Here is a 230686-nt window from a genome sequence, read left to right on the forward strand (position 1 = left end):
AACGCCTTCATCGCAATATCACGGTTCTGGTGCTGCGACTTCTCGGACGAGGTTACAACGATGCCCGTGGGATGGTGGGTGATCCGTACCGCCGAGTCAGTGGTGTTGACGTGCTGCCCGCCCGCGCCGGACGACCGGTAGGTATCAATGCGGATATCAGAGGGGTTAACCTCGATCTCGATGTTATCGTCGACCACCGGATAAACCCAGACCGAGGAAAACGAGGTGTGCCGCTTGGCCGCGCTGTCATAAGGCGAAATCCGCACCAGCCGGTGCACGCCAGATTCCGATTTCAGCCAGCCATAGGCGTTGTGCCCGGTGATCTTATACGACGCGGATTTGATCCCCGCCTCTTCGCCCGAACTCTCGGATTGCAGTTCGACCTTATAGCCGCGACGCTCGGCCCAGCGGACATACATCCGCGCCAGCATCGACGCCCAGTCACAGCTTTCCGTGCCCCCGGCCCCGGCGTTGATCTCAAGGAAGGTGTCGTTGGAATCCGCCTCGCCGTCCAAAAGCGCCTCAAGCTCTTTCTGCGCGGACTTTTCAACCAGCGCAAAAATCGCCGCCTCGGCCTCACCCACGACGTCGGCATCATCCTCCATCTCGCCCATCTCGATCAGTTCGAGATTGTCCGACAGGTCCTGCTTCATCGTCTCGTAGGTGGCGACCTTGTCCATCAGGATCTGACGGTCGCGCATCAACTGCTGCGCCTTCTCGGGATCATTCCACAGGTCGGGATCCTCGGTCATGGCGTTGAATTCTTCCAACCGGTGCGGCGCGGTTTCATAGTCCATACGCTGCGCCAACAGCGCCAGCGACTTCTCGATTTCCGCAACCTTGTTCTGGATTTCCGCGCGCATGTCTATTCCCGGCCTAGCGTTTCAGACCTGCCTGATACCAAGCCGCCCGCACCGGGACAAGAGCGGGGTCAAACCATCGCCAAGACAAGCCAACAGAAGGCTCCTCCTGGCCTGCCCCGCGCCGGCCCCGCAGGGCCGACAGCGCAAATTCCAGTGCAAATTCCAGTGCAGATTTTAGTAAAGACCGCCCGACGACAGCGTGCCAAACGAAGCCTTCGGCCCCACAACGGCCTTTTTGCCGGTCGATGTGGTCACCTGTTTGGCGGCGCCACCCGACGGCGCGATCACCTCAAAGTTCGAGCCCATCGCAAAGCCACCGTCAAACATGATGCCAAACACCGGCTCTTCGCCTTGACGGAAACACTCGTTCACCACGTTGGCACCCGATGCCCCGTCATTCAAACGTGCCCCCGAAAAGCGGTCGATCTTGATGAATTCGCAATCGCTCGGCACACGGAACTTGCCGCCGCCGTGTTTCTTGATCGCTTCGCTCATGAAGCGTTGGAACACCGGCCCACAAAAGCCACCGCCCGACGCCCCGCGCCCAAGGCTGCGCGGCTGGTCATACCCAATGTAACAGCCCGCAACCACGTTCGAGGTGAAACCGATGAACCACACATCTTTGGCGTCATTGGTTGTGCCGGTCTTGCCCGCAGTCGGCACGGGCAGATTGACGCTGCCCGACGCGGTGCCAAGCTCGACCACGCCCTGCATCATCGAGGTCAGCTGATAGGCCGTCACCGGGTCCATCACCCGCTCGCGGTCCGATACAATCCGCGGCCCGCGCGCCTGCGCAATCGTCGGATCGTTGCAATCGGTACAATCGCGGGTGTCGTGGCGATAAACGGTCTTGCCGTAGCGATCCTGCACCCGGTCCACCAGCGTCGGTTCAACCCGCTCGCCGCCATTGGCAAACATCGCATAGGCCGCCACCATCTTGAACAGCGTCGATTCTTGCGACCCCAGCGCATTGGCCAAAACCGGGCTCATCCGATCGTACACCCCAAAGCGCTCGGCATAGCGGCCCACTGTGTCCATCCCGACCTCTTGCGCCAGACGAATGGTCATAAGGTTCCGCGACCGTTCAATCCCGGTGCGCAGCGGCGTCGGGCCGTAAAACTGGTTCGAGGCGTTCTTGGGCCGCCACACACCCTGCGGCGTGTCAATCTCGATCGGGGCATCCACCACGATGGTCGCCGGGGTATAGCCGCTGTCCAAAGCCGAGGCATAGACGAAAGGTTTGAACGAAGAGCCGGGCTGGCGCATCGCCTGCGTGGCGCGGTTAAACACCGAGTGCTGATAGGAAAATCCGCCCTGCATCGCGATCACCCGGCCAGTGTTCACGTCCATCGCCATAAAGCCGCCCTGCACCTCTGGCACCTGCCGCAGGGTCCAGCGGATAAAGTCGCCAGCGCCATTATCGCCCGTGGTCATACGGCGCACATGCACCACATCACCCACGGCGAAATTGTCCTGAAACCCGCCCCGGATCCAGTCGATATCCTTGCGCGGCACCGCATGCGGCGCGTTGGAACCGGGGTCAACGCCCTCAATCCCAAGCCGAAGCTGCTGGTCCTCGATCTCGAGCACAACCGCCGGGAACCATTCGCTTTCCAGCGTCACATCGCGCGCGACTTTCACACCAGACAGTTCCTCGGCCCAATTGCCCAGCTTGGCCGGGTCAATCTTCTTGCCCGTGCCGCGCCATCTCCCGATGCCGCGATCAAATTGCTCGAGCTGCTTTTGCAGCGAATGCGCGGCCAAAACCTGCATATCCGGGTCGACCGTGGCACGCACCGTCAGACCGCCGGAAAAGAACTCGCCCTCGCCAAAGTCATCCGACAACTGGCGCCGGATCTCATCGGTGAAATAATCGCGCGGCGGCAGCGCGTTCTTGAAGCTCTCGAAATCGCCATTCTGCACCGAGCGCAGCGGCTGCGCCACTTCCTGCGTAAACACCGCCTCGGTGATATAGCCGTTTTCCTTCATTTCCTCGAGAACGAAGTCGCGACGTTCGCGCAGCCGGTCCTTGCGGCGCACCGGATGGAATTCTGACGGCGCTTTGGGCAGCGAGGCCAGAAAAGCAGCCTCATGCGGCGCAAGCTGGCCCAGCGTCTTGTTGAAATAGGTCTGTGCGGCAGCGGCCACACCATAAGAGTTCTGACCGAGGAAGATCTCGTTCATGTAAAGTTCAAGAATGCGATCCTTATCAAGCGTTTCCTCGAGCCGGGTGGCGAGGATGATCTCTTTGATCTTGCGCTCGATCCGACGGTCGCCGGACAAAAGGAAGTTCTTCATCACCTGCTGCGTGATGGTCGAGGCCCCGCGCACATTGCGACCGCGCGATTGCACCGCCTCAACCGCCGCCGCCACGATACCGCGCGCATCATAGCCGCCGTGTTCGTAAAAATTCTTGTCTTCGGCCGAGATAAACGCCTGTTTCACCAGATCGGGAATTTCGCTGGCCGGCGCAAACAACCTGCGCTCTTGCGCAAATTCATCAATCATCCGGCCTTCGCCCGAGTAAATCCGGCTGATCGTCGGCGGCTTGTACTGCGACAGCGATTCGTGGCTGGGCAAATCCCGGCCATAGACCCAGAAGATCGCGCCCACCGACAGGGCAACGGCGGCGGCCCCCATCGTAACAACCGAAAAGATACCGCCAAAGAAAGAAAGGATGAACCTCAGCACCACGCGCTCCTGCTGGTTAGAGGGACTATATAGGGCGCATCATCCGACCCGTCAAAACACAACATCCGTTAATTAACCTGCCTGCGGATTTCAGCCAATTGGCCGCAGCTTGGCCGCAGCGGCTCACTTTCTGCGCAGCGGCGCAATTGTGGCATCCGCCAGCGACCAGGCCAGCACACCATCGCGGATCCCGCGCGCCATCGAGGCCCGCCAGATCGGGTCTTGCAGGTTCTGAAGATCGCGGTCGGTCGACAGAAATCCAACCTCGACCAGCACGCTTGGAATATCCGCTGCCTTCAACACCGAAAACCCGGCTTCGCGCAGCGGGCGTTTGTGAATCTGCCCGACTTCGCCTTCAATCGCGGTGATGATCGCCTTTGCCAGCATGGCCGAACGTGGCCCATTGTCGTGCCGCGCCAGATCCATCAGCACCTGCGCCACCTCATCGTCCGATCCGGTCAGATCGACCCCGGCCAAAAGATCGCTGCGGTCATGCCGCTCGGCCAGCGCGGCACTGGCCTCGTCGGTGGCGGTGTCCGACAGGGTGTAAACGCTGGCCCCATGGGCAATGCCCTCATCCAGCGCATCGGCATGCAGCGAGATAAACAGATGCGCCCCGGCATGGCGGGCCTCGGACACCCGCGCCTCGAGCGAGACAAAGACATCCTCTTCGCGGGTCATCACCACGTCGATCCCACCGGCACGCACCAGCGCCTCTTTCACGTCACGCGCCAATTGCAACACCAGATCGGACTCGCGATACCCTTCGCGCAGGGCACCCGGATCAAGGCCGCCATGGCCGGGGTCGAGCATGACAATCAACCGGTCCGGCACACCCTTGGTGTCGGCCCGCATCGAAGGCTCCGGCAGAACCCAACGCGAGTCAGGCGCGGCCCCGATGGCGGCGTCAAACCCCGCGCGGTCGGTCTTTTCCAACGTCACCCGCAGATGCGCCGAGGCGGTGTCTTTTGCCACGTCCAGCGCCGCCGTCTTGACCGCCAAGGGCACCGCCAGCTCGGCCACAAACCGTGACCAGCCCGGTTGCACCGCGCCAAAGCGCACGGTTTTCAAAGCATCCGCCGCAAAGGCCTCGGCCGACAGCCCGGTCCAGTCCACCTCCTGAAAATCGAGAACCAGCCGGTCAGGGTTTGCCAGCGTATAGGCCCGCCACGGCACTCCTTGGCTTAGCGCAAACTCAAGCGTCACCGCCCCGCCCCAGCCTTTGGTCACGCCGGTTTCCGCGGCATCAACCCGTGCCAGCGCACCAAATTCCTGCGCTTGGGTGCCGCCACCGCACAGCGCCAAAGCGACCGCAATCGCCTTCAAAATATATCTGCTCATACCTCACGACCCTCATTCACCGGGTCTGACGCCCGTTTGTTTTCGCCGGATTATCAGCCCCCGGCGCAGCCTGCATCCCTGAACCCACCCCGCGTCAATAGCGCGAGGTGACTCCGGTGGCGATGGCCTCTTCGAGCGCCGCTTCCGCCCAACTGCCCTGCCCGCCGCGCGCGCGGATCTCGGTCAATTGCAGCTCGGCCCCGGCCTTATCGCCCCGCTCCACCAACCCTTGCGCCATGTAGGACCGCGCCAGAATGTTGTCGGGGTTTTGCGCGATCGCACGGTCGTAATGGGCCTTCGCCGCGTCCCAATCGCCCATCTTTCGGGCGGTAAATCCCAAGTAAGTCTCGGCCCGGCCATCGTCTTGTACCGCCATCGCCAGAACTGCGGTGCGCGCCGCATCATATTGACCGGCATAGGCAAATTCCCGCGCGGCACCATACAGCGTATCATCATCGAGCAACTGGCTTTCAACCTCGACACAGGCCGCAGTCTCTGCGTCCCAAACCTGACCATCGACGCAATCCAACGTGGTTTCGGTGGGCTTGGGCGGCGTGGTCTCCTCCGCCGAGGTGTCAGAGCCGACGGCAAAAGCCGCGACCGGAAGGCAGGCCAAAACAAACACAAATGAACGCAACATTCGGGGAATCCTTTCAGGACAACATCCCTCCAGTCTAACACATCCCCCGCAGTCGACGCGCAGACGAATTTTCAAAAATTCGTTAGAAAATTCATCGAAGAATTTTCCCCCGCGCCTGCATAAACGTCTTCAACCGGCTCAAACCTTCGCGAATGTCCGCGGTCGAGCGCGCATAGGAAAACCGCAAGGTGCCGCCCCCCCGCAAAGGGTCGAAATCCAGCCCCGGCGTCACCGCCACCCCGGCCTCGTCCAGAATTTCACGCGAAAACACGAGGCTGTCGTCGGTGAGATGGCTGACATCGGCGTAGACATAAAACGCCCCATCGGGCGGCGCGATCCGGTCAAACCCCGCCTGCGGCAGCCCCTCCAGCATCAGCCGCCGGTTCTCGGCATAGACCGCGAGATTGCCGCGCAATTCTTCGTCGCAATCCATAGCGGCCAAGGCCGCCACCTGCGCCACATGCGGCGCGCAGATGAACATGTTCTGCGCCAACCGCTCGATCTTGCGCACATGGTCTTGGGGCACCACCATCCAGCCAACCCGCCAGCCCGTCATCGAAAAATACTTCGAAAACGAGTTGATCACATAGCAGTCGTCGGTGATTTCCAGCGCCGTCACCGCCTTGGCCTCATATTCGATGCCGTGGTAAATCTCGTCCGAGATAAACGCCGCGCCCTTGGCCTGACAGGCCTCGATCAGGGCGGTCATCGCGGCCCGGTCTAGCATGGTGCCGGTGGGATTGGCCGGCGAGGCCACCATCAGCCCCTGAATATCCATCGCCGCGAAATCATCCGGCACCGGTTGCAAACGGTTCTCGCTCCGCGTCGGCAAGTCCACCGGCTCTAGCGACAAGGCGCTGAGGATCTGGCGATAGCTGGGATAGCCCGGCGCGCCGATCGCCACCCTGTCGCCCGCATCAAACAGCGCGGTGAACGCCAACAAAAAGGCCCCCGAAGAGCCCGGCGTCACAATCACGCGGGCCGGATCGAGCGTCACGCCGTACCAATCGGCGTAAAGCCGCGCAATCCGCGCCCGCAACGCCGGCAGGCCCAAGGCCACCGTATAGCCCATCGGATCGTCGCGCATCGCGCCCGCCACCGCGTCCAATGCGCCTTGTGGCGCAGGGGTTCCGGGCTGGCCCACCTCCATATGGATGATGTGGCGACCCGTGGCCTCGGCCTGTCGTGCGGCCTCCATCACATCCATCACAATGAAGGGATCAACTTCGCCGCGCCTTGAGTCTCGCATTCATCTCTCCCAAACTCTGCCAAATCCGGTTTTCCGGGATCAAGGCAGGCAGGTCAATGCAGATACTTAGAACCCTTGCGGCATCCCTTGCAGTCTGGGCCGTGCTGACGCTGCCCGCTGCGGCGCGCGGGCTGATCCGCGATGCGGATGTGGAATATGCACTGGCCCAAATCGCGGCACCGGTGCTGCGCGCCGCCGGATTGCCCGGCTCGACCCGCATTCTGATCATCAACGACAGTTCGCTGAACGCCTTTGTTGCCGACACCCAGCACATCTTTGTCAACGCCGGTCTGATCATGAAACTGACCAGCGCCGAAGCCCTGCAGTACGTCATCGCCCATGAGGCCGCGCATATCGCGAATGGCCACCTCGCCCGCCGCGCCGGCAATATGCGCGCCGCCCGCACCGCCGCCGGATTGGGCCTTGTCCTCGCCGCGGCCGCCGCCGCATCCGGTGCCCCCAGCGTGGCCACCGGCATTGCCGCAGGCAGCCAAAGCGCCGCGCTGCGCCAGCTTTTGTCGCACACCCGCGCCGAGGAAAGCTCGGCTGACATCACGGCCCTGCGCAGTCTCACAAGCGCCGGGATCGATCCCCAAGGGGCAATCGACGTCCACGACATCTTTCGCGGCCAAGAGGCGCTCTCGGCCGGGCGGCAAGACCCCTACATGCGCTCGCACCCGCTCACGCGCGACCGGCTGCGGGCGGCGCAGGCGTTTATCGCAGGCAACAAAACTGCCCCCCGCGACGATCCCGGCGCGGACTATTGGTTTGACCGAGCCAATGGCAAGCTCTCGGCCTTTCTGCGGGCCCCCGGCTGGACCCTCCGGCGTGCCAACAGCAGCGTCAGCAAGGATATCGCACTGATGCGGCAGGCCGTGGCCCATCATCGCTCATCAAACCTAAAGAAATCGTTAGCGGCCATCGACGCCGCGCTCGCCATGCGGCCAAAAGATTCGCTTTATCTTGAGCTTAAAGGCCAGATCCTGCTGGAAAGCCGGCAATTTGGCCAAGCTGTGCAGGTCTATCGGCAGGCCGCCGCAATGGCCCCGAACCAGCCGCTTATTCTTGGCGGTTTGGGCCGGGCGCAACTGGCCGCAGGCGACCCCGCTGGCGCGCTCACCACATTGGAAAAGGCCCGCAGCCGCGATTTCCGCGACCCGCGCATCCTGCGCGATCTGGCGGTGGCTTATGCCAAAACCGGCAACAACGGCATGGCCTCATTGGTCACCGCCGAACGCTATGCGCTGCAGGGCCAGATGAAAGACGCAAGATTACATGCCACCCGCGCCGAGGGGCTTTTGCCCAACGGCTCCGGCCCTTGGCGGCGGGCGCAGGATGTGCTTTCTGCCACCAGAAGCCTGCGTTAGCGGCCAAGATATAATAGACAGGGAACCCTAATGAAACGTTTACTCAAGACCACCGCCCTCGCCCTCACCCTTGCCACCCCGGCGCTGGCCACCGATCTTACCGAGATGACCGACGCCGAACGCGAGATTTTCCGCGAGGAAGTGCGCGCCTTTCTGATGGATGATCCGCAGGTGATCATCGACGCCGTCAACGAGCTTGAGCGCCAGAAAGCCGCCGCTCAGGATGGCCAGGACGAAGACCTGATCGCCAACAATCACGCGGCGATTTTCAACGACGGTGTGAGCCATGTCGGCGGCAATCCCGACGGCGATATCACCCTTGTCGAATTTGTCGATTACCGTTGCGGTTATTGCCGCAAGGCGCATGACGAGGTGCATGAGCTGATCAAAACCGACGGCAATATTCGCTTCATTACCAAAGAGTTCCCGATCCTTGGACCTGACAGCCTTGAAAGCGCGAAGTTCGCCATCGCGGTGCGTGATGTCGCCGGGGACGAAGCCTATGTCGCGGCCAATGACACGCTGATCCGGTTCAACGGCAGCGTCACCGAAGCCGCATTGCGCAAAATTGCCGAGACGCTCGAGGTCGACGCCGATGCCGTGATCGCGCGCATGAACGACGACGAGGTGACGCAGATCATCGCCGACACCCGCGCGCTGGCGCAAAAGCTAAAGATCAATGGCACGCCGACCTTCGTGCTCGAAGACACCATGCTGCGCGGCTACCTGCCGCTTGAAGGCATGCGGCAGATGGTCGATCAGACCCGGCAAGACGGGTGATCGCGGCGCTCTAATGCAAAACGGCCGGGCGTGTCACAACGCCCGGCCGCCAAATTAACCTTAAAAGCCGACCGGTTGCAGAAGATTATTCCGCCGCCTGCGCCTCGCGCGCATCAATCTCAGCGGCCTTTTTCTCAACCTCTTCAATGATGTGCTCGACCATCTGCTCGTTCGACATCTTGTGGCTTGCCTTGCCCGCCAGATAGACCATGCCATTGCCAGCACCGCCGCCGGTAAAACCGACATCGGTCATCAACGCCTCACCGGGGCCATTCACCACACAGCCGATAATCGACAGGCTCATCGGCGTCTTGATATGCTCGAGCCGCTGTTCCAAAGTCTCGACCGTCTTGATCACGTCAAAGCCCTGACGCGCACACGACGGACAAGAAATGATGTTCACCCCCCGGTGCCGCAGTCCGAGCGATTTCAGGATCTCAAAGCCAACCTTGACCTCTTCGACCGGGTCCGCCGACAGGCTCACCCGGATGGTATCGCCGATCCCCATCCACAGCAGGTTGCCCATGCCAATCGCGCTTTTGATCGTGCCCGAGGTCAGCCCGCCCGCCTCGGTGATGCCCAGGTGGATCGGGGCGTCTGTCGCCTCGGCCAAAGCCTGATAGGCCGCTGCGGCCATAAAGACATCCGAGGCTTTGCAGGAGATCTTGAACTCGTGAAAATCGTTGTCTTGCAATAGCTTAATATGGTCGAGCCCTGATTCCACCATCGCCTCGGGTGTCGGCTCACCGTATTTGTCGAGCAGGTGCTTTTCGAGCGATCCGGCGTTCACCCCGATCCGCATCGAACAGCCATGATCGCGCGCCGCCTTGATCACGTCGCGCACCCGCTCTTCAGAGCCGATGTTGCCCGGATTGATCCGCAAACAGGCCGCGCCAGCCTCGGCGGCTTCGATCCCGCGTTTGTAGTGGAAATGGATGTCGGCCACCAAAGGCACCGGGCTCTCGCGACAGATCTCTTTCATCGCCTTGGCCGACGCTTCATCTGGCACCGAGACCCGCACGATATCCGCCCCGGCATCGGCCGCGCGAATGATCTGGTCCAAAGTGCCCTTCACATCGGTCGTCACCGTGTTGGTCATAGTCTGCACCGAAATCGGCGCATCGCCCCCGACCGGAACATTGCCCACCATGATCTGGCGGCTTTTACGGCGATAAATATTGCGCCACGGACGGATGTGATTGAGGCTCATCGGGACATTCCTGCAAATAGCGGTACTTGCCCTGCAACCTAGTCAGGACGTCTGACAATGCAATGTGTTGATTATTCGCTGGCCGGTGCTGTCGGCGCTGCGGCCACACGCAGATTGAGCTGCGCGACCATCTTTTCCAGATCGCCGTCGTTGGCCGGATCGGCGGCCTGATAGCGCTCGGTCAAGCTGGCGGCTGCCAAAGCCACGTTCGACGTGACCGCACCGCGCGGACCGGCGGGGCCATAGGTCTGGCCATTGACGGCAAAGTAAATCGCCCCTGAGGCCCCCACGCGAAGCGTCGCCGCCTCGTCGGTTTGCGGCACTTGATAGGTATCGCCGGCGTTCATCACGCCCTCGAACAACACGCTGCCCTCAGCCGAGCGCACACGCACCCAAGCCGGACGCACCGCGACAAGCTGCACACCCGGTTTCGGCGCTTCTAGCACCTGCGGCAGAATGCTTTCGATGGCCTGCTGCAACGGCACATCCCCCGAGGCTTCGGCGCTCGCTGTTTCGAGCATCGGCGCACGCGCACGGGCCGCATTGGCAAAGCTGCCCACGCGCGAAGGATCAAGCGTCGAGATCGGCGCATCGCGCGCGATCATCACCGGCACATCAAGCGCCTGTGGGCGATACAACCGGTCGAGCGGCTCGGGCACCGGCGGGGCAAACACCCCTGCGGCGCGAATTTCATCCGGATCGGCATCCTCGGGCAGCACACGGCCCGCCCCTTCAAGAGGGTCAAGCTCGGCGAGCGCAATCGGCGTCTGATCCACCGGCGTCAACTGCACCCGCTGAATTTCCTGCAACACGCTCCAACCGCCATAGCCGATCCCGGCAATCAGCGTCAGCAACACCAGCATCGAGCCGATGGCACCCGGTTCGACACGGGCAAACACGCTCTCGCCGCCCGGTACAAACGGCATGTTGGGATCTTTGAACAGATCGCGCTCGCCCTTGATCTGCGATGATTTCACCCGCCCCGACTTGCGCTGGGTCGATGCCTTTTCAGACATGCCATGCGCGGTGCTGAACCCGCTTTCGCTACAGAATTTGCGGAACGTCAGGTCCGGATCCATGTTCAGATAGCGCGCATAAGAGCGCACATACCCGGCAATAAATCCAGGCGTATCAAAGGCTTCGGGGTCACAGTTCTCGATTGCGGCGATGTAAGAGGCTTTGATCCGGAGTTCGCGCTGCACATCAAGGAGCGATTTGCCCATCGTCGCACGCTCGCCGCGCATCACGTCGCCAAGACGCAGAGCGAAGTCGTCAAAGCCTTTTGGGCTGACGTTCTCGTCTTGCGCACCTGCGCCGCGCTTTGATCTGCGCCCAATCATCCGATCTGCCCCGCCTTTCCGCCGTCCCGATTTAGCCCATCACCCCATAGGCCAACCTTCTCAGGTTCAGGACGATTCGTATCATCCTGTTAATAGGCCAAGATTAACACGTAACAAGACTAAGATCAGGTAAAAACCTAGTCAGGCGGATAGGTCGGCGCGATTCAGCGCACAATGCGACCACAGGCCATCCATCGCGCTGACAAGGGCGTCCATTTCCTTGGGTCCGTGTACCGGCGAGGGCGTGAAGCGCAGCCGCTCTGTGCCACGCGGGACGGTGGGGAAATTGATCGGCTGGACGTAAATACCGTATGTTTCCAACAGCATATCCGACAGCTTTTTGGTGTGGACCGGGTCGCCCACGATCACCGGAACGATGTGACTGCCGTGATCGATGATCGGCAGGCCCATACCCTTGAGCCGCAGCTTAAGGATCTTGGCCTGCGTCTGGTGCCGCTCGCGCAATCCTTGGTCGGTCTTGAGGTGTTTCACACTCGCCGCAGCCCCGGCCGCCACGGCGGGCGGGATCGAGGTGGTAAAGATGAAGCCCGGCGCATAAGACCTTATGGCATCACACATTTTCGAACTTGCGGCGATATAGCCACCCATCACACCATAGGCCTTGGCGAGGGTGCCGTTGATGATATCAAGCCGGTGCATCAGCTGGTCACGTTCGGCCACGCCAGCGCCGCGCGGGCCATACATGCCCACCGCGTGCACCTCATCAATATAGGTCAGCGCGCCAAATTCATCCGCGAGATCGCAAAGCGCCTCAATCGGCCCAAAATCGCCATCCATCGAATAAATCGATTCAAATGCGATCAATTTAGGCGCCGCAGGATCATCCGCCTCAAGCAGTTCGCGCAGATGCTCAACGTCATTATGACGGAAAATCCGCTTGGCCCCGCCATTGCGGCGCACGCCTTCGATCATCGAGGCATGGTTCAGCGCGTCGGAATAAATAATCAGCCCCGGAAACAGCTTCGGCAGCGTGCTCAACGTCGCGTCATTGGCGATATAGGCCGAGGTGAACAGCAGCGCCGATTCCTTGCCATGCAGATCGGCAAGTTCGGCTTCAAGCCGCTTGTGATACACCGTGGTGCCCGAGATATTCCGCGTCCCGCCCGAGCCTGCGCCTGTCGCCTCAATCGCCTCATGCATCGCCGCGAGCACAGCCGGATGCTGCCCCATGCCAAGGTAATCGTTGCCACACCACACGGTGATCGGCTTTTCGCTGCCATCAGGCTTGCGCCACACAGCATGCGGGAAATGGCCCTGCTTACGCTCAATATCGATGAACGTCCGGTACCGGCCCTCGTCATGCAGACGGTTCAAAGCATCGTCGAGCTTCGCGGTATAATCCATAGTCTGGCTCACCGGAGCACCTCCCTTTGCGTGGGGCATCTTAGCCCTGCGTTTGAACCCCACAGTCCGAAAACCGTCAAATTCACGTTCCTGAATACCTACAACGAGTTTCCCCGTCTGACAACCACTACTAAAGATGACCCATCGACGCAGCTTTGATCTATGTCAAAGGTCACTGGACAGTCGTTTCGTGTTGGCTAGTGTCTGACGCTGAAAGGAAACCTCCCCATGGATATCTCCCCCGTTCTGGCCCGAATCGACGCTGACCTCAATGCGGCATCTGACCGCTTGAAAGAGCTTCTTCGGATTCAATCAATTTCCACCGATCCGGCCTATGCCGAGCAATGCCAGCACGCCGCTGACTGGCTGGTGGCCGATCTGAGGTCCATCGGGGCCGAGGTCTCCAAACGCGCCACCCCCGGCCACCCAATGGTCGTGGGCCACATTGGCGAAGGTGCCCCCCACCTGCTGTTCTACGGCCACTACGATGTCCAACCGGTCGACCCTCTCGATCTCTGGCACAACGATCCCTTCGATCCGCAAATCGAAGACACCCCTGACGGAAAAGTGATCCGGGGCCGCGGCACATCTGACGACAAAGGCCAGCTCATGACCTTTATCGAGGCCTGCCGCGCCTGGATCGCCACCCACGGCAAACTCCCCTGCAAGATCACCTTCTTTTTCGAGGGCGAAGAGGAATCCGGCTCCCCCTCCCTCATCCCCTTCATGCAGGCCAACGCTGACGAGCTGAAATCCGACGTCGCCCTGATCTGTGACACCGGCATGATCAACCCCGACACCCCCGGCATCGTCACCATGCTGCGCGGGCTCTTGGGCGAAGAGCTCACCATCACCGGCCCCGACAAAGACCTGCACTCCGGCATGTTCGGCGGCATCGCAATGAACCCGATCCGCGTGCTCTCGCGCGTCCTCGCCGGGCTGCACGATGACACCGGCCGCGTCACTCTGCCCGGCTTTTACGACGGCGTGCCCGAACTCCCCGCCGAGGTCCGCGCCCAGTGGGAGGCACTCGGCGACCCGGCCGAGACCGCCTGCAACTTCCTCAACGCCGTCGGCCTGTCGCATCCCGCAGGCGAAAACACCCGCACCGGGCAAGAGATGATCTGGTCGCGCCCCACCTGTGACGTCAACGGCATCTGGGGCGGCTACACCGGCGCGGGCTTCAAAACCGTGCTGCCCTCCGAGGCCCACGCCAAACTGAGCTTCCGCCTCGTCGGCCAACAAGACCCCCACGCCATCCGCGAGGCCTTCCGCGCCTACGTCACCGCCGCGCTGCCGCCCGATTGCAAAGTCACCTTCAAGGCCCACGGCGCCTCGCCTGCGGCCACAATGGACACCTCCTCGCCGCTGTTCGAAGCGGCGCGCCAAGCGCTGACGGACGAATGGCCAAACCCGGCGGTGTTCGCGGGCTGCGGCGGCTCCATCCCCATCGCGGGCTATTTTGGCGACTACCTCGACATGCCCGCCATGTTGATTGGCTTTGGATTGGACGACGACCAGATCCACTCCCCCAACGAGAAATATGCGCTGAGGAGCTTTCACAAGGGAATGCGGAGCTGGGTTCGGGTGTTGGGGAAACTGGTGAACTAGGGCTGACCTTGCAGGTTACACTACATCGGTTCAAAAACCTGCGTCGGTAAAGATAAGGGCCGCCCCACCGGGCGACCCTCAAAGGCTCTATTCGAGCGATTCTTTATATAATTGTGTCAATAGGCAGAGACATTTTTTCCTCCTGCTCGATGCGAAGACGATATGTCGTACGCATCGCTAACTAAACACCGATATCTTGTTCAATCAAGACACCGCATGAGCAACGACCTTTGACGTTGCGAACGCGCCACCCAACATATCGGAACCCGGGCTCAGAGCGCAACCAAGTTTGATGCTCCTCCAACTCGTCATGAGTCATAGAACGCCCGACCTCCCAGTTAAGTTCCGAAGCGCTCAGATCATCCGGCGGCGCGTGACACCTGTGCAGGTTATTCCTTAAATCACTTAGATTAAGATTAGGGAAAGATTTTGGCAAGATTAGAACAAAATCCTGAACCTCAATTTCATCATCTCGATGAGCTTCTGAACGCATCCACTCAGTACGCCCAACCGATTTCAAGTCTTCCATCAATCCTTTTTGATGAGTGGTCATCATGCTCACAGTTATGGGGCCGCACTCTGATAAATGAACATCGTCGAGGATAACACATAACCGATGAACGCTCACGCCGTCTTCAAAGCTCGAAGACACTTCGAAAGTCGCAGGTAGGAGTCTCTCACTACTGTCATAGACTCTACAAGAAATTTCGTTGGTCAATCTAGGGTCAGATCCTTTGGAAATGCCGATCCGGAAGAACTGGATACTTCCGCCCGTAGGCTCAATTTCAACTCTCTTTATTTGAATGTCGGGATTTTTGCTACGACCGTCGGGTAAGTTAAATAAACAGTTCGCCTTGCAGGCTATTACACCATTAATTACCCGATAAGGATCACGCCGCTTAATGGCATCGAACGTAGTACCGATGAAGTTCTGCATTTGAGCCATGCGATCCCCATGAGCCAAAAGCGACGACTTGTTATGGAAATCTTCGAGGCCAGAACGTATCCGCGTTTTGCATTTATCTACCACTTCCTCTCTGAAAGCATCATCCTTCAGGGAGATGAGTGCATCGGCAAAATTCAAAGTCCCGAATAGAGACGGTAACTCACAGACGTACCCTCCCGAATTGAGGATTCGTATTTTCGCCTCATTCACCGCGTTATCTATCATCGACTCGACAATTGACCGAGAGAAAGAAAGCAAGCCATCATATTGCTTTTCACTACCGTTCTGAAAAGAAAAGGCAAGTGTATGTGCGCTCGCATCCGCGAACACCGACTGATCTAATAAGTTGGCCATCACACCACCATCAGCTAAGTACGATCCGTTGCCGTACGAACGAAAGACAAATGGTATAGAGCAAGAGTCAGTAACAGCCTCCTCTAGCGGTTTCGAATTTTCTTTATGAAAAATTACAGGCTTCGACCGTTTGATATCGGCAGCGCAAATCCTCAAAGGATACACTGCGTCCTTGAATAACATCGCTCGATCGCCAATTGAGAAAAAGGATCGAATGATATTTTCCAGATTTCTTTCATCCAAAAGCGCACCGCCAAATGCAAGCTTCTTAAAAATGCCGAACTTCGTGCTGGGTAGTTGAAAGCTTTGAATATTATCGCCTGACAGCCTAACTATCTTTTGGATAAGCTCAGGATTTGGAGAAGGGTGCGCAAGGCAGACTGCGGCGATCGACCCAGCCGACGTTCCAGCGACTTCCGTAATCTTCAGGAAGCCCTCATCGCTCAACTCTCCTAGTGCTTCGACTGCGCACAAGAGTGTAGCCAAATTGGCCCCTCCACCTTGAAAAATGCAATTGACTTTCAATTGTTTGATCCCGCCGCGCCTAAAAGCCTTTTTGATATACTACCGGATCAATTTATGCAAGATTAGCTTTCCAGTTCTCGTTCACGGGCAAGGGATAATGCAAAACATCTTTGAAACAAAGCGGTCAAAAACCTTATATTAACCATCTGTTAACAAACCAAAAAATGTTTCGCGCGCGAAACATTTTCGATCCCTCACAGGAGTCCACAAAATCGGTCCGGCAGCGCCATAATCCGATCACTCTCCTCCCGGTCGAACTGCCAGAATCCGGTCTCCCCCCGCGCTTTCCAGCTTCGGTGCATTCCCCGCCGCACCCCGGTCAAATCAAACGGCGCCACCTCCTGCGCGGAAAACGCGTCAAACACCGCCCGGTCTTCGCCCCGCGCCTCGGCAAACCAGTGCCGCCCAATCGACGCCGCCTGCACATCGCCGCCCACTTCTTCGGTCACCGCATTACGCCGGTTCATCGTTTCGACGTAGTTCCCAAAGTCACAGAACTTCAGGTGAAACAGCAAAAGCGCGTCCGGCGTGTGCAATTTCGAGCTCTGCGTAAAATGCCCCCCCCGCGCGATTTTCGTCCCCAGCGAAATCACGCAAGGCTTAGAATAATGCGCCGCCACCCGCACAAACCGTCGCGGCCCCAAAACGTGATCCGCAATCGCCTCTCGCTCCTCCTCAACCCGGTGCACCACCTCAAGCCCCACCGGCGTCAGCACCCGCCGAATGGGCGTTTCGCGCAGAAACTCCAGCAGGCCAGCCCCGTGGTCCGGATCCACCACCAGCAGCTCATCAACATCGCCGACAATCACATGGTCATAATAACACCGCAGCCCCTGCACCGTGTTGTTGAGCAGCCGCCAGCGTTTCATATCAAAGTTGGGATGCGGATCGCCCGGAATGCCAATCACATTGCACCCCTCTGCCAGCTGCGAAACCTCGGCCCCGCGCCCGTGGTTGATGATATAGCAATTCTCGCGCCCCAGCGTCTCGCCGTAGTGGCGCAGCCACGCCTTGAGAAAGAACGCATCGTCACGCACCATTGTCAGCGCGGCGGCGGTTGTCTGCATGTCACTTGTCCTGCTCTTGCGCGGGTCTACGTGCCCGGTTACGACTTTGATCACAGACTAACTGGTAACCCCCCGATGCGCGACACAATCCTCACTGATCTGGCCACCAAAGGCTGGGCCATCCGCCACTCTGGCCCCGCGCCCAAGCGGTTTCAGGTCATGGGCGAACGCTCGTCCGGTACAAATTTTATCAAACGTCTGATCGACGGCAACACCTGGCTGGGAAATTCCGAAGCCCTCGGCTGGAAACATGGCGTGCCGGCGATGATGGCGATTCCGGCGGATTTCACCGTGGTCTGCGTGTTTCGCGCCGCCGACCGCTGGGCCGTGTCGATGCACGCCAAACCCTGGCACACCCGCCCGCCGATGCAGGCGCTGCCGTTTTCTGAGTTTATCCGCGCCCCTTGGGACACGCGGGTGGATCGGCCGCGCTATTTCCCCTGGTGCGATGAACCGGAATATCGCGGACAGCCGTTGCAGGCGGATCGGCATCCGATCACGGGCGCAATGTTTAACGATTTGTTCGAGCTGCGTGCGGTGAAAATGGCGACGCTTCTAAGCTTTGCGATTCGTCATTCATCCTGTGTGTTTGTGCGCATGGAGGCGGCGCAGGCGGCCCCCGAGACCTTTTTGCACGATCTGCGCCAATCGCTTGCCCTGCCCGCGACAGAGAGCGCCTATAAGCCGGTGACAAAGCGGCTGGGGGCGAAGTTCAAGCCAGCGGTCATGACCCGGCCCGAAACACCCGCCACAATGCCCGAAGCGGATCTGGACTGGATGCGCACACGCCTTGATCTGGGGATCGAAAAGGCCATGGGCTATCGCTACTAACACCCTGTGGCTGTTCACATCCTATAGCGACCAATACCCCGGTGCCCCCGATGCCCAAGGGCGCGGCGGAGGCGTTTTATCTATAACCTGAAGGGTAAGTGGCGCGGTTGACGGGGCTCGAACCCGCGACCTCCGGCGTGACAGGCCGGCACTCTAACCAGCTGAGCTACAACCGCGCATGAGCCGCTGATTAGGCCACACGGCAGAGGGCGTCAACGCCTAAAATGCAAGTTTTGGGAGTGTTTTTTCCAAGCGGCACAGAACGGCTGTGATCGCGGTGAGATTTGCGCCCAGGTCACTCTGCATTCGTCCCGGCGTAGACAATCTGTTTTTGGCTCTCGAGCATAAGGTCTTCGCGCATGAAGATCATTTTCTCGGTTCTAAACCGGTCTAACCCGTCGACATAGCGTTTGATCAGTTCGATCTGGAATTTGATTTCCTGCGACTTCTCGCTCAGCGATTTGCCGAAATCGCCCATCTGCTTGCCCGCGTTGATCAGGCCGAGCTCGGCAGCGTTGCACAGATCGAGCAGCGGCATGGCAATATCCGCGAGCACAGAAGAAGAGGTCTGGGCATTCTGATCATGGTTGAAATCGTCAAACCCGATGTTGGGGCTGAACACCTGATTGATGCCGCCAAGGAAAAACTGGAATCGGAAGATGATGTTAAAGGTGCCATCCTCCCCCCGCATCGTCACAAGCTGCGCGCCGGCCAGCACAAGGCCCGGCATTTCGAGGATAAAAGACGGCAGGGCAACCACTTCGGTGTCTTGCAACGTCAATTTACCAAGACACTCTTCAAGCGCGATGGCGACGTCTTTGGAAAACACATCGCGCAGGTTCGCCGCATCGTTGAATGACATCCGGTTGCGAAACTGGCTTTGTTTGACTTCGCAGGAGCGCACCATCGGTGGCTGCCCCACAGAGGCCCGCATGTTGACGATGAATTTTCTCGAGCCGACATCCTTTTGTCGCGTGGTCGTGTCAAGGGCGTTGGGCATCGTTGGATCTCCAGGAACAGGGGTAAGGCAATGTATTCGTCCGTTGGAATCGAGATATAGAGCCGCATGGTTGAGGAAGTGTGAAATCAGGGGGGCAGTTTTTTCGCCGGTTCTAAGAACAATTTGCTGCGAAATAACCAATAATTCATAACCCTGTGCACAACCGGCCTGCACTCATCCCGCCCTAGGGTTACTTTAAGCTGTAGCCACTCGCCTGTTTACTGCGCTATGCATATGGTATCTGACAAGGGGTATGCTCGGTGAACGAAGTTGCGACTGAAAAGCTTACGATTGTCGGCGTGGGGTCATCCGCCGGGGGGCTAGAGGCCATTCGCGAGCTGGTGGCCACCCTGCCCGTCAATGTGCCGGTCTCTTATGTTGTGGTTCAGCACATGTCGCCCCACCACAAAAGCCTGATGACAGAGTTGGTTGCCCGCCAAACTCATCTTTTGGTTGAGAATGTCGAAGACGGGATACGGCCGCAGGCCAATGTGGTGTATATCACCCCGCCGAAAACCGATGTGATCTTTGCCGACGGTAAGTTGCGGTTGGTGGATCCGAGCGATCATCCGGCCAATCCCAAACCCTCGGTTGACCGATTTCTGCTTAGTCTCGCAGAGGCGCACGGCGAAAATTCGATGGCGATCATCCTGTCGGGCACTGGCAGTGACGGCGCATACGGCGTGCAGGCGATCCGCGAGGCCGGTGGCATCACCATCGCCCAAGACGCCGAGAGCGCGAAATACGATGGCATGCCGCAGTCCGCGGTTCAGACCGGCTGTGTCGATCTTATTCTGCGGCCGGTTGAAATTGGCACCCATCTGCAAAAGATCCTGACATCTCCGCGTGATTTCAAGGAGTTCCGCAAGGGATCGTTGAAAGAAGCGCCGCTGTCGGACCTGCTGCATATCCTGCTGGCGCGCACGCGGGTGGATTTTCGCGACTACAAGCAAACCACCATTGGCCGCCGGATTGAACGGCGCATGGTGGCGCTGGGGATCGAAACCCAGGAGGAATACACCCAATTTTGCCGCAACAACCCGCATGCGGTGGACGCGCTGTTCAAGGATCTGCTGATCTCGGTCACGCGGTTTTTCCGCGACAAGGAGGCGTTTCAACAGCTTGAGGAACTGCTGCCGCAGATGATCGAAGACCACGGCGATGGCCCGCTGCGGGTCTGGATTGCGGGCTGTGCCACCGGGGAAGAGGCGTATTCGATCGCGATGCTGTTGTCCGAGGCGCTTGGCGGGCCGAAGGTCGCGCTTAAATCGCAGGTGCAGATCTTTGCGACGGATATCGACAAGAATGCGTTGAAGGTGGCGCGCAATGGGATTTACGGCATTGCCGCGTTGAATGACATTCCCAAGGAATTGGCCGATAAATACCTGATCCACGTTAATGATGGCGTGCGGGTGGTGGAGAATCTGCGCAATGCTGTGCTGTTTTCCGATCACAACGTCTGTCAGGATCCACCGTTTCAGAAGGTCGATCTCATTTGTTGCCGCAATCTGCTGATCTATTTTGGCAATAACCTGCAACAAAAGGTCATGTCGCGGTTTCATTATTCAATGAATCCGGATGGGATGATGTTTCTGGGCACCGCCGAAAGCGTTGCGGGTTCGGAAGAGTTGTTTGTGCATCAACGCGGCACCGCGCATGTGTTTCGCAAGCGGGTGCTGAACAAATCGCGGGCGCTCACCTATAATATGCCGAATTTGGGGAATATGACCTCAAAGGCGGCGGCCAAGAATGTGGTCGATCATGGCCCCTCGACCGATCGGCAATTGTTTGAGGCACTGGCGCAGTCGCTGGGCAAGAATTCACTGCTGGTGACGGATGACTATTCGATTGTCCGGGTCTACGGCAGCATCAGCCCGTTCATCGAGATGAATTCCTCGAGCAGTCTCAAGATGCATCTCGACCTGTTGCGCAGCCCCCTGCGGGAAGAGGCGCGCAGTCTGATCACCATCGCGCTTAAGAACGGCAAGCACCGCGCCGGGGTGCGGCATCTGTTGACCGAGACGGACCAGGAAGAGGTCCGGCTTGATGTCTATCCGATCATCGCCAAGGACATCAACGAACGCGCCGCGCTGGTGGTGTTTTCGCCGATCAAGGTGGATCGCGCCCATATCTCGCGCAGTGTCAGCGAGATTGAGGGCGATTCCGTCGCCTCGGAACGCATTCTCACGTTGGAGAATGAGGTCGCGACCACGCGGGAAGCCTTGCAGCAGACGATTGAAGAGCTGGAAACCTCGAACGAGGAATTGCAATCGCTCAACGAGGAACTGCAATCGACCAACGAAGAGTTGCAGGCCACCAACGAAGAGTTGGAAACCTCGAATGAAGAGCTGCAATCGACCAATGAAGAGCTGATCACCGTTAACGAGGAATTGCAGGTCACGGCATCCGAACTCAGCGGCCGCACGGGCGAGCTTACCTCGGTGCTGCAAAGCACGCCGCTGGCGATCATCGTCACCGACAGCGCGCTCCAGATCACCCAGGCCACTGTGGCGGCCTCGGAGCTGTTCCACATCAAGCGCCCGATCACCCGGCCCCATATCAGCCAGTGTGAACTGCCCGACGGCTATCCCAGCCTTGCGCCGATCTGTATCGAGGCGCTCAAGCTCGGGCAGACCGTTGCCCAACAGGTCACGTCCCTTGGCAAGCGGGTGCTGATCAGTTGCTCGCCCTACTTCGACAGTCAGGGCCAGATCCTTGGGCTGACGATGGTGGTGGTGACAACCGATTTCCCCGCCCTCGCGCGCGAAATGGACATGATCCTCGATTCTCCGCATTTCCTGATCATGCACCGCAACCGCGACGGAGAGATCCTGCGCATCAGCGAGTCTTCGGCCCAAACCCTCGGGCTTTCTCGCAGCGATGCCATCGGCAGGAACATCAAGGATCTGGTGGGTGACTCCGCCGGACAGCAGCTGATCAACGAAGACCGTGCCTTTTTGGAAAGCGGCAAGGATATTTCGGTCAGCGAATTCCGACTGAACGCACAGGACCCTGCGGCAGCAAAACGGCTGAGCCTGACCCGTATTCCGTTCACGCAAAACGATGGGCAGACGCCGTCGGTCTATTCCTTTGCCTATGATTTGACCGAGATCATGAATGCCAAGGACGAGGCCAACGAACTGGCCGACCGATTGAAGTTTCTGCAAGAGATGGCCAACGTCGGATACTGGCAGATCGATCTTCGCACCAACGCGATGACCTGGTCGAGCGAGGTTTTCAAGATCCACGGGATGGAACCGCGCGAGCACGCCCCTGACATTGACGAGGGCCTGACCTATTACCACCCCGACGACATTGAGCCGATCCAAACCATGCTGGCAAAGGTGATCGAAGACGGTGGTGAGTTTCAGTTTATCAAGCGTTTGATCCGCGCCGACAAGACCGTCGTTCGGGTGGAAAGCCACGGGGTGAGCGTGAAAGACGCCTCGGGCGAGGTGATCAAACTGGCCGGGATTTTCCGCGAGGCGCATCACTCATCGGACCTGCCCGAGCTGCCCACTCCGAGCTAAGCGAAGCTCCTAGCAGGGCCGCTGCGCCCTGCTACCGGACATCAACACCACCAAAAGCAAAACGCCCCGGTCCCTCTGATGAGGCACCGGGGCGTTTTGTTTTCAGGCTCGGCCAGTCACGTCTAGGCAGCGAGGCCTAGCCAGTAAGGCTTAGCCGGTCAACTTTGCGCGGTCGGGCGCATCAAAGCGCGCACTTGGCGGAACGACAGCAGGCTTCTGGTCTCTTCGTCCCACAGATGCAGCTTGGCGCAGGCCAGGCTCTCGCGGATGGTCAGGCGGTTGCCCTCTTCCAGTGCCGAATGATTGCGCAGCACTTCGGGCAGGCGATAAAACGGCACCCGGCTGTGCAGGTGGTGCACATGGTGAATGCCGATATTGGCGGTCATCCATTGCAGCACCGACGGCATGACATAATGCGAGCTGCCGTGCAGCGCGGCCTCATGCAGGTGCCAGTCTTCTTCCTGTTCCCAATGCGAGGTCTCGAAATTGTGCTGCACATAGAACAGCCAGACCCCTGCGGTGGCCGCAAGCAGCGTCGAGGGCAGGAAGATCAGCAGAATTGGCGCCAACCCGTGGAAGTAGTAAAACAGCGACAGCACGATCAGGATCACCGCATTGGTGCTCATCGCGCTGATCCAATAGCGCGCCTTGTCCATCAGACCAAGCGGCACCCGGTTTTGCAGAAAGAACAGGTATCCCGGTCCAAGGCCGAACATCACCACCGGATTCCGGTAGAGGCGATAGACCAGACGGCTCAGCGGCGAGCTGTCGCGATATTCCGCCACGGTGAGAGTGTGGATGTCGCCAATGCCGCGCCGCCCCAGATTGCCCGAAGAGCTGTGGTGGATCGAATGCGTGCGCCGCCAGACGTCATAAGGTGTGAGCGTCAGCACGCCGAGCACCCGCCCGACCCAATCGCTTACCGTGCGATTGGCGAAAAACGACCCGTGGCCGCAATCATGCTGGATGGCGAACAGCCGCAGCAAAAAGCCGGCGTTGAGAATCGAGATCGCGAAGGTCAGCCAATAGCTGACCGACATTGCCCACCAGGCCAGAACCCAAAGGCCGACAAAGGGGCCGACGGTGATGACCACCTCGAACCAACTGCGCAAGGCACTTGGTTCGCGGTAATTTGAGAGAATCTTGACCCAGTCTTTTGCGTCCTGAGTCTCGGATTGGTGCCCTGAAGGCTCGATTTGCTCGAACATGCGCCTGCTTTTGATATTTGTGTAGCGGCTTCATAGCCGAACAATGCGCCAAGGCAAATCCCAAGAGTGGTCTTAGAACGCAGGTGTGATCAGATTTTCGCCTATTGTGCGGCGTTTTGCCCTGTCGTGGCCGCTCTATAAGGCCTGTTGCAGAAAGTCTGTGTCAAACTGTGTCAAAATGCCTGAGGCAGAGCGCCGGTTCCAAACGGCCTGAGACAGACGGCCTGTGCCAGGCGGCCTGAGACAGACGGCCTGTGCCAGTCGCCCCTGTGCCAGACGGCCTCGAGTCAGAAGGCCGCGAGTCAGAAGGCCTCGAGTCAGAGCGCCCGTTCCAAAAGGCCCGCGCCCGACGCCCCGTTCCAGAAATGCACGCCCGATCCGGTATAGACCCCGGTCCCAGCCGCGCACCTTCCCCTCCGATCGCAGTCCGCCTGTCACCTGTCGCACATCTGCGACCCCATCCGGGGTGGCCTCTCAATCGGATAGTCGCGGCTCCAAAGCACAGTCGCAGCCCTCAAAACGAGTATCTGCGGCCCGAATGGCATAGAACGTCGCCCCCAAAGAGGCCCGCGGTGTGCCGACGCCCATGAGACCTGATCGGCCGGGCAAGGCAATCGTCTCTCCAGTGAGCCGGAACAAACGCGTTTCGGAAGTAGCCAGTACGGCACCTTGACCGGAGACAGATAGATGACCTTGAGAACGCTTGTTGCAACCGAAGGCCTGACGCAGATCCACACTTTTGGCGGGACCGCTGAAAACCTTCGCGACCATTACGACATCCTGGAGTTCGAGCCGATGGATGTGTTCTCGCATGGTCATCACGCCCGGTCAGGTGGCGGCAACGATACGTTCGATTTCCAAAACACTGCGAATGTGACCAATGTGGTTGTCGGGCGGCTCGAAGATTTTGACCCGACGCGCGACGAAATTCGCATCGATGGTGTGGTGCTCGATCTCTACAACCTGCCCGCCAACGTCCGCATCGTTGCGTATAACGGTGGCCACAACGATGCCGGGTCCGAGCCGCAGCCCTGGCTGCTGATCGAAACCGCAGGCGGTGGGCACATCTTCTATGCACTCGAAGGCGCGCGGGTGGATATGGACACCGATGGCGGCTCGAACGGGCATCGCCAGGAAAACCACTTCCTGTCGGAATCGATGGTGCCTGACTTCGACTCCCTGATTGATGTGGCCTATGTCGATCCGCAGAACGTCATGCCGATTGGCTATCAGGCCGATGGCGGTGTCACGATCCACGACGAAGACCGCGAAGCCGCCGACGTCACCGCCGTGGTGCACGGCACCGACAATGGCGATCTGATTGCGGCCGGTCTCAACGATGACCGTGTCGAAGGCCATGGCGGCAATGATGCGATCTGGGGCGGCAGTGGCCATGACACCGTCGATGGCGGCGCTGGCAATGACGAGGTGTTTGGCGGCAGCGGCAATGACGTGCTGGATGGCGGTTCGGGCAACGACAGCCTGTTTGGCGAGATCGGCAATGACATCATCCGCGGTGGCGGCGGCGCCGATGTGATCGAAGGCGGCACCGGGGCCGACACTCTGAGCGGTGGGACCGGCGACGACCTCATCAGCGGCGGCAGCTTGGCCGATTTGCTGTATGGCGGCGACGGCGCAGATACGCTGGACGCCGGCAGCGGACGCGACGTTGTGAACGGCGGCAATGGCGACGATCTGATCGTTGACAACGGCCAAACCGGCTTGTGGGGGCAAGACACCTTCTACGGCGGCAACGGCAACGACATCATTCGCGCTGGCGGCGGCGACGACGAGGTCCGGGGTGGCAACGGAAACGACACGTCGGTGGGCGGCAGCGGCGATGACCAAATCTGGGGCGGCTCCGGCAACGACAATCTTGATGGCGGCACCGGCGATGACGTTGTTCGTGGCGGATCCGGCTACGATGTCATCCGTGGTGCCGCCGGAAACGACAGCATCGACGGCGGTGCCCACCGTGATCGCATCTTCGGCGGAGAGGGAGACGACACTCTGGACGGTGGCTGGGGCCGTGACGTGGTGTTTGGCGGCGATGGCGATGACCTGATGCTCGACAACGACCAGGGCGGCTACTGGGGCGCGGACGAGCTTCACGGCGGCAATGGCAATGACGAGATAGTGGCAGGCCACGGCGATGACACCCTGCGCGGCGGCAATGGCCAGGACACGCTGTCGGGCGGCTACGACGATGACATCTTGTCGGGCGGCGGGCAGTTCGATGAACTTTACGGGCAACGCGGCCACGACACGCTTGATGGCGGCAATGGCCGCGATGTGATGGACGGTGGTGGCGGCCATGACCTGCTGATCGACAACGCGCAGACCGGTCACTACGGCAGCGATGTGATGCTTGGCGGCAATGGCAACGACGTGTTCGAAATTGGCGGCGGCAATGACACCATTTCGGGCGAGGCCGACGCCGATACTTTCATCTTCATCGGCGATCAGATCCAACATGACGTTGTGACCGATTACGAAGTCGGCACCGACGCGCTGCACCTTGACGATGCGCTGTGGGGCGGCGGGTTGACCGAGGACGAGGTGATCGCCCAATACGCCACTGTGGTCGACGGCGATGTGGTGTTTGATTTCGGCGGCGGCAATTCGGTCACGTTGAACGGGGTTGGCAACACAGCCGGGCTGACCGCAGACATCGAAATCTTTTGAAGCCGCTCTGAACCCTGCGACCCCCGCCATTCACGCGCGCTCGCAGGGTTTCCCGCCTCCCCGGACCGGATCGACGTCGGGTGCCTGTCTTGTAATCCCTGCCCAAGCCTTGAGCCGCGACGTTCGCGCAATACCTGTGCGCCCTAACCGTCTGTATCTGTGACAGCCGCTGCTTGCCCAAACGGGCACAGGCGCGCTAACGTCAAGATCCGGAGTGCAAAGGGAAACGACCAAATGCGCAGCCTGGCCCACATTATCCTCAGCAGTTGCCTTCTGGCCCCAGTTTTTGTGGCCCCGATTGTTCTGGCCTCCTCCCTAGTCGTCCCGTCGCGCGCGACCGCTGCCGAATTTTCCACCGACCCCTCCGGCACCTGCGCCGTGACACTGACCGGCGAGATTGCAGAGGGCGACACCGCGCGGCTTGATGAGATTGCGCTGGACCAACCGGCCAGCTGGACCCTGCCCGACGATGGCCACTGGAAAACCATCTGCCTTGACAGTCCCGGCGGCAGTTTTGCCGAGGCGATGACCCTGGGGCGGTATCTTGCCACGCGCCAGATTGGCACTGTGGTGGAGGAGGCTGCGACCTGTACCGATGCCTGCGCGCTGGCGTTTCTGTTTGGCACCGCCGCGCAAGGGCCCAACCGCGCGGTCACGCACCGGCGGCTGCATATCGGCGGCACGCTTGGCTTTCGGCAACCGGCGTTGGCCGAGGAGACCGGTTCGGTTGCGCAGATGATCGACTTCTATGCTTTGGCCGCGATGTCACGCCCCGATGCCGCGCGCCCGTTCCTTGATGCCGATCTTGCCGGAGCGATGCCCGCAAGCGACGCGCCCGAGCCGTTTCTGATTGATACGGTCAACAGGGCCGGGCGATGGGATATTGCCGTGATCGGGTTCAAGGCCCCGGCCCTTTCCGACCGTGGGTTTTTCCATGCCTGTCAGAGCCTTACGATCTGGAGCAAAGGTCTTTCCACCGGTGCGGTGGTGTATGAGGACAACGCCGAGGTGTTCCAGCTTTCGGTGTCGAGCTGGACGGCGGGCGGTGCGCTGCGCGACCGGTATGATCTGCAATTTGCCAGTCGCGACCTTTATGAATGCGCCGCGACGGTTGCTGTGTCGGACACGGGCGCGCCTTTGCCGCTGATCTGCGGCTATAACGAGGTCGAAGACACCGGGATCGGGCCGGATGACTGCAACGACCCGGACTTGATTTACCTGTGGGCGCCGATCCCAGCCTTGGCGATGTTCCCGGCCGACACCACGCTTGCGGCCCTTGCGGATGGCAGCGCGCTACCTGCCGAGGTGCCCGAGCTGACGCGGCCAACCCCCTGCCGCGCCGAAGATCAAAGCGCCGAGGTGATAAATGTGAATAATTTCACAACCTTGCGCGGTGAACCGAATGTAGAGTCTGAAAAGATCGATGAGCTGCCATTGGGCGCGCGCTATGTGGTTGGTATCGATCCGGTGCCGGACACATCGCACCCTGATCACGCCACCTGCGCTGCGGCCTGTACGGCGGCAAACGCCGGGCAAGCCTTTGATCGCAATGCACTTGCCGCATGTGTGGATGAGAACTGGATGTGGTTTGAGCTGACCGGCCCGGCGGACAAACCCGGTTTTGCGAGTGCGAAGTTTCTAGACTTCTGAACGCTGGGGTTTGCTTGAAACCTGAGTGATAACAGTCGCTTGCGCGGACTCTCTCACGTGCCACCTCAATAGGTGCGTGCGAGCGTATTTTCTATGTTTTTCAGCGCCTTGTCAGCACAATTTAATGTACCACAAGAGGAGCCCAGCTTTCGGCACGCCACGGCCAAATTGGCCGTGGGTGAGTGATATAGTCTGTGCAAACGGGCCTTAGAAAAACGCCTGTAGCCCGGTTTGGGCGCGCCCAAGGATGAGGGCGTGGACGTCATGCGTGCCCTCATAAGTGTTCACGGTTTCAAGGTTCACCATGTGCCGGATCACTTGGAATTCGCCCGAAATTCCGTTGCCGCCGTGCATGTCGCGCGACATCCGCGCGATATCGAGCGCCTTGCCGCAATTGTTGCGCTTGATCAGACTGATCATCTCGGGAGCGGCGTTGGCGTCGTCCATCAGACGCCCCACCTGCAACGCGGCCTGAAGGCCAAGCGAGATCTCGGTTTGCATATCGGCGAGCTTTTTCTGGAACAGTTGGTTGCCGGCGAGCGGCTTGCCAAACTGCTTGCGGTCCAGCCCGTAAGTCCTTGCGGCGTGCCAACAAAACTCGGCCGCGCCCATCACGCCCCAGGCAATGCCATAGCGCGCGCGGTTAAGACAGCCGAACGGCCCCTTGAGCCCCTCGACATTGGGCAACAGCGCGTCTTCGCCAACTTCGACCCCCTCCAGCACGATCTCGCCAGTGACCGAGGTGCGCAGCGACAGCTTCTTGCCGATTTTCGGAGCGCTCAGCCCCTTAGTGCCTTTGTCGAGCACAAAGCCTTTGATCTTGCCGCCGTGCGCCTCGGACTTGGCCCAGACCACAAAGACATCTGCGATCGGAGCGTTGGAAATCCACATCTTGGTGCCGGTCAGACGATAGCCGCCGTCGATCTTTTCGGCGCGGGTTTTCATGCCGCCGGGGTCGGATCCGGCATCAGGTTCGGTCAATCCGAAACAACCGATCAATTCGCCTTTTGCCAATCCGGGCAAGTACTTCTGGCGCTGCTCTTCGGTGCCATAGGCAAAGATCGGATACATCACGAGGCTCGATTGCACCGACATCATCGAACGATAGCCGCTGTCGATCCGCTCAATCTCACGCGCGACAAGGCCATAGGTTACGTACCCGGCCCCGATGCCGCCATAAGCCTCAGGGATGGTGGTGCCAAGCAGGCCCATTTCGCCCATTTCGGCAAAGGTTTCCGGCGCGACGGTTTCATTTTCGTAGGCGTCGATCACCCGCGGGGCCAGCTTTTCCTGAGCATAGGCGCGGGCGGCCTCGGCGACCATACGCTCTTCTTCTGTGAGCTGGTCATTCAGGCGCAGCGGGTCATCCCAGGAAAACCGCCCCAGATCGGGCGCGTCTTTGGGTTTCAGCGGGGACGCATCAGGTGCAGACATGGCGACAACTCCGGGTCAGGTCATTTGCCCGGAGCCTAGCGTATCATCTGGGGGGAAGAAAACCGCAATATGATCAAATTATGAGCAGTGACGTCCGGTCCAACACGCCCCCGCAGTATGCAGCGGAGGCGTTGGGTTTGGCTTAGCCGAGCGCGTAACCGGCGCCGCGCACCGTGCGCAACGGGTCGCCGCCGCCATGCTGGCCGAGCGCCTTGCGCAAACGGCCAATGTGCACGTCAACGGTGCGGGTATCGACATAGATGTCGCGGCCCCAGACCCGATCAAGCAGCTGTTCACGGCTCCAGACCCGGCCCGGTTTTTCCATAAAGGTGGTCAGCAGACGAAACTCGGTCGGGCCGAGTTTCAACGGTTGATCGGCGCGTGTCACCCGGTGGGTTTCGGCGTCAAGCACGATGTCTTGGTACTCCAACCGTTCGCCCACCGAGGCAGGCCGGGTGCGTCGCAACTGCGCCCGCACCCGCGCCATCAACTCGACGATGGAATAGGGTTTGACGACGTAATCATCCGCCCCGGTTTCCAACCCGCGCACCTTGTCGACCTCTTCCGAGCGCGCCGACAACATGATCACCGGCACGCCGCGCGTCTCGGTGCGCGACTTGAGCCGCCGACACACCTCGATGCCCGAGACATTCGGCAACATCCAATCGAGCACGATGATGTCGGGGGCCTCTTCGGCGACCAAAAGCAGCGCCTGTTCGCCATCCTCGGCCCGGCTCACACGAAAGCCTTCGGCCTCGAGATTATACGACAGAACTTCGCGCTGCGCCGGTTCATCCTCGACCACCAGAACCGTGGGTTGTTCGGCTGACATGGTTTATTGCCCCGATTGCGGCGACAGCGATTTGTCGAGCGATGTGGTGTCGCCCTTCACGCGCGCATCAGGCATTTCGCCTTCGACCAGAAACACCACCTGTTCGGCGATTGAGGTGACATGGTCGCCCATCCGCTCGGTGTTTTTGGCAATGAAATGCAGGTGCATACAGGCAGTGATATTGCGCGGATCTTCCATCATAAAGGTCAGGAATTCGCGGAAGGTGGCGTTGTACATCTGGTCAACGTCCTGATCGCGCTGGATCACGTCGCGCGCCAGCGCCGCATCACGCTGGATATAGCTGTCGAGCGCGTCTTTCAGCATCAGCTCGACCTCGCGCGCCATCCGACGCAGCGCAGCCGAGGCGCCGTCAATCGACGACAGCTGCATCAGCACCGAGTTGCGCTTGGCCATGTTCTTGGCCAGATCGCCGATCCGCTCAAGATCGCTGGAGATCTTCATCACCGACAGGATCACCCGCAAATCAACGGCTTGCGGCGCGCGCAGGGCAATGATGCGGGCGGCGGTTTCGTGGATATGCTCGTCCATCTTGTCGATGACCTTGTCACCCTGGCGCACCTTGTCGCCAAGTTCGGGGTCACGGGTTTCAAGCGCTTGGGCCGCCTCAAGAATGGCCTGTTCGACAAGCCCGCCCATCTTCATGATCTGCGCCTGAACGCCTTCAAGATCGCGGTCAAACGCGCTGGCAATATGCTCTTTCATCGGTCTCTCCCTTAGCCGATCCGGCCAGTGATATAGCTTTCGGTGCGCGGGTCTTCTGGGTTGGTGAAGATCTTCGAAGTCTCGCCGTATTCCACCAGGTTTCCGAGGTGAAAGAACGCGGTTTTCTGGCTGACGCGCGCGGCCTGTTGCATCGAGTGGGTGACAATCACAACCGAGTAGTTCGAGCGCAATTCGTCAATCAATTCCTCAACTTGCGCGGTGGCAATCGGGTCGAGTGCCGAACAGGGTTCATCCATCAGCAGCACTTCGGGTTCGGTCGCAATGGCGCGTGCAATGCACAAACGCTGTTGCTGGCCACCCGACAGGCCGGTGCCCGGTGCGTGCAGCCGGTCCTTGACCTCATCCCAGATCGCGCCACGACGCAGCGACTTTTCAACGATCTCGTCAAGGTCGGCCTTGGACTTCGACAGGCCATGAATGCGCGGGCCATAGGCGATGTTGTCATAGATCGATTTCGGAAAGGGATTGGGCTTTTGAAACACCATCCCCACCTTGGCGCGCAGCTGCACCGGATCGACGCGCTTGTCATAGATGTCTTCGCCATCAAGCAGGATGTCCCCTTCGACGCGGCAAATGTCGATGGTGTCGTTCATCCGGTTGAGACAGCGCAGAAAGGTGGATTTGCCACAGCCCGAGGGGCCGATAAACGCGGTCACGGTTTTGGCTTCGATCTGCACGTTCACGTCTTTGATGGCATGGGTGTCGGCGTAGTACACCTGCACATTGTTCGCGGCGATCTTGATGTCTTGGGTGTTCAAAGTGCTCTCCACACGGCGGTCGGTGTCATACATGATGTGTATCCTTTTCCGGCTCGTTTACCAACGGCGCTCAAAGCGACGGCGCAGGATGATGGCGATGAGGTTCATGGTCAGAAGGAAAACCAGAAGCACGATGATCCCGCCCCAGGCCTTTTCGTAAAAGCTGACATCGGCGCGGGCGGCCCATGTGTAAATCTGCGCGGGCATGGCCGAGTTGGCCTCGGTGAAGCCGGCGACAAAGCCATCGGGATAGCCGCGCGCAACGAAGCCCACCATGCCGATCAGCAAGAGCGGCGCGGTTTCACCAAGCGCTTGGGCCAGACCAATGATGGTGCCGGTCAGGATGCCGGGCATGGCGAGCGGCAGAACGTGGTGGAACACCGCCTGCATTTTCGACGCCCCGACGCCAAGCGCCGCATCGCGGATCGACGGCGGCACCGCTTTGAGCGACGCGCGGGTCGAGATGATGATCGTCGGCAGGGTCATCAGCGTCAGCACGAGGCCACCAACCAAGGGGGCCGATTGCGGCAGGTGCATGAACTGGATGAACACGGCGAGGCCGAGGATACCAAAGACGATGGAGGGCACCGCAGCGAGGTTGGAAATGTTCACCTCAATCAGATCGGTAAAGCGGTTTTTCGGTGCAAATTCCTCAAGATAGATCGAAGCGGCCACACCGATGGGCAAGGACAGCACCAGCACCACCAGCATCATGAAGAACGAGCCGACGACCGAAGCCCCGATGCCAGCCCCGCCGGGATTGTCGACGCCCGAGTCGGTGCCGGTGAGGAAGGTCCAGTTGAAGCTGCCGTGGATGATCCCGGCTTTGGCCAGCGCATCGACAAGGTCAAGGTCGCTTTGTTGCAGGAACCGGCTGTCTTGCAGGGTGTCGCGGGTGACGCGGCCGTTGAAATAGCCATCAACGCGGCTTGACGCGGCCAGTTCAAAGCTCACCGGCGCGCCGACATCACCGGGGTTGGCAACGTAATGGTCGCGGATGGTGGCGCCGGTTTTGCCGACGATCCGCTCCAGTGCCTTGGGGTCAAACTCGGCCTCAAGACCGCTGGCCTGCAACTGGCTTTGCAGCGAGGCGATGAAGAATTGCTCATAAGCTTTGGTCTTGAACAATTCGCTTTCAGCCGCGTCGACCTGTGGCTGTGTCAGCGTCAGTTCGATATCAAGCACCGTGCGCGAAAACGCGGGCAGGCCCGAGCGGATGATGCTTGTCGCGAGGATGATCAGGAAGAAGATGCCAAGCGCGATGGCGGCGAGGCCATAAGCCTTGAACCGTTTCTCAGAAGCGTTGCGGCGTTTGGTGCGGGCGTCGAGCGTGGCCAGCGATGATTTCTTCTGCGCGCCGGGCGCAGTCAGGTTTGCATCCGTCATCAGTCGTACTGCTCCCGGTATTTGCGCACGATAACCAGTGCGACGATATTAAGCCCCAGCGTCAGGACAAACAGGGTCATGCCAAGGGCAAAGGCCACCAGCGCCTCGGGCGAGGCAAAGTCGGCGTCGCCGGTCAGCTGGCTGACGATCTTGGCGGTGACGGTGGTCATGGCCTCAAACGGGTTCATGCTCAGCTTGGCCGCGGCCCCTGCCCCAAGCACCACAATCATCGTCTCGCCAATGGCGCGGCTGGCGGCGAGAAGGACGGCGCCAACGATGCCGGGCAATGCGGCAGGCAGAACCACCTGCTTGATGGTCTCCGACTTGGTTGCGCCCAGGCCATACGACCCGTCGCGCAGCGATTGCGGCACCGCGTTGATGATGTCATCCGAGAGCGAGCTGACAAAGGGGATCAGCATGATGCCCATCACCAGACCGGCGGTCATTACTGCCGTGCCGGCCTGCATCCAGCCAAGGCCTTCGTCGCCAAACACCTTGAGCAGCAGCGGCCCGACGGTGAGCAATGCAAACAGACCGTAAACGATGGTCGGGATGCCGGCGAGCACTTCGAGCAGTGGCTTGGCCACCGCGCGCAGTTTCGGCGAGGCATATTCGCTGAGGTAGATCGCGGCAAACAGGCCAATCGGCACCGCCACGGTCAGCGCCACGATCGAGATATAGAAGGTGCCCCAGAGCAGCGGCAGCACGCCGAGTTCGGACGAGCCACCCCGGCCCGAAAAGCTTGGCGACCATTCCAGCGAGGTGAAGAATTCCGAGGCAGGATAGAGGCGGAAGAACTCGATGGTGTTGAACACCAAGGACAAAACGATGCCCAGCGTGGTCAGCACCGCAATCGACGCCGCCGCGATAAGCAGCGCGCGAATGCCGTTTTCCACCACGTTGCGGGCGCGGAACTCTTTGTTTGTTTCCTTGATGCCCATGAAAAGCCCGACCAGCGCGACGATCAGAACCGCCGCCGCCATCGCCACCGCGCCAAAGCCATTCAGCACGCGGTATTCCTGCGCGGCATGCAGGATCGGCGGGGTGATTTCCGAGGTCACGATCTGCCCGGCATCTTTCAACCGTTTGGTCAGATCGGCGATGTCCGCCTCGGGGTTGCGCGCCATGTCTTCGCGCATCGCGCCGAGGGCAATCGCGTTTTCCATCCCGTCGGCGGTGCGGCGCACTTCGGCCATCACCAGCCCGCGCGAGGCGGCGGTGCTGTCTGCGCTGTCGGGCAGCATAGCCGAGACGGTAGAGCCGACATAGAGCGGCTGCACCAGCAGCCAGACAATCAGCAGCAGCGCCGCAGGCACCACGATTTTAAGCGCGACATTCCAGCCGTAGTAGGACGGCAGCGAATGCAGATCGCGGATGTCGCCCCCGGCGCTGGCCAGCGCGCGCGACCGGCCAACGATATAACCGATCACGGCAATCGCCAGCACGATCAGGATGAGCCAGAGTAATGGCATGTGCCCCCCTTCGGGTGTTCAGGAAAAGGTCCTAAAAGAAGACGGGGCGGCGAAATATGCCGCCCCGGATATCCAGCCAGAGGCCAGATTACATTGCGCCGCCCATGGTGACTTCGTTTTCGATGTCAGACTGGGTTTGCGCCAGCTCGGGATCGGCAACCAGGCCATAGTTGGCCAGCGGGCCATCGGGGCCGGCAATCTGGTCGTGGGTAAAGAACTGGGCGAATTCCTTCAGGCCGGGGATGACGCCGATATGCGCCTTCTTGACGTAGAAGAACAGCGGACGCGACACCGGGTATTCGCCGGTCGAGATGGTCTCGGTCGAGGGCGAGATGCCGCCCATGGTCGCGACTTTCAGCTTGTCGGTGTTGTTCTCATAGAACGCGAGGCCGAAGATGCCGATGCCGTTGGGGTTGCTGTCGATGCGGGCCAGCGTTTCGGTGTAATCGCCGTCGATGTCGACCGATTTGCCGTCTGCGCGCACGTCAAGGCAGGTGTCTTCGGCGTCGTCTTCGGACATGCCGCCATCCAGCATCGCCTGAAACGCGCCGGTGTCTTCGCAGCCTTTGAGCAGAACCTGGTCTTCAAACACTTCGCGGGTGCCGTGCTTGGTGCCGGGGATGAAGGCGGCGATTTCGACGTCGGGCAGATCGGCGTTGAACGCGGCCCAGGTTTCGAAATCATTGTCGACCAGTGCGCCGTCTTTCATCACCTTCGCGCCAAGCGCGTTATAGATGTCGGACTGGGTGAAGGCGGTGAAGGCCGGGCCGGTCTGTTGGCTGGCAAACACGATGCCATCATAGCCGATGCGCACTTCGATGATGTCGGTCACACCGTTTTCGGCGCAGGCTTCGATCTCTTTGTCGCGGATCTGACGCGAGGCGTTGGCCACGTCGATGGTGTTTTCGCCAACACCTTCGCAGAAGCGCTTGAGACCGGCCGAGGAGCCGCCGGATTCAACAACCGGTGTCGGGAAATCTGTATTGTCGCCAAAGAGTTCCGCTACGATCGAAGCATAGGGCAGAACGGTCGAGGACCCGGCAACCTGCACGTTGTCACGCGCGGCAGCAGCGGTTGCGGAAACGGCAGCGATCGCCAGTGTCGAGGCGGTCAGTTTGAAAAAGCTCATGGAGAGGCTCCTGTTATCTCATTTTCCGGGTGCCGTGAATTGCAGTGTGTGTGGCATCCGTTGGGGCACTGCTATTGGCGTTTCGCTATCCTTTTGCGACAGGGAGGTAACAGTTTCATGACAAGGCAGAAAGCGATGCCTTTTGGGCGGAAAACTTGGCAGGGCGTGCGGAGCGTTGGTTTTCAACTATTTGTAAATAAACGGTTTGTTCGGGATTCCTTGAAATCTGGTTACACGAGAATTAATCCGAAGAAACCGAAATTTATGGGCATCCTAGGTAACCTCAACGGGCCAACCGCCCGAATGTGACAAAACCCTTAACAAAAGGAATCGCATACTCGCCTGATCACACCGGCAGAAGGATGCGAAAGGCCGATCCCTGCCCCGGCGCGGAGTCAATCTGGATGCGTCCGCGATGCCGCCCGACGATATGTTTGACGATTGCCAGCCCCAGCCCGGTGCCGCCCTTTTGGCGCGATCGGTGGCCATCGACCCGGTAAAACCGCTCGGTCAGGCGCGGAATATGCACCGGGTCAAACCCCGTGCCAAAATCGCGCACCATAAGTTCAACCGCGTCACACCGCAGCCGTGGGTGATAGGCCGGCGCGCTCAGACTGACCTCGATCCGCCCGCCATCGCCGCCATATTTGATTGCGTTTTCAATCAGGTTGGTCAGCACTTGGCGCAGCTGGTCCTCATCGGCGCGAAGGGTCACATCGCCCTCGGGCAATTGCGGTAGGATCTTTACGCCAGCTTCCTCGGCCATGCCGCTCAGACTGCGCAGCACCGAATGCACCAGCGCCGCAAGGTCAATCCGAGTTGTCGGCCGCATCCGCTCGGTCGCCTCGACCCGGTTGAGCGACAGAAGATCGCCCACCAGCCGGTTCATCCGCTGCGCTTCGGTCTCCATGATGCCCAGAAAACGCTCGCGCGCGGCGGCGTCATGGCGCGCCGGGCCATGCAGGATGGTCTCGATAAACCCAAGCAGCGCGGTCAGCGGCGTTTTCAGCTCATGGCTGACATTGGCAACGAAATCCCGCCGCATCTGGCCAGCGGTTTCAAGGTGCGTCACGTCCTGAAAGCTTAGCAATACGCCGAACTGCACGCCGCGATTGATTGGCGCGCAGCGCACCTGATAGGTCACGTCCTGCCCGTCTTCGCGCGTTAAATAGTTGGTATCGCGGGTCTTTTGATCGCGCAGCGTAGCCTCGACAGTATCAAGCAGCGAGGGCTGGCGCAGCGCAGTGATGAAATGCCGGCCCAAGGCGTTGGGGCCGACAATCTGGCGCGCGGCGTCGTTGATGTGGTTGATCCGCTCGTCGTGGCCGATCACCACGGTCGGCTGGGTCAGCGCATCCACCACCGATTGCAACAGATCGCGCGCGTCGGTCATGGGTTACACCGCCCGCGCCGCGGCCACCGCCTTGGCAAATTCCGCGATCAGCGCCTCGGGCTGTTCGAGCCCGACCGACACCCGGAAAAAGCCTTCGGTGATCCCCAGCGCCGCACGGCCCTCGGGCGTCAGGCCCCGGTGCGAGGATGAGGCGGGGTGTGACAGCGTGGTGCCGACATCGCCCAACGTCGGCGCAAAGGCCACGCCGCGCGCCGCGTCTGTCAGGGCATTGGCCTGCGCCCGCCCGCCCTCAATCTCGAACGACACCATGTTGCAGCCGCCGCTCAACAGGTCCGCCGCAAGTGCCCGGTCGGGGTGATCGTCGCGCGTTGGATAGAGCACCTGCTTGACGCCCGGCATCTTGGCCAAAGCATCGGCCAGCGCCTCTGCCGTGGCCTGCGCCCTTTCGAAGCGCAGATCAAAGGTCAGCAAGCCACGCTCGGCCAGCCAGCAATCGAACGGGCTGGCGGTGAGGCCAGTGGTGACGGCGAAATCATAGATCGCCTTTTGGTGCGTCGCGTCCCTGGCCGCGACCCAGCCCAGCGTGACGTCGGAATGCCCCGCCATCAGCTTGGTCACCGAATGGATCACCACATCCGCGCCCTGCGTGAACGGCAAAAAGCCGCGCGGCGTCGTAAAGGTGTTGTCGATCACTAAAAGCACGCCCGCGTCTTTGGCCACCGCTGCGATACCCTTGATGTCGGCCACCCGCAGCGTCGGGTTCGACACCACTTCCAGCAGGATCATCCGGGTTTCGGGGCGCAATGCGGCACGGAAGGCTTCGGCGTCGGTCGGGTCGGCAAGGCTGGTGGTGATGCCCAGCCGCGGCAGGTCATCGCGCATCATCCGCAAAGAGCGACCATAGAGCTGATCGCCGCCAAGCACATGGTCGCCCGCCTTGCACAGCCCGAGCAGAACCGCCGTCACCGCCGCCATGCCGGAGCCGACCACAAGCCCGGCCTCGCAGCCTTCCATCGCCGCAATCCGCCGCGCCAAAACATCAGCGTTGGGGTGGCCTTCGCGGGCGTAGGTATAGCCATGCGCCCGGCCCTCGTACTGAGAATCCAGCGTATCGGGTGTGTCGGAGGCATAGACCACCGACGGCGAAAGCGGGGTCACGACCGGGCGGCTGATGCCTTCGATCAGGGTTTCGGGGCGGATCAACGTGCCCTTGTCATTGCGCATTTGGAAAGCCTTACAGTGCTGTCAGCCCGGCACGAAACCGGCGCATGTTGTTTTGGTACCCGACGGCGGATTTGCGCAGCCCTTCGATGGCGGCGTCGTCCAACTGGCGCACCACCTTGCCCGGCGCGCCCATCACAAGACTGCCGTCGGGAATTTCTTTGCCCTCGGTGATCAGCGCTCCGGCGCCGATCAGACAGTTGCGCCCGATCCTGGCCCCGTTCAGCACGGTGGCCCCCATGCCGATCAAGCTGTTATCGCCGATTGAACAGCCATGCAACATCGCCTTATGGCCAATGGTGCAACCTGATCCAATGGACAAAGGAAACCCCATATCCGTATGACAAATAACGTTTTCTTGCACATTGCTGCCCGCGCCAATGCGGATTTCTTCATTGTCGCCGCGCAGGGTACAGCCGAACCAGACCGAGCCGCCGTCTTCGACAACAACATTGCCGATCAGGTTGGCGTCGGGGGCGATCCAACAGTCGTCGGCGATCTCGGGGCGGACCCCGTCCAAGGCATAAAGCGTCATGACGTTTCCTCGAATTCGGATTGCAGGGTGCGGACATGTTCAGTCAGCTGCGGCTGTTGCAAACGGCGCAGGCGGGTGGCGGTGACGATGGTTTTCAGCTTGTCCTCGGTGCTGTCGAGCTCATCATTGACCAGCACAAAATCATAGCTGCCCCAATGGCTTATCTCATCCCAGCTTTTCAGCATCCGCTTCGAGATCGTCTCGTCACTGTCTTGCGCGCGGCTTTCCAGACGGCGGCGCAGCTCGGTGATCGACGGCGGCAACAGAAAGACCGACAGCGTGTGACGGCCCAGATCAGAGTTCTCGATCAACTGCGCGCCCTGCCAGTCGATGTCGAACAGCACGTCTTTGCCGGCGTTGATCGCCTCTTCGACTGCCGCCTTGGGCGAGCCGTAGAAATTGCCAAAGACATGGGCGTGTTCCAGCATGCCGCCTTCGGACACGGTTTTCTTGAATTCCGCTTCGGAAACAAAGTGATAATCGACGCCGTTCACCTCACCGGGGCGCGGCTGGCGGGTGGTGGCCGAGACCGAAAAGACGATGGAATCGTCCCAGGCCCGCAGGCGTTTGGCGAGGGTCGATTTGCCTGCGCCCGAGGGCGAAGACAGGATGATAAGCAGGCCTCGGCGCTTGGTTTCAGGCATTTGGGTCACTCCACGTTCTGCACTTGCTCGCGCATTTGGTCGATCACCGCCTTGAGATCAAGCCCGATCGACGTCAGCGCCGTATCGCCGGATTTGGCGCAAAGGGTATTGGCCTCGCGGTTGAACTCTTGCATCAGGAAATCGAGCTTGCGGCCCACGCTGCCCTTCGCAGACACAAGTTCACGTGCTGCCTTCACATGCGCTTGCAACCTATTGATTTCTTCCGTTATATCCGATTTGATGGCCAGCATCGCCAGCTCTTGGGCAATCCGCGCTTCATCGATGCCATCGGCGGTTTCCAGAACAGTGGCCAAAGCATTTTTCAAGGTTTCCCGGGCCTTTGGCCGGCGCGCCTCTGCCGCCACATGAGCATCTTCGGTCAGCGTTTCGATGCTGTCGATGTGATCAGACAGAACCTGCTGCAGCGAGGTGCCCTCTCCTGATCTCATCTCGCAGAAAGACGTCAGAACCGATTGGAAATCCTCAAGAATAGAAGTGCGCAGGGCGGCAGTGTCGGTGGCGTCTTCTTCTTGTTCCATCATGCCGCGCAGGGCGATAATCTCGGCCGCGGTGGACGGACCAATCGACACATGCCGCGCCATCGCCTGATGCTCGATCTCGGCCATCGCGGTCAGCACCACATCAAGCTGGCGGGCGTTGACCTGCTGGCTGCCGTTGCTCTCTTCGCGCGACAGACGCAGACCGACGGTGACATTGCCGCGCTGCAACCGCGCCGAGACCTGCTTGCGCAATTCGGCCTCCAGCCCTTCGATCCAGTCGGGCACGCGGATGCGCAGATCGAGGCCCTTGGCATTGACGCTGCGAATCTCCCAACTCCAGGTAAACGCATCAAACGCGCCCTGACCCGACGCGAACCCCGTCATTGATTGCATCACAGTTTTCCCTTTTGGCCGCGGCGCGCAATATCTAGCGGTGGATGCGCGCCTATCCGCATGATTTGACGTCCGGAATAGGCAATCGCCGCGATCTGGGCAAGGTTATTTGCCCTGCCGCACCGTCAGCCGGCGTTCACGAGGGTTAACCAAAGGTTCAGGAAATCCACTTATTTTGGCAAAGTTATGCAATATTAGGAATTGGGTAACCATTAGCGCAGATACCGGTTCGGCAAACGTTCGGGCGACAATGGGCGGGGCGTAGTTGAGGAAGAGATGATGTGTTTGAATGACACGAGGTCAGGCATGGCCGGAAGTCGAGCCGCCGATGATGGCGTATCGCAGATCGTGCCGTTGAACGGCAAGCTGCGCGCCAAATGGGGCCAGCCGCTGCAACAGGTCGAGGCCTACTGGCAGGCGATGCGCGGCAATCAGACGGTGCCGTCGCGGTCTAAGATTGATCCGCGCGGGATTGAGACCGCGCTGGAATTTGCCTTTATCGCAGAGCGCGCCGGCACAGACCGCGCGCGTCTGCGCATTGGTGGCACCCATATGTGCGACCTGATGGGAATGGAAGTGCGCGGCATGCCGCTGTCGGCGATGTTGGCGCCGCTGTCGCGGGATCGGCTGGCCCATGCTCTGCTTGAGGTGTTCGATGCGCCTGCGCGCGCCGAGATGACGCTGGTGGCCGAGAAACGCCCCGGGACGCAGGATCTGGCGGGGCGGCTGTTACTGCTGCCACTGATGGATGATTTCGGCGCTATCAACCGGGTGTTGGGCTGTCTGGTGTCGGACGGGCCGGTTGGCGTGGCCCCGCGCCGTTTTGACGTGCTGCACTGCGATATCACCGATTTGCGGGCGCGGCCTAAGCCCTCGGTCGCTACGGCACCGCGCCATAAGGTGGTCGGGCAGGCAGAGCCGCAACCGAGCCATCGGGCGAGTGCCGTGTCTTATCTGCGACTGGTCGAACCTGCGGACTGAGCCCATCACAGCCCCACCTTGGTGGAAAAGAAAAAGCCCCGGTCAACCAACCGGGGCTTCTTTGCATGTACTGTACAGCTACTGTGCAGCGCTTAGCCTGCGAGGCTTGAGGCCCCGGCGTCGCGACGCGCCACCAACTCTTCGGCCACAAGGAACGCCAGTTCCAGCGACTGCGAGGCGTTGAGACGCGGGTCACAGGCGGTGTGATAGCGATCCGACAGATCCTCTTCGGTCACCGCGCGCACGCCACCGGTGCATTCGGTCACGTCCTGGCCGGTCATTTCGAAGTGCACGCCGCCGGGGATGGTGCCCTCGGCCTTGTGCACGGCAAAGAATTCACGAACCTCGCGCAGCACGCTTTCGAACGGCCGGGTCTTGTAACCGGTCGCCGATTTGATGGTGTTGCCGTGCATCGGATCGCAGGACCACACCACATTGGCACCCTCTTCCTGCACCGCTTTGATCAGACGCGGCAGGTGTTCGCCCACGGTGCCCGCACCAAAACGCGCGATCAGGGTCAGGCGACCGGCTTCGTTTTCCGGGTTCAGCTTTTTCATCAGAACCTTGAGATCGTCAGCCGTGGTCGTCGGGCCGCATTTGAGGCCGATCGGGTTCATCACACCGCTGGCGTATTCCACATGAGCGCCATCGGGCTGGCGGGTGCGGTCGCCGATCCAGAGCATATGCCCCGAGCCCGCAAGCCACTTGCCCGAGGTGCTGTCACGCCGTGTCAGCGCCTCTTCATACTCCAGCAGCAGGCTTTCGTGGCTGGTGTAGAAGCTCACGGTTTGCAGCGCATTGGTGGATTCGCCGTTGACGCCCGCCGCGTTCATGAAGTCGAGCGCATCGGTGATCCGGCCCGCCATTTCGCGGTATTTCTCGGATTCTTCCCGGTCGGTAAAGCCCAGCGTCCACTGGTGAACCTGATGCACATCGGCATAGCCCCCGGTCGAAAAGGCGCGCAGAAGGTTCAGCGTTGCGGCGGCCTGGGTGTAGGCCTGCAGCATCTTTTTGGGATCGGGGAAGCGGCTTTCAGGGGTGAAATCCAGCTCGTTGATGATGTCGCCGCGGTAGCTTGGCAGCTCTTGACCATCTTTGATCTCGGTCGGCGCAGAGCGCGGCTTGGCGAACTGGCCGGCCATACGGCCCACTTTCACCACTGGTACCTTGGCGCCAAAGGTCAGCACCATCGCCATCTGCAACATCACCTTAAAGGTGTCGCGGATGCCATCGGCGCTGAACTGTTCAAAGCTTTCGGCGCAATCGCCGCCCTGCAACAGAAACGCCTCGCCCCGCGATGCGGCGCCCAGCTTGGCCTTGAGCGTGCGCGCTTCGCCAGCAAAGACCAGCGGCGGATATTTGCCCAATTGCGCCTCAACGGCACTCAGGGCCCCCGCGTCGGTATACTCCGGCATCTGAATCCGGGGCTTGTTGCGCCAGTCAGATTTTTGCCACTCGCTCATCGCTTATCTCCGGTGGTTAGCGTTATCGGAACGCTGCGCTTATACAAAGCGGATCCCGCAGTGACCATACGTGATTTCCCCGACGGGATCAGGATGGGTTTGAGCGGGGCTTGACCTTGGCCAAGGCTTGGGTCCAATTGACGCATCTTGTCCATTTGCGACAAGGCTGATGTCGAAAATCCACCCTCCCGCACAAAGGCCCGCAGTGATGCAATCCACTCCTGACGAAGTCGAGGTCGACGCCCCGGCCAAACCGCGCCGCTTTGTGTTCGTGTTGCTGGCGAATTTCTCGCTGTTGCCGTTTGCGGCGGCGTTGGAGTGCCTGCGGCTGGCGAACCGGATGTCGGGCAAGCGGCTGTATGATTGGCGGGTGCTGGGCGAAGGCGGCGAATTTCAGACCTGTTCGGCGGGCACCAGTTTTCAGCTTCAGGGCGATCTTGAGGAGTTGCAGCGCGACGATACCATCCTGCTGTGTGGCGGTGTTGATATCCAGAGCGCCACCAACAAGCGCCTGCTCAACTGGCTGCGCCGCGAGGCCCGCAAGGGCATCGGGACCGGCGGGCTGTGCACTGGCAGCTATGTGCTGGCGCGGGCCGGGCTGCTCGATGGCAAACGGGCGACGATCCACTGGGAAAATCACGACAGCTTTGCCGAGGAATTCGAGGATGTGCTGTTGTCCAAGTCGGTGTTTGCCATTGATGGCAACCGGATCACCACGGCGGGCGGCACCAGTTCTATCGACATGATGCTCAAGGTGCTGGCCAATGATCACGGGCCAGAGCTGGCCAATGCGGTGGCCGACCAGATGATCTATTCCTCGATCCGCACCGATCAAGACACCCAGCGGCTGTCGGTGCCCACCCGCATTGGCGTGCGCCATCCCAAGCTGAGCCAAGTCATTCAGAAGATGGAAGCCAATATCGAAGAGCCGATCAGCCCGTCGATTTTGGCCAAAGAGGTTGGCATGTCGACCCGCCAGTTGGAACGGCTGTTCCGGCGCTATCTCAACCGGTCGCCCAAGCGCTATTACATGGAGCTACGGCTGGAAAAGGCGCGCAACCTGTTGATGCAGACCGATATGAGCGTGATCAACGTGGCGCTGGCCTGTGGCTTTGCCTCGCCGTCGCATTTCTCGAAATGCTACCGTGCGCATTATGACACCACGCCCTATCGCGAGCGTGGCACCCAAGGCGCTAAGGAACTGACGTAGCGCGGTTTTTCCCAAGGGCTGTGCTAGAACAGACCGTTCAGATCGTCGAAATCACTGTTGAAGGTGAAGGCCAGCGCCAGCAGCCCATCGTCGCGCTGGTGCAGCACGAGGTAGACGTAAATATAGCTGGTTTCGGTCCAATAGGCGATCAGCTCTTGGCGAAACCCATGCTCTAGATCCACCCGGCGGATCAGGGCGACGTTTTCGAAATCCACAGGGAAAATCTCGCGCACCCGGCCCTCAAGCGCGGCGAGCTCGGCGGCTTCGCTCACGTCGCCAAAGGCGGGCAAGGCCTGTGCGATGCTGCGGCTCATGATCAGCGGATCAAGCCGGGCGCGCAGGGCAAGATAGTTGTCATAAAAGCTCACCGCCCCTTGGGCCAGCGCCATATGCGGCGTGATCAGGACGGTGAGACAAAGCAGAAGACGCGGCAGAAATGACATTATGAAAACTCCGGGTTTTCGCCAAGCTTGTCGCCATTTTCGCCGCAGTGCCAGAGGGATTGTGGGGTTTGCCCACCGCGCCCCTACTTGGCGGGGGTCATGCGGTACAGCGCGCCCTGCCCGACGCTGAGAAACCAGATCGCGCCGTTGGGCCCTTCGCGGATGTCGCGCACACGCGCCGTTTCGTCAGCGGCGATTTTCTCGACCTCGCGCATTGGGGGGCCTTCGAGCCGGGAGATATAGTCGAATTTCAGCGAGCCAATGAACAGATCGCCCTTCCATTCGGGCCACAGTTTGCCCGAGTAAAACAGCATGCCCGAGGGCGCGATGGACGGGTCCCAATAATGTTCGGGCTGCTCCATCCCGGCTTTTTCAGTGCCTTCGCCGATCTTGAGGCCGGAATAATGCCGACCATAGGCGATCACCGGCCAGCCATAGTTGCCGCCTTTGCGGATGCGGTTCACCTCGTCACCGCCGCGCGCGCCGTGTTCGTTGACCCAAAGATTGCCCGCAAGGTCGAGCGCGGCCCCCTGCGGATTGCGATGGCCGTAAGAATAGATCTCGGGCAGGCCACCCAGATCAGGATTGCCCGGCGCCGGGGCACCGTCGCGGGTGATATGCAGGACCGAGCCGTTATGGCGGCTGAGATCCTGCGCCGCGGGACGGTCGCCCCGGTCTCCGATGGTGAGGAACAGCGTGCCATCGCGGGCCTCGACCAGACGCGAGCCAAAGTGCTGGCCTGCCCCGGTGGGCGCGGTCATGGAAAAGATCGTCTTGGTGTCCTCAAGCCTCGTGCGATCAGCGCTGAGACGGGCGCGCATCACGGCGGTGCCAGCTTTGCCACCATCGGGATCCGCGAAAGACATGAAAATCTCGGACCTTTGGGCAAAATCACGCGGCACCAGAATATCAAGCAGGCCACCCTGCCCGTCTGTCGCGATTGGCGGCAGGCCAGAGACCGCATTAAAGCCGCCCCCCGGCGCGACATGCAGCAAACGCCCATCCCGTTCGGTGATCAACAGGCCGCCACCGGGCAGGAAGCCGACGGCCCAAGGCGTGTCGAGGCCGCGCACCACCGCTGTCACCTCAACCGCCCCTGCCGATGTCTGAAGAGTTTCGCCGTTAACAGCGGTGCTGGCCAGGATAAGGCCGAGAACAAGGCGCAACATAAGGATCCTCCTGAGATGTCCACTCTAAGGATAGTGCATCAACAGGCCCCGACCATCCGCAACATGTTTTCGTGAACGCCATGACCTCACCCGACGGCAATCCCCCTTTTCATCCTGAAAATCCGGGCATAGGCTGTCGCTCGGATATCCTTATCCATTCAGGGAGATATAATGATGAAAAAGTTTCTGATGGCCACGGCACTGACCGGCCTGACCGCACTGTCCGCACAGGCTGCGAGCCACTCCGAGTCGCTCAAGGTTGGGGTGATTCTCGGCTTTACCGGTCCGCTCGAAACACTGGCCCCGCCGATTGCGGCAGGTGCTGAAATGGCGCTGGCCGAGATCAACGCAGCGGGCGGCATTCTTGATGGCATGATGGCCGAGCCGGTGCGCGGCGACGGCACCTGTGCCGATGCGGCAGCGGCCACAGCGGCGGCAGAGCGGCTGGTGACATCCGATGGCGTCAAGGCGATCATGGGCGCAATGTGCTCGGGCGCGACCGGCGCGGTTCTGTCCAACGTCTCGGTGCCCAACGGCATCCTGCAAATCTCGCCTTCGGCCACCTCGCCGGGTCTGTCGTCGATCGAAGACAATGGCTTGTTCTTTCGCATGGCCCCGTCCGACGCGCGCCAAGGTGATGTGATGGCGCAGATCATCAAGGATCGCGGCATCGATGAAGTTGCCATGACCTATACCAACAACGATTACGGTTCCGGCCTCGCAGGCAGCTTTCAGGCGGCGTATGAGAAGCTGGGCGGTTCGGTGACATTGTCGGTCAGCCATGAAGACGGCAAGGCGGATTACTCGGCCGAAGTCGGCTCGCTCGCCTCGGCCGGTGGCGATGCGCTTGTTGTGGTCGGCTACGTCGATCAGGGCGGTTCGGGCATCATTCAGGCGGCGCTCGACACCGGCGCGTTTGAAACCTTTGTTCTGCCCGACGGCATGATCGGCACCGTTCTCGAAGACAACTTCGGCAGCGATATCGACGGCTCTTTCGGCCAGAACCCCAGCGTTGAAAACGAGCGCAGCGCAGATTTCCTTGGGCTGGCGGAAACCGCAGGCTTCGACGGCACCTCGGTTTATGCCAAGGAAGCTTACGATTCGATGGCGCTTATCCTGCTGTCGATGGCGGCTGCAGGGTCGACCAACGGCACGGAGGCCGCTGCCAAGGTCATGGAACTGGCCAATGCGCCGGGCGAAAAGATCTATGCCGGCGAGCTTGGCAAAGCGCTTGAGCTGATCGCGGCGGGCACCGACATCGACTATGTTGGCGCATCCTCGGTCGAGCTAATCGAGCCGGGTGAAGCTTCGGGCGGCTACGCTGAAGTGGAAATGAAGGGCGGCAAGCTGGAACATCTCGGCTACCGCTGATTTTCGGCTAACTGCTGACACTGGAACAGCCCGGTTTGCGCCGGGCTGTTCCTGCAAATGGGGGATGCACCGTGATCCGGGTTGAAAATCTGCACAAACATTTCGGCGGGTTTCACGCCGTTGACGGCGCCACGCTGGAGATCGCCAAAGGCTCGATCACCGGGCTTGTTGGCCCCAACGGCGCGGGCAAAACCACGCTGTTCAACGTGATCGCCGGGGTTTTGCCGCCGACGTCGGGCCGGGTGTTCATGGACGGTGAAGACATCACCGGGCTGGCGCCGCATGTTCTGTTTTCCAAGGGGCTGTTGCGCACCTTCCAGATCGCACACGAGTTTTCCTCGATGACCTGCCGCGAGAACCTGATGATGGTGCCGGGCGGGCAATCGGGTGAGGTGCTGTGGAACACATGGTTCGGGCGGAAACGGATTGCCGATGAGGAACGTAGCTTAAGGGCCAAGGCCGACGAGGTGCTGGATTTCCTGACGGTGTCGCATCTGGCGGATCACCCGGCGGGGGCAATTTCCGGCGGGCAGAAAAAGCTGCTGGAGCTGGGGCGCACGATGATGGTCGACGCGCGGATCGTGTTTCTGGATGAGGTGGGTGCCGGGGTGAACCGCACGTTGTTGAACACCATTGGCGATGCGATTTTGCGGCTGAACCAAGAGCGCGGCTATACCTTTTGTGTGATCGAGCATGACATGGATTTCATCGCGCGGCTCTGTGATCCGGTGATTGTGATGGCCGAGGGCAAGAAGCTGGCGCAGGGCACAATTGGTGAGATCAAAGCCAATGAGCAGGTGATCGAGGCCTATCTTGGCACCGGTTTGAAGAACAAGGAAACGGTGTGATGGCGGAAGCGTTGCGCTTGTGGGGGCCAGCCCCCACACCCCCGAGGTATTTTCGAACAGAAGAAGGAGGGGGACGTGGCTGAGCCGTTTCTGATTGGCGATACGATGACCGGGGGTTACGGTCAGGGGCCGGATATCCTGCATGACTGCACCATTGCGGTCGAAAAGGGCGAGATTGCCGTGATTGTCGGGCCCAATGGCGCGGGCAAGTCGACGGCGATGAAGGCGGTGTTCGGGATGCTTGATGTGCGCTCGGGCACGGTGCGGCTCGATGGGCAAGACATCACCAAGCTTTCGCCGCAAGACCGGGTGGCGCGGGGCATGGGCTTTGTGCCGCAGACCAACAATATTTTCGGCTCGATGACGGTGGAGGAGAACCTTGAAATGGGGGCCTTTATCCGCACCGATGACGTGTCGCAGACCATGGCGCAGGTGTACGAGCTGTTCCCGATCCTGCGAGACAAGCGGCGCCAGGCGGCGGGCGAACTCTCGGGGGGGCAGCGCCAGCAGGTGGCGGTAGGCCGGGCGTTGATGACCAAGCCGCAGGTGCTGATGCTGGATGAGCCGACCGCCGGGGTTTCGCCGATTGTGATGGACGAGCTGTTTGACCGGATTATCGAAGTGGCGCGCACCGGAATTTCGATCCTGATGGTCGAGCAGAACGCCCGCCAAGCGCTTGAGATTGCTGACAAAGGCTATGTTCTAGTGCAGGGCCGCAATGGCCACACCGGGACCGGCAAGGAGCTGCTGGCGGATCCTGATGTGCGGCGCAGTTTTCTGGGGGGATGAGATGAGGCTTTTGTATATCGTGACCATGGCCGCGAGCGTCGCTTTGGTGCCTGCGATTGCCTTTGCGGCCAAACAGGAACGCCTGTGCCGGTTCGAGAGACAGACCCTTGACGGTGTCACCCGAGCCGTTGACCTGCCCGTGATTGTTGACGGTGATGGGCACCGCGGTGAGGTGCTTATCGCGACAGGCGGGCGATATTCGGCCAAGCTTGCGCGCACCACAGCGGGAGCGACACAGGTTGCCTTTGCCACCGATGTGTCGCGCGAAACCATGATGATCGGGCCGGGCGGCGAAACGCTTTGGCAGATCGATTTCCACGACGGCAAGACTATGGCTTATGCAGGCCATTGCGGCCCGAACCGCAAGAGGTAACTGATGGACCTTCTCAACGCGCTTGTCGCGCTTGCCAATTTCGTTCTGATCCCCGCGATTGCCTATGGCAGCCAGTTGGCGCTGGGGGCGCTTGGGGTGACTCTGATTTACGGCATCCTGCGGTTTTCCAACTTTGCCCATGGCGATACGATGGCCTTTGGCACGATGGTCACGATCCTGTTCACCTGGCTTTTGCAAAGCTGGGGAGTGAGCCTTGGCCCGCTGCCGACCGCGCTGCTGGCCCTGCCCTTTGGCATCCTTGGCGCGATGGCGCTGGTGCTGCTGACCGACCGAGTGGTGTACAAGTTTTACCGCGCGCAGAAGGTCAAACCAGTGATCCTTGTGATCGTGTCGATGGGGGTGATGTTTGTCTACAACGGGCTGGTGCGTTTCATCATCGGGGCCGACGATCAGCGCTTTGCCGATGGCGAACGGTTCATCATTTCTGTACGTGACTTCAAAGACTTGACCGGGTTGGAAGAGGGGCTCGGCATCCGCACCACCCAAGGTTTGACGGTGGTGACGGCGGTGATCACCGTGGCGCTGCTGTTCTGGTTTCTCAACCGCACGCGGACGGGCAAATCGATGCGCGCCTATTCCGACAACGAGGATCTGGCGCTGCTCTCAGGCATCAGCCCCGAGCGTGTGGTGATGATCACATGGCTGCTGGTGGCGACGCTGGCGACGGTTGCGGGCACGCTCTATGGGCTTGATAAGACGTTCAAACCATTCACCTATTTCCAACTCCTCCTGCCGGTTTTTGCCAGCGCCATTGTTGGCGGTCTTGGCAGCCCGATTGGCGCAATTGCCGGTGGGTTTGTCATCGCGTTTTCCGAGGTTGGCATCACCTATGCCTGGAAGAAAGTGGTGGAATACATGGTGCCCGAGGCGTGGGAGCCGGACGGCTTGCTCCAGCTTCTGGGCACAGATTACAAATTTGCGGTCAGCTTTGTGATCCTCGTGATTGTGCTGCTGATCAAGCCCACCGGGCTGTTCAAGGGGAAATCGGTATGAGCCAATCTGTCCGAACATTGGCGCTGTTTGGTGGCGTCGCTCTGTTGATCCTCGGCACGGGGTTTGTGCAAAGCTGGAACTCGGCGTTGTTGATCATGAACATGGGGTTGGTCTCGGCGCTGATGGCGCTGGGGGTCAATCTGCAATGGGGCTTTGCCGGGTTGTTCAACGTTGGCGTCATGGGGTTTGTGGCGCTGGGCGGGCTGGCGACGGTGATCATCGCGATGCCACCGGTGCGCGCGGCCTGGGCGGCGGGTGGCACCGGCGTGGTGGCGGCACTCGCGGTCGGCGGCCTGACGATTGCGCTGGCGGTCTGGCTTACGCGGAGGATGGCCAAAGGCTGGCGGCGGGCTGTGGCTTCGCTGGCGGTTCTGGTGGTGGGCTTCCTGCTCTACCGGATGATTTTTGACCCATCGGTCGACGCCATCGAACGGATCGACCCGGCGCTGACGGGCTATCTTGGCGGCCTCGGCCTGCCGATTGTGCTGGCTTGGCCGGTGGGTGGGCTTTTGGCGGCAGGCGCGGCTTGGGTGATTGGCAAGACGGCGCTGGGGCTGCGGTCGGATTACCTCGCGATTGCGACGCTCGGCATTGCCGAGATCATCATCGCGGTGCTGAAAAACGAAGACTGGCTGGCGCGCGGAGTGAAAAACGTGATCGGCCTGCCCCGCCCGATGCCCTATGAGATCGACCTGCAAAACGATCCGGCCTTTGTCGAGCGCGCCACCGGCCTTGGCCTTGATCCCACCACCGCCTCGACCCTCTACGTCAAGCTCGGCTATGGGCTGATGTTTGCCGTGGTGCTGATCGTGGTGCTGGTGCTGGCACAATTGGCGCTGAATTCGCCCTGGGGCCGGATGATGCGCGCGATCCGCGACAATGAGGTCGCGGCGCGGGCGATGGGCAAAGATGTCACCCGGCGGCACTTGCAGGTTTTTGTGCTCGGATCCGCGATCTGCGGCATTGCGGGCGCAATGATGACCACGCTGGACGGCCAGTTGACGCCGTCAAGCTATCAGCCTCTGCGCTATACCTTCCTGATCTGGGTGATGGTGATTGTCGGCGGTTCGGGCAACAATTTCGGCGCGGTTCTCGGCGGCTTCCTGATCTGGTTCCTCTGGGTCCAGGTCGAGCCCTTCGGCGCATTGGTCATGGACGCAGTAACCTCAGGCATGGCCGACGGTTCCGCGCTCAAAGCGCACCTGCAGGACTCGGTCCAACACATGCGGCTGCTAACAATGGGCGTAATCCTCCTCCTGGTCCTCCGCTTCGCCCCAAGAGGTCTACTCCCAGAAACTTAACAACCCCTTTACTTCTTCTGTTCCTAAATACCTTCGGGGGGGTCTGGGGGGGCTGGCCCCCCCAGCCTGTCGACACGCGCAAGCGTGGCGATAACACTCCCTAAACGCTACCGCCCCTTAAACAGCCCGCCCAATATCCCACGCACAATCCGCCGCCCGGTGGTGCCCTTAAGCTCCTTCATCACCACCTTGGTCATCGCCTCACCAAAGCTTTCCCCGTGCGAAGACCGCCGGTTGGGCCGCGACGTCGAGCGTGTCACCCGCTTGCCGGAATAGCGCCGCCCGGCGCGGTATTCGCGTTCCGCAATCTCGGCGTCCTCCTCGCGCTGCTCTGCCTCTTCGGCCGCCTGCGCCGCTGTCTCGGCCCGTTTGGCGAGGATTTCAAACGCCGACACCCGATCCTGCACCACGTCATATTTCCCCGCCACCGGCGAGGCCGCCATGACGGCACGGCGGGTCGCCGCATCCAAGGGACCAAGCTGCGACGACGGCGGCCGGATCAGGGTGCGCTCGGCCATGCCCGGTATGCCCTTTTTCACCAGCATCGAGGTCACGGCCTCGCCAACGCCGACCTCGCGAATGGCTTCTTCGATATCAATCCGGGGATTGTCACGATAGGTCTGCGCCGCCAAACGCAGCGCCTTGCGGTCGCGGGCGGTAAAGGCGCGCAGGGCGTGCTGCACCCGGTTGCCGAGCTGGCCCAGAATGTCTTCGGGCACATCGTCGGGGTTCTGGGTGATGAAATACACGCCCACGCCCTTGGAGCGGATCAGCCGCGCCACCTGTTCTACCTTGTCGACCAGAGCATCCGGCGCGCCGTCGAACAACAGATGCGCCTCGTCAAAGAAAAACACCAGCTTGGGCTTGTCGGGATCGCCAACCTCGGGCAGTTGCTCGAACAACTCTGACAGCAGCCACAACAGGAAGGTCGCATAAAGCCGGGGCGAGGCCATTAGCGTGTCGGCGGCCAGGATATTGATCTGCCCGCGCCCTGCGGGATCAAGGGTCATCAGATCGTCAAGCTCCAGCGCCGGTTCGCCAAACAGCCCGGCACCGCCCTGATTTTCCAGCACCAGCAAGCGCCGCTGAATCGCACCGATTGAGGCGGTCGAAATATTGCCGTACCGCAGCGACAGCTCTTTGCGGCTCTCGCCAACCCAAACCAGCAGCGCTTGCAAATCCTTGAGGTCAAGCAGCGCCAGCCCCTGTTCATCTGCCAGCCGGAACGCGATGTTGACGATGCCCTCCTGCGCCTCGGACAGCTCGAGCAGGCGCGAAATCAGCAGCGGCCCCATCTCGGACACCGTGGTGCGCACAGGATGGCCTTGCGTGCCGAACAGATCCCAGAAAGTGACCGGAAAAGCCTCATAATTGAAATCGTCAAAGCCGATGGTGGCGGCGCGCTCGGCAAACGCCTGATGCAGCTTGAAATCGGCGCTGCCCGCGGCGGCCAGACCGGACAGGTCGCCTTTTACATCCGACAGGAACACCGGCACACCGGCCTTGGAAAACCCCTCGGCCAAAATTTGCAGTGTCACCGTCTTGCCCGTGCCCGTGGCCCCGGCAATAAGCCCGTGGCGATTGGCGTATTTCAGCTTCAGCCCCTGATGTTCCCCATACGCGGGGCCACCGCCGCCAACAAAAATTTCGGCCATAACCATCTCCGCCCAAAGAAGAAAAACAGGACACGCCTGCCCCGGCACGGACCGGGAACGCTATCTTAACCCTTGCGCGTTATGTTCTTCAATGTCGGAGAGAGACTTCAGAGTCTGTTCTCGGATTGACTTCCTCCCTGTCAGACTGGCCGCGCCGAAGACGGTGCGGCCCTTTTTCGTTGCCGGCTTGGTTTCAAAACCAAACCGCTTTTGAACCTGCTCTGCAAAAAGTGAAAACTTGCCTGTTGACCGATGGCAAATTAATTCGTAGCGTCCCGTCAATGACTAAGTCGGCCAGTCCGACGGGGAGCAAGAAAAATGAAAAGGGGTCGATCCGTCGGCCCCTTTTCTCATTGTTGGCAAGCACTTGCCGACGGCCCCTGCATCAACTCCGCATCACGTTGCATCGCTTCACGGAAAAATGCACCATGAATGGCGCGTGGAAGAAGACGAAACGCCTGACAGTTCTGATCAGTCATGCTAAGCGCTGCGGTATAATGAATACAGACCCATATGGGCGTGTTAACTAAAGGGGGGCCCGATGCCCAAAACACTTTATTCCCTGTCTCTGATTGCCCTTATGGCGCTGGCGGGTCCCGTCGCGGCACAGGACACCACGACAGATGAGACCACCGAATCCACGGCCGAAGACGCGCCTGCGGTGGAAGAGCAGCCCGCCGAGGGCACGGCCAGCGAAAGCCAGCCCGCCGAAGGCGAAGCCGAAGAGGCCAGCGGCGAACCGCAGCTTGGCAGCACCTACGTCAAGGAAACGGTGGGGGATTGGGAATTGCGGTGCATCCGCACGGAAAAACCCGAGACCGATCCGTGCCAGTTGTATCAGCTGCTGAAAGAAGAGAACGGCAACGCGCTGGCGGAAATCTCGCTGTTCCGTCTGCCCAAAGATGCCAAGCTTCCTGCCGGTGCCACGATCATCGTGCCGCTTGAGACGCTTTTGACCGGCCAGCTGGGCATTTCGGTCGATGGCGGGCAGGCGAAAAGCTATCCATTCTCGTTCTGCAACCGTCAGGGCTGTTATGCGCGCATCGGTTTGACGGCGGATGATATTGCGTCGTTCAAACGCGGTGCCGCGGCCAAGGTTCTGATCCGGCCTTTCGTTGCGCCCGAACAGGTGATCACCTCGACCATGTCGCTTAAAGGGTTCACCGCCGGGTTTGACAAGGCCAGCGTGCTCGCAGACGGCCCGCAGCAGTAACTCTGCGCGAGTGTTAGTGTAAAACGCCGCCCCTCGGGGCGGCGTTTGTCATGAATAGGGTTCGGTCCGGCCAAGACCATCCAGCACGGCGCGCGCCGCGCGACGGCCCGGCGGCTCTTGTCCCTGCCCCAGCCGCTCCATCGTCAGCGCCATTGCCGCGCGTTGCGTTTCCGGTGCATCGGCCAGCCGCAAAACGGCCGCAGCAATCGCCTCGGGCACACAGGCTTTGCCAACGTATTCCGGCACCGCGCGGGTGTCGGACACCAGATTGACCAGCGTCACCGTATCCACCCGCAGCAACCGCCCGATGATTTGGCGCGACAGCCAGTTCATGTCATAAGCGATCACCATTGGCGTGCCGGCAGCGGCCAGTTCCAACGACACCGTGCCCGACGCCGCCAGCGCCAAATCGGCGGCGCGAAAGGCGCTGTGTTTTTCCGCCTGCGCGCCCTCGGCACCGCCGTCGAGAACCACCGGAGCCCCCGGCCAACCCGCCGCAATCTCTTTCACCAGCCCCGCCACCGGGGCCGCCGCAGGCAGCACCACCCGCATTTCGGGCCGCGTGGCGCAGACCTTTTGCAGCACCTCGCCAAAGATCGGGCCCAGCCGCCCAACCTCGCTCTTGCGCGATCCCGGCAGCACCAGAAGCACCGGTGCCGCGCCAAACCCGTGGCGATCGCGGAAGGCCTGCGCCTCGGCCGCGCTCGCCAACGGATCGGTCACCACCGGGTGGCCGACGAAATCACAGCGCATGCCCGCCGCCTCCATATAGGGCGGCTCGAACGGCAAAAGCGCCAGCACCTGATCAATGTGCCGCGCCATCTTTTTCGCCCGCCCCGGACGCCAAGCCCAAACCGTGGGGGCGACATAATGCACCGTGCGGATGTCACTGCGCGCCTTGACGATTTTTGCCACCCGAAGGTTAAATTCCGGTAAATCGATGGTGATCAAAACATCCGGTTTCGCGGCAATCACCGCCTCTGCCGCCTCGACCACCCGCGCCTTTAACGCGTTGTATTGCGACAGGATTTCGCTCACGCCCATCACGCTGATCTCGTCCATCGGAAAGATGCTGGCCAGCCCGGCCTCTTCCATCCGTGGCCCGCCGACGCCGATGAACTCCACCTCGGACTCGGGCATCAAGCTGCGAAATCCGGCCATCAAGGCCGCGCCCAGCTTGTCGCCCGACGGCTCGCCTGCGATCACGAAAATCCGCATCTCAGCCGTCTTCAGCGAGGATAAACAGCCCGGCCTCCTCGGCCGCCGCCAAAAGCGCCGTGCGCTCGATCAGCACCACCTTGCCCACCATGATGACTATGCCGTCAAGCCCCGCCGCCGCGGCAGCCCGCACCGTATCCGGCCCGATGGCGGGCATATCGACCCGCAAATCCTGGCCTGCCTTGGGCCGTTTCACCAGCACGCCGCCCTTGCCACGCAACGATGGCGGCGTTTCAGCGACAAAGCGCAGCATCGCATCGGTGCCTTGCTGGGTTTCGATCCCGAGCACCAGCCCATCAGCCACCACCGCGCCTTGCCCCACATCCAGCGGCGACAGCGCCAAAAGGATATCGGTGGCGCGCTCGATGTCGGTGCGGTTGCGCTCGCTCGGGTCGGCTCCGGTCAACAGCCCCGCCTCAGCGGTCAATTCCGGCAGCAGCTCATGCGCGCCGACAACCGCGAGACCGCTTTCCTCAAACACCGCGATCACCAGCCGCGCCAAAGCATCATCGCCGCCTTGCATCGCCGCCATCAAACGCGGCGCGAGCTGCATCATAAAGGGGTCAAACTGCGCCGGGTTCAGCGGCGGGCGGCCAATGCCACCCGCCAGAACAACCCGGCCCACGCCACGCGCCTTGAGATCATCGAGAAAAGCACCAAACGCCTCAAACCGGTGCTGCGCATCGACGCGCGGCATCGGGGTATCGACGCCATCGAAAGCCACGCAGACCGCCTGTGGATGGGCCTCGGCCAGAGCGGCAGGCATGGTGCCACCGCCCGCCAGAATCGCCAGTTTGCCGGTCATGAGTTAGCCTCCGGGGGTCAGGAAATGCCGGTCGGATTTGCCGAGGATAAACTCCACAATCTCGCGGACATACTCGCTCTCGGTTTCGGCCCCCAGTCGCGTGGCGCGTTCCGCAAAGGCGCCTTCGCCCTGCGCCAGCATCTGAAACGCCGCCCGGAGCGCGGTGATGTCCGAGCGCGCCACGCCGCGCCGCTTCAGGCCGACAAGATTAAGCCCGTCAAGCTTGCCGCGCGGAGCCTGCACCAGACCATGCGGGATCACGTCATTCGTCACCATCGTCACCGCGCCGATGATCGCGCCGTGGCCGATGCGCACCCATTGGTGCACGCCCGACAACCCGCCGATGATCACCTCATCCTCAATCACGCAATGCCCGGCGAGCGCGGCAGAATTAACCACGATCACCTTGTTGCCGACCATGACATCATGCGCCACATGGCAGCCCGCCATGAACAGCCCATCGTCGCCCACACGGGTCAGACCGCCACCGCCCGCGGTGCCGGTGTTCATCGTCACATGCTCGCGGATGCGGTTGCGCTTGCCGATGACAAGGCGGGTTTCCTCACCGTCGAATTTGAGATCCTGCGGGATTTCACCCAGCACGGCGAAGGAAAACACCACCGTGTCTTCGCCAATCTCGGTCATGCCGGTCACAACCACATGGCTTTTCAGCTCGACCCGCGGCGCCAGAACAACCTTGGGGCCGATGTGACAGAACGGCCCGATGCGACAGCCTTCGCCAATCTCGGCCCCGTCCTCGATCACGGCGCTGGGGTGAATGAAGGTCTCGGCCATCAGATATCCATCATCGCGGTGAATTCGCATTCTGCCGCCATTTCGCCCTCAACCGTGGCGACGCCGCTGAATTTCCAAACCTTGCCGCCGGGCTTGCCGCGCGTGGTTTTGACATTCATTTCAAGCACATCGCCGGGAATGACCTTACGGCGGAATTTGCATTTGTCGATCGCCATGAAGTAGATCAGCAGATCCTTGTCCGCCAGATCCATCGCCACGCCGATCATCACACCCGAGGTCTGGGCCATCGCCTCGACAATCGTGACGCCCGGCATGATCGGCGTGCCGGGAAAGTGGCCTTGGAAATGCGGCTCGTTCATCGAGACGTTCTTGATGCCTTTGGCAGAGGCATAGCCGTCAATGTCGACCACTTTATCAACCAAAAGAAAGGGATAACGGTGCGGCAGGATCCGCTGAATCAATTGGATATCTGCGGTTTTGAGCGTCTCGGTCATTTTAAATCCTTTTCCGTCCCTGGTCCCTTGGTCTCGGGGTCCAAGCCCCAAGTGTGCCTTTGGTCCTAGCAATCGCGGCGCGCCACGGCAAGCTTCGCCGCACCGATCACTCGGCCGCTGCACCTTCTGGAGCGTTCTCGTCTTCACTCGGCGGCACGGTCTCTGGCACCGCAACGCCGTCCGGCACCGCCGGCACCTCGGGTGCGGCGGTGATGGTGTCCAGCGTTTCGGCGGTGATCTGGCTGATGTCTATAACTTCGTTAAATACCAATACGTTGCGCTTTTCGATAACCAAAACAGCGCCCGATTCCAGCATCATTCGCCCAACAATCGGGATCGCCGCCTGACGGAAACGCAGCCGAGCATCGGCCTGATACCGGTTCAGCGACAGCGCCTTTTCGTCCTGCTCATCGCGCAGACGCTGCACCTTGACATCAAAAGCGTCGGCCAATTTGCGAAAGTCTTCTGGGGGCAGCGTTTCGCGTTTGACGGTCAGCGCCTTTTCCTCGGCGGCCATTTCGGCATCGATCGCGGCGATTTCCTGAGCAAGCTCGCGGCTGCGGTCTTCGATTTCCTGCTGGATCTCTTGCCCGAGGGCCGAGGCCTGAAACACTTCTTCGAAATCGATCACCAGCACCTGGCTGCGCAGGGGCTGCTCTTGCGCTGTGACGCCGGTGCCAAGAACAAACAGGGCAACGGCACATTGTGCCGCCGCCCCTTTGATGCGCCGTGCCATGCCTGTCAGACCCTTGCGGGCCGTCAGACCGACATCAGAATTGCGTCGCAACGGTGAATTCGAACAAACGATCTTCGTCATACTCTTCTTTTTGCAACGCTTTGGTAAAGTTGAACCGCAGCGGGCCGATGGCGGTGGTCCAGAACAGCGACGCGCCAACCACATGCCGGGCCGCAGGTTCATCATGCACAACGCTGTGCCCTGCCGTTGTGGTGCTCGTGTTGTCGAGCCCCCAGACAGAGCCGACATCATAGAACAAACCGGCCGACAGCCCGTATTCTTCGGGCAGACCCAGCGGGAATTCCGCCTCAAACCGTGCCACGGCAAAGAAGTTGCCGCCAAGCGAATCGTCCACACCGGGGCCACGTTCCCGCGGGCCGATACCGCCGGGCTCAAACCCGCGCATCCGCGACGATCCAAGCCGGAACCGGTCAATCACCCGGCTGTCGCCGTCGGTCCAAAGTGCGCCACCTTCAAACACCGCGCGCAGCGTGACTTCCTCGTTGCGCACCTTTTTCTGGGCGATGGCCCGTGCCGTGGTGCTGACCGAAAGAATATCGCCGCCGAGGCCATTGAAATCCTGGCTAAAGGACAGCCGCACACCCGCCGTTGGATCAAGTCCGCGGTCGATGGTGTCATAAGAATAGGTATAGCCCAGACCGCTGGACAACAGCGCGCCCTGATCAACCTCGGCTTTCAGGATATCGCCAAGATCGGCACCCGCGTTGCGCATTTCCGAGAACCGCGCCGAATAACGGGTTTGCAGCGTGCTGAATTCCGCCACCGGGAAGGTCAGGCTGGTGGTGAAAAAGCCGATGGTGGTGTCATAAGAGTCATCGTACTGGTTGTCGGTTTCCGAATATCCCAGCGCAATGGCAAAGCGCAGATCGCGGTTCAGGAACGCAGGCTCGGCAAAGTTGAAGCCATAGTTCGATGTGCCCGACGCCGTCGAGAAATCAAATCCAAGCTGCTGGCCACGGCCAAGGAAGTTACGCTCGTTGAACGAGATATTGCCGCCGACGCCGCCGTCGGTGGAATAGGTGCCGCCAAACCCGATCGAGCCGGTGGGTGCCTCATCAACATCAACGTCAATGATCACCTGTTGCGGGCTCGACCCTTCGCGCGCCTCAACATCCGCGTTGGCGAAATAGCCCAAGGCGCGAATGCGTTCGGCCGACTGGCGGATTTCACGCGGGTTAAAGGGATCGCCCTCAACCACGTTGAATTCGTTGCGCACAACCCGGTCAAGCGTGGTGGTGTTGCCCTCGATATCGATCCGCTCGATAAAGATGCGCGGCCCTTGCGACAGCACAAATTCGATGTCGAGCTCAAGCGTGCGGTCATTGCGCGTCACGCGCGGTTCGACCCGCACAAAGTTAAGACCTTTGCGGTTGGCCAAACGCTCCATCCGGGCGATTTCGTTTTCAACCAGCGAGGGCGAATAGGTCACGCCCTGGCGGATTTTCACGACATCGGCAAATTCATCGGGATCGACGTTGGGCAGGTCAGAGACCGTGGTGATCTGGCCAAACGAGAATTGCTGGCCTTCCTGCACGTTGAACGTGATGAAATAGCCGTCACGCTCTTCTGCCAGTTCGGCGTTGACCGAATTGACCCGGAAATCAACGTAACCGCGCGATTGGTAGAAATCGGTAAGCACTTGCCGGTCAAACGCAATCCGGTCTTCGACAAAGCTGTCGCGCCGGATAAGCAACCGGAAAATCCCGGCTTGTTTGGTTTCCAGAATGCGGCGCAAGCGGCTGTCAGAGAATTTGCTGTTGCCCACAACGGACACCCGCTCCACCTCGATCACGCCGCCTTCGAGGATCTCAAAGGCAAGGTCGACACGGTTGTCGGAGCGGCGGATCAGTTTGGGCGTGACCCGCGCGGCGGCGCGGCCCTGCTCGGAATAGGCCTGCACAATCAGCTGTGCATCGCGTTCGGCGGTGGCCACATTGAACACCCGGCGCGAGGCCGACGTGATCAGCGTCTCAAGCTCTTCGTCCTTGATCCGGCGGTTGCCTTCAAACACCACGCGGTTGATCGTTGGAAATTCCACCACCCGAATGACAAGCTTGTCGCCAACCGGCACAATCTCGACTTCTTCGAACAGACCCGAGGCCAGAATACGCTGGTAGGCGTCATTCAACTGCGCGGCCGACACCTGCTGACCGCGGGCAATCCCGGCGTAGGTCAGAATGGTCGAGGGCTCGACACGTTGCGAGCCTTCAACGCTGACTTCGGTGAAACTGTAGCTCTGCGCTGAAAGCGGCATTGGCAGAACAGTCGCCTGAAACGCGACCGCAGCCGCACCGGCAAACAGAACAGATTTGACTGAATTTTTTGTGCCGCGTCCGGTGCCGCGTGCTCCCACTCGCATTTTCATGAGCCAATCCGTTTAACATCCATGGCTTGGTGAGTACCGGGATCAGCGCGGGTTGTCAAAAGCAAGCAAGCCTAGAAAAGCAGTAAATTTCGAGGTGTTGCCACAAAATATGGATAGGTTCAGAGAAAAGTGGGCAGATATCCGGCCAGCATCAAGGCAGCGGCCATCGTTCCAAGGAACAACATCCGGTCGATGTTGAGGTGCGCAATCAGGCGCAGGCCGCGGTATCCATGGGTTAAAGTCTGCATTTTCTTGCTCTTTCTCGGGCGTTACAGCCCAAGACCTAGCATTCAATTCTGGCGAGATTAGGGCAGGTTTCCCCTGCCCCGGCAAAACCGCCACATCTTGCGCGTGTGATCGCCCCTGTGACCGGCGAACCTCTGCCTATGGGCAGAGGATCAGGTCATTGGACAGCGAAAACACCATGACGCTCAGGACAATACCAATCCCGATGGTCATCAGCACGCTCAGCACTTTGTCATGCGGCGGGCGGCCCACAACGGCCTCATAGGCGTAAAACACCAGGTGACCGCCATCAAGCACCGGGATCGGGAACAGGTTGAGCAGCCCAACCGCTGCCGAAAGCACCGCAACAAACCACAGGAAGTTCGATGTGCCCTGCGCCGCCATCTGCCCCGAGGTTTCGGCAATGCCCACCGGACCGGACAGATTGCACGAGGAAATCTGGCCCGTCACGATGTGCCACATCCCCGAAACCGACCCCTTCATGATTGACCAGGTCTGCAACACGCCGCCCTGCACCGCTTTGCCAAAGCCCGGCGCGGTCTTGGCCGGTTCAAAGAACAACCCGCCGACGATACCAACCCGCCACTGGGTGACAAAGCCGCCCTCGGCGCCCGGTTCGTCCACCCGGCGCGGGGCGAGCGCAAATTCCAGCGTTTCGCCATCGCGCCACACATCAAGCAACAGCGCGCGGCCTTCCGAGGCTTCAACCGCCGTCTTGACCTCTTCAAAGGTGGCAATCTCTTGCCCATCCACGCCGATGATCACATCGCCCTGCGCCAGCCCAACGTCATAGGCGGCGGAGCGCGGCACCAGCCGGGTGATGTTGGGCGGATAAGGATAGGGGCCGGTCACGGTAATCTCATCACCGCCCCGGATCACCCGGTAGTCGAGATCATTGCGCGACGGCAGCGCCTCGACAAAGGCGGAAAACCCGTCGGCATCGCTGAAGTCAGGCACATTTGCCCCGGCGACGGACAACAGCACATCGCCTTCCTGAAGCTCTTGCGTGGTTGGCATCGGGCGCAATTCGCCCACGGTCAGAGGCTCGGAAATCACACCGCGCGTCAGGAACAGCGCCGAAAACAGCACAATCGCCAGCACGAAGTTAAAGATCGGCCCCGCCGCCACCGTCGCCGTGCGCGCCCAAAGCGGAGCGCCAGCCATTGTGGTGCGCCGGTCTTCTTCGCTCAATGCCGCGACGGCCGCCTCATCGGTGCCCGCCGAAGCCGCATCCGCATCGCCGCGAAACTTGACGTAGCCGCCCAAGGGCAGCGCCGCGATTTGCCAGACCGTGCCATGTTTGTCGGTGCGTTTGAACAGCACCGGGCCAAACCCGAGCGAGAACACATCCGCCTTGATCCCCGACCAGCGGCCCACGATGTAATGGCCGTATTCATGAATGGCGACGATGATAGACAGCGCCACCACAAAGGCCACCAATGTAAACAACGTGCCGCCGAATTGCGGGATCAACTGCGAAATATCCAAACCGCCCTACCCTTTTTATATTATGTCCCGGATGACCCGGTCTGCCTCTTGTCGTGCCAAATGGTCCACCTGCGCGACGTTATCAAGGGTCATTGCGGCGCCAATGAGACCCGCCTGACCTGACAATCTGGTGAGCACCTCTTCGACCACCGATGCCATATCGGTGAATTTGATCTCATACGCGAGGAACCGATCAAGGCTGCGTTCCTTGGCCGCGTTGAACACCGCCCCCGCCAGACCGCCCGCCGCCATCACCTCACGCGCAAGGCGCAGCGCGGGCCAGCGTTGCTCATCTGGGGCACTGAAACTCAGCGTTGCGATCTTGGCCAGATCAAGCCGTTCGACCGGCAGATCCTGCCGTTTCGGATGGTGCAGCGCAAAGCCGATCGCGTGGCGCATATCCGGCGGCCCGACATGCGCCATCAGCGCGCCGTCGCGAAACCCCACCAGCGCGTGCATCATGCTTTCAGGATGCACCAGCACTTCGATCTGATCGGGGTTGAGGCCGAAAAACTCCCGCGTCTCAATGACTTCGAGCGCCTTGTTGAACATCGAAGCGCTGTCGATGGTGATCCGCTGGCCCATGTCCCAATTGGGATGGGTCGCGGCCTGTTCGGGCGTCGCATCGCGCAGCCTCTCGATCGGCCAGTCGCGAAAGGCTCCGCCGGATGCGGTAATAATCACCCGCTCGACCGCCGCCATATCCTCGCCAATCAGGGCCTGAAACACCGCGGAATGTTCGCTGTCGACCGGCAAGACCTGCCCGCCATGTTTGCGCGCGGTTTCAGTGACCAATGCCCCAGCGCAGACCATGCTTTCCTTGTTGGCCAGCGCCAGTGTCGCGCCTTGTTCGAGCGCGCGCAACCCGGGGGCCAGCCCCGCCGCGCCGACAATCGCCGACATCACCCAATCGGCGGGCCGCGACGCCGCCTCGATCAAAGCTGTCTCGCCCGCTGCGGCTTCGATGCCCGACCCGTCCAACGCCGCGCGCAAAGGTGCGAGGCACTGCTCATGCGCCGTCACCGCGAGCTTGGCGTTAAGCCGCCGCGCATCCGAGGCCAATTGCGCCACATTGTGCCCGCCGGTCAGCGCCACAACGTCATAGTCGCCCGGATCGCGGGCAATCAGGTCGATGGTGTTTTGTCCGATGGAACCAGTCGCGCCAAAGATAGAAACGCGTCTTGTCATAAGGCGATGCCGGGCGGGAAATCGACGATCTGCGCCACCAAGAGCAGGAACAGCGCCGCGCCCAACATGCCGTCAAACCGGTCCAAAAGACCGCCATGACCGGGGATCAGGGTCGAGCTGTCCTTGACACCCATCCGCCGCTTGATCGCGCTTTCGGTGATGTCCCCCATTTGAGAGGCCATTGAAATCGCGATGGAAATCCCGATCACATTCGGCCCTGCCTCGGTCAGCAGCCAATAGACCACGCCAAGCGCCGCCGCCCCGATCCAGCCCGCAACCGTGCCGGACCAGGTCTTTTTCGGGCTGACGCGGGGCCAGAACTTTGGCCCGCCAATCATCCGCCCAGCGAAATATCCGGCCACATCCGTGACAACGACAACCAGCACCAGCCACATCAGCCACATCAGGCCGAAATCCTGACGCAGGGCGATCATGCCAAAACCCGACAGCAGGATGCCAACCGAGAACGGCATGAACATACCCAGATGTTTGCGCCACTGGCTTAGCGCCACAAAGGCCGGCGCGAGCAGCAGAGGCAGCGCAAATCCCGGCGGCAGGATGCTTGCCAGCAGCAGGGCAAAGGCCGACAGACCGCCAATCATCAGCGCCAGTTTCTGGTCGGCCCCGATCATCCGCATCAGTTCCCAGACCATCGCGCCGCACACCAGCGCCACGCCGATCCGAAACACCCAGCCGCCCAGCCAGATCGCCACCAGCCCGACCGCGACCATCACAATGGCCGAGCCGACGCGGGCGATCAGATCATCCCAGTTTCCACCTGTTGCCATCGCTTTACACCTTCACCGCGCCAAACCGGCGGTCACGTTTGCCATAGGCCCCGACCAGCCGACCGAACTCTTCTGACGAGAAATCCGGCCACAGCGTATCGATAAATTCGTATTCCGCATAGGCCGATTGCCACAAAAGAAAGTTCGACACCCGCGCCTCGCCACTGGTGCGGATCACCAGATCGGGGTCGGGCAGCACGTAGGTATCAAGGTACTTTGGCAGGGTCTCTTCATCCACATCCTCGGGATCAAGCCGCCCGTCGCGCACATCCTGCGCCAACCGTTTGGTGGCGCGCGCCACCTCATCGCGGCTGCCATAGTTCAGCGCGATGGTGAGGTTGGTGCCGGTGCAATCGCGGGTCTGCACCTCGGCATCGTCCATCAGCTTGCGCAGCTTGGCGTCAAGCTTGACCCGATCGCCGATAAAGCGCACCTGCACGTTTTCGCGCCGAAACGCCTCCATTTCCTTTTGGATATAGCGGCGAAACAGGCTCATCAGCCCGGCAACTTCGGTCTGGGTGCGTTTCCAGTTTTCGGTCGAAAAAGCGAAGATCGTCAGATACTTGACCCCGAACTCCGGGCAGGCCTCGACAATCTCGCGCACCCGGCGCGCCCCGGCCTGATGGCCAAACAGCCGCGGACGATGGCGCAACTGCGCCCACCGTCCGTTGCCATCCATGATGATCGCCACATGGCGTGGGCCTCGGTGCACCTCAGGGTCTTTTGCATCGCGCGCCATCATGGCTCCTGCGTCGGGGGTTCCGTGCTGCGCCGGGCCCAAAGGCCCGACCGCCAAGCTCAGACCTGAAAACTCAGACCTGCATGATCTCGGCTTGCTTGGTGTCGAGCATTTCGTCCACGCGTTTGACATAGGTGTCTGTCATTTCCTGCACCGCAGTTTCCCAGAACTTCTGGTCATCTTCCGACATGCCATCGGCCTTGGCCTTCTTGATCTGGTCCATACCGTCGCGCCGGACGTTGCGCACCGCAACCCGCCCACTTTCGGCATATTGCGCTGCAACTTTTGTCAGCTCGCGGCGGCGTTCTTCGTTCAATTCGGGGATCGGCAGCATGATGATCGTGCCATTCAGCTGCGGGTTGATGCCCAGCCCGCTTTCGCGGATGGCCTTTTCGACCTTGCCGACAAGGCCCTTGTCCCAGACATTGATCGTCACCATGCGCGGCTCGGGCACGTTTACCGTGCCGACCTGGTTGATCGGGGTCATGCTGCCATAGGCATCGACCTGCACCGGCTCGAGCATCGAGGCCGAGGCCCGCCCGGTGCGCAGCGAGGCGAACTCGGTTCGAAGGTTGGCCATCGCGCCGTCCATGCGGCGCTGGAGATCGTCGGTATCAAGAATGAAATCGTCGGACATGTCGTTAATGCTCTTTCCCTGTCTGGCAACCGGTGGCGCTTTGGCCCCCGGATATACACCGGCCCATCCGTTTTGCACAGATTATTGCGGGTTTCAAATGGCGCGTAAAAAGTTGTGGGCAATTGGCCGGTGAATCGCCCTGTGAAACGGACCGATAAAACGCAGTATTGGCCAAAGGGTCGCGCAAGGGTCGCCAGTGGCCGCCAGTGGCTGCGGGTGGACAGCCAAGTGACCACCCCCGCCATAGGCCACGCGGAACCGTAACGTCAGCCGCCCACCTTGGTATAGGTGCCGCGCCCGGCCAGAATGCCGCGGAACCCGCCCGGCTCATCAAGCGAAAACACGATGATCGGCAGGCTGTTGTCGCGCGCCAGTGCAATCGCGCTCGCGTCCATCACGCCGAGATGTTTTTGCAGCACCTCGTCATAGCTCACGGTCTCATACCGCTTGGCGTCGGGGAATTTGACCGGATCTTTGTCGTAAACCCCATCCACCTTTGTGCCCTTAAAGATCGCCTGACAGGACATCTCATTGGCGCGCAGGGTGGCGGCGGTGTCGGTGGTGAAATACGGGTTGCCGGTGCCCGCGGCAAAGATGCAGACCCGCTTTTTCTCAAGGTGGCGCACCGCGCGGCGGCGAATGTAGGGCTCGCAGACCTGATCCATCGGAATGGCCGAGATCACCCGCGTGAACACCCCAAGCCCCTCAAGCGAGGATTGCATCGCGAGCGCGTTCATCACGGTGGCAAGCATGCCCATATAGTCGGCGGTGGTGCGTTCCATGCCCTGCGCGCTGCCTTGCAGCCCGCGAAAGACGTTGCCGCCGCCGATCACCATGCAGATTTCGACCCCGAGATCATGCACCGATTTCACTTCGCGTGCGATCCGTTCAACCGTGGGCGGATGCAGGCCATAGCCCTGATCGCCCATCAGCGCCTCACCTGAGATTTTAAGAAGCACCCGTTTGTATTTGATCACTTGGGCATCGATTTCGGCGGACGCATCGGTCATGGTGTACTCCGGGCAAGCAGCTGTCTAGATTGCGCGCAAAGTGTCGGAAAACGCGGGACAGTTCAATGCAGCATTCGTCGGAAATTCTGTACATATCGTTAATGGAGCCCCTAGGTTGACTGCGCTTCCCTCTGATCTCTCGCCAGAGCAACCTGTGTTGATTGCCGGTCCGACCGCCAGCGGCAAATCGGCGCTTGCCTTGGCCATTGCCGAGGCGCAGGGCGGCGTGATCATCAATGCCGACGCCAGTCAGGTGTTCGAGAATTGGCAGGTGCTGACCGCGCGCCCCGGTGCGGGTGATCTCGCCCGCGCGCCTCACCTTTTGTATGGCCATGTCGCTTGGGACGCAGAGTATTCCGCCGGGCATTGGCTGCGCGAGGTTGCGCCGCTGCTCGCTGGCCCCGAACGCCCGATCATCATTGGCGGCACCGGGCTGTATTTCGCGGCGCTGACCGAAGGGTTGGCGGAAATTCCGCCCACCCCGCCTGCGATTCGCGAACGTGGTGACGCGCTCCGCACTGCCGAGGGGCATCAGGCGCTCTTGGCTGGGATCGACGCCGCGACCTTGGCGCGGATCGACCAGCAAAACCCGATGCGGGTGCAACGTGCCTGGGAGGTGCAGGAAACCACCGGGCGCGGGCTGGCCGATTGGCAGGACGCCACCCCGGCGCCGCTGTTGCCGCTGTCGCGCGCTGTGGCGTTGCGGGTGGATGCCGAGCGGGACTGGCTGAATGCCCGCATTGCCCGGCGCTTTGATTTGATGCTCGAACAGGGTGCGCTTGACGAAGCCCGCGCCAATCTGGCGCGTTACGCGCCGGATCTGCCCAGTTTTAAGGCAATCGGCGCGCCTGAGCTTATCGCGCATTTGCGCGGCGATATTCCGCTTGGCCGTGCGCGGGAAAAGGCCACCGTGGCCACCTGTCAATTTGCCAAGCGCCAGCGCACATGGTTACGATCACGGATGAAGGCGTGGCGCGGCATTGATGCTGCGGCACTGGGATAGGTGTCTTGTCGCTTGCGCAGAATTTCTGCGTTGCGGCGGGGATGGCAATCAGTTGAAATGGTTTCATCAGGGCGTCGCTTGTGTGCGCGCCGTCAGGGCATTTGTCCCGAAAGGACCGGTAAGACGTGACTGTGCATCAGGCCGAAACGCCCACGCCTGAAAAGGCGGACACGCTGCCGCTGCGGGTGGTGACGCTGGCGCAATTGTCGGCGGGTGGCGCGTGGCAGATGGCGTTGCCCCATGCCCGCACCGATCATTTGTTGGTCTGGATCACTCGCGGTCAGGGCCGCGCGATGATCCGTGGGTTGCGCCGGGGTCTTGGCACCAACAATGTGCTGTATCTGCCGCCCGGCGCGCAATTTGCGCTGGAACTCGGCTCGCAATGTTTCGGGCAGGCGATTGTGATTGAGGATGGCAACCATCCGCTGTTGCCCACCTCTTCGCAGCATTTGCGCATTCGCGATGTCACCGCGCAGGGCGAATTGTCCAGCATTGTCGAGATGTTACAGCGCGAAGTCTCGACCGTGCGCCCGCTTCAGGCCGAGGCGCTGCTGGCCAAGTTCAACCTCGCCGCCGTTTGGCTGCGCCGTCAGATGCTGGCGATGCATGACGAGGGCGACAAGGTTTCACCCGCGTTGCAGGGCCGCGAAACGGCGGGGCAAAGGCTGTCGCGTCGGTTTGCCGATCTGCTGGAAGAGAACTTTCGCAGCGGGCGCAATATGGCCGATTATGCCGAGATGCTTGACGTGACGCCGACCCATCTGACGCGGGTGTGCCGCGAGAATGCCGGGCTGACCGCCGCTGATATGATCACCCAACGGGTGCTGCATGAGGCGCGGCTGTTGCTCGCACAGCCGACCCCGCCGGTGCAGAACGTCGCCAGCCACCTTGGCTTTGGCTCGGCGGCCTATTTCACCCGGTTTATTCAGCAGCACACCGGCCAAGCGCCCACGGCCCTGCGCCGAGACGCCCAGCCCGAAACCAAGCCGAAAACCCCGCCCTCTGGCCCGGCAGGCCCGGCAGGTCGCCCCATGTTCCGCCATAGCGGCGGCATGAGCTGACCCGCGCATGCGGCTGTTTGTTGCCCTGCCCCTGCCCGAGCCGCTGTGCGATGACTTGGGCGATCTCCAGACCGGGTTGCACGTCGGGCGCCTTGTGCCGCTGGACCAGATGCATGTCACGCTGGCGTTCTTTGCCGAGGTCACAGAGCAGCAGCTCGACGATCTTGACGCAGTGCTCGGCGATCTCGACATCTGGCCGTTTGATGTGGACTTCGTTGGTCTTGACTTGTTTGGCGGCACCAAGCCCCGGCTGCTGGCGGCGATGATCCGCCCCACGCCCGAGCTTGACCACCTGCACCGCGCTGTCCAAAGCGCCGCCCGCGCCGCTGGGCTTGCCCCGCATCGGCAGAAGTTCCGCCCGCATGTCACCCTCGCAAGGTTCGGCAACAGGCCCCATCCCGGCGTGCACGGTGCGGTGCAAGAGGTGCTGTCAGACAAGGCCGGTGCTAAGATTGCCGGGTTTACTGCCGAGAGCGTCGTGCTGACCCGGTCGACCCTTGGCGGCGGCGCGCCTATTTACGAAGATCTGGCGCAATACCCGTTTCACCCGCTGCCGCCGGACGAATGGCAGGACGGGTGAGCCGACAGTATAACGGTATGTTTAGAGCCGCTTATAGGGCCTCAGCCGCGCGCCACAGCTCTCAGCTGCCCCAAATCACCTTGACGTAATTCTTGGTCTCTTTGTAGGGCGGCACCCCACCGTATTTCTTCACAGCACCCGGCCCGGCGTTGTAAGCGGCCAAAGCCAACCGCCACGACCCAAAGGTTTTATACTGCTGTTTGAGGTACTTCGCGCCGCCTTCGAGGTTCTGCGCCGGGTCCTTGCGGTTCACCCCCAACACCCGCGCTGTGCCCGGCATCAACTGCGCCAGACCATAAGCCCCTTTGTGGCTCTCGGCATTCGGGTTCCAGCCGCTTTCCTGCTGCACGAGGCGCAGAAACAGATCCTCGGGCACGCCATGCCGACGCGCGGCATCCCGCGCCATGCCGGAAAAGATGCCTTTGTATTTGCCGGTGTAGCGCTTGGTCGGGGCGGCCTGTTCGTCCCATTTCGTCGGGGTGATCACCTTGGGCGGCTGCAACCGCACCGAACTTTTGTACTGCTGCGAGGCGCGGCGATCCAGAATACCGGTCTGGGATTTGAACAACAGCGCCCGCCCCTTGGACGATACCGTTTCGGCCTGAAGCCCCGCTGGCAGCAAAGCCACACTTAAAACCACGCCCAAAAGCCTGCGCATACACACTGTCCCCGTCTTATTTTGCGGAAATATACTGAATTCTCGGGATTCGGAAAGACTGGGGCCGTTTCCGAGTTTTTCACTGCGACAAGCTGAGGTAGGGTCGGCCGGACGTCGCCGCCGGATTCGATCTGCGGCGCAAACAGAATATGACAATCGGGGAGCATCATGGCCGGGTCAGTCAACAAAGTTATTCTCATCGGAAACCTCGGGCGCGATCCCGAAGTGCGCGCGTTCCAGAACGGCGGCAAGGTGTGCAACCTGCGCATCGCCACCTCGGAAAACTGGAAGGATCGCAACACCGGTGAGCGCAAGGAGCGCACGGAATGGCACTCCGTCGCAATCTTCAGCGAAGGCCTCGTGCGCGTGGCAGAGCAGTTTTTGCGTAAAGGCTCAAAGGTTTACATCGAAGGCCAGTTGCAAACACGCAAGTGGCAAGACCAGTCGGGCAACGATCGCTATTCCACCGAAGTCGTGCTGCAGGGCTTTGGCAGCACGCTGACCATGCTTGACGGTCGCGATGGCGGCGGCAGCGGTGGTGGCGGCCAAGGCGGTGGCGGATATGGTGGCGGCGGTGGCGGTGACAGCTACGGCGGCGGCTATGGCAACGACCCGCAGGATCAGGGCTATGGCGGCGGTGGCGGCCAAGGTGGCGGCGGCGGCCAAGGTGGCGGAAAACCGCCGAGCCGCGACATCGACGACGAAATCCCGTTTTGATCCAACATCGGCCCGCCCTCGCGCGCGGGCCGAATTTTCAAAAATTCGGTGAAAATCCATAATGGATTTTCGCCCCTCTCAATTGGACGCGGTTGCCCGTTCGCGGATGCGCTCCACCATGGCACGCACCCCGTTTGAGCGCTGCGCTGACAGGTGGTCGTTCAACCCCAGCCGCGCCAGTTCCGCTCCGGCATCGACCGCAGGCACCTCGGCCACCGGCACGCCGTTATACAGCGCCCGCAGCACCGCGATCAGACCGCGCACGATCATCGCATCACTGTCGCCGTCAAACTGAAATCCATCCGTGGCGGGCCGAATGTGCAGCCAGACCTGACTGGCGCAACCGTCCACCTTGGTGGCCGGCACCTTTAGCGCGTCATCAAGCGGGGCCATGTCGCGGCCCTTGTCGATCACATAGCGATACCGGTCTTCCCAATCTTCGAGGAACTCGAAATCCTCGACAATCTCTTCAAATGCAGCGCTGGCCATAACCCCTCCGATGCAACTTCCCCTCACCTATGCAGCCAAATGCCAAAGGTCCAGCCGCAATTGCTTTTCAACGCTGCACCAATGCGCTAACCCGGAGAAAAGTCAAAGGGAGTGGCCCCATGCGCAAACTGGTTCTGGCATCACTGGTGGTGACAACGTCGCTGGCGGGCTGTGCAACCGTGCGCGACTCGCGCGTCAATCCGTTCAACTGGTTCGGGGGCAGCGATGCAGCCGCCGCCGACGTCACCCCCAACACCGACACCGTCAACACCCTGATCCCCGAGCGCCGGTCGTTCTTTGATCGTGCTCCCGCGCCGCCCTATCCCGGCACGCTGGTGCAACAGGTGACCGAGCTGAACGCCCGTCAGGTGCCCGGCGGGGCCGTGGTCGAAGTCACCGGCATCTTCCGCTCGGTGGCAAGCTTCGATGTTCGGCTGATCGAAGTGCCGTCGGACAATGAGGCCACCCTGTCGTATGAGATGCGCGCCATCCAACCGCAGGCGGGTGAAGGCCAGGGCACGCCCCGCGTCCGCACCGTGACGGCCGCGATCCGGCTGACCGATCAACAGCTTGCCGGGATCACCACAATCCGCGTCACGTCGCAGGGCAACACCCGCACCACAACGCGCTAACCCCCGCCAAAACCGAAAGGGTTCGCGCATCTTCGGGATGCGCGCTGTTGCTGATTGCGCATGGTGGCCCGCCGCACCGCGGCCTTCAAAAGAAAATCCATCCATTTCGCCACGTAAGCGCGGGAATTCTTTCCTCCCGCCAAGGTTTTATGCAAACGTCCTCCTTGAATCGCAGTGAAGTCAGGACAGACCGGCATGACAGGCAGCCCCAAGATCGCGACGAATACGCCGGTTGGCGACGAGATGAAGCAGACCACCTGTTACATGTGCGCCTGCCGCTGCGGCATCAACGTGCATCTTAAGACCGGGGCCGATGGCAAACAGAAGGTGCGCTATATCGAGGGCAACCGAGACCATCCGGTCAACAAGGGCGTGCTCTGCGGCAAAGGCAGCGCCGGAATTATGCAGCATTATTCCCCCGCCCGTCTGCGCAATCCGATGAAGCGGGTTGGCCCGCGCGGCTCAGGCCAGTTCGAGGAAATCTCGTGGGACGAAGCTTTGACGCTGGCCACCGATTGGCTTGGCACCGTGCGCAAGACCGATCCGAAGAAACTGGCATTCTTCACCGGACGCGATCAAAGCCAGAGCCTTACTGGTTGGTGGGCGATGCAATACGGCACGCCGAATTTCGCCGCGCATGGCGGGTTTTGCTCGGTCAATATGGCGGCGGGCGGCCTGTATACCTTTGGCGGTGCCTTTTGGGAATTTGGCGATCCCGATTGGGATTTGACCAAGTATTTCATGCTGTTCGGTGTGGCCGAGGATCATGCCTCCAACCCGATCAAGATCGGTATCGGCAAGCTGAAAGACCGCGGGGCCAAGGTTGTCTCGGTCAACCCCGTGCGCACCGGCTATAACGCGGTGGCCGATGAATGGGTCGGCATTCGCCCCGGCACTGATGGGCTGTTTGTCGGCGCGCTGATCCACGAATTGTTCCGCACCCAGCAGATCGATCTCGACTACCTCGTGCGCTACACCAACGCGCCGTGGCTGGTGATCCAAGACCCCGGTGGCGCCGATGACGGGCTGTTTGCCCGCGATGACAAGGGCAATCCGATGGTCTGGGACAAGGCCGCCGAGGGCTTTGGCAATGGCAAATCCGCCGACATCCAGCCCGCCCTGACCGGCGCGCGCACCCTGCCCGATGGTCGTTCTGCGCGCCCGGTGTTTGAGCTGATGGCCGAGCGCTACTTGGACGACGACTACACCCCCGAAGCTGTGGCCGACCGCACCGGCGTGCCCGCCGACCAGATGCGCAAGATCGCCGCCGAACTGGCACATGTGGCGTTCAAAGAAGAGATCGTGCTCGATCAGCCTTGGACCGATTGGGCCGGGCGCAAACATGACAAGATGATCGGGCGACCGATCTCGATGCATGCGATGCGCGGGATTTCCGCCCATTCCAACGGGTTTCAGACCTGCCGGATGATTCACATCCTGCAAATCCTGCTGGGCTCGATCGATTGCCCTGGCGGCTTTCGCTATAAACCGCCCTACCCCAAACAAACCCCGCCCAACCTTTTGCCCCACGGCGCTGCCGGATCGATCAAGCCGGAAATGCCGCTGGGTGGCCCGCATTTGGGCTTTCCGCATGGGCCCGAGCACCTCTTGCTCGACGACGCAGGCAACCCGACGCGGCTCGACAAAGGTTTTAGCTGGGATGCGCCGATTTCGGCCCATGGGCTGATGCATATGGTGATCAACAACGCCGCCACCAAAGACCCCTACGGCATCGACGTGCTGTTCATGTATATGGCGAATATGGCGTGGAATTCCTCGATGAATGTCGGCGGCACGCTTGATGCGCTGACCGCCAAGGATGACAACGGCGACTATAAAATCCCCAAGATCATCTATTCCGACGCGTATTACTCCGAAACCGTGCCTTTCGCCGATCTGATCCTGCCCGACACCACCTATCTTGAACGGTACGACTGCATTTCCCTGCTGGATCGCCCGATTTCCGAGCCCGAATTGGTGGCCGATGCGATCCGCCATCCGGTGGTCAAACCCGATCGCAATGTGCGCGGCTTTCAGGAGGTGCTGATCGACCTTGGCGCGCGGCTGAAATTGCCGGGATTTGTCAACGAAGATGGTGGCGCGAAATACCCCGGCGGCTATGCGGATTACATCGTTAACCACCAGCGCAAACCGGGCATCGGGCCTTTGGCGGGCTGGCGCGGAGAAGACGGTGATCAGGCTTGCGTTGGCGCGTCAAACCCGGACCAGCTTAACAAATACATCGAAAACGGCGCCTTCTTTGGGCTGAAGCTCGACCCGAGCCATGCCTATTTCCGCCATGCCAACAAAGGCTATCTGGATTGGGGCATCGAAAAGGGCATTCGCCTGTCGCCGGAGCCGACGATCTTTCAGCTTTATTCCGAACCGATGCAGAAATTCCGGCTCGCGGCGCTTGGCCATGGTGAGCGGCAACCGCCCGAGCGGGCGCGCGAAAGAGTGCGCGACCACTTTGATCCGCTGCCGTTCTGGTATCCGCCATTTGAGGAGCAGATGGTCGACGGCTTCCCGCTGCACGCGATCACCCAGCGGCCGATGCATATGTACCATTCCTGGGGCTCGCAGAACGCTTGGCTGCGCCAGATCACCGCGCAGAACCGGCTCTATGTGCATACCTCGGTCGGGGCCGAGCATGGGCTGGTGGATGACGATTGGGTGTGGCTCTCGTCGCACCTTGGTCGGGTGAAATGCCAGATCCGGTTGATGGACGGGGTCAATCCGCACACGGTGTGGACCTGGAACGCCATCGGCAAACGGCGCGGGGCCTGGGGGTTGGATGACGATGCGCCCGAGATGAAAGACGGCTTCCTGCTCAACCACCTGATCTCGGAATTGCTGCCCAAGGGCGGCGGTGGCTATCGCTATTCCAATTCGGATCCGCTGACCGGTCAGGCGGCTTGGTTTGACCTGCGGGTGAGGATCGAAAAGGCCGACAGCGCCGGCACTGAACCGCTGTTCGAACCCTTGGGCAACGCCAGCCAGCCAGACAGCCCCGACACGCTTGCCTTTGGCGCAGAATGGAAAGAGCCGGCGCAATGACTGTTGCACACACGGACCAAAGGCGCGCAGGCGTCATGCCCGACCTCGGGGGGGCCGCTCAACTAAGCGCCTCCGTGGTTTCGCAGACCATGACGCGCCGCGTGTGGAGCGTCTGCCGGGAAAATGCCCTCCCGGGGGGGAGGTCGGGCATGGCGCATGCGCGCCGCGCGCACGCGTCGGCACCTGATGCGAACCATTTGCCCAACCCGGAGCCGCGCCGATGACCGATCTGCCCGAAAGCACCGACAAAAGCCTTGGCCTTGTCATCGACCTTGATAAATGTGTCGGCTGCCATGCCTGTGTAACTTCTTGTAAAGAATGGAACACCGGCGGTTATTCCGCGCCGCTCACCGATTACGACCCCTACGGCGGCGATCCCGACGGGGCCTTCCTTAACCGGGTGCACAGCTATGAAATCGCCAACGATCATTTCACCGGCACCGTCCATTTTCCGCGCTCTTGCCTGCATTGCGAGACGCCCGCCTGCGTGACGGTCTGCCCCACTGGCGCGAGTTACAAGCGCGAGGAAGACGGCATCGTTCTGGTCAATCCCGACACCTGCATCGGCTGCAAGCTGTGTTCCTGGGCCTGCCCTTATGGCGCGCGCGAGTATGACCATGACGATGGGGTGATGAAGAAATGCACGCTTTGCGTCGATAGGATTTACAACGAAACCATCCCCGAAGAAGACCGCGTACCGGCCTGCGTCAAGGCCTGCCCCACCGGCGCGCGGGCCTTTGGCGATCTGGGCGATCCTGACAGCGCAGTGTCGCAGAACGTGGCGGACCGGGGCGGTTTCAACCTGCTCGATGAGTTCGGCTATAAGCCGGTGAACAAGTACCTGCCGCCGCGCAAGGGCAGCGACCGGGCACCCGAGATCGCTGCTGCGCCGGCGGCTGTGTCCACCGGCTCTGCCATCGAGAAACTTTTCGCCTGGGCTGACCAGGCGCTTAGCCGCTAGGGGCCTTTGACATGCATCCTGCCTATTCGGTCATCTTGTTCACCACCGCCTCGGGCGCGGGTTATGGCCTGCTGTTCTGGCTCAGCCTTGCGCATGTTTTCGGGCGCTTTCCCGTCGCGGGCTGGGATTTCTTTGCCGCGATCTTTATCGCTTTGGCGCTGATTACCCTTGGTCTTCTTGCCTCGACCTTCCACCTGGGCCACCCCGAACGCGCCTGGCGGGCGTTTTCGCAATGGCGCTCGTCGTGGCTGTCGCGCGAAGGCGTGGCGGCGGTGGCAACCTACGCGCCCGCCGGGCTTTTGGCGCTGTTGTCACTGCTGGGCGTCGAGAGCTGGCTATCCCTTCCGCTGGCCCTGCTGAGCGCGATTGGGGCCGTGGTCACAGTCTATTGCACCGGCATGATCTATGCGTCGCTGCGCACCATCCGCGAGTGGAATTCTCCCGCCGTGCCGCAAATCTATCTTGCGCTTGCGGCGGCCACCGGGGCGATGCTGTTTGCCATGCTTTCCTCGTTCAACAGCGGCAATCTGCGGGTGGCCGGCGCTGTGGCGTTGATCAGTCTCGCTGTCGCCGCCGTGCTCAAGATCCGCCACTGGAAGGCGACCGACGCCGACCAGGGCCAGTATACCGTCGATATGGCGCTTGGCCTCGACGGGGTGCAACGCCAGCTCGAGCCGCCGCACGCCCGCCCCAACTATGTGATGCGCGAAATGGGCTATGACGTGGCGCGCAAACACGCCGCGCAGCTGCGCAAATCGGTGCTGATCTGGGGCTTTGGCGTGCCGGGGCTGATCTTGGCTTTCGTGGTGTTGACCGGCGGACTTGGCCCGATTCTGATGCCCATCGCGGTGATGTTCGCCGCCATTGGCATCGTGACCGAACGCTGGCTGTTCTTTGCCGAAGCCTCGCATGTCTCCATGCTCTACTACGGTGAGAAACGCGCCTAAGCGGTCTAGGCTGGCCCTTCCGAGATGATCACCAGCGGGCGGGCGTCCTGTGCGCCCACCTTGCACCAGCCGCCATAGCCCGCGGCCCCCGAGGGCGTCGAGGCCAACCCCAAGGCGGCCACCGCCGCAGCCGCGGCCTCGCCTTCCGCCTCGCTCAGCGTCACATAGCGCACACCCGCGCGTTCCAGCGCAGCCCAGGCCACAATCGACGGTTCCTTGCAATCGAGCCGCCCCATGCGGGATTCGGGCCCATCGGCGCGCACAGGTTTTCCGGCGCGGTGGCTGGCCTGCAAACAGGCGGCGGCCTCGGGCTCAACCACGATCAACGCGGGCTGCTCGGCCCAGTTGTGGCGGATCATATAGGCCATCGCCGCTGCCAGCCCGCCAACGCCGGCCTGCAAATACACATGGCTGGGCCAATCCCCCGAGGCTTCAAACGCCTCGCGCAGCTCTTCGGCAATGACGCAATAGCCCTCCATCACCCACATCGGCCGCTCGGTATACCCCGGCCAAGTGCCATCAGCGAGCAGCACCGCGCCGCTGGTCGTGGCGTCGGCAATCGCGGCGGCAACGCTGTCGTCATAGACATCGCCCGACCGCACCACCTCGGCCCCAAGCGCGCGCAGCCGGTCGGCAAAGCCTTCGGGCACGGTACGGGCGAGATGGATGCGGGCCTGTGCCCCCATGTTGCGCGCACCGGCGGCGACACCCATACCGTGGTTGCCCGCACTGGCGCAGACAAAGGTGTGACTGGCGGCAAAGGCGCGCAGATCAGGATCGTTTAACCGTGCCAGATCAATGACCTCTCCGGTGGTGTCCTGCCAGCCCTTGGCAATGATCCGGGCCACGGCATAGGGCGCGCCGAGCGCTTTGAACGCGCCCAGGCCCATGCGTCCGGTTTCATCTTTGGCCCAAACCGTTGCGCCCTCCGGCGTGGTCAGCTCATGCAAAGGCGAGGCTGTATAGCTGTCCTGCGTACGGAAAAACGCCACGGCGCGGGCAAAGTCGGGGGTGAACTCGGGGATAATCTTGGGGCTGTCTGTCTGTGGCATGCCGCACCTTGCGCAATGGTCGATGGCTTGCATTCTGACCGGGTTCGGCGGCAAGATCGAGAGGGATAAACGCATATCTCACGCAGCCGCCCCACGGACCAAAGGACAGATCATGAGCACCCCGCAACGCGGCTTTGACACGGCGGAATTCGCGGCCCGCACCGCGCGCGCACAGGCCGAAATGGCGCGCAATGGCTTGGCGGGGCTGTTGCTCACCACCGAACCCGATGTGCGCTATTTCACCGGGTTTCACACCCTGTTCTGGCAAAGCCCCACCCGGCCATGGTTTCTGTTTGTCCCGCCCGAGGGCAAGCCGATTGCAGTGATCCCCGAGATTGGCGCCGACCTGATGCGCCGCACCTGGATCGACGATATCCGCACCTGGAGCGCCCCCGCGCCGCAGGACGACGGCATCACCTTGTTGACCGAACTGCTGGCGCCACTGGCGCAAAACGGCGCGCGCCTTGGCCTGATGAAAGGCCACGAGACCCATTTGCGGATGCCCTTGGGCGATTACGAGCGGCTGCTGGCCGGGTTGGACGGGCTGAAAACTGCGGATTGCACCGGGCTGATCCGCGGGCTGCGGATGGTGAAATCCGAGGCCGAGATTGCCAAGCTCGCCCATATCTGTGCCATCGGGTCGCGCAGCTTTGCCAATGTGCCCGAGATGGCGCAAGCGGGCCTGCCGCTTGAGGATCTGTTTCGCGCCTTTCGCCGCGAGGCGCTGGCGCAGGGGGCGGATGACATGCCCTATCTGGTGGGCGGTGCCGATGCCGGGGGCTATCACGACGTGATCTCGCCGCCGTCGCATCGCCCGCTGGCGCAGGGCGATATCCTGATGCTCGACACCGGCGCGACATGGGATGGCTATTTCTGCGATTTCGACAGGAATTTTGCGATTGGCACGCCGGATGATGCCTCGCGCCGCGCCTATGACGTGCTGTGGCGCGCCACCGAGGCTGGCCTTGCCGCTGCCGTTCCCGGTGCGACCTGTGCCGATCTGTTTCACGCCATGCGCGCGGTGATTGCCGAGATCGACGATCAGGGCGGCGATGTCGGGCGGCTTGGACATGGGCTGGGGATGCAGCTAACGGAATGGCCGTCGCATGCGGCTTGGGACAACACGGAACTGTGCGAAAACATGGTGTTGACGCTCGAACCTTCGCTGAGCTACGGCGATGGGCGGATCATGGTGCATGAGGAAAACATCGTTGTGCGGCCCGAGGGGGCCCGCCTGTTGACCACCCGCGCCGCGCCGGACTTGCCGGTGATCTGAGCCTTGCTCGCCCGCCCTAACCATAGGTAAACGCATCAACCCTTGCGTGCGGCGGGTGCGCCTATTTGGTGACGCCGGCGCGTCAACCGTTGCGGTGATATTGCGACAGCCCGCCGAGGGGTGCAAAACTAAACGCCGAAGAAGCCTTTGCAAGGGGATGCAAATTGAAGATTTCCACAAAACTAACTGTGATTCCAGTGATGCTGCTGGGTTTGGCCGCCTGTGAGCCGGTCGCCGGAACGCCGGTCAGTTCGCCAGTGATGTCGCTGCCCGACAGCGTCACCTCGATTGCCGCGCCCAACCAAGACCTCGGCTCTGCCCGGATCGCTGCGGACGGCTGCTATTGGTATCGCCATGTCGGCCCGGTGGAAACCACGCTGCTTCCCCTGCGCACCAGCGGTGGCAACCGGATCTGCACCCAGTCAGCCACCTGAAGTTTATCACCGCGAGGCCAGCCCGCCGCTCAGCTTTGAGCGGTGGTATGGCCGGTGGTGGGATACAGATACGCGGTCACGCCGGTTTCGACCTGATCGTAAAGCGCATTGATATGCGGCATCACCATGCGCACACAGCCCGAGCTGGCGCGCGTGCCAATCGACCGTGGTGCCGGTGTGCCGTGAATGCGCAGATAGGTGTCGCGGTTGCCGACATAAAGATACAGCGCCCGCGATCCCAATGCATTGCTCGGACCCGGAGGCATGCCATCGGCCCAACGCGCGTAATTCTGCGGCTCGCGTTTGATCATCGCCGGGGTCGGCGTCCAGCGCGGCCATTTGGTCTTGCGTTTGATGGTATAGGTGCCCGGCTCGTACAGCCCGTCCCGGCCAATCGCCACGCCATAGCGCATCGCGGTGCCGTCGTCCTGAATGTGATAGAGATAGCGCGCAACGGCATCGACGTGAATGTCGCCCGGCGTCAGCCCCTCATTCGCCTTGACCCGCACCGGTAGCAGCCGGGGATGCAGATCCCAGGGATTGGTTGTCCCAAGGTCGAAATCCGCAGGCGTCACCTGCGCATCCCAAGCGTCATATTTGTTGGTCTGTGCCACAAGCGGGCTGGCAAGGGACGATGCAGAGAACGCAGCAGCGGTTCCGATGAAATGTCTTCGTGTTAGCATACCGGGGCCTTTCAACTTACAAACGCGGGGCAGAACCGCGCAAATTATCAACCATTACGATAACGTCCTGGCGTGCCAGAGGACATAGGTTTTTCGCCGCACCCTGCAAGTGAAGCGGCGATGAAACGCGATTGTGACCGGCTGTGCGCGGATTTCAGGCCGAACCTTCCCGTAACTGTCAGAGAATCTTTCGAATTCGGTCAATCGCCGCCACGATGTTTTCCTGCGAATTGGCGTAGGAAAAGCGGATATACCCCTCGCCCATCGCGCCGAATGAGGTGCCCGCCACGGTGGCCACGCCAGCCTCATCCAGAAAGCGGTTTTGCGCCTCCATCGCGCTCATCCCCGTGCCTTCGATATTGGGAAAGGCATAAAACGCACCGCCCGGATCAGAGCAACGCACGCCCGGCAGGCTGTTGAGCGCCTCAACGATGACCTGACGGCGGGTGTCAAACTGCGCCACCATATCGCGCACCGCGTCCTGCGGCCCGGTCAGCGCTGCCAAACCGGCGTATTGTGCCGACGCGTTGACGCAGGAATGGTCGTTAATGCAAAGCCGCGTGACATGGTCCACCGCCGCATCCGGCCAGACCGCAAAGCCCAGCCGCCAGCCGGTCATCGCATAGGTCTTGGACCAGCCGTCGAGCACGATCAGCCGGTCGCGGATCTCGGGGTATTGCAGCAGCGAGACATGCTCTTGCCCGTGGTAGAGCATCTGGCTGTAAATCTCGTCCGACAACAGCGCCACATGCGGATGGTCCATCAAGCCTTTGACCAGCTTATCAATTTCCGCGCGGGGGGTGATGCCGCCGGTGGGGTTGGCGGGCGAGTTGATGATGATCAGCCGGGTCTTGTCGGTGATCTGGCCCAGCACCTCTTCGGCGGAAAAGGCATAGCCGTTCTCTTCGCGCAGGCGGATCGGCACCGGGGTCGCACCGGAATATTTGATCACCGACTCGTAGATTGGAAAGCCGGGGTTGGGATACATGATCTCGGTCCCCGGCTGGCCAAACATCAGCACCGCAAAGAACATCGTCGGCTTGCCGCCGGGCACCACCACCACATTGTCGGGGTTCACCTCAACCCCGTGGCGGGAGTTGAGATCGGCGGCCACCGCTTCGCGCAGCACCGGCAGGCCGTTGGCGGGGGTATAGCCGTGATGACCATCGCGCAGCGCCTTGATCCCGGCCTCGACGATATGCTCCGGCGTCTGAAAATCCGGCTGGCCAATGCCGAGGTTGATGATGTCCTTGCCCTGCTGTGCCAGCTTTTGCGCCCGCGCCAGCACCATAAAGGCGCTTTCCGTTCCCAGCCGGGACAGGCTGTCGGCAAAGATCATCTCAGACATCGGTTTCCTCCGCAATTTCCGCATGTTGGACCGGGTGTATCCCAGTTTCGGCGGAATGTGTTGTTAAGTTTTTCTAACAAGGTTTTGCATATTTCGTACAATCCAAACCCGTTGGCGGATGGTACACCCAAGCCAAGGGAATGGAAAACGGGAGAACGCGATGAAAGTGACAGGCAATCACGCAGGCAGTGACGGCACCCTGTCCAACGTATCGTTGGAGATGCGCGCCTGGAACATCCGGCGCAAGGCGCTGTTGATGGGCGAGGTGCAGGGACAGGGCTATATCGGACAGGCGCTTGGCGTGGCGGATGTGCTGGCGACCTCGTATTTCCACGCGCTCGAGTACCGCCCAGAAGACCCCGAATGGGAGGGGCGCGACCGGTTTTACCTGTCGATCGGCCACTATGCCATCGCGCTTTATGCCGCGCTGATGGAGGCTGGCGTGCTGCCCGAAGAGGAACTGGGCACCTATGGCATGGACGACAGCCGGATGCCGATGTCGGGCATGGCGTCGTATACACCGGGGATGGAGATCACCGGCGGCTCCTTGGGCCAAGGTCTTGGCATCGCGGTTGGCGCGGCGCTGGGGCTGAAACGCAAAGGCAATCCGGCGTTTGTCTACAACCTGATGTCAGACGGCGAATTGGGCGAAGGCTCGACTTGGGAAGCGGTGATGTCGGGGGTGCAATGGAAGCTTGATAACCTGATCTGCATCGTCGATTTCAACAACCAGCAGGCCGATGGCCCCAGCCGCGCGGCCCTTGCCGACGGCGCGCAGGCCCCGAAATGGGAAGCCTTTGGCTGGCACGCGCAAGAGGTCGACGGCAACAACATGGATGCGCTGGTGGCGGCGTTTGACGGTGCCCGCGCGCTGCGCGACACGCGGCCAAGGGTGATCATCTGCAACACCAAGATGTGCAAAGGCGTCGATTTTCTCGAGGCCCGCGAGATCAACCATTTCGTGCGGGTGGACGCGGATGAGTGGTCTAAGGCGCTGGACAAGCTGGAAGAAGGGAAACCGCAATGACGCTGGCCTCGATGAAACGCAAATACGAGCCGCGCCAGGCGCCTGCGGGCAAAGTGGCAACCTCGGCGATGATCGCCTCGCTGTCGGCAGAAGGCTATGACACCGAAGCCGCCCCTTTTGGCCACGCGCTGGTGCAAGCGGCCAGGAAAGACGACCGGATCGTTGGCATGTCGGCGGACCTGTCGAAATACACCGATCTGCATGTCTTTGCCAACGCCATGCCGGAGCGGTTTTACCAGATGGGTATGGCCGAACAATTGCTGATGTCGGCGGCGGCGGGCATGGCGCGCGAAGGCTTTATCCCCTTTGCCACCACCTATGCCGTCTTTGCCTCGCGCCGCGCCTATGATTTTATCGCGATGGCGATTGCCGAGGAAAATCTGCCGGTGAAAGTGGTCTGCGCCCTGCCCGGCCTGACCACCGGCTATGGCCCCTCGCACCAAGCCACCGAGGATTTGGCGATCTTTCGCGGGCTGCCCGGCATGGTGGTGATTGACCCCTGCGACGCCTGCGATATCGCCGGAATGGTGCCCGAGATGCTGGCGCATGACGGCCCGGTGTATGCCCGCCTGCTGCGCGGTCAGGTGCCCAGCGTGCTGACCCGGCACAAGCCCGACTACACGTTCCAGCTTGGCAACGCGCAAACCATCCGCGAGGGCCGCGATGTGCTGGTGATCTCGTCAGGCATCATGACGATGCGGGCGCTGGACGCCGCCGAAGACCTTGCGCGCGACAACATCGACGTCAGCGTGCTGCATGTGCCCACCATCAAGCCGCTGGACGTGGCCACCATCGTTGCCGAGGCCAAACGCGGCGGGCGGCTGGTGGTGACGGCGGAAAACCACACGGTCAATGGCGGTCTGGGTGAGGCGGTGGCGAAAGAGCTGCTGCTGGCCGGGGTCGCGCCCAAGTTTCGGATGATCGCCCTGCCGGATGCCTTTCTTGAGGCCGGAGCGCTTCCCACCCTGCATGACATGTACGGCCTGTCACAGGCCCGCGTCGCCGAACAGATCAAAAGCTGGCTTTAGGCCATTGAAGGAACACAGAAAATGCGACTACTCGACGGAAAATGCGCCATCATCACCGGCGGTGCCAGCCCACGGGGGCTGGGTATGGCGACCGCACGGCTGTTTGCCGACCATGGCGCGCGGATTGCGATCCTTGATCTGAACGCCGATCAGGCGGCCAAGGCGGCGCTTGATCTGCCCGGCTCGGGCCATGTTGGCCTGCCCTGCGACGTGACCAACCGCAAAGCCTGCGACGAGGCGGCGCAGATCGTTTCCGAGATGTTCGGCCAGATCGATATTCTGGTGAACAACGCGGGCATCACCCAGCCGCTCAAGCTGATGGACATCACGCCCGAGAACTACGAGGCGGTCACGGATGTCTCTCTGCGCGGCACGCTTTACATGAGCCAGGCGGTGATCCCCACGATGCGGGCGCAGAAATCTGGCAGCATCGTCAATATGTCGTCGGTTTCGGCCCAACGCGGCGGCGGCATCTTTGGCGGGCCGCACTACTCGGCGGCCAAGGCCGGCGTTCTGGGGCTGACCAAGGCGATGGCGCGCGAGTTGGCCCCCGACGGGGTGCGCGCCAACGCAATCTGCCCCGGCTTCATCGCCACCGACATCACCGCAGGCAAGCTCACGCCCGAGATGCGCGCGCAAGTTTTGGCGGGCATCCCGATGGGCCGGGCTGGCGAAGCTTCGGATGTGGCGGGCTGTGCGCTGTTTCTGGCCTCCGCGCTCTCGGCCTATTGCACCGGCACCGAGGTTGATGTGAACGGCGGGTCGCTGATCCACTGACCGCGCACACCCGCGCGATATACTGCCCGCCTTTGCATCCGCGAAGGCGGGTTTTTTGAGCAATTGCGCTCTGCCTCCGAACTGCCCCTTGTGCCCGGCGGGCAAATCACCCTCATATCCCAGCGACCCCTACATTTCGCCTCATACGGGAATCGCCCATGCCCAATCCGCTCGCCAATGTGACCATCCTTGATCTGACCCATGTGTTGGCCGGGCCGTTCGCCACGATGACACTGGCCGATCTTGGCGCGCGGGTGATCAAGGTCGAGCGGCCCCGGACCGGCGATGACACCCGCGCCTTTCCGCCCTTCAAGGATGGCAAAAGCGCGTATTTCTCGGCGATCAACCACTCGAAGAAAAGCATCGCGCTTGATCTGAAATCTGAGGCGGACCGTGCGGTGTTTGACCGGCTGCTCGACAAGGCCGACGTGATTGTCGAAAACTTCCGCCCCGGCGTGATGGAGCGGCTCGGCTATGGCTGGGCGGCACTGCACGCGGCGCGGCCCCGGCTGATTTATGGCGCGGTTTCGGGCTTTGGCCACACCGGGCCGGATGCCAAGCGCCCGGCCTATGACATGGTGGCACAGGCGCGCGGCGGCGTGATGTCGATCACCGGCGAGAAAGACCGCGATCCGGTGCGCGTGGGGGCCTCGATCGGCGATATTGTGGCGGGAATGTATCTGACCCAAGGCGTGCTCGCCGCGCTTTATGATCGCGAAACCACAGGGTTAGGACGCAAAATTGATGTGTCGATGCTCGACAGCCAGCTTGCCATTCTGGAACATGCAATTGCCATCACCAGCGCCACCGGCACCCCGCCGGGACGCACCGGCGCGCGCCATCCCTCGATCACCCCGTTCGAGACCTTCCACGCCTCGGACGGGCTGTTCGTGATCGCGGCGGGCAATGATGCGCTGTTTGAAAAGCTTTGCGTCTGCCTCGACCTGCCGATTGCCGACGATCCGCGCTTTGCCACTAACCCCGCGCGTTGCAAGCATGCCCGCCTTCTCAAGCGGTTGATCGAGGCTGTTACGCTGGAAAACACCGCCGCCTATTGGATTGCCAAGCTGAGCGCGGCAGGCATTCCCACCAGCCCGATCCAGGACGTGGCACAGGCGTTGAAAGACCCGCAAATTCAGGCGCGCAAGATGGTGGTCGACGTGCTCGACCGCAACGGCCGCCATGCGTTTACCGCAGCGGGCAACCCGGTCAAACTGTCGGGGATGGAGGACCGAACAACCCGGCCCCCGGCCCCGGATCTTGATGGAAATCGCGGCGAAATCCTGCGCTGGCTCGAAGAGCGCGGCTGACACCAGACGCCTTGCCGTTTCGCGGATCCATCTTGCCGTTTGCAGGCCTTTCCCTTTGGCGTTCCCACCCTATGATCGCGCCAAACGCGTGAAAGAGAATCCCATGGCCCAACAAGACCCGCTTGTCGTTTTCACCCCCTCTGGCAAACGCGGCCGGTTTCCGGTCGGCACCCCGATCCTGACCGCCGCACGCCAGCTTGGCGTCGATCTCGACTCCGTCTGTGGCGGGCGCGGCATCTGTTCCAAATGCCAGATCACGCCGGGCGTTGGTGAGTTTTCCAAACACGGCGTCACCGTCGCCGCCGATGCGCTGTCGGAGTGGAACGCTGTCGAGGCGCGCTATGACGAAAAGCGCGGGTTGAAACCGGGGCGGCGTCTGGGCTGTCAGGCGGCGGTGCAATCGGATGTGGTGATCGACGTGCCACCCGAAAGCCAGGTACACAAACAGGTGGTGCGCAAGGCCGCCAGCGCCCGTGTGATTGTGATGGATCCGGCGACGCGGCTGTTCTTTGTCGAGGTTGAAGAGCCCGACATGCACGTCCCGACCGGTGATTTTGAACGGCTGGCCCGCGCGCTTGAAAAGCAATGGGATATCAAAGGGCTTCGCGCCGACCTTAGCCTGATGGTTAAACTTCAAAAGGTGCTGCGCAAAGGCAAATGGAGCGTGACCGTGGCCCTGCACCGCGATCACCGCGCCGAGAAATCCACCGTGGTCGATATCTGGCCGGGGCTGCATGAGGCAGGGCTTTACGGGCTGGCGATTGACCTTGGCTCCACCACCATCGCCGCACATCTGACCGATCTTGAAACCGGCGAGGTCAAGGCCTCGTCTGGTATCATGAACCCGCAGATCCGCTTTGGCGAAGACCTGATGAGCCGGGTGTCTTATGCGATGATGAACCCCGGTGGCGAGGCCGAGATGACAGCGACGGTGCGCGAGGCGCTCAACACGCTGTTCGCCGAGATTGCCAAGGAGGCCGGGATCGATCCGTTGCTGATTGTCGAAACGGTGTTTGTCTGCAATCCGGTGATGCACCACCTGCTGTTGGGGATCGATCCGGTCGAACTGGGGCAAGCGCCCTTTGCGCTCGCCACCTCAGAGTCGCAGCGTATCAACGCGCGCGATCTGGACCTGAGCGCCATCAATCCGCGCGCCAAGACCTATATCCTGCCCTGTATCGCCGGCCATGTCGGCGCGGATGCGGCGGCGGTGGCTTTGTCGGAAGAGCCGGGCAAATCCAAGGACTTGGCGCTTATGGTGGATGTTGGCACCAACGCCGAAATCCTCTTGGGTGACACCTCTCGCGTGCTTGCCTGTTCCTCGCCCACCGGCCCCGCATTTGAGGGCGCGCAAATCTCGTCAGGCCAGCGTGCTGCCCCCGGTGCCATCGAGGCGATCCGCATTGATCCGGCAACCAAGGAGCCTCGGTTCCGGGTGATCGGCTGCGATCTGTGGTCGGATGAGGACGGCTTTACCGAGGCCACGGCGGCCACCGGCATCACCGGAATCTGCGGCTCGGGCATCATCGAAGCGGTGGCCGAAATGCGGCTGGCCGGTCTGGTGGACCCCTCCGGCCTGATTGGCGGAGCAGACAAGACCGGCACCGCCCGGTCGATCCCCGAAGGGCGCACCCACGCCTATCTTATCCATGATGCCAGCGCCGAGGGCGGCCCGCGCATCACCGTGACCCAAGGCGACATTCGCGCAATTCAGCTCGCGAAATCAGCGCTTTATGCCGGGGCGCGATTGTTGATGGACACCCGCGGCGTGGATAAAGTGGACCGCGTTGTGCTCGCCGGGGCGTTTGGCGCGCATATTTCGCCGTTGCACGCGATGGTGCTGGGGATGATTCCCGATGTGCCATTGGACAAGGTGACAAGTGCGGGCAACGCCGCTGGCACTGGCGCGCGCATTGCGCTGTGTAATGTCGCCGCGCGGGCCGAGATTGAGGCCACGGTGCGCCAGATCACCAAGGTCGAAACCGCGATTGAGCCGAAGTTTCAGGAGCATTTCGTCAACGCCAACGCCATCCCCCATGCCACCGATCCGTTCCCCGAACTGCTCAAGCTGGTGACGCTGCCGGATGTCAGCTTTAACAGTGGCGGCGGCGATGAAGGCGACGGTGGGCGCAGACGGCGCAGGCGGCGGGGTTAATCTTTCAGCGGTTGTGCGCGGGCGGGATAGCCTGCGCACGCAACGCTACGACCGTGACCGACGCCCAAGCTAGAGTATCTCAGCTACGACGCGGGCCTCAGATGGTACACCTATGAGACGGCGATGACGCCAACTGCAAGATCGAAGCCGAGGTTCGCACATCTCAAACCGCCCAAGGCAGTCGCTTGCCTTGCGAGACCCGCCGCAGACGCACCACAGCAATCAAGTCACGCAACAACACGCGCGATCACGACAGCGTGACAGGTGAAAACTATCGGCAACTTGCCGCCGTACTTCCTTTTATCCCGCGCCGATTAACGGTGCGTTAAGAGAACAGGAAGTACCACATGAACCGCATTCTTTCCGCCACCGCGCTGACCGCCGTCCTTGCAATGCCCGCATTTGCCGCAAGCCATTCCCAAACCGAAAACCCGATGGTTGGCGGCGCGCCGATGTTCGCCGAAAAGAACATCATCGAGAACGCGGTCAATTCCGCCGATCACACCACGCTGGTCGCCGCTGTCAAAGCCGCCGGTCTGGTCGAAACGCTCTCTGGCCCCGGCCCGTTCACCGTATTCGCGCCGACCAACGCCGCCTTTGCCGCGCTGTCCGCAGGCACCGTTGACACATTGCTGCAACCCAACATGAAGGACGACCTGACCAAGGTTCTGACCTGCCATGTGGTGGCTGCCGATGTGATGGCGATGGCGATCAAAGGCATGATTGACGATCATAACGGCACCCACCCTGTTGAAACTGTCGGCGGCTGCATCCTGCAAGCCACCTATCAAGGCGACAGCATCATGCTGACCGACGAAACCGGCGGCACCGCCACAGTCACCATTGCAGACGTCAAGCAATCCAACGGCGTGATCCACGTTATTGATACCGTGCTGTTGCCCGGCGCCAAGGATGCGGCGATGGAAAAAGACGCGGACATGGACACCAAGATGGCCGATGCAGATGTGCCGACGGTTGGCGGCGCGCCGATGTTCCCCAACAAAACCATCGTTGAAAACGCGGTGAATTCCGCCGATCACACCACTTTGGTTGCCGCTGTAAAGGCCGCCGGTCTGGTTGAAACGCTCTCTGGCCCCGGCCCGTTCACCGTGTTTGCGCCGACCAATGATGCCTTTGCCGCCCTGCCTGCGGGCACTGTCGACACCCTGCTGAAGCCGGAAAACAAAGGCCAGCTGACCAAGGTTCTGACCGCGCATGTTGTGGCGGGCAATTGGACCGCTGCTGATCTCATCCGCGAAGCGCGCAAAAGCAAGGACGGCTTCTATCACTTTGCGGCCGTATCGGGCGATGCGCTTTCGGCAAAGGTGACGTCGGGCAACCGCGTGTTCATCTTTGACGAAAACGGCAATGCGTTTGAGGTCACTCAGGCCGACGTGATGCAATCCAATGGCGTGATCCATGTGGTCGAAGGCGTGCTTTTGCCGCGCTAAGCCACTCTGACTGCTAGAATACACCACTCACAGAACACCGAAGCCGCCCCGGATCACCGGGGCGGTTTTTTTGCTGGGCAGATAGGCCGCGCCCTTGGGTCTTAGCCCATGCGTTCAGAGCTGTAGCTGCCGGGCGACGCCGGGAAAATCACGGTTTTATTGCCGTTGAGAAACACCCGGTGGTGGGCATGGGCATGGATCGCCCGCGCCAAGACGCCCGCCTCAACATCGCGCCCAAGCGAGACGTAATCCGACGCGCTTTGCGCCTGGGTGATCCGCACGATGTCCTGTTCGATGATCGGGCCTTCGTCGAGATCCGCCGTGACATAATGCGAGGTCGCGCCAATCAGTTTCACGCCGCGCTCATAGGCTTGTTTATACGGGTTCGCCCCCTTGAAGGACGGCAGGAACGAGTGGTGAATGTTGATAATCCGCCCCGACATCTTTTGGCACATCTGATCCGACAGGATCTGCATATACCGCGCGAGCACGATCAATTCTGCCCCGGTATCCTCGACCACAGACATGATCCGCGCCTCGGCTTCGGGTTTGTTTTCCTTGGTCACTTTGATGTGGTGGAACGGGATATCGTGGTTCACCACGACCTTTTGATAATCCATGTGGTTGGAAATCACCGCCACCACTTCGATCGGCAGCGCGCCGATGCGGACCCGGTACAACAGGTCGTTGAGGCAATGGCCAAAGCGCGAGACCATGATCACAACCCGCATCTTTGTCGATTGGTCGTGAAAGTCATAGGTCATGTCAAACGGCGTGGCGATGGCCTCAAATCCGGCGCGCAGATCGTCAAGATCGGCCCCGGTTTCCGCCGTGGCGCTGACGCGCATAAAGAACTGTCCGTTGTCAGAATCGTCGAACTGGGCGCTGTCGGTGATATTACAGCCCTTGTCCGCCAGATACGTCGAGATCGAGGCGACAATACCGCGCTGCGAGGCGCAGGTCACGGTCAGGCAAAACTTGGTCATGGGGTATTCCTTGGGGTGTCGGGCAGCTCAGGGGACGACTGCACAGAGGTTGGCAGGCTGGGCATAGCGCGCCGCGCGGCGCGCAAGCAATGGCAAACGGCTCGCATCTTGGGGGCTTCGGGGCAAATTGCGGGCCTTGTGACGGGTCTTTCAGCGCAGTGCGGCACAGTTATTTCCGATGATGGTCGATATTTCGCATCAGGGATACCGCGTTTCCGGTGCCTCGGCCCCGTCACTGGCCCGCCGGTTTACATCTCGCGCAGATAGGCCCAGGACACAAAGCCTTCGATCCGGCGCGCCCGGTCCAAGGAGACCTTGCACCACCGCGTGCTACCGGTTTGCTGACAGCTTTTGACCCGCACCACCGTGCCATTGGGCAAGCCAAGGATCACGATATAGCCGGTGCCCGGCCCGGCCCGCATCTTGAGCATATCCTCGCCCTCGACGCCGTAAACCTCGTGCCGGCCCAAGGATGCCGCCGACGCGGGATCGACGTTTAGAACCGTGCTCGCCACCAGCATTGCCAGCGCGCTCAGGATTGATTTACGCATTGTCTGCTCCTGTTTTTTGCCTCAGCGACAGGTGTAAACCGTCGCGGGATTAAACGGAACAGACAGATGCGACGCGGCGGTGATTTTGGCCCGACGGGCGCAGGCTTAGCCCGTGATGCCCTCGGTCGGCGGCAAAGGCGAAGGCCGGGTGACGTTCGCCGGTTTGCGCTTTTCATAAAACGCATTTCCGCCCGCCGTCACCACGTAATGAATGTTGTTATACGCCGCGTGATACCAGGCCGCGTGGAAAAACCGCGCCTTGGTCACCATCGGATGACGCTCGCCGCTCAGCACCGCCCGCGCCGACTCGAACGCCAAAGGCGCACCGCTGTCGCGCATCGGTTTGGTCATCACACCGGGGGCAAACTGGTTCTTCTGGCCGACCACGCCACAGACCGTGTTGGGGAAGGCATCCGATTTGACCCGGTTCATCACCACGGTGCCCACAGCGATCATGCCATCGCGGCTTGAGCGGTTGGATTCGAAATACATCGCGCGCGCCATGCAGTCGACCTCTTTGCCCGAGGGCCGCGGGGCCTTGGGTTCGGATTGGCCGCAGGCGGCAAGCAGGGCAAATCCGGTCAGGGCCACGGCGGGCAGGCGAATTGCTGTCATGAGGGGCACTTTGGCATTCCCGGCATAGTTTCGATTGGCGTTTTTCTGCGGCGTACTTACCCGGCAACACCCGCCAGCGGCAAGGGCTCTGCACGTCATCCGAGCAATCGACCGCCGAGACCCGCCGTTTTGCGCCACACGGATAGGCCGGTCAGGCGCGCATGCCAGTATCGCGTTGCCCGTGATGTGCTATACGAAAGAGACCAACTCTATTCATCCGATGCAAGAAATCTTGGCTAACTATTCGTTAGAACTTGCCACGTAAGACCATAGAGATCGAAGGTAGGGTGAAATGATGAAAAAGTTCATGAAAATTCGAGGCATTGCGCTGGCATTGACCCTGGGGGCCACTGTCGCCACCGGTGTCGGCGTTGCGACCGGGGCCAGCGTTGCGTCTGAGGCGGCGGCGCAAGAGACCTATACCTTTGGCGTTGTTCCACAATTCGAGGCGCTGCGGCTCAACACGATCTGGGCCCCGATCCTTGAGAAACTGTCTGACGCCACCGGGCACAATTTTGAGATGATCGGCGCGCCGAGCATTCCGGAATTTGAAGTGGCCTTTGACGATGGCGCTTATGACTTCGCCTATATGAACCCCTATCATTCGCTGATGGCGCTTGAGTCGCAAGGCTATGTCCCGCTGGTCAATGACGCCGGGCGCAAGCTGTTTGGCATTCTTGCAGTGCCGCTCGACAGCCCGGTGCAGTCGGTCCAGGACCTCGACGGTAAGAAGATCGCCTTTCCGGCACCCAACGCGCTTGGCGCCTCGCTGCTGATGCGGGCCGAGCTGGACTTGGTCTATGGCATCGACTTTGAGGCCAGTTTTGTGGCCACGCATACCTCGGCCTATCTTAACGCGATCTTTGGTGAGACTGACGCCGCCAGCGGTGTGATGGGCACGTTCAACCGCCAAGATCCGCAAATCCGTGACCGGCTGCGCATTCTGCACCGCACGCAAGAGGTTGCGCCGCATCCGGTTGTCGCCCACCCCCGCGTGCCGGCCGAGGTCCAAGAGGCCGTGCGCGCCGCGTTTCTGGAATTGGGCGAAACCGAAGAAGGCCGCGCCCTGCTGGCCGAGGTGCCGATCCGGCAGATCGCGGTCGCAACTGTGCAAGATTTTGAACCGCTGCGCGACGCCAATCTGAAGGCCTATGTTGTAAAACCGAGCGAGGAGTGATGCTGGCAAGGTTCCAACCGAACCTGAGGTCGACCGTACTCGGCTCCATGCTGTTGATTGCATTGGCGTCCGGGCTGATCTTTGTTCACGTCTGGGTGCCCCGGCTGAATGCGCAAAGCATTGGCGTGCTGTCGCGCGAAGCCGACCGGCAGCTGGATGTGATCGGCAAGAGCCTGACGCCGTTCCTGCTCAACAACCAGTTTGCCGGGATCCATGAGACGCTGGATTCGTTGATGAACAGCCGGGACAACTGGGTGGAAATCAGGCTCGAAAACGCGGAAGGCCGGCTGATCTATCCGTTTTTCGCGCCTGTCGAGGCGGACCACGCGCAGTATTGGAGCACCACCAAGACCATCACCTTTCAGGACAGATCGCTTGGCGAAATTGCCCTGACCGTGGATTTCTCCACCGATTTGCAACGGCTTACGGGGGTGGCGCGCAATCTTGGGCTGTTGGGTCTGTCGCTGGTGATCGTCTTGCTGATGGTGATCTGGCTGGTGATGGAAAGTCTGGTGATCCGACGGCTCAAGATCCTGTCGGATGCCGCGCGCGAGATTTCGGTCGGCAATTACGCCGCCGTACTGCCGCCCACCGGCAAGGATGAGGTTGGCACCCTGTCGGAAAGTTTCAGCAACATGCGCGAGAGCATTCGCCGCAATGAGGCCGAACTGACCGAGGCGACCCACAAGGCGCAGCAAGCCACCGAAGCAAAATCGCAGTTCCTCGCCACCATGTCGCATGAAATCCGCACCCCTCTGAACGGGGTCATCCCGGTGGTGGAGCTTTTGGCCGCGACGGACCTTGATGCGGACCAGCGGCGGCTGGTCGATACCATCCGCATTTCCGGCGAGGCGCTGGGCTCGATCATTGACGATATCCTTGATTTCTCGCGGCTTGATGCCGGGCGCATGTCGATGCGCTCTGCGCCTTACGTGCTGATCGACCTGATCGAAGACGTCTGCGACATCCTTGGCCCCAGCGTGCAGAACCGACAGCTTTCGATCCAGAGCCATGTTGATCCTGCCTTGAGCGGCGGCTTTCTGGGGGATGGCGAGCGGCTACGCCAAGTCATTCTGAACATTGCAGGAAATGCCGCCAAGTTCACCGAAACCGGCGGCATCTGTGTCTGCGCCAGCCAGACGTCCGACGATGCCGGTGCGGATTGGATCCGGGTCGAGATTTCCGACACCGGCATCGGCATTCCGGAAGACGAGCTGGACAATATCTTTGGCCGCTTTGCCCAGGTCGACAGCGGCGCCACCAAGAAATTTGGCGGCAGCGGACTTGGCCTCGCGATTTCGCGCATGTTGATCGAGGCGATGGGCGGCGAAATTGGCGTGCGCAGTCAAACCGGCGTTGGCAGCACGTTCTGGTTTACCCTGCCCCTGATTGCCGATCCCGCGCAGCACGGCGTTATTCAGCGCCGCGAAGCGCCCGGACTGCTGGCCCTGCTCGACGACGATTCCGCGCCTGATGGCCCGCTGATTGCACGCACCCTCACCGAATACGGGTACGATCTGCGCATTTTCGCCAGCATCGATGCTCTGCACGCCGCGAATATTGCGCCTGCGCGTCTCCTCCTGAATGCGCCGCCCGATCATCCGGGCAGGCTCGGAGAGTGGCAAGACGGGTTGGACCGTGGCCCTTTCAAAACCGTGCCTCGGGTGATCCTGAGCACATCGACCGAACGGACCGAGGCCCCGCACACCGCGCTGCTGCTCAAGCCGATCCACTGCCGCGACCTTCTCGCCAGCCTTGCGGCCCCTCTGCCCGAGGTGGCGCAAATCACCGCGCCTGCCGATCCAGACGCGCCAGAGCGCGCTCTGCATATTCTGGTCGTGGACGACAACGTTATCAACCAAGAGGTCACAAGCGCGATGCTCGAGGCCTTGGGCCACACCTCGGTGGTGGTGGGCGATGGGCAAACGGCCATCGATACGGTGGCGGCCATGCCGTTTGACCTTGTTCTGATGGATGTGCAGATGCCAATCATGGACGGCCTCGAAGCCACCCGCCAGATCAGATCGCTTGACGGCCCGCCGCGAGAGACAACGATTTATGGCCTCAGCGCCAGCGCGATGGAGGAAGAAGCCCGCAAATGTTTCGACGCCGGCATGGATGACTTCCTGTCCAAGCCGCTGAACCGCAAAAAGCTGCAAGCCACGATTCAATCCGTGCGCGACGCCGCAGCACGCAACACCGCCGCCCTACCCCCAAGGCCCTGACCCAACCCGCACCAATCCCTTCAGCGGTTTGGCGCGAATTTGCAGCACAGGGGCTGGCGCGGCATCGATGGGGCCGCTATGTCTTTGGTCCCGCATCACGAGGAGCATGCCTTGGACCAGACCCCCGCCTCTTCCGTAGCCCCTTCCGCGGCCCAGACCGCAGACCGGATTGCCCGCATCATCGCCACCGAGATTGCCGCGGGCCCCCATCAGGTGGCCGCCGCAACCGCGCTTCTGGACGAAGGCGCCACAGTGCCCTTTATCGCGCGCTACCGGAAGGAAGTCACCGGCGGGCTTGATGACACGCAACTGCGCAATTTGAACGAACGCCTCGGCTATCTGCGCGAGATGGAGGCCCGCCGCGCGACGATCCTCGACACGATCAAGGGTCAGGGCAAATTGACCGCTGACCTTGCCCGCAAGATCACCCAGGCCGACAGCAAGGCGGTGCTCGAAGACATCTATCTGCCCTACAAACCCAAACGCCGCACCAAGGCGATGATTGCGCGCGAAAACGGGCTAGAGCCATTGCTGCGCGCCATCCTCGACGGTCGACAGTCCAAGCCCGAGGCGCTGGCCGAGCGCTTCCTTGGCGAAAACGTCGAGACGGTGAAAGCCGCGCTGGAAGGCGCGCGCGATATTCTGGCCGAGGAGCTGTCGGAAAACGCTGACCTCTTGGGGCGGTTGCGCGACTTTATGCACAAAGAGGCGCTGGTGCTGGCCAAGGTGCAAAAGGGCAAAGAGGCCGAGGGGGCGAAATTCTCGGATTATTTCGACCACAGCGAGAAATGGTCCAACATCCCCGCCCACCGCGCGCTGGCGATTCTGCGCGCCTCAAAGGAAGGCATCCTGACGGTCTCGATCGAGCCCGAGCCCGAAACCGGGCCAGAGCGCGCCACCGGCATGATCGCGCGCGCCATTGGTATTCCCGGCGTGGGGCCGGGCGACGACTGGCTGCGCAGCGCTGCGGCCTGGACCTGGCGCGTCAAGCTGAGCCTGACGATGTTCATGGACCTGCTCGCCGATCTGCGCCGCAGCGCCCATGATGAGGCGATCCGGGTGTTTTCGTGCAATCTCAAGGACTTGCTGCTGGCCGCGCCTGCCGGTGCCAAGCCGACGTTGGGCCTTGATCCGGGCATCCGCACCGGGGTCAAGGCGGCCGTTGTGGATGCCACTGGCAAGGTGCTCGACACCGCCACGCTTTACCCCTTCCCGCCCCGTCGCGATGTACGCGGGTCCGAGGAACAACTGCTGCACTTGGTGCGCAAACATGGTGTCGAGCTGATTGCCATCGGCAATGGCACCGCCAGCCGCGAGACTGAGAAATTCACCGGCGACACGCTGAAAATGCTGCCGTCCGGCCCAAAACCGACCTGCGTTGTGGTGTCCGAAGCCGGGGCCTCGGTCTATTCCGCATCGGAACTGGCGGCCAAGGAATTCCCCGATCTAGATGTATCCTTGCGCGGCGCGGTGTCGATTGCGCGGCGTCTGCAAGATCCGCTGGCCGAACTGGTGAAAATCGCCCCCGAAAGTATCGGCGTCGGCCAGTACCAGCACGATGTTGACCAACGCCGTCTCGGCACTGCTTTGGAAGCTGTGGTCGAGGATGCGGTGAACGCGGTGGGCGTTGATCTCAACACCGCCTCGGCACCGCTATTGGCGCATGTCGCCGGGTTGAGCACGCGGCTGGCCGAGGCGATTGTTGCGCATCGCGATACCCAAGGGGCCTTTGCCTCGCGCAAAGCCTTGTTGAAGGTCGCCGGTGTCGGGCCGAAAGCCTTTGAACAAAGCGCCGGGTTCCTGAGGATTCGGGACGGCAAAGAGCCGCTTGATGCCTCCTCGGTTCACCCCGAAGCCTATGATGTGGCGCGGCGGATCGTGAAGGCCTGCGGGCGCGACATCCGTCAGATCATGGGGCAGGAACAGCTGCTTAAGGGACTGCGCGCCGAGGATTTCGTCGATGCCAGCTTTGGTCTGCCAACGGTACAGGACATCCTGAGCGAGCTGCAAAAACCGGGCCGCGACCCCCGCCCAAGCTTTAAAACCGCGAGCTTTGCCGAGGGGATCGACGCGATCACCGATCTCAAACCCGGCATGTCGCTGGAGGGCACAGTGACCAACGTCGCGGCCTTTGGGGCCTTTGTCGATGTCGGGGTGCATCAGGATGGTTTGGTGCATGTTAGCCAATTGGCGGACCGCTTTGTCAAAGACCCGCATGAGGTGGTGAAAGCCGGTGATGTGGTGCGCGTGCGGGTGACCGAGGTCGATGTCGCGCGCAAACGCATCGGGTTGACCATGCGTAAACAGGGCGGAGCCGAAAGCAGCGGTGGCAAACCTACCCCGGCAGAGCGGTCCAAGGGCGGCGGCGCGGGCAAGCGCACGGCCGCGCCCAAAAGCCAACCTGCGCGCGAAAACAGCCAAGGCGCGCTGGGCGCAGCCCTGATGAATGCGATGAAGAAACAGTAACGCTGCAATGTGCCGCGCGCCCACCGCGCGCGGCACCATCTGTTCCGCATTCGTTCTTGCGGCGCACTGCGGTTTGCGGCATAGTCCAAGCAGATTTTCGGCGCACCTGATGTTACCCTTGGACAATCGCCCGCGCCTTGGGATACTCAACATCTAGCGACGGAGGGACAATGCCGCACACCTACTACGATTTCTTTGCCGGCGGCGGCATGGCCGGATACGGCCTTGGGGCGGAGTGGTCCTGCCTGTTCGCCAATGACATCGACGCCAAGAAAGCCACGAGCTACCGCGCCAATCACCACGGCGGGCGCGAGCTGTTGTTGCGCGACGTGGCGCAGGTGACGCTTGCGGATCTACCGGGCAGCGCCGATCTCGTTTGGGCCTCCTTCCCCTGTCAGGATCTGTCGCTGGCGGGCAATGGCGCGGGCCTAGCGGGCAAGCGCAGCGGTATGTTCAAGCCGTTCTGGCAACTGATGCGCGGGCTGCATGCCGAGGGGCGCGGCCCCAAGATTATTGCGCTGGAAAACGTCTATGGCGCGATCACCAGCAATGGCGGCCGCGATTTTGCCACGCTTGCCGCCGCGTTTTCCGGGCTTGGCTATCGCTTTGGCGCGGTGGTGGTGGATGCGGTGCACTTCCTGCCGCAATCGCGCCCGCGGTTCTTTATGATCGGCATTCGGCCCGACTTGGCCATCCCCGAGGCACAGACCGCCGATGGCCCCTGTGCCCTGTGGCATCCGCCCGCGTTGATCGAAGGCTGCAACCTGTTGTCGAAATCCGCAGCGGCGCGGTGGCAGTGGTGGACCCTGCCGGTGCCGCCCGCGCGCAACACCACCCTTGCCGCCTTGATCGAAGACCAACCGACCGGCGTGAAATGGCACACAAAGGCCGAAACCAAATACCTTTTGGACATGATGACCGAACACAACCGCCAAAAGGTTGAGGCCGCCAAACAGGCCGAGGGCCGCATTGTTGGCACCATCTATCGCCGCACCCGCCCCGACGCCAACGGGGTGAAACGCCAGCGCGCCGAGGTGCGCTTTGATCAGATCGCCGGGTGTTTGCGTACCCCTGCTGGTGGATCAAGCCGCCAGACCATCATGGTGGTCGATGGCACCAAGGTGCGGTCGCGCCTGCTGTCCACGCGCGAGGCGGCGTCGCTTATGGGATTGCCCGAAAGCTATGTGCTGCCCGAGCGGTATAACGAGGCGTATAAACTGGCCGGTGACGGGGTTGCCGTGCCGGTGGTGCGCCACCTTGCGACATCGATCTTCGAACCGGTGCTAAAGCGCAATCGGTTGGCTCTTGTTGCCTGATCTGTTCCAAACGGCGGGGCTTGAGCTCCACACCCCGGACGACACCAGCGATCCGCCCTTCGAAACCTCGGATCTGCGCGCGAACCTCGCGCAGTTTCTAAGCCAGGCGTTCGACGACCCGATCACCGGCCAACCCCGAATGATTGGCGGTTTCAAATGGGGAGTCTATGCCTTTTTCGACTATGACGGCGAGCCGATTTATGTCGGCCAGACCAAGGAAAAGGTCAGCACCCGCATCCGCCGCCATCTGACCAACCAGCGCACCGATGCGGTGGCGATGTCGGTGCTTGACCCGTTCGAGGTGTTCGAGGTCGAGGTTTGGCCGCTGCCGCAGTTTCAAAAAACCGGGGCCACCGATGCCGGTGCCAAGGCGCATCTCGATGCGCTCGAAGACCTCGTGTATCAAGAAGCGATTGCGGGCAGCACCTTTAAGGCGGTGCTCAACGAAAAGGACCCGCCTGCCCCGACCGTCACCGTGACCAAGCCGCCGTCGCTGCGGTTTCGGCTGGTCTCGGACGAGGTGCACCGGATCCGCTCACATCCCGATTTCCGCATTGCGAGGCGGGCGCTGACGCTCTCGCGGCTGGCGCAGGTGATTTCCGAACGCAAGGTACAGGGGGGATTGCGGCGGGTGTTGTTGACCCAAGCCAAGCGTCTGCAATGGCTGGCAGAACGGCGCTATACCGCCCTCGGCGGCCCGGCCTCGGTGGAAACCGAAGGCTCAGATGACGACCAATGAATTGACGGCTTGCAGAGCGCCAGATGAACCAGTATTCAGGCAGCGTTGCGGGTGTAGCTCAATGGTAGAGCAGTAGCTTCCCAAGCTGATGACGAGGGTTCGATTCCCTTCACCCGCTCCATCCCCAGTCCGTTACGATCTGCGCGCCAGCCGCCGCCAAAGCTTCGATCTCCGGGCGCACCGCCCCAAGACGCGGCACATCGCGCAACGTGGTTGTGAGGTAATCCGGCACCGGCCCGCGCTGGCGATGCCAGGTCAACGCCTCGAGCACCTGTTGCGGCGCGCCCTGCAGCGTTGCGGGCATCTCGCGTCCATTCAGCGTGCCCCAAACCCCGGTCCACAGCCGCCCAACGCTCCACGGATTATAGCCGCCGCCGCCCAGAACCAGCAGCCGAGGCGTGGCAGGCATAAGCGCGCGGAGCAGATCGAGGTGGGCGTTGTTGGACAGGCTCAACCGCGCCAGCGGGTCTTCGGCCACGGCATCGGCCCCGCATTGCAGCACGATTACCTGCGGATCAAGGCGCGCAATCGTAGGCAAGATCACGAGGTCGCGCAGCCGGGCAAATTCGCTGTCGTTCAGCCCTTTCGGCACCGGCAGGTTAAGTGCAGCGCCCCCGGCCCGATCCGCAAACGCGCCGGTAAAAGGCCAGCGCCGCGCTTCATGCACCGACAGCATGCGGATGTCATCGGCCCCCGCCAGCGCGGCTTCGACCCCATCACAATGATGCGCGTCGATGTCGATATAAAGCATGCGCGACAGCCCCTGCGCGCGAAACGCCAGCAAGGCCAGCACCGGGTCGTTGAGATAGCAAAAGCCGCTGGCCCGGTCGGAAAATCCGTGGTGCGTGCCACCACCGGGATTGTACACGATGCCGCCGTCAGACAGCAGCGAAGCCGCCAGAAGAGACCCACCGGCGGCCGTTGCCGGACGGCGAAACATCTCGGTAAAGATCGGGTTCGACAGCGTGCCAAGACCGTGCAGATCGCGGATCTCTGGCGTCACCGCCTGCGCCGCCTCTGCCGTCTGAAGCGCATCGAGATAGCGAGGGGTATGGAACGCCGCGAGCGCCACCGGTTTGGCCCGAGGCGACACACGATATTGCGCCTCGGGCAGCCAGTCGAGCGCGCGGCACAAGTCGATCACCGTCGGCACGCGTGGGATCGAAAGCGGGTGCTGGACGCCATAAGAAGACCCGCGATAGATGCGCGATCCTATGAAGATCGGTTGCGCCATGCGCGGCCTAGCCCGCCTTCTCCTCAAGCAGCAGCCATTCTTCTTCGACATCGGACAGTTTTTCTTGCCGCATCGCAAGGGCTTCCGTGGCTTTCTTGAACTTCATCGGCTCTCGGGTGAACAATTCAGGATCGGCCATAAGCTGTTCTAACTTCGCGATTTCCGCCTCTAGCCGTTCAATCACCGAAGGCAGCTCTTCCAACCGATGCTTTTCAGTAAAGCTGAGACCGGACGCAGAGTTCTTGTCTTGCTTTACTTTCGCCTTGTAACTCTTTGCTTTTTCAACTGTTTCTGTCTGATCTTCCGGCTGTCTCTGCGCCTGATAATCGCTCCAACCGCCGGCATAAGCCGTCACACGTCCGTCGCCTTCCATCGCGATGGTGGTGGCGGCGACGCGGTCGAGAAAATCCCTGTCGTGGCTGACCAAAAGCACGGTGCCGTCATACTCAGCCAGCAAATCCTGAAGCAAATCAAGGGTTTCAACGTCGAGATCGTTGGTCGGCTCGTCAAGCACCAGCAGGTTGCTTTCGCGCGCCATGATCTTGGCCAACAACAGTCGCGCGCGTTCGCCGCCCGAGAGCGAGGAAATCGGCGCGCGCGCTTGGCGTTCGTCGAACAGGAATTCCTTGAGATAGCCGACCACATGTTTGGGCTGGCCACGCACCATGATCTGATCTGCCTTGCCAGACACCCGCATTTCGGGGTCGCCGGTGAGGTTGTCCCAAAGGGTTGCCTTCAGATCAAGGCGCGCGCGCGCCTGATCGAACACGGCGGGCAAGAGATTGGTGCCAAGCGATACGGTGCCTGCGTCTGGCGCGATCTCGCCCAACAGCATCTTGAGCAGCGTGGTTTTGCCGACGCCATTGGGGCCAACAAAGGCCACGCGGTCACCGCGCTGCACCTTGAGCGAGAAGTCCTGACAGATGAGCTTTCCATCGTAAGACTTTGATATTTCAATCGCCTCGATCACCTTGCGTCCGGATTTCGGCCCGGCCTCAAGCGCCATCGCTGCCGCGCCCTGACGTTTGATTTGCGAGGCTCGTTCGTCGCGCAATTCGCCAAGGGCGCGCACCCGGCCCATGTTGCGTTTGCGCCGCGCGCTGATGCCTTCAACAGCCCAGCGGGCTTCGGATTTGATCTTGCGATCCAGCTTGTGGCGGGCCTGATCCTCTTCGTCCCAGATCTTGTCGCGCCACGCCTCGAATTCGCTGAAACCCTTTTCCTGCCGCCGCGTCATTCCCCGGTCAATCCAAAGGGTTGCGCGGGTCAGTACATTCAAAAACGCCCGGTCGTGCGAGATGAGAACAAAGGCGGCGCGGGTGGATTTCAGCTCGGATTCCAGCCAGCCGATCGCTTCGATATCAAGGTGGTTGGTCGGCTCGTCGAGCAGCATCAGATCGGGCGCTTCGGCCATCAGCTTGGCCAGCGCTGCGCGACGACGTTCCCCGCCGCTGGCGGTTTCCACGGCGCGTGCGGGATCGAACTTGAGGCCCTCGCCGGCACGCTCGACCTTGTACAACTCGCCCGGCTCCAAAGCGCTGGAGGCGAAGTCGCCCAAGGTGGCAAAGCCCGACAGATCAGGCTCCTGCTCCATGTAGCCGACGCTTTTGCCCGGCGGGATGACGCGGGCGCCACGGTCAGGCTCGACCAGCCCGGCCATGACCTTCATCAGGGTGGATTTACCCGATCCGTTGCGGCCGACCAGCGCGACGCGGTCACGCTCTTGCACCACAAGATCAAGGTTATCGAATACCGGATCGCCGCCGAAAGTCAGCGAGATGTCGGAGAGTTGGAGAAGGGGTATCTGGGCCATGGAGTGCAGCTATTTCGACTGCGCGCAATGGTCAAGCGGTGGCTGCGTTGCGCGGGCGGAATTGGGGGCGCTGCCCCCCGGTCTGCGACCGCCCCCCGAGGTATTTTTGAACAGAAGAAGACCGGAGGGGGCGCTTAGCCCGCAACCGCGCGCAGCAGTTTCTTGCGGGCGGGCGGGATTTGGCCGATCTCGACCCCGGTGAAGACGTGAAGCGTGTTCATTTGGCGGTCGACCACCGCATGATCCGAAACCCAGCCGCCCATCATCAGATAGGTGCGCAACAGCGGCGGCATGTGACGCATTGCCAGTTTCATGTCGGGTTTGCGGCGCAGGCGGGCGGCGAAGCGGAAAACATTCGGGGCTTTGACCTTGGGGCGCCAGCGCGTGGGGCCGAGGTGACGCTCTTTAAGCATGGCAAAAGCATCGTAGTAGTCGCCCGCCTCTGTGCCCTGAAACGAGGCGCAGCCGAACAGCAGATCGACGGCGTTTTCGTCAACATAGGCGGTCATCGCGCCCCAGGCCACGCGCAGCACATCGGGGTCTTTGACATCCGGGTGTACGCAGAATCGGCCCATTTCGACCATTCGGCCTTGGTAGGCCGCCAGCGCCGAGAGTTCGTAAAACTGGGCGGAATAGCTTTGCGCGATGTGGGTGCCGCCGGTCAGGGGGAGGATGCGGAAGCAGCAGACCAGACGATTGTCGCGCTGATCTTCGACCAGGATATGGGTGCAGGCGCTGTCGTAAGCGTCGGCATCTATGCCGGGCTGGCCATGAAACGCCAGATGCCGCAGGCCTTGCGCGGCGGCAATATCCTCTGGGGTCCTGGCAGTTCGCGCGCCATAGCGCCGTCTGGTCACTGCGTTCATCCGAAACATCCTGCATACCAACGACCGAACAGCGGGTCGCGTCCCTGCTGTCAGACATGTATGAAGTCTTTATGACCAAACGCCAATGGTGTGCGGGCTGTGCCCACCGAGCCGCAGTTTATTCGCCGATGAAATTGCCAAGATCGAGCCCGCCGACATTGCCGAACAACCTGCGGATAAAGCCGATGTCGCCATCGCCGGTTTCCGTCACCCGCCGATTCAACGTGACGACGCGGCCATCCTCGAGGCCATAGCGCGAAATATTTTCCACCACCCCTGTGCCATCAAATTCAACCGCGACGATTTCACGTTCAACGATTTTCGGCGGCAAAAGGCCAAAGCTGCGCACACGGCTGCCGATGTAATAGTAGTTGCCCTGATTGGCGACGCCAGCGGTGCCCGGCACGCCGATGTTCTCGGACACCGTATCGCGGGTGTCGACGCCGACGATGACATTTGTCAGGTCTTCGTCACTGGGCAGGTAGCCATGATTGCGATATTGTGCGACGCATGCCGAAAGCACGGCAGCACAGGCCAACGCAAAAATTGCGCGCATGGCATTGGATCTGCCTGTCATTACTGCCCTCTTGCTTTGCACTTGCCTGACTTTTATCTCGTTTACAGAAGGTTGCCCCCCTGTTCAAGAAAGGATGCATTGCACTCCATGTCACAGAAAGCCGAAAATAGCCGCCAGGTTCTGGTGGTGTCTTCCCTGCCACAAAACCGTCCGCACCGTTTTGAGTTGATCCCGGGCGAGGCCGAGCGCGCCGCGCTGGCGCGTGAGCTTGGGGCGACGTCCGTGCGCAAAGTCAAGTTTGAGGGCGAGATCAAAGGCCGGGGCAAGCGTGATTTTGTCCTGACCGCCACTCTGGGCGCGACGGTTATACAGCCCTGCGTGCAGACGCTGGCCCCGGTGACAACGCGGATCGATACCGAAGTTGTGCTTCGGTATGTCGCCGACTGGGACGATCTCGCGCAGGAAGGCGCCGAGACCGAGATGTCTGAGGACGTGACGACAGAGCCCCTGCCCAGCCACATCAATCTGAAGGATGTGATGACCGAGGCGCTGGCGCTTAACGTGCCGGACTATCCGCGCGCCACTGATGCGCCCCCCTTGGGCAATCTGGCCGTGACAGAGCCGGGCAAGGCCCCGATGACCGATGAAGACACCAAACCCTTTGCCGGTCTGGCCGCGCTGCGCAACAAATTGAGCGGCGAGGATGACGCGTAATCTTGCCTGCGGTGTGGGCTGAAAATCAGTGGAAATACGGCCAAATCCTTGGCGTTGCAGGCAAAAAAGGAATCGCTTGCAAGGAGGACCAAAAGTCGTATTTTCGCGCCCTCTGAGAGATTTGGGGTTGTATGTACTGCCTATGTGCGCGTATCTGCCCGGAACCACCCGAAACCGGGGGCGCTCACTTGCGCCCCATAGAAAAGACTAGAGATTGAGCCATGGCTGTTCAGCAGAATAAAGTGTCCAAATCCCGCCGCAACAACCGTCGTGCGCATGATTCCCTGGTCGCTGCCAACCCGAACGAATGCGACAACTGCGGTGAGCTGAAGCGCCCGCACCACGTCTGCCCCTCCTGCGGCCATTATGCGGAACGCCAAGTCGTTGCCGTGGCCGATGAAATCGAGCTGGACGACGACGCAGCCTAAGATTTCCCAGGCAAGGCCCTCTCATGACCGCGAGCACGAGACAGATTGCGGCTGAGGCCGGGCCGGGGGACACCAAGGTTGTCCTGTCAATCGACGCAATGGGCGGGGACCGCGGTCCCGGCCCTGTTGTTGCGGGGATTGATCAGTCAGCACGGAAAAACCCCGAGCTGAGCTTCATCCTGCACGGTCCCGAGGCCGAGCTGCGCCCCCTTGTGGAGCGCCGCAAATCCTTGCGCGGTCGATGCGAGATTCGCGATGCCGAAGGTGTCGTGTCGATGCACGACAAACCCAGCCAGGTCATGCGCCATGGCAAGGGCACGTCAATGTGGTCGACCATAGAAGCCGTGCGCGCAGGCGAGGCCAGTGTGGCCGTGTCCTGCGGCAACACCGGTGCCTTGATGGCGCTGTCCATGGTGCGGCTGCGCAAACTGCCGGGTGTCAATCGCCCGGCTATTGGCGTTTTGTGGCCCTCGCGCAATCCGCAGGGCTTTAATGTGATGCTGGATGTGGGCGCCGATGTGCGCGCCGATCCGCATGATCTGTTGCAATACGCGCTGATGGGGGCCTCTTATGCCCGCAACGGCCTGTATGTTGATTTGCCGCGTGTCGGCCTTTTGAATGTCGGCACCGAAGAACATAAAGGCCGCTCTGGCCTGAAAGAAGCGCATGACCTGATCCGGGATCATGCCGAACATGCCCGGTTTGAGTTTGTCGGCTTTGTTGAAGGCGGCGATATTCCCGGCGACCGTGCTGATGTGATCGTGACCGACGGCTTCACCGGCAATATCGCGCTTAAAACCGGCGAAGGCACCGCCAGTCTGATTGGCGACTTCCTCAAGGAAGCCTTCAAGTATTCGCCGCTGTCACGGCTTGCCGCGCTTTTGGCGCTGCCTTCGCTGAAGCGGTTGCAAAAACGTATTGATCCGCGTCGTGTAAATGGTGGTGTTTTTCTGGGTTTGAACGGAACTGTGGTAAAGTCGCATGGATCGGCGGACGCCACGGCGGTCAGTGCTGCGGTCAAGCTGGCGTTCCAACTGGCGCGTGCCGGGTTCAATGAAAAGGTAGCGGCGCGCATTGCCGCCGCGGCGCAGGTGGCCAAACCGGCCAAAGACCCCGCCGCCACAGGAGAATAGACATGACGCGACGTGCGGTGGCCATCGGTGTGGGGCACTACCTGCCGGAACGAGTCGTAGAGAATTCCGAGTTCGAGAAATCGCTGGAAACCTCCGATGAATGGATCCGCTCCCGCTCGGGCATCGAACGGCGCCATTTCGCGGCTGAAGGCCAGACCACATCGGATCTCGCCACCCGCGCCGCGCAGGCCGCAATTGCCGATGCCGGGCTTGTGGCGGATGACATTGACGCCATCGTGCTCGCCACCTCCACCGCCGATCTGACGTTCCCTTCTGCTGCGACGATGGTGCAGGCCAACCTTGGCATGTCCGGCGGTTTTGCCTTTGATATTCAAGCGGTCTGCGCCGGGTTCGCCTATGCGCTGACCAACGCCAACGCGCTGATCCTGTCGGGTCAGGCCAAGCGTGTGCTGGTGATCGGGGCCGAGACCTTTTCCCGCATCATGGACTGGACCGACCGCGGCACCTGTGTGCTGTTTGGCGATGGCGCCGGCGCGCTTGTCCTTGAGGCGCAAGAGGGCGATGGCACCGCCGCTGATCGCGGTATCCTCGCCACCGATCTCAACTCTGATGGCCGCCACCGCGACATTCTGTATGTCGATGGCGGCGTGTCGACCAACACCACCGGCTATCTGCGGATGGAGGGCAAAGAGGTCTTCCGCCACGCCATCGAAAAACTCGCCAGCACCGCGACCAAGGCGATGGAACGCGCCGGGGTAAGCTCGGACGATGTGGACTGGATCGTGCCGCATCAGGCCAACATCCGCATCATCCAGGGCACCGCCCGCAAGATGGGCCTGTCGATGGATAAGGTGGTTGTGACGGTGCAAGACCACGGCAACACCTCGGCCGCCTCGATTCCACTGGCGCTGTCGGTTGGCGTCGAACGGGGCCAGATCAAACGTGGCGATCTGATCGTGACCGAGGCCATCGGCGGCGGTCTGGCATGGGGCGCGGTGGTGCTGCGCTGGTAAATACCGGTTTTTGCACCGGTTTTTGCCGATTCCCGAGATCGTTGATATTGACTCGGATTCACTCTCCCGCCTAAGCTGTGGAAAACCCGGGGAGATTTCCAATGAGCGACAAGACACTGACACGGATGGACCTCAGCGAAGCGGTGTTTCGCGAAGTCGGTCTTTCGCGCAATGAAAGCGCTGAACTGGTCGAACGCGTGCTGACGCTGATGTCGGATTCGCTGGTGGCCGGGGAACAGGTCAAGATTTCCTCGTTTGGCACCTTCTCGATCCGGGACAAGGCTGCGCGCGTGGGCCGCAACCCAAAGACCGGTCAGGAAGTCCCGATCGAGCCGCGCCGCGTGCTCACCTTCCGCCCCTCGCATCTGATGAAAGATCGGGTTGCCGCTGGCAATCGGCGCTGATCGGAGCACGGCGCGATGGCTAGCAAATCCCCCGACGCCTTTCGCACCATTTCAGAAGTTGCCGATTGGCTGAACACCCCCGCGCATGTGCTGCGGTTCTGGGAGAGCAAGTTCAGTCAGGTCAAACCGGTCAAGCGTGCCGGTGGGCGGCGCTATTATCGCCCCGCCGACATGACGTTGATCGGTGGGATCAAAAAGCTGCTGCATGACGACGGGATGACGATCAAGGGCGCGCAAAAAGTCTTGCGCGAACATGGAATCAAATACGTCTCCTCGATGTCGCCGCCGTTGGATGAAGACCTTGAGCGTCTGCTTGAACAGTCCGAGGCGACGCCTGCCCCCAATGCCCCCCTGCCCGAGCCTGTCACCGGACAAGTGCTTGATTTCGCAGGGCGTGTTGCGTTTGAGACACCTGCGCCCGAGCCGACGGCTGATGCCCCCGCACAGATCGCGGATCTGTTTGCCAGTGAGGCAGACAGCGCGGTTGAGGATGCACAGGTGGTTGATGAAGACCTGTCCGAGGATGTGACGGCAGAGCGCTTTGAGGCCGACGTACCGCTTGGTGACGCGGTCGGCGGCGGTGATGAGGCTGATGAGGCTGATGAGGCTGATGAGGCTGAGATTGGCAAAGCTGTCGAGTCCGAACCAGCCTCTGTGACAATTGATCTGCCCAATTTCCTGCAAAAACCGATGTCCGAACGGCTTGGGGATGACGAGCCGGAAGAGATCAAAGAGGCCTTTGCACAGAACGAACTGACCGCAACCGAGGCCAGTGACACCGAGGCCTGTGACACCGACGACGCTCCCGAGGCGGATATTGCAGAAGCCCCCGCGGCTTTTGAGACCGAGCTGCCAGAATCGCCGGAGCCGCCTCTCGAGGCCGAGCCTGTGGCGGATATATCGAACGAGGTCACAGACGGCACAGACGGCACAGACGGCACAGACGGCACAGACGGCACAGACGGCACAGACGGCACAGACGGCACAGACGAACCCGAGATTCTGGATCCGGCACAAGACGCGTCAGACCTTATCTTCGACCCGCTCGCAGATTTGCCTGCGCCCGAGCCTCAGATGGCTGAGACTCACTCGGCTGAGCCTGAAATTGCGGAGTCTGGCGCTGCAGAATCCGAGGCTGGTGAGCCTGAGGCGGTAGACCCTGAGACCGCCGAGCCCGAGACTGAGGCCCCAACGCCGGTGCCCGCCGCTGCAGCCTCCGGGCAATCAGACCCCGAGCCTGTGACAGCAGAGGCGGAACTCGCCGAGGCCGACGACCAGGATGCGCCGCACTCCGACGCACCCGCAGCCGAGGAAACGCCAGCCGCCGCCAGTCTGCGCCCGGCGCAAATCGACACGCCCGCCGATCCGCGTGACCATGAAATCATCGTTGAACCCGGCCTGCTTACCCTGCTCACCCGCGCCGAAACCCGCGACGCCGGGCTCTCTGCCGAGCAGATCGAAACGCTGATTATCCGCGTTCGGGCGCATCACCGGTCGATGAGTCACGCCGCGCGACATTAACTGGGAACACCCATCAATTACCTCTTGCCCCCCGGCCCAAAACGGGTAGAAAGCACCCCAGTCGGGCTATGGCGCAGTCTGGTAGCGCGTCCGTCTGGGGGACGGAAGGTCGCAGGTTCGAGTCCTGCTAGCCCGACCATTAACATCCTCCCCCATTCGACCCCTCGCGGGGGCGGACCTTAAGTAAGAAGGTTCCACCCGTGACAGGTGTACTTGCAAGCCAGCAAATCAGCGACATGATCAACAGCGGTGCCCTTACCGGTGCCCCCAACATCATCGACGCACAGATTCAGCCAGCCAGCCTTGATCTGCGGCTTGGCACCGTGGCGTACCGCGTCCGCGCCTCGTTTCTGGCCGGTCAGGGCCGCACTGTCGAAGACCGTCTGTCCGAATTTGAAATGCACCGGATCGACCTGACCCAAGGCGCGGTTCTGGAAAAAGGCGCGGTTTATGTCGTGCCGCTGATGGAATCGCTGGCCCTGCCTGAGGGCGTTCAAGCGGTGGCCAATGCCAAAAGCTCGACCGGCCGGCTTGATCTGTTGACCCGGTTGATCACCGACCAAGGCACCGAGTTCGACCGCATTCCCGATGGCTACACCGGCCCGCTTTATGCCGAGATTTGCCCACGCTCATTTTCCGTTCTGGTGCGCCCCGGCATGCGGCTTAATCAGATCCGCTTTCGCCAAGGCCAAGCGGTGCTTGACGATGCCAGCCTGCGCGCGCTGCACGACGTATCGCCGCTGGTTGACAGCGAAGCGGTGATTGACGCCGGTCTGGGTTTCTCCGTCGATCTTCAACCGGCTGAGGGCACGCTTGTCGGCTATCGCGCCAAACCGCACACCGGGGTGATCGATCTTGATCTGATCGGCCACTACGATCCACAGGACTTTTGGGAAGAGCTGCACAGCACCTCGGGCCATCTGATCCTGGATCCCGGCGCGTTTTACATTCTTGTCAGCCGCGAGGCGGTGCATATCCCGCCCGAGTATGCCGCTGAGATGGCCCCCTATCTGGCGATGGTGGGGGAATTCCGGGTGCATTACGCTGGGTTCTTTGATCCCGGGTTCGGCCATGATGCGGCGGGCGGCAAAGGCGCGCGCGGTGTGCTTGAGGTGCGCTGTCACGAGGCGCCGTTTGTGCTTGAACATGGTCAGATCGTTGGCCGCCTGGTCTATGAAAAGATGAGCGAGCAGCCGGAAATCCTGTATGGTGCCGGGCTTAAGTCGAATTACCAGGGTCAGGGACTAAAGTTGTCGAAGCATTTTCGCTGACGGCACCCGGCGCGACTGCGGCGGCGGGTTGTGCCGGGGTAGGTTGTGGAGCGGCCTGAGCAACCGGCTTTTCAATTGCAATTGACTGGTCCTTATCCCCTTTCGGCACCGAGAAAATCCGCTTTCCCGCCTCTTGGATGCGGGTAAAGGCGTGCTCGGCCATAAAGCCGGACAGAAAGGCAATGAAGGCCACGGTATAGGGGCTAAGCTCGATCTGATTTTGCGGGCCAGAGCCCTGCGTCAGCACCAACATCCCCGCCCCGGCCAACAGGAAAATCGCGATCGCGGCGGCGATGCCTTCGCCGACGTTCACAAACAACCGCGAGAATTTCACCGAACCCGCAGGCCCCGGCGTTTGACTGCGCTCGCGGGTCTGGAGATTGCGGGTGTAAGACACCACGGTGCCCAAACCCCCGGCGGCCATCGTCACAATCAGGGTGAGGAAGATCGTCGGGAAAGACACCAGCTTCAAAAACAGACCACCGATAAGGGCAGAGGACAGCGCGCTCACCCGTGCCCGGCCGCTTGAATCCGCAGGCAGGCGCACGCGCAGCGCGGTCAGTTCTTTCTCAAGCTGTTCGCGTTGTCGCTGGGGCCATGAGCGCGATTCCAGCGCCCGGTCACGGTCGCTTTGCAGGTCAATCTCGGCCAGCCGCAGCTCGGCCAGTTTGTCGTCAACCTCGGTCAGGCGGCTCTGCGCGGTGCCAATCCGCGCCAGCACCAGCTCAAGCGCGGCGATGTCCGCCTCTTGCGACGGCAACAGCCCCGGCGCAATGTCGAGCAGCGCGCGCAGCTTGGATTCGGCGTTGAGATCTGCATCAATGACATCGCGCACCTGAATGCCCGACCGGCTGTCCCAATGCGGCATCCCGGTGTTGAAATGTCCAAAGGTTTCCGAGGCCAGCCGGACGAGCGACCCGCTTTGGCGCCGTTTGGCAAACAGCAGCTCCTCGAGCCGCCGCTTGGCATCATCAATGATAAGATCGGCCTCATCGACCGCGCTCAGGGTCTCCTCGATCTGGACGCGCAGGATCTCTTCGCGGCGCAAAAGATAGATCAGATCGTCAAGCGCCTGCACCTCGGAATTGCTGGTCTGGAGCTGGGATTGCAGCTCGGTCCGGGTCAGATAGCTGGCAAAGCCGGCAAAGACCGCAAGCACGAAAAAGATGTACAGCAGAACAACCGCAACCCCAGTGCCATAGCTGGGACGGGCCTCCGCTGGGGGGGCTGAAACCTGGGACATGAAAATGGCTTTCTTTGACAATAAGCCAAAGACTACCACATTTTTTGTTCACTTACAATTTAAGGGAGAATTCGTGTACCTACATTCTCCCGGCGCGGCGGGCCATGCGGATGGCGCGTTTGGCCTGTTGCGCCTGCGCCTTGTCCTGTTGGGGCGCGTCGCCCTGCCCTTTTCCACCGCGTTTGGCGAAACGATCGATGCCCGCGTCGATGCCACGGTTCAAGGCTTTGCGCAGAAACAGCCGCATCACCATGTTGATCAGTTGATTGGCATTCATTGGACTGTCTCCTTTGGGTCTGGGCGTCTGACTAGCGCACAAAGATGGAATATTGAGGGCGCGCCCGGTTTAATCCTCGAACAATTCGCTTTGGCCTTCGGTGGTCTCTTCGTCTTCGTCGCTTCCGCCGTCGCCAAACTGCGGCGTGCCCGGCAGCGGTCGGCTTTCGAGCAATCCCGCCTGCCGCAACTCCTTGAGGCCGGGCAGATCGCGCGCACTTTCAAGGCCGAAGTGATCGAGGAATTCCGCCGTCACCACAAAGGTCACCGGGCGGCCCGGCGTCATCTTGCGGCGACCAAAGCGGATCCACTCCATTTCGAGCAGTTGGTCCACCGTCCCGCGTGACACGCTGACGCCGCGGATCTCTTCGATCTCGGCGCGCGTCACCGGCTGATGGTAGGCAATGATCGCCAAAGTCTCGACCGCCGCACGCGACAGTTTGCGGGTCTCGACCGTTTCCTTTTGCATCAGGAACGCCAGATCGGCGGAGGTGCGCATCGCCCAAGCATCGCCGGTTTTGACCACCTGCACCCCGCGCCCTTCATAGCGTTTGCGCAGACGCACAAGCGCCTCTGCGGCATCGCAGCCATGTGGCATCCGCGCCTCAAGATCCTTCACCGTCACCGGCGCGGTACTGGCGAACAGCACGGCTTCGACCATCCGCTCTTGCTCGGCCATCACCGGAGCCGCGAACAGGCTTTTTCCTTTATCTTCAATATAGTCTGCGTCGTCGTTCATCTATTTATCCGTGATCCGCCTGAGTTGCAGCGCCTCAAAAGTGCCCTCTTGCCGAAGCTCGGCTTTGCCCTCTTTAACCAGCTGCAAAGAGGCGGCAAAAGTCGCCGCTGTGGCCGAGCGCAGCTTGATCGGGTCGGTGTCCCAGCCCTCGGGCAGGTACACCGCGATGTCGGTCCAAGTTCCGGCAAACCCGATCAGCCCCCGCATCCGCTCCAACGCCTGCTCCATGGTGAACACGCTGTCGCGGTCCATCACAAAGGGGCGGAATTCATCGCGGGTGCGGATGCGGGCATAACCCTGCATCAAGTCCAGCAACGTCGCCGTGTAAGTCACTGATTTCACACGCTCAACCGTTTCTGGCACCCCACGCGCAAAGATATCGCGCCCCAACCGATTGCGCGCCATAAGCTGCGCGGCGGCGGTGCGCATCGCCTGCAAACGCTCAAGCTGATAGGCCAGATGCGCGGCGAGTTCTTCGCCCGAGGGGCCGTCTTCGGTGGGATCAGGCGGCAGCAGCAGGCGCGATTTCAGGAAGGCCAGCCACGCCGCCATCACCAGATAATCTGCTGCAAGTTCGATGCGTAACTGCTTGGCCTGCTCAACAAACACAAGATACTGCTTGGCAAGATCAAGCACCGAGATCTTGCGCAGATCCACCTTTTGGGTGCGCGACAGCATCAACAGCAAATCAAGCGGCCCTTCAAATCCGTCGACGTCGACAATAAGCGCCTCGGCCGCCAGACGGTCGGCAACGCTTTGGGGATCTTGCACTGTGTCGTCGTCGAAGTCGTCGTCGCTCATACCCTAGGGCCCGGTCAAAAGCGCATCAAACTGCGCCTCCAGCTCGGTTGTGTCAACCTCTGCCGGCAGCTTGCGCAGGGCCAGCGCGGCGGCGGCGCGCAAGGCGGCCCCTTCGCTCAGCACGCCTGCGGCCTCGGCCACGGCGCGCATTTCATCCAGCACACCGTTGCAGTGCAACACCACATCACAGCCCGCCGCCATCGACGCCGCAGCGCGGTCCGCCGGGGTGCCGCTTAGCGCCTCCATCGAGATGTCGTCGGTCATCAAAAGCCCGGCAAACCCAAGCTCTTCGCGGATCAGATTGATCATCGCGCCGGATTGGGTGGCGGGAAAATAAGGGTCGACCGCTTCGTAGATCATATGCGCGGTCATACCCATCGGCACATAATTCAGCGCCGAAAACGGCACGAAATCATTGGCGCGCAGGTCCAGCACCGAGGCGCGCGTGTGCGGCAGCTCAAGATGACTATCCACCCGGCCCCGGCCATGCCCCGGCATATGCTTCATCACCGGCAGAACGCCGCCTTCGATCAGCCCTTGCGCCACCGCGCGGCCGACATCGGTCACTTGATCCGGGGTTTCGCCGTAACAGCGATTGCGCAGGAAATCATGGGTTTCCTCCGAGGCGACATCCAGCGTCGGGATGCAATTCACGTCGATGCCAAAGCCGCGCAGCTCGGCCGCGATGATGCGGGCGCGCAGGTACATGCCCTCGGCGGCCTTGTCGCCCAAACGCACCACATCAGTGAGCGGCGGTTTCCAGCGGCGGGCAAGCGGCGGCAGGATGCGCTGCACGCGCCCGCCTTCCTGATCGATCAGGACCGGCGCATTGCGGCCCACGGTTTCGCGCAGGTCTTTGGTCAGCGCGCGGATCTGGTCGGCATTGGCGATGTTGCGGGCAAACAGGATAAAGCCCCAAGGGTCTGCCTCGGCAAAGAATTGCCGTTCCGCGCCGGTCAGCTCCTCCCCACGGGGGGCGAATATCGCGGCGGTCGCGGTCATTTTATGACCACGGGAATGCAATCGGCGCGTTCGGCCACGAGGGCCGCACAAAAGCGGCGAGCATCGGCGAGATCGTCAAAGCCATGTGCGCGCAGGCGATAGAAGGTGCGGCCACCGCTTTGCGCCTTTTGCACCACGCGGGCCTTGCCATCAAAGAAGCTGTCGAACTTGCCAGAAATCCGCGCCCACTCTTGCTCGGCAATCGATGCGCTTTCATAGGCCCCGAGCTGCACCAAACGCGTGCCCACAGGCAAGTTTGCGGCGACAGGTGCCTCAGCTGCGGCCACAGGCGCGCTGGCCGGAATAACGATGGCGGCAACGGCCTTTTCAAACAGTTGCGCGGGTCGCGTGCGCGGACGCGGGCTGCGCCGCACGCCAGGTGCGTCGATCTTCGACACGGCGGCCACGGTGTCTTCCATCGGTTTAAGCGAGGTCGTGGCCGGAGGCGCGGCAGCCGGAGCCACTGCGCCCAGCGGGGTCACATCAGCGGCAATCTGATCGGCCAGAGCCTGGATGGTGGAATTGGCAATCGGCTTGCGCGCGCCGCCATCCACCCGGTTTGTCATGATCGGCATGGCAACGGTTTCGGCGCGGGTCTCGCGGCGGGTTTCGCTTAGATCATCGCGGGTGTCTGCGGCAACAGCCAGTTTCGGCATGGTCGCGCCCTGTGCCGTGATCGGCGGCGGCGCAACGATTGACAGGCGTTGGCCCGCAAGATCGCCCTCATCAAGCCCGACAGCGGCAGGGGCCAGCGCGACTTGATCGACGGGTCCAGACGCCGTGCCACGCCCGGCAACCTCATTGACCGCGAGCCCTTGATTGTCAGCGGCTTGGCCACCTGGATTTTCCGGCGCAACCCGCCAAGGGCCTTCTGTCGCGCGCACCACAGGCACCCCCGACACATCGCGCACCAACAGCTGATACCCCCAGATCCCGACGCCGACCAACAAGGCCAGCGATACAAAAGCCCCGGCCGCATTGGCATAGGTGCTCGCCTTCGCGCCGGTCTGTTCTGGTGCCTGGTGGGGCACATGATACGGGCGTTGCCCTCCGTATCCCACTGGGGATCCGGACATGTGAATATCTGCCATCTTCGCCTCTCCGCTCCCAGCGATGCACGCCGCCGGGTTATGCTATTGTCTGCTCTTGCGCCGGAGAAAGACGTCTTAGCGCATCTCCTCGACCGGCGTTACGCCCAAGATACCAAGCCCGGAGGAAATAACAACCGACACCGCCCGCGCCAGCGCGATTTTGGCCGAGGATGTGTCGGGGTTGCCCTCTTGGAGGAAACGCAGGCTGGTCACCTCATTGCCGCGGTTCCACAAAGTGTGAAATTCGCCAGCCAATTCATAGAGATAGAAGGCAACGCGGTGCGGCTCGTGGGTGCGCGCCGCAATTTCCACCAGACGCGGCCATTCGGCCAGCTTCTTGGCCACAGCCAGTTCTGCCTCGTGATCCAACTGGCCAAGATCGGCCCCGGCCAGCGCATCCACGTCGGGCGACATTCCTGCCTCGCGCGCCTTGCGCAGCACCGAATGCACGCGGGCATTGGCGTATTGCACATAAAACACCGGGTTTTCACGGCTTTGTTCCAGCACCTTGTCGAAATCGAAATCCAGCGAGGCGTCGTTCTTGCGCGTCAGCATCACAAAGCGGGTCACATCGGGGCCGACCTGATCGACAACGTCGCGCAGCATCACAAAAGTGCCTGCCCGTTTCGACATCTTGAACGGCTGGCCATTCTTGAACAGCTTAACCAGTTGCGTCAGCTTGATATCAAGCGGCGTCTTGCCATCCGACAGCGCCGAAACCGCGGCCTTCATCCGTTTAACATAGCCGCCGTGGTCTGCACCGAAGACATCAATAAGACCGTCGAAGCCTCTGGAAACCTTATCATAATGATAGGCGATATCCGGGGCAAAATAGGTCCAGCTGCCGTCGGACTTCTTGATGGGCCGGTCAACATCATCGCCATGCGCAGTCGAGCGGAACAGCGTCTGTTCGCGCGGCTCCCAGTCTTCGGGCTTTTTGCCTTTGGGCGGCTCAAGCGTGCCGCGATAGATCAGGCCCTTGTCATCAAGGTCCTTGATCGCCGCTTCGATCCGGCCGGTGCCGTACAGCGATTTCTCGGAATAAAACGCATCCATTTTCACGCCCAAAAGCGCGAGATCTTCGCGGATCAGGTCCATCATCTTTTCGGTGGCAAACTCGCGCACCTCTTCGAGCCACACGTCCTCGGGGGCCTCAAGCCAGACGTCGCCGACCTTGTCCTTGAGCGCCTCACCAACCGGGATCAGGTAATCGCCGGGATAGCTGCCTTCGGGCCAATCGACGCTGAGATCATGCGCCTCTTGGTATCGCAGATACACCGACCGCGCGAGCACATCGACCTGCGCGCCACCATCGTTGATGTAATATTCGCGCGTCACCTCGTGGCCGGAATAGGCCAGCAGGCTGGCCAGCGCATCGCCAAACACCGCGCCGCGGGTGTGGCCTACGTGCAGCGGGCCAGTGGGATTGGCCGAGACATATTCAACGTTGATCTTCTTGCCCTGCCCCATGCCGGAGCGGCCAAATTCTTTGCCCTGCGCAAGCACATTGCCAACCACACCTTGCCAGACAGACGGTGCCAGCCGCAGGTTCAGGAACCCCGGCCCCGCGACGCCAGCCTCGGTGATCCGATCATCCGCGCGCAGCTTTTCGGCCAGCGCCTCGGCAATGTCGCGCGGCTTCATGCGCGCGGGTTTGGCCAGAACCATGGCGGCGTTGGTCGCCATGTCGCCGTGCAGCGGATCGCGCGGCGGTTCGACCGCGACATTGGCAAAGTCCAAGCCCTCGGGCAGCGTGCCTTCGGTGGTCATCTGGTCGAGCGCGGCAATCACCGCACCGCGCAGGTCGGAAAAGAGGTTCATGGTGTGGTCCTTCAAGCTTGAGCGCGGTTTATCACGCCGCGCGCCCACGTCAATCAGAGCGTCAACGCGCGGGATACGCCCGTGATGGCCGCAGGTCAGGCGCTGCGCGGTTTACAGTTGATCGGCTGCTTCAAAATTCGTCACACTTCAGGCTCACGCAAAAGATTATATATGCAGCGTATCTAGCTGATATACATGGAATCTACGGCCTTCACTCTGCATCGGACAACTGCCGCCACGACTGCAAAGCAAACCGATCCGTCATGCCCGCAATATAGTCCGACACGGCACGCGCGCGCAGGGTGCGGTCTTCGGGTGCGTCACTCAGCGCTGTCTGCCACGCGGGCGGAAGCAGCTCTGGGGCCTCCATATAATGCGCGAACAGGTCCTCAACCGCCTGCCCGACTTCCCGACGCACCGTCATGACGCTGGGCGCGCGGTACATGCGCTGAAACAGGAATGCGCGGATGTCCTGAAGGTCCCGCCACAGCCCGGGAGAAAAGCGAATGACCGGCGCAGGCAGATCGCGGATCTCTTGCGCTGAACGCGCGCCCGAAGCCGCCAAAAGCGCCTGAGACGTGTCGATCACATCTGCAACCATCACACCAAAGACGCGCCGTAACCCTTCGTGCCGTCTACGTTTTTCCTCAAGTCCGGGATACTTGGCATCAACCTCGGTAAAGGCGGCACCGACGATTGGCAGAGTGCAAATGTCATCCTCGGTGAACAGCCCTGCCCGCAGGCCATCATGCAGATCGTGGTTGTTATACGCCACATCATCGGCAATCGCCGCCACCTGCGCCTCGGCGCTGGCATGGGTGTGCAATTCGAGGTCATGGCCGGTGTCATATTCCGCCAGCGCCCAAGGCAGATCGCCCGTGACCGGGCCGTTGTGTTTTGCAATGCCTTCAAGGGTTTCCCAGGTGAGGTTCAACCCGTCGAACTCGGCATAATGCAGCTCAAGCGCGGTCACAATCCGCAGCGCCTGTGCATTGTGATCAAAGCCGCCATATGGGGCCATCAACGCGTCAAGCACGTCTTCGCCGGTGTGGCCAAACGGTGTGTGCCCAAGGTCATGTGCCAGCGCCACCGCTTCGGTCAGCTCGGGGTTAAGGCCAAGCGCGCCGGAGATCGTTCGCGCCACCTGTGCCACTTCGATGGAATGCGTCAGGCGGGTGCGATAATAATCGCCCTCATGTTCCACAAAGACCTGGGTTTTGTGTTTCAGCCGCCGGAACGCGCTCGAATGGATAATCCGGTCGCGATCGCGTTGAAAACACGAACGAAAATGGCTTTCGTCTTCCGGTTTTTGCCGCCCGCGCGACATTTCAGGACGGGACGCATAAGGCGCGCGCATCACTGTCTCCTTGTTGACGGCTTGCGTCGTTTCTATATTGCAAGGTGACAGATGTGAAAACCGCCCCCAAGGGCGATTGTGCAGGAAATACCGGAGATTTGTCATGCAGTTGCCACCCAAAGTGACAGACCGCGCCTTTGACCGACTGGCCGAGATCGGGGCCGCCTCGGATGGCAAGGCCCTGCGCGTGGCCGTCGAAGGCGGCGGATGTTCGGGATTTCAATACGATATCCGCCTTGATGAAGTCTCGGATGACGACCTTGTGCTTGAGGGCAACGGCGAAAAGGTGATCGTCGATGCGGTGTCTTTGCCGTTTCTGGCCTCGGCTGTGATCGATTTCAGTGAGGAATTGATCGGCGCGCGCTTCGTGATCGAGAACCCGAATGCCACCAGCGCATGTGGCTGCGGCACGTCCTTCTCGATCTGATCGGGCTTAGCTGCGCGCCAGAGTTGGCTTGCGATAGGCCACGGGCCGGGCGGTTTCACGCTTGGCCTGCGCCTGATCAAAGACCAGGTAGGCCCCTGAAAACATGACGATAAATGCGCCGATAATTGTGGTCGCGGCAGGCACTTCGTTGAACACGACGAGGCCGATCACCACCATCCAGACGAATTGCAGGTTCATCAACGGCGTGACGGCGTAAGCGGTCAGATGGCGCAGCGCGATGACCAAAAGCAGCCGCGCCGAGAACAGCACCACCGCGCAGGCCACGGCCATGCATGCATCAAACAGCGACATCGGCTGCCAACCAAACGGCGCCAGCAGTACCATCGACAGGAACACCGCCGCCTGCGGATAAAACACCTGCGCCAGTGAGTTGTTTTCGTGCCGCCCGATGTAGCGCGCCATGACGATGGACGCCGTGCCCGAAACCGAGCCGATGAACGCATAGATATGGCCCGGCGCGATGGCGTTCAGATCGATGTCGACCATCCAGAGCACGCCGAGGAAACCACAGCCCAAGGCCACCCAGGCCGAGGGGCGCACATGCTCGCCAAGGATCGGGCCCGACATCAGCGCCGAGAGCAAAGGCACCAGCGCGATGAACAGGAAAACCTGCGCAAAAGCCAGCGTTGCCAGTGCGTTAAAGAACATAAGTGTGGCAAGGACGGTTAGCACCGCGCGCAAGGCCATAACCTTGGGGCATGTGGTGCGCAGGCTGACCTTCTGCTGCCGCATCCGCGCGCTTCCCAGCGACATCGCCGCGATCAGGAAGGCCACGATGCACAAAAGCTGCGGCGCTTTATAGCTGACGGCGAGGTATTTGGTGATGGCGTCGGAAAAAGTGATGAGCAAGGTGTACACCAGCACCAATCCGGTGCCGAGCATCGTCAGGCTCATTCGTTTTTCCAATGCTCCCATCAGGCGCTCACCTGCTGGGCGCGGGCAAAATCTTCGAAGAATGCGTCAAAATGCCCGGTCGAGGCCTCGGCTTGGTGCAACTGCTCGCGGGCAGGATCGCTCAACTGCCCGTCGATCACGCCGCGCATCGCATCCCAGGCATCGCTGCGGCTGGTGCCCATGCGAAAAAGCTGAACCGAGATTTCGCGCAAAGCGGCGGATTTGGCGCGCGGCCGGTGAAACATCAGCCGCCCCTCGCCTGTGCCGCGGCCGGTTGGCACTTGGGCAAAAAGGGTTTCGCCCTTTGCCCCGGCAAGCCAAGATCCGGTGAGATACTCATGATAGGCATCTGCCACGGGGCGCTGTGCGCCCGCGTCACCCATTGCCTCAGAAATCTCAACTTCATTCATCTTCAAATTGACCCAATTTTCCCAAATCAGCGAAGGGTTGAATCCTGCATACCGCATTGCGACACAAATCTCAGCAAGAAGATCCATGTTCCCGTCAAGAAAAGCCAAAAGACCTGCGTTCTCGAGTGATCGCAGCACATTTGGCCCAAGACCGGGGTCTTTCCTGCCATATTCTGATAGGTAGAATACGATATGGGTCAGTTCGAAGGCAGCCTTTTTGTTGGGCAATGCAAAGCGATCTGGACGCGAAATGAAGTCACGCAGACGCGCTTCAGCAGCACCATTGTCACGTAGCGGGTCAAATCCGCGCCGTTTCATCAGGCGATTGGCTTCGAGGCGCTGGATATCCGAGGTTTCGCCGCCGGCCAGATCCTGTCGGACGACCCAGGCGCACATCGATTCGGCTGTCTCGCCCTGCATCCCGAGGGCTTCGAGATCGAGGGTCAGAGACAGGATGAACCGATAGTATTGCGGAAAGAACGCTAGTTTTTCACGGGCATTTTCGTAAAATTCGCAGAACGGTTCCAGCAAGGTTGCTGGAATGTCCTGATCGGTATTTTCAAGGATGTTCAGCAGTTCGGCGTTTTCTTTCAGCCAGAACACATCCTCGGGGCCACGCCGATGGCGGGCAAAAGTCTGGATCAACGTGCCTGCACGTGCGGCGCGCCGTTCCTGGGGGCCGGGCACATTCAAATAAACGACGTTTGACATGACTTGGTCCTTCGAAGTGCATCAAATGTGCCCGGTCCGGGCGTTTCAGCGTGACGCGGCGATTAGGACGCGCACATCATCGCTTGAACCTGGTCCCCATCAAACATGTCGGTGCCGTCGTCGATCGACGCGCACATCATGGTGTGAACGTGGTCACCGGTCGCGATTTCGGTCGCTTCGATGGTGCGTTCTTGGGTTTGGGTTTCGTTAAAGGTTTCTTGAACAAGTGCGAGCATGGTCGTCTCCAGGTTGGAAGGTTTCTACTCCCCTAGAGTTCTCTGCCCATCCGAGCATTTCAAATGTTATTTCAACTACAGCTTGTGGATAACTAAGTTATCCACACTAAATATGGTATCTATATACCTGCGCAAATTATAAAAAAAACGATCCGCACAAATTTTACCCGTCGCTAAAAATCCCCCTAAAAAAGCGGGTTGCACGATGATTTTAACCCGAATCGTTAAAAACTCTTCTATTTTTTCCGCTTGTCCCTCTGTTGATCAAAAGGGTACGTCCGAACAAAGGGAGACCAGCATGAAGATTGCCACGTTCAATATTAATGGCGTTAAGGCGCGTGTTGGCGCGCTGACGGACTGGCTTGCGGATGCCAAACCCGACGTCGCGGTGCTTCAGGAAATCAAGTCGGTCGACGAAGGGTTCCCGCGCGAACACTTCGAAGACATGGGCTATAATGTTGAAACCCATGGCCAAAAGGGCTTCAACGGCGTGGCGCTGCTCTCGCGGTTTCCGCTTGAGGATGTCACCCGCGGGTTGCCCGGCGATGACAGTGACGAACAGGCGCGATGGATCGAGGCGACTGTGGTTGGCGACAGTCACGCGCTAAGAATTTGCGGGCTCTATTTGCCCAACGGCAATCCGGTGCCGGGGCCGAAATATGAATATAAACTTGCCTGGATGGAGCGCTTGTACGACCGCGCGGCGCAATTAATCGCCGACGAATCACATGCACTTATTACGGGTGACTTTAATATCATCCCACAATCAGAAGATGCGGCAAACCCCGCCGACTGGAAAGAAGACGCGCTTTTCCTGCCGCAAAGCCGGGCTGCGTATCGTCGGATCCTTAACCTTGGCTTTACCGAAGCCTTCCGCGCGCGCACGCAACAGGGCGGTCACTATTCGTTTTGGGATTATCAGGCCGGGTCCTGGCAGCGCAACAATGGCATACGGATCGACCACTTCCTGCTAACGCCGGAATGCGCCGATCTGATGCAGGATTGCCAGATCGACGCGGCGGTGCGTGGCGGCGAAAAGCCATCGGATCACGTTCCGGTTTGGGTCGATCTCGCCGCCTGAGAGACCGTTGTTGGACGGGTGTCGCCTCAGATCACCCGCTCGACAAACCAATAGGCCCCGACCAGCGCAATCACCACCGAGGCGGGCACCGCGATGTAGGGCCGATAGAACTCCTTGCGTCCAAACCACAGCCCCACCGCCAGAAACGCGATGGCGATCACCGTCAGCTGGCCCAGTTCGACCCCAACGTTAAAGCCCAGCAGCGCCGGGATGAACTGCCCTTCCGGCAGGCCAAACTCGCCCAGCACACTGGCAAAGCCCAAGCCGTGCAACAGCCCGAAGCCGAACACCACCACCGGCCGCCAGGCGTGCATCTTGGGCGAGAAGATGTTCTCTACCGCGACATAGACAATCGAGGCCGCGATGATCGGCTCAACGATGCTGCCCGGGATCGTGACGATGCCAAAAGCGCCAAGCGCGAGGGTTACGGTATGGGCTGCGGTAAAGGCCGTCACCTGCCACAACAGCGGCCGAAGTCGGGCACTGAGGAAGAACAGCCCGAGCACAAACAGGATATGGTCCAGCCCCTTGGGCAGAATGTGGTCAAACCCGACGGGGATGTAATCGGCAAACACCGAGAGGCCGGATTGCGGCGCGCTGCCGCCCGGTTGGATCGCGTCGCTGGTGCCACCGCCTTCGATAATCCCGGTATAGCCGCTCTCAACCCCCATCTGGCGCAGCACCAGCGTGCCATAGCCATCGGGCCAGTTCAGCACCAGTGGTGCTGCGCTATTGGCCAGAGTGGCGCGCAACGACAGCTGGCTTTCGCGGGCGAATTCGACATTGGCGATGGGGCCGATTTCGATGCCAGTGACCTCAAGCGTCACCGGCGTGCCGCCGTTTTCAAGGGTAAGGCTGCGGGCGATAGACTCGGCCACCGGAGCCATGCGGGTGGCCAACGCGTCGGGTGACAAAGCGCGCAGGGAGTCATAAGCGTCAGAGCGTTCGGTGGTGTCGGTGTCTTCCAGCCCGTCCAAGTCGATGCCCGCGGCAAAAGCCTCGGCGTTCAGACGCAGATCGAGGGTCACAGCCCCCTCTGCCACCGTCAAATCGGCAATGGTTGGCATCACCTCATGCGCCGCACTTGAGCCCGCCCAAAGAAGCAGTATCGCTGCCAGAACCCGTCTCATCCCGTCACTCCTCGTTAATCACGTCGCGAACAATGCCCCGATGTCCGCGACTTGCAACCTGAAGCTACGGCTTGCAGTGAAAAAAGTTTCAGGCCACAAGCAGGTTATGGCGGATGTATTATGCATAGGATCGGTGCTTTGGGACGTGATCGGGCGATCGGCCTCGGTCATGCGCCAAGGGTCGGATGTGCCCGGCCGGATCACCCAGATTCCCGGCGGCGTGGCGCTTAATATCGCGATGACTTTGGTGCGCTTTGGCATGCGCCCCGCGTTGCTCAGCGCGGTGGGCCGCGATGTGATGGGCGACGTGCTGATCCAAGAATGCGAGGGCATGGGGCTGGAGTGCGGCCACATTTACCGCTCGGATGATCTGCCAACCGACCGCTATATGGCGGTCGAGGGCGCAAACGGGCTGATCGCGGCGATTGCTGATGCGCATTCCTTGGAAGCGGCGGATGACAAGATCCTGCGGCCCCTGATCGATGGCCGTCTGGGCACGGCTTCGGCGCCGTACCGCGGGCTGATCGCGCTTGATGGCAATCTGACCGAGCATCTCTTGGGCCGGATCTCACGCGATCCTGCGTTTGAGGCTGCCGACCTGCGGGTTGCGCCGGCGTCGCCCGGCAAGGCCGAGCGCCTGCTGCCGTTTATCGCGCGGCCCCGCGCGGTGCTTTACGTCAACCGCGAAGAAGCCGGCATTCTGTGCCAGACCGAATTCAAAGACGCCCCCAGCGCCGCCGAAGGGCTGGTCGCGCGGGGTGCACGGCGTGCTTTGGTCACTGATGGTGGCGGGGCCTGCGCCGATGCCTGCGCCGATGGCCTTGTGGCCGAATGCCCGCCCCCGGTGCTTGTCACACGGGTGACAGGCGCGGGCGATACCTTTATGGCGGCGCATATGGCCGCCGAAGCTGCGGGCGATGACCGCGCAACCGCCCTTAACCGCGCCCTGCGCGCCGCTGCAAGATATGTCTCCGGAGAAACCCCGCATGATTGAGATCCTTTATTCCGCTGAAGTCAGCAAGGCCCGCGCCGAGCGCAAACCCATCGTGGCGCTGGAAAGCACCATCATCACCCACGGGATGCCCTGGCCGCAAAACCTTGAGATGGCGCGCGGCGTCGAGGATGTGATCCGCGAAAACGGTGCCACTCCGGCCACCATCGCGGTGATCGACGGGCAGCTGTGCATCGGGCTTGACGATGCCAAGCTTGAGAAACTGGCGCAAACCCGTGGCGCGGCCAAACTATCGCGCGCCGATATGGCCGCCTGCATGGCGACCGGCGGCACCGGGGCGACCACTGTTGCCGCCACTATGATCGCTGCGGCCAAGGCCGGCATCGGCGTCTTTGCCACCGGCGGCATCGGCGGCGTGCATCGCGGCGCCGAGCAAAGCTTTGACATCTCGGCCGATCTTCAGGAACTTAGCCGCACCGGCGTGACGGTGGTGGCCGCAGGTGCCAAAGCAATCCTCGATCTGTCGAAAACGCTGGAGGTGCTCGAAACCCTTGGCGTGCCGGTGATTGCCTACGGTCAGAAAGCCTTTCCCGCATTCTGGTCGCGCAGCTCGGCGTATAATGCGCCCTTGCGGATGGACGACGCCGAAACGATTGCCCGCGCCCAGCTTGCGCGCGCGGCCCTTGGCATTTCGGGTGGTCAACTGGTGGCCAATCCGATCCCGGTCGAGGCGGAAATCCCCCGCTCTGAAATCGACCCGGTGATTGCCCGCGCGCTGGCCGATGCCGAGACCCACCGGATCGGCGGCAAGGATGTAACGCCCTACCTGCTGCAACGGATCTTTGAGCTGACCGAGGGCCGCTCGCTGACCTCGAATATCGCGCTGGTCCGCAACAACGCGCGCCTCGGTGCCGAGATTGCCTGCGCGCTCACCAAATTATCCGAATAAAGCCGCATATCGCTGGATATCGCTGGGCGTGCCATTGTGGTTCAACAGGTTAATGCCTAGCTTGACCACGGGGAAAAGCACTGGGACCAAGACCTGAATGACCACGCCATTTGACGACGACCCCAAGAGCCGGCAACGGCCGGGATGGGTGGCGGGCTTTCGCGCGTCCTTTCTAACCGGAATCGTGGTGATTGCGCCGGTCGGGCTGACCGTCTGGCTGATCTGGACAGTGATCGGCTGGGTCGATGGCTTTGTGTGGCCGTTTGTGCCCAACGCCTATCAGCCCGAAGAGCTGCTCAACCGGTTTTTGGGCACCCGCGACCCGTCTGACCCCGATTGGATAAGCGTCAACGTGCGCGGCGTTGGCGTTATCGTCTTCTTGCTGTTCACGCTGTTTGTCGGCTGGATCGCCAAGGGGCTGATTGGCCGCTCGATGGTGCGTTTCGCCGAAAGTCTGGTGGAACGAGTGCCGGTGGTGCGGTCGATCTATTCCGGCGTCAAACAGATCGCAGAAACCGTCTTTAACCAAGAGGACCGCTCGTTCGAGAAGGCCTGCCTGATCCAGTATCCGCGCAAGGGCATCTGGGCGATTGGCTTTATCTCGACCACTGCCAAGGGCGAGATTGCGCGGCGGGCGGAAACCGGCGGGCGGCTGATTTCGGTGTTTGTGCCCACAACGCCCAACCCGACCTCGGGCTTTTTGCTGTTCTTCCCCGAGGAAGACGTGATCGAGCTGGATATGACGGTGGAAGCGGCGGCGAAACTGGTGATCTCGGCTGGGTTGGTCTATCCCAACGGCGACGATCCGACCAAACCCGCCAAGCGTAAGTAACGCACCCTGCCCCTGCGCGTATCGGCGCGCGGGCGGTTCAGGCCAAGTCCCCGGCCTGAACCCTATATCGCTATGTATTTACCAAGCGTTATACGACAGATACTTGCCGGACATCTCAACCTTTACGCGGTCGCCCTTGGGGTTTTCGACCCGCGTGATCTGCATATCGAAATCGATGGCCGACATGATGCCGTCGCCAAATTTCTCTTGGATCAGCGCCTTGAGCGTCGGGCCATAAACGCCAACAATCTCGTAAAAGCGATAGATGCAGGGGTCGGTCGGCACCGCCTGTTCCCAAACCTTGGTCGGGCTTTCCTGCAAGACCGCAGTCGCCTCTGGCGGTAAGGCCAGCGCCGTGACCAATGCCTGCGCTTTGTCGGCGGGCATGGCGTTCATGCCCATCGCGGCCGAGTGGGTCCAGACCGGCGACATATCGATGCTGTCGGCGATGCCTTCCCATGTCAGGCCAGCTTGTTTCTTGGCGCCGAGGATCATCGCAGTGACGTCTTCGCGGGTCATATGGGTTGGGATCATGTCCATGTGGGGTCCTTTCTGAGGGGGTGTTTATCGGGTGACAAGAAGCGCAAAGACCGCCGCCGCCAGAGCAGCCGACACCGTCTGCCAGAACAGCACCGGGTTGCGGGTGGCGAGCGGCCTGCGGGTGCGCGCGGCGGGGCCTTTGGGCGGCGCACTTAGCGCAGCGTCGAGTTCGGAAAGCGCGGCAAAGCGCTGGTTGGCATTCGGGTGAACCGCGCGGCGCAGAACGTCATCAATCCAATAAGGCACGCTGTTGGCGCCATCCGCCGCAAGGCGATATTTAAGCCGCGCGCGGTCCCGCCGGTTGCCGACCCGCGCCGCATCTGCACCGTAGGGCAAGCGGCCGGTCAACATCTCGTACAGGATGACGCCAAGCGAGAATTGATCGGACCACGGCCCAACCGGATCGCCAACGAAATACTCGGGCGCGGTGTATTGCAGGGTGCCAAGGATGGCGGTGTCTTCTTCGGCGCGGGTCTCTTCAATCCCGGCCACACGGGTCGAGCCAAGATCGAGGATCTTGACCGTGCCATCGCTGTCAATCATCAGGTTTTCGGGCCGAAAATCCTGATGCAGCATGTCCTTGCGGTGAAACGCCCGCAACCCGCGGATCATCTGGCTGGCAATGGCGCTGACCTCGGCCATCGTGGGCGCGGGGGTGTTGCGCATCCACTGGCGCAGGGTCTGGCCTTCGATGAACTCCGTCACCACATACAGCCCCGAGCGGGTCTCGGGCATCGCCACCGCCTTGACCACATGCGGCGAGGACAGCCGCCGCGCGATCCACTCTTCCATCAGAAACATGCGGATGTAATTCGGGTCTGACCGGATCTCGGTCGCGGGCACTTTGAACGCGACTTTCTGGCCGCTCGGGGCAATCGCCAGAAAGATATGGCTGCGGTTGTTGGAATGGATCGGGCGCACGATGCGAAAGCCGTCAATCGTATCGCCGGGGTTTGGCATCGCCAGCACCGGCAGCGCCGCATCACTGTCAGCGGGCGAATGGGCCCCGCCGGGCAACGCGTCGATCCGCACGATCTGCACCGTGAGGTTGTCGGGGCTGCCAGCGGCAAGCGCCTGATCGGCGATGGTGGCCGCCGCCGCATCAAGGCTGTCGGCAGAGGTGATCGCGGCGACCACATCGCCGGGGGTCCAGTGGTCGTGGATGCCATCGGTCGTTAGCAAAAACACATCGCCCGCGCTCAACCGCAGTTTGCGGTGATCGACATTGACGGCGCGGTCCAGCCCCATCGCGCGGCTTAACTGGGTGTCACTGGCAGAGATCCGGGTGACATGATCCTGGGTCAGCGGCTCAAGCGAGGTGCCCGCCACCCGCCAGATCCGGCTGTCCCCGACATGAAACAGATGCGCGAAATGCCCCTTGAGGATCAGCGCCGAGAGCGTGCAGACGTGGCCAAGATCGGGGCTGTCATGCAGCGCGCGCCGGTTGATGCCATAAAGCCAGGCGTTGGTGGCCGAAATCACATTGCAGGCGGCGGTCTTGACCTCCCAAGCGTCAGAGGTGCCGTAATATTCGGTCAAAAGGCTTTTGACGGCGGTCTCGGCGGCTTCGCGGCTGACCTGACTGCTGGAAATCCCGTCGGCGACGGCAAGTGCGATGCCTTTGAGCCGCAGCGCGCTGCCACTGGGGATCATCGCGCCGAAAAAATCCTGATTTTGCGGTTTGCGACCCGCACGGGAATGCTGGCCGAGCGTGACGGTCAAAGCGTCTTGAACCAGATCATCTTTGGGCACAGGCATCCCCTTATCGACGTAAAATGCAAAGGCCGCGCATTGCTTGCGCGGCCCAGATTTAAGCGCTGATCACTCAGCCGCCACACCGGCGCTGTCGGTTTTGATCGCGCGCGACGGGCTGGTTTTGTAATGCGTGGTGTAAAGCATCGCGCCAACAAAGGTCAGACCGCCGACAAGATTGCCAACAACAGTCGGGATCTCGTTATACATCAGGTAGTCGCCCCAGGTGAAATCCGCGCCCAACAACAGGCCGATGGGGAACAGGAACATGTTCACGATCGAGTGCTCGAACCCCATGTAAAAGAAGATCAGGATCGGCATCCACATCGCCATGATCTTGCCCGACGTCGACGTCGACATCATCGCGGCCACAACGCCGGTCGACACCATCCAGTTGCACATCACGGCGCGGACAAACAGCGTGAGCATCCCGCCCGCACCGGCCTCGGCATAGCCCACGGTGCGCGAATGGCCGATGTCCATCAGCTTCTGACCAACCGCGTTCGGCTCAAGCGAAAAGCCCATCGTGAGGATGATCGCCATAAAGATCGCGGTGGTCATCGCACCGGCAAAGTTGCCCACAAACACGAGGCCCCAGTTGCGCAAAAGCGCCTTGCCATCCACGCCCGGGCGTTTGTCAAACCACGCCAGCGGCACCAAGGTGAACACGCCGGTCAGCAGGTCGAACCCAAGCAGATAAAGCGTACAAAACCCCACCGGGAACAACAGCGCGCCCACCAAAAAGCTGCCGGTGTTGACGGTGACCGTGACGGCAAAAGCCGCCGCCAGCGCAAGGATGGCCCCCGCCATATACGCGCGGATCAGGGTATCTTTCGTGGACATCAGCGCCTTTTTGGCACCGGCATCAACCATTTGCGCCGAGAATTCGGCTGGAGTGACATAGGACATAACGATTCCTTCAGGAGATCAGATATAGGAAATGGGGTGACGCGCGCGCGAACCGCGGCGGGCTGCACAGACGAAATCGAACCGGTCGGGTTCGTGGTTCGCAACGCCGTTGCTGCGATCTGCTCCGGTATGGGCCGCCGTGGTCGCTGTGGCCGCGGTTGCCCCTGTGCCGGATGGTCGGGCCAAAGCGGCCCAGTGCACCTTCATTGAGTACCAGATCAGGTAACGGCGTAATCCGCGCAGCTGTCAACGTGGCGTTGGCGGCAAGGCCGGGCCTCCATGCTGCATCGCAGCAATCGCGCAAAATATCAGCATATTTCGACCCTGACGGGCGATTACCGGGCAGAATGCGTGCGCGCCAAGCCTGGCGCGACGCAGGGTGTTACCGGTGTGAAAGAATGCTCAGGCCTTGGCCTTAGCCTTGGCCTTCTTGCGCTTCTTTTCAGCCACGACCTTCTCGGCCAGATCACGCGCAATGCCGAAGGCACCTTTGATCTTGTCGGTGTCGCTGTTCCATTCGCGGCGAATGACAATCTTGTTGTCTTTGACCTTGGCCATGCCGCGCTGGTCCTTGATGAAATCCACCAAACCTTGCGGCGAGGCGAATTTGTCATTGTGGAACTGGATCGTCGCGCCTTTCGGCCCGCCGTCAAGTTTGGCAATCCCGGCGCGTTTGCACATCGCCTTGATCCGCACCACCAGCAGCAAGGTGTTGACCTCTTTCGGCAGCTTGCCAAACCGGTCGATCAACTCGGCGGCAAAACCTTCGAGTTCGACCTTGGTGGTCAGTTCCGACAGACGACGATACAGGCCAAGCCGCACATCGAGATCGGGCACAAAGTCGGCCGGGATCAGCACCGGCACGCCAAGGTTAATCTGCGGTGCCCACTGATCATCCGTCTCCGAAAGGCCCTCCATCTCGCCCGAGCGGATCTTGGCAATCGCCTCCTCGAGCATCGACTGATAGAGCTCATAGCCCACATCACGCATCTGGCCGGATTGCTCTTCGCCAAGCAGGTTGCCGGCGCCACGAATATCAAGGTCTTGCGAGGCCAGCGTAAAGCCCGCGCCAAGCGTATCGAGGCTGCCCAATACCCGCAGGCGTTTTTCGGCGGTGTCGGTCAGTTTGGCGCGCGGTTTGGTGGTCAGATAGGCATAAGCGCGGGTCTTCGAGCGGCCCACCCTGCCCCGGATCTGATAGAGCTGCGACAGGCCAAACATATCGGCACGGTGCACCACCATCGTATTGGCGGTCGGGATATCAAGGCCGCTTTCGACAATCGTGGTTGCGAGCAAAACATCGTATTTGCCGTCGTAAAACGCGTTCATCCGGTCATCAAGCTCGCCCGCCGCCATCTGCCCGTGCGCCACGACATAGGAAATCTCGGGCATCTGGGTTTTCAGGAAATCCTCGATCTCGGGCAGATCCTTGATGCGCGGCACGACATAGAAACTCTGGCCGCCGCGATAATGTTCGCGCAACAGCGCCTCGCGGATGGTGATCGCGTCAAACTCGCTGACGTAGGTGCGGATCGCGAGCCGGTCGACCGGCGGCGTGCCGATGATTGACAGATCGCGCACGCCCGACAGCGACAGTTGCAGCGTCCGGGGAATTGGCGTCGCGGTTAGCGTCAGCACGTGAATGTCGGTGCGCAACTGCTTGAGCCGCTCTTTGTGGCTGACGCCAAAATGTTGCTCTTCGTCGATGATCAACAGGCCAAGGTTCTGAAACTTCACCGATTTAGCCAGCAAAGCATGAGTGCCAATTACGATATCAGCCGTGCCTTTGCTGATGCCCTCGCGGGTCAGCTGCGCATCGCGGGCGGTCACAAAGCGCGATAGCGGACGCACTTGGATCGGAAAGCCACGGAACCGCTCGGCAAAGCTCTTGTAGTGCTGCCGCGCAAGCAGCGTTGTCGGCGCGACGATTGCCACCTGCATGCCCGACATCGCGGCGACAAAGGCGGCGCGCATCGCCACCTCGGTCTTGCCAAAGCCCACGTCGCCACAGATCAGCCGGTCCATCGGTTGGCCGGAATGCATGTCGTCCATCACATCGCCAATGGCGCGCAGCTGGTCGTCGGTTTCCTCATAGGGGAACCGCGCGCTGAAATCCTCATAGGCACCATGCGGCGGGTCCATTATGGGCGCTTTGCGCAGAGCACGCTCGGCCGCGACGCGGATCAGCCGTTCGGCCATCTCGCGGATGCGTTCCTTGAGCTTGGCCTTCTTGGCCTGCCACGCACCACCGCCGAGCTTGTCGAGTAGCCCCGCGTCATGGCCATATTTCGACAGCAGTTCAATGTTCTCAACCGGCAGGTAAAGCTTTGACGCCTCAGCGTATTCCAGCGTTAGACATTCATGCGCCGCGCCCGCTGCCGTGACCACCTCAAGCCCCAGATAGCGGCCAATGCCGTGATCGACATGCACCACCAGATCACCGGGCGAGAGCGATTGCGTCTCGGTCAGGAAATTCTCGGCCCGGCGCTTTTTCTTGGTCGAGCGGATCAGGCGGTCGCCCAGAACGTCCTGTTCCGAGATGACCGTCATCACCGTTTTATCACGGGATGCTGTTCCACCTGCCGCAGCCAGAGGCCCGGCGAAACCATGCTCCAGCGCCCAAACCGCCAGATACAGCCCGCGTTTGCCAACCCCGCGCGCGTCCTTGACATGTATCGTCTCGGCCAGCCCTTCGTCTTCGATCAGCCCCGAAAGCCGCTCGCGCGCGCCCTCGGAATACGACGCGATAACCACCGGCCCCTCGACCATGCGGTCTTTGACATGGCTCGCCAAGGCCCCGAAAAGGCTTATACTTTCCTGCTGGCGTTCGGGGGCAAAGTTGCGCCCGATCCGCCCGCCGGCATCCGCAACACCCGGACCAGTGGCCTGCGGCAGCGGATGGAATTGCAACACTCTGCGCCCGGCAACGGCCTGTTCCCAGGCGGCATCGTCAAGATAGAGCGTCTCGGGCGGCGCGGGTTTGTAAACCGTGTCCATCCGCGATTTCTGGCTCATCGCGATCTTGCGGGTCTGGTATTGATCGTCGATCATCTCCCACCGCGACAGCCGCGACGGGGTGATCTGGTCATCCTGGGTGATCGTCGCTTTGGGCAGATAATCGAACAGGGTTTCCAGCCGATCGTGGAAAAACCCGAGCCAATGCTCGGATCCCTGATGTTTGCGCCCGGCGCTGATCGCCTCATACAGCGGATCGTCGCTGCCCGCCGCGCCAAACTCGATGCGGTAATTCTGGCGGAACCGCGTGATCGCCGCCTCATCGAGGATAACCTCAGAGACCGGGGCCAATTCGACCAGATCAAGCTTTTCCGTTGTGCGCTGCGACACCGGATCAAACCGCCGTGCGCCATCAAGCGTATCACCAAACAGGTCAAGCCGCACCGGCCCGCCATCGCCCGGCGGGAAGATATCGATGATCCCGCCGCGCACCGCGTAATCGCCGGGCTCGAGCACTGTTGGTGCCTGCACAAACCCCATCCGGACGAGGAATTGACGCAGGCCCTTTTCATCAACCCGGCTGCCGACACGCGCGGTAAAGGCCGCCTCGCGCAGCACCTCGCGGGCCGGGATTTTCTGCGTCGCGGCGGCCAATGTCGTCAGCAAGACGAACTGTTTGGGCATACCGTGCACCAGCCCCGCCAGCGTCGCCATCCGCGCGGCGGAAATGTCGGCATTGGGCGACACCCGGTCATAGGGCAGGCAATCCCAGGCCGGGAAGGTCAGCACCGGCATCTCGGGCGCAAAGAACGAAAACGCCGCCTGCATCGCCGCAAGCCGCTTGTCATCGCGGGCGATGTGCAGCACCGGGCCGTCGCTGCGCGCGACTTCTTCGAGGATCAGGCGGGCGTCAAAGCCCTCGGGTGCGCCGCCAATGATGCGGGAATGAGGATCGGACATGGGCACTCAAATGGGCCAGCCGCCCGCAGAGGTCAATGGCCGAGCACCTGAACCGAGAAATTCTGGTACATCCCCCACATCGCGGTGACGAAAATCGACAGCACGCCGATCACCTGCACATAGAACCGGTGGCGCAAAAGCCGCTTGCGCAGCGCCTCGCCGGTCAGCTGTTGCTCGACGATCAGCCGCGAGGTGCTGAGGCTGAGCAATCCGACAAGGCTCATCGGGAACACCAGCAAAAACACCGCCTGCGCGAATTCCACCCAATAGTAAAACGCCAGCATCGCCAGCCCGCTGAGCAGAAAGCAGCCAAACCCCAACAGCCAAAGCCCCGCGACCCCGCCGATATAAAGCAAACGCGCGGTGTAGATCCGCACCACCTCTTCGAGGTCATGCTGCGCCTGCCCGCCATGTTTGCGCGCATGGGCCACCATATCGAACGGCACACCCAGCACCCAATGGCTCGCCGTCGCCCACATCACCGCAAGCGCGATCCAGAACCACAGGTTGGAAAAGGAACGCATGTCGATGTGTTCGAAAATGACGAGTTGCAGGTCGTTCACCGGAAGCTCCTGATGGGGGCGATGTCCGGTGTCCTTATCGCAGCCGCTGCGCGCTTGCCAGAGCCGACGGTGCGATGGGTGCCACGGCACGCTTCGGGCTGGACTTGGGGCAACAGGCTTGGCAGGTAACGGGGGCATATTCCGGAGACCGCCATGACCATCGCCCCCTTCCCCGCCGCCCGCTTTCGCCGCACCCGCAAAAGCGCCGCTCTGCGTGACCTGGTCCGCGAAAACACGCTTTCGCCGGCGGATTTCATCTGGCCGATCTTTGTGCGCGATGGCGAGGGGATCGAAGAGCCGGTGCCCTCAATGCCCGGCGTGCTGCGGCGCTCGGTTGACCGGGTGGCGGATGCGGCGCGCGCGGCGTTTGACCTTGGCATTCCGGCGATCTGCCTGTTTCCCTACACCGATCCGTCGTTGAAAACCGAGGATTGCGCCGAGGCGTGGAACCCCGACAACCTGTCCAACCGCGCCACCCGCGCGATCAAAGCCGCCGTGCCCGAGATGGCGGTGATGACCGACGTGGCGCTTGATCCGTATAACATCAACGGCCATGACGGCTTTGTGGTGGACGGCGAGGTGGTCAATGATGCGACGGTCGCGGCGCTGGTGAAACAGGCGCTGTCACAGGCCGAGGCCGGGGCCGACATCATCGGGCCGTCCGACATGATGGACGGCCGCATTGGCGCCCTGCGCGCGGCGCTTGAGGCGGGCGGGCACCAAAACGTGCTGCTGCTGAGTTATGCCGCGAAATACGCCAGCGCCTTTTACGGCCCGTTTCGCGATGCTGTGGGGGCCTCGGGCGCGCTTAAGGGCGACAAGAGCACCTATCAGATGGATCCGGCCAACTCGGATGAGGCGCTGCGGCTGGTCGAGCGTGACCTGCGCGAAGGGGCGGATATGGTGATGGTGAAACCGGGGATGCCCTACCTCGATATTTGCCGCCGGGTCAAAGACAGCTTCGGCGCGCCGACCTTTGCCTATCAGGTGTCGGGGGAATACGCGATGATCCAGGCTGCCGCGCAGAACGGCTGGATCGATGGCGACAAAGCGATGCTGGAAAGCCTGATGGCCTTCAAACGCGCCGGATGCGACGGCATTCTGACCTACTTCGCCCCTGCGGCGGCGCGCGCTCTGAGCGGGCGATAAACCGCTATAGGTGGGGTTTGGGGCGTGACAGCCCCCTAGGGTTGGAGTAAACTATGCGCGACCGGCGTCAAGACCGGCACCCCGAGGTAAACCGAGCAAAGGTATGTGATGACCAAACTCCCCCGTCGTTCCTTCGTCCTGTCCGGCCTTGCCGCGTCAACGCTGGCCGCTTGCGGCAATGGCGTCGGCTCGCGCGGGCCTGCCACGATTGACGCCCGCGTCGACAGCACGCTGGCACAGCTGTATTCCGATTTCCCCGCAACCCGACAAGTGGCCGAGAAATCGGTGGGCATGCTGATCATGCCGCTGGTGACTGAGGCGGGCTTTGGCATTGGCGGCGGCTATGGCCGCGGCGCGCTGCGTATTCAAGGCGGGACCGTGGATTACTATGCCCTGACCAAAGTGTCTGGCGGCCTGCAAATCGGAGCCCAGCAATACGCCCATGTGCTGTTCTTCATGACCGACGCCGCATTGCAGAACTTCCGCCGCTCGCCCGGCTTTGCCGCAGGCGCAGGCGTCGAATACGCAATCCCCGATGGCGGCAACAATCTGAGCGCGGAAACAACCACGTCGCTCGCGCCCATCATCGCGGTGATCTTTGGCCAAGCAGGCCTGCGTGTTGGTGCTACGTTGGAAGGCGTGAAATACACCCGCATCATTCCCTGATGAAACCGGGGCGATGGGGGCTCTGCCCCCGGCCTGCGGCCTCCCCCGAGGTATTTTAGAACAGAAGAATTACAGGACAGGTCCAGCCCCCGGCGGCATTATCCGCTCCGGGGGCCTTCTCCTGTTGCGATCATTGGCGCCTCCGCCTGTACCGCTCCATGACCATGCGCCATTAACCTTAACTTTCTGTTACTTCTTCTGTTTAAAAATACCTCGGGGGTGAGGACGAAGTCCGAGGGGGCAGCGCCCCCTTACCCGCGCGACAGCACAGCTGGCGTAAACTCAGTGGTAAGTGAGCTCTCCAACGACATTGCGCCATTCTCCGGGCGCCACCATCTTGCGATGCGAAAACCGCACCGAATGCAGCGGTCCTTCGATCTCGTCCTGCCAGAATTCGATGAACTTAAAGAGCCGGGGGTGGTCGGGTGCCACGTCGTAATCTTGCCAGACGTAGGAGTTCAGCACATGGATGTAATCCGGCATCCTGTAGAAGAATTCCGCCGTGGTCAGGCCGTATCCGCGCAGCATCATTTCCGTTTCTGTCATCTGCATTTTTCTACCTCAACATCTTGTTGTTCAGGAATCCTGCCAGATAAATATCAAATTTCAATTAAAACAATATGTTAGCACACCGCCGCAGTGGCTGCCAAATGGGGCGAAACCAAGGATTGCACCCAATATCCTGTCTCTGATATAGTCGCCTTCAACTATATATAGAAACCGACAAAAAGCGGTGAATAAAACGTGAGCGACGACCCCCAAGCCCCCGATAACGAAGAACAAAAACCAGATCGACCCGAGTATCACGGGCCGAGCGTTTCTATCGTGGATGAGATGCGTTCGTCCTATCTCGACTATGCGATGTCGGTCATCGTTTCCCGCGCAATCCCAGATCTGCGGGACGGGTTGAAACCTGTGCATCGGCGCATTCTTTACGCAATGTATGAAACCGGCAACAGCCACGACAAGCCGTATCGCAAATCCGCCCGCCCCGTCGGCGACGTTATGGGTAAGTATCACCCCCACGGCGACAGCGCGATTTACGACGCACTCGTGCGGATGGCGCAGGATTTTTCGATGTCATTGCCGCTGCTGGATGGCCAGGGCAACTTTGGCTCGATGGACGGCGATAACGCCGCCGCGATGCGCTATACCGAAGTGCGGATGGACAAGCCTGCCGCCTTTATCCTGTCCGACATCGACAAGGATACCGTCGATTTCCAAGACAACTACGATGGCAAGGACCGTGAGCCGACGGTCCTCCCGGCGCGCTTCCCCAATATGCTGGTCAATGGCGCGGGCGGTATTGCTGTCGGCATGGCCACCAATATTCCGCCGCACAATCTCGGCGAAGTGATCGATGCCTGCATGGCGCTGATCGCAGATCCCGACCTCACATCCGAGCAGCTGATCGACTATATCCCGGCCCCCGATTTCCCCACCGGCGGGATGATTCTTGGCCGGGCTGGTGCGCGCAAAGCCTATCTTGAGGGCCGCGGCAGCGTGATTGTCCGCTCCAAAACCCGCGTCGAGGAAATTCGCAAAGATCGCTATGCCATTGTCATCGACGAGATCCCCTATCAGGTGAACAAGTCGGCGATGATCGAAAAGATCGCTGAAGCCGCGCGGGAAAAGCGCATCGAAGGCATCGCCCATGTGCAGGATGAATCCGACCGCAATGGCGTGCGCGTCGTGGTCGAGCTGAAACGCGATGCCACCGCCGAAGTCGTGTTGAACCAGCTGTTCCGTTTTACCCCGATGCAGACCTATTTCGGCTGTAACATGTTGGCGCTGAACGGCGGTCGCCCCGAACAGCTGACCCTGCGCGCCTTCCTGACCTCCTTCCTCGACTTCCGCGAGGATGTGGTTGCTCGGCGCACCGCCTATCTGCTGCGCAAGGCGCGCGAGCGCAGCCATATCCTGTGTGGTTTGGCCGTGGCCGTCACCAACGTTGATGAAGTTGTCGCCACCATCCGCTCCTCTGCCGATGCGGCCGAAGCGCGGCAAAAGCTGATGACTCGGCGCTGGCCTGCGGCTGAAATCGCGCCCTACATCCGTCTGATCGACGATCCGACCCATAAGATGAACGACGATGGCACCTATAACCTGTCGGAAACGCAGGCCCGTGCCATCCTTGAACTGAGGCTTCAGCGCCTGACCCAGATCGGCGTCAAGGAAGTCACCGATGAGCTCGAAGAGCTGGCGGGCAAGATCAAGGATTACCTCGAAATCCTGTCGTCGCGCGACCGCATCATGACGATCATCTCGGACGAATTGACCGAGGTGAAAGAGCAGTTTGCCGTGCCGCGCCGCACCGAGATCGTTGACTGGTCCGGTGACATGGAAGACGAAGACCTGATCGAGCGTGAAGACATGGTCGTGACCGTCACCCAGACCGGCTATATCAAGCGCACGCCGCTGGCCGACTTCCGCGCACAGCGCCGGGGGGGCAAGGGTCTGTCTGGCATGGCGACCAAGGATGACGACGTGGTCACCACGCTGTTTGTCGCCAATACCCACACGCAATTGCTGTTCTTCACCACCGATGGCATGGCCTACAAGCTCAAGACGTGGCGCTTGCCGCAGGGTGGCCGCACCGCCAAAGGCAAGGCCATCGTCAACATTCTGCCGATCCCGCAGGGGGTTTCGGTCGCGGCGATCATGCCGGTCGACCGGGATGAAAAGGATTGGGACGACCTGCAAATCGTCTTTGCCACCGACAAAGGCACCGTGCGTCGCAACAAGCTGTCGGATTTCACCAATGTGAAGTCCAACGGCAAGATCGCAATGAAATTCGAGGACGAGAACGCCGGCATGTCGCTGATCAATGCTCGCATTTGCTCCGAGGATGACGACGTGATGCTGGTGACGGATTCGGGCCGCGCCATCCGCTTCCCCACCACCGATGTGCGCGTGTTCAACAGCCGAAATTCGGTTGGTGTGCGCGGTGTGCGTTTGGGTGAGGGCGATAAGGTGGTTTCGATGTCGGTGATCCGCCACTTCGACGCCACATCGCAGGAACGTGTCGCCTATCTTAAACAGCGCCGTCTGATGGCGGGTGTGACCGAAGATGAGGCCTCGGATGACGATGAAGAGGCGGTGGAAGCCGGTCAGCTGTCCACCGAGCGCTATGCAGAAATGTCGGCGGCCGAGGATCTGATCCTGACGATCTCCGCCGCCGGTGCAGGCAAGATTTCGTCGTCGCATGACTATCCTGTGCGCGGACGCGGCGGGATGGGTGTCACGGCTTGGACAAAGGGCTTGCCCGCCGGTCCGATCATCGCCTGTTTCCCGGTTGAGATGGACAATCAGATCATGCTCGCCACCTCGCGCGGCCAGTCGATCCGGGTGCCTGTCGAGGGCATTTCGTTCCGGTCGCGCAGCGCGGGCGGTGTGCGGGTGTTCAACACCGGCAAGGGCGAAGAAGTGGTGAGCGTGGCTTGGATCGCGGAAACCGAAGAAGATGAGGTTGAGGCCGATACCGAGAGCTAAGACCTGCGCGTAACTGCACAAGTCTTGTTGAATTTCGGTGAATTCCTAACCCAACGCACAAAAGCTATTCCTTCCGCAAGCTCTCATCGGAAGGAATAGCTTTATGACCACCCCTCACAGCGCGGGCCTGTTGGTTGCCCGGATCCTGCTTGCCACGATGTTCATCATGGCGGGCGTTGGCAAACTTGGCGATGTTGCGGGCTTTGCCGGTTACATGGCCTCGGGCGGCGTCCCCGGCGTTTTGGCCTGGCCTGTGATCGCGCTGGAAATCGTTGGCGGCCTCGCATTGCTTGTCGGATTTCAAACCCGCTTGGCCGCGCTTGCCCTTGGCGCATTTTCCATCGTGGCGGCTGTGCTGTATCACTACGTGCCGGCGGACCAGATGCAGATGACCATGTTCATGAAAAACATCGCACTTGGCGGCGGCTATCTGGCGCTGGCGCTGATCGGCGCGGGCCAATGGTCGGTTGATGCGGTGATCGGCAAAAAGATCGGTGCGTTTGCGGCGTGATCTTTGAAACCTGATCGTAGATTTGGGCCGCCTGATACCCTCAGGCGGCCCAAGTGCTTAAAGATTGTAGAGATCGGCGAATTTGTTTTCCAGATAGCCGAGCAGCGGCACTTCGGACGGGGCAAAGCCACAAGCCCGCTCGATCAGATCGCGCGGCTCATAAAACCCGCCGTGACGTTGCAGATTATCGCGCAGCCAGCCTGTCGCCTGAGACAGATCGCCCGCGGCCAGCTGATCGTCCAGCCCCGGCACCCCGTCGAGCAGGCTGCGATACAGACAGCCGGCATAGACATTGCCCAAAGCGTAGGTTGGGAAGTAGCCCATCAGGCCAGCCGCCCAATGCACGTCTTGCAGCGCGCCGTTTGAGGGCTTGTCGACCGCGTAACCGAAATCCTGCTCAAAGCGCGCGTTCCACGCCTCTTCCAGATCGGCCACCGCCAGTTTGCCCTGCGCCATATCGCGCTCAAGATCAAAGCGCAGCATGATGTGCAGGTTGTATTGCACCTCATCCGCCTCGGTGCGGATAAAGCCACGATGCACCCGGTTGACCGCCTTGTAGAACGCATCGCCGTCGGCCACGCCCAGATCGCCAAAGGCATCGCGCATTTGGCCATACAGCCAACTGCAAAACGCCGGGCTGCGGCCAAGCTGGTTTTCGTAAATCCGGCTTTGGCTTTCATGCACGCCAAGCGAGGCACCCTGCCCCAGCGGCGTCAGCGCAAAACCCGGGTCGATGGACTGTTCGTAACAGGCGTGGCCAACTTCGTGCACTGTAGAATAGAGACAATTGAACGGATCTTCGCTGGTCCGCGTGGTGATCCGCACATCGGATCCACTGCCGGAGCTAAACGGATGCACCGCCTTGTCGATCCGCCCGCGTTCAAAATCATAGCCAAAGACTTCGGCCAGCTTACGACTCAGCGCCATTTGCAAACCGTGATCGAAATCGCCCGAAACCTCATCCGGCACCTGCTGTTCCAAAACCGCTGCGCGCAGCGACACAAGACCGGGGCGCAACGCGCTGAACATATCAGCCACCTGCGCACCGGTCGCCCCCGGTTCATAGCCCTGCAACATCGCGTCATAGGGATCGCCGCCATTGGCGATATGCGCCGCCTCTTCGCGGCGCAATGCAACGATCTCGGACAGAACCGGCGCGAAAGCGGCGAAATCCTCGGCCTCGCGCGCGCGCGCCCATGTGCCAAAGGCCACCGAGGTCACTTGCGCAATCTTCGCGGCCAGTTCGGCAGGCACCCGCACCGTACGTTCGTAATTGCGCCGGATGTGGCGCATCTGTGCCTGTCCCACGGCGTCCAGCGTCGTGTCGTCAATCGCCGCCAGCCACTCGCCCAACTCGGGCGCGGTGCGCCGCGCGTGCAGCACCGTTTCCATTGCGCCGATCTCTTCGCCGCGTTGCTCGGCGGCGCCGGTGGGCATCATGGTTTCCTGATCCCAGCCCAGACGCCCCGCGACTTGCCCCAAAGCCTCGGTCCGGCGCTGAAACGCCATCAGTTCCTTATACGCGCTCATCGGATGCTCCCCCGGATGCTGTCAGCGGTTGGATAGCCCGCAATAAACCGCGCCCGCAGGATCAGCACCCAAAGCACAATCGCCCCGATTTGGTGGGTGATCGCAATGTGCAGCTGCGCAGAATAGACCACGGTCACAATCCCCAGCACCACCTGCAGCACCATCATCGCTAACACAGCGTTAAAGGCGAAACGGGTCTGGCCGTTGGGCGATTTGCGCGACCGCCGCCAGACGACAAAGCCAAAGATAAACAGCAGGTATCCCGCCATCCGGTGCATGAACTGCACCAGCCCGTCGTTTTCGAAAAAGTTGCGCCAGAGCGGCTCGATCTGAAACGGGAACGGCGGAAAGAACCCGCCCGCCATCAGCGGCCAATCGGTGTAGTTGCGGCCCGCATCTATGCCCGCGACCAGAGCGCCGATCAGGATTTGCAGAAAGGCGAAATGCATCAGCCCGGTGCTCATCTTGAACAGCTTGACCTCGCGGTTGCGGCGGCATTGCATCAGGTCGCGCTCTTCACAGCCCAGCTGAAAGATGAACCAACCGAGCACGCCGAGGATCACGAACGCCAGCCCCAGATGGGTCGCCAGTCGGTAGCTTGCCACATCAAGCATTGTGCCCGTCAGCCCCGACGACACCATCCACCAGCCGACAGCGCCCTGAATGCCGCCCAACACGCCGGGGATCACCAGCTTGCCGGTCCATCCGGGCGGGATCTTACGCAGCGCAAGGAAGCCAAAGAAGCCCAAGGCCCAGACCAACCCGACAAAACGGCCCAACTGACGATGGCCCCATTCCCACCAATAGATCACCTTGAATTCCGCAAGCGTCATGCCCGCATTCTGCAGCTGGTATTCCGGGATCGTCTGGTATTTCTCAAACTCTGCGGTCCAGGCGGCCTCGGACAGAGGCGGCATCGCTCCGGTCACCGGCTTCCATTCGGTGATCGACAGGCCCGAGTCGGTCAGCCGGGTCAGCCCGCCCACCACAATCATCGCCACCACCAGCGCGAACAGCACCATCAGCCAAGCGCGGATCGCGCCGCGTGCGCCGCGACGGCCACGATCGATGATGCCGGTCTGGGCCGGGGTTTCGGGGCGTTTGGCCTCGCCGACCTCTTCGAACAATTTGCGTTTCTCTGCCATGGGGTTCTCCGTTTGAGCGGACCGTAAACCGACCTCCCCAGGGCTTCAAGCGCCAGAGAGGGCCGCGACCTTGGGGGGTGCCTTTGGGGTATGGAATTCCTCCGTCTGGAATCCCTGACTTAGCTGCGATCCGGCGAAAGCGTATAGTCAATACATCGAAATTAACCAGCCAGCCAGCAGACACAGCGGCACACATTCAACCGAAAGGGCCAAGCCATGAAAAAGTTCCTGATTGCAGCCATCCTCGCAGCCACAACCGTTACGGCCAGTGCAGCATCCGCCACCACAGTGTGGATCGAGCCCGGCGTTCACCTCAATGCCCGCAGCGGCCCGAGCACGCATTACGATGTGCTGGGCACCTTCAATCCTTGCACCAAGGTGCACGCCGTCAAGCGCCACGGCAGCTGGATCAAGGTGGCGTTCAAGGGCCATTACTACTGGGTCTCGGCCAAGTACCTGCAAGACCACGACTGCGGCTACAACAGCTACAAGCCCAGAAAAAAGCACTACAAAAACAGCCACAGAAACAGCTACGGCTACTAAGCCCCGCCGGACGGAAGCGTCCAGCATAGAAGAAACAAGCGGACTGACCCTCGGGTCAGTCCGTTTTGTCGTTGTGCGACTGCTCTTTCCACCGCACCATCTGGCGCAACACCCCGTGCAACATCTGCACATCGGCGCGGGTCAGGGGCATCCGGCTCCAGAGATTGCGCAGGTTGATTTTCATCCCCTCTGCCTTGGTCTCGGGATAAAAGAACTGGGCCTTTGACAGCCGTTCCTCGTAGTGTTCGGCCAGCTTTTCCATCTCGATGCCCGACGCCCATTCGGTCTTGGCCATCTCGACGGTTTCGTGGGTGATGTCCTTACCGGCGCGGCGCCATTCATAGGCGGTCAACAGCACACATTGCGCAAGGTTGAGCGAAGCGAACTCGGGGTTCACCGGCACCGAAATGATCGCATTGGCCAGCGCAATATCGTCGTTCTCAAGGCCCGCACGTTCCGGCCCAAACAACACCGCCACCTTTTCCCCGGCGGCAATCTTTTCCGCCGCCATCTCCATCGCGCGCTCGGGGCTGACCACAGGTTTGATCAACCCACGCTGGCGGGCGGTGGTGGCGAAGACAAAGCTGCAATCGCCAACCGCCTCGGCGGTGGTGGCAAAATGCCCGGCCTCGTCCAGCAACCGCCCGGCACCGCTCGCCATCGCGACAGCCTTGGTGTTGGGCCAGCCATCGCGGGGCGCGACAACGCGCATCCGGTCAAGCCCGAAATTCCACATCGCACGCGCCGCGCCACCGATGTTTTCGCCCATCTGCGGGCGAACAAGAACAAAAGCGGGCTGCGGGCGGTATCTTGGCGTATCATTCATGCCAGCCGTTTACGGAACGCGCGGAAAAAGAGCAATTCCCCAAGCGCGCCTGCCCCGGTATTCTAGCGCCATGACAGCACGTCAGGAGCGCGTATGGCCTATGATCCCGGTTTTGAAACCCTGATGCAGGAAGATTTGACGGCCGCGCTCGGGGCCCGGACCGAGGAATTGAGCGAACGCAAGATGTTCGGCGGGCTGTGTTACATGCTCAACGGCAATATGCTTTGCGGTGTTCACAAACGCGGGCTGATGTACCGGGTCGGAAAAGCCAATGCGGAACAAGCACTTGACTTGGAAGGCGCACAGCCGATGGCCTTTACCAAGCGTACGATGGGCGGCATGATCGAGCTCTACGAAGATGACATTGACCGCGAGAACACCCGCACCGGGCTGTTGGCGCTGGCGCTTGATTTCGTCGATGGCTTACCGGCGAAGTAGCCATTGCCGAAAATTGCCGCTATAGGGGGCTTCAAACCCGCTATGGAGCCCGAAATGGCCGAAATCGAGCACCCCCAGATCTATCTCATCACCCCGCCGAGCTTTGAATTGTCAAGCTTTGGCAAAGACTTGGAATCGGTACTGGATGCCGTTCCTGTCGCCTGTCTGCGGCTGGCCCTAGCCAGTCATGACGAAGACCGCATTGCGCGCTCTGCGGATATGCTGCGCGAAATCACCCATGACCGCGATATTGCGCTGGTGATTGAAAACCACGTTCTTCTGGCCGAGCGGCTGGGGCTGGACGGGGTTCACCTGAACGACACCCACGGCGTGCGCGCCGCCCGCAAGACGCTGGGCGATGATGCGATTGTCGGGCTGTATGCTGGCGATTCTCGGCATGACGGCATGAACGGCGGCGAGGCCGGGGCCGATTACGTCTGTTTTGGCCCGGTGGGTGAAAGCGGGCTGGGCGTCGGCGAATTGGCCGAACGCGATCTGTTTGACTGGTGGTCGAAGGTTGTCGAACTGCCGGTCGTGGCCGAAGGCGCGCTGGACGAAGACATCATTCGCGATCTTGCCCCGATCACCGATTTCTTTGGCATCGGCGAGGAAATCTGGAACGCCGACGATCCGGTAGCCCGCGCCAAGGCGTTTCTGACGGCGATGGGTGGCTAAACTGCCCAGACTGGACTGCCCGGGCTGGACTGCCTGGTTATTCCGGGCAGCTAGTCCTCCGCCACACCGGGCAGCGCGCGGCGATGTGCGGCGCGCACCGTATCCTCAAGCGCTTTGGCAAGGCTCTTGCGGTCGGCATATGCGTCGACCCGCAACGGCGCGTGAAACTGCACCTCGGCTGCGCCATGTTTCGGCGTGGCCAGCATCGCCAGCAGATGCGCGCCGAACTCCATATCGCCCCACCAGCCGTAATATCGCGGGTCCGCGCCACCGGGCGCGCGATAGACCAGCGTGATCGGCTGAATATGCATCTCGTGGCGCAGATCCTCGTCAAAGAAGGCCGCAAACAGCGTCGGCTTGAACGGCAGCACCCGGATCGAATCGGTCGAGGTGCCTTCGGGGAAAAACAGCAGATGATGCCGCCCGGTCAGACGGGTGCGAAACAGCTCCATCTGCGCCTTGGCCTCGCGCCTGTCGCGGGCAATAAACACCGTGCCCGTGGCGCGTGCCAACAGCCCGATGCCGGGCCAACCCGCCACCTCGGCCTTGGACACGAAATAGACATCTCGGGCGGCGTTCAGTACGAAGATATCCAGCCATGACGAGTGGTTGGCAACAAATGCCCCATGTACGTGCATCGGCGTGCCGCGCAGGATCATGTCAAATCCCATCACCCACAGCGACCCACGACACACCGCAACCGTCACATAAGGCGATACCGGTCGGCGCGCGCCAAACAGCGGCCATTCCACCAGCCGGATCAGCCCCAAAATCGCCAGCCCTACGCCGATCAGCAAAAGCATCGGCACGCCCCGCCGCAGCACCCGCAGCCAGTCGCGCACACCTGCCGGGCGGCGCAAGGGCGGCGGCGGCGTGCTGTCTTGCCAAGTTGGCGTCATCTGCGGCGCGCCTCCGAGGCGTAGATCTGCCGCTGGCGCGCGTTCATCATCGCGGTGTCCATCACCAGACAAACGTCGGTGGTGTTGAAGTCATGATCGATCCAGGCCCCCTCGCCCACACAGCCGCCAAGCCGCAGATAGGCTTTGATCAGCGCCGGCGTTTGCAGCACCGCCGCCTTGCGGTCGACCTGATCCGCCGGCAGCAGATCCATCCGCTGATACTGCGCCCCCCGCGCCCGCACCCGCAAAGGGGCCGGGGCCAAGTGGTTGTGATATAACGACGAAAGCGGTTGGGCCAAGGCCTGTGCATCGGTGCCGTAAAAACTGGCCACGCCAAACAACACCTCGATGTCATGGTCCTGCACATAGCGGCCCAGCGCCTGCCAGAGGTGAAACATCGCGGATCCACCGCGATAATCGCGGTGCACGCAAGACCGGCCCAATTCCATCAACCGGCGCCCCGAGGATTTCAGCGCGCCAAGGTCATATTCCTCATCGGAATAATACTGCCCCATCGCCGCCGCCTGATCATCGCGCAGCACGCGGTACACGCCGATCACCGGGTCGCTGGCACGGGCGTTGTCATAGAGCAGAAGGTGGTCGAAATACGGGTCAAACCGGTCCATCTCAAGCCCGGCGTCATGGTCCACCATGGCCCCGCCGCCGCCCAGCTCTTCGACAAACACCCGGTAGCGCAGAGCCTGGGCTGCGCGAATCTCGGCGTCGGTCTCTGCAAGCCGGACCGAAAATTCTGGAGTGCCCATGTCTGCCCTGCTTTGGTTGGCTGTCGCGCGGTTAATAGGCCCCGTGCGGCGCAAAGACAACGTTTGCACAGCTTTTGTGACAATCCAATGACCGCATCTTAAAGTTGCTTTAACCTTTGATCACCTAGCTTAGCCTGTGACGACCAGATCCAGCGCGACGCGGTTGCCATCGATAACGATTTTACCAGCCTCACGGAAGTTTACAGTGATTTTACCCCCAATATTCGACTGCACCTGGCCAATCCCCCATTCCGGACAATCAGGATGGCGCACCAGGTTTCCCGGTTCGAGCAAGGCGTTCATATCTGTCATCCGCGGCACCTCCGGAGAATATATATGACCCCGTATACGGCAAAGCTTGCCTCCCTGATAGCCTCTCGCATCTGCCATGATCTGATAAGTCCGGTGGGGGCGATTTCAAACGGGCTTGAGCTTATGTCGCTTGGCGGCAACGCTCCGGCCGGGCCCGAGCTATCGCTTGTGACCGAAAGTTGCGAAAACGCCAGCGCGCGCATTCGGTTTTTCCGCATCGCCTTTGGGGCGGCCACCGATACGTCATTGGTGGCGCGCAACGAGGTGATCACTGTCCTGCGCGCGCTGAGCGAGGCTGGGCGGGTGAATTACGACTGGCTTCCAACCGAGGATTTGCCGCGCCGCGAGGTGCAACTGGCGCTGTTGGGGCTGCAATGCGTGGAATCCGCGCTGCCGCGCGGAGGCGAAATCTGTGTGGAATATCAACCCGGTCGCTGGACGATCAGCGGCCTGGCCGAGCGGATCGCGCCCGACCCCGACCATTGGGCGCAACTCGCAAGCTTTACCCGCGCCATGCGCCCCGGTGAGGGCGAACCCAGCGTGCCGCCCAATCAGGTTCAGTTCGTCCTGCTGCCGCTTTTGGCCCACGATCTGGGGCGCAAACCCGCGGTGGAAGAGGCCAAGGGGCGGATCACGCTGACCGTGTAAGCGTTATGCCCGCGTGGTGCCGTCGCCTTCGACCAGATACTTGAAGCTGGTCAGCTGCGTCGCGCCCACCGGGCCACGGGCGTGCATCTTGCCGGTGGCAATGCCGATTTCCGCGCCCATGCCAAATTCGCCGCCATCGGCGAACTGGGTCGAGGCGTTGCGCATCAGAATGGCGCTGTCGATCCGCTCAAAGAAACGCGCAGCGGCGGCATCGTCTTCGGTGATGATGCAATCAGTGTGGTTCGAGCTGTACTGCTGGATATGCGCGATTGCGGCGTCAAGATCATCGACCACGCGGGCGGCGAGTATGGAATCAAGGTATTCCTTGCCCCAATCCTCGGCGGCGGCGGGCACGGTGCCTTTGATCTTTTGCAGGGTTTCATCGGCGCGCACCTCGACCCCGGCATCAATCAGCGCGCGGACCACGCCCTGGCCGATGGTGTCGACGATATCGCGGTGGATCAGCAGGCATTCCGCCGCGCCGCAAATTCCGGTGCGGCGGGTTTTGGCATTCAGCACCACGTCCAGCGCCTTGACCGGATCGGCGGACTTGTCGAGATAGATGTGCACAATGCCCTCAAGATGGGCAAAGACCGGCACCCGCGCCTCGCGTTGGACAAGGCCGACAAGACCTTTGCCGCCACGCGGCACGATCACGTCGATGAAATCGGTCATGGTGAGCATCGCGCTCACCGCCGCGCGGTCGCGCGTTGGCACCAGCTGGATCGCATCCGCAGGCAGATTGGCCGAGGTCAGCCCCGAAACCAGCGCCGCATGAATGGCGCGCGCGGAGTGAAAGCTCTCGGACCCGCCGCGCAGGATCACCGCGTTGCCCGCCTTGAGGCAAAGCGCGCCCGCATCGGCGGTCACATTGGGGCGGCTTTCATAGATCACGCCGACGACGCCCAGAGGCGTGCGCACGCGGCGAATATGCAACCCACTGGGCCGGTCCCAGGCCTCCATGACTTCGCCAACCGGATCGGCCTGTTCGGCGACCGTGCGCAGACCATCGACGATGCCGCGAATGCGGTCTTCGTCGAGCATCAGCCGGTCAAGCATCGCCGGGCTGAGACCCTTTTCGCGCCCGTACTCCATATCTCGGCCATTGGCGTCGATGATCTCGGCGCGGGTTTTCCAGACGGCTTCGGCAGCGCCGATCAGAGCCGCATGTTTGCGCTCGGCACTCGCATAGGCCAGTTCGGCGCTGGCGGCTTTGGCGCGGGCCCCGATATCGGCCATCAGGGCGGGGATGTCTGCGAAATCGTTCATAAGCGGAGTGCCTTTGTTGCGCCGTGGGAAAGAGATTTTGTGCCTCCGGCGGAGGTATTTTTAAACAGAAGAAGCACTGGACTAGAGCGCCATGTCGTCACGATGGATCAAAACGGCGCGGCCCGGATAGCCCAGAAGCGCCTCGATTTCATCCGAGCGGTGGCCCTTGATGCTGCGGGTTTCGGCGGCGGTATAGCGCGACAGCCCCTGCCCCAATTTGTGGCCTTTGCTGTCGAGAATGGCCACCGGTTGCCCCCGGCCATAGGTGCCCGACACGCCAGAGACCCCCGCCGGCAACAGGCTGTTGCCCTGCTTGAGCGCGCGTGTTGCGCCGTCGTCAAGCGTGACTTCGCCGCGCGGTTTCATCGCCGCGATCCAGCGTTTGCGGGCGGCCTGTGGGTCGATATGGGCCGAGAACCATGTGGCATTGGCCCCGTTTTCGAGGGCCTGCAGCGGGCGGAGCGTTTCGCCGTGGGTGATGGCCATGGTGCAGCCCGCCGCCGTCGCGGTTTTAGCCGCCATCAGCTTGGTTTTCATCCCGCCTTTGCTAAGGCCAGAGCCGGCATCGCCTGCCATCGCTTCGATCTCAGGGGTGATGTCATCAATCACGTCGTAACGTGTGGCGCTGGGGTCAATGGCCGGGTTGGCGGTGTAGAAGCCATCGACATCTGACAGCAGAACCAGCACATCCGCGCCAACGGTGGCCGCGATCTGGGCCGCCATCCGGTCATTATCGCCATAGCGGATTTCATCGGTGGCGACGGTGTCGTTTTCATTCACGATCGGCACCGCGCCGAGGGAAATCAGCGTCTCAAGCGTGGCGCGCGAGTTGAGATAGCGCCGCCGGTCGGTGGAATCTTCTAGCGTGACAAGCACTTGCGCCGTGGTCAACCCATGCGGGGCCAGCGCCTCTTCATAGGCGCGGGCAAGGCGGATCTGGCCCACAGCGGCCGCGGCCTGCGATTGTTCAAGCGCGAGTTCGGCAAGGCCAAGTCCCAGAGCGCCCCGGCCCAAGGCGATGGAGCCGGAGGACACCAGGATCACATCAGCGGATTGTTTCAGCCAAGCCACGTCTTCGGCCAACGCCTTGAGCCAATCGGCCTTGAGCGTGCCGGAGGATCGGTCGACCAGAAGCGCCGAGCCGATCTTGATAACGATCCGGCGCGCCGATTTTAGGGACGCCACGCTTCGGGCTCCTCGGTCTGGGCCTTTTGGCGCAGCTTGTCTTCGGATATCTCGGCCCGCAATGCGCGCAGCACTTCGGTCGTGCCATCCTTGGCCACACCCGACATCATCATCACCGGCCCGCCAACCGCCGCTTCGAGCGCGGCTCTTGCTTCGGCGCGTTCCTCATCGTCGAGCGCGTCGATCTTGTTGAGCACGGTAACGCGCGGCTTGTCAGCCAAGTGGCCGCCATAGGCTTCGAGTTCGTGGATGATGGTGCGATAATCGTCGGCCACGGTGTCGGAGGTGCCATCGATCAGGTGCAACAGCACCGAGCAGCGTTCGACGTGGCCGAGGAAGCGATCGCCAATGCCGCGGCCTTCGTGTGCGCCTTCGATCAGGCCGGGGATGTCGGCCACCACAAATTCCGCATTATCAACGCCAACGACGCCAAGGTTGGGGTGCAGCGTGGTGAACGGGTAATCGGCGATCTTGGGCCGGGCATTCGAGGTTGCCGCGAGGAAGGTGGATTTGCCCGCGTTGGGCAGGCCGAGCAAACCGGCGTCAGCAATCAGTTTCAGCCGCAGCCAAATCGTGCGCTCCACGCCTTCCTGACCGGGATTGGCCCGGCGCGGGGCCTGATTGGTCGCGCTTTTGAAGTGCAGGTTGCCAAAGCCACCATTGCCGCCACGCGCCAGAACGATCTGCTGGCCAATTTCCATCAGCTCGGCAACCAGCGTTTCTTCGTCTTCGTCCAGCACCTCGGTGCCCACAGGGACCCGCAGAATGATATCGTCGCCATCCTTGCCGGTGCGCTGTTTGCCCATGCCGGGCTGGCCGTTTTTGGCAAAAAAGTGCTGCTGATAGCGGAAATCGATCAGGGTGTTCAAACCCTCGACCGCCTCGATGATCACCGAGCCGCCGCTGCCGCCATCGCCGCCATCCGGGCCGCCGTATTCGATATATTTCTCGCGCCGGAACGACACCGCGCCGCCGCCGCCGCCGCCGGACCGAATATACACCTTGGCGAGATCGAGGAACTTCATGAAGATACTTTCCGATAGGGTTGCGAGCGGTCTAGCGGGGAATGCGCCAAGGCTCAAGCGATGCCGTCAGGCCAAAGGCCACGCGCCGCGCCGATGCGGGCGGTTTTGCGCATCATCTGGTGGTGTGATGTGCCCCCGCAAGACCCCTTGCGGGGAGCACGTTAGATTAGCGCAATTTGCACAGGTAGGTCCAGGTTGGCACCTGCCCGCCGCGCGCCAGTGAATAGCTTTCCGCATCGCCGATATAGTTGAAGCCGCAGTTTGTCAGCACCCGTGCCGAGGCCGGATTGTCCTGAAACACGCTTGCGAACATCGTGTCATGGTCCATCGGGTTGGCATCGACCAAGGCCCGCACCACATCCGAGGCCAGACCGGTGTTCCAGAATGCCGGGGCCACCCAATAGCCAACTTCGGACTGGTTGCGATCCATCCGTTCGAGCGAGATCAGCCCCATAAGCTCGGGTCCGTCCATCCGCGTGCCGTCCATCGCCCAGACATCCTCGATCCGGTCCTTGGTCATCGCGCGGGTGACAAAGGATTCCGTGACACCGGGGGGCAGCGGATGCGGGATTGATGTGGTCATGCGCGCGACACGTTCGTCGGATGCATACATCTCGATCAATCCCATATCGGATCGGCGCAACGGGCGCAGATCGACACGGTCGGTTTCGATCAGGGGCTGGGCCACAAGGTACTCCTGGGCGGTCATGCAGTTCCTCCTCAAAAACAGCGGTACTCCGGGCAAGGCACCCCGGCGCATCGACCTCTCCCAAGTCAATCCGCCCGTTGTCTGAAAACGATAATCCCGCTTCAGACCCGTGCCTAAAATTCCCGTAACTCTGGATTGGTACGTGAAAACAATGGCAAAGAGATGGCTATTGCCACCTCAGGTTACAAGATGCAGGGCCCGGAATGGGCCCTTACATCACATCGTGGTTAAAAAACGAAAAAGGGGACCAGCTTTCGCCGATCCCCCATTTTTGCTGTGCAAACCTTGAGTTCGGCTTATTCCGCGGCTTCCGCCACTGGCAGAACCGAAATAAAGGTGCGGCCCTTGAAGCCCTTGCGGAAGGATACATTGCCTTCGACCATTGCGAAGATCGTGTGATCTTTGCCTTGGCCTACGCCCTCACCCGGCCACCACTTGTTGCCGCGCTGACGTGCAATGATGTTGCCCGGAATGACAGACTGTCCGCCATAGAGTTTCACACCAAGACGGCGTCCGGCAGAGTCGCGACCGTTGCGGGATGAACCGCCTGCTTTTTTATGTGCCATGGGTGTCTCTCCTTACTTCTCGGCCAGTTCTTTGGCCTGTTCGATCCATTCCGGCTTAACTTTGACGGCGTCAAAGGTATCGGCGTCGATCGCTGCGATTTCGGCGAAGGTGGTCACGCCGGCTTCGTTGAACTTTTTCGCGGCTGCGGGGCCTACACCAGTGATCTTGGTGAGGTCATCGCCAGCTGCGGCCGCGGGTGCGGCAGTTTGCTGTGCGGCTGCAGGCGCAGCTGCGGCTTTCGGAGCCGAGCCCGAACCGATGGCAGCTTTGACGCCGGAGTTATCCGCGCCTTCCGCCAGAATATCGGTCACGCGGATCAGCGTCAGCTTTTGACGGTGGCCCTTGGTGCGCTTGGAGCCGTGCTTACGGCGGCGTTTGACGAAGTGGATGACTTTCTCACCCTTGATCTGGTCGATCACTTCGGCCTGCACTGCGGCACCGGCAACAAGCGGGCTGCCAAGAACGGTGGTGTCACCGCCCAGCATCAGCACGTCGTTGAATTGCACTTTTTCGCCGGCATCAGCAGCAAGTCTCTCGACGCGAAGGGTATCGCCCGAAGAAACCTTGTATTGCTTGCCGCCCGTTTTGAGGACTGCGAACATCCTGGTCTTCCTTTGTCTTCCGCGTTCTGTGGCCCCGGTTGCCCGGTGTTTGTGGCATCAGCTTCTGGCCTCTGCCGCCGCGAACAGCGCGCCCTCACAGGAGCGTCATGAATATCAAACCCCGCGAGGCATAAACCTGCGGGGTCCGGGCCTTATTGAGAGGATGGCCCCCTATGTCAAGTCATTTTCCGCACGGATGCGCCTTGGCCCGGCCTCAGCCCGCGATCAAAGCTCCTGCGCCATCATCTGCCGTGCCAGCGCGATGCCCAAGGCATAAGAAATCTCGCCATACATCCGGTCAAACCCGGCAAAGAGCGCCCGGTTGAGCGCCCTGCCCTCAGCCGTTCCAAACAGGGTGATGTATTCCCGCAGGGTCGCGTCCTCAAGCGGCTGATACGCCAGCATCATATAGGCAAACAGCCATTCGCGGGTGTCCGACCGGCTGTCAGCCTCACTCTCCCACACCGAGGTCAGGATCTCGTCCTCGGTCATCTCAAACGCGCCGCCATCCACCAGACCGGCATAGAACTCATAGCTCGAGTTCATCGCGCCCACGACATTGGCGTCAATCAGATCGTTGCTTTCAATGAAATCCTCGATCAGGGCGAGGCGCGGATCGGTCGCGACGTCCCCGCTTTTGTCACGATAGGCGTCGCGCGCGGCCTCTTCGACCCCCGGTTCCATCAGCGCTTGGCGGGCCGAAATCTCGAGCCCGATGACCTTCTGCCCCGGATCGGTGCCGATGTAGTCGACCATTGCGCCGTTCGGACTGCCCTCTTCCGCCCAGGCCGAGGCAAACTCCGCGCGCACGGTTTCCTCCATCCTTGCGGGATCGTAGATGCGTTTGACCACCGCCTGCCAACTGTCACCGCCGCCATCGGGCAGCATGTCCTTGGCCAGTTCGTCGCCGTAGTCCAGCCCCTCAAGGCGCATGACAGCCACGGTTTCAGCCACACCCAACCTGTCAAGAAGCAGGTCAGTCGGGCGCGCGGTCTGCGCCCAACCCGGTGCGGTCAGGGCAATGATGGTGGCCGTGGCGAGGCAAGTGATACGATGCAACATGGATACGGGCTCCGAATATACGTATTTGAGGAATCTAGCCTCTGTCCGTCCGGTTTCCAAGCGCAGCGCGCCGTCAATCGACCGAGGGCCGGAAAAAAGCTGTGATTTGGGGGATGGCAAAAATGCTTGGAAAAAGTTGGGATTGTCGCTTGCACCCTGCGAAAAAGGTGATTAAACGCCCCCTCACCAGACCCCCGCGGAGAGGTGCCGGAGTGGTCGAACGGGGCGGTCTCGAAAACCGTTGAGCCTTCACGGGTTCCCAGGGTTCGAATCCCTGTCTCTCCGCCACTATCCCCCTGAAATTGCTGATTAAATATAAGCATTCCAGGTGTAGTGCGCGATCGCTTGAGTGGCGCGATCCAAGTCAAAGGTGTCATACTATGACGCTTTTTCAGCCCTCCGGATGCGCCGACTATGCCCCTTTTGGCACTCCTTTGCGCCTCGGGCACCTGTTCTCCCAATGCAACTTGGAAGACAGCAAAGGTACCCTGCTGATCCCGAGCCTGCATGCGCAGATGTTGCAGATTGCGCGTCGTGCCGACGACCTAATTTGAAATATCCGCTTCGAGGCGGTTCAGATTGCCGCGGTCTCACGGTCCGATACGGCATAAAGGATGATCAAATTTCGAGGCTTTACCTCACCCCTGCGTCGGGACCGACCACCCAGCCCAGCCAGAGCGCCACACTTTCCACGCTCCACAAAACAGCGAGCCCGGCGGATACAAGATACTCCGTGGCGAACATCCAGATCCCCCACAATCCGCAGACCACCAGCGCGGCCCAGAGCGCGCCGAGGCTTGCGGCGATGAGGGTACCGCCCAGCGTGGCCAGATCGCCGGTCTCATGATTTTCAATCCCGCGCGCGATCCAGAGCTTAAAACGCTGGGGCACCCAGGTAAAGGCTGACAGGAATACCAAGCCCAAATGTACCAGTGTCGGCACCAGCGTGGAGAGCAGGGTCAGGGTAAGCCAAGTATAGCCCGCCCGCCCCTCCGGTGTCTTGAGATCGGTAAAAATCGGGCGCAACGCGATGAATTCTTCGCCTGCTATGTGGTTGATCAGGGCGATGGTCCCGGTCAAACCAAGGCCCAACCCAATCAACAAGAGCACCGCGACGATACCGTCGATGATCCACACCAGCCCGGTCAACAGATTGCGCTGGCGCCGCCCATAACGGATCAGCCCCAGCGTGATGCCATAAGAGAAATAGTCGAATATCGCGTTGATCAGAGGGAGCATCCCGAGGGCGAAGACAAGGACCCGCACCTCTGTGCCTATAGCGCTGGCAGAAAGACTGAAGGTCACGACAAGACTGGCCCAAATCGCGACAACAAAGATTGCATATGCATTCAAGCCTTTGCCGTGGGAACAGGCTCTCCCGACTACGCCTGCGACTGCGAATGCGACTGCGACTGCGCCTGCGCCTGCGCCTGCGAATGCGAGTGCGAATGCGCCTGCGCCTGCGACTGCGCCTGTGAATGCGACTGCGACTGCGACTGCGACTGCGCCTGTGAATGCGACTGCGACTGCGACAGCGACAGCGACAGCGACTGCGCCTGTGAGATAAAACAGCCAGTCAGACGCTTTTTCGAAGACACGCGTCTGACTGGCTGACGCCAGAATACGCGTAACCAGCAGCGCAACAAGAGGGCAAACCAGCGCAGCCCTGAGCCATGCATTTTCTTCCGCAACAAGGATCGTGACCGCGCTAATGCCCGTATCCTTCCCCGTAATTCCCCATTGGCAAAGGAGGAGCATCAGCGGATAGATCACCGCGATCTTAAGCGCCGCGTCCATCACTGGCCAAGACAAGGTGCCGGCCCGCAAGCGTTCCAAATCATCCGTGTCTCGGGCCCGAGGGGTCAAATACCAACTGATCCGCAAAATCCGACCCATGGCAGGCATTGGGTCGTTTTCCGCATCGTTTGGCGACAGCATGCGCCGCAGACCAACCAGCATCGCATCAACGAGCTTGGTATAGATCAACCCATTATCGCGACGTTTCAGCCCGTCCAGAACCGACACTCGGTCGCGGGTATGGTCGTAGTTTAGCAGGCCAAACAGGAAAATCCAAAGCAGGCTCAAAGCCCAAACCCATCCGGCAGGCTGAAACACCCCGAGAACCGCAACCACGGACGCGATGATTGCGCCGACAAAAACCAAATGCACCGCTCGGCCCCTTTTTCATCCCAAGCAGCATGAGCAAAGCGTCCTAACCGTTCAAGCGTAAACAGCCGTTTCCCTTTTCAGGGTTTGAAATTGTACGGAAATCTCGTCAGGTTCTCACGGGAACGCAACAATTCCCCAGTCCAGTGTCCTTGCAGCGTAAGTCGGCTCCTGCAAGCTCGGGTACAATACCTGTGTATCCATTTCAGGTCCGGGACTGGTTTTTGGAGATGAGCACGCAATAGACCGCGAATTCCGTAGAGGCGACATTATAAATTATGAAGCCCTCGCGCAAATCTGCGAGGGCATTCATTGTCGAGAACAATGATGCACTGGATGCTGCGCATGGCGGGCTAAACTTTCGATTTGGCGATTGGCCTGACGCAGCTTCCCTTCACAGTTTTCGTCTGGCTCCGGCGCTATCGGAAGCCGTTGTCCCCATCGGAACGCACGCGATTTTGCTGACCTTGGGACAAGTATCGGAAGTAATATCGCTCGGTCGTCAAAAGTGAGCCGTGGCCGATATATTTCTGAACCTTGTAAACAGACCACCCCTCGCGCAGTCGTTCGATCGCAAACTTGTGGCGCAAATCGTGCAGTCGTGCGCCGAACCCGGTTTCCTGACCATACTCCCAGAACAGGTTCGAGGGATCCTTGTAATAGCCATGCTCGGTCGCGTTCCAGAAAACATGCGCCGAGGCGTTCGAGCGTGGCACCTGCAACAGTATGTCAATTGCCTTTTGGGTCAGCTCGATTGTGCGAACCTTGCCGCCCTTTGTGTTTCTCAGGGTCGCGAACACACTTCCCTGAACCGGGGTCTCCATTCCGAAGATATCAGACCATTTCAAGCGAGCCATTTCCGTGACCCGTCCACCCGTGGCATCGAGGAACTTCGGGAAATACTCCAACGTGCCCGGCGCCCGCTGGCAGAGCTTTGCAATCGCGGCCTCTGAGGGCATGACAATATCCGGCAAAACCTCCTTCATGCCTTGTTTTTCGAACTGTTTAACCGGGTTCAGTTCAATCCAACCATCGTTTTTGATCGAAGTCATCAGCTGGCCGAAGGCCGTCAGATCACGGTTGACCGTGGACACCGTCACCCCCTCTAAGCGACGGCGCGCCACAAACTCGGACACGAAAGCAACATTGACCTCCGGTGCCATGATGGTTCTGACATCCTTACCGACATCGCCGCAGATCTCTTCCATGACCCGCAGGATCTGGCGCAGACTGGTTTGGTAGCGCTTGCGGGTTTCCGCGCCCCTACCGCAATTCTCCTGACCCAAAACCTCGTAGAACTTCAACAAACCTGCGGAAAACGTCCAGTCGAGCTCACCGGCGTCTTCCAGCCCTCTCAGCTCTTTTATGCGGCTTTTAGCTTTTTTCGCTGCGATGTTTTGAGAAGTTGTTCGAAGCGACTCTCGGTGGGTAAATCCTTTGATTTTGACCCGGAGCCAATAATACTTGGTGTTCTTGGGTTTGAAGATGTTCTTTTGGTTTTTGCAGGTGCTTGACATATGCTGCCCTCGTTTATCCATTGGAGGGCCAAGTCGTGATCGAACGTCCAAAGGCCGCCGTGTTTGGCAGCGCCTGGAATACGATTGTTCGCCGCATGGTGAGTGATTGTCCTTGAGGACACACCACTGAGCTTTGCGACAACACACGCCTTAAGCCTCGGTTTCATTGTTTCGAGGACATTGGCTGTTTCTTCAGAAACCGAAATTTTGGTTTGATAAGATATTTTGTTCATCTGTTTTTTTCTCCACCACATTTTGCGCGTGTTGAAAAAGTGGGTTCACGTTTTACAGCCAAGCCAGGCGGCAAAATTGCGCCCGCTGTCAAAGGTGGACATGTCAGGAGCAAAAGCCGCGATGGCGCCCGCAGTCACGGGCCCAATCCCCGGAACAGTACACAGGCGGCGCAGATCTTCGTCGCTCTTTGATGCGGTTTTGAGCTCGTGAGCCAGTTGTTCGATGATCTTGGTCAGTTGAACAATCTGTGCGAGGTAGATTGCTCCCATCTCCCGTACCTGTGCAGGAAAGTCCGTGCTCGAATCGGCCAACGCGTTTTCCAGGACTTTCAAGCTGGCTGGACCCTTTGCGGCAACCAAGCCAAATTACGCCAGATGACCCCGAAGCGAATTGATCCGCTGCGTGCGCTGTCGAACAAAACATTGGTGTGTCCGGAATGCTACGGCCCTCCCTTGTGTCTCGGCGCTCTTCACCGCGACACAAGACATGGTCGGTCGGCTGGCCGCCTCTGCAATTTCTTCCGCGTCGGCCCGATCATTTTTTTGCCGCTTTACGAATGGCTTGCAGTATCGTGCTGGGATCAGACGAACGTCATGCCCGTAGGACTGCGCTACCCGCCCCCAGTGATGGGAGGTGGCACACGCTTCCAGAGCAACAATGCAGCCCTCTTGCTCTGCAAGCAGCTGATATAGGCGCGGCCGGGACACAGCACTGTTGGAAACAACCGTCCCGTCACTTCTTACCGCACAAATCTGAAAACTGTTCTTGGCCAAATCAACCGCTAATATGCTAATCTCTGACAGGGATGCCTCCCTCTCTTTGGTTCTGATGAAACCACTTTGGCACAATTGATGCCGTCGGGTGGAGGCATCCACCGCATCAGTTTCATCTGGCGATTGCGACGTGAACGCTCTCACCATCCAAGAAACCGAACGCATCCAGCAAGGCGAGATTGCTGCCAGCGATCATCCGGCATAACCGACAAAATCGACCCTTTTTGAAGCACCGCGCGACTTATGTTTCAGAACCCACTTCCGCGCGCTTCCTTTTGCCCGATAAACAATGCATCTCGGAGTTGCAACGGCCCGGGCCAAGCGGCACTCTGCGGCCGAGTGGTGCGCGTGGGGGAAGAGTAACGATGGTTAGATTCTATGACTGGCTGACGCGGCGCGCGCTCAATCTTTCCGATCCGTATGTCCTTGGCACCAACCCGGTGCCGGCCACCCGGGTCTGGCCCTACCTGAGATCGCACCTGCCGCCCTTGCGCCGCGTTCTCGTGCTTAGCGTGATCGTCACCGTCTTGGCGGCCAGCGTCGAAGTCTGGCTGATCAGCTATGCTGGCCAATTGATCGATATGTTGGCGGATACACCGCCCGCCGAGATCTGGGACCAACACAGCCTCAGCCTGATCCTCGCCGCGCTTACGGTGATCCTTCTGCGCCCGCTGTCGCAATTTGCGCGCTTTGCGGTGAACGATATCGCGTTTTCTTGCAACGTCGCCAACCTGTTCCGCTGGCGGGCGTATGATCACCTGACCCGGCAATCGGTCGGCTGGTTTCAGGACGATCTTGCCGGCCGCACTGCCTCGCGGCTGGTGATGATGGGCAATTACGCCTCTGACGCGCTGTACCAGTCGATCAATGCTGTCGCGTTCGGCATGGTCTATGTCATCGGCGTGATCATGCTTTTGGCGGGCACCGATATTCGGCTGGCGATCCCGCTGTTTGTCTGGATGGCGCTGTATATCACCCTGATGACCCTGATCGTGCCGCGCATGGTCAACGCGATGGAGGCCTTTAGCGCAGCCAAATCCGGGCTGCTCGGCAAGGTGGTCGATACCTTCACCAACTTCGACACTGTCAGCCTGTTTGCCCGCCGCACCGACCTTGAGACCGACCATCTGGAGGCGCTCGAACACACCCGCGAGACATTGTTCCGGGCGCGTCAGATCGGGCTTGCCTTGCGCACGGTGACCGTTTGGCTGGAGGGGGTGATTATGGTGGGCATCGTCGGATACGGCATCTGGCTTTGGAGCCAGGAGAGCGCCAGCATCGGCCTTGTCAGCGCCGCCGTGGCGTTGTCGCTGCGGATCACCACCATGGCGGAATGGCTGCTTGAGGCGGTGTGGCGGATCTTTGAACAGGTCGGTTCGATCCGCGAGGCGCTGCGCACGATTGCGCAGCCGCTGGCCATCGCGCATGACAGCGATGCCCCGGCGCTCAAGGTGACAACGGGCGAGATCACGATCACCGACGCGCAACACCGCTATGGCAAGGATCGCGGCGGGTTGATGGGCGTCAATCTGCACATCGCGCCGGGTGAAAAGGTCGGGCTGGTCGGGCCGTCTGGGGCGGGCAAGTCGACGCTGGTGAACCTCATCCTGCGGTTTTACGAACCCGAGGGCGGGCAAATCTGCATCGACGGTCAGGACATCCGCGATGTCGATCCCGAAAGCCTGCGCCGTGCCATTGGCATGGTCAGCCAGCAGGCCGCGTTGCTCAACCGGTCGGTGCGCGAGAACCTGACAATTGGCCAAACCGGGCTGACGCAGGCGCAGATCGAGGCCGCCGCCCGCGAGGCGCGCGCGCATGATTTCATCTGCGATCTGAAGGACAGCCAGGGCCGCACCGGCTATGACGCGCATGTCGGCGAGCGCGGGGTCAAGCTGTCGGGCGGACAACGCCAGCGGATCGCTTTGGCGCGGGTGATGCTCAAGGATGCGCCGATCCTGATCCTTGATGAGGCGACCAGCGCGTTGGACAGCGCGGTTGAGGCCGAAATTCAAACCGCGCTGACCCGTGTGATGGGCGACAAAACCGTGATCGCCATTGCGCACCGGCTGTCAACGATTGCCGAGATGGACCGGATTGTTGTGCTCGACGAGGGCCGGATCGTGGAAAGCGGCACCCATCAAGAGCTTTTGTCGGCTGGCAATCTGTATGCGACCCTGTGGAACCGCCAGTCAGGTGGGTTTATTGGCAGTTCGGCCCTGCCCGGCTGACATGCCCTTTCGATAGGCTAGGCCGGGCTTGGGCGCGCGCTAGGGGCGTTGCTCACGCCCGGTGAATTTGCCCGCCGACACCCGCCAAGGCAGAAAGGTTGCCGGGAAAATCCGGCGTCACGTCTTGCGTTGGAACAGGATCAAACCCAACGCCAGCAACGACGATCCCAGCATCAACAGCAGCGACACCGCGTTGAGCAAGGGCGTCGAGCCCTCTTTCAACCGATCGAACATAGCAATCGTCAGCGGCGCGTCCGAGCCAACCAGCATCAGCGTCGTGTTGAAATTCTCAAAGCTCATCAGGAAAGCCACCACCACCGCGCCGATCATTGCCGGCGCAAGAAACGGTAGCGTGATCGTGCGCACCGCCGTCAACCGGTCCGCCCCAAGGTTTAGCGCCGCCTCCTCCAGCGTACGGTCAAACTTTTGCAAACGGGCCGAGATGACCAGCGTCGCGATGGTGGTGATAAAGCTGAACTGACCGAGAACAACCAACAAAAGGCCGGGGCGCAGGGCCTGAACATCGATCTGCGCGACCTCCCAGATGCCATTCGCCAGGGTCGAGGAAAACACCAGGATCGAGATGCCCAGCACGATGCCAGGGATCACCAGCGGCAACAGCATCAGCACGTAAAGCAGCCCCTTGCCGCGAAACTCGTAGCGGTTGAACAGAAAGGCGTTGGTTGTGCCAACGCTGACCGACAGCACTGCAACACAGACCGCGACCAGAGCCGAAGTGCCCACTGAGCGCAAAATGCCACGCTCGTGAAACACGCCGATTTGTGGGCGTTCGTCGCCGTAAAACCAGTTCCAGGTGAACCCCTCCCACGGCAGCGACGGGAACTGGCTGTCGTTGAAGGCAAAGACCGCCACCACCGTCAGCGGCAAGGCGAGATAGAGGAAAAACAGCGCAACATAGCCGCCATAGACAAAGCGAAAGGCCCGCGATTGCGGGATTGTCGGTATCATCGGCTCATCCCATCGTTTCCTTGAGGGTCCGGCCCGTCAGCCGCAACATCCCCCAGACAATCACCGACGACAGCACCAGCAGCATGAACCCGAACGAGGCCCCCAGCTCCCAGTTTGAGCGCACGATGAACTGGTTATAGATCATTTCGGTGAACCAAAGGCTGTCTTTGCCCCCCAGCATCGTCGGCGTCAGATAGTTGCCAAGGCTGAGCATGAACACCACGATACAGCCGGACACGATGCCGGGCATGGCATGGGGAATGATAATCTCACGCAGGACAGAAAATCCATTGCCGCCAAGGTCATAGCCCGCTTCAATCACGCTGTCGTCAAGGCTTTCGATCGTGGTGACAAGCGGCACCACCATGAACAACATCGAGGTATAGACCAACCCGACCATCATCGTGGCATCGGTGTACAACAGCTCGACCGGTCGGTCCGCCAGCCCCACCCATTGCAGCAGGTTCGACACAATCCCGGTCTCGCGCAGCAGGATCATCCAGCCAAAGGTGCGCACCAGTTCCGACACGTAAAACGGGATCAGGCAGAGCAGAAACAGCACCTGTTGCAGCCGCCCCTTGGCCATCTTGGCGATGTAATACGCCACCGGAAAGGCGATCAGCAGTGTGATCCCCGTGGCCAGCACCGACATCACCGCCGTACGCCAGAACGTGCGCAAATACAGCGGTTCGGTCAGCGCCTTTTCGTAATGTGTGAGGCTGGGTTCATAAACACCAAAGCTGATGCGTTCGCGCAGGGAAATCATCAGCATGTCGATATGCGGAATGATGATCAGCAGGCTGAGCCACAACACCAGCGGCGTCAGCAACAGCACAAAGGCAATGCGGGATTGGTGGCGCATCAGGTCGCCCCAAAGCAGGTCGCCTGCTCCGCCGCCCAGCCGATATGCACCGTGTCGCCGCGCCGCAACGCCGCGAATTCACCCGACTGCGGCAGCGTGACCTCCAGCGTTTCGCCCGCGTCGTCCTGCACCAACACGCGCGAGGCCGCGCCGTTGAACAACAGGCTGGTGACGGTGCATTTCAGTTGGTTGTCAAATGCGGCCAAAGCCTCGGCGCTGGCCGCAAGTCTGATCTGCTCCGGGCGGACAAAAATCTCGGCCTTGTCGCCCTCCGACAGCGCCGTTCCCGTGGCCCGCATCGCCAAGCCGGTGTCGGTGCGCAGTTGGATCGCGCCGCCCTCGACCCGCTCGATCCGGCCTTTCCAACGGTTCGATTCCCCAATGAAACCAGCCACAAACGGCGTATCGGGGCGGTAATACAGGTCTTGCCCGCTGCCGACCTGCTCAAACTTACCCGCGTTCATCACCGCGATCTGATCGGACATCACCAGCGCTTCGGATTGGTCGTGGGTGATATAGACAAATGTGGTGTCGAACGCGGCCTGAAGCGCCTTGAGCTCGACCTTCATATGCTCGCGTAGTTTAAGATCCAAAGCGCCGAGCGGTTCATCCAACAGCAACACATCCGGCTCAAGCACCATGCAGCGGGCGATGGCCACGCGCTGCTTTTGCCCGCCCGAGAGTTCATCCACCTTGCGTCCGCCAATCCCCGGCAGGCCGATACGGTCAAGCGCCTCGTCAACCTTGCGGGCGATGGCATCCTTGGCCATGCCGCGACGACGCAGCCCATAGCCGATGTTTTCAGCAATGGTCATCATCGGGAACAGCGCGAGATGCTGAAACACCATATTCACCGGCCGCTTGTTCGGCGGCGTGTCGAGCACCGATGCGCCCTTGATCCGAATGTCGCCCGAGGTCGGGTCGAGAAAACCGGCGATCATCCGCATGATCGTGGTTTTGCCACAGCCCGAAGGCCCGAGGATCGAAAAGAAACTGCCCGGTGGCACCGAAAAGGCGACGTTGTCGACAGCCGTGGTATCGCCGAACCGCTTCACGAGGTCGACGCATTCCAGATCTGGGGTCATGTGAAATCCGTAAAATGGGGCGGCACCCGGCAAGGGGTGCCGCCCGAATGATCAATTGGCGGCTTGAACCCGGTCAAGCACGTCGCCTTCGATGGTTTCCAACCCGGCAGGCACCGGCGGATACCACTTGATGTTGTCGATGGCCTCTTGCGGGAAGCTCGCCTGGTACTTGGCCTTCAGCGCGTCTTCGGCAAACTCATCCGCCCCGGCAGAGGCTGTGAAGTTGCCCGCCGCTGCGGTGATCATGGCCGCGACTTCCGGCTGCATCACAAAGTTGATCCACTCATAAGCGACATCATCGGCCTGCCCTTTGGCGGGCAGCACAAAGGTATCGATCCAGCCCAAAGCGCCAGAGGTCGGCGCGACAAAGGTGATGTCGGCGTTGTCGTCGTTCAGCTTCCAGCCGCCGGTGTCCCAGGCCATCGAGGCGGTCACTTCGCCCGAGCGCACAAGGTTCATCAGCTCATCACCGCCGCCCCAATAGGTTTTGACGTTGGCTTTGCACTCGGTCAGCTTGGCCTCAACCTTGCTCATGATCTCGGTGTACTTCGCCTCGTCATTGTAGGCCGCAAAGGGATCTTCGCCCAAGGCAAACGCAAAACCGATCAGCGTCGGGCGTTTCAAACGGTACGACACCTTGCCCGCAACCGCCGGATCACACAGGTCGGTGTAGTCCTTCACGATGTCGCCCGCCTCGGCGGTGTTCATCACGAGGCCCGACGTGCCCCAGACATGCGGCACGCCGTAAACATCGCCGTTGACGGTGGTGTTGGCCATTGTCGCCATCAGCATCGACGCAATGAACTGGTCCTGGTTGAGCTTCGAGACGTCCATCGGCTTGTAGATGCCAAATTCCATCTGCGGGCCCATCACCCGGTCTTGCGACGGTTGCGCAAGGTCAAAGCCGCCGCCGCCGGTAGCGCGCAACTTGGCGATCATTTCTTCGTTGTTGGATTTCGTCACTTCGACGGTGTGGCCGGTCTGTTCCTCGAACATCGCCACCACGTCATCGGGTGCATAGCCGCCCCAGGTCAAAAGCCGCAGCGTGTCGGCTTGCGCAACCGAAGCAAGCCCCACCAGCATGGTGCTGGCCAGCAAAAGGGATCGGGTCATGGTATGTCCTCACTGTTGTATTTTGTTATTCCCGGCAGAATGCGCGCATTAGACCAATTGGTCAAATTATAGTTCAGCGCGACAGGAATCCCTCTACAGCGACAGTGTGAAACCGCGATGACAGCCTGAAAAATTACCAACTGCCTCTATGCGCTTAAACCCGAGAGCGCGCCAGCCTTGCCCAATCGTGCAGCACTTCGCGGGCTTCGGCATCGAGATGCTGTTCGGCGGGCATGATCCGCTGCGCCACGCCGTGGCCGCACTCATGGGTCAGCAGGTCAACATCAATGGGAAAGCGCGCCGCCCTCGGCAGGTCCGCAATGGCCCCACCGGCCTGCGCCATATCGGCGGCGTAATACAGCGCGGCAATCCCCGAGATGTTCATCGCCGCCACACAAAGCGCACAGGGTTCGCAGCTTGAATACAGCGCACAGCCGCGCAGATCGACCGTCCCAAGATTACGACAGGCATCGCGGATCGCTTCGGTCTCGCCATGCGAAGTCGGGTCGTGGTTCATCACCGAACGGTTGATCCCCTCGCCAACGATCTTGCCATCTTTGACGATGACCGCGCCGAAAGGTTCGGTGCCGGGGGTATCAAGCGCTTGCGCCGAGATCGCAATCGCGCGACGCAGAAAGGTTTCGTTATACATTCTTGGGAGTTCCTTCAGCAGCAAAACAGGCAACGCGGCGATCATGCACCTCGGGGCGGCGCTGTGGACGCTCGGCCTTGCAGCGATCAAACGCCAGCGGGCAACGCGGGTGAAAGCTGCACCCCGAGGGCGGCGACACCGGCGAAGGCACCTCGCCGCCCATCGGGCTGCGATCGCGCTGCGGCGCTTCGAGGTCTGGGATCGTTTCCAACAAAAGCCGCGTATAGGGGTGCAGCGGGTTGGCAAACAGATCGGCGGTGGGCTGAATTTCGACGATCCGGCCAAGGTACATCACCGCAATCACATCCGCCATATGGCGCACAACACTCAGATCATGGCTGATGAACAGATAGGTCAGCTCCATCTCTTTTTGCAGCCGTTTCATCAGGTTCAGCACCTGCGCCTGCACTGAAACATCCAGCGCCGAGGTCGGCTCGTCGCACACCAGAAACTCGGGTTCACCGGCCAAGGCACGCGCGATCGAGATCCGCTGGCGCTGCCCGCCCGAGAATTCATGCGGGAACTTTTGCCCATCGGTCGGGGCAAGGCCAACGGTGCGCAGCAGCTCATCAACCCGCGCCGTCACCTCGGGCATTGGCGTGTCGGGGCGCAGGGTGCGCAGGGGCTCGGCGATGATCCGGCCCACGCGCCAGCGCGGGTTCAGGCTGGCAAACGGGTCTTGAAAGATCATCTGAAGCCGGTCGCGGTCGCCATGGAACTTGATGCTGCCGCCCGAGGGCGGATGCAGCCCGGTGACAAGCTTGGCGATGGTGCTTTTGCCACAGCCGGACTCCCCGACAAGCGCGAGGGTCTGGCCGCGCTGAATGACAAAATCAACGCCATCGACAGCGCGCAGGGTGCGGCGCGGCTTACGCTCGATCAGCCGGTTGAGCCAGGGTGCCGAGACATCGAAGCGCCGCTCAAGCGCGTCAACTTCGAGGATGGCATTGGGGCGGATGCTCATGCGGCTTCTCCTTGTTCGACGGTTCCGGTCTGGGCCAGCCAGCAGGCCGCGCCGGTGGTATCGCCTTGCGCAACCTTGGGAATATCGCTGCGGCAGCGCGGCCCGGCATGGCCACAGCGCGGATTAAAGGCACAGCCCGGCGGGATCGCGTTCAGCCGTGGCATCGCGCCGGGGATCATCTGCAACTCGTCCACGTCCTTGCGCAGCGACGGGATCGAGCCCATCAATCCGATGGTATACGGGTGCTGCGGGCGGCGCACGACGTCGTCAACGCTACCAATTTCGGCCAGACGTCCGGCATACATCACCGCAACCCGGTCGGCGGTTTCGGCGATCACCCCCATGTCATGCGTGACCAGCATCACCGCCGTACCGCGCTCGCGACACAGGCGTTTCAACAGCGCGGTGATCTGCGCCTGGATCGACACGTCAAGCGCGGTGGTCGGCTCATCCGCCACGATCAGCTCCGGCTCGGCGCAGAGCGCCAAGGCAATCACAATCCGCTGGCGCATGCCGCCGGAGAACTGGTGCGGATAGCCGTCGATCCGCTCTTCCACCGCCGGAATACCCACCTCGCGCATCAGCTCCTTGGCGCGTTCGCGGGCCTGTGTCTTGTCAAGATCGGTGTGCAGGCGAATGGTCTCGACCAGCTGATCCCCAACGCGAAACAACGGATTGAGCGAGGTCAGCGGGTCCTGAAAGATCGCCCCGATGCGGCGGCCCCGGATGGCCTGCATCGCGCGGTCATCAAGAGTGTCGATCCTGTCGCCCGACAGGTGGATCGACCCGGAGGCGATCCGCCCCGGAGGCTCAAGCAGCCCCAAGATTGCCATGCCGGTCATCGATTTGCCCGCGCCGGATTCACCGACCATGCCCAGGATCTCACCGCGCCGGATTTGCAGCGAGATGTCATCGACGGCGGTCAGCACGCCCTTGCGGGTGGGAAATTCGACGCGCAGGTTTTGCACATCGAGAACAACATCGCTCATGGCGCGGCCCTCTTGTAGCTTGGGGTGAAAATCTCGGACACAGGCGCATGGCCCGCCGTGCGGTCGGGGTATTTGGCAATCAGCCGGTCGAATTGCGCCTGCACGCGGGCGGCGTCTGCGGGTTCATCAACGCCGGGAATCACGCCGTCGGCCATCACCTGCCGCCCGTCGATCCAGACATCGCGCACATCGCGCCCCGAGGCCGAAGTCATCAGCGTTTGCACCGGATCGGGCGTTTGCAGTGTGTGGCGCAGGTCGATCACCGTGATGTCGGCCTTGGCCCCGGGCTGTAGCCGGCCCAAATCAGAGCGGTTCAGCGCCTGCGCCCCGCCCAGAGTGGCGGCATCGAACATGTCTTCTGAACGGATCGCGGTCATGCCGTCGGCGAGCCGCGCGCACATCATACCGATCTGCATGTTCAGGATCATGTCCGCCGGGTGGGTGTCGGTGCCAAGCCCGATATTGATGCCCTTGGCGCGCACCTTGGCAAAGCTTTTCAGCAGGCCACCGTGGCGCGCCGCCACCAGCGGGCAATGCACCAGCGTCGCCCCTGCCCCGGCGATCAGGTCGAATTCCGCCTCGGTCGCCTGCGTGCCATGCGGCAACAGCCAGTTGCCGCCAAGCGCGCCAATCCGGCTGAGCCATTCAATCGGCGCGCAGCCGTGCTGTTCGCGCACCAGACGCAATTCGACGGGCGATTGGCTGCAATGCTGGCGCACCGGCGCGCCCATCTCCGCGGCGATTTCGGCGGTGCGTTGCAGCAGCGCCTCGGTGCAGGTTTCGATCCGGTCGGGGGCAAACATCGCGCGGATGCGTCCCCCTGCGATCCCGTCGATCCGCGCGGCAAAACCTTCGGCCTCGGCCAGCCCCTGCATCCCGCGCGCTTCGTCAAACACCGCGCGGATGTTGCCAGCATCGTCCGTCACCTGCCCGCCGGTGCGATAAGCCGGGCCAAGGTAAACCCGCAGGCCAAGGTCTTCGGCCGCCGCAGCAGCAGCGTCAAATTCGGCGACCGTCTCGCCCCATGCACGGTAAAACAGCGAGGCGATGGGCAGCGCCGTGGTAATCCCATTGCGGATCAGCTGGGCGAAGGCGTGGCGTTTCTGAAAGGCCAGCTCCTCAGCTGTGTACATCTCATATGGCCCGCGTGCGACATAGCTTTCGGGCCAGACCCGGCCCTTTTTCCACGCTGGAGCATTGTCATAACCAAGGATCGTGGTGTCGAGGTCAGACAGCGCATCAAGGTCGATAAACCCCGGCGAAATCACCGCCTCGCCATAGTCGATCCGCCGCGCAATCGGGCCATCGAACGACGCGCCGACATGCACGACCTGCGCGCCGTCGATCACCACAACGCCGTTCTCATGCACCACATGGTGCCCATCATAGTGGCCAATCACCCAGCGGGCCGACAGAAGCGTGCGACCCTGCATCACGGTGCCTCGATCACGCAAGCGCCGTCGCGCGCGATGACCGCGCCTCCCTTGAGCACCAGCTTGCGCGGCGCGTGGGTCACGACAGCTTCGGCCAGGGTCGCGCCCTCGACCAAGACGCAATCGGCGCGATTGCCAAGGCCCAGCCCATAGCCCTCGACCCCCATGATCGCCGCGCCGCCAAAGGTGCAGATGTCCAGCGCCAGCTCGACCTCATCATCGCGGCGCAGGTTGTTGCGCATGCCGATCTGCATCGCCTTTTCCAGCATGTCCGAGTTGCCATACGGCCCCCACGTGTCGCGGATGCCATCACAGCCCGCGCCGATTAGAATGCCCTGCGCTGTCAGCTCTTTGACCACAGGCACCGGGGCCGAGGCCGGGGCGGTTGTCAGAATGTGAATGCGGTTCTCAGCCAGCTTTTCATGCAGCCCCGCCACATAGCCCCGGTCCACCGCGCCAAGACAGAAAGCATGCGAAATCGACACTTTGCCCTGCATCCCCAACGCCACGGTGCGGTCGATGATCTCTTCCATCGAAAACCAGCCGAGCGCGTCACGTTCATGCAGATGAATGTCCACTGGCTTGCCGTGTTTTTCGGCCAGCATGAACACGGTATCAAGGTGGCCTTTGGGGTCATGCTCCATCCCGCAGGGGTCGATGCCGCCAACAAGATCCGCACCCATCGCCAGCGCTTCGTCCATCAATTCGGCGGTGCCGGGACGGGTCATCATGCCCGATTGGGGAAAGGCGACAATCTCGATATCAACCATACCGGCCAGCTTTTCGCGCGTCGCCATGACGCCCTCGATCCCGGCCAGCCCGTGGTGGGTATCCACGTCAACATGGCTGCGGATATGGGTGCAGCCGTGTGACATGGCGAGGATGGCGTGGCGTTCGCTTTGCACCTGCGGATCAAGCCCAAGCGAGACCTTGACCGCGCGCTCATTGTCGATCTTGTCAATCAGGCGCGGACCAACCTCGTTGCGATACCACGGCAGGCCAAGCAGCGATTTATCGAGATGGGTGTGCGCCTCGATCAGCCCCGGAATAAGCAGGCGACCGCCGCCATCAATCACCTCCGCCCCTGCGGGCGCATCGGCGACAAACACGCCGTCAACGATATGCAGGTCGGTGGCCGGGCCACCCATCGGGCGAACGTTTTTGAGAGTTTTCGAAGTCATCATAGTCACCGCAATTTGGGGTTAAGCGCGTCGCGCAGCCAGTCGCCGATCATATTGACCGACAGCACGATCAGGCAGAGCTGGATCGACGGGAACACCACGATCCACCACAGGCCGGAAAACAGGTATTGGTTGCCGATGCGGATAAGTGTGCCCAGCGACGGCTGATCGGGCGGCATGCCAACGCCGAGAAACGACAGCGTCGCCTCGGACAGGATCGCGAGGCCGAAATTCAACGTCGCCGCCACCATGATCGGCGTCATGCAATTGGGCAGGATATGGTGCAGCATCACCCGCCACGCCTTGACCCGGATCAGCTTGGCCGCCTGCACATATTCCTTTTTGGCCTCGACCATCGCCGAGGCGCGCACCGTGCGGGCGTATTGCACCCAAGACGGCACCGCGATGGCAAAGATCAGGATCGGCGCGGCCAGCACATCCTTTAATCCGGTGGGCAGAGAGGCATTGGCAATGGCGGTGATCAGGATCGCGATCAGGATGAACGGCATCGACAGCAACACATCGCCGACCCGCATAATCACATTGTCGACCCAGCCGCCGAAATAGCCCGCCACCAGCCCCAGCGTGAGGCCCACGGCCAGCGCCAAAAGCACCGAAGCAAAGCCGATGATCAGCGAAATGCGCGAGCCATAGAGCACCGCCGACAGGATATCGCGGCCTTGGGTGTCGGTGCCGAGCAGATAGGGCCACTGCCCACCGGCCTCCCAAATCGGCGGGATTTCCGAGTTCCACAGTTCCAGCGCCGCTAGGTCATAGGGGTTCTGCGGCGTGATCAACGGCGCCAGAAAGGCAGTGAGGGCAACAAGCGCCAGCAGCACCGCAGCAAAGATCGCCGACGGGTGCGCGCAAAAGGAAAACCACAGATCGCTTTCGCGCAACCGGGTGAGCCGCGAGGGCCGCGCCAATGGCACAGCAGTGTCGGTGGGCAGGGTCAGGGTCTTGTCCATAAAGGTCTCCGGTTCAGCCATTGCCACGGGCGGTGTCATCGCGCAGGCGCGGATCAATCCAGGCATAAGTGATGTCGACGAGGGTGTTCAGCGCGACGAAAATGAACGACACGATCAGCAGATAGGCGGCCATCACCGGCAGATCGACAAAGGTCACCGCCTGGATGAACAGCATCCCCATGCCGGGCCACTGGAACACCGTCTCGGTCACCAGCGCAAAGGCGATCAGGTTGCCGATCTGCATCCCCGTCAGGGTGATCACCGGCATCAGACAATTGCGCAGCGCATGGCGCCATTGCACGCGGGCGGTGGGCACGCCGCGCGCCCGGGCGAACTTGATATAATCGGCGCGCAGAGTCTCAAGCATCTCGGCCCGCACCAGCCGCATCACCAGCGTCACCTGAAAGGTCGAGAGCGAGATCGCCGGCAGGATAAGCGCCGCCCGCCCCGAGGCCGTGAGCAATCCGGTCGACCACCAGCCGATGTCCACCGTCTCGCCGCGCCCAAAGGCAGGCAGCCAGCCAAGCGAGACCGAAAAGGCGAGGATCAGCAGAATGCCAACCACGAAACTTGGCAGTGAGACGCCGATGATTGACCCCAGTTGCAACAGGTTGGCCAATCGACTGTCGCGGTAGACGGCGGTGATCACCCCCGCCGGAATCCCCACCACCAGCGAGATCACCGTCGCCACCAAAACCAGCTCGAACGTGGCTGGAAAGCGCTCTTTGATCAGCACCATCACATCCTGCTGGTTGCGATAGGAAATGCCGAAATCACCCTGCACCGCGTTGGTGACAAACCGGGTGTATTGGGTGACGAAACTGTCGTTCAGCCCCAGCCGTTCGCGCAGCTCAACGCGGTCTTGCAGGGTGGCCTGTTCGTTCACCATCATTTCGACGGGATCGCCGAAGAAGCGGAAAATCACAAAGGCCAGAAGCGCCACCGCCAGCATGACAAAGGCCGCATTGGCGGTACGTTTGAGAAGAAAGGCAATCATTCCGGTCTCCGGTGTGTGGTTGGATCACGGGGCGCAACCGCCCGCATGATCAGGTCGCGTAAGGACGCGCAGGAGCGGCTCCTGCGGCCGGTCGGACCGCCCGAAGGCGATCCGAAATCGTGATCAGGAGTCAGAGCCCATTGTGGCAAACCAGAGCCGCGGCTTGGCATCCGGGAACAGCGGCATGTCGGCCACTTCTTCGGTCACGGCCCAGGCCATCGGCTGTTGGTGCAACGGGATCATGATCATCTCGTCTTTGACGATTTGCAGCGCCTCGGTTTGCAGCCCCAACCGGGTGTCGAGGTCCAACTCACTGCCCGCAGCGTCAATCAGCGCATCAAGCTCGGGATACGACCAACCGCCCCAGTTAAAGACGCCAGCATTGCCATCCTTGGAGTGGAAGATCTGCAACAGCGGCGAATAGCTGTCGAGCAGCGGCAGCGTGGCCCAACCAAGGGTATAGACGTCGGTGGCACCATTGGTCCGCTTGGGCGATTGCACCGCGCGCGGCGCGACAGACAGCTTCGGCGACAGGCCAATCCGGCTCCACATCGAGGCGATGGCCTGACAGAACTGCTCTTCGTTCACCAGCCCGTCGCTGAGGCAGTTGAATTCAAACTCCAGCCCCTCGGGCACACCGGCCTCGGCCAGCAGTGTCTTGGACGCATCGGGGTCAAATCCGGGCAGTTCGTCCAGCGCTTCGGTATAGCCGGGGATCGGAGGGGCAATGGTCGCGCCCGCGGTGCGGGACTTGCCGCGCATCACCTTCTGGTGGATCAGGTCGAGGTCAATCGCCTTGTACAGCGCCTCGCGCACGGATTTTTCGCCAAAGGGATTGGCCTCGCCGGTGGTCAGCAGCTCGCGGAAGGGAAAGCCGATCATCACGGTGCGCAGGTCAACGCCTTCAAGCACCTCAACATTCGGCGCGGCGGCAAGGCGCGGCAAGTCCTGCACCGGGGCGTCATTGGTAAAGCTGATCTCACCCGACAGCAAAGCGGCAACACGGGTGGCAGCCGAATTCACTGGCGTTAGTTCAATCCGGTCGAGATTGTGCAGCGGTTCGTCCCACCACAGTGCGTTGGTCACAAACACCGTCTTGGCATCGGGCTGGCGGCTTTCCACAATGAACGGACCGGTGCCGTTGGCATTATAAGTGGCATAGCCTTCGGTGCCCGCGCCCACATCTGTCGGCATCAGCGCGTCATTCTCGGTCATCCATTCTTCGTCGAACATATGGATGTTGGTCAGGTCGTTGAGCAGCAGCGGATAGGTGCCGTTCAGCGTGATATCAACGGTGAGGTCATCAACCACAGCCGAGCTGACATAGGCCGGAAGATTGCCTTTGAGCGGCGAGGTTTCATGGCTCACACGGGTGAGCGAAGCCACGACATCCTGCGCCGTGAAGGGGTTGCCGTTGTGAAAGGTCACACCCTCGCGCAGCTTGAAACGCCAGGTGATCTGATCCTCGAGAATTTCCCAGCTTTCCGCCAGCGCCGGTTCGATCTTGAGGTCTTTGTTATAGCGCACCAGCCCTTCGTAAACGTGGTTAAGCACGTTTATCGTGAAGCTGTCGCCAAAGGAATAGGGATCGAGCGACCCGATATCGCGGTTGGCGCCCCATTTCAGAACGTTCTCGGCCTGGGCGCTGCCCGTTAAAGCGGCAACTGCCGCCGTTGCAAGCATAAGGTGTCGGAGTTTCATGGTCTTGTCCCTGTTGCAGTGGAATGTGTTTCGGATTCGACTAAATTGGATACGATGCATTTTGGGTGGCATAGCGAATACGATCCATCAAGCAAATTGTATCCAATTGACGAATAAAATCGAATACGATAATGATTGTGCGAATTTGATAGGCAGGCAGGACCATGAGTGACAACAAAACGACGCTGACCGACGCTGTGCACGACCTGCTGCGCAAGGCGATCATCGAGCAGGCGCTGAAACCCGGCATGCGCCTGCCCGAGGATACCGTGGGCGAGCAATTCGGCGTGTCGCGGACCATCGTGCGCCATGCGCTGGTGCGGCTTGAACATGAGGGCCTTGTGGTGACGCGGCGCAATCGCGGCGCCTTTGTCGCCGAGCCGTCGCGCGATGAGGCCAAACATGTGTTTGAGGTCCGTCGCTGCCTGGAAAATGATGTCATTCGCTTGCTTTGCGCGCGGATGCCAAGCAATGGCTATGACCGGCTTGAGGCGCATGTGCGGCAGGAACAGGCGGTCAAAGGCAAGGACGGGCCGGTGTCGATTCGCCTCGCGGGCGAATTTCATGTGCTCCTAGCCGAGCTGACCGGCAACCCGGTGCTGACCCGTTATGTCTCGGAGGTGGTGCTGCGCTGTTCGCTGATCATGTCGCTCTATGCCCGCAGCCATTCCTCGGATTGCGCCGTCGACGAGCATTCGCAGATTATCGAGGCGATCCGCGCTGGTGAAGCCACCCGCGCCATCCGCCTTATGGAGCACCATCTGGGGGCCGTTGCGGGCCGGGCCGAGCTTATCTCAGCGCCAGATAGTATCCAATCCATCCTCTCACATTACGGCAAGGAACTGGCCCAGTGACCAAACACCAAGGCTATCACGCCTTTGATTTCGCCGATCTCACCGCGCGTGAGGCGTATAAAGTCATGATCGGCACCATCGTGCCGCGCCCTATTGCATGGGTCACCACGATTTCGCCCGACGGCATCGCCAATGCCGCGCCGTATTCCTTTTTCAACTGCCTGTCTGCCGATCCGCCCATCCTCGCGCTGGGTGTCGAAAACAAGCCTGACAAAAGCTTCAAGGACACCGCCTATAATATCCGCATGACCAACTGCTTTACTGTGAACATCGTCGACCGGGCCAATGTGAAAGCGATGGCCGTGACCGCAGCGAACTTTCCGCCAGAGGTGGATGAGGTCGAAATGGCCGGGCTGACAACCGCGCCGGGCGACCGGGTCGCCTGCCCCCGTATCGCCGAGGCTCCGGTCGCGTTTGAATGCGAACGCTATCTCGGCATCGCCGTCAGTTCCGCCCGCGAAATCATCCTAGGGCGGATCGTGCGCGCGCATATCCGCGAAGACATCATCGACCCGAGCACCTACTATTCCGACCATGAAAAGCTTGATGCTTTGGGGCGGATGGGTGGCAACGGCTATGCCGGAACGCTGGACTATTTCGACTGGCCGACGCCCACCGCCGAGGAGGTGCAAGAACCGCTTCGCAAGAAAGTCATGCCAGGGCAATAAGGAGAGGGCAATAAGGAGGCGGTCTTTGGCGACCCGCCCAAAAAGACAGCTGGGTTCAGCGGCTCCGCAGTTTTGCGGGACCTATCGCAGATGCCTCCTGATGCTGCGCTGCCTTTTGCACCGCACCGGCCAGTTCGGCTTGATTTAATCAATTCGCGATGTACGGTGGCCGGCAATAACAAACCGGGAGGAATACCATGAAACTTACCAAATTTATCGCCGTCGCCGCCGTTCTGGCCGCCTCGCCTGCGCTGTCGCAGACGCAAATTTCGATCGCCACGGGCGGCACCGGCGGGGTCTATTACCCGATGGGCGGCGGTCTGGCCGAAGTGATCAACAACCACGTCGAAGGCTATAGCGCCACCGCCGAAGTCACCGGTGCCTCAGTCGAGAACATGGGCCTGATCGCGACTGGCGACGCCGATCTGGCGATTGGTCTGGCTGACACCGTGCAGCAAGCTTATTCCGGCACTGGCCGTTTCGACGGTCAGCAACTGCCGATGATCCGCGCCGTCGGCTCGCTTTACGCCAACATGCTGCAAATCGTGACGCTGGCCGACAGTGGCATCGAAACCATCGATGACCTCAGAGGCAAGCGCGTCTCTGTCGGCGCGCCGGGCTCGGGCACCGAGGTCAACGCACGCACCCTGCTTGAGGCCAACGGCCTGTCGTTCGACGATTTCGATGCCCAGCGGCTGAACTTTAACGAAACCGGCGATGCGCTGAACAACGGTGACATTGACGCCGGGTTCTGGAGCGTTGGGGCCCCGACCTCGTCGATCCTCAACCTTGCCACCACCAACTCGATCCGCATGATCGGGCTGAGTGATGAGCAGGTCGCCGCAGCCGATGCCGCCGATCCGACCTTTGCGCCGCTGAAGCTGGCGGGCGGTGTGTATCAGGGCGTTGACGCCGAAGTCTCGACTGTGGGCGTGCCCAACGTGCTGGTCGTGTCCTCCGAGATGGACGAAGACACCGTCTATATGATCACCAAAGCGATGTACGAAAACATTGCCGACATGCAGGCGGTTCACCCGGCAGCCAACGAAACCACTGTGGACTTCTCGATGAACGCCACGCCGGTTCCGCTGCATCCCGGTGCGCTGCGCTATTACGAAGAAATCGGTGCGACAATCCCGGACGCCCTGCGCCCGTGATCGACAAACTCGGAAGGGGGCTTTTGGCCCTCTTCCTTTCCGCGTCGCCCGCCTTTGCCGAGGTTTTGACCGCATCCTTGCCGGATGGCACCGAGATTGCCCGCTTGACCGTGCCCGAGGGCGACGGCTGGTGCATTTACTGGCATCATTCGGTGCAGGGTTTCGAGGTGCAGGATTGCTATCGCAACCGCCAGGGCCGCATGGTTCTTACCCGCTCTCATCAACCTGATTTTGCCGCCGGTCTGGGCCATCTTGTTGGCCGTGGGCGGCAGACGTCCGATGGCAAGGGCGGCTATTGGATCGAAGATATCGACGAACCTGTGCCGGGCGATGCCTATGTGCTGCGCCCCGGAACCATGAAGGTGAACCACAGGATTGTGGCACAGGGCAGCAGCATATCGCTTTCGGCCCTCGCCCCCCGCGCCCGCGTGCGCATCGCACTGACACCGGAGACGACAGAATGACCGACACCCATGACGTGAAGGCCCCCGGCGTGGATCGCCAACCGCCGATTATCCTGCGGGCCATCGCCGTGGTCGGGATCGCGCTGTCGCTGTTTCAGCTTTATGCCGCCGGGATCCAGCCGCTTGGCCTGTTCTTTCAGCGCCCCATCCACCTTGGTTTCATACTGGTGCTGTGCTTTCTGATGTATCCGGTGACCGGCACCCGCCCGCGTGGCGTGATCGGCTGGGCCATCGACGGAGCCTTGATCGGCTGTAGTATTCTGGTGGGCTATTGGGTGCCCGCCAATATCGACGCCATCGCCAATGCCATCATCCCGCGCAGCATTGATGTGACGGTTGGCATCATCACCACGCTGGTGGTGCTCGAGGCGGCGCGCCGCGCGATTGGCCTTGGCATGACGATCATCGGCGGCGCATTCATCCTGTATGCCTTTGCCGGCAGCCGGGGCGAATTGCCGTTCCTCGCCGATCTGATGCCCGGCATCCTCAACCATCGCGGCTATACGCTTGAGCGTTTGGCGAGCCAGATGACGCTGGGAGCCGAGGGTATCTTTGGCCTGCCGCTCGGGGTTGCCGCGACCTTTATCTTTGTCTTTGTGCTGTTTGGTGCCTTTCTCGAAGTCACCGGCGCGGGCAAGTTTTTCATCGACCTCGCCTATGCCGCCACCGGTCGGCAGCGCGGCGGGCCGGCCAAGGCAGCGGTGATCGCAAGCGCTGGCATGGGGTCGATCTCGGGCTCGGCGATTGCCAATGTGGTCACCACCGGCGCCTTTACCATCCCGCTGATGAAGAAGCTCGGCTATCGCCCGGCGCAGGCTGGCGGTATCGAGGCTGCGGCCTCGACAGGCGGTCAGATCATGCCGCCGCTGATGGGGGCCGGTGCCTTTTTGATGAGCGAATTCACCCGCGTGCCTTATCTTGAGATTGTCATGGTCTCGATCTTTCCGGCGTTTCTGTATTTCGGCGCGGTCTACCTGTTGGTCCATATTGCCGCCGTCAAACAGGGGATGACAGGCATCCCCGCGTCCGAGTTGCCAAAGGTGCGCGACGTGCTGGCCGAGGGCTGGCACTTCCTGTTGCCGCTGGTGGCGCTGGTCGCTTTGCTGGTGGCGGGCTATTCGCCGATGCGCGTCGGGTTCTATGCTATCCTTGCGGTGATCGGCGCGGCGGCGCTGCGCGGGTTGATGCAGTTTGTGGCCGATGGCCCGACGATGCCCGCCCTCATCGCGCTGACCAAAGCCGGGGTCGCCAAAACGCTGGAGGCGCTGGAACTCGGTGCGCGCAACGCGGTTGCGGTGTCGATGGCTTGCGCCGTGGCTGGGATCGTTGTGGGGGTTGTCGGGCTGACCGGGCTGGGGCTGAAATTCTCGGCAATGATGCTGGCATTCTCAGGCGGCAACCTGCTGTTGGCCCTGCTGCTTGTTGTGCTTGCCAGCCTGATCCTTGGGATGGGGTTGCCGGTCACGGCGGCCTATATTGTGCTGATCATCCTCGTTGGCCCGGCCCTGACCGAGCAATTCGGCATGCCGATCCTGATCGCGCATCTGGTGGTGTTCTGGTGGAGCCAGGATTCCAACGTCACACCCCCTGTGGCCTTGGCGGGGTTTGCTGGCGCGGCAATTGCCAATGCCTCGCCGATGGAGACCTCGGTGCAGGCGTGGAAATACGCCAAAGGGCTGTACCTGATCCCGCTGTTCATGGTGTTCAACCCGTCGATCATCGAAGGCGGTCCGGTGCCGCTGGTCCTGTGGAACGGCGCGATTGCCATTCTGGCGCTAACCGCCTTTGCGGCAGCGTTGGAGGGTTATCTGTTTGGCCCGATGCCGGTTTGGGCGCGGGTGCTGGTGCTGCCCGGCATGATCGGGATTTTCTGGCCCAGCCTGACGGCCGAAATCGCCGGGGCGGCGCTGATCACCGCGCTGCTGGTGCACAATTGGATGACGGGGCAAAAGCTTGGCAGCGACCCGGCCCCGGCCTGAAACCTGTGTAAATTGCGACGCTGGCGGCACCCTGCCCCCAGCGTCGCAGCTCCGTCAAACCGCCTCGGTTTCGATGAACGCCCGGGTGCCGCCAAGATCGGAAAACGCGCGGGTTCGGCAGCTTAGCACGATGATTTGCTGATCGCGGGCCACCTGCGACAGCATGTTGAACATCGTCGAAATCCGCTCATCATCGGTATGCACCAGCGCATCATCCAGAATGACCGGCACATGCCGCCCCTGCTTGGCAAACAGCTTGGCAAAGGCCAGACGGGTCAGGATCGCAATCTGCTCATAGGCCCCGCCCGACAGCACAGTCACGTCATCCTCGATGCCATTTCGGATGATCTTGCCAACAAGCATCTTCTCAGGATCAAGCTCGAATTCAGCCCCGGCGTGCAACTGCGCCAGCAAGGGGCGAAGCTCGGTGCGGATCGGTTCGAAATAGGTTTCCTGTGCGTCTTTGCGCGCGGTGTCGAGGTGGTCGATCAGCAATGTCAGCGCCTTAGCCTGCATTTCATACCGCGCCGCGCGCTCTGTCGCGCGGGCCAATTGCTCGTTGACCTCGGCCAGCTTTTCTTCGACCGCATCCTCGGATTGCGTCACGATCACCCCGTTGACATGCGCCAATTCGCGTTCGAGCCGGTTGATCTCATCCTGATCGCCTTTCACCGCGCTTTGCAGCCGGTTGTGCGCTGATTTCGCCACCTCCAGATCGGGGGCGTCGCGTTTCAACGTCGCGAGGGTCTGCGCAGCCAAGGTTTCCTTTTCAACCTCGCCGTCGCGCGCGGTTTCAAGCGCCGCAAGCTGGCTGTCTTCGCCCTCCGGTTTCGCCGCGGCGGTCTGCTCGGCCAACAGATGGTTCAACACCCCGTTGGCCTCGGCCACCTTGCCCGCCGCCTCCGTGGCGCGTTTTTGCAGCGCCTCGCTCTGGGTTCTGAGGCTGTCGAGCCTGTCGTCAAGCCGCGCGATGTCGTCTTCGATCTGCTCCGCCGTGGGCCCTGTTTCCTGCGCGGCGGCAGGCGGCTGTTCCTCCGGTGGGTGCCCAAGGTCGGCGCAAAGCGCGTGCCACTCTTCCGTCAGCGCGTCGGTCCCATCGGGAGCCAAACCGCGGATCATCGCCAAGGCCACCTCTTTGTCGTTTGCCGCCCGTTCGCGCGCATGAAACACCTCTCGCGCGCGGGTCAGCGTGTTGAACCCCAACCCCGCCAACGCCGCGTCATACTCGGCCTGAAGCGCCTCGGGGTCTTCGATCCCCTGCCCCGCTGTCGCTGCGGGACGCAGGCAGACCTCGCCAAAATTCGGGATGTGCACATCCAGCGGGCGATCAATCAGGGTCATCTCGCCGGGCGGCACGGCCCTGCCGTCAAGCGTGGCGCTGTCGGTGCCGGAGGGCTGGATGGTAAAGCTGGCGAATTGCGCGCGCCGCTGTTCCTTGGCGATGCTGATCCGCCGGCTGAGATCCCCCAGATGATCGAGATCGCTCTGCGCAATATCGGGGCCATGCAGGACGGCTTCGGCCTCGGCCAATTTCATTTGCGGTGCCACGAGGCTTGCCGAAAGCTCCGCGAGGGCGTGCATGCGGGCCCATTTCACCCGCTTTTTCTGCGCAAGGCGGGCGTCTTTCAGCGCAGTCGCACGCCCGCGACGCTCGGTTTCGCAGTGTTTGATCTCGGCCAATCCCTCGGTGAGCTTTTGATCCGCATCCTTTTGCGCCGCTTCGATGCCCATAACAACGCCGCGCTTCTCCGAAATCTCTTGCGCAAGCTGGTTGCGCCGGTCTTGCGCATCGGTGATGTCTTTGATCAGGCGGAGCAACCGGTCCTTTTCGGCCGCAATAATCCGCAGAGCCTTGTCCGCGTCGGTGACGCTCCTGTCATGCTGCTCGGCCTGTTGCAGCGTCTCAAAAGCCTGTTCAAGCTGGCGCGTGCGCTCCGCCTGTTTTGCGGGATCTTGCAGGTCTCTCAGCCGCGTTTTGGTGCGCCGCTTGACCTCAAGCGCCTTGGACAGACTGGCCACCTCCGCCTCAAGCCGCGCCTTGCGCTCTTGCAACTCGTCAACCCTGTCCTCAACCTGCTTCCACGGGCTTCCGGCCTTTGCTTTCAAAGACTTGGTCGCCAAAGCCGCCAGTTCACTACGGCACCGTTCCACAATCACGTCCATGCGCCGCCCGCCAGTGACCGCGTCAATCTGGCCGCGCACGCTCGACATCAGATCCCGCCGGGCGGCGACGTTGCTGGCATCCCTGTCCTTGCCTTCGGGATCAACGTGGATCGCGCCTTGGCGCACCCAAAGCAAACCAGTCGGCCCCTTGTTGGCCCGGTTGATATTGTCCTCGATCCACGCCTCGGCATCGCCCTGCTGTTTGACCACCTGCCCCGTCGCCACATCGATAACCTTGGCCGACTTTTGCGCCAGAAAGGTCTTTTCGATGCGGAAATTCCGCCCATCAACCTCGATTTCTGCGGCCACCGACACGGCCCCGCCCGAATAAGGCTGTAGCTTTTTCACCTCTTGCGCCGTGGAGTTATGCGCCACAAAAAACAACGCATGCAGCGCGTCAAAGAACGTCGATTTGCCCGACTCGTTTTCGGCGGTGATGGTGGTCAGCCCATCGCCAAACGGGCCAAGCTGCGCCTTTTGACCGGCGAACCGGCGCACGTTTGTCAGTTCGAGAGTGCGCAGCTTCATTGCCCGGTCTCCTCTTGTGCGATGTGAAACAGATGGGTGAGCGCGATCTGTGCAATCTGCACATCTTCGGCGGTGCGCCCCTGCAGATCGGTCGCCGCAAACAGGCTGTCGGCGGCGGCCCGCAATGCGCCCCCCTCGGCAATCAGGTTCAGATCATCCACCACCTGCTCAATCGCCAGACCGTCCCATGAGACCTCGAAGGCGTGAAAATCATCGGCAATCCGCGCGCAGGTGTCGCGCAGATCGCTGTGTTCGAGCAACCCCAGACGGCCCGTGACAGTGAGGCGCAGCAGCACCCGGTCCCGGTTGGACCGCGGCAAAGCCTCGCTCAATTGCGCCACGGGGTCAGAGCCTGCGAGGACATCAAGCGTAAGCGCCTGCCAGTCGAACCGCCCGATTGGCACCGGCGTCACCACCGGGCTGGCGCCGGAGCGCGCGATATCGACCAACAGCACACCCGCCGGCGGATGGCCTTTGAACCCGTCCGCCTCCGGCGCGCCAGAATACCACGTCGCCGGGGTGATCGACTTTTGGCCATGCCAATCGCCAAGCGCCAGATAATCGAGGCCGGACCGCTCGGCGCGATCCGGCGGAATGACCGCAATCGTGCCCTCTTCGGTGCCAAACTCCATGATCCCGCCATGCGCGAGCCCGATCCGCAGCCGTTGCCCGGTGTCCGCCCCCGTCATCCACTCGGTCAGATCGACGCCCGGATTGCGCACGCTGGGCGGCGCCGGCAAAATCGCCACATCCTCGCCAATCTCGATGATGTCAGGCGTCAGCGCGAGCGTCACATTGTCGGGCCTGTCCCGCTCGATCCGCTCCCACAGGTCGACGGCGGCCAGACTGTCGTGATTGCCCGGCATCAGCACCCAATGCACCTCGGAAAAGCGCTGCATAGTGTCGAGCGCGCGTTGGACGATCTTTGACGGGGGTGCCTCGGCGTCAAACGTATCGCCGGCGATCAGCACGAGATCCGCAGCATGGGCGCGGGCCGCCTCTCCGATCTGTTTCAGGGCCTCAAGCCGGGCGAGCCGAAGCGCGGCGCGGGTGTCTTCGTCAAACCGCCCGAACGGTTTGGCCAGATGAAGGTCGGCTGTGTGGATAAAACGCACTGGGAACACCTCTGAAACTCTTATCAAGGTCACCGTATCCGTCTGAAATTACATCTGCAAATCAGATATTTCGCCGGGTCGTGGCCCGCGGCCCGGATCGCGCAAGTCATTTGACATCCGGTGGTTATCCTTTGAAACTGGGATGCGGGTGCAATACCGCAATCATTGCGCCGCCGCCGCCCAACAGACGGAGCGCCGAGATGACCCGCGACCTGCCCGACGGCGATTTCCAATTTATCGCACTGGATGTCGAGACCGCCTGCGGCGACAGCGCGAGCATCTGTCAGATCGGCATCGCCTGTGTCGAAAACGACGGCGCTATTCAAACTTGGGCGACCTACGTTGACCCCCAGATGTCCTTTGCGCCGTTCAACATCGATCTGCACGGCATTGGCCCTGAAACGGTGCGCGACGCACCCACCTTTGCGCAAATCTGGCCCCGGATGCGGCCGCTTTTGGCGCGGCACCCGATGGTGCAACACAGCCGGTTCGATGAACGCGCGCTTGACGCCGCTTGCGACACCCACGGCCTGCCGCGCCCTCGCCTGAGCTGGCACAACAGCGTGACCATCGCCCGCGCGGCCTGGCCCGAGCTGAAAGGCAATGGCGGCCACGGATTGGCCAACCTCAAGCAGGTGTTGGGCCTCGACTTCCACCACCACGACGCTGGCGAAGACGCCCGCGCGGCGGCTTTGGTCGTGCTGCGCGCGCAGGACGAGACCCGCGGATCACCGGTCATCGACGCCCTGCGCAGAAAGCCGGTGCAACTGTCATGGCCGTTCTAAAGGGCCGGTTTTGATTGCGCCAGGCTCACAGAGTTGGCCTCTGGTGCGCTGCCGGCGCGGTCAACCGGACCCCCGCCACAGTTCGCTGAAAATTTTATCTGCTTTCACACCGCCGCCCAAAGCATTAGGCAACACAATCTTTACCATTTCAGGGCATATCATGGCGCAAAAATCCACTATTTATAAAGTCGACCTTTCCGTCTCTGATATGGACCGGCACTATTACGAGACGCACAAGCTGACCGTGGCCAAACATCCGTCGGAAACGGATGAACGGATGATGGTGCGCCTGCTGGCGTTTGCCCTGAATGCGCATGAGCATCTGGAAATGACCAAGGGTTTGTCGACCGACGACGAGCCCGACATCTGGCAAAAGAGCCTGAGCGGCGAGCTTGAAGTATGGGTCGCCTTGGGCCTGCCGAGCGAAAAGGTTGTGCGCCAGTCCTGTGGTAAGGCGGACCGAGTGGTTGTCTACCCTTACGGCGGCCGCACGGCCGAGATGTGGTGGGACAAGATCCAGAACAGCACCACCCGGTTTGACAATCTCTCGGTGGTCAACCTGTCCGAAAGCGACACTAGCGGACTGGCGACACTGGCGAGCCGCGCGATGAAGTTGCAGGTGAATATTCAGGACGGCGATGTGATGGTCAGCGTCGACGACAAAATCGCCTATGTTACGCCGGTTGTCTGGAAATAGGCGGCACAGGAGGGCGCCGGGCAGTTGCTTTTTCCGCTGCCCACCGCCCTCTCACGTCCTGACCGAGTTACCAAACGCAATCGCGCGCCCGTACAAAACGTGCTCCCGCAGAAACCGCCAATCAATTGGGCCACACGCAGACCGAGATGATGCTTCAAAAAGCGTTATGGCGGACAGTGAGGCCGCCCTACTGACTTCCGGAACCATCCGCGCACATCCAGAATAACTCAATAAAATATGGCACTAAATTGCTTTCCTTGTTCGCCAGATTCCGGCACAATCCGAGGCAATCCACGTACTTGTGGGGGATAATCTGGGGGATGAGATGGAGCGCGCACCAAGGAAACCGGCCAAGGCGCTTTCGTCGCGTTTTGTGGATACCGTCACCGAACCCGGAAAATATTTCGATGGACAGGGTTTGTTTCTGCGCGTTGCCAAGAACGGCGCGAAGCAATGGGTGCAGCGCATCACAATTCGCGGCAAACGGACCGAACTCGGGCTGGGCAGCCCGCCTGCCGTGTCACTGGCGATGGCGCGCAAGTTGGCGCTTGAGTATCGCGGTCAGGCAATTCTTGGCGGCGACCCGCTGGCCGAAAAGAACAAGGCGCGGCACGGGCTGACCTTTGCCAAGGCGGTGGATACCTACCTTGCTGCGAAGCTGACCGAGTTTCGCAACGAGAAGCACCGCAAGCAATGGCGCGCGACGCTCGACACTTATGCCGTGCCGGTCCTCGAACGCAAACGTGTCTCCGATATTGGCGTGCAAGATGTAATGCGCGTGCTGGAACCGATCTGGCAAACCAAGACAGTGACCGCAAAGCGGCTGCGCGGGCGGATCGAAAACGTTCTGTCATGGGCAACGGTAGCGGGGCACCGAACGGGCGACAATCCGGCGCGGTGGAAAGGCAATCTATCTGAAATCCTGCCGAAACCCGCAAAAGTTGCGAAATCATTCAACCAACCTGCGCTGGCACTAGGCGATGTGGCGCGCTGGTGGGCAGACCTCGGCAAGCGCGACGGCATGGCAGCCCGCGCTCTAGAGTTTCTGACGCTGACAGCCGCCCGGTCCGGTGAAGTTCGAGGCGCGACATGGGATGAAATTGACCTCGGGGAGACAGCTAATCCCGCTAACCCTGCTAATCGGCACGCCGTCTGGACCATACCGGCGGGTCGGATGAAGAACGGCAGGCCCCATCGGGTGCCGCTCACATTGGAGGCCGTGAGATTGCTTGAAGAATTGCCGCGTTTCGATGGCTCGCCCTATGTTTTCTTTGCGCCGCGCGGCGGCACGCTGTCCGATATGTCTGTTTCTGCAGTCATGCGGCGGTTACAAGACGCTCAAGTAAAGGCAGGCGACCCGGGCTACCTTGACCCAGCCAGCAAGCGACCGGCGGTGCCGCACGGGCTGCGCTCGACCTTTCGCCAATGGGCGGCAGAGCAAGGCTATCCTCGCGACATGGCAGAAATCGCGCTGGCGCATTTCATCGGCTCCGAAGTGGAACGAGCGTATCAGCGCAGCGACATGCTGGAACGGCGGCGAGACATGATGGCGGCTTGGGTGGGGTTTCTTCGTAGTGATGCAGCACAGGTTGGAAATGTCGTGAACTTTGGAGAATCGCGTTAATGGCGATATGGTGGGCGCGAATTTTGCCGTCGCACGACACCCAAATATTTCCATATGACCAGTGGTTGGTGGTTTTCGTTCCAATACACACTCGTCATGTGACAAAAGTAGGGGTCAACACCCAAGACCAACTTACCGGACCAGGTTGCCTAGACATGCATATCGTGGCCCCAGCGAATGCAAATGAAGAATGGTCATATTCGCAGGCGGTCGAGCACTGTGCACGCGAGTTTCAAAACTTCCGACAACGATTTAAAGTGGACCCAAGCGGCGTCAATGATCCGCTTTTCCATACTGCACTTGAACACATCGATGGCGCTGAACTAGCACAATTGAGTATTGCTCCCGACAATAGCATCAGCCAACCGATTTGCATTCCGAGACCTGCCCTTAATCGCGAGTTAGTTAGCGCCGCTGACAATTTGGAAGTATTCTGTATTTTGCGAGCCGCCGGATTGCGGTCTATGGAGACCCGTTCATTGGACATGCAGCCGAGAGCATTTCGGGAATGGTTCGGCGGTGTATGCCTCGGAAGAATTCAGCCGCCGGGCAAGCGCCCCAAGTCTTGGGGCGACCTAAAACGCAACGAGTTGATATACTACCAAGTCACTGAACTAGCGAAGCACGGACTGACGGTCTTCCGAAACGATGCCAGTGCCCCGCATAGCGCCCTTGACGCCATAGCCGACGCGGCGAAGGCGGCGGGACTGCCAAGCCCGCGTAGCTATGAAACTGTCAAGCGGATCTATACAGAAGTCCGAAGGCGGAAAAGTGGGTAGTATTGCTAAGAAACCTTACCCATGAGGCTATTCCCGCGCGCGCCTAACCTTCCAGCAGAAGCCGCAACAACCCCGTTGCGGCCAGAAGGAAAGGTTAGGATATGGCTGAGAAGCTTATTCGCCGCCCCGAGGTCGAAGCTCGCACCGGGCTTTCCCGTTCAACGCTTTACGACTGGATGAAGCGCGGAGATTTTCCGCAGCCAGTCAAGCTGGGCGCGCGTCTTGTCGCGTGGCGCGAAAGCGACGTGACCGCATGGCTCCAAACCCGCGAAACACGGATTGCGTGACAGATGGACCGTATTGATAACCCCGGCGCGCTGGCGGGCGCAACCGGGGCCGGAATGCCTAGCCAAGCGACTGCGGAAGGCACCCGAAAAGTAACACATCGCCCCGGCAGAGGCACGCCCTATTGCGTGACCCCGAACGCTGGCGACCCTTTTTGCATCAAGGTATCAGGCCGCACGCGCTGGGCGCTCGATTGCCTGCGAACTGCCGGTTCTCAGGGATGCACGCCGATCACCAAGCCCGCGCCGCGCTGGGCAGCTTACGTTTATAACCTGCGCGAAATGGGCGTGGATATTGAAACCATCACCGAAGCGCACGGCGGCGAATTTGCCGGGTATCACGCCCGCTATGTGCTGCGCTGTCAGGCCGCCCCAGCGGTGAAGGGCGGTGCGAGATGACATTATCCACAGGGAAAAGCCTCGGCCAGAGCTCTAGCTATCAAAGGGGAAGCGAATTCGTGCCGGCGTGCCGGGTTGTTACGCAGAAACGCAATAACGACGTCTACCATTTGCGGGTACGTTACACCGCTTGGGAGACAAACCGCCGAGGAATACAACGGTGCATATGGTATAAGCCCAGCGGCTCCTCCCACGAATCCAGCACACATCGCCTTGGAATCGACTGCATTGTTCGTGCACTGCCGAAAAAGAAAGTTGCCGTCCTGTGCACTGGCCGGACTCCCAGAAATGGCAAGAACCAATATTGCTACCCTCATACCGCAACAATGATGCGATTCTGCGCCCCTATGCAAGGAAACCCGCTATGAGACGGCTGCAAATACGCCTGCTGATGCGGTGCCACGGGCTGACCGAAGCACAGGCACAGGCATTCGCCGCACTCATTTGGGGGGCTGGCAATGGTTGATGCACGCGTTCTAACACATAACTTGGGCGGTAAATGGTATCGGCGCTATGGTGCCGCCCCCTGCCCGATCTGCCAGCCGGAACGGCGCAAGGGCCAGAACGCTTTGACCTTGGCCGATACCCGCGACGGGCGCTTGCTGGCGCATTGCAAGAAAACCCATTGCAACTTCGCGGAAATACTGGCGGCAGCGGGCGTTACCCCGGGCGACTACTTGCCGCCCCCGCCTGAAGAACAGGCACGCCGAGATGCGGAACAGCGCAGCGCGGCAGAAAAGCGGGCGCGGCAGGCAGCACAATGCTGGCACGAAACCCTGCCAATCGCCGGAACCATCGCGGCGCAATACCTGCGCAATCGGCGGATTACCTGCGCCCTACCGGAAACGCTTCGCTTTCACCCCGGCACATGGCATGGGCCAACCGCCACCCGACACCCGGCGCTGGTGGCGCTGGTGGAAGGCGGCGACGGCTTTGCGGTGCATCGCACTTACTTGCTACCGGAGGGCTCGGGGAAAGCCGCGCTCGACCCTTCTAGGATGATGCTGGGGGCGGTCGCTGGCGGCGCGGTCAGGCTTGGAAGTGACCCCGGCGCGTTGGTGGTAGCCGAAGGCATCGAAACCGCCTTATCGCTTGCCTCTGGGCTTCTGCGTGCGCCCGCGACCATATGGGCCGCACTGTCCACCTCGGGGATGCGCGGGCTGATCCTACCGCAACGACCGGGGCAACTAACACTCGCTCCTGACGGCGACCCGGAAGGCCGCGCGGCAGCTCATGCGCTTGCCGAACGGGCGCACGCGTCGGGATGGCGGGTTTCGCTTTTGCCCGCGCCAGACAGGCGCGACTGGAACGATGTTTTGACAATGAAAGGGGGCCTTGATGAACGCTCCTAAACCAATCAACTTCGCGCCCGAAGGACCGCAGCCACTTGTGCGCGAGATTGCCCCCGGCGCGCCCTACCCCGTTGCCAATCTCGGGCCGTTGCAACCCGCCGTCGAAGCCGTACAAGGCATGGCGCAGGCACCTATGGCAATTCCTGCCGCATCGGCACTGGCCGTAGCGTCATTGGCGGTGCAGGGCTTTGCCGATGTGGAAACGCTGGGCGGGGCGCGCCCGGTTTCGCTCTATGCGCTAACCATCGCGCGAAGCGGTGAGCGGAAATCAAGCTGCGACGGACCGCTGATGGCAGCGCTGCGCGACTATGAGCGGGAACAGGCACACTCGCAGCGCGGCGAAACCGAAAGCTGGCTGAACGCGCAGGCGCTTTGGAAAGGTGAACGCGACCGCATCTTGGCAGAAGCCAAAAAAGGTAAGGGCGAGAAGCGTGTTACGGCGCAGGCGGATCTTGATGCGCTCGGGCGTGAACCCGCCGCACCGCCCAGTGCGGATCGGACAGTGACCGAACCGACATTCGAGGGGCTGACACGGCTTTTCGCCCATGGGCAGCCTAGCCTTGGCATTTTCAGCGATGAAGGCGGGCAGTTTCTCGGCGGTCATGCCATGAACAGCGACAATCGGCAAAAGACCTTGGCCGCGTTGAATGACCTTTGGCAAGGCAACCCGATACGGCGCACGCGAGCAGGCGATGGACATGCCGCCTTGTTCGGGCGACGGCTTGCTGTACACCTGATGGTGCAGCCTTCTGTCGCGCGGGCGTTCATGGCTGACCGTATGGCAGCAGATACAGGCTTTCTTCCGCGCTTTCTGATCTGTGAACCACCCAGCACCATCGGCACGCGACTGCACGCACAAGCAAGGCATGAAGCCGCGCCGTTGTCGGATTTTGGGCATCGCCTGCGCGCCATTCTCGATACCCCCCTGCCGATGGACGAAGAAACACGGGAACTGACGCCGCGCGTCCTGCCGCTCGCCCCGGATGCTAAACGCTTGCTGATCGGCTTTTCTGACACCATCGAAAAGGCACAGGCCGGGAACGGCGACCTATCACACGTCACTGGCTATGCCAGCAAAGCAGCGGAACAGGCGGCGCGCATTGCGGGCGTGCTGACGCTGTGGCGGGATGTGCAGTCGGCATCCATCACGGCGACCGATATGGCAAATGGCATCGCGCTTGCGCAATTCTACCTGACCGAAGCGGTCAGGCTCGCCGATGCGGCGAACGTCAGTCAGGAAATCGACCGGGCGGAAGCGCTGCGCAAATGGCTTCTGGAAAGTTGGCCGCACTTGGAAATCGTGAAAAGCGACGTGGTGCAATTCGGCCCAAACGCCTTGCGCGAGACGCCCTTGGCCGAAAAGGCGCTGGGCGTGCTGGAGCGCAATGGCTGGATCAACCTCTTGGACGCCGGGGCGATTGTACGCGGCAAAGCGCGCAGGGCGGCTTGGCAAATCGTGAGGGACGTGAGCGATGTGGTTTGATGTGCAAGCCGAACTGGCGAAGCTTCCGGAAACCAAGGTTGCCAGTGATGGTGAAGAATTAGCGGAAATAGCGGGATTAGCGGCTCTTGCCGCGCCGAGAATAGAAAGCGGCGGGCAATATCGGCCCGCCGTGCAGCACGATTGTTCCGGCCTGCCCTTATCGCCGCCTACATGCGCAGTCTGTTGCCGGACCGACTGGCATGTGAGCGTAACGGAACCGGATGGCCGCCACTGTCACGTCACTTGCTCGGGCAACTAGCCAGTCGGAAAACGCCAACGTTTCCAACGCCCGGACCCGTTAAAAATAAGTGGAAAAACGGACATGCCGACACGAAAAGAAGATTACTTGAACCAATCTTCAGACCAAGGCTCGATCTGGATCGAGGCGCTGGACCCGCCCTTTTGCAGAATAGCATGGTGCGTCTATTCGGGCCAGAACGCCACACTGACCCGACGCCGGGTTGAGCGGCTTTGCAAGCTTTACGGGGCAGCGCAGCGCAACTGCGCCCGGTGCGGGGATTTGATAGGCGCGCACAAACGGATCGACGCCCGATACTGCACTGAAACTTGCCGCAAGGCCGCAGCGCGCCATAGACGGGCAGGACGACCCAGCGAACCTCCCGGAGAACGCTAGTGCCGCGCTGGGCAAGTGGACCAATACGCGCGCGCAATACTCCTGATACAACTGGCCGGAAACAGGACGCAATGATGGCTACACAGCGAGAAGATTGAACTGATGCGCTGCTCGGGTGGGGGATATTCCGGGGGATGAGAAATCGCCCACCACCAATAACGTCGTAAAATCAAATACTTATTGAGTGTGGGTGGCGGACAGTGAGGGATTCGAACCCTCGAGACGGTCTCCCGCCTACACACTTTCCAGGCGTGCGCCTTCGACCACTCGGCCAACTGTCCGTTCGCGGGTGTTTAGCCCTGACACCAACCGGGGTTCAAGGGCTAAAACCAAAGATTTCAAGGAAATCGTCAACGCCCCCGCACAAGCCCCCCGCACCTGCCTTGATGCCGCCTCTCAAGACACCGGGTGGCGGCCGCCGCAGGCCAAGCTTTAGCTGCCCAGAAGCACGCTCATCCGCCGGTTCTGCCGGCCCTTTTTCTCGATCTTGCCCAGACGGATCGCGCCGATCTCGCCGGTGCGCGCCACATGGGTGCCGCCGCAGGGCTGGAGGTCGACCTGGTCGCCACCCTGCCCGATCCGCACCAGACGCACCTTGCCCTGCCCGCGTGGCGGCTTGACCGACATCGTCTTGACCAGCTCGGGCGTCGCATCCAGCACCGCGTCGGTGACCCAGGTTTCCGACACCGGCAAATCCCGCTCGACCAGCAATTGCAGCGCCTCTTCGATGACGTCCCGGTCGGCCGGGGCCTCGGGCATGTCGAAATCCAGCCGCCCCTTGTCCGAGGTGATCGACCCGCCCGTCACCGGCAAAGGCACCACCACCGACAACAGATGCAGCGCGGTGTGCACCCGCATGTGCCGGTGCCGCCGCTCCCAATCGAGGTGCTGCACCAGATGCGTGCCGATATCGGGCAGCGCCATCGGCTCGGCGGGCACAAGCACCACGTCAGCGCCGTTGCCCTTGACGGTGGTGGCAATCGGCATCTCGATCCCGTCCCAGACCAGCAGGCCGCTGTCGCCGGGCTGACCGCCGCCGGTGGGGTAAAACACCGTCCGGTCAAGCACGATGCCGCCCTCGGGCGTGTGGCCTGTCACCTGGGCCGTGGCATCGCGCAGATAGGGATCTTCGCGAAACAAGAGATGGGTCATCGGCTGCTGTCTCCGTCAGATCCGCCGTCGGAACTGCTGATGCCATCGCCCGGCGAAGGCTCGCGCTGGACCGTTGTGGTGGGTCTTTGCGGCACCTCGGCGTTTGGCATCTCGGCGGTCGGTGCCTCTTTGGCGGGCTGAGGCTCGGGCGGGCGCAGCGCCTCGGGATTGCGCAGCCAGATGTCGCGTTGGGCATAGGGGATTTCGATGTTTTCCGCGAGGAACGCCTCGACAATCTGGTGGCGCATTTCGGTGCGCACCGGATTGCCCTGGCCGATGTCCACAAGAACGGCACGGATCTGGAAATCCAGCGAATCCGCGCCAAAGCCGATGAAATCGACCGCAGGTTCGGGGTTCATCAGCACCTGATCGTGGTGCCGCGCGATGTTGAGCAGGATTTTCTGCACCTTGCGCGTGTCGTTGCCATAGGCGACGCCGACCGGGATAACGATCCGGCCAATGGTGCTGCCTCGGGTGTAGTTCGACACCCGGCCCGACACGAAATCGGCGTTCGGAATGATCACATCAAAGCGGTCAAACGTCTCGACCCGCGTGGAGCGGACCGAGATCCGCCGAACGGTGCCGTGAATGCCGCCCACCTCGATCCAGTCTCCCTCGGCAATCGGGCGCTCTATCAGCAGGATAATGCCGGACACAAAGTTCGACACGATGTTTTGAAGCCCGAAACCAATGCCGACAGACAGCGCACCAGCGACGATGGCCAGCGACGACAGGTCAAGCCCCGCCGAGGTGATCGCCACCAGCGCGGCGATAAAAATCCCGACATAGCCGATGCCCGAAACGATGGCATTTTGCCCGCCGGTGTCGATGTTGGTTTTCGGCAGAATCGAGTTGCGCAACGCCCCCTGAAGCAGCCGCGTGCCCATGTAGCCCACGACAAACACCACCAGCAGCACAAAGAAATCCGACGGCGAAATGCGGCTGTCCCCGACGGCAAAGCCTTCGCCAACGCGGGTCCAAAGCTCGGTCAGGTCAGCGACCCGCGCGCCCCAGATCAACGCAAGGAACGGCAGCGCGCCAAGCGCCAGCACAAAGCCGATCAGCACGGTGATCAAACTGTCGGCCTCATCATCGCCCTGCCGCATCAGATAGCGGTAAAGATCGTTGGTAAACCGTTGCAACACCACGATCAGGCCAAGCAGGCCCAGGGTCGCAATCGTCGGATACATCAGCCGGGCGCCAGCAGTGCCATAGCCAGAGGCCGACAGAACCGGTGCCACGATCGACACCAGAATGACGATCCGGCCCAGAAACGCCACCACACGGGCGCGCACCAGACGCTCGGTCGTGGTGGTGGTGTCAAAGCGGACATGATGCACCAGCAGCTGCCCCAGACGGAACAGGATCAGCGCCATCAGCAGCATCAACGGGAATTCGACAACCGACAGTGTGGTGTCCGAGAAATTCTCGATGTCGGCGAATTGCACGGTGGTGTCGCGCAGCACCAACAAAAAGGCGAGCGAGGTGGCATAGGTCCGGGCTTCGCGGCGCTGAGGTTTGTCCATTGGCAACATGCGGTCGCCGTCGTGCTGCGAAAACAGCCGGTCAGCCAGCCAGCGCAGACCAAGAATCCACAGACCCCAGATCGGCAGTTTGTCCAGCAGCAGCGTGAGCCGTGGGCCGGGAATGCCGCTGGCAAAGGCGGCTTCGGTCAGGGCAAACAGCCCGACCAGCGGCAAGGCGATCTGGCCAACGGACACCAGAAAGCTGAACACCGCGCCGCCCCGTGTGGAGTTATGGCGCAGCCAGCTCCCCGCCTTGCGCGCCCAATAGCGACCGCGCAGCAGCAGCACAAACCCCACCAGCGCCAGCAACAGAACCACCGGCAGATTGGCCTGCATCTCGACCTTGCCGATTTGAGAGGTCACAGACTTCGAGATCTCATTATAGCCGGCACGCCAAGCGCCGGTGATTTCGTTGATCGCAATCGCCCAGTTGTCGGGGAGAACAGGCACAGGGCCCAACGCGAACAACGCCTCGGTTTGGCGGGCGCGGATCAAGGCATCGATTTCGCTGATGATCCCGTCGGCGCGGTTATACGCCGCCTCGGCGGCCATCACCGGTGCGCGCAGCTGTGTGAGCTGGCCGTTCAGTTCAGACCGGCGTGTTGCTGTCTCCTCGGGTTCGCTCTCGCCTTCGGCTGGGGCAGCGCCAAGCGCATCAAGCTGCGATTGCAGCGTGCGAATACGCGACTGGTTGATGTCTTGCGCGGCCAGGAACCGCGCGCGCCATTCGGCAACTTCACTGCGCAGGGTCTCAAACGCGCTGTCAGCGGCCCGCGCTGTTTCAAGCGCGTCTTCGGCCCGTTTCGCGACCTGCGCCCATTCGTTGTAATCGGGAAGGTCCTGCGGGGTCAGCACCTGAGGGGCGGCCCCCGCAGCCACATCGGCAGAGCCTTGCGACAGCGTCAGCGGCGCGTCCTGCGCAGAGGCCACGCCAGCAGGGGCGGCAATTGCCGCAAAAATCGCCAGCAACAGCGCTGGCAGCACAGATGAAATACGCATTAGACGTCCTCGAACACACCGGGAATGGAGGCCGGCGCGCGCGCCAGCCAATCGGGCGACGGCAGGCCCTTGGACTTGAGAAAGTCAACGTTGAACAGCTTGGACTGATAGCGGGTGCCATAGTCGCACAGCACCGTGACGATGGTATGCCCCGGCCCCAGTTCGCGCGCCAGACGGACCGCGCCCGCCACGTTGATGCCTGACGAGCCGCCAAGGCACAGCCCCTCATCCTTTAGCAGATCAAACACAACCGGCAGCGCCTCGGAGTCGGGGATGTTATAGCTGAAATCCGGGGTGAAGCCTTCGAGGTTGGCGGTGATCCGCCCCTGCCCGATGCCTTCGGTGATCGACTCGCCTTCGGACTTATGCTCGCCCTTGGTGTAGAAGTTGTGCAGCGTCGCGCCATCGGGATCGGCCAGCGCGATTTTCACGCCCCTGGGCTGAAGCGCCATGCCAACACCGGCCAGCGTGCCGCCAGACCCGACCGCACAGACAAAGCCATCAACCTTGCCGCCGGTCTGTTCCCAGATCTCGGGGCCGGTGGTTTCGATATGCGCTTGCCGGTTGGCCACATTGTCAAACTGGTTGGCCCAGATCACACCCTCGTTGGTATTGCGTGCCATTTCCTCGGCCAAACGACCGGAATAGCGCACATAGTTGTTGGGATTGCGATACGGCGCTGCGGGCACCTGAACCAACTCGGCCCCGGCCAGTCGGATCATATCCTTCTTTTCCTGGCTTTGGGTCTCGGGGATCACGATAACGGTGCGAAAGCCCATCGAGGCCCCCACAAGCGCCAGCCCGATGCCGGTGTTGCCCGCCGTGCCCTCAACAATGGTGCCGCCGGGCCTCAACAAGCCCTTTTCCACCGCATCCTTGATGATGAACAGCGCGGCGCGGTCCTTGACCGACTGGCCGGGGTTCATGAATTCCGCCTTGCCCAGAATGGTGCAGCCGGTTTCCTCACTGGCTTTTCTCAGCTTGATCAGCGGTGTGTTGCCAACGGCGTCGGCCAAATCGGATGCAATGCGCATAGGGCGGCTCTCCTTAGAAATCTCGTCGTTGTGTATGCGGGGCGCGGTACGAACTCAAGTGCGTGCAGGAACGCCGTTGCGGCGCAATTCCTCACGATGGCGTGCAAGCCAAAGCAGCATGAGCGTCAACGGCCCGGCGTTCACCTCGCCACTGTCGACCAGTTCCATCGCGTGGTTGAACGAGATGACATGGCTGCGGATGTCTTCGCTTTCCTGCGCCAGCCCGGCCAAGCCGCCGGTTTCGCCGCCAAGATCGCACAGCCCGAGGTAGCAGTGGAAAAACTCGCTGGAATACCCCGGCGAGGCATAAATCCGCGTCATCAGCCGCAAATCGCCCAGCTCAAGCCCCGCCTCCTCGACCGCCTCGCGCCGGGCGCAATCAGCCGGGGCTTCGCCTGCGTCCACCAGCCCGGCAATCGGCTCAAGCACAAAGGGCACCGGATCATGGCGCCAGATCGGGCCAAACCGCAGCTGCTCCACCAGCATCACCTGGTCGTTCACCGGGTCATACGGCAGCACCAGCGCGGCATCAAACGCCTGAAAGGCTTCGCGCGAAATCGTCTCGCTTTGGGTGCCGTCATACCGGCGATAGCTAAGATCAAAGGCGCGCATGCGGAAAAACCCGTCATAGCCGGGCCGCAGCGCCTCAATCGTGAAATCATCGCCGCTTGGCGCACGGCGCAGCGTGGTCGGGGCCGCCTCTTGCGCCAGACATTGCGCCCAGCCCCGCGCACGGATCCACGGAAACAGCCGGTCAATCTCTTCGCGGCTTGAGGTGCCAAACCGCTCCATCACTTCGCGCGCGGCGGCCAAAGTCAGTTCGCCGTAGCGGTCGGCCCAGTCTTGCAAGTGCCACGCCGCGCCCGGGGTCCAGCGCCCCGGATCGGGCAGGAAAACATAGGCCTCACGGGTCTCACCCGCCGCCGTGACAATCTGTTGCGGCGCAAGCGCATAGCCAAAGCCGCCTTCGTAGTGATCCAGCCGCGCGAGGTCTTCCTCGCCAAGATCGGCCACAAACAGCCCCGCAGCGCGCCCATCCGGCTGCGCCAAGATCATCGGAAAGATCGCATCCTTAACCCAATACGCCGCCCAGCCCGGCAGCTCTGCGGCCTCTAGCCCCAGATCGTCAGCCGTCCGCCCCAACACGCGCTCGAGCAGCGGCATATGGCACAGGGTGCCGTAGAAAAACAGATCCGCCATCGCTCAGTGCCAGCGCAGCGAGGCGAAATAGGTCATCACGCCGGCCAGAAAACCGCCGACAACCAAAGTCACCACGACCTCAACGCTAAACACCTCGGCACCGTAATCGACCGCGATCTGAAACACGGCGGCGACCGCCTCGAGCGGGCCATCGTAGCGGTGGCGCATTGCCAGCCCGATCATCTTATTGATCGACTGCGCAAACAGCGCGATGAAGGTCATCACCGCCGACCCTGTCAGCCCGAAACTGATCGCGTCGGCCATGCGGGTGTTGGCCAACTTGCCGACATAAAACCAGCCGGTGAGAAAGCCAAACACCATGTTGAGCGGCAGAAAAATTCCGAAGTCGGTGCTGGGCGGCATCTGGTCCATCACCATTTTCGAGGTGATAAACGCCAAAACAGACAGGATGATGGCGGCAACGAGCTTCGGAATTGTGGGCATCAGGCGGCGGGCCTCTTAAGCGTTATCTGTGTTACGTCGCAGTTACCGCTGTGAAAGGTCGCCGCGCAAGAGGTCAGATAAAAGTTCCACATCCGGCGGAACCTGTCATCAAAGCCCAATTGCGCCACGTCGTCCCAGCGTCCGTTGAAGGTATCATACCAACGGCGCAGCGTCTGACTGTAGCTTTCGCCAAACTCGACCGAGCGCAAAACCCCAAGGCCCGACCGCTCGATTTCCGCCACCAGCGCCTTGCGCGAGGGCAACATGCCGCCGGGAAAGATGTACTTCTGGATGAAATCAACGCCCTTGCGATACACCTCCCAGCGTTTGTCCTGCACGGTGATGATTTGCAGCGTCGCGGTCTTGCCCGGACGCAGCCGTTCGCGCAGGGAGTTGAAGTACACCGGCCAGTATTTTTCGCCCACGGCCTCAAACATCTCGATGCTGGCAACCCCGTCGTAGGTGCCTGTTTCGTCGCGATAATCCTGAAGTTTGAAGTCCACCAGATCGCTTAGACCGGCGCGGGCAATCCTGTCCTGCGCGTAACTGAACTGCTCTTGGCTGATGGTCAGCCCGGTCACCTTCAGCCCGCGTTCGCGCGCGGCATATTCGGCAAAACCACCCCAGCCACAGCCGATCTCAAGCACATGATCGCCGGGTTGCACCCCCATTTCATCGATCATCAGCGCGTATTTTGCGGTTTGCGCGGCCTCAAGGCTTTCCTGCCCGGTTTCAAACAGCGCCGACGAATACGTCATCGTCTCATCAAGCCACAGACCGTAGAAATCATTCCCCAGATCGTAGTGATACGAGATATTCTTGCGCGCCTGCGCCCGCGAATTGCCGTTCAGCCAAAAGCGCAGCCGCTCATACGCGCGCACCAAGGACATGCCGGGAAATCCGTCAAACAGCGCATCATTGTCGGCATGTACAAGGTCAAGAAACGCCATCAAATCAGGGGTGTCCCACCATTGATCAAGGTAGGCATCACAGAAGCCCAGATCGCCTTCGCGGATCAGCCGGGCAAAAACATCCGGGTTGTGGATGATCAACTCGGCCACCGGGCCGGGCGCATGGCCCTCGGCGCGAAAACGGCGCCCATCCGGCAACACGAAATCCAGCCGCCCATGTTTCATCCCGCACGCCACCGCAAAGACCCGCGCAAAATATCTTGGCAGGTTGCCCTGCCCCTCTAGTGACGTCTTTACCATTGTCACATCTTTCCTGACTTATGAATAGTTTAGGCAGTCCCGGCAGTCTCTGGCAAGCGTCGCCTCAGAAACCGCGGCTCTCATAGGCGTCAAGCGCGCGTTTGCGCCCGACATCCAGCGCCACCACCGGCTGCGGATAGGCATCATCGGGCGACATGTTCCAGCGCTTGGGGATCGCGTCGAAATAGGCCAGCGCGGTGTCGGGCGGGGTGTCCTGCCCCTCGGCAATCCAGCGGCGAAGGTAAGTGCCGTCGGGGTCGAACTTCTTGGCCTGCGTCTCGGGGTTGAACACCCGGAAGTACGGCGAAGCATCCGGCCCCGACCCCGCAACCCATTGCCATCCCATGGCATTTGACGCCGGGTCCCAGTCGGTCAGGCAATCCTCAAACCAGCGCAGCCCCACCTTCCAATGGGTCAACAGATGTTTCGTGAGATAAGACGCCACGATCATCCGCACCCGGTTGTGCATCCGCCCCGTCACATACATCTCGCGCAGACCGGCATCGACAAAGGGAATGCCGGTGCGCGCCTGTTTCCATGCCTTGATCTCTTTCGCGCTCTCGTCATCGTTCCACGCGAAGCCGTCCCAATCCTCGCGCCAGTTGCCCGTCAGCAGGCGCGGCATGTTCACCATCAGATGATAGGCAAACTCGCGCCAGCCGAGTTCGCGCAGAAAGGCTTCGGCCCCCTGCGCGCCGTCCTCGCGCGCCCGCAGGCCCGCGTGCCAGCATTGATGCGGGCTGATTTCGCCGTAAGTGAGGTATTCCGACAGGCCCGAGGTGCCGTCCACGCCCGGCAGATCGCGCCGGTCGTGATACTGCGCAACGCTGTTGTCGATGAACTGCGCCAAGCGCGCCTGCGCCGCCTGTTCGCCGGGCGTGACATGCGCCCGCACCACGTCTGCACCGCGTTGCATCGCCGCGCCCATTTCCCAGGCCGCAAGCCTCTCGCTCTCGGGCCAATTGTCCGGCGCGGGGATCGCCTCCGGAGCCTTGCGCGGCGCTTCAACATCGCGGGTTTTGACCGTCTTCCAATAGGGCGAAAACACCTTGTACGGCCCGCCGGATTTGGTCTCGACCGAGGTCGGTTCAAACAGGACATGGCCGCCAAAGCTCTGGGCGTCGATCCCGGCGTCGCGAAAGCGCTGCTTGATCTTGCTGTCGCGCGCGATGCTGTCGGGGTCATAGCCGCGCGACCAGTAAATCCGTTTGGCACCCGTGGCTTGCACCAGTTCCGCCAGCACCTCCGCCGGGTTGCCCGAGCGCAGGATCATCCGGCTGCCTTTGGCCTCAAGGTCCTCGCAAAGCGCCTGCAACGACAGCCCTAGCCGCCATTTCGGCGCAGCCCCAAGCCGCGCAACGGAACCATCACGGATAAAGACCGGCACCACCGGTCCGTCTTTGCAAGCGGCTGTCAAAGCGGCGTGATCAGAGAGCCGAAGATCGCGCCGGAACCAGATAAGTGTCGTCACAATATACCTCTTTTACCAGATAATACGCAGCGCGCCCCGCACCGGATCAAAAGTTTTTCGCAGCGTCTTGGGCTGTTCTCCCCGCGGTGCGCGCATTAGGCTGGGGGCTGTGAAACATGAGGTTTGCCGATGCACTGCGCCCTGATCCTGCCTGCTGCGGGCCTGTCGAGCCGGATGCGCGGCGGGGATAAGCTGCTCGAAATGGTGGGGGGCGTGCCCTGCATCCGTGCAATGGCGCTGCGCGGGCTTGCGGCGGGCCTTAGCGTTATTGTGCCCCTGCCCTCAGACAGCCATCCGCGCGCGCTGGCGCTGGCCGAAACGCCGGTGCTGCGTTTGCCGGTGCCGGATGCGGGTGATGGCATGGCGCACTCCCTGCGCCGCGGCATCGCCGCCCTGCCCGACAGTATCGACGCCGCCCTGATCCTGCCGCCCGATATGCCGGATATTCAGACTGAGGATCTGCGCAGGCTGATCGGTGCCGCCAAAGCCGCGCCCGAGGCACTGATCGTGCAGGCCACAACCAAAGACGGCACCCCCGGCCACCCGATCCTGTTTCGCCGGGCGGTGTTCACGGAGTTCGCCGCCCTGACCGGCGACACCGGTGCGCGCGACATCCTGCGCGCCCATGCCGGGGCGCGCAAATTGGTGCCGCTGCCGGGCCAACGCGCGCGGCTTGATCTTGATACGCCAGAGGATTGGGCGGCCTGGCGAGCAGGACAGGCCGCCCAAATGTGAAGCCCCGGCCCGAATGGCCCGGCTTCGACAGTGTACCCATCAACTCATTAACAAAACCTGTGCTTGATGGGCCTTAAGCGTCGCACGCGCGGAAGGATAGACCTCATGGAGGTTTTCTCGCGCACAGAGTTCTGGAAACAACGTCAGCAGCTCATCGCGCTGGTCGCCATCAAGCGCGGCCATCGTCATATCGCCGGGCTGAAAGCTTTCCGACCAGACGCCATCGCTCAGCACGACTTCGTGCTGGTCAAACAGGATGTGGATATAGGTCACGCCACCCTCGGGCCCGGCCTCTTCGATCCCGTCAAGACAGGTCAGATGGGTCGCCGCCACCAGCACCTCTTCTTCGCCAAACCACATCTGTGTCGCGGCATTGCCGATCAGCACCCGGTGCTGCGGCGACACGGCCATATCGCGTTCGGGCATACCGCCGCCAAGCGCGCCCGCCGCGATTTTGATCGGGCAAAGCTGCGGACGATTGGCGAGGTCTGCGCCCGAAAGCGCACGGGTGCCGATCCAGCGGATCACCTGATAGCCGTTGTCGCGGGTGAGCACACGGTCGCCAACGCAAAGCCGTTCAACACGCACTTCGCCACCTAATGTTTTGATTGAAGTTCCCGGCGTAAAGCATGGGATATATTCTACATTTTCGATGTCCGTGAACGTAAGCGTATCGCCGTTGAGCCACGACACAGTGCCGTCTTCGCCGTTCAGCGGATCATAGGTGATGACCGCCGGACCGACGATTTGCAGCGTATCGTTGTCATCGCCACCCGAACCGCCATCGATGGTATCGTTGCGTCCGCCGACAATCGTATCCGCGTCGTCGCCGCCACGGATAGAGTCCGCACCAGAGCCACCGATGAGGCTATCTGCCCCGGCGCCGCCGTCGATCTCCAGACCGCTGGCATCGGCGCTCGCGTCAACAGTATCGGCCCCTGCGCCAAGCTCCAGCGCTTCGATCTCGGTAAAGGTTGCGCTGCCGGTGCCGACCGTGGCGGTGCCCGCCTCATTGCCGGTAAATGTCACATCCGCGCCCAGCGGATCGGTCAGGGCCAGCGTATCGAAATCAACGCCGCCCGCGCCGCCATCAATAACGTCGCTGCCCTCATTCGCGCCAAGCTCGAACCGGTCTTGATCGTCGCCACCGCTCAGATCATCATCGCCCGCGCCGCCAATCAACGTGTCTGCGCCGATGCCGCCATCCAGCGTGTCATTGTCTGCGCCACCGTCGAGCAAATCATCGGCTTCACCGCCGCTGATCACGTCGTTGCCCGCACCGCCCGAAACCGTATCCGCGCCGTCCTGACCGGCCAGTGTATCGGTCCCGTCGCCGCCGAGGATCGAATCCGCGCCCGCGCCGCCAAGGATCGAGTCGTCGCCCGTGCCGCCATCCAGCGTGTCGTCGCCAAATCCGCCGTCAATGTCGTCATTGCCCGCACCGGCTTCGACGCTGTCGTTGCCCGCACCGGCCTGAATGATGTCGTCCTGCGGTGCTTCGCCCGGCAGGGTCGCATCGCCGCCGTCAACAACGTCGGTGTCCTCGTCGATCCAAGTGCCGGCAACGATGGTGTCATCGCCCGCCGTACCGGTCAGAATGCCGTCGCTCGGGATGCCCGCCGCCACCAGCCAGGCCGGATCGCTGGCCGTGGCAGGCGCGATTCCCAGCAGGGTCAGCGTTTCGCCGCCCGGGAAGGTCAGCACCGCGTTGCCCGCGCCATCATCGCTGACAATCACGTCATGAACATTGACCGGCGTGGTGCCCGCGTCCGAGGTCAGCGCCGTCACGTCAAGCTGATCGCCGCCGGAATAGGTGCCATCGCCATTGGCCGTGGGGCTGTCAAAGCCGCCAACCGTGTCGCTGCCAGAGCCATCGGCCAGCACAAGCGTATCGGTGCCCGCGCCCAGCGTGATATTCTCGATTTCAGTGAAAACCGTGGTGTGGGTGCCGTCGTTGACGCTGCCGCTTTCGCTGTCGAGCGCGGTCAGATCAACTCGCAGATCCCCAGTCACGCCTGAGAGATCAAGCGTATCCCCCAAAACCTCGCCGTTTGTGCCGCCGTCGATGGTGCTGTTGCCGGTGGTGTCGGTCAGCTGGAAGCTGTCGTCGCCTTCGCCACCGGACAGGCTGTCGTCGCCGCCGTCGGCCACCAGCGTATCGTTGCCCGCCCCGCCATCGATGGTGTCATTGCCAGCGCCGCCGGACAGGCTGTCATTCTCGGTGCCGCCGTCGATCACATCGTTGCCGTCGCCACCGGTGATGGTGTCAGAGCCGCTGCCGCCCGCGATCACATCCGCACCCGCGCCGCCATCGATCAGGTCATTGTCGGCGCCGCCGTCGATGGTGTCATCGCCCTGCCCGCCGTCGATTGTATCGTCGCCCGCGTAGCCCAAGATGGTGTCGTTCAGCCCATCGGTGCCATCGGTCTGATCGCCTTCGCTGTCGACATAGGTGGTGCCCATCGCGTCGCCCGCGGCGGTGCCATCAACGATCAGGTTCGAGGGAATGCCAATCGCCACGAGGAAGGCATGGTCCGACGCGGTGACCGGATCGATGCCCACAAGCGTGATGCTTTCGCCGCCCGGAAAGGTCAGCAGCGCGTTGCCACTGCCATCATTCGTCACCACAACATCGCGCACCGTGACCGGCGTGACGCCGCCATCGGAGGTCATGCCGCTGACATTGAGCATATCGTTGCCGGTCAGCGAGCCATCGCCATTCACCGTCGGCCCGGCAAAGCCTTGCACGATGTCCGCCCCGCCGAAATCGGCCAGCGTGATCGTGTCATTGCCGCCGCCGAGGATGATATTCTCGATGTCGGTGAAAGTGGCGGTGTCAGTGCCGTCGCTAAAGCTGCCGTTTTCGGGGTTCACATCGGTCAGATCGATGCTCAGCCCGGTGGTGGTGGCCGAGAGATCAAGCGTATCGCCAAGGGTTTCGTCCGAGGCGTCGCCATCGATGGTGTCATTGCCGAAATTGTCTTCGATTACAAAGAGGTCGTCGTTGAACCCGCCCCAGATGCTATCGTCGCCGGTGCCGCCATGCAGCACGTCTTCGCCAAAGCTGCCGCGCACAAAATCGTTGCCCGCGCCGCCATACAGCGTGTCATCGCCGATGTTGCCATAAACGGTGTCATTGTGATCGCCGCCGTAGAGCACATCGTTGTCGCCGCCGCCATCAAGCGTGTCCGACCCCGCGCCGCCGTGCAGTGTATCCGCGCCCTCATCACCGTAAAGCGAGTCATTGCCGGTGCCGCCGTCGATGCTGTCATCTCCGATGCCGCCATACAGCGTATCGCTGCCAAAGCCGCCGTCGAGGGTATCGGCCCCTGCGTCGCCTTGGATCAGGTCGTTGTCGGCCTCGCCGTACAGCACGTCATCGCCTGCGCCGCCGTCGATGGTATCGCCACCATCGCCGCCATAAACCGTATCGTCGCCCGCGCCCGCAAGCACGCTGTCGGCGCCGCCGTAGGCTTCGATCAGGTCGCCATCGGTGCCGGTCTGGTTGTCGCCGGCATCGACCAGGTCGCCCTCGGGATCGCCAAGATAGCCGCCGTCGATTGTGTCCGCGCCTGCGGTGCCTTCAACGATGTAATCGGGGGCCGGGATGCCGATGGATTCGAGCTGCGCCGGGGTCGACACCTGTGCCGGCGAGACTCCCAAAAGGGTAAGGGTTTCGCCGCCGGGAAAGATCAGGATCGCGTCGCCGCTGCCGTCGCCGTTGGTGTCGCTGACTGTCACGTCAAACACATTGACCTGCGCGCCAAGCGCATCGGTCATGCCGATCACATCAACCTGATCCGCGGTCGAGCCATCGCCCGTTGCCGTCATATCAAAGCCATTGACCGCATCCGCGCCCGAGCCATTGCCAAGCCGCACCGTATCGCGGCCCCCGCCGAGCGTGATGTTCTCGATCTCGGAGAAGGTGGTGGTGTCGGTGCCCGAGGATACGCTGCCCGCCTCGGGGTCTGCGCCGCTCAGATCAACGATGGTGTCGGCGGTCAGCCCCGACAGGTCGAGCGTGTCGCCGTTGTTTTCCTGATTTTCGCCGCCAAGGATGGTGTCATTGCCAAAGCCATCCGAGAGCTGAAAGGTATCGTCGCGCCCGCCGCCCACAAGGCTGTCGTCGCCGGTGCCGCCATCCAGAGTGTCCGCCCCGGCTTCGCCAAGGATCGTGTCATTGCCCGCGCCACCCAGCAGCGAATCCGCGCCATTGTCGCCTTCGATGTAATCGTCGCCCGCGCCGCCATCGACGGTATCGTCGCCAGCGCCCGCAAACACCGTATCGTTGCCAAGGCCCGACAGAACCACGTCATCGCCGCCGCCCGCCTCGACACTGTCGGCGTGGGACGCATCGGAATGATCGGCGTTGTCGATCATGTCGCCTTCGGGATCACCCGTATAGGTGGCGTCAATCACATCGGCGCCGTTGGTGCCTTCGACGATGAAGTTCGGCGGATTGTTGGTGGTGGTGATGGTGGCAAAGCCGGTCGCAGGCGCGCCCTCATTATCGACGGTGGAATAGGTAAAGGTATTGGTGCCCAGATCGCCATCGGTCAGGATCGACACGGTGCCATCGGGGTTAAGCGTGACCTGCTCGCCGGTGTTGAGGATCACCGTATCACCGGGAACAACGGCTTCGTTGTTGATATGGGTGATGGTCAGGTCGCGGTCTTCGGTGTTGGTGTCATTGGCCAGAAGGTCATGCACCTGCGTGGTGTTGGGCCCCTGCGCCAGGCTGTCATTGACCGCGATAGACTGGGTCTGGACCGAATTGCCCATGATCAGCAGGTTGGAGTCATAGATCCCATCGCCGCCGTCACCGATGCCGATGCGGATGTCGTTGATCTCACCGGCATTGACCGGCACCGTGATCGACAGCACCACAGTCGAGCCGTCCATCTCGGTGTTATAGGTGTCATCGGCGGCGGCGTTGTCGAGGTAAAGGTTGGGGTTGGTTGTTGGGTTGATGGTGTCGATCGCCACGGCTACGGCGGGCCCGTTGCCGGTTTCAAGCGGCGCGTAAACCCCGTTGACCCAAATCCCCACCGCATCGTTGACGCTGCTCGAGACGTATTCAAGGTATTCCTCGGACGAGAACACCAGCTGCATGGTGAGCGTGTCGCCGTCGGGCACAAAGCTGGCCTCAAGAAAGGCACCGTCAAAGGTATCCTGCCCCGACACCGCGTTCAGATCGGCATCGCCGTCGATGCCGCCCGCATTGTCGGTGCCGGTGTTGCCGGCGGTGTTGGTGTCGGTGGTGCCCGAAGAGTTGGTGATGTCCCCGGCCTGACCGGTCGACAGGATCACGCCGGTGTCTGAGGGGCTGAGTTCGCCCAATGTCGCCTGGCCGCCGGTATAAACCCCAGACGCCGCCGCATCGCCGGAATAGGTGGCGGAAACGACGGTCACGCCTTCGCCGAACATGGCGTCGGCCATGTCCAGTGCGGTTGCGCTGGTATTGATGTTCAGTTCGGTTGCAATAGGCACGGCTCACCCCACAGAAATGCCGGGTCTGTACGTGCCCGGCTTACTTTGTCCGTTATTTTATAAAAATTCTATTGGTTCTAATTTGGGAACAATCTGGGCAATCTGGTTCATTGCCGTGCGCGGCGCGCGGCCTTGCGCCGGGGGCAGTATCGTCACGCTTTGGGGGAAAACCGCAGGGCTGGCCCGGAAATATTTCGCATATATTCCATGCCATTACGCATAGGTCTGCGAGCAGATCCTATCCCAAAGGCAGGCAGATCCGTTCAAAGCGGTTTAAAAGTTGAGACAAAATTGCGGCACTTTGGGCCACATTTGGGGGTGCAGAGTCAAATCGGGGCCGGCGAACCGGCCCCGATCTTGAATCGTTCACGACAAGATTTGTCGCGAACAGCTGCATATTCTGTATCCGGCGCGCTTGGCGCGCCGGTGCCTGCCTGTCGGCGCGTTTACCGCACCAGCAACTTGGCTTCGTGCTTCTTCAGCGAACGGCGTGCTGCGGAGTAATCCTGAAGGCCCTCGGCTGTTTCCAGCTCGGGGAACAATTCAAAGATTTCCGACCGCGGCTTGTCGCCCATGCTGGACATGGTCTGATCGCCGGGCTGGAAGCTTTCGGTCCAGACGCCATTCGACAGAACCACTTCGTGCTGGTCGAACATGAAGTGGATATAGGTCACACCCAAGGTGCCCACTTCATCAATGCCGTCGAGATCGGTCAGATGCTTGGCCGCCGCGAGAACTTCGCGCTCTTCGAAGAACAGCTGCGCCTTCTCACCGCTCATCAGAATGCGGTGCTGCGGGCTGACCAGAATGTCCTGCTCGGGCAGGTTCGGGCCAAGGCTGCCGGCCTGGATCAGGATCGGACGCAGATGCGGCGCACGCGCCAGCTTGTGTCCGGTCAGCTCGGTGGTGCCGATCCAGCGGATTTCCTGCAGGCCATTGTCACGGGTGATCACCCGGTCGCCTTCGCGCAGATCCTCGATCAGACGCTCGCCGGTCGGAGTGGCGATTGTCGTGCCGGGGGTGAAGCAGGGAATGACGTTCTCGATGTCTTCGAACGTCGATGTGCCTGTCAGCGCGCCGGTGTCATCGAAGTATTCGACAAAGCCGTCTTCCTGATCTGCCGATGTATAGGTCACCGACAATGTGCCGCCCGCCGGAGCAGAGCCGCGCAGATCGAGCGTGTCATAGTCATTGGGAAGACCATCCGCGCCATCGCCTGCCGGACCGTCGCCGCCATCGATGCTGTCGCCAACGTCGGAGCCGATGATCATGTCACGGCCATCGCCGCCATCAATCGTGTCGGGCCCTGCGCCACCAACAATCGTGTCTTCGCCGTCGCCGCCCATAAGCAGGTCAGCGCCTTCGCCGCCGTCGATGTCGTCATCGTCGATGCCGCCGTCGATGACATCGTCACCTTCGCCGCCAAGCAGCGTATCGTCGTCATCGCCACCAAAGATGGTGTCGTTGCCGGATTCACCATCGACAAAGTCACGGTCATTGTCCGGAACCGGATCGGTCGCGTCGGGCTCGTTGCTGTACAGCATGCCGCTGGTGGCCGCGCTGGCGTCGATGTAATCGTCGCCGTCATAGCCAAGAATGGTGTCCGAGCCATGGCCGCCAAGGATGCTGTCGTTGCCGGTCCAGCCGTCGATATAGTCATCATCGATGCCGCCATCGATGGTGTCATCGCCTTCGCCACCGTCGATATAGTCCGCATCGTCACCGGTCGAAATCAGGTCGTTACCCGCACCGCCATAGACTTCGTCCATGCCATCGGTGGTGTTGGGGTCGGATGTGATCGAGCCGATCGGCAGGTTGGGATCGTCACCAACATAGTCCGAGAAGGTATCGAAACCGGCAATGATCGTGTCGTTGCCGTCGCCACCGTCGATGGTGTCGGCACCCTGGATATCAACGATGCTGTCATCGCCGGCGCCGCCAAAGACTTCGTCGTTGTCGATGCCAGGTTTGATGACGTCGTTGCCGTCGCCACCGTCGATGGTGTCGCGGTCATCGCCGGTCGAGATGGTGTCGTCGCCGAGGCCACCTTCTACGTAATCACGGTCATCGTTGGGGTTGTCGTCAACCGGAACGCCCGGGAACGTCACGGCATCAATGGCTTCGTCATTGGCATCCGAGTGGATCTCGTCGTCGCCTTCGCCACCAGTGATCGTGTCGCTGCCATCGCCGCTTTTCAGCGTGTCGTGGCCTGCGCCGCCATCGACATTGTCATCGCCGTCACCGGCAAGAACCGAGTCGTCGCCTTCATAGGCTTCGATAATGTCGTCTTCTGAATCGGCGGGATCGTCGGAGAAGATATTGTCGCTGTTGTCGACCATATCGCCGTCGGGATCGCCGGTATAGCTAACGTCAATGGTATCATCACCGGACGTGCCTTCGACGATACCGTCGAGTTCATCCACAGGAGTGACGGGGCCGCCGTTTTGTTCGGTTGGTGTGTTTGTTTTAGTCGGCATGTTACGAACGCCTCCCCTGGCTTTGATTGTTACAATTAAATTTAATCAGCATCGTCGTGTGTCGGGCGCCAAAAACGTCCGATCCAGCTGGCGGATCATAATCATCCATCGTTTGTCTCGTGTCAGGCATCTCGACCCTCTCATCCTCAGGTTCGGCCGGTACACCACGCAAACAAGTTGCCAGGCGCACGCACCGCTACTTCAAAGTCATACGCTTTGGTGGATTGGACAGGAGCATCCTGCGGGCAATTCTTACCCGGCAGCGGGCAGTGAAGCGTTTGCACACTTCGCCATTCGCATCCCATCCGTCATCCGACGTACAACGGTTCAGCGGCCGCCCCCGTGGCCAACAGACTTCACCCCCCAGTGGGCTTACCAAAGTAATATGGGCTGCTTTGCCTTAAACAAAGTAGAAATTGTTCTGAACTGTGACGCCGAGAAGGTCTAAAATGGCCCCTAGGCGGCGGCATGTGATGGCTTAATCAACCTCAAATTGTAGCGATCAAAAGCATAGACCCGGCTATACCAATTTGAATTACATGCACTTTTTCTGTTCGGCCCGATCCGCATTGGGGGTGGCCTGATCTTAATGCTTTCTTAATAATTCAACCTAACAGATGACGGCAACTTTTGGCCATCGCGTCATTTTCCGGGCAAGGGCTGTTTGCCAGACAGAACCAATGGCCAGCGGTTGGTTCTATTGATCACAACCAAGAGACGTGCGCTCGCGCTCTGGTCGAATCGTACTGGCGTTTTAGGGGGTTAGCGGATGCGTCGTGCGGCCAGTCTGCGGCCAGTCTGCGGCTCTGTGCGACGCACATGGGCGGAGGTTTCATGATACCGGCGCTGGCGCGGATCGCGTGACATGCCGCTGGCAGCATCCCATCAGACCCGCCAATTAGCACCCCCGCACGAGAGGCTCAACCCTCGGTCCTTGCGGCTCTGCGCTGCCAGAACGGCGCTGAGGCGAACCGGCTTTCATGGCCATAAAACCCCGCGCGCGCGGCAAGAAAATCCGCAACCCCTTGGGCCACGGCATCGCAATAGGCCCGCGCCGGTTCCGGGTCGTCCCTCCGCAGGGCAAACGCCGCCTTTGCAGCCTGTGCCCCGGTCCAAAGCGCCGTCGTCATGCCATGCGAGGACAGCGGATCAAACGCCGCCGCCGCATCGCCCACCGCCAGCCAGTTCGAGCCTGCGCAGGGGGCCAGCCATGTGGTGGCCGCGCTGGCCAGCTTGGGCGCAGTGGCAATCTGGAACTGGGCTTCGTTGATCCAGCGCCGGATATGTTGGGTCTGCGCCAGCAGCGCATGAAACACGCCCACGTCCCGGCTGGCCCCCTCGGGCACCAGATCGGCGTCGGTGTAAAAGTTAAGGACCAAGCGACCATCCGCCAGATACGCCGCGTACCACCAGCCCAGCGCGGTGGTTTCCAGCAGGGTGGCGGGCGTGGGGGCGACATCAGAGGCCGGCGATTGCGCGACAAAGGCATAGAGCGCCACCAGTTGGTCGGCGCGGAACCGGCGGCTTTCGTTGCGCGCCAGCGCGGCGTGGCGGCCCGTCGCGTCAATCACAATCGCAGCCTCAGACAGGCCAGCGGTGTGGGTCAGGTGCCACGGGCCCTCGGACTGCGTACACCCCGTGACATGCGTGTCCACATGATTTGAAACCGCCTGCGCACGCGCAAACATCTCGGCCTCAAAGGCCAGCCGATCCAGCACCAGCCCCGGCCCCTCGAGGTGCACCACCGAACTGCGTTCATGCAGCCGGTCAGTGCCCCAGGCCGAGAACACCGAATTGGCAGGCCGGTGCCGCGCAGAGCGCAGCACATCCGCGACGCCCAGACTGTCGAGCACGGTATGCGCGGCGGGCGACAGGCTTTCGCCCGGCTTATCCGCCTGCCCCGGCGGCGCGGCCAGCCACAGCGGCCGCACCCCAAGCTGCGCCAGCCCAAGGCAAGCCGCCGCCCCGGCCAACCCGCCGCCAATGATTGCAATCTCGCTCAACCGAAAGCCCTGCCGCCGGTCAAACGCGCGGCGTGACAGCGGCGCATACGGTTAATTCGGCACCACCCCATCCTCGGGCCGCCAATTAAACCGCATTTCCTCGTCCGACCGCCCCACCTCGACAAACAGCTCATTCGGGATGCCCTCTGGCCTGCCCTCATCCACCGGACCGGGGCGCTTGACGACAAAGCCCATCCGCTCCCACAGGGTGATCATATTGGTGATGCCGTCCCAATAGCTCGCGTTGGCGTGATAGCCAATCCCCGCCACCCCGCGCGACCAGGCCAGGCGGTTGTCAAAGAACATCTTGCGATCCTCGGGCGACATCGTTGTGTCCATGACAACGCGGTAATACTCCTCGGGCAGCACGTCGATTGGCAGGAGCGCAGGCCACCATGTGGCGGTGGGGAAATTGTCCTGCATCAGCACGTATTGGCAGCTGAAGGCATCACATTGCCACGGCAACCCCATCCAGCGGGTGAGATCACCCGGCCCCTGCGGGCCGAGCGGCGCAGGCGCGCCATTGCCGCCCGCAAACGCCTTCTCGGGGGTCAGCAAACGGCCCACGTTCTGCGCGATCCGGTTGCGGGTGCCATGGGCAATACGGAAAGGCTCGGCTGTTGCATCAATGTTGCGGGCGTACATCTCTTTGAGGCGCAGATAATAGGTCAGCTCGACGCCGGGATGAAACGCCCCGCCCGAACACGGCTCAAGCGCGGCTTCACTCAAGGCGGCGGGTTGCGCGGCCAGCGGGATGTCTTCGAGCGAGGTGATCGCATCAAGCTCTGAATCCTCGAAATCATCGACGAAATCCCCCGCGGCCCAAGCGCCCAGCATCTTGTATTGCAGGATCGGAAAGCGGAACCATTGCAGCGGCGAGCCGTCGAAATTGACGCCATCGCCCATCATATACGGGATCTTCATCCGCTCTTCTTTGAACGCATTCGGCCCGTCGTTGAACGGATCGCGAAACAGCGCAAAGATTTCGCGGCGGAACTCGGCGTTGTCGGGGCCAGGGTCGCGCAAGCGGTCCATCGTCGCCGGATCGGCGAAATCAACCCCCATCCAACCGACGCGCAGCCGCGCCGCATTGGTGATCCATTCCATCAGCGCCACGCGCCGGAACGTCGGATAGATGTCACGACGATAGCTTACGGGGCCGCGCGGCGCCGGTGTCCACCCCTCCTGTACATTGAGATCGGCGATCAGGTCTTGCAGCGTTGAAATCGGCGGGATTTCCGGGGCAAAGTTGGGGCCGACGCAGGCAACCCACGATGGTTCAGCCTCAAGCACACGGCCATCCGCCAGCGTCACCTGCGCATTCACCGGCCCGTCGCACCAATCGTCGTGCCAGCCGTCATTGTCGGCAAAACTGGTGATCGCGGCGTTGGTCGGAGAGTTCGACACCCCGTTTGGCGGCACCACCAAAAGCCGCCCGGAGGCGTCAGTCCAGAGCCGGCCCAGCACCACATCCTCGGTGCCCCAGAACTTGCCCTCAAAGCGGTATTCGTCGCGGTCCTGTTCGTAATTCACCCCGCGTCCGCTGATCGAAATGCGGGTGCCGTCAATCACCAGCATCTCTTCGCGGGTGTCATCATTGGTGAAATACTGGTTGCGCAGCTTACCGGGCAATCCAGGGGCCAGTTCGCCATTGTCGAGCGGGTTGTTAAAGCCGTACCAGGCGGCCTTGGCGTTTGCCAAATGGGCGGACCATTCGATTTTGCCCTGCCCCTCTGTTACCTCGCCAATCACCCGATCCTCTCTGTCAAAGGCATAGATGCGAAACCGCTGAACCTGTTTCTTGATCGCGCGCCGACCGTCTTTGTACCCGTCGCCCGCCTCGGGTGGCAGGCCCGGTACCTCGGGCGCGTAGTACCATTTGTCACTGCCGCCAACGCGGCTGATCCCGATGGCGGGATAGATCCGGACCCGCGCGATGGACGCACCCTCCGGGGCCATTTCGGTGGGCGCATATTGCGCAATCGCCGCCTTTGGCAACAATGGCATCCCCGCAACCAAGGCAGCAGAGGCGGAACGAGCCAGAAAATCGCGGCGGCTTTTTGATTGGGGGGTGTCATCAGACTGCATGGGTCGGCTTCCTTTTGAGGCGCAATGCCTCAAGATTGCAACCTGTGGGTGCATTAGGCAAACAAAAATGCCTGTGGAGTGTGACATCACACTGAGCTGCGGAGCGTCTTCAAAGCCCAGCTAAGTCCCACCGCCACGTTCATCCTCAGACAACCCAAGGGCACGACGGGTGGATTGCGTGTGGCAACGCACTCTCGTGTCGCGGCGGTGTCTGTGGCGGTGTGTGTGGCGTTGGCGGCGGGCAACCGCAGCCGCCTTGCGCAGCGCGGTACAGCCCCTCCCGAGGCGCTAGAGCGTAAAGCGCCCTCGCCGTCTGGCCTGCATCGGGTTGGCCTGACATCGGGGTGGCCTGACCTCGGGGTGGACCGCGCGCAGGTTTCCCCGCGCGCTGATGATACAGCGGACCGCCGCGCGCCTGTGGCACCGGCGATCCGCAAGGGTTTTAGGCGAAGGCGACGTCGCTGTTGATCATCGGCAAATGCGTGACCAGATCGCGCCCGGAGGCGGCAATCGCGTTGGCAAGTGCCGGTCCCGCCGGGGGCGTTCCAGGCTCGCCAATGCCGGTGGGCGCTTCGCTCGACGCCACGATATGCACCTCGATGGCCTTGATATCGCGCATCCGCAGCGGTTCGTAATCGGGGAAGTTCAGCTGATCCACCACACCGCCCGTCAGCGTGATCTCATCGCGCATGACGTGGCCGACGCCATAGCCAATCGCGCCTTCAACCTGCGCTTTGATCACATCAGGGTTCACCGCCACACCACAATCTGCGGCGGCTGTGAACTTCTCAATCTGGACGTAACCACCGTCGTCAATCGAGATTTCGCACACTTCGGCGCAGAAGGTGCCAAAGGATTTGTGCACCGCCACACCGTGGAAATGCCCCGCTGGCAGCTCTTGGCCAAAGCCAGCCTTTTCCGCCGCCAGCTTCAACACGCCCGCCTTGCGGGTCTGGTCCGGGGTGTCACCGGGCAGATGCGCGAGGCGGAAGCTGACCGGGTCTTGCCCCGCTGCGGCCGCCGCGACATCCATCATGGTTTCCATCACATAAGCGTTGTGGCTGTGTCCGACCGAGCGCCAATAGTTCACCGTGGTCGCCGGGGCACCATCGGTCAGGCCAACATGCATCCCCGGGATCGTGTACGGCGTATCATGCGTGCCCTCGACCGAGGTGGCATCAACGCCATCCTTCACGATCATCGCTTCAAACGGCCCGCCCTTGGCGATCGACTGGCCCGCGATCCGGTGATCCCAGCCGACGATCTTGCCCGCCTCATCGAGACCGACCCGCACTTTGTGGGCATACGCCGGGCGATACCACCCGCCGGTAAGATCGTCTTCGCGCGACCACACCAGTTTCACCGGGCGGGTCTTGTCAGTCATGGCAAAGGCCAGCGTTACCTCAACAATGTAATCCGCGCCCGCGTTCAGACGGCGGCCAAAGAAGCCCCCGGCATAGAGCGAATTGACCTGAATTTTCTCCATCGGGATGCCAAGGATCTGGTGCATGGTGCCGTGGTTCACGGTCGGGCCTTGTGCTCCGTCATACATGATCACGCCGCCGTCTTCGGTGGCTGCAATCGTGGCGGACAGCGGCTCCATCGGGGCGTGGGCCAGCAGGGGCAGATAGAATTCGCGTTCCACCACCTGCGCCGCGCCATTTAGCGCTGCATTGATGTCGTCCAGTGAAGTCTCCGAGGCGTGGAACTCGGGCGCGGCGTTCACTGCGGCAAGCAGCTCGGCCTTGATCTCGTCACTGCTGCGGGTTTCCGCTTTGCTGAGATCCCATTCGATTTCAAGCGCATCGCGGGCCTGAAACGCGGCCCAGGTGCTCTCAGCATAAGCCACGACGCCCGCGCCGTTTGGCAGCGCTTGGGCCATGATAAAGCCCTTCACTTGCTTAGCGGCACTGTCGTCGAACGACACCACTGTGGCACCAAGCTGCGGAATACGTTTGATCGCGACAACCATTTGGTTCTCAAGCTGAACATCCATGCCATAGAGGCCAGCGCCGTTGATCTTGTCATGGCTGTCACGGCGCGCCATTTGCGGATTGCCGATCTGGGTCCAGTCTTCGGGGGCTTTCAGTGCCGGCGCGGCGGGCACCTCAAGCAGCGCGGCGGCGGCGACGAAATCACCAATCTTGCCCTCGTGCCCGGCACCGGTGATCACACCGTTTTTCAGCGTCAGCGCGGCGGCGTCCATACCCCAGTCCGCGGCGGCGGCCTGCAACAGAACGTGGCGCGCGGCGGCCCCGGCGGTGCGGTACTGCGTAAAGGAGTTGGCAATCGCCGTCGACCCGCCGGTGGCCTGAAACGGACCGAAAAACAGGTTGTTATAAACCTCTGGGTTGGACGGCGCGGCCTCAAAACTGATGTCTGCGAGCTCCATGTTCAGCTCTTCCGCGATCAGCGTAGACAGGCCGGTTGAGGTGCCCTGCCCGCCTTCAAGGTGCTTGATTACGGCAACAACGGAACCGTCGCCATAGATCTTGACGAAGGGCGTGAGGGCCGTGGCGGTGTCGCCTGTCGCAGCGGCAAACGCACCTTTGGGTGTGACGCCAATTGCGAGAACGGCAACGGCGGCCCCTGCGGCCTTGAGGAACCCGCGGCGTGAAGTTTTATGGGTCATTGGATTAGCCCTCCACGATGTCGGCGGCACGCTGAATGCCGGCGCGGATACGTTGATAGGTGGCACAGCGGCAAGCGTTGCCATCCATGTAGTCGTCGATTTCCTGCGCCGTCGGCTTGGGCGTTTCCGTCAACAGGCCAACGGCGGACATGATCTGGCCGGACTGGCAATAGCCGCATTGCACCACGTCGAGCTCTTTCCAGGCTTGCTGCACCGCTGCGCCGATCTTGCTGTCGCCGATGGCTTCGATGGTCGAGATTTCGGCACCCTCAACATCTTCGATATAGGTCTGGCAGGATCGCGCCAGCATGCCATCAACATGAACGGTGCAGGCCCCACACGCGGCGACGCCGCAGCCAAACTTGGTGCCTGTCAGCTTCAATTCATCGCGGATCACCCAAAGCAACGGGGTCCCCGGTTCGGCTTCGACAGAGCGCTCGGCCCCGTTGATCATGAGTTTGATCGTCATGAGAATCTCCATCTGGCTACTTGACGCGGATACAGGTAAACTGGTCAGTGTACCTTATGCGACCAAAGATCACCGGTAAACCCACAAGTTTACCTATCGGGAAAATTTGACATTGTTTGCACAGGAGACCTAAAGGTCCGGCATGGATAAAGTGGCTGTAACTTCAGAAGAAAAGCGCGAAGACATCCTGCAGGGCGCCTTTGAGGAGTTCTGTGAAAACGGGTTTCTCGCGGCCAGCATGGACCGGATCTCGAGACGCGCGGGGGCCTCAAAACGCACGGTCTATCGCTACTTTGAAAGCAAAGAGCAGCTTTTCCAGACTTTGGTGCGGCGGCAATGGGCGATTTTCGCCGACCACATGAATGTGCACTATCGCCCCGGCGTGGACATCCGCGCGCAACTGACAGACATGGCACGCGCGCAGGCGCGGATGTTCATGTCGCCCAAGATCATGGCCGCAAACAAGATGCTTCTGAGTGAGATTTTGCGCGACCCAAAGATTGTCAGCGAAATCCAGAGTGAATTTGATTACACGGCGTCGTTTGAAACGCTCTTGAAAGAGGCTGCGGCAGACGGTGCGCTGTGCATTCCGAACCCTCGAGAGGCGGCAGAGGAGTTTGTGTCTCTGCTCAAAGGCAAGGCGTTTTGGCCAGTCATGCTGGGTGCGCCATTGATCGGCAGCGATGAAATGGAAGCGATGATCGCGCGGACGGTGGACATCATGATGCACCACTATGGCGGTGCGCAACAGTCCAGCTGAGCGGCGCAACGGACGCCTGATTGCCCTGCACCCGCCGTGCTGACAAGCCGATCAACCGGCAATCGCACCACAGGCTTGCGGCCTGAAATCACGCTGTATCCCCACGTCACCTGCGAAAAGATGGAACCGGTCTGCGTGGCATTCGTTAGCCACCGGACGGCAAGGTTTTTGACGCGCGCGATGTTGGGCTGAGCCACGCACATGAATGATACAAGGAAAGACACGATGAAAATTCTTATGGTTCTGACATCACACGACAAACTGGGCGACACTGGCAACAAGACCGGGTTCTGGCTCGAAGAATTTGCCGCGCCCTATTACGTTTTCAAAGACGCCGGTGCCGAGATCACCCTCGCCTCGCCCAAAGGCGGCCAACCGCCGCTCGACCCGTCGAGCGATGCCGACGACGCCCAAACCGACGCCACCCGGCGTTTCAAAGATGACGAGGCGGCGCAGAAGCACCTCGCCACCACCGAAGTTCTGTCGTCCGTCTCGGCTGATGGCTTCGATGCGATCTTTTACCCCGGCGGTCACGGCCCGCTTTGGGATCTGGCCGAAGACAGCGACAGCACCGCGCTGATCGAGACTTTTGCCAGCAGCAACCGCCCCGTTGGCGCGGTCTGCCACGCGCCTGCGGTGTTCAAGCACCCCAAGGGCAAAGACGGCAAACCGCTGGTCTCGGGTAAGACCGTCACCGGGTTTACCAACACCGAGGAAGAGGGCGTTGGCCTCACCGACGTGGTGCCGTTCCTGGTGGAAGACATGCTGAAATCGAACGGCGGCGATTACCAGAAGGGTGACGACTGGGCCTCTTTCGTGGTGACAGACGGCAAGCTGGTGACTGGCCAGAACCCCGCCTCGTCTGAAGAAGCGGCGAAGCGGTTGATGGCGCTGATCTAAGCGTTTGGGCGCGGCTGCGCCCAACTCGACGCCACGCATGTGTGGCGGGAATATTGAAATGGCCTCCCGCGTCCAATCAAACGGACGCGGGAGGCCATTTTTCTTAAGGCGCGACTTCCGCCCAGACCTTCAGGTTCCGGCGGTTTTCTTGCTCACGATGGCCGGGTTCACCGGCTGATAGGCAAAACTCGGCCCGGCATAATCCACACCGCTCGGATCAGGATTGGGCAGCCCCGACATCATCGCCTTGGCCTGCCCCTTCAGTGACATCATCAGCCCAATGGCCCGGTTGAACTGCGCTTGGCTGCTGTCGCCATTGAACATCAGATGCAGCGCGTTGAGCAGGCTGGTGTAGGTGTAGTTGAACGCGTCGTTCTGGAACGCCTGCGTGGTGCCCTCGGGATAGCTCCCCGGATTTTCCGGCACCGGATACACCCCGCTGCTGTCCAACGTGATCGCCTCGCCGGTATAGGCGAATTTGTCCTCGGGCCGCACGCCGCCGGGCACCTCGACCAGCTTATGCCCCTTCATCACCTGCATGAACCGATAGTAATGCGCGTAGTCATCGCCATTGCCATCAAACGGTGATGTGCTGGTGCCTTCGCCCTGATCGATGATGATCTTGATCGCCTCCTGCGCCGAGGCCACATCCGTCACCACCACGCTTTCATACATCAAATCAGGCCCGATCTGATGGCGCGGCGCGGGGGCAAAGATGCCATCGCCAAGCTTGGTGATCGCATCGTAAATCGCCATGTAGAACTGGCCGATTGTGACATGGGTGTCGACGGCGAGCGCCAAGGATTTGAACTTAAGCGGGTCCTCCGGCTCTTCGATTTCCAGAAACTTCTCGAGCTGCGCCATCGAGAACGGTGCCAAACTGAACGTCGCGCCGCTTTGCACGCCGCCGGGCAAGGGACCGGGGAATTGTGGAATGAAATCAGGCTTGTCGATCTGAGGCGTACCGCCCACCGCATTGAGGATATTTGACGCCAGCGTCATATGCAGCATTTCCTCAACCACCACCGAACTGATGATTTCGGCGATTTCGGCGTTCTTCTCCTCGTCGAGCGAATAGAGCGCATAGAGGTAAAGCGGGATCGTCGCGTGCTCGAGTTCGATTGCGTTTTGCAGTGAGGTTTGGACCGTCTGCAACGTGGGAGCGGGCACCATGAGGTCAGCGACCATCGCGTTTTTCAGCAGGATCATGATTTGTCTCCCATTTGGTCTTGAACAATGACACGCCGCGCCATGGCTGCCTCTTTGCCGCCCTTCGAGGGGGCTTCGCCCTTGGCTTGCGCCGCGCCTGCCTCAGCCATCGTCGCCGCTGCCACGACGGGCGGGTCGCCCGGCAAGGGGTTGTCCAACCATTGCAAAATCGCCTGCCGCTTGGCTGGCGACAGATCGCGCGTCACCGGCATCGAATTGGGGTCCGACAGTGGCAGGTCAAAGGCGAGCTTCAGCATCTGGGTGTTGGCCAACACGCTGTCCTGTTTGCCAAGGTTCAGAAAGCGGTTCATCACCGGGTAAAGATTGGCATATTGCTGAAAGATCGGGTGAATATCGGTCCAGGTGACGGTGGCGGGCGGCGTATAGCCGGTCCAGATCAGGAAGCTGATGAAATTCGCCTCATTCACCGGATCGTTGGCGCGGCTATCGGCAAAACTGGGGCGGATGCCATAGACTTGCCCGTCGATGCCGTAATCCTTGCCGTTGTTGAACCAACGCGGCGTGCCGGGGTCTTTTGCTGTGACCTTGAACACCGCGTGGCCGTTGGGGTCGGTTGTCACGCTGTCGTCAAAGCTTACGCCCGTGCTGGGCTCCCCGACCGGCGGCGGGGCCCCTCCGCCGGAGTTGGGCTGCAATTGCGAGGTGTCGCGGGCAAACTCGATCTTCACATTGGCCAGCGGCTCCCCCCTCTGCGTGGCATAGATCGAAATATCGGCCACGTCGCCGGGGCTCATCCGATAGACATAGGTGTCGGCCCGCACAAACGCACCGGAGGAGGATTCCGCAATGATCGTATTGCTCGCCTCGTTGTACAAAACCAGCTGTCGGCCCGCGACCATTTGCATCTGTTGCGCCGTCAACCGCAGCTTAACGACGCCTGCGGTTTTGGCGTACCACCCCTTTTTCGCATAGTCGGTCTGCGCGATGGTGCCGAGGTTCACAATCTGGCCCGCCGGGGCATTGGGGCTAAGGATGGGGTCATAATACCCAAAGCTCAGATCGCCCAACTCGGCAATCGGCCCGCCGGCGATGGTGGAGGGCAACGCATTGCCGAGGTCGAGATAGATGCAACTGTTGTCGGCGTCGACCAGACCGACGAAAAAGTTCAGCCCGCCGACGGGTTGGAAAAATCCCCGGTTGCCCGGCTTATTGGTCGCCATGAACTGACGCCCAAGCACCAGATGTTTGGGTTCATCCGCCGTGGCTGGCCCGATTGTCCCGGTGATCCGTCCACACATGAAATCGGGTGAGCCATAGCTCATATTGATGCCGTCGCAGTTGAACTTGATCGACAGCAGATCGCCGCAAGCCGCTTGCAGTTCGGTCAGGAAGGCGGAGCCAGACACATCGCCCCACTGCACATCGGTGATCACCGATTGCCACATCGCACTCGCGTTGGTATCGCCGCCGCCCGATTGCCTGGCACGCGCCCAGATGTCCATAAAGGCCGCAGGTTCAAACGCACCGCTCACCAAAGTCTTGCCGTTGCCATCCGCAATCCGAACCGTCAGCCCCCAGATTTCCGAAACAAGCTGCTGCTCTGGGTCAAGATCGACCATTTTCGCCGGCGCGGCCTGATCGGAATCGGCCACGATATAGCCGAGCACCGGATCGGAGGTGTCCACCTCGCCAGAGGCGGTCCAGGCCGACGTGATCTTGCAGCCCAGCAGGCGAAATGCGGCGTCGCCCTCCGGGTTGAACCACCCGTTGGGCGGGTTCATCCTTGGGCCCTGCATCTCCTGATATTCGGGTTTGAACGCCGCGTTGTTAAAGTGAAACGCATCGTTGTTGACCGTCGAGACGTTGGTTTGAAACTGGCCCGCAAAATGCAGTCGAAGCGCGTTCAAATAGCTCATGTGCGAAGTCCTTGCTTGGGGAGTTTAATCAATCACTGCGTGAAGGGCTCGATCAGGCCGACGGGATTGCCTTCGATGTCCTTGATCATCGCAAAGACATAGCCATCCACCGGCGTCGGCGGCATCAATGTCTCGCCGCCCGCGGCCACCGCCCTGTCGATTATCGGCTGAAGGCTGTCGACCAGCAGATAGAAATTAGTGCCCGGCCCCGAGCCTTCGACGTGTTCCTGCGCCTGCCCGATCCCGCCCAACAGCGGCGGCGCGCCGACGGGAAAGTGGATATAGGCGAAGTTGGCAGTGCCGCTGTCATAGCGCCAGCCAAAGACGTCGCTGTAAAACGCCTTCACCGCCGCCTGATCTTTCGCGATCACTTCAAACATCACGCCGGGGTGCTGATTTTCCTGCGCATAGGCGTTGACCTCGGCCGTCCCGTCCTGCGCGCGAACAAATCCGGCGCGCTGGGTCAGAAAATTGACCGTGTGGTAGGGCTTGCCATTCGAGCATCGAAACAGCGCGCCGTGTTTTTCGACAAAGCCGGTAAAGACCGCACCGTTCACATGGGTCTGAAAAGCCTGCGCATTTTCGTAGACTTCAAAGAACAGCACCGACTGCAGATCGCGCGGCGGCAGCGACTGTAAATCGCCCGCCGGACTGTGCGGCGTATGCACAAGATAGGTGAGCGTGCCCATTTCCATGGCGTGCACATCCTGTGCCAGTTGCTTGAGCGCGCTGATCGCGGCGTCTTCGTTTCCGGGTGCGATAAACCATTCGGACGTAAGGCTAATTTTCTGAGCATCGGACATCGTCAAAGGTCCTTGTTCTATTTTAATACAAGCGCAAAGCCCGGAACTGGTATGCTGAAGCCGAAAAATACAATCTTAAAAAGAGTATGCGGGGAAGCTATACATCTTAGGTAGTTCGGTCAACTGCGTTGTAATTTGCCTGTCCAAGCGCCTGATTTTACACGCCAAACGCGGGCTTGCGCGGTCTGAACCCTCTGCATGAGGGAACACTTGGCGCTGTTCCTGACGCCTCAAAGCCGCTGCTGGCGAGAACGCAAAACGGGTTTGGCCGCCTGCCGGGACCGCAAGGTTCTGGCCGAAAGCCCGCAGGCGTTTTTCGAGGCTGACTATGTCCGCCGCGCGGTGCGGGACGTGATCCTTGATCGGGCGCAGAAAAACCATGCCGAACGACATCACTCACGTCGCTGAAACACCGGGTGATGACGTGTGCCATCCGCTGGACTAAACCCGTGGCGACACCCTCCTTAAGGTGTTGGCGCAAATCGGGCGCGCCGGGATACCCCATAGCGCGTCCCTGCCCTTTCGCCTCACTCTGGATGGCCCTGCCGGCAAACCGCGCGCCACACCGAACCGGCCGCAGTCATGCGCCTGCTGGCAGACATCTGGTAAATTGAGGGTCTGAAATCGCAAAGCAGACCACGTTCCGCGTGCCCTCGCACCTGCAGATCGTGGTCTGTCTGTCTAGGTCACGGCCCGGCCCCAAACGCATCTCAGCGCAGTGGTACAAGCCGGATCGCAAGCCTTAGCCGACGCGGTAATTCGGAGACTCTCGCGTGATCTGAACATCATGAACATGGTTATCAAATGACTGATGCACACTGAAATTAAACACCTTTTTTACTCTCCTGCATCAGCTTGCTTCAGTGTGAATCCCGGAGACAAAATACCCACGGAATCGGTCTGATGATCTGACCGTCGCGGAGCAAAATTCCGCAGTCTGACACCCGAGGCAAATGAGCTGAGGGTGGGGAGATGTATTCTGTGGATTTATACAGCCGGGTCCGTCTGGCATGCCATGTTGAAGGTATGAGCAAGAGTGCCGCTGCGCGTCTTTTCGGGATCGACCGTAAGACGGTGGCAAAGATCCTGCTGCATTCCGTTCCTCCAGGGTATCGGCGATCTGCTTTGCCTGTCCGCCCGAAGCTGGATCCGTTCATCCCGATGATCGACCAGATCCTCGAAGACGATAAGCAGGTTATCAAGAAGCAGCGCCATACTGCCAAGCGCATCCATGAGCGTCTGCGCGATGAACATGGCTTCACCGGTGGGATCACCATTGTCACGGATTATGTGCGGGAGAAGAGACGCCGGACCCGCGAGGTTTTTGTGCCCCTATCACATGCGCCTGGGCACGCTCAGGTGGATTTTGGGGAGACGCTTGGCGTGATTGGCGGCGTTGAATGCAAGCTGCACTATTTTGCGATGGTCGACATTGGGAGCGCCATTGGTCCGAGCGACAATGTCGACGCCACACTCAGATGCGTTCTTCATCAAAGCCTATCCGGCCGAGACCACCGAAGCCTTCTGCGACGGGCATGTCTCTGCTGTTGCGTTCTTCGGCGGCGTGCCTGTGTCGATCCTCTACGACAATACCATGATAGCGGTGGCAAAGATTTGCGGTGACGGCATGTCTGACGTCAGCACTCGTGGGACAGAATTGAAGTTTAGCTAACGGAGGATTTCTGGTTCATCGTAACCGTCAAGGAGTGAAGATGAACAAGAAATCCGGAACCAGTAAAGCTGCGGCTGACAAGCTGGTCAAAACCATCCGCCGCAAGACGCGGCAAACCTATTCGTCTGAAGAGAAGATCCGTATTGTTTTGGCGGGCCTTCGCGGCGAAGAAGCTATCTCGGTGCTATGCCGACGCGAGGGGATCTCTGAAAGCCTGTATTACAGCTGGTCAAAGGAGTTCCTCGAAGCTGGGAAGCGCCGTTTGTCCGGCGATACAGCCCGCCAGGCAACCTCACCCGAGGTGAAGGAGTTGCGATCCGAGGCGACTGCACTGAAGGAATGCGTCGCCGATCTGACCCTGGAAAACCGTCTGCTCAAAAAAAGCATGACAGGGGCTGGGGAGTTCGAGGAATGAGATACCCGGCGTCTGAGAAACTGGAAATCATCCGCACCGTTGAGGGGTCCCATCTTCCCGCGAAGCAGACCCTCGATATGCTTGGTATTCCGCGCACCACATTCTATCGATGGTATGACCGTTATGTCGAAGGCGGTTTTGATGCCCTGGCGGATCGCTCACCTTGCCCAAAGTCTGTCTGGAATCGCATTCCACAAGCCCGGCGGGATGATCTGATCGAGTTCGCGCTGGACCATGCGGCGCTGACAACGCGGGAACTGGCGGTCAAATATACCGACGAGAAGCGATACTTTATCTCTGAATCATCGGCTTACCGGTTCTTGAAGGAAGCTGACCTGATCACCGCTCCGGACTATGTCGTGATCAAAGCAGCTGACGCGTTCACGGACAAAACCACCGCCATCAACGAGATGCCCCTCTCGGGCATGTAAACATGCCCTGCCGGGCAACGGGCAAACCGACTTCACCTACTTCAAGATCATTGGCTGGGGCTGGTTTTATCTCAGCACGATCCTGGATGATTACAGCCGCTACATCATTGGCTGGAAGCTCTGCACGAACATGCGGGCCGAGGACGTGACGGCGACAATTGAGTTGGCACTGGCGGAGTCAGGGTGCGACCATGCCGTCGTTCGCCACATGCCACGCCTGCTGAGCGACAATGGGTCCTGTTACATCTCCGGTGACTTGGCCGAATGGCTGGAGGATCATAAAATGGATCACGTTCGCGGTGCACCGTTCCACTCGCAAACCCAGGGTAAGATCGAGCGCTGGCATCAAACCATGAAGAACCGGGTTCTGCTGGAAAACGACTACCTGCCTGGCGATCTTGAACGTCAGATTGGGGCCTTCGTCGACGACTACAACAACGAGCGATACCACGAGAGTTTGAACAACGTCACACCGGCAGACGTCTACTTCGGGCGCGACAAAGCCATCATCAGGGAAAGGGAGAAAATCAAGAAACTGACAATCCAGCAACGCCGCTTGCAACATCAAAAACGGGCTGCATAATCAATCACACAAACGAACCAGAACCTCCAAAGCTCAAGCCGCTCTGATGTTCCATTTTATATGACGACGGACATATGGGCCGCCTGGACACATCCCAAGTTCGGCATGGCAGATACCAAAAGATAAAAGCCTTTCGAGGAACATTTCAGACAAATTTCCCGCCTTACCCGTTGCCTTCGTCCGCTCAACCCGATGCAAAAGCGGTCCCGTAGTGTTCGCCTTGCATCGGAATGTAACTCGAATACGCGGCGCTCATCCGCCCGGAAACCGGAATCCTTAGAAGAGAATAAATTCGTCAGTCCACTAATTGTTATGTCAATTGGTCGTGTTGATGAACGAGCCGCAAGCCTATCACCGCCTTAGTGCGTTTTGAAGTGCCAGAGATAGAACGACCATCGTATGGCGATCATCATTCCCGCCAATCTGGCATAGCTGGATGGCTATTCAGTCGGCAATGCAGTGGGCAACTCTCTCTGCCCGTGCTCACAATATGTTCTCCAGATTTCAGGCGATCTATGGTCACACGACATGACACAGACCCTAACACATTTGGATTCCACGGAGAGATCCGGAACGAGAGATCGTTTAATTTCAGTGGTTTGGGTATTTTTCTGCGCCCCTTACCGCCGGAGCTTATCGTTCCGAACAATCTAAATGTTGTGCGATATTGTGTGAGCGGAGCCTTTCGCCGCTCACACATCGCGAGGCTGCATCAGCGAGCACTCTCCACTATCCTTTTTTGCATCAGTGCCGGAACTGATGCGTTGTCCAGTTCCGGGTAAGTTCTGGGCATGTTCACGGTTGTTCCACTGATGCAAAGAGGCAAAAAATCATCTAAGCCGTTGATTATCCTACGCGATAATTCGGAGACTCTCGCGTGATCTGAACGTCATGCACATGGCTTTCGCGCAGGCCCGCCCCGGTGATCTTGACGAATGTGCAGTTCTTGCGCATATCTTCGACGGTGGCGCAGCCGGTATAGCCCATCGCCGCCCGCAGACCGCCGACAAGCTGGTGCACCACGGCGCTCGCGCTGCCTTTGTAAGCCACCTGCCCCTCGATCCCTTCGGGCACCAGTTTGTCACTGGCGGCATCCTTCTGGAAATACCGATCGGCCGAACCACGCGCCATCGCGCCAAGGCTGCCCATGCCGCGATAGGCTTTGAAACTGCGGCCCTGGTACAGGATCACTTCGCCCGGGCTTTCATCCGTGCCAGCAATCATGCTGCCGACCATCGCGCAGGACGCGCCCGCCGCAATCGCCTTGGCGAAATCGCCCGAGAACTTGATGCCACCATCTGCAATCACCGGCACGTCGCCAGCGGCTTCGGCGCAATCCATGATCGCCGTCAACTGGGGCACGCCAACGCCCGCCACCATCCGCGTGGTACAGATCGAGCCCGGCCCGATCCCGACCTTGACCGCATCCGCACCGGCATCAATCAGCGCGCGTGTCGCCGCGCCCGTGGCAACGTTGCCGGCAATGACCTGCACCTCGTTCGACAGCGCCTTGGCGCGCCGTACGGCCTCGATCACTCCTGCCGAATGGCCATGCGCGGTGTCGACCACAACAATATCAACCCCAGCATCGATAAGCTGTTCTGTGCGCGCAAAGCCCGCATCGCCCACGCTTGTTGCCGCAGCAACGCGCAGACGGCCCAGGATGTCTTTGCAGGCGGTGGGGTTCAGCACAGCCTGTTCAGTGTCCTTCAGCGTCAGCAAACCGGTGAGCTTGCCTTGACCGTTGTGCACCAGCAGCTTTTCGATCCGCCGCGCTTTCATCAGCGACTTCGCCTGCTCAAGATCGGCCGGTTCGGCCAGCATCGCGAGGTCTTTGGTGGTCATCATCACCTTGACCGGCGTGTCATCGCTGTTGGCGAAACGCATGTCGCGGTTGGTCAGGATGCCAACAACATGGCCGCGCTCGTCCACCACCGGGAAACCGGTGAAATTGTAGCGCTCGACCAAGGCCTTGGCATCGGCCAGCGTCTGATCGACCCGAAGCGTGACCGGGTTGTAAACGATCCCGCTTTCGAAGCGCTTGACGCGGCGCACTTCGCGCGACTGCTCTTCAATGCTCAGGTTTTTGTGGATCACCCCGATGCCACCGGCCTGGGCCATTGAAATCGCCATCCGGCTCTCGGTGACGGTGTCCATTGCTGAACTCAGCAAGGGAATGTTCATGGCTATGGACTTGGTGACACGGGTGGACGTGTCGGCGGTGTTTGGCAGGACATTGGACGCAGCCGGTACCAGCAGCACATCGTCAAATGTCAGCGCCTCGCGAATCTCCATTTCGGACCTCATAAGCGGCAGCAATTTGACGCCTCCCTATTTCACGGGTTTCGCAGAAAGGAAAGAGCCATCGACGCAAACGCCTGCTTTGCCGCATGGGGCGGGTCGGATGCGGCGCTCGGTTGCTATGTGGATAGACTGTAATCATTATGGGCGGCACGGATTTTAGTTGTATTAACTCAGCATCTTAAAAGAAGGCATAACTGTGAATGCACTTGTGGGCGTATTCGAAACCGCCTCAGAAACGCGTGGCAGTGCGCCGGTCGCAGCCCGGACATACTCCCAAACGGCTCCGGGCGCTGGGGATGCCGCACCGAAAATCGCAAAGCCGCGCGCAACACATGAAGATCGAACCCCAAACCCTTAAAATCACACACCTTCACGCCAAATTGCGCCGACGCCCCGATCCGTCAACGGATCGGCCCCGATTTATTGATAAATCGGCTCTCCCCAGCCTTCGCGCAAAAGAAAAGGGGCGCGAGACGCGCCCCAGTTTCACAATCCAAGCTCATCATTACACCGCTCGATAGTCTTTTGCCTGCGGCCTGAATTGCGCAAGGGGCGAGCGCACCCGCCCCCAAAATCGTTTCGCGTCGTGCCAAAATCCTTCAAAGGATTTTGCAAATTCCATTGATGGAATTTGGTCCCGCTCAGCTACACCCGCTGGTCCCGCCACAGGTGTTGCACTTCATGCACGTGCCGTTGCGCACCAGCGTATAGTTGCCGCAGTCGCCACAGGGATCGCCCTCATAGCCCTGCATCTTGGCCTTGGCGCGCGGATCGATCTTCACCGTCCCGCTGGCCACCGCCGTTGTTGTCGTCGTCACCGTGGTCGTGGCCGCTCCGCCGCCCCGCATCACATCCGGCACCAATGTCTGGAGCGCGGATACCGGATTGTCGCTATGGCCGCCGCGGAACACGATAAGCTCTTGCGGCAGACGTTTACGGAGATAGCCAGACGAGCTGATCTGCTTCAGCACTTCCAGCGATTTCGTGGCAGCGCTGTCGCTGACCGCGGTGACGTTGTTGAGCCCCTCGTCGACCCCCCGGCCCAGATCATCAAAGCTGGCCCCTTCGGGTTTCACATGCGCCAGATCGGTCCGGTCGAGATAGGACACTGCCAGTTCACGGAAGATATAGTCGAGGATGGATGTGGCATTCTTGATCGAGTCGTTGCCCTGCACCATGCCCGCGGGTTCGAACTTGGTGAAGGTAAAGGCATCGACGAATTCTTCCAGCGGCACGCCGTATTGCAGACCCACGGACACCGCGATGGCAAAGTTGTTCATCATGGCGCGGAAGCCCGCACCTTCCTTGTGCATGTCGATGAAAATCTCGCCCAGAGTGCCGTCCTGGTATTCACCGGTGCGCAGGTAAACCTTGTGCCCGCCGACAATCGCCTTCTGGGTGTACCCCTTGCGGCGTTCCGGCATTTTCGAGCGTTCGGATTTGATGATCTCTTTGACGATGATCTTTTCCACGATCTTCTCGGCCAGCACGGCCGCCTTTTCGTGGTTCGACCCGCTTTCCAGGATCTCTGCTGCGTCGTCGTCATCCTCGACCAGCGCCGCCGCCAAAGGCTGCGACAGTTTCGAGCCGTCGCGGTACAGCGCGTTGGCCTTGATCCCCATCTTCCAGCTGCGCTCGTACGCGGCTTGGCAATCTTCGATGGTGGCGTCATTCGCCATGTTGATGGTCTTGGAAATCGCACCCGATATGAACGACTGCGCCGCCGCCATCATATCGATATGCGAGTTCACACTCAGGAACCGTTTGCCGCGCTTGCCGCAGGGGTTGGCACAATCGAAGATCGCGTAGTGCTCTTTCTTCAGAAACGGCGCCTGTTCCAGCGTCATCGTTCCGCAGACATGGTCGTTGGCCGCGTCGATTTCGGCTTTGGTATAGCCCAGGTGGCGCAGAAGATCGAAGGTCGGATCGTTCAGCTTGGCCGCCGGGATGCCCAGCACCTCTTGGCAGAAGGTCTCGCCCAGCGTCCACTGGTTGAACACAAAGCGGATGTCAAAGGCCGAGGCCAGCGCCGCTTCGATCTTTTCGATCTCTTTCGAGCCAAAGCCATGCCCGATCAGCGAGGTGTGGTTGATCCCCGGTGCATTGCCCAGCGTGCCGTGGCCGACGGCATAGGAAATGATCTCTTCGACTTGGGAGGAGGTGTAGCCGAGTTTCTCCAGTGCCGCCGGAACGGAGCGGTTGATGATCTTGAAGTATCCGCCGCCCGCGAGTTTCTTGAACTTCACCAGCGCAAAGTCCGGCTCGATCCCTGTGGTATCACAATCCATCACCAGACCGATGGTGCCGGTCGGGGCAATCACGGTGGTCTGAGCGTTGCGGTAGCCGTGCTTCTCGCCAAGGCTCAGCGCCTCGTCCCAAGCGATCTTGGCCATCTCGACCAGCCCGTCTTCGGGGCAGTTCACCAGATCCAAAGCCACCGGGTTGATCGACAGACCGTCATAGCCGTCAGTCCGACCATAGGCGGCGTTGCGGTGGTTGCGGATGACCCGCAGCATATGCGCCGAGTTGCGCTTATAGCCCGAGAACGCACCCAGTTCGCCGGCAATCTCGGCCGAGGTGGCATAGGCCACACCGGTCATGATCGCGGTCAGCGAGCCACACAGTGCGCGGCCCTCTTTGCTGTCATAGCTGTAGCCCATGTTCATCAGCAGACCGCCGATATTGGCATAGCCAAGGCCCAGCGTGCGGAAATCATAGCTGAGCTGTGCGATTTCCTTGGACGGGAATTGCGCCATCGTGACCGAGATTTCCAGCGTCAGTGTCCAGAGGCGCGTGGCGTGCACGTAATCCTCGGCCTGAAACTTGCCGTCCTTGTAGAAGGTCAGCAGGTTCATCGACGCCAGGTTACAGGCGGTGTCGTCAAGGAACATGTACTCGGAACAGGGGTTCGAGCCGCGGATCGCACCGTCTTCGGGGCAGGTGTGCCACTGGTTGACGGTGTCGTGGTACTGGATGCCCGGATCGGCACAGGCCCAGGCCGCGTGGCCCACCTGCTCCCAGAGATCGCGCGCTTTGATGGTCTTGGCGACCTCACCGTCGGTGCGGTTCAGCAGCGCCCAGTCTTCGTCTTGCTTGACCGCTTCGAGGAACGCGTTGGTGACGCGGATCGAGTTGTTCGAGTTCTGGCCCGACACAGAGGCATAGGCCTCAGAATCCCAATCGGTGTCATAGGTCGGGAACTCGATGCTGTCATAACCCTGCCGGGCATAATCCAACACGCGTTTGATATACGTCTCGGGGATCATGGTGTTTTTGGCGGCCCGGATCGCGCCTTTCAGAGCGTCGTTCTTTGCCGGATCATAGGCGTCTTCAACGACGCCATCCCATGTGCCAATCGCCGCGAAAATGCCGTTGAGCATCTTTTCGTGCATTTTCGAGCCTGCGACGATCGACGCAACCTTCTGCTCTTCTTTCACTTTCCAGTTGATGAATTCTTCGATGTCCGGGTGGTCGGCATCACAGATCACCATCTTGGCGGCGCGGCGCGTGGTGCCGCCCGATTTGATCGCACCGGCGGCGCGGTCCCCAATCTTGAGGAAGCCCATCAGGCCCGACGATTTGCCGCCGCCCGAAAGCTTTTCCCCCGCCGCACGCAGCGAGGAAAAGTTCGTGCCGGTGCCGGAGCCATACTTGAACAAGCGGGCCTCGCGCACCCACAGATCCATGATGCCACCGTCACCAACTAGGTCATCCGCCACAGACTGGATAAAGCAGGCATGTGGCTGGGGATGTTCATAAGCGG

The 230686-nt window shown here is 61.0% G+C and carries 195 protein-coding genes, 5 tRNA genes and 4 pseudogenes (2 of these 204 only partly in view); 82 read left to right on the top strand and 122 right to left on the bottom strand.

The window, feature by feature from the left end; translation table 11 throughout:
* The 5 genes from prfB to ACW9UO_RS02805 all read right to left on the bottom strand — a co-directional run.
* On the bottom strand, positions 1-863 hold the 5' portion of the coding sequence (gene prfB, locus ACW9UO_RS02785; RefSeq protein WP_457087467.1) for a peptide chain release factor 2. 265 nt of this gene lie to the left of the window's left edge; the window shows 863 of its 1128 coding nt (coding positions 1-863); the start codon lies at positions 861-863; its stop codon lies beyond the left edge, outside the window.
* A gap of 174 nt (positions 864-1037) precedes the next feature.
* Positions 1038-3554, bottom strand: coding sequence for a penicillin-binding protein 1A (locus ACW9UO_RS02790; RefSeq protein WP_457087468.1), 2517 nt, complete (start codon positions 3552-3554; stop codon positions 1038-1040).
* Positions 3555-3677: 123 nt separating this feature from the next.
* A complete protein-coding gene (locus ACW9UO_RS02795) occupies positions 3678-4895 on the bottom strand; it encodes an N-acetylmuramoyl-L-alanine amidase (protein ID WP_457087469.1) in 1218 nt (405 codons plus the stop codon).
* 94 nt (positions 4896-4989) lie between these two features.
* Complete coding sequence (locus tag ACW9UO_RS02800) at positions 4990-5535, bottom strand: tetratricopeptide repeat protein (protein WP_457087470.1); 546 nt, start codon at positions 5533-5535, stop codon at positions 4990-4992.
* Positions 5536-5626: 91 nt separating this feature from the next.
* Positions 5627-6784, bottom strand: a complete 1158-nt coding sequence (locus ACW9UO_RS02805; protein WP_457087471.1) for a pyridoxal phosphate-dependent aminotransferase — start codon at positions 6782-6784, stop codon at positions 5627-5629.
* Between the two features lie 56 nt (positions 6785-6840).
* Here ACW9UO_RS02805 and ACW9UO_RS02810 point away from each other — a divergent pair, with 56 nt between their 5' ends.
* On the top strand, positions 6841-8151 hold the full coding sequence (locus tag ACW9UO_RS02810; protein WP_457087472.1) for a M48 family metalloprotease: 1311 nt from the start codon (positions 6841-6843) through the stop codon (positions 8149-8151).
* A 30-nt stretch (positions 8152-8181) separates the two neighbouring features.
* Entirely contained in the window at positions 8182-8931 is a 750-nt protein-coding gene (locus tag ACW9UO_RS02815; RefSeq protein WP_457087473.1) for a DsbA family protein, read from the top strand.
* Positions 8932-9016: 85 nt separating this feature from the next.
* On the opposite strand, the gene ispG is transcribed toward ACW9UO_RS02815, so the two are convergent.
* The 3 genes from ispG to hemA all read right to left on the bottom strand — a co-directional run bounded on the left by ispG (position 9017) and on the right by hemA (position 12846).
* Complete coding sequence (gene ispG / locus ACW9UO_RS02820) at positions 9017-10141, bottom strand: flavodoxin-dependent (E)-4-hydroxy-3-methylbut-2-enyl-diphosphate synthase (RefSeq protein WP_457087474.1); 1125 nt, start codon at positions 10139-10141, stop codon at positions 9017-9019.
* Positions 10142-10212: 71 nt separating this feature from the next.
* Complete coding sequence (locus tag ACW9UO_RS02825; RefSeq protein WP_457087475.1) at positions 10213-11481, bottom strand: helix-turn-helix domain-containing protein; 1269 nt, start codon at positions 11479-11481, stop codon at positions 10213-10215.
* 141 nt (positions 11482-11622) lie between these two features.
* Positions 11623-12846 carry a 5-aminolevulinate synthase gene (gene hemA, locus ACW9UO_RS02830; protein ID WP_457088591.1) on the bottom strand — a complete coding sequence of 408 codons (1224 nt, stop codon included), beginning with the start codon at positions 12844-12846 and terminating at the stop codon, positions 11623-11625.
* Positions 12847-13074: 228 nt separating this feature from the next.
* Here hemA and ACW9UO_RS02835 point away from each other — a divergent pair, with 228 nt between their 5' ends.
* Positions 13075-14457 (top strand): M20/M25/M40 family metallo-hydrolase, encoded by a 1383-nt coding sequence (locus ACW9UO_RS02835; RefSeq protein ID WP_457087476.1) that lies wholly within the window; start codon positions 13075-13077, stop codon positions 14455-14457.
* A gap of 181 nt (positions 14458-14638) precedes the next feature.
* Here the strand turns inward: ACW9UO_RS02835 and ACW9UO_RS02840 are convergent, their stop codons facing one another.
* A complete protein-coding gene (locus ACW9UO_RS02840) occupies positions 14639-16204 on the bottom strand; it encodes a patatin-like phospholipase family protein (protein ID WP_457087477.1) in 1566 nt (521 codons plus the stop codon).
* Between the two features lie 272 nt (positions 16205-16476).
* Positions 16477-17349, bottom strand: coding sequence for a glycosyltransferase family 2 protein (locus tag ACW9UO_RS02845; protein WP_457087478.1), 873 nt, complete (start codon positions 17347-17349; stop codon positions 16477-16479).
* A gap of 75 nt (positions 17350-17424) precedes the next feature.
* Here ACW9UO_RS02845 and ACW9UO_RS02850 point away from each other — a divergent pair, with 75 nt between their 5' ends.
* Complete coding sequence (locus ACW9UO_RS02850) at positions 17425-18180, top strand: hypothetical protein (protein ID WP_457087479.1); 756 nt, start codon at positions 17425-17427, stop codon at positions 18178-18180.
* A 99-nt stretch (positions 18181-18279) separates the two neighbouring features.
* On the opposite strand, the gene ACW9UO_RS02855 is transcribed toward ACW9UO_RS02850, so the two are convergent.
* A tRNA-Asp gene (locus tag ACW9UO_RS02855) sits at positions 18280-18356 on the bottom strand.
* A gap of 119 nt (positions 18357-18475) precedes the next feature.
* Complete coding sequence (locus ACW9UO_RS02860) at positions 18476-19180, bottom strand: hypothetical protein (RefSeq protein ID WP_457087480.1); 705 nt, start codon at positions 19178-19180, stop codon at positions 18476-18478.
* 260 nt (positions 19181-19440) lie between these two features.
* On the opposite strand from ACW9UO_RS02860, the gene ACW9UO_RS02865 reads away from it, so the two are divergent.
* A complete protein-coding gene (locus ACW9UO_RS02865; RefSeq protein WP_457087481.1) occupies positions 19441-22710 on the top strand; it encodes a chemotaxis protein CheB in 3270 nt (1089 codons plus the stop codon).
* Positions 22711-22868: 158 nt separating this feature from the next.
* Here the strand turns inward: ACW9UO_RS02865 and ACW9UO_RS02870 are convergent, their stop codons facing one another.
* Positions 22869-23918, bottom strand: coding sequence for a fatty acid desaturase (locus tag ACW9UO_RS02870; RefSeq protein ID WP_457087482.1), 1050 nt, complete (start codon positions 23916-23918; stop codon positions 22869-22871).
* 687 nt (positions 23919-24605) lie between these two features.
* On the opposite strand from ACW9UO_RS02870, the gene ACW9UO_RS02875 reads away from it, so the two are divergent.
* Together ACW9UO_RS02875 and ACW9UO_RS02880 are read left to right on the top strand one after the other, a co-directional pair.
* Positions 24606-26603, top strand: a complete 1998-nt coding sequence (locus ACW9UO_RS02875; protein ID WP_457087483.1) for a calcium-binding protein — start codon at positions 24606-24608, stop codon at positions 26601-26603.
* A 234-nt stretch (positions 26604-26837) separates the two neighbouring features.
* Complete coding sequence (locus tag ACW9UO_RS02880) at positions 26838-28253, top strand: hypothetical protein (protein ID WP_457087484.1); 1416 nt, start codon at positions 26838-26840, stop codon at positions 28251-28253.
* A gap of 207 nt (positions 28254-28460) precedes the next feature.
* On the opposite strand, the gene ACW9UO_RS02885 is transcribed toward ACW9UO_RS02880, so the two are convergent.
* The 12 genes from ACW9UO_RS02885 to ACW9UO_RS02940 form a co-directional block, all read right to left on the bottom strand.
* Entirely contained in the window at positions 28461-29687 is a 1227-nt protein-coding gene (locus ACW9UO_RS02885) for an acyl-CoA dehydrogenase (RefSeq protein ID WP_457087485.1), read from the bottom strand.
* A 142-nt stretch (positions 29688-29829) separates the two neighbouring features.
* Positions 29830-30519, bottom strand: a complete 690-nt coding sequence (gene phoB, locus ACW9UO_RS02890; RefSeq protein ID WP_457087486.1) for a phosphate regulon transcriptional regulator PhoB — start codon at positions 30517-30519, stop codon at positions 29830-29832.
* A gap of 3 nt (positions 30520-30522) precedes the next feature.
* The gene (gene phoU / locus ACW9UO_RS02895) at positions 30523-31242 is read right to left on the bottom strand and encodes a phosphate signaling complex protein PhoU (protein ID WP_457087487.1); all 720 of its coding nucleotides are present in this window, start codon (positions 31240-31242) and stop codon (positions 30523-30525) included.
* Positions 31243-31253: 11 nt separating this feature from the next.
* Positions 31254-32054, bottom strand: coding sequence for a phosphate ABC transporter ATP-binding protein PstB (pstB, locus tag ACW9UO_RS02900; protein WP_457087488.1), 801 nt, complete (start codon positions 32052-32054; stop codon positions 31254-31256).
* 24 nt (positions 32055-32078) lie between these two features.
* Positions 32079-33407: a phosphate ABC transporter permease PstA gene (gene pstA / locus ACW9UO_RS02905; RefSeq protein WP_457087489.1), complete on the bottom strand. Its 1329-nt coding sequence runs from the start codon at positions 33405-33407 to the stop codon at positions 32079-32081.
* Complete coding sequence (gene pstC, locus ACW9UO_RS02910) at positions 33407-34879, bottom strand: phosphate ABC transporter permease subunit PstC (protein ID WP_457087490.1); 1473 nt, start codon at positions 34877-34879, stop codon at positions 33407-33409. The genes pstA and pstC overlap by 1 nt, the downstream gene beginning before the upstream one ends.
* Positions 34880-34967: 88 nt before the next feature.
* Entirely contained in the window at positions 34968-36008 is a 1041-nt protein-coding gene (locus tag ACW9UO_RS02915) for a substrate-binding domain-containing protein (RefSeq protein WP_457087491.1), read from the bottom strand.
* A gap of 346 nt (positions 36009-36354) precedes the next feature.
* Entirely contained in the window at positions 36355-37401 is a 1047-nt protein-coding gene (locus ACW9UO_RS02920) for a sensor histidine kinase (protein ID WP_457087492.1), read from the bottom strand.
* Positions 37402-37404: 3 nt separating this feature from the next.
* Positions 37405-38586 (bottom strand): trans-sulfuration enzyme family protein, encoded by a 1182-nt coding sequence (locus ACW9UO_RS02925; protein WP_457087493.1) that lies wholly within the window; start codon positions 38584-38586, stop codon positions 37405-37407.
* Between the two features lie 10 nt (positions 38587-38596).
* Positions 38597-39118: a gamma carbonic anhydrase family protein gene (locus ACW9UO_RS02930; protein ID WP_457087494.1), complete on the bottom strand. Its 522-nt coding sequence runs from the start codon at positions 39116-39118 to the stop codon at positions 38597-38599.
* Positions 39115-39762 (bottom strand): guanylate kinase, encoded by a 648-nt coding sequence (gene gmk, locus ACW9UO_RS02935; RefSeq protein WP_457087495.1) that lies wholly within the window; start codon positions 39760-39762, stop codon positions 39115-39117. The genes ACW9UO_RS02930 and gmk overlap by 4 nt, the downstream gene beginning before the upstream one ends.
* 5 nt (positions 39763-39767) lie before the next feature.
* A complete protein-coding gene (locus ACW9UO_RS02940; RefSeq protein ID WP_457087496.1) occupies positions 39768-40655 on the bottom strand; it encodes a YicC/YloC family endoribonuclease in 888 nt (295 codons plus the stop codon).
* A gap of 306 nt (positions 40656-40961) precedes the next feature.
* Here ACW9UO_RS02940 and ACW9UO_RS02945 point away from each other — a divergent pair, with 306 nt between their 5' ends.
* Entirely contained in the window at positions 40962-41636 is a 675-nt protein-coding gene (locus tag ACW9UO_RS02945; protein WP_457087497.1) for a PAS domain-containing protein, read from the top strand.
* 92 nt (positions 41637-41728) lie between these two features.
* Here ACW9UO_RS02945 and ACW9UO_RS02950 read toward each other — a convergent pair whose 3' ends face one another.
* Complete coding sequence (locus ACW9UO_RS02950; RefSeq protein WP_457087498.1) at positions 41729-43099, bottom strand: class II 3-deoxy-7-phosphoheptulonate synthase; 1371 nt, start codon at positions 43097-43099, stop codon at positions 41729-41731.
* Positions 43100-43307: 208 nt separating this feature from the next.
* Here ACW9UO_RS02950 and ACW9UO_RS02955 point away from each other — a divergent pair, with 208 nt between their 5' ends.
* Positions 43308-44309 carry a GlxA family transcriptional regulator gene (locus ACW9UO_RS02955; protein ID WP_457087499.1) on the top strand — a complete coding sequence of 334 codons (1002 nt, stop codon included), beginning with the start codon at positions 43308-43310 and terminating at the stop codon, positions 44307-44309.
* Between the two features lie 23 nt (positions 44310-44332).
* On the opposite strand, the gene ACW9UO_RS02960 is transcribed toward ACW9UO_RS02955, so the two are convergent.
* Together ACW9UO_RS02960 and ACW9UO_RS02965 are read right to left on the bottom strand one after the other, a co-directional pair.
* Positions 44333-44752 carry a hypothetical protein gene (locus ACW9UO_RS02960; protein WP_457087500.1) on the bottom strand — a complete coding sequence of 140 codons (420 nt, stop codon included), beginning with the start codon at positions 44750-44752 and terminating at the stop codon, positions 44333-44335.
* Between the two features lie 83 nt (positions 44753-44835).
* A complete protein-coding gene (locus ACW9UO_RS02965) occupies positions 44836-45921 on the bottom strand; it encodes a PQQ-dependent sugar dehydrogenase (RefSeq protein WP_457087501.1) in 1086 nt (361 codons plus the stop codon).
* A gap of 174 nt (positions 45922-46095) precedes the next feature.
* Here ACW9UO_RS02965 and ACW9UO_RS02970 point away from each other — a divergent pair, with 174 nt between their 5' ends.
* The 6 genes from ACW9UO_RS02970 (at position 46096) to ACW9UO_RS02995 (ending at position 51617) form a co-directional block, all read left to right on the top strand.
* A complete protein-coding gene (locus ACW9UO_RS02970) occupies positions 46096-47292 on the top strand; it encodes an ABC transporter substrate-binding protein (protein ID WP_457088592.1) in 1197 nt (398 codons plus the stop codon).
* 71 nt (positions 47293-47363) lie between these two features.
* Positions 47364-48140: an ABC transporter ATP-binding protein gene (locus tag ACW9UO_RS02975; RefSeq protein ID WP_457087502.1), complete on the top strand. Its 777-nt coding sequence runs from the start codon at positions 47364-47366 to the stop codon at positions 48138-48140.
* Positions 48141-48215: 75 nt separating this feature from the next.
* On the top strand, positions 48216-48929 hold the full coding sequence (locus ACW9UO_RS02980; protein ID WP_457087503.1) for an ABC transporter ATP-binding protein: 714 nt from the start codon (positions 48216-48218) through the stop codon (positions 48927-48929).
* Position 48930: 1 nt separating this feature from the next.
* The gene (locus ACW9UO_RS02985) at positions 48931-49302 is read left to right on the top strand and encodes a hypothetical protein (RefSeq protein WP_457087504.1); all 372 of its coding nucleotides are present in this window, start codon (positions 48931-48933) and stop codon (positions 49300-49302) included.
* Between the two features lie 3 nt (positions 49303-49305).
* A complete protein-coding gene (locus tag ACW9UO_RS02990; RefSeq protein WP_457087505.1) occupies positions 49306-50316 on the top strand; it encodes a branched-chain amino acid ABC transporter permease in 1011 nt (336 codons plus the stop codon).
* Entirely contained in the window at positions 50313-51617 is a 1305-nt protein-coding gene (locus ACW9UO_RS02995) for an ABC transporter permease subunit (protein ID WP_457087506.1), read from the top strand. The genes ACW9UO_RS02990 and ACW9UO_RS02995 overlap by 4 nt, the downstream gene beginning before the upstream one ends.
* A 107-nt stretch (positions 51618-51724) precedes the next feature.
* Here the strand turns inward: ACW9UO_RS02995 and ACW9UO_RS03000 are convergent, their stop codons facing one another.
* Complete coding sequence (locus ACW9UO_RS03000; protein WP_457087507.1) at positions 51725-53272, bottom strand: helicase HerA-like domain-containing protein; 1548 nt, start codon at positions 53270-53272, stop codon at positions 51725-51727.
* Between the two features lie 541 nt (positions 53273-53813).
* On the opposite strand from ACW9UO_RS03000, the gene ACW9UO_RS03005 reads away from it, so the two are divergent.
* Complete coding sequence (locus ACW9UO_RS03005) at positions 53814-54485, top strand: invasion associated locus B family protein (protein WP_457087508.1); 672 nt, start codon at positions 53814-53816, stop codon at positions 54483-54485.
* Positions 54486-54533: 48 nt separating this feature from the next.
* On the opposite strand, the gene lpxB is transcribed toward ACW9UO_RS03005, so the two are convergent.
* The 13 genes from lpxB to pyrH form a co-directional block, all read right to left on the bottom strand.
* Positions 54534-55703, bottom strand: a complete 1170-nt coding sequence (lpxB, locus tag ACW9UO_RS03010) for a lipid-A-disaccharide synthase (RefSeq protein ID WP_457087509.1) — start codon at positions 55701-55703, stop codon at positions 54534-54536.
* A gap of 1 nt (position 55704) precedes the next feature.
* Complete coding sequence (locus ACW9UO_RS03015; protein ID WP_457087510.1) at positions 55705-56508, bottom strand: LpxI family protein; 804 nt, start codon at positions 56506-56508, stop codon at positions 55705-55707.
* Positions 56509-56511: 3 nt separating this feature from the next.
* A complete protein-coding gene (gene lpxA / locus ACW9UO_RS03020) occupies positions 56512-57303 on the bottom strand; it encodes an acyl-ACP--UDP-N-acetylglucosamine O-acyltransferase (RefSeq protein ID WP_457088593.1) in 792 nt (263 codons plus the stop codon).
* The gene (fabZ, locus tag ACW9UO_RS03025) at positions 57303-57758 is read right to left on the bottom strand and encodes a 3-hydroxyacyl-ACP dehydratase FabZ (protein WP_457087511.1); all 456 of its coding nucleotides are present in this window, start codon (positions 57756-57758) and stop codon (positions 57303-57305) included. Before fabZ ends, lpxA begins: the two co-directional genes overlap by 1 nt.
* A 106-nt stretch (positions 57759-57864) precedes the next feature.
* Positions 57865-58575 carry an OmpH/Skp family outer membrane protein gene (locus ACW9UO_RS03030; RefSeq protein WP_457087512.1) on the bottom strand — a complete coding sequence of 237 codons (711 nt, stop codon included), beginning with the start codon at positions 58573-58575 and terminating at the stop codon, positions 57865-57867.
* Positions 58529-60880, bottom strand: coding sequence for an outer membrane protein assembly factor BamA (gene bamA / locus ACW9UO_RS03035; protein ID WP_457087513.1), 2352 nt, complete (start codon positions 60878-60880; stop codon positions 58529-58531). Before bamA ends, ACW9UO_RS03030 begins: the two co-directional genes overlap by 47 nt.
* 119 nt (positions 60881-60999) lie before the next feature.
* Positions 61000-61128, bottom strand: coding sequence for a hypothetical protein (locus tag ACW9UO_RS03040; protein ID WP_457087514.1), 129 nt, complete (start codon positions 61126-61128; stop codon positions 61000-61002).
* A gap of 136 nt (positions 61129-61264) precedes the next feature.
* On the bottom strand, positions 61265-62614 hold the full coding sequence (gene rseP / locus ACW9UO_RS03045; RefSeq protein WP_457087515.1) for an RIP metalloprotease RseP: 1350 nt from the start codon (positions 62612-62614) through the stop codon (positions 61265-61267).
* Between the two features lie 15 nt (positions 62615-62629).
* Positions 62630-63802 (bottom strand): 1-deoxy-D-xylulose-5-phosphate reductoisomerase, encoded by a 1173-nt coding sequence (dxr, locus tag ACW9UO_RS03050; RefSeq protein WP_457087516.1) that lies wholly within the window; start codon positions 63800-63802, stop codon positions 62630-62632.
* Positions 63799-64590: a phosphatidate cytidylyltransferase gene (locus tag ACW9UO_RS03055; RefSeq protein ID WP_457087517.1), complete on the bottom strand. Its 792-nt coding sequence runs from the start codon at positions 64588-64590 to the stop codon at positions 63799-63801. The genes dxr and ACW9UO_RS03055 overlap by 4 nt, the downstream gene beginning before the upstream one ends.
* 4 nt (positions 64591-64594) lie before the next feature.
* Positions 64595-65332, bottom strand: coding sequence for an isoprenyl transferase (locus ACW9UO_RS03060; protein ID WP_457087518.1), 738 nt, complete (start codon positions 65330-65332; stop codon positions 64595-64597).
* 70 nt (positions 65333-65402) lie between these two features.
* On the bottom strand, positions 65403-65966 hold the full coding sequence (gene frr, locus ACW9UO_RS03065; protein ID WP_457087519.1) for a ribosome recycling factor: 564 nt from the start codon (positions 65964-65966) through the stop codon (positions 65403-65405).
* A gap of 266 nt (positions 65967-66232) precedes the next feature.
* Positions 66233-66976 carry a UMP kinase gene (gene pyrH, locus ACW9UO_RS03070; protein WP_457087520.1) on the bottom strand — a complete coding sequence of 248 codons (744 nt, stop codon included), beginning with the start codon at positions 66974-66976 and terminating at the stop codon, positions 66233-66235.
* Between the two features lie 115 nt (positions 66977-67091).
* On the opposite strand from pyrH, the gene miaA reads away from it, so the two are divergent.
* The 3 genes from miaA to thpR all read left to right on the top strand — a co-directional run bounded on the left by miaA (position 67092) and on the right by thpR (position 69620).
* Positions 67092-67979: a tRNA (adenosine(37)-N6)-dimethylallyltransferase MiaA gene (gene miaA / locus ACW9UO_RS03075; protein ID WP_457087521.1), complete on the top strand. Its 888-nt coding sequence runs from the start codon at positions 67092-67094 to the stop codon at positions 67977-67979.
* Between the two features lie 125 nt (positions 67980-68104).
* Positions 68105-69040, top strand: a complete 936-nt coding sequence (locus tag ACW9UO_RS03080; protein ID WP_457087522.1) for an AraC family transcriptional regulator — start codon at positions 68105-68107, stop codon at positions 69038-69040.
* A 7-nt stretch (positions 69041-69047) separates the two neighbouring features.
* On the top strand, positions 69048-69620 hold the full coding sequence (gene thpR / locus ACW9UO_RS03085; protein ID WP_457087523.1) for an RNA 2',3'-cyclic phosphodiesterase: 573 nt from the start codon (positions 69048-69050) through the stop codon (positions 69618-69620).
* Positions 69621-69681: 61 nt separating this feature from the next.
* Here the strand turns inward: thpR and ACW9UO_RS03090 are convergent, their stop codons facing one another.
* The gene (locus tag ACW9UO_RS03090) at positions 69682-70278 is read right to left on the bottom strand and encodes a lytic transglycosylase domain-containing protein (protein ID WP_457087524.1); all 597 of its coding nucleotides are present in this window, start codon (positions 70276-70278) and stop codon (positions 69682-69684) included.
* A 168-nt stretch (positions 70279-70446) separates the two neighbouring features.
* Between ACW9UO_RS03090 and ssb the strand changes: the two genes are divergently transcribed.
* A complete protein-coding gene (gene ssb / locus ACW9UO_RS03095) occupies positions 70447-70995 on the top strand; it encodes a single-stranded DNA-binding protein (RefSeq protein WP_457087525.1) in 549 nt (182 codons plus the stop codon).
* A gap of 78 nt (positions 70996-71073) precedes the next feature.
* Here ssb and ACW9UO_RS03100 read toward each other — a convergent pair whose 3' ends face one another.
* Positions 71074-71484: a SufE family protein gene (locus ACW9UO_RS03100; RefSeq protein WP_457087526.1), complete on the bottom strand. Its 411-nt coding sequence runs from the start codon at positions 71482-71484 to the stop codon at positions 71074-71076.
* A gap of 119 nt (positions 71485-71603) precedes the next feature.
* Here ACW9UO_RS03100 and ACW9UO_RS03105 point away from each other — a divergent pair, with 119 nt between their 5' ends.
* The 4 genes from ACW9UO_RS03105 to ACW9UO_RS03120 all read left to right on the top strand — a co-directional run bounded on the left by ACW9UO_RS03105 (position 71604) and on the right by ACW9UO_RS03120 (position 77081).
* Positions 71604-72116, top strand: coding sequence for a hypothetical protein (locus ACW9UO_RS03105; RefSeq protein WP_457087527.1), 513 nt, complete (start codon positions 71604-71606; stop codon positions 72114-72116).
* A 195-nt stretch (positions 72117-72311) separates the two neighbouring features.
* A complete protein-coding gene (locus ACW9UO_RS03110) occupies positions 72312-75173 on the top strand; it encodes a molybdopterin oxidoreductase family protein (RefSeq protein ID WP_457087528.1) in 2862 nt (953 codons plus the stop codon).
* Between the two features lie 220 nt (positions 75174-75393).
* Complete coding sequence (locus ACW9UO_RS03115; protein ID WP_457087529.1) at positions 75394-76134, top strand: 4Fe-4S dicluster domain-containing protein; 741 nt, start codon at positions 75394-75396, stop codon at positions 76132-76134.
* Positions 76135-76145: 11 nt separating this feature from the next.
* Complete coding sequence (locus tag ACW9UO_RS03120; RefSeq protein ID WP_457087530.1) at positions 76146-77081, top strand: dimethyl sulfoxide reductase anchor subunit family protein; 936 nt, start codon at positions 76146-76148, stop codon at positions 77079-77081.
* A gap of 5 nt (positions 77082-77086) precedes the next feature.
* Here ACW9UO_RS03120 and ACW9UO_RS03125 read toward each other — a convergent pair whose 3' ends face one another.
* Complete coding sequence (locus ACW9UO_RS03125) at positions 77087-78133, bottom strand: pyridoxal-phosphate dependent enzyme (protein ID WP_457087531.1); 1047 nt, start codon at positions 78131-78133, stop codon at positions 77087-77089.
* A 112-nt stretch (positions 78134-78245) separates the two neighbouring features.
* Here ACW9UO_RS03125 and ACW9UO_RS03130 point away from each other — a divergent pair, with 112 nt between their 5' ends.
* Together ACW9UO_RS03130 and ACW9UO_RS03135 are read left to right on the top strand one after the other, a co-directional pair.
* A complete protein-coding gene (locus ACW9UO_RS03130; protein ID WP_457087532.1) occupies positions 78246-79409 on the top strand; it encodes a M24 family metallopeptidase in 1164 nt (387 codons plus the stop codon).
* A 200-nt stretch (positions 79410-79609) separates the two neighbouring features.
* Positions 79610-79843: a hypothetical protein gene (locus ACW9UO_RS03135; RefSeq protein WP_457087533.1), complete on the top strand. Its 234-nt coding sequence runs from the start codon at positions 79610-79612 to the stop codon at positions 79841-79843.
* Positions 79844-79872: 29 nt separating this feature from the next.
* Here the strand turns inward: ACW9UO_RS03135 and ACW9UO_RS03140 are convergent, their stop codons facing one another.
* Both ACW9UO_RS03140 and ACW9UO_RS03145 read right to left on the bottom strand, forming a co-directional pair.
* Entirely contained in the window at positions 79873-80526 is a 654-nt protein-coding gene (locus ACW9UO_RS03140) for a L,D-transpeptidase (protein WP_457087534.1), read from the bottom strand.
* A 178-nt stretch (positions 80527-80704) separates the two neighbouring features.
* Entirely contained in the window at positions 80705-81874 is a 1170-nt protein-coding gene (locus tag ACW9UO_RS03145; RefSeq protein ID WP_457087535.1) for a pyridoxal phosphate-dependent aminotransferase, read from the bottom strand.
* Positions 81875-82034: 160 nt separating this feature from the next.
* Between ACW9UO_RS03145 and ACW9UO_RS03150 the strand changes: the two genes are divergently transcribed.
* The 7 genes and pseudogenes from ACW9UO_RS03150 to ACW9UO_RS03180 all read left to right on the top strand — a co-directional run bounded on the left by ACW9UO_RS03150 (position 82035) and on the right by ACW9UO_RS03180 (position 89622).
* Positions 82035-82901, top strand: a complete 867-nt coding sequence (locus tag ACW9UO_RS03150) for a transketolase (RefSeq protein ID WP_457087536.1) — start codon at positions 82035-82037, stop codon at positions 82899-82901.
* Positions 82898-83929, top strand: coding sequence for a transketolase family protein (locus tag ACW9UO_RS03155; protein WP_457087537.1), 1032 nt, complete (start codon positions 82898-82900; stop codon positions 83927-83929). The genes ACW9UO_RS03150 and ACW9UO_RS03155 overlap by 4 nt, the downstream gene beginning before the upstream one ends.
* Positions 83930-83950: 21 nt before the next feature.
* Entirely contained in the window at positions 83951-84706 is a 756-nt protein-coding gene (locus ACW9UO_RS03160) for an SDR family NAD(P)-dependent oxidoreductase (RefSeq protein ID WP_457087538.1), read from the top strand.
* A gap of 158 nt (positions 84707-84864) precedes the next feature.
* Positions 84865-86016 (top strand): CaiB/BaiF CoA transferase family protein, encoded by a 1152-nt coding sequence (locus ACW9UO_RS03165; RefSeq protein ID WP_457087539.1) that lies wholly within the window; start codon positions 84865-84867, stop codon positions 86014-86016.
* Positions 86017-86119: 103 nt separating this feature from the next.
* Complete coding sequence (locus ACW9UO_RS03170; RefSeq protein WP_457087540.1) at positions 86120-88171, top strand: ASKHA domain-containing protein; 2052 nt, start codon at positions 86120-86122, stop codon at positions 88169-88171.
* A gap of 347 nt (positions 88172-88518) precedes the next feature.
* A pseudogene (locus ACW9UO_RS03175) lies at positions 88519-89073 on the top strand (fasciclin domain-containing protein); the annotation flags it as partial.
* A gap of 18 nt (positions 89074-89091) precedes the next feature.
* The gene (locus tag ACW9UO_RS03180) at positions 89092-89622 is read left to right on the top strand and encodes a fasciclin domain-containing protein (protein ID WP_457088594.1); all 531 of its coding nucleotides are present in this window, start codon (positions 89092-89094) and stop codon (positions 89620-89622) included.
* Positions 89623-89723: 101 nt separating this feature from the next.
* On the opposite strand, the gene purU is transcribed toward ACW9UO_RS03180, so the two are convergent.
* From purU to ACW9UO_RS03195, 3 genes are all read right to left on the bottom strand, one after another.
* Entirely contained in the window at positions 89724-90608 is an 885-nt protein-coding gene (gene purU / locus ACW9UO_RS03185; protein ID WP_457087541.1) for a formyltetrahydrofolate deformylase, read from the bottom strand.
* A 248-nt stretch (positions 90609-90856) separates the two neighbouring features.
* A complete protein-coding gene (locus tag ACW9UO_RS03190) occupies positions 90857-91159 on the bottom strand; it encodes an SH3 domain-containing protein (RefSeq protein WP_457087542.1) in 303 nt (100 codons plus the stop codon).
* Between the two features lie 105 nt (positions 91160-91264).
* Positions 91265-91774 carry a cell wall hydrolase gene (locus ACW9UO_RS03195; RefSeq protein WP_457087543.1) on the bottom strand — a complete coding sequence of 170 codons (510 nt, stop codon included), beginning with the start codon at positions 91772-91774 and terminating at the stop codon, positions 91265-91267.
* A 307-nt stretch (positions 91775-92081) separates the two neighbouring features.
* Between ACW9UO_RS03195 and ACW9UO_RS03200 the strand changes: the two genes are divergently transcribed.
* The 6 genes from ACW9UO_RS03200 to ACW9UO_RS03225 all read left to right on the top strand — a co-directional run bounded on the left by ACW9UO_RS03200 (position 92082) and on the right by ACW9UO_RS03225 (position 99818).
* A complete protein-coding gene (locus ACW9UO_RS03200; protein WP_457087544.1) occupies positions 92082-92951 on the top strand; it encodes a phosphate/phosphite/phosphonate ABC transporter substrate-binding protein in 870 nt (289 codons plus the stop codon).
* A 47-nt stretch (positions 92952-92998) separates the two neighbouring features.
* Positions 92999-95176, top strand: a complete 2178-nt coding sequence (locus tag ACW9UO_RS03205) for an ATP-binding protein (protein WP_457087545.1) — start codon at positions 92999-93001, stop codon at positions 95174-95176.
* A gap of 111 nt (positions 95177-95287) precedes the next feature.
* Positions 95288-97642 (top strand): Tex family protein, encoded by a 2355-nt coding sequence (locus ACW9UO_RS03210; protein ID WP_457087546.1) that lies wholly within the window; start codon positions 95288-95290, stop codon positions 97640-97642.
* 170 nt (positions 97643-97812) lie between these two features.
* The gene (locus tag ACW9UO_RS03215; RefSeq protein WP_457087547.1) at positions 97813-98958 is read left to right on the top strand and encodes a DNA cytosine methyltransferase; all 1146 of its coding nucleotides are present in this window, start codon (positions 97813-97815) and stop codon (positions 98956-98958) included.
* Entirely contained in the window at positions 98951-99697 is a 747-nt protein-coding gene (locus ACW9UO_RS03220; protein WP_457087548.1) for a GIY-YIG nuclease family protein, read from the top strand. Before ACW9UO_RS03215 ends, ACW9UO_RS03220 begins: the two co-directional genes overlap by 8 nt.
* Positions 99698-99744: 47 nt before the next feature.
* Positions 99745-99818 (top strand) — tRNA-Gly (locus tag ACW9UO_RS03225).
* On the opposite strand, the gene ACW9UO_RS03230 is transcribed toward ACW9UO_RS03225, so the two are convergent.
* From ACW9UO_RS03230 to ACW9UO_RS03245, 4 genes are all read right to left on the bottom strand, one after another.
* Positions 99807-100931: an acetoin utilization protein AcuC gene (locus tag ACW9UO_RS03230; protein WP_457087549.1), complete on the bottom strand. Its 1125-nt coding sequence runs from the start codon at positions 100929-100931 to the stop codon at positions 99807-99809. The two genes, ACW9UO_RS03225 and ACW9UO_RS03230, sit on opposite strands and share 12 nt — an antisense overlap.
* 7 nt (positions 100932-100938) lie before the next feature.
* A complete protein-coding gene (locus ACW9UO_RS03235; RefSeq protein WP_457087550.1) occupies positions 100939-102744 on the bottom strand; it encodes an ABC-F family ATP-binding cassette domain-containing protein in 1806 nt (601 codons plus the stop codon).
* A 134-nt stretch (positions 102745-102878) separates the two neighbouring features.
* The gene (locus ACW9UO_RS03240; protein ID WP_457087551.1) at positions 102879-103610 is read right to left on the bottom strand and encodes a GNAT family N-acetyltransferase; all 732 of its coding nucleotides are present in this window, start codon (positions 103608-103610) and stop codon (positions 102879-102881) included.
* Between the two features lie 118 nt (positions 103611-103728).
* Positions 103729-104187, bottom strand: a complete 459-nt coding sequence (locus ACW9UO_RS03245) for an outer membrane protein assembly factor BamE (RefSeq protein ID WP_457087552.1) — start codon at positions 104185-104187, stop codon at positions 103729-103731.
* A gap of 87 nt (positions 104188-104274) precedes the next feature.
* Between ACW9UO_RS03245 and ACW9UO_RS03250 the strand changes: the two genes are divergently transcribed.
* The 8 genes from ACW9UO_RS03250 (at position 104275) to ACW9UO_RS03285 (ending at position 110572) form a co-directional block, all read left to right on the top strand.
* Positions 104275-104841, top strand: a complete 567-nt coding sequence (locus ACW9UO_RS03250) for a YceD family protein (RefSeq protein ID WP_457087553.1) — start codon at positions 104275-104277, stop codon at positions 104839-104841.
* A 221-nt stretch (positions 104842-105062) separates the two neighbouring features.
* Positions 105063-105269 (top strand): 50S ribosomal protein L32, encoded by a 207-nt coding sequence (gene rpmF / locus ACW9UO_RS03255; protein WP_457087554.1) that lies wholly within the window; start codon positions 105063-105065, stop codon positions 105267-105269.
* A gap of 23 nt (positions 105270-105292) precedes the next feature.
* Positions 105293-106402 (top strand): phosphate acyltransferase PlsX, encoded by a 1110-nt coding sequence (plsX, locus tag ACW9UO_RS03260; protein ID WP_457087555.1) that lies wholly within the window; start codon positions 105293-105295, stop codon positions 106400-106402.
* Positions 106403-106404: 2 nt separating this feature from the next.
* On the top strand, positions 106405-107376 hold the full coding sequence (locus ACW9UO_RS03265) for a beta-ketoacyl-ACP synthase III (protein ID WP_457087556.1): 972 nt from the start codon (positions 106405-106407) through the stop codon (positions 107374-107376).
* Positions 107377-107477: 101 nt separating this feature from the next.
* Positions 107478-107780: an integration host factor subunit alpha gene (gene ihfA / locus ACW9UO_RS03270; protein ID WP_457087557.1), complete on the top strand. Its 303-nt coding sequence runs from the start codon at positions 107478-107480 to the stop codon at positions 107778-107780.
* A gap of 15 nt (positions 107781-107795) precedes the next feature.
* Positions 107796-109301 carry a MerR family transcriptional regulator gene (locus ACW9UO_RS03275; RefSeq protein WP_457087558.1) on the top strand — a complete coding sequence of 502 codons (1506 nt, stop codon included), beginning with the start codon at positions 107796-107798 and terminating at the stop codon, positions 109299-109301.
* Between the two features lie 62 nt (positions 109302-109363).
* Positions 109364-109440: transfer RNA gene (locus tag ACW9UO_RS03280), tRNA-Pro, on the top strand.
* Between the two features lie 61 nt (positions 109441-109501).
* The gene (locus ACW9UO_RS03285) at positions 109502-110572 is read left to right on the top strand and encodes a 2'-deoxycytidine 5'-triphosphate deaminase (RefSeq protein WP_457087559.1); all 1071 of its coding nucleotides are present in this window, start codon (positions 109502-109504) and stop codon (positions 110570-110572) included.
* Here ACW9UO_RS03285 and ACW9UO_RS03290 read toward each other — a convergent pair.
* The 8 genes from ACW9UO_RS03290 to ACW9UO_RS03325 form a co-directional block, all read right to left on the bottom strand.
* Complete coding sequence (locus ACW9UO_RS03290) at positions 110520-111815, bottom strand: hypothetical protein (RefSeq protein ID WP_457087560.1); 1296 nt, start codon at positions 111813-111815, stop codon at positions 110520-110522. The two genes, ACW9UO_RS03285 and ACW9UO_RS03290, sit on opposite strands and share 53 nt — an antisense overlap.
* A gap of 79 nt (positions 111816-111894) precedes the next feature.
* Positions 111895-112092: a hypothetical protein gene (locus tag ACW9UO_RS03295; protein WP_457087561.1), complete on the bottom strand. Its 198-nt coding sequence runs from the start codon at positions 112090-112092 to the stop codon at positions 111895-111897.
* Positions 112093-112161: 69 nt separating this feature from the next.
* Complete coding sequence (scpB, locus tag ACW9UO_RS03300; protein ID WP_457087562.1) at positions 112162-112830, bottom strand: SMC-Scp complex subunit ScpB; 669 nt, start codon at positions 112828-112830, stop codon at positions 112162-112164.
* Complete coding sequence (locus tag ACW9UO_RS03305; protein WP_457087563.1) at positions 112831-113631, bottom strand: segregation and condensation protein A; 801 nt, start codon at positions 113629-113631, stop codon at positions 112831-112833.
* A 3-nt stretch (positions 113632-113634) separates the two neighbouring features.
* Complete coding sequence (locus ACW9UO_RS03310; RefSeq protein ID WP_457087564.1) at positions 113635-114633, bottom strand: glycoside hydrolase family 3 N-terminal domain-containing protein; 999 nt, start codon at positions 114631-114633, stop codon at positions 113635-113637.
* Complete coding sequence (locus ACW9UO_RS03315; protein ID WP_457087565.1) at positions 114630-115709, bottom strand: SPOR domain-containing protein; 1080 nt, start codon at positions 115707-115709, stop codon at positions 114630-114632. The genes ACW9UO_RS03310 and ACW9UO_RS03315 overlap by 4 nt, the downstream gene beginning before the upstream one ends.
* Positions 115710-115799: 90 nt before the next feature.
* Positions 115800-117545 (bottom strand): arginine--tRNA ligase, encoded by a 1746-nt coding sequence (gene argS, locus ACW9UO_RS03320; RefSeq protein WP_457087566.1) that lies wholly within the window; start codon positions 117543-117545, stop codon positions 115800-115802.
* Positions 117546-117756: 211 nt separating this feature from the next.
* Positions 117757-118902: a deoxyguanosinetriphosphate triphosphohydrolase gene (locus ACW9UO_RS03325; protein ID WP_457087567.1), complete on the bottom strand. Its 1146-nt coding sequence runs from the start codon at positions 118900-118902 to the stop codon at positions 117757-117759.
* Between the two features lie 103 nt (positions 118903-119005).
* Here ACW9UO_RS03325 and ACW9UO_RS03330 point away from each other — a divergent pair, with 103 nt between their 5' ends.
* Positions 119006-119329, top strand: a complete 324-nt coding sequence (locus ACW9UO_RS03330) for a HesB/IscA family protein (protein ID WP_457087568.1) — start codon at positions 119006-119008, stop codon at positions 119327-119329.
* A 6-nt stretch (positions 119330-119335) separates the two neighbouring features.
* Here the strand turns inward: ACW9UO_RS03330 and ACW9UO_RS03335 are convergent, their stop codons facing one another.
* From ACW9UO_RS03335 to ACW9UO_RS03345, 3 genes are all read right to left on the bottom strand, one after another.
* The gene (locus ACW9UO_RS03335; RefSeq protein ID WP_457087569.1) at positions 119336-120244 is read right to left on the bottom strand and encodes a DMT family transporter; all 909 of its coding nucleotides are present in this window, start codon (positions 120242-120244) and stop codon (positions 119336-119338) included.
* Between the two features lie 20 nt (positions 120245-120264).
* Positions 120265-121365 carry a DUF6902 family protein gene (locus tag ACW9UO_RS03340; RefSeq protein ID WP_457087570.1) on the bottom strand — a complete coding sequence of 367 codons (1101 nt, stop codon included), beginning with the start codon at positions 121363-121365 and terminating at the stop codon, positions 120265-120267.
* Between the two features lie 62 nt (positions 121366-121427).
* The gene (locus tag ACW9UO_RS03345; RefSeq protein WP_457087571.1) at positions 121428-121601 is read right to left on the bottom strand and encodes a hypothetical protein; all 174 of its coding nucleotides are present in this window, start codon (positions 121599-121601) and stop codon (positions 121428-121430) included.
* Between the two features lie 298 nt (positions 121602-121899).
* Between ACW9UO_RS03345 and xth the strand changes: the two genes are divergently transcribed.
* Positions 121900-122682 carry an exodeoxyribonuclease III gene (gene xth / locus ACW9UO_RS03350; protein ID WP_457087572.1) on the top strand — a complete coding sequence of 261 codons (783 nt, stop codon included), beginning with the start codon at positions 121900-121902 and terminating at the stop codon, positions 122680-122682.
* Positions 122683-122708: 26 nt separating this feature from the next.
* Here the strand turns inward: xth and ACW9UO_RS03355 are convergent, their stop codons facing one another.
* Positions 122709-123812, bottom strand: a complete 1104-nt coding sequence (locus tag ACW9UO_RS03355; protein ID WP_457087573.1) for a HupE/UreJ family protein — start codon at positions 123810-123812, stop codon at positions 122709-122711.
* A gap of 106 nt (positions 123813-123918) precedes the next feature.
* On the opposite strand from ACW9UO_RS03355, the gene ACW9UO_RS03360 reads away from it, so the two are divergent.
* The 3 genes from ACW9UO_RS03360 (at position 123919) to ACW9UO_RS03370 (ending at position 126545) form a co-directional block, all read left to right on the top strand.
* Positions 123919-124806 carry a PfkB family carbohydrate kinase gene (locus ACW9UO_RS03360; RefSeq protein ID WP_457087574.1) on the top strand — a complete coding sequence of 296 codons (888 nt, stop codon included), beginning with the start codon at positions 123919-123921 and terminating at the stop codon, positions 124804-124806.
* Complete coding sequence (locus ACW9UO_RS03365; protein WP_457087575.1) at positions 124799-125713, top strand: pseudouridine-5'-phosphate glycosidase; 915 nt, start codon at positions 124799-124801, stop codon at positions 125711-125713. Before ACW9UO_RS03360 ends, ACW9UO_RS03365 begins: the two co-directional genes overlap by 8 nt.
* A 97-nt stretch (positions 125714-125810) precedes the next feature.
* Positions 125811-126545, top strand: a complete 735-nt coding sequence (locus tag ACW9UO_RS03370) for a DUF502 domain-containing protein (protein ID WP_457087576.1) — start codon at positions 125811-125813, stop codon at positions 126543-126545.
* A 78-nt stretch (positions 126546-126623) separates the two neighbouring features.
* Here the strand turns inward: ACW9UO_RS03370 and cynS are convergent, their stop codons facing one another.
* The 5 genes from cynS to ACW9UO_RS03395 form a co-directional block, all read right to left on the bottom strand.
* Positions 126624-127085 (bottom strand): cyanase, encoded by a 462-nt coding sequence (gene cynS / locus ACW9UO_RS03375; RefSeq protein ID WP_457087577.1) that lies wholly within the window; start codon positions 127083-127085, stop codon positions 126624-126626.
* 24 nt (positions 127086-127109) lie between these two features.
* On the bottom strand, positions 127110-128837 hold the full coding sequence (locus ACW9UO_RS03380; protein ID WP_457087578.1) for a protein kinase domain-containing protein: 1728 nt from the start codon (positions 128835-128837) through the stop codon (positions 127110-127112).
* Positions 128838-128906: 69 nt separating this feature from the next.
* A complete protein-coding gene (locus ACW9UO_RS03385; RefSeq protein ID WP_457087579.1) occupies positions 128907-129746 on the bottom strand; it encodes a formate/nitrite transporter family protein in 840 nt (279 codons plus the stop codon).
* A 402-nt stretch (positions 129747-130148) separates the two neighbouring features.
* Entirely contained in the window at positions 130149-133661 is a 3513-nt protein-coding gene (gene mfd / locus ACW9UO_RS03390) for a transcription-repair coupling factor (RefSeq protein WP_457087580.1), read from the bottom strand.
* 32 nt (positions 133662-133693) lie between these two features.
* Entirely contained in the window at positions 133694-134185 is a 492-nt protein-coding gene (locus ACW9UO_RS03395; protein ID WP_457088595.1) for a component of SufBCD complex, read from the bottom strand.
* 192 nt (positions 134186-134377) lie between these two features.
* Here ACW9UO_RS03395 and hemB point away from each other — a divergent pair, with 192 nt between their 5' ends.
* Together hemB and ACW9UO_RS03405 are read left to right on the top strand one after the other, a co-directional pair.
* Entirely contained in the window at positions 134378-135373 is a 996-nt protein-coding gene (hemB, locus tag ACW9UO_RS03400) for a porphobilinogen synthase (protein WP_457087581.1), read from the top strand.
* Between the two features lie 108 nt (positions 135374-135481).
* Entirely contained in the window at positions 135482-136039 is a 558-nt protein-coding gene (locus tag ACW9UO_RS03405) for a lipid-binding SYLF domain-containing protein (protein ID WP_457087582.1), read from the top strand.
* A 282-nt stretch (positions 136040-136321) separates the two neighbouring features.
* On the opposite strand, the gene ACW9UO_RS03410 is transcribed toward ACW9UO_RS03405, so the two are convergent.
* Complete coding sequence (locus ACW9UO_RS03410; protein WP_457087583.1) at positions 136322-136591, bottom strand: usg protein; 270 nt, start codon at positions 136589-136591, stop codon at positions 136322-136324.
* A gap of 282 nt (positions 136592-136873) precedes the next feature.
* Here ACW9UO_RS03410 and gyrA point away from each other — a divergent pair, with 282 nt between their 5' ends.
* Both gyrA and ACW9UO_RS03420 read left to right on the top strand, forming a co-directional pair.
* Positions 136874-139531, top strand: coding sequence for a DNA gyrase subunit A (gene gyrA / locus ACW9UO_RS03415; RefSeq protein ID WP_457088596.1), 2658 nt, complete (start codon positions 136874-136876; stop codon positions 139529-139531).
* A gap of 103 nt (positions 139532-139634) precedes the next feature.
* Positions 139635-140042 carry a DoxX family protein gene (locus ACW9UO_RS03420; protein WP_457087584.1) on the top strand — a complete coding sequence of 136 codons (408 nt, stop codon included), beginning with the start codon at positions 139635-139637 and terminating at the stop codon, positions 140040-140042.
* Between the two features lie 57 nt (positions 140043-140099).
* Here the strand turns inward: ACW9UO_RS03420 and ACW9UO_RS03425 are convergent, their stop codons facing one another.
* Positions 140100-141572 (bottom strand): carboxypeptidase M32, encoded by a 1473-nt coding sequence (locus ACW9UO_RS03425; protein ID WP_457087585.1) that lies wholly within the window; start codon positions 141570-141572, stop codon positions 140100-140102.
* Positions 141569-142717 (bottom strand): heme A synthase, encoded by a 1149-nt coding sequence (ctaA, locus tag ACW9UO_RS03430; RefSeq protein ID WP_457087586.1) that lies wholly within the window; start codon positions 142715-142717, stop codon positions 141569-141571. The genes ACW9UO_RS03425 and ctaA overlap by 4 nt, the downstream gene beginning before the upstream one ends.
* Positions 142718-142933: 216 nt before the next feature.
* On the opposite strand from ctaA, the gene ACW9UO_RS03435 reads away from it, so the two are divergent.
* A complete protein-coding gene (locus ACW9UO_RS03435; RefSeq protein WP_457087587.1) occupies positions 142934-143260 on the top strand; it encodes an SH3 domain-containing protein in 327 nt (108 codons plus the stop codon).
* Positions 143261-143315: 55 nt separating this feature from the next.
* Here ACW9UO_RS03435 and ACW9UO_RS03440 read toward each other — a convergent pair whose 3' ends face one another.
* Positions 143316-144086, bottom strand: a complete 771-nt coding sequence (locus ACW9UO_RS03440; RefSeq protein WP_457087588.1) for an RNA methyltransferase — start codon at positions 144084-144086, stop codon at positions 143316-143318.
* A 93-nt stretch (positions 144087-144179) separates the two neighbouring features.
* On the opposite strand from ACW9UO_RS03440, the gene ACW9UO_RS03445 reads away from it, so the two are divergent.
* The gene (locus tag ACW9UO_RS03445; RefSeq protein ID WP_457087589.1) at positions 144180-144524 is read left to right on the top strand and encodes a TfoX/Sxy family protein; all 345 of its coding nucleotides are present in this window, start codon (positions 144180-144182) and stop codon (positions 144522-144524) included.
* Positions 144525-144578: 54 nt separating this feature from the next.
* Positions 144579-145199, top strand: coding sequence for a thiamine phosphate synthase (locus ACW9UO_RS03450; protein WP_457087590.1), 621 nt, complete (start codon positions 144579-144581; stop codon positions 145197-145199).
* A 50-nt stretch (positions 145200-145249) separates the two neighbouring features.
* Here the strand turns inward: ACW9UO_RS03450 and olsA are convergent, their stop codons facing one another.
* The 3 genes from olsA to ACW9UO_RS03465 all read right to left on the bottom strand — a co-directional run bounded on the left by olsA (position 145250) and on the right by ACW9UO_RS03465 (position 147174).
* A complete protein-coding gene (gene olsA / locus ACW9UO_RS03455; protein WP_457087591.1) occupies positions 145250-146098 on the bottom strand; it encodes a lyso-ornithine lipid O-acyltransferase in 849 nt (282 codons plus the stop codon).
* Complete coding sequence (gene olsB, locus ACW9UO_RS03460; protein WP_457087592.1) at positions 146095-146862, bottom strand: L-ornithine N(alpha)-acyltransferase; 768 nt, start codon at positions 146860-146862, stop codon at positions 146095-146097. The genes olsA and olsB overlap by 4 nt, the downstream gene beginning before the upstream one ends.
* A gap of 129 nt (positions 146863-146991) precedes the next feature.
* Complete coding sequence (locus ACW9UO_RS03465; protein WP_457087593.1) at positions 146992-147174, bottom strand: DUF3553 domain-containing protein; 183 nt, start codon at positions 147172-147174, stop codon at positions 146992-146994.
* Positions 147175-147198: 24 nt separating this feature from the next.
* Here ACW9UO_RS03465 and ACW9UO_RS03470 point away from each other — a divergent pair, with 24 nt between their 5' ends.
* A complete protein-coding gene (locus ACW9UO_RS03470; protein ID WP_457087594.1) occupies positions 147199-147822 on the top strand; it encodes a histidine phosphotransferase family protein in 624 nt (207 codons plus the stop codon).
* Between the two features lie 3 nt (positions 147823-147825).
* Here the strand turns inward: ACW9UO_RS03470 and ACW9UO_RS03475 are convergent, their stop codons facing one another.
* The 7 genes from ACW9UO_RS03475 to ACW9UO_RS03505 form a co-directional block, all read right to left on the bottom strand.
* Positions 147826-149091, bottom strand: coding sequence for a glutamate-5-semialdehyde dehydrogenase (locus ACW9UO_RS03475; RefSeq protein ID WP_457087595.1), 1266 nt, complete (start codon positions 149089-149091; stop codon positions 147826-147828).
* 81 nt (positions 149092-149172) lie between these two features.
* Positions 149173-150276, bottom strand: a complete 1104-nt coding sequence (proB, locus tag ACW9UO_RS03480; RefSeq protein ID WP_457087596.1) for a glutamate 5-kinase — start codon at positions 150274-150276, stop codon at positions 149173-149175.
* Positions 150264-151301 carry a GTPase ObgE gene (obgE, locus tag ACW9UO_RS03485; RefSeq protein ID WP_457087597.1) on the bottom strand — a complete coding sequence of 346 codons (1038 nt, stop codon included), beginning with the start codon at positions 151299-151301 and terminating at the stop codon, positions 150264-150266. The genes proB and obgE overlap by 13 nt, the downstream gene beginning before the upstream one ends.
* A gap of 166 nt (positions 151302-151467) precedes the next feature.
* Positions 151468-152010 carry a GNAT family N-acetyltransferase gene (locus ACW9UO_RS03490; RefSeq protein WP_457087598.1) on the bottom strand — a complete coding sequence of 181 codons (543 nt, stop codon included), beginning with the start codon at positions 152008-152010 and terminating at the stop codon, positions 151468-151470.
* Between the two features lie 296 nt (positions 152011-152306).
* Complete coding sequence (rpmA, locus tag ACW9UO_RS03495) at positions 152307-152576, bottom strand: 50S ribosomal protein L27 (protein ID WP_457087599.1); 270 nt, start codon at positions 152574-152576, stop codon at positions 152307-152309.
* 12 nt (positions 152577-152588) lie between these two features.
* Complete coding sequence (locus ACW9UO_RS03500; RefSeq protein WP_457087600.1) at positions 152589-153179, bottom strand: 50S ribosomal protein L21; 591 nt, start codon at positions 153177-153179, stop codon at positions 152589-152591.
* A 225-nt stretch (positions 153180-153404) separates the two neighbouring features.
* A complete protein-coding gene (locus ACW9UO_RS03505) occupies positions 153405-154241 on the bottom strand; it encodes a DUF2059 domain-containing protein (protein WP_457087601.1) in 837 nt (278 codons plus the stop codon).
* 198 nt (positions 154242-154439) lie between these two features.
* Here ACW9UO_RS03505 and ACW9UO_RS03510 point away from each other — a divergent pair.
* Positions 154440-154529, top strand: a tRNA-Ser gene (locus ACW9UO_RS03510).
* Positions 154530-154621: 92 nt separating this feature from the next.
* Positions 154622-154795, top strand: a complete 174-nt coding sequence (locus ACW9UO_RS03515; RefSeq protein WP_457087602.1) for a hypothetical protein — start codon at positions 154622-154624, stop codon at positions 154793-154795.
* A 79-nt stretch (positions 154796-154874) separates the two neighbouring features.
* On the opposite strand, the gene ACW9UO_RS03520 is transcribed toward ACW9UO_RS03515, so the two are convergent.
* From ACW9UO_RS03520 to ACW9UO_RS03530, 3 genes and pseudogenes are all read right to left on the bottom strand, one after another.
* Positions 154875-156410: a hypothetical protein gene (locus tag ACW9UO_RS03520; RefSeq protein WP_457087603.1), complete on the bottom strand. Its 1536-nt coding sequence runs from the start codon at positions 156408-156410 to the stop codon at positions 154875-154877.
* 416 nt (positions 156411-156826) lie between these two features.
* On the bottom strand, positions 156827-157945 hold the full coding sequence (locus ACW9UO_RS03525; RefSeq protein ID WP_457087604.1) for a tyrosine-type recombinase/integrase: 1119 nt from the start codon (positions 157943-157945) through the stop codon (positions 156827-156829).
* 269 nt (positions 157946-158214) lie between these two features.
* Positions 158215-158961: pseudogene (locus tag ACW9UO_RS03530) on the bottom strand (IS110 family RNA-guided transposase); the annotation flags it as partial.
* Positions 158962-159296: 335 nt separating this feature from the next.
* On the opposite strand from ACW9UO_RS03530, the gene ACW9UO_RS03535 reads away from it, so the two are divergent.
* Positions 159297-161159: an ABC transporter ATP-binding protein gene (locus ACW9UO_RS03535; RefSeq protein WP_457087605.1), complete on the top strand. Its 1863-nt coding sequence runs from the start codon at positions 159297-159299 to the stop codon at positions 161157-161159.
* Between the two features lie 117 nt (positions 161160-161276).
* Here ACW9UO_RS03535 and ACW9UO_RS03540 read toward each other — a convergent pair whose 3' ends face one another.
* The 12 genes from ACW9UO_RS03540 to ACW9UO_RS03595 form a co-directional block, all read right to left on the bottom strand.
* A complete protein-coding gene (locus tag ACW9UO_RS03540; protein WP_457087606.1) occupies positions 161277-162128 on the bottom strand; it encodes an ABC transporter permease in 852 nt (283 codons plus the stop codon).
* 4 nt (positions 162129-162132) lie between these two features.
* The gene (locus ACW9UO_RS03545) at positions 162133-162990 is read right to left on the bottom strand and encodes an ABC transporter permease (protein WP_457087607.1); all 858 of its coding nucleotides are present in this window, start codon (positions 162988-162990) and stop codon (positions 162133-162135) included.
* Positions 162990-164075, bottom strand: a complete 1086-nt coding sequence (locus tag ACW9UO_RS03550; RefSeq protein ID WP_457087608.1) for an ABC transporter ATP-binding protein — start codon at positions 164073-164075, stop codon at positions 162990-162992. The genes ACW9UO_RS03545 and ACW9UO_RS03550 overlap by 1 nt, the downstream gene beginning before the upstream one ends.
* Positions 164076-164126: 51 nt before the next feature.
* On the bottom strand, positions 164127-165188 hold the full coding sequence (locus ACW9UO_RS03555) for an extracellular solute-binding protein (RefSeq protein ID WP_457087609.1): 1062 nt from the start codon (positions 165186-165188) through the stop codon (positions 164127-164129).
* Between the two features lie 154 nt (positions 165189-165342).
* Positions 165343-165840 (bottom strand): nucleoside deaminase, encoded by a 498-nt coding sequence (locus ACW9UO_RS03560; RefSeq protein ID WP_457087610.1) that lies wholly within the window; start codon positions 165838-165840, stop codon positions 165343-165345.
* Positions 165833-166804: an ABC transporter ATP-binding protein gene (locus ACW9UO_RS03565; RefSeq protein ID WP_457087611.1), complete on the bottom strand. Its 972-nt coding sequence runs from the start codon at positions 166802-166804 to the stop codon at positions 165833-165835. Before ACW9UO_RS03565 ends, ACW9UO_RS03560 begins: the two co-directional genes overlap by 8 nt.
* Positions 166801-167793 carry an ABC transporter ATP-binding protein gene (locus tag ACW9UO_RS03570; protein ID WP_457087612.1) on the bottom strand — a complete coding sequence of 331 codons (993 nt, stop codon included), beginning with the start codon at positions 167791-167793 and terminating at the stop codon, positions 166801-166803. The genes ACW9UO_RS03565 and ACW9UO_RS03570 overlap by 4 nt, the downstream gene beginning before the upstream one ends.
* Positions 167790-169226: a chlorohydrolase family protein gene (locus tag ACW9UO_RS03575; RefSeq protein ID WP_457087613.1), complete on the bottom strand. Its 1437-nt coding sequence runs from the start codon at positions 169224-169226 to the stop codon at positions 167790-167792. The genes ACW9UO_RS03570 and ACW9UO_RS03575 overlap by 4 nt, the downstream gene beginning before the upstream one ends.
* A complete protein-coding gene (locus tag ACW9UO_RS03580; RefSeq protein ID WP_457087614.1) occupies positions 169226-170410 on the bottom strand; it encodes an amidohydrolase family protein in 1185 nt (394 codons plus the stop codon). Before ACW9UO_RS03580 ends, ACW9UO_RS03575 begins: the two co-directional genes overlap by 1 nt.
* 2 nt (positions 170411-170412) lie before the next feature.
* Positions 170413-171396, bottom strand: coding sequence for an ABC transporter permease (locus ACW9UO_RS03585; RefSeq protein WP_457087615.1), 984 nt, complete (start codon positions 171394-171396; stop codon positions 170413-170415).
* Complete coding sequence (locus tag ACW9UO_RS03590) at positions 171389-172372, bottom strand: ABC transporter permease (RefSeq protein WP_457087616.1); 984 nt, start codon at positions 172370-172372, stop codon at positions 171389-171391. Before ACW9UO_RS03590 ends, ACW9UO_RS03585 begins: the two co-directional genes overlap by 8 nt.
* A gap of 123 nt (positions 172373-172495) precedes the next feature.
* On the bottom strand, positions 172496-174073 hold the full coding sequence (locus tag ACW9UO_RS03595) for an ABC transporter substrate-binding protein (protein WP_457087617.1): 1578 nt from the start codon (positions 174071-174073) through the stop codon (positions 172496-172498).
* Positions 174074-174237: 164 nt separating this feature from the next.
* Between ACW9UO_RS03595 and ACW9UO_RS03600 the strand changes: the two genes are divergently transcribed.
* The 5 genes from ACW9UO_RS03600 (at position 174238) to ACW9UO_RS03620 (ending at position 179195) form a co-directional block, all read left to right on the top strand.
* Positions 174238-174927 carry a GntR family transcriptional regulator gene (locus ACW9UO_RS03600; RefSeq protein ID WP_457087618.1) on the top strand — a complete coding sequence of 230 codons (690 nt, stop codon included), beginning with the start codon at positions 174238-174240 and terminating at the stop codon, positions 174925-174927.
* Positions 174924-175595 (top strand): flavin reductase family protein, encoded by a 672-nt coding sequence (locus ACW9UO_RS03605; protein ID WP_457087619.1) that lies wholly within the window; start codon positions 174924-174926, stop codon positions 175593-175595. The genes ACW9UO_RS03600 and ACW9UO_RS03605 overlap by 4 nt, the downstream gene beginning before the upstream one ends.
* A gap of 197 nt (positions 175596-175792) precedes the next feature.
* On the top strand, positions 175793-176752 hold the full coding sequence (locus ACW9UO_RS03610) for a TAXI family TRAP transporter solute-binding subunit (protein ID WP_457087620.1): 960 nt from the start codon (positions 175793-175795) through the stop codon (positions 176750-176752).
* Positions 176753-176775: 23 nt separating this feature from the next.
* Positions 176776-177216 carry a DUF1850 domain-containing protein gene (locus tag ACW9UO_RS03615; RefSeq protein ID WP_457087621.1) on the top strand — a complete coding sequence of 147 codons (441 nt, stop codon included), beginning with the start codon at positions 176776-176778 and terminating at the stop codon, positions 177214-177216.
* The gene (locus tag ACW9UO_RS03620) at positions 177213-179195 is read left to right on the top strand and encodes a TRAP transporter permease (protein WP_457087622.1); all 1983 of its coding nucleotides are present in this window, start codon (positions 177213-177215) and stop codon (positions 179193-179195) included. The genes ACW9UO_RS03615 and ACW9UO_RS03620 overlap by 4 nt, the downstream gene beginning before the upstream one ends.
* A gap of 54 nt (positions 179196-179249) precedes the next feature.
* Here ACW9UO_RS03620 and ACW9UO_RS03625 read toward each other — a convergent pair whose 3' ends face one another.
* Together ACW9UO_RS03625 and ACW9UO_RS03630 are read right to left on the bottom strand one after the other, a co-directional pair.
* The gene (locus ACW9UO_RS03625; protein WP_457087623.1) at positions 179250-181886 is read right to left on the bottom strand and encodes an AAA family ATPase; all 2637 of its coding nucleotides are present in this window, start codon (positions 181884-181886) and stop codon (positions 179250-179252) included.
* A complete protein-coding gene (locus ACW9UO_RS03630; RefSeq protein ID WP_457087624.1) occupies positions 181883-183001 on the bottom strand; it encodes a metallophosphoesterase family protein in 1119 nt (372 codons plus the stop codon). The genes ACW9UO_RS03625 and ACW9UO_RS03630 overlap by 4 nt, the downstream gene beginning before the upstream one ends.
* Positions 183002-183201: 200 nt before the next feature.
* Here ACW9UO_RS03630 and ACW9UO_RS03635 point away from each other — a divergent pair, with 200 nt between their 5' ends.
* The 6 genes from ACW9UO_RS03635 to ACW9UO_RS03660 all read left to right on the top strand — a co-directional run bounded on the left by ACW9UO_RS03635 (position 183202) and on the right by ACW9UO_RS03660 (position 187569).
* Positions 183202-183786 (top strand): 3'-5' exonuclease, encoded by a 585-nt coding sequence (locus tag ACW9UO_RS03635; RefSeq protein ID WP_457087625.1) that lies wholly within the window; start codon positions 183202-183204, stop codon positions 183784-183786.
* A gap of 160 nt (positions 183787-183946) precedes the next feature.
* Positions 183947-184483, top strand: coding sequence for a YaeQ family protein (locus tag ACW9UO_RS03640; protein ID WP_457087626.1), 537 nt, complete (start codon positions 183947-183949; stop codon positions 184481-184483).
* 325 nt (positions 184484-184808) lie between these two features.
* Entirely contained in the window at positions 184809-186107 is a 1299-nt protein-coding gene (locus ACW9UO_RS03645) for a tyrosine-type recombinase/integrase (RefSeq protein ID WP_457087627.1), read from the top strand.
* A gap of 155 nt (positions 186108-186262) precedes the next feature.
* Positions 186263-186886, top strand: coding sequence for a hypothetical protein (locus ACW9UO_RS03650; protein WP_457087628.1), 624 nt, complete (start codon positions 186263-186265; stop codon positions 186884-186886).
* A 101-nt stretch (positions 186887-186987) separates the two neighbouring features.
* Positions 186988-187173 (top strand): helix-turn-helix transcriptional regulator, encoded by a 186-nt coding sequence (locus ACW9UO_RS03655; protein WP_457087629.1) that lies wholly within the window; start codon positions 186988-186990, stop codon positions 187171-187173.
* 3 nt (positions 187174-187176) lie between these two features.
* Positions 187177-187569, top strand: coding sequence for a winged helix domain-containing protein (locus tag ACW9UO_RS03660; RefSeq protein WP_457087630.1), 393 nt, complete (start codon positions 187177-187179; stop codon positions 187567-187569).
* A gap of 2 nt (positions 187570-187571) precedes the next feature.
* Here ACW9UO_RS03660 and ACW9UO_RS03665 read toward each other — a convergent pair whose 3' ends face one another.
* Entirely contained in the window at positions 187572-187886 is a 315-nt protein-coding gene (locus ACW9UO_RS03665; protein WP_457087631.1) for a Rap1a/Tai family immunity protein, read from the bottom strand.
* A gap of 141 nt (positions 187887-188027) precedes the next feature.
* Here ACW9UO_RS03665 and ACW9UO_RS03670 point away from each other — a divergent pair, with 141 nt between their 5' ends.
* The gene (locus ACW9UO_RS03670) at positions 188028-188921 is read left to right on the top strand and encodes a DUF7146 domain-containing protein (RefSeq protein WP_457087632.1); all 894 of its coding nucleotides are present in this window, start codon (positions 188028-188030) and stop codon (positions 188919-188921) included.
* Positions 188908-190404 carry a YfjI family protein gene (locus ACW9UO_RS03675; RefSeq protein WP_457087633.1) on the top strand — a complete coding sequence of 499 codons (1497 nt, stop codon included), beginning with the start codon at positions 188908-188910 and terminating at the stop codon, positions 190402-190404. The genes ACW9UO_RS03670 and ACW9UO_RS03675 overlap by 14 nt, the downstream gene beginning before the upstream one ends.
* Before the next feature lie 825 nt (positions 190405-191229).
* Here the strand turns inward: ACW9UO_RS03675 and ACW9UO_RS03680 are convergent.
* The 8 genes from ACW9UO_RS03680 to ACW9UO_RS03715 all read right to left on the bottom strand — a co-directional run bounded on the left by ACW9UO_RS03680 (position 191230) and on the right by ACW9UO_RS03715 (position 200075).
* A tRNA-Ser gene (locus ACW9UO_RS03680) sits at positions 191230-191319 on the bottom strand.
* 151 nt (positions 191320-191470) lie between these two features.
* On the bottom strand, positions 191471-192190 hold the full coding sequence (locus ACW9UO_RS03685) for an alanyl-tRNA editing protein (RefSeq protein ID WP_457087634.1): 720 nt from the start codon (positions 192188-192190) through the stop codon (positions 191471-191473).
* Positions 192187-194715: a DUF3772 domain-containing protein gene (locus ACW9UO_RS03690; RefSeq protein WP_457087635.1), complete on the bottom strand. Its 2529-nt coding sequence runs from the start codon at positions 194713-194715 to the stop codon at positions 192187-192189. Before ACW9UO_RS03690 ends, ACW9UO_RS03685 begins: the two co-directional genes overlap by 4 nt.
* A complete protein-coding gene (locus ACW9UO_RS03695; protein ID WP_457087636.1) occupies positions 194715-195749 on the bottom strand; it encodes a cysteine synthase A in 1035 nt (344 codons plus the stop codon). Before ACW9UO_RS03695 ends, ACW9UO_RS03690 begins: the two co-directional genes overlap by 1 nt.
* Positions 195750-195803: 54 nt before the next feature.
* A complete protein-coding gene (locus tag ACW9UO_RS03700; protein ID WP_457087637.1) occupies positions 195804-196949 on the bottom strand; it encodes an NUDIX domain-containing protein in 1146 nt (381 codons plus the stop codon).
* Positions 196950-196952: 3 nt separating this feature from the next.
* On the bottom strand, positions 196953-197393 hold the full coding sequence (locus tag ACW9UO_RS03705; RefSeq protein WP_457087638.1) for a TrgA family protein: 441 nt from the start codon (positions 197391-197393) through the stop codon (positions 196953-196955).
* Positions 197393-198604, bottom strand: coding sequence for a class I SAM-dependent methyltransferase (locus tag ACW9UO_RS03710; protein WP_457087639.1), 1212 nt, complete (start codon positions 198602-198604; stop codon positions 197393-197395). The genes ACW9UO_RS03705 and ACW9UO_RS03710 overlap by 1 nt, the downstream gene beginning before the upstream one ends.
* A gap of 64 nt (positions 198605-198668) precedes the next feature.
* The gene (locus ACW9UO_RS03715) at positions 198669-200075 is read right to left on the bottom strand and encodes a cryptochrome/photolyase family protein (protein ID WP_457087640.1); all 1407 of its coding nucleotides are present in this window, start codon (positions 200073-200075) and stop codon (positions 198669-198671) included.
* A gap of 129 nt (positions 200076-200204) precedes the next feature.
* Between ACW9UO_RS03715 and ACW9UO_RS03720 the strand changes: the two genes are divergently transcribed.
* The gene (locus tag ACW9UO_RS03720; protein ID WP_457087641.1) at positions 200205-200810 is read left to right on the top strand and encodes a nucleotidyltransferase family protein; all 606 of its coding nucleotides are present in this window, start codon (positions 200205-200207) and stop codon (positions 200808-200810) included.
* Positions 200811-200849: 39 nt separating this feature from the next.
* Here ACW9UO_RS03720 and ACW9UO_RS03725 read toward each other — a convergent pair whose 3' ends face one another.
* The 6 genes from ACW9UO_RS03725 to ACW9UO_RS03750 form a co-directional block, all read right to left on the bottom strand.
* Positions 200850-206249, bottom strand: coding sequence for a Hint domain-containing protein (locus ACW9UO_RS03725; RefSeq protein ID WP_457087642.1), 5400 nt, complete (start codon positions 206247-206249; stop codon positions 200850-200852).
* Positions 206250-206746: 497 nt separating this feature from the next.
* Complete coding sequence (locus ACW9UO_RS03730) at positions 206747-208777, bottom strand: Hint domain-containing protein (protein ID WP_457087643.1); 2031 nt, start codon at positions 208775-208777, stop codon at positions 206747-206749.
* A gap of 920 nt (positions 208778-209697) precedes the next feature.
* Entirely contained in the window at positions 209698-210780 is a 1083-nt protein-coding gene (goxB, locus tag ACW9UO_RS03735; protein ID WP_457087644.1) for a glycine oxidase maturase GoxB, read from the bottom strand.
* Positions 210781-210831: 51 nt separating this feature from the next.
* Positions 210832-212868 (bottom strand): CTQ-dependent glycine oxidase GoxA, encoded by a 2037-nt coding sequence (gene goxA, locus ACW9UO_RS03740; RefSeq protein WP_457087645.1) that lies wholly within the window; start codon positions 212866-212868, stop codon positions 210832-210834.
* A gap of 442 nt (positions 212869-213310) precedes the next feature.
* The gene (locus ACW9UO_RS03745) at positions 213311-215500 is read right to left on the bottom strand and encodes a xanthine dehydrogenase family protein molybdopterin-binding subunit (protein ID WP_457087646.1); all 2190 of its coding nucleotides are present in this window, start codon (positions 215498-215500) and stop codon (positions 213311-213313) included.
* A gap of 4 nt (positions 215501-215504) precedes the next feature.
* Positions 215505-215969: a (2Fe-2S)-binding protein gene (locus ACW9UO_RS03750; protein WP_457087647.1), complete on the bottom strand. Its 465-nt coding sequence runs from the start codon at positions 215967-215969 to the stop codon at positions 215505-215507.
* Between the two features lie 142 nt (positions 215970-216111).
* On the opposite strand from ACW9UO_RS03750, the gene ACW9UO_RS03755 reads away from it, so the two are divergent.
* Positions 216112-216729: a TetR/AcrR family transcriptional regulator gene (locus ACW9UO_RS03755; RefSeq protein ID WP_457087648.1), complete on the top strand. Its 618-nt coding sequence runs from the start codon at positions 216112-216114 to the stop codon at positions 216727-216729.
* A 225-nt stretch (positions 216730-216954) separates the two neighbouring features.
* On the top strand, positions 216955-217629 hold the full coding sequence (locus tag ACW9UO_RS03760) for a type 1 glutamine amidotransferase domain-containing protein (RefSeq protein WP_457087649.1): 675 nt from the start codon (positions 216955-216957) through the stop codon (positions 217627-217629).
* A gap of 129 nt (positions 217630-217758) precedes the next feature.
* Here the strand turns inward: ACW9UO_RS03760 and ACW9UO_RS03765 are convergent, their stop codons facing one another.
* From ACW9UO_RS03765 to ACW9UO_RS03775, 3 genes are read right to left on the bottom strand one after another with little or no spacing between them, the layout of a single operon-like run.
* On the bottom strand, positions 217759-218838 hold the full coding sequence (locus ACW9UO_RS03765) for a ferritin-like domain-containing protein (protein WP_457087650.1): 1080 nt from the start codon (positions 218836-218838) through the stop codon (positions 217759-217761).
* A complete protein-coding gene (locus tag ACW9UO_RS03770; protein ID WP_457087651.1) occupies positions 218835-220715 on the bottom strand; it encodes a hypothetical protein in 1881 nt (626 codons plus the stop codon). The genes ACW9UO_RS03765 and ACW9UO_RS03770 overlap by 4 nt, the downstream gene beginning before the upstream one ends.
* 32 nt (positions 220716-220747) lie before the next feature.
* Positions 220748-221518, bottom strand: a complete 771-nt coding sequence (locus tag ACW9UO_RS03775) for a VOC family protein (RefSeq protein ID WP_457087652.1) — start codon at positions 221516-221518, stop codon at positions 220748-220750.
* Positions 221519-221728: 210 nt separating this feature from the next.
* On the opposite strand from ACW9UO_RS03775, the gene ACW9UO_RS03780 reads away from it, so the two are divergent.
* From ACW9UO_RS03780 to ACW9UO_RS03790, 3 genes and pseudogenes are all read left to right on the top strand, one after another.
* Positions 221729-221926 carry a hypothetical protein gene (locus tag ACW9UO_RS03780; protein WP_457087653.1) on the top strand — a complete coding sequence of 66 codons (198 nt, stop codon included), beginning with the start codon at positions 221729-221731 and terminating at the stop codon, positions 221924-221926.
* 564 nt (positions 221927-222490) lie between these two features.
* A pseudogene (locus ACW9UO_RS03785) lies at positions 222491-223160 on the top strand (IS21 family transposase); the annotation flags it as partial.
* Between the two features lie 70 nt (positions 223161-223230).
* Positions 223231-224619, top strand: a pseudogene (locus ACW9UO_RS03790) (IS3 family transposase).
* 846 nt (positions 224620-225465) lie between these two features.
* On the opposite strand, the gene guaB reads toward ACW9UO_RS03790, so the two are convergent.
* Positions 225466-226914, bottom strand: coding sequence for an IMP dehydrogenase (gene guaB, locus ACW9UO_RS03795; RefSeq protein WP_457088597.1), 1449 nt, complete (start codon positions 226912-226914; stop codon positions 225466-225468).
* 650 nt (positions 226915-227564) lie between these two features.
* Positions 227565-230686 carry the 3' portion of a vitamin B12-dependent ribonucleotide reductase gene (locus tag ACW9UO_RS03800; RefSeq protein WP_457087654.1) on the bottom strand. 544 nt of this gene lie beyond the right edge of the window, so only the last 3122 of its 3666 coding nucleotides appear in the window; the start codon falls outside the window, past its right edge; it ends in the stop codon at positions 227565-227567.

It is taken from the genome of Marinovum sedimenti, from assembly GCF_054052205.1.

Bases quoted from the DNA above. Each gene is read 5' to 3' on its own strand.
- ACW9UO_RS02795 (WP_457087469.1), bottom strand. From the start codon at position 4,895: ATGAGCAGATATATTTTGAAGGCGATTGCGGTCGCTTTGGCGCTGTGC.
- ACW9UO_RS02800 (WP_457087470.1), bottom strand. From the start codon at position 5,535: ATGTTGCGTTCATTTGTGTTTGTTTTGGCCTGCCTTCCGGTCGCGGCT.
- ACW9UO_RS02805 (WP_457087471.1), bottom strand. From the start codon at position 6,784: ATGCGAGACTCAAGGCGCGGCGAAGTTGATCCCTTCATTGTGATGGAT.
- ACW9UO_RS02810 (WP_457087472.1), top strand. From the start codon at position 6,841: ATGCAGATACTTAGAACCCTTGCGGCATCCCTTGCAGTCTGGGCCGTG.
- ACW9UO_RS02815 (WP_457087473.1), top strand. From the start codon at position 8,182: ATGAAACGTTTACTCAAGACCACCGCCCTCGCCCTCACCCTTGCCACC.
- ispG (WP_457087474.1), bottom strand. From the start codon at position 10,141: ATGAGCCTCAATCACATCCGTCCGTGGCGCAATATTTATCGCCGTAAA.
- ACW9UO_RS02825 (WP_457087475.1), bottom strand. From the start codon at position 11,481: ATGATTGGGCGCAGATCAAAGCGCGGCGCAGGTGCGCAAGACGAGAAC.
- hemA (WP_457088591.1), bottom strand. From the start codon at position 12,846: ATGGATTATACCGCGAAGCTCGACGATGCTTTGAACCGTCTGCATGAC.
- ACW9UO_RS02835 (WP_457087476.1), top strand. From the start codon at position 13,075: ATGGATATCTCCCCCGTTCTGGCCCGAATCGACGCTGACCTCAATGCG.
- ACW9UO_RS02845 (WP_457087478.1), bottom strand. From the start codon at position 17,349: ATGCAGACAACCGCCGCCGCGCTGACAATGGTGCGTGACGATGCGTTC.
- ACW9UO_RS02850 (WP_457087479.1), top strand. From the start codon at position 17,425: ATGCGCGACACAATCCTCACTGATCTGGCCACCAAAGGCTGGGCCATC.
- ACW9UO_RS02860 (WP_457087480.1), bottom strand. From the start codon at position 19,180: ATGCCCAACGCCCTTGACACGACCACGCGACAAAAGGATGTCGGCTCG.
- ACW9UO_RS02870 (WP_457087482.1), bottom strand. From the start codon at position 23,918: ATGTTCGAGCAAATCGAGCCTTCAGGGCACCAATCCGAGACTCAGGAC.
- ACW9UO_RS02875 (WP_457087483.1), top strand. From the start codon at position 24,606: ATGACCTTGAGAACGCTTGTTGCAACCGAAGGCCTGACGCAGATCCAC.
- ACW9UO_RS02880 (WP_457087484.1), top strand. From the start codon at position 26,838: ATGCGCAGCCTGGCCCACATTATCCTCAGCAGTTGCCTTCTGGCCCCA.
- ACW9UO_RS02885 (WP_457087485.1), bottom strand. From the start codon at position 29,687: ATGTCTGCACCTGATGCGTCCCCGCTGAAACCCAAAGACGCGCCCGAT.
- phoB (WP_457087486.1), bottom strand. From the start codon at position 30,519: ATGTCAGCCGAACAACCCACGGTTCTGGTGGTCGAGGATGAACCGGCG.
- phoU (WP_457087487.1), bottom strand. From the start codon at position 31,242: ATGAAAGAGCATATTGCCAGCGCGTTTGACCGCGATCTTGAAGGCGTT.
- pstB (WP_457087488.1), bottom strand. From the start codon at position 32,054: ATGTATGACACCGACCGCCGTGTGGAGAGCACTTTGAACACCCAAGAC.
- pstA (WP_457087489.1), bottom strand. From the start codon at position 33,407: ATGACGGATGCAAACCTGACTGCGCCCGGCGCGCAGAAGAAATCATCG.
- pstC (WP_457087490.1), bottom strand. From the start codon at position 34,879: ATGCCATTACTCTGGCTCATCCTGATCGTGCTGGCGATTGCCGTGATC.
- ACW9UO_RS02915 (WP_457087491.1), bottom strand. From the start codon at position 36,008: ATGAGCTTTTTCAAACTGACCGCCTCGACACTGGCGATCGCTGCCGTT.
- ACW9UO_RS02920 (WP_457087492.1), bottom strand. From the start codon at position 37,401: ATGACCGACGCGCGCGATCTGTTGCAATCGGTGGTGGATGCGCTGACC.
- ACW9UO_RS02925 (WP_457087493.1), bottom strand. From the start codon at position 38,586: ATGCGCAATGACAAGGGCACGTTGATCCGCCCCGAAACCCTGATCGAA.
- ACW9UO_RS02930 (WP_457087494.1), bottom strand. From the start codon at position 39,118: ATGACGCTTTATGCCTTGGACGGGGTCCGCCCCGAGATCGCCGACGAC.
- gmk (WP_457087495.1), bottom strand. From the start codon at position 39,762: ATGCCTGAAACCAAGCGCCGAGGCCTGCTTATCATCCTGTCTTCGCCC.
- ACW9UO_RS02940 (WP_457087496.1), bottom strand. From the start codon at position 40,655: ATGCAATCAATGACGGGGTTCGCGTCGGGTCAGGGCGCGTTTGATGCG.
- ACW9UO_RS02945 (WP_457087497.1), top strand. From the start codon at position 40,962: ATGGCCGGAAGTCGAGCCGCCGATGATGGCGTATCGCAGATCGTGCCG.
- ACW9UO_RS02950 (WP_457087498.1), bottom strand. From the start codon at position 43,099: ATGAGCGAGTGGCAAAAATCTGACTGGCGCAACAAGCCCCGGATTCAG.
- ACW9UO_RS02955 (WP_457087499.1), top strand. From the start codon at position 43,308: ATGCAATCCACTCCTGACGAAGTCGAGGTCGACGCCCCGGCCAAACCG.
- ACW9UO_RS02960 (WP_457087500.1), bottom strand. From the start codon at position 44,752: ATGTCATTTCTGCCGCGTCTTCTGCTTTGTCTCACCGTCCTGATCACG.
- ACW9UO_RS02965 (WP_457087501.1), bottom strand. From the start codon at position 45,921: ATGTTGCGCCTTGTTCTCGGCCTTATCCTGGCCAGCACCGCTGTTAAC.
- ACW9UO_RS02970 (WP_457088592.1), top strand. From the start codon at position 46,096: ATGAAAAAGTTTCTGATGGCCACGGCACTGACCGGCCTGACCGCACTG.
- ACW9UO_RS02985 (WP_457087504.1), top strand. From the start codon at position 48,931: ATGAGGCTTTTGTATATCGTGACCATGGCCGCGAGCGTCGCTTTGGTG.
- ACW9UO_RS02990 (WP_457087505.1), top strand. From the start codon at position 49,306: ATGGACCTTCTCAACGCGCTTGTCGCGCTTGCCAATTTCGTTCTGATC.
- ACW9UO_RS02995 (WP_457087506.1), top strand. From the start codon at position 50,313: ATGAGCCAATCTGTCCGAACATTGGCGCTGTTTGGTGGCGTCGCTCTG.
- ACW9UO_RS03000 (WP_457087507.1), bottom strand. From the start codon at position 53,272: ATGGCCGAAATTTTTGTTGGCGGCGGTGGCCCCGCGTATGGGGAACAT.
- ACW9UO_RS03005 (WP_457087508.1), top strand. From the start codon at position 53,814: ATGCCCAAAACACTTTATTCCCTGTCTCTGATTGCCCTTATGGCGCTG.
- lpxB (WP_457087509.1), bottom strand. From the start codon at position 55,703: ATGCGGATTTTCGTGATCGCAGGCGAGCCGTCGGGCGACAAGCTGGGC.
- ACW9UO_RS03015 (WP_457087510.1), bottom strand. From the start codon at position 56,508: ATGACCGGCAAACTGGCGATTCTGGCGGGCGGTGGCACCATGCCTGCC.
- lpxA (WP_457088593.1), bottom strand. From the start codon at position 57,303: ATGGCCGAGACCTTCATTCACCCCAGCGCCGTGATCGAGGACGGGGCC.
- fabZ (WP_457087511.1), bottom strand. From the start codon at position 57,758: ATGACCGAGACGCTCAAAACCGCAGATATCCAATTGATTCAGCGGATC.
- ACW9UO_RS03030 (WP_457087512.1), bottom strand. From the start codon at position 58,575: ATGACGAAGATCGTTTGTTCGAATTCACCGTTGCGACGCAATTCTGAT.
- bamA (WP_457087513.1), bottom strand. From the start codon at position 60,880: ATGAAAATGCGAGTGGGAGCACGCGGCACCGGACGCGGCACAAAAAAT.
- ACW9UO_RS03040 (WP_457087514.1), bottom strand. From the start codon at position 61,128: ATGCAGACTTTAACCCATGGATACCGCGGCCTGCGCCTGATTGCGCAC.
- dxr (WP_457087516.1), bottom strand. From the start codon at position 63,802: ATGACAAGACGCGTTTCTATCTTTGGCGCGACTGGTTCCATCGGACAA.
- ACW9UO_RS03055 (WP_457087517.1), bottom strand. From the start codon at position 64,590: ATGGCAACAGGTGGAAACTGGGATGATCTGATCGCCCGCGTCGGCTCG.
- ACW9UO_RS03060 (WP_457087518.1), bottom strand. From the start codon at position 65,332: ATGATGGCGCGCGATGCAAAAGACCCTGAGGTGCACCGAGGCCCACGC.
- frr (WP_457087519.1), bottom strand. From the start codon at position 65,966: ATGTCCGACGATTTCATTCTTGATACCGACGATCTCCAGCGCCGCATG.
- pyrH (WP_457087520.1), bottom strand. From the start codon at position 66,976: ATGACCGATGCGTCCGCCGAAATCGATGCCCAAGTGATCAAATACAAA.
- thpR (WP_457087523.1), top strand. From the start codon at position 69,048: ATGCGGCTGTTTGTTGCCCTGCCCCTGCCCGAGCCGCTGTGCGATGAC.
- ACW9UO_RS03090 (WP_457087524.1), bottom strand. From the start codon at position 70,278: ATGCGCAGGCTTTTGGGCGTGGTTTTAAGTGTGGCTTTGCTGCCAGCG.
- ssb (WP_457087525.1), top strand. From the start codon at position 70,447: ATGGCCGGGTCAGTCAACAAAGTTATTCTCATCGGAAACCTCGGGCGC.
- ACW9UO_RS03100 (WP_457087526.1), bottom strand. From the start codon at position 71,484: ATGGCCAGCGCTGCATTTGAAGAGATTGTCGAGGATTTCGAGTTCCTC.
- ACW9UO_RS03105 (WP_457087527.1), top strand. From the start codon at position 71,604: ATGCGCAAACTGGTTCTGGCATCACTGGTGGTGACAACGTCGCTGGCG.
- ACW9UO_RS03110 (WP_457087528.1), top strand. From the start codon at position 72,312: ATGACAGGCAGCCCCAAGATCGCGACGAATACGCCGGTTGGCGACGAG.
- ACW9UO_RS03115 (WP_457087529.1), top strand. From the start codon at position 75,394: ATGACCGATCTGCCCGAAAGCACCGACAAAAGCCTTGGCCTTGTCATC.
- ACW9UO_RS03120 (WP_457087530.1), top strand. From the start codon at position 76,146: ATGCATCCTGCCTATTCGGTCATCTTGTTCACCACCGCCTCGGGCGCG.
- ACW9UO_RS03125 (WP_457087531.1), bottom strand. From the start codon at position 78,133: ATGCCACAGACAGACAGCCCCAAGATTATCCCCGAGTTCACCCCCGAC.
- ACW9UO_RS03130 (WP_457087532.1), top strand. From the start codon at position 78,246: ATGAGCACCCCGCAACGCGGCTTTGACACGGCGGAATTCGCGGCCCGC.
- ACW9UO_RS03135 (WP_457087533.1), top strand. From the start codon at position 79,610: ATGCTGCTGGGTTTGGCCGCCTGTGAGCCGGTCGCCGGAACGCCGGTC.
- ACW9UO_RS03140 (WP_457087534.1), bottom strand. From the start codon at position 80,526: ATGCTAACACGAAGACATTTCATCGGAACCGCTGCTGCGTTCTCTGCA.
- ACW9UO_RS03145 (WP_457087535.1), bottom strand. From the start codon at position 81,874: ATGTCTGAGATGATCTTTGCCGACAGCCTGTCCCGGCTGGGAACGGAA.
- ACW9UO_RS03150 (WP_457087536.1), top strand. From the start codon at position 82,035: ATGAAAGTGACAGGCAATCACGCAGGCAGTGACGGCACCCTGTCCAAC.
- ACW9UO_RS03155 (WP_457087537.1), top strand. From the start codon at position 82,898: ATGACGCTGGCCTCGATGAAACGCAAATACGAGCCGCGCCAGGCGCCT.
- ACW9UO_RS03160 (WP_457087538.1), top strand. From the start codon at position 83,951: ATGCGACTACTCGACGGAAAATGCGCCATCATCACCGGCGGTGCCAGC.
- ACW9UO_RS03165 (WP_457087539.1), top strand. From the start codon at position 84,865: ATGCCCAATCCGCTCGCCAATGTGACCATCCTTGATCTGACCCATGTG.
- ACW9UO_RS03170 (WP_457087540.1), top strand. From the start codon at position 86,120: ATGGCCCAACAAGACCCGCTTGTCGTTTTCACCCCCTCTGGCAAACGC.
- ACW9UO_RS03180 (WP_457088594.1), top strand. From the start codon at position 89,092: ATGGAAAAAGACGCGGACATGGACACCAAGATGGCCGATGCAGATGTG.
- purU (WP_457087541.1), bottom strand. From the start codon at position 90,608: ATGACCAAGTTTTGCCTGACCGTGACCTGCGCCTCGCAGCGCGGTATT.
- ACW9UO_RS03190 (WP_457087542.1), bottom strand. From the start codon at position 91,159: ATGCGTAAATCAATCCTGAGCGCGCTGGCAATGCTGGTGGCGAGCACG.
- ACW9UO_RS03195 (WP_457087543.1), bottom strand. From the start codon at position 91,774: ATGACAGCAATTCGCCTGCCCGCCGTGGCCCTGACCGGATTTGCCCTG.
- ACW9UO_RS03200 (WP_457087544.1), top strand. From the start codon at position 92,082: ATGAAAATTCGAGGCATTGCGCTGGCATTGACCCTGGGGGCCACTGTC.
- ACW9UO_RS03205 (WP_457087545.1), top strand. From the start codon at position 92,999: ATGCTGTTGATTGCATTGGCGTCCGGGCTGATCTTTGTTCACGTCTGG.
- ACW9UO_RS03215 (WP_457087547.1), top strand. From the start codon at position 97,813: ATGCCGCACACCTACTACGATTTCTTTGCCGGCGGCGGCATGGCCGGA.
- ACW9UO_RS03230 (WP_457087549.1), bottom strand. From the start codon at position 100,931: ATGGCGCAACCGATCTTCATAGGATCGCGCATCTATCGCGGGTCTTCT.
- ACW9UO_RS03235 (WP_457087550.1), bottom strand. From the start codon at position 102,744: ATGGCCCAGATACCCCTTCTCCAACTCTCCGACATCTCGCTGACTTTC.
- ACW9UO_RS03240 (WP_457087551.1), bottom strand. From the start codon at position 103,610: ATGAACGCAGTGACCAGACGGCGCTATGGCGCGCGAACTGCCAGGACC.
- ACW9UO_RS03245 (WP_457087552.1), bottom strand. From the start codon at position 104,187: ATGACAGGCAGATCCAATGCCATGCGCGCAATTTTTGCGTTGGCCTGT.
- ACW9UO_RS03250 (WP_457087553.1), top strand. From the start codon at position 104,275: ATGTCACAGAAAGCCGAAAATAGCCGCCAGGTTCTGGTGGTGTCTTCC.
- rpmF (WP_457087554.1), top strand. From the start codon at position 105,063: ATGGCTGTTCAGCAGAATAAAGTGTCCAAATCCCGCCGCAACAACCGT.
- plsX (WP_457087555.1), top strand. From the start codon at position 105,293: ATGACCGCGAGCACGAGACAGATTGCGGCTGAGGCCGGGCCGGGGGAC.
- ACW9UO_RS03265 (WP_457087556.1), top strand. From the start codon at position 106,405: ATGACGCGACGTGCGGTGGCCATCGGTGTGGGGCACTACCTGCCGGAA.
- ihfA (WP_457087557.1), top strand. From the start codon at position 107,478: ATGAGCGACAAGACACTGACACGGATGGACCTCAGCGAAGCGGTGTTT.
- ACW9UO_RS03275 (WP_457087558.1), top strand. From the start codon at position 107,796: ATGGCTAGCAAATCCCCCGACGCCTTTCGCACCATTTCAGAAGTTGCC.
- ACW9UO_RS03290 (WP_457087560.1), bottom strand. From the start codon at position 111,815: ATGTCCCAGGTTTCAGCCCCCCCAGCGGAGGCCCGTCCCAGCTATGGC.
- ACW9UO_RS03295 (WP_457087561.1), bottom strand. From the start codon at position 112,092: ATGAATGCCAATCAACTGATCAACATGGTGATGCGGCTGTTTCTGCGC.
- scpB (WP_457087562.1), bottom strand. From the start codon at position 112,830: ATGAACGACGACGCAGACTATATTGAAGATAAAGGAAAAAGCCTGTTC.
- ACW9UO_RS03305 (WP_457087563.1), bottom strand. From the start codon at position 113,631: ATGAGCGACGACGACTTCGACGACGACACAGTGCAAGATCCCCAAAGC.
- ACW9UO_RS03310 (WP_457087564.1), bottom strand. From the start codon at position 114,633: ATGACCGCGACCGCCGCGATATTCGCCCCCCGTGGGGAGGAGCTGACC.
- ACW9UO_RS03315 (WP_457087565.1), bottom strand. From the start codon at position 115,709: ATGTCCGGATCCCCAGTGGGATACGGAGGGCAACGCCCGTATCATGTG.
- argS (WP_457087566.1), bottom strand. From the start codon at position 117,545: ATGAACCTCTTTTCCGACCTGCGCGGTGCGGTGATTGCCGCGCTCGAC.
- ACW9UO_RS03325 (WP_457087567.1), bottom strand. From the start codon at position 118,902: ATGCGCGCGCCTTATGCGTCCCGTCCTGAAATGTCGCGCGGGCGGCAA.
- ACW9UO_RS03330 (WP_457087568.1), top strand. From the start codon at position 119,006: ATGCAGTTGCCACCCAAAGTGACAGACCGCGCCTTTGACCGACTGGCC.
- ACW9UO_RS03335 (WP_457087569.1), bottom strand. From the start codon at position 120,244: ATGAGCCTGACGATGCTCGGCACCGGATTGGTGCTGGTGTACACCTTG.
- ACW9UO_RS03340 (WP_457087570.1), bottom strand. From the start codon at position 121,365: ATGTCAAACGTCGTTTATTTGAATGTGCCCGGCCCCCAGGAACGGCGC.
- ACW9UO_RS03345 (WP_457087571.1), bottom strand. From the start codon at position 121,601: ATGCTCGCACTTGTTCAAGAAACCTTTAACGAAACCCAAACCCAAGAA.
- xth (WP_457087572.1), top strand. From the start codon at position 121,900: ATGAAGATTGCCACGTTCAATATTAATGGCGTTAAGGCGCGTGTTGGC.
- ACW9UO_RS03355 (WP_457087573.1), bottom strand. From the start codon at position 123,812: ATGAGACGGGTTCTGGCAGCGATACTGCTTCTTTGGGCGGGCTCAAGT.
- ACW9UO_RS03360 (WP_457087574.1), top strand. From the start codon at position 123,919: ATGGCGGATGTATTATGCATAGGATCGGTGCTTTGGGACGTGATCGGG.
- ACW9UO_RS03365 (WP_457087575.1), top strand. From the start codon at position 124,799: ATGATTGAGATCCTTTATTCCGCTGAAGTCAGCAAGGCCCGCGCCGAG.
- ACW9UO_RS03370 (WP_457087576.1), top strand. From the start codon at position 125,811: ATGACCACGCCATTTGACGACGACCCCAAGAGCCGGCAACGGCCGGGA.
- cynS (WP_457087577.1), bottom strand. From the start codon at position 127,085: ATGGACATGATCCCAACCCATATGACCCGCGAAGACGTCACTGCGATG.
- ACW9UO_RS03385 (WP_457087579.1), bottom strand. From the start codon at position 129,746: ATGTCCTATGTCACTCCAGCCGAATTCTCGGCGCAAATGGTTGATGCC.
- mfd (WP_457087580.1), bottom strand. From the start codon at position 133,661: ATGTCCGATCCTCATTCCCGCATCATTGGCGGCGCACCCGAGGGCTTT.
- ACW9UO_RS03395 (WP_457088595.1), bottom strand. From the start codon at position 134,185: ATGCGTTCCTTTTCCAACCTGTGGTTCTGGATCGCGCTTGCGGTGATG.
- hemB (WP_457087581.1), top strand. From the start codon at position 134,378: ATGACCATCGCCCCCTTCCCCGCCGCCCGCTTTCGCCGCACCCGCAAA.
- ACW9UO_RS03405 (WP_457087582.1), top strand. From the start codon at position 135,482: ATGACCAAACTCCCCCGTCGTTCCTTCGTCCTGTCCGGCCTTGCCGCG.
- ACW9UO_RS03410 (WP_457087583.1), bottom strand. From the start codon at position 136,591: ATGCAGATGACAGAAACGGAAATGATGCTGCGCGGATACGGCCTGACC.
- gyrA (WP_457088596.1), top strand. From the start codon at position 136,874: ATGCGTTCGTCCTATCTCGACTATGCGATGTCGGTCATCGTTTCCCGC.
- ACW9UO_RS03420 (WP_457087584.1), top strand. From the start codon at position 139,635: ATGACCACCCCTCACAGCGCGGGCCTGTTGGTTGCCCGGATCCTGCTT.
- ACW9UO_RS03425 (WP_457087585.1), bottom strand. From the start codon at position 141,572: ATGAGCGCGTATAAGGAACTGATGGCGTTTCAGCGCCGGACCGAGGCT.
- ctaA (WP_457087586.1), bottom strand. From the start codon at position 142,717: ATGGCAGAGAAACGCAAATTGTTCGAAGAGGTCGGCGAGGCCAAACGC.
- ACW9UO_RS03435 (WP_457087587.1), top strand. From the start codon at position 142,934: ATGAAAAAGTTCCTGATTGCAGCCATCCTCGCAGCCACAACCGTTACG.
- ACW9UO_RS03440 (WP_457087588.1), bottom strand. From the start codon at position 144,086: ATGAATGATACGCCAAGATACCGCCCGCAGCCCGCTTTTGTTCTTGTT.
- ACW9UO_RS03445 (WP_457087589.1), top strand. From the start codon at position 144,180: ATGGCCTATGATCCCGGTTTTGAAACCCTGATGCAGGAAGATTTGACG.
- ACW9UO_RS03450 (WP_457087590.1), top strand. From the start codon at position 144,579: ATGGCCGAAATCGAGCACCCCCAGATCTATCTCATCACCCCGCCGAGC.
- olsA (WP_457087591.1), bottom strand. From the start codon at position 146,098: ATGACGCCAACTTGGCAAGACAGCACGCCGCCGCCGCCCTTGCGCCGC.
- olsB (WP_457087592.1), bottom strand. From the start codon at position 146,862: ATGGGCACTCCAGAATTTTCGGTCCGGCTTGCAGAGACCGACGCCGAG.
- ACW9UO_RS03465 (WP_457087593.1), bottom strand. From the start codon at position 147,174: ATGACAGATATGAACGCCTTGCTCGAACCGGGAAACCTGGTGCGCCAT.
- ACW9UO_RS03470 (WP_457087594.1), top strand. From the start codon at position 147,199: ATGACCCCGTATACGGCAAAGCTTGCCTCCCTGATAGCCTCTCGCATC.
- ACW9UO_RS03475 (WP_457087595.1), bottom strand. From the start codon at position 149,091: ATGAACGATTTCGCAGACATCCCCGCCCTGATGGCCGATATCGGGGCC.
- obgE (WP_457087597.1), bottom strand. From the start codon at position 151,301: ATGAAGTTCCTCGATCTCGCCAAGGTGTATATTCGGTCCGGCGGCGGC.
- ACW9UO_RS03490 (WP_457087598.1), bottom strand. From the start codon at position 152,010: ATGACCGCCCAGGAGTACCTTGTGGCCCAGCCCCTGATCGAAACCGAC.
- rpmA (WP_457087599.1), bottom strand. From the start codon at position 152,576: ATGGCACATAAAAAAGCAGGCGGTTCATCCCGCAACGGTCGCGACTCT.
- ACW9UO_RS03500 (WP_457087600.1), bottom strand. From the start codon at position 153,179: ATGTTCGCAGTCCTCAAAACGGGCGGCAAGCAATACAAGGTTTCTTCG.
- ACW9UO_RS03505 (WP_457087601.1), bottom strand. From the start codon at position 154,241: ATGTTGCATCGTATCACTTGCCTCGCCACGGCCACCATCATTGCCCTG.
- ACW9UO_RS03515 (WP_457087602.1), top strand. From the start codon at position 154,622: ATGACGCTTTTTCAGCCCTCCGGATGCGCCGACTATGCCCCTTTTGGC.
- ACW9UO_RS03525 (WP_457087604.1), bottom strand. From the start codon at position 157,945: ATGGATAAACGAGGGCAGCATATGTCAAGCACCTGCAAAAACCAAAAG.
- ACW9UO_RS03535 (WP_457087605.1), top strand. From the start codon at position 159,297: ATGGTTAGATTCTATGACTGGCTGACGCGGCGCGCGCTCAATCTTTCC.
- ACW9UO_RS03540 (WP_457087606.1), bottom strand. From the start codon at position 162,128: ATGATACCGACAATCCCGCAATCGCGGGCCTTTCGCTTTGTCTATGGC.
- ACW9UO_RS03545 (WP_457087607.1), bottom strand. From the start codon at position 162,990: ATGCGCCACCAATCCCGCATTGCCTTTGTGCTGTTGCTGACGCCGCTG.
- ACW9UO_RS03550 (WP_457087608.1), bottom strand. From the start codon at position 164,075: ATGACCCCAGATCTGGAATGCGTCGACCTCGTGAAGCGGTTCGGCGAT.
- ACW9UO_RS03555 (WP_457087609.1), bottom strand. From the start codon at position 165,188: ATGACCCGATCCCTTTTGCTGGCCAGCACCATGCTGGTGGGGCTTGCT.
- ACW9UO_RS03560 (WP_457087610.1), bottom strand. From the start codon at position 165,840: ATGTATAACGAAACCTTTCTGCGTCGCGCGATTGCGATCTCGGCGCAA.
- ACW9UO_RS03565 (WP_457087611.1), bottom strand. From the start codon at position 166,804: ATGAGCATCCGCCCCAATGCCATCCTCGAAGTTGACGCGCTTGAGCGG.
- ACW9UO_RS03570 (WP_457087612.1), bottom strand. From the start codon at position 167,793: ATGAGCGATGTTGTTCTCGATGTGCAAAACCTGCGCGTCGAATTTCCC.
- ACW9UO_RS03575 (WP_457087613.1), bottom strand. From the start codon at position 169,226: ATGCAGGGTCGCACGCTTCTGTCGGCCCGCTGGGTGATTGGCCACTAT.
- ACW9UO_RS03580 (WP_457087614.1), bottom strand. From the start codon at position 170,410: ATGATGACTTCGAAAACTCTCAAAAACGTTCGCCCGATGGGTGGCCCG.
- ACW9UO_RS03585 (WP_457087615.1), bottom strand. From the start codon at position 171,396: ATGGCTGAACCGGAGACCTTTATGGACAAGACCCTGACCCTGCCCACC.
- ACW9UO_RS03590 (WP_457087616.1), bottom strand. From the start codon at position 172,372: ATGATTGCCTTTCTTCTCAAACGTACCGCCAATGCGGCCTTTGTCATG.
- ACW9UO_RS03595 (WP_457087617.1), bottom strand. From the start codon at position 174,073: ATGAAACTCCGACACCTTATGCTTGCAACGGCGGCAGTTGCCGCTTTA.
- ACW9UO_RS03600 (WP_457087618.1), top strand. From the start codon at position 174,238: ATGAGTGACAACAAAACGACGCTGACCGACGCTGTGCACGACCTGCTG.
- ACW9UO_RS03610 (WP_457087620.1), top strand. From the start codon at position 175,793: ATGAAACTTACCAAATTTATCGCCGTCGCCGCCGTTCTGGCCGCCTCG.
- ACW9UO_RS03620 (WP_457087622.1), top strand. From the start codon at position 177,213: ATGACCGACACCCATGACGTGAAGGCCCCCGGCGTGGATCGCCAACCG.
- ACW9UO_RS03625 (WP_457087623.1), bottom strand. From the start codon at position 181,886: ATGAAGCTGCGCACTCTCGAACTGACAAACGTGCGCCGGTTCGCCGGT.
- ACW9UO_RS03635 (WP_457087625.1), top strand. From the start codon at position 183,202: ATGACCCGCGACCTGCCCGACGGCGATTTCCAATTTATCGCACTGGAT.
- ACW9UO_RS03640 (WP_457087626.1), top strand. From the start codon at position 183,947: ATGGCGCAAAAATCCACTATTTATAAAGTCGACCTTTCCGTCTCTGAT.
- ACW9UO_RS03645 (WP_457087627.1), top strand. From the start codon at position 184,809: ATGGAGCGCGCACCAAGGAAACCGGCCAAGGCGCTTTCGTCGCGTTTT.
- ACW9UO_RS03650 (WP_457087628.1), top strand. From the start codon at position 186,263: ATGCATATCGTGGCCCCAGCGAATGCAAATGAAGAATGGTCATATTCG.
- ACW9UO_RS03655 (WP_457087629.1), top strand. From the start codon at position 186,988: ATGGCTGAGAAGCTTATTCGCCGCCCCGAGGTCGAAGCTCGCACCGGG.
- ACW9UO_RS03660 (WP_457087630.1), top strand. From the start codon at position 187,177: ATGGACCGTATTGATAACCCCGGCGCGCTGGCGGGCGCAACCGGGGCC.
- ACW9UO_RS03665 (WP_457087631.1), bottom strand. From the start codon at position 187,886: ATGAGGGTAGCAATATTGGTTCTTGCCATTTCTGGGAGTCCGGCCAGT.
- ACW9UO_RS03670 (WP_457087632.1), top strand. From the start codon at position 188,028: ATGGTTGATGCACGCGTTCTAACACATAACTTGGGCGGTAAATGGTAT.
- ACW9UO_RS03675 (WP_457087633.1), top strand. From the start codon at position 188,908: ATGAACGCTCCTAAACCAATCAACTTCGCGCCCGAAGGACCGCAGCCA.
- ACW9UO_RS03685 (WP_457087634.1), bottom strand. From the start codon at position 192,190: ATGACCCATCTCTTGTTTCGCGAAGATCCCTATCTGCGCGATGCCACG.
- ACW9UO_RS03690 (WP_457087635.1), bottom strand. From the start codon at position 194,715: ATGCGTATTTCATCTGTGCTGCCAGCGCTGTTGCTGGCGATTTTTGCG.
- ACW9UO_RS03695 (WP_457087636.1), bottom strand. From the start codon at position 195,749: ATGCGCATTGCATCCGATTTGGCCGACGCCGTTGGCAACACACCGCTG.
- ACW9UO_RS03700 (WP_457087637.1), bottom strand. From the start codon at position 196,949: ATGGCGGATCTGTTTTTCTACGGCACCCTGTGCCATATGCCGCTGCTC.
- ACW9UO_RS03705 (WP_457087638.1), bottom strand. From the start codon at position 197,393: ATGCCCACAATTCCGAAGCTCGTTGCCGCCATCATCCTGTCTGTTTTG.
- ACW9UO_RS03710 (WP_457087639.1), bottom strand. From the start codon at position 198,604: ATGGTAAAGACGTCACTAGAGGGGCAGGGCAACCTGCCAAGATATTTT.
- ACW9UO_RS03720 (WP_457087641.1), top strand. From the start codon at position 200,205: ATGCACTGCGCCCTGATCCTGCCTGCTGCGGGCCTGTCGAGCCGGATG.
- ACW9UO_RS03725 (WP_457087642.1), bottom strand. From the start codon at position 206,249: ATGGCCGACGCCATGTTCGGCGAAGGCGTGACCGTCGTTTCCGCCACC.
- ACW9UO_RS03730 (WP_457087643.1), bottom strand. From the start codon at position 208,777: ATGCCGACTAAAACAAACACACCAACCGAACAAAACGGCGGCCCCGTC.
- goxA (WP_457087645.1), bottom strand. From the start codon at position 212,868: ATGCAGTCTGATGACACCCCCCAATCAAAAAGCCGCCGCGATTTTCTG.
- ACW9UO_RS03745 (WP_457087646.1), bottom strand. From the start codon at position 215,500: ATGACCCATAAAACTTCACGCCGCGGGTTCCTCAAGGCCGCAGGGGCC.
- ACW9UO_RS03750 (WP_457087647.1), bottom strand. From the start codon at position 215,969: ATGACGATCAAACTCATGATCAACGGGGCCGAGCGCTCTGTCGAAGCC.
- ACW9UO_RS03755 (WP_457087648.1), top strand. From the start codon at position 216,112: ATGGATAAAGTGGCTGTAACTTCAGAAGAAAAGCGCGAAGACATCCTG.
- ACW9UO_RS03760 (WP_457087649.1), top strand. From the start codon at position 216,955: ATGAAAATTCTTATGGTTCTGACATCACACGACAAACTGGGCGACACT.
- ACW9UO_RS03765 (WP_457087650.1), bottom strand. From the start codon at position 218,838: ATGATCCTGCTGAAAAACGCGATGGTCGCTGACCTCATGGTGCCCGCT.
- ACW9UO_RS03770 (WP_457087651.1), bottom strand. From the start codon at position 220,715: ATGAGCTATTTGAACGCGCTTCGACTGCATTTTGCGGGCCAGTTTCAA.
- ACW9UO_RS03775 (WP_457087652.1), bottom strand. From the start codon at position 221,518: ATGTCCGATGCTCAGAAAATTAGCCTTACGTCCGAATGGTTTATCGCA.
- guaB (WP_457088597.1), bottom strand. From the start codon at position 226,914: ATGGAGATTCGCGAGGCGCTGACATTTGACGATGTGCTGCTGGTACCG.